Consider the following 227,302-nt stretch of genomic DNA (forward strand, 5'->3'; position numbering starts at 1 on the left):
GGATACAGCACCAGGTCGCCGGCAGGCAGCTTCACTTCGTGCTCGCCGTAGGTGTCGCTGATCACCAGTTCGCCGCCGTCATAGGCCTCCGGCGGCGTGAGGAACAAGGTGCAGGACACATCCGACCGCAGGTGGCTGCGCTGGCCTTCCGGGCCGGTGATCATCACCGCGCCGTCGACGTGGAAGCCGTATTGGCCCCCGCCCTGGTAGCGGTTGAAGCGCGGCGGCAGGATTCGCAACGGCAGGGCAGCGGCGAAGAACAGCGGGTGCCGCTCCAGCGCCGCCAGCACGGTCCGGCCCAGCTCACCCTTCAACGGCGATGCGTCGGGAAGCTGTTCGTTGCGCTTCACCCGTGCCCCCTGCGCCCCCACGGTCTCGCGGCCATCGGCCCAGTCCGCCGCGTCCAGCATGCGCTGCAGGTAGGCCAGTTCATCGGCGGTCAGTACGTTGGGGACATGCAGCAGCATGGCAGGGTCCTTGTGCGGCGCGAGGGGTGCCCCCGCGCCGCCGTGCATCAGAAGCGGAAGTCCGCGCTGAACAGGAACGAACGCGGAGCGCCCGGGGTATAACGGTAGCCGCTCTTGTTGATCGCGGCCACGTACTGCTTGTCGGCCAGGTTGTAGGCGTTCAAGCGCAGCACCAGGTGCTCGTTGACGGCATACGATGCGACGGCGTCGAATACGGTGTACGCGCGGGTGAACGCCGGCGTGCCTACCGCGCCATCGGTGCCACGGTGCATGGAACCGGCGTAACGCGCGCCACCTCCGATAGTGAGGCCGAACGGGAACGTGTAGCTGGTCCAGCTGGTGAAGGTGTCGCCCGGGGTGTAGGTGAGGTTGCGGGTGCCATCGGCGGCGACGTTGGCGCCTTCCTCCACCTCGGTATCCAGGTGGCTGTAGCCGGCGCTCAGCGACCAGTTCTCGGTGATGCGGCCCACCGTGGACAACTCGATGCCCTGCACCGACTTCCTGCCGGTCTGGGTGGGGTTGCCGGCCTCATCCAGCACCTGGGCGTTGATCTCGTTGCTGACCTCGGTCTTGAACAGGGCCAGGTTCACGGCCAGCGCATCCTGCATGAAGCTCCACTTCGTGCCCACTTCGAACGTCTTGGCCTTCTGCGGGTCCAGGCGCGGGTTGTCGGCGCTGCTGGTGGAGCTGCTCAGCTGGAAGTTGCTGCCGCCCGGGGGCTGCTGGGAAATGGCGTAGTTGGCGTACAGGCTGACGATGTCATCCACCTTGTACACCGCGCCCAGCTTCCAGTTGATGAGGGTGTCCGAATGCGCCAGCGTCGGATTGGTGATCACCGTGCCGACCGGGCTGGTGCCGCAGGCGGGACCGCGGCCACCGCAGACAGCGGCACTCTGGTACTCGGTCTTGTAGTGGTCGGCGCGCAGGCCGGCGGTGACCAGGAAACTCTCGCCGATGTTCAACGTATCGAACAGGTACACCGAGGACGTGCTGGTCTTGCCGCGGCTGTCGGCGCCATTGTGGGCCCAGGTCAGGCCGGTCGCGTTCCAATCCGGCGCGTACAGGTTGGCCGGCGACCAGGTGGTGCCGCCGGTGGCGGCCTGGCCGAAGCTCTCCAGCTCCTCGCGGGTGAACTCCAGTCCGGTGCTCAGGTTGTGTTCGATGGCGCCGGTGGCGAAATCCGCGCGCAGGTTGAGCTGGTCGGTGAGGATGGTGTTCCGCTGGTCCTTGAAGGTCGGCAGGCTGCGCGCGATCGTGTAGCTGCCAAGATCGGCGGCATTGGCGTAGCGGATGTTGCCGGTCGGTGCGCCGTTGGCGCCGCGCGTGCCGGTGCCCATGAACGCGGTCAGCATGTAGTCCTGGTCGGTACGGCCCCAGCGTGCGGTGTTGGTCAGCCGCACGTTGTCGTTGATGTCGTGTTCGATGCGGAAGGTGGCCATCTTCGCGGTGACGTCGTCGTGGTCGGCGCGCGTGCCGTAGAAATTCTCCGGATCCACTGGATGGCCCGCCAACTGTTCGAGGGTCGGCTGCGCGGTCCAGCCCGGCAGGCCCAGGGTGGGGACGCCGCCGTCAGGCACGTTGCTCTGGTCCACGTACAGCAGGTTGAGGTAGTACCGGGTGCGGGTGCCCAGGCCGAAGGCCAGTGACGGCGCGATGCCCCAGCGCGTGTTGTTGACGTGGTCGCGGCCCGGCTGGTCGCTGTCCTGCCACATCGCGTTCAGGCGCAGCGCGCTGGTCGCGCCGAGGGTCTGGTTCCAGTCTGCGGTGCCGCGCTGTTGATCGTCGGTGCCGGCCGAGAGGGTACCCGACAGGGCGTTGTGAAGGTTGGCCTGCTTGCTGACCATGTTGATCGAACCGGTCGGTGCCGAGCGCCCATTGTCCGTGCCGGCCGGGCCCTTGGACACTTCCACCTGCTCGGTATTGAAGACATCGCGTGAGATGGAGCCCAGGTCGCGCACCCCATCCACGAAGATGCTGCTGGAGGTATCGAAGCCGCGCATGAAGATGCTGTCGCCGGTGTTCGTGTTGCCGTTCTCGCCCACGTAGAACGTGCCGACGCCCGGGCTGTTGCGCAGCGCATCGGTCAGCGTGGTGGCGCCCTGCTGGTTGAACAGGTCGCGCGTGATCACCTGGATGGTCTGCGGCGTGTCTTGCAGGGACTGGGTGAACTTCGGCGAGGCGATCCTGTCGGCCTTGAAGCCACGCACCCCCAGCACATGGATCTGGTCGAGCGTCTGCGCCGTGGCGGTGTCGCTGGATTGGGCGTGGGCGACGACCGGCAGGACCGCCAGGCCGAGGCCGGTGACCAGGCCGGCAGTGGCCAGGGTGGCTGCCGTGCGGGGGGAGGAGGAGCGCTTGCGACTCTTGATCATGTTGGCGATCCGGAAAGGCGGGTAGGTCGAAGGGCGCGGCGCCACGCGGGGGCGGCGCAAGCACGGCATCGGGTTGCAGGCAGGACAGGGGGGGCCGCACAGGGGGCGGCCGTGCACCGCGCAGGGCACGGTGCCGGAATCAGGCGTGGGGAGGGGCGTGGCCGGGATTGAGCCTGAGCGCCGGTTCCATCCGCTGCCAGGCCAGCGCACCGGCCGGCCACAACGGCACCACGGCTACCCAGGCGCTGCGGCGCAGGCGGGGGCTCACGGCGTCCGGGCTGGACTCGGGGTCTGCGCCTGCTTCGAGCACGGACGGCTCACCGGCGGGCGCTTCCGGCGCCGGGGCCGGCAGGGCAGGTCCCGAGCGACTGTCGGCCGTCGCCGCCAACAGCGCCAGGGCGTGGGATGCGGCGCCGGGCCGGGCGTCTGTCCGGCCGCCGCTCAGCCAGCCGGCCGCCAGCAGCACCACGCAGAACGTGGCCCACAGGGCAGCATCACCGATGGCGGAACGGATGGCGGGCACGAAGGACCAGGCAGGCGCGGCCGGGTGGCCGCGGCGCACATGGTAATGCTAGCGATTCGCATTTTCAAAGCGCCCGGCGTTCAGTCGCGGTCGTCGCGGGTCCAGACCCCATCGAACTCACGCTTCACCGGGAACCGCGCTACCGGCGAGTAGGCCGGGGCGCACAGGGCCCGGCCATCGCGGACGTCGAAACGCGCCCCGTGCAGCACGCATTCGATGCTGGCCTCGGCGGTGTCGAAGGTGCCCGAGGACAGGTCGAACTCATCGTGGGTGCACTGGTCTTCCAGGGCGTACAGCTCGCCGTCCAGGTTGAACACCACGATCGGGGTGCCGGTGACCTCGTCGAAGGTGCTTTTCATCTCGCCGGGCAGCAGCTCGGCGCTGGCGCAGACGAAGGTCCAGGTGTCGCTCACGGGCGGGCCGCCAGCGGCTTTTCCAGGATCTCGAAGCGCAGGTCGTCGCGCTTGGGGATGCCGAAGCGTTCGTCGCCATAGGGGAACGGCTTCTTGATGCCGGTCCGCGCATAGCCGCGGCGCTCGTAGAAGGCGATCAGCTCGTCGCGGACGTCGATGACGGTCATCTGCATCACCGGCACGCCCCATTCGCGCGCGGCGTGCGCCTCGGCGGCGTCCATCAACTGCTTGCCGATGCCGCCGCCCTGCTGGGCGGGGTCGACCGAGAACATGCCGAAGTAGCCCTTGCCGCTGTCATCGGCCACGTGCGCGCAGGCCAGCAGGTGGCCATCGCGCTCGGCCAGCAGGATGGTCGAACGCGGCCTGGCCAGGTCGGCCTGCAGCCCATGCGCATCGATGCGGGCGCCGTCCAGCAGGTCGGCTTCGGTGGTCCAGCCGGCGCGGCTGGCGTCGCCGCGGTAGGCCGAGGTGACCAAGGTGATCAGGGCGGGGATGTCGGCGGCGGTGGCCGATCGGAAGGTCAGGGTGCTCATGCCTACATTCTAGGCGGGGGCGCCCATGCAGGGGAGGGGCGGTAGTCATTCGGCGGCGGGTGGGCGACAGAACACGCAGGCGAGCGAGCCGAGCGTCGACGGTCACGCGCGCTCGCCTGCTCAGCGCATGAAAAACTCCACCGGAAACGACAGTTCCACTGGCGCCGGGCGCTCATCGGGCACGTCCGGCAACGGTGCCGCGCGGCGGAAGGTGTCCAGCGCGGCCTGGTCGAGCAGCGCGAAGCCGGAGCTCCGTTCCAGCGAGAGGTGCAGCAGGCTGCCGTTGCGGGCCACGCTGACCCGGAGCTGGGCGACGCCCTCCTGGCGGCGTGCGCGCGCGGCAGCGGGATAGCGGCGGAAGCGCTCCAGGCGCGCCATGACCCGGCCTTCCCAACTGTCGCGCCCGGGCGTGGTCTCGCTGGGGCCGGTCGGCAGCGGCGGGCTGGGCGGTGCGGCGGCGACCGATGCCTCCTGTTGCTGCGGCGCCGTGGCGTCCACGCGCGGTTGCGGCGGGGTGGGGGGCGGGATGATCCAGTTGGCAGCGGCCCGCACGGGCGTGGGCGGCAGCGGGCGTGGCGGTTCCGGCGCTTGCCTGGTCGGCGTGGCGGCGGTGCTGGGGGTGGGGGCGACGATGTCTTCCAGTGGCACGTCCGGGGCCTGCGGCGGCAGCAGGATCAGCTGGGTACGTTCGGCTGGCGGTGGTGGCAGCGCGACAGGGGCGTAGGCCTGGGTCCAGAGCACCCCGACGAACACGCCGACATGGGCCAGCAGCGTGATGCCGGCCGCCACGGCCCGCGCAGGGCGTTCACCGATCGCGGGCAGGCGGGGTGACCACGTTGAATCCAGGCGGGGATGGCCCGTGGGAAGAGGGGGAGATAGCATTGCCAACCGCGCAAATGAGAAGTGTTCGCATTATCTCATTGTTGCATGCGGGTGCGGCGACCGTTTGGGCTACGCTGCGCGACGGGACGTTGGGCAACCAGGAGCGGGCATGGACGGCGTGCGTGCGGCGATGGCGGTGATGCTCGTGCTGCAGGGGGCGAGCGCGCAGGCGGGCGTGGCGCCCCCGTTGGCGGGGATCTATTCGAATGTATGCATGCACCCGGAGAGCGGCGACCTGCTCGGCACCGAGCTCACCTTTGCCGGCCCCGCCGACCCGGGCCGCGTGCAGTTGCAGCGCTACGATGGCGCTGCCGTGGCACCGGAGCAGTTGCGGATGACCGCGCGCGGCACGGCGTGGTACCTGCATGGCGGCGACGGTGCGGCAATGATGCTGCTGCAGCGGCAGGGGGCGGCGCTGCGGGTGATCTATCTGGATGGCCAGCAGGCCAGCGACGGCGGAACGAGCGAGACGCTGGTGGTCACCCCGCCGGGTCGCGCCGACCGCCAGCGCCCGATATGCCGGTAGCGGTGGAACGCGCCTGAACGCGGAACGCCGCGATCTCTCGCGGCGTTCCGGGGTAGGCGAGAATCGGTGGCCGTCAGCCCAGCAGCTTGCGCACCTTGTTCAACGCCACGATGAAGCGCTCGATCTCCTCGTGCGTGTTGTAGAAGGCCAGCGACGCGCGGCAGGTGGCGGCCACGCCGTAGTACTGCAGCAGCGGGTGCGCGCAGTGCTGGCCCGAGCGCACGGCCACGCCTTCCAGGTCGAGCAGGGTCGCCAGGTCGTGCGAATGCGCGCCATCGACCAGGAAGGAGACCACGGCCGCCTTGTCCGGCGTGGTACCGAAGATGCGCAGGCCGTCGATCTTGCCGAGCTCTTCGTTGAAGTGGGCCAGCAGCTCGGCTTCGCGTGCTTCCACGTGGTCCAGGCCCAGCGAGTCGAGGTAATCCACCGCCACGCCCAGCCCGATGAAACCGGCGATGTTGGGGGTGCCGGCCTCGAACTTGTGCGGGGCATCGTTGAACACCGTGCCCTCGAAGCTGACTTCCTTGATCATCTCGCCGCCGCCGATGAACGGGGGCATCGCCTCGAGGTGCTCGCGGCGCGCCCACAGCGCGCCGGTGCCGGTCGGGCCACACATCTTGTGGCCGGTGATGGCGTAGAAATCGCAGCCGATCGCGGCCACGTCGACCTTGCGGTGCGGTACCGCCTGGGAGCCGTCGACCACGGTGATGATGCCGCGCTTGCGTGCTTCGCGGCAGATCTCGCGCACCGGGTTGACCGTGCCGAGCACGTTGGACACGTGGGCCACGGCCAGCAGCTTGACCTCGGCGGTCATGGCACGGCGCAGGGCATCCAGGTCGAGCGCACCGTCGGGGGTGATCTCGGCCACGCGGATCGTGGCGCCCGTGCGTTCGGCGACCAGCTGCCACGGCACGATGTTGGCGTGGTGCTCCATGCGCGAGACCAGGATGACATCGCCCGCCTTCAGCCGCGGCAGCGCCCACGAGTAGGCGACCAGATTGAGCGCGAAGGTCGTGCCGCTGCACAGCACCAGTTCGCTGGGGCGCACGTTGAGGAAGCGTGCCAGCTTGTTGCGCGCGCCCTCATAGGCGTCGGTGGCCTCGGTGCCCAGCGCATGCACGGCGCGGCTGACGTTGGCGTTGTAGCGTCGGTAGAACTCGTCCACCGCGCCGATCACCTGCACCGGCTTCTGGCCGGTGTTGGCGTTGTCGAAATAGACCAGCGGCTTGCCGTGTACTTCCCGCATCAACAGCGGGAAATCCAGGCGCACGCGGTCCCAGTCCGGGGCCACCGCGGTATCGGTGGCCGGGCGCGGGGTGGACAGGTTCATGCCACGCCCGCCCGGGCCAGGGCCAGGTCGAGCTGGCGGCGCAGTTGTTCGGTCAGGCGCGCATCGAGCGCGTTCAGCGGCTCATGACAGAACGCGGCGCTGAGCAGCTGCTGCGCCTGCTCGGCGGCCAGGCCGCGCGAGCGCAGGTAGAACAGCGCGTTGGCATCGAGCTGGCCGACGGTGGCGCCGTGCGCGGCCTTCACTTCGTCGGCGTCGATCACCAGCGTTGGCTGGGTATCGATTTCGGCATCGGCCGACAGCAGCAGGTTCTTGTTGGACAGGTTGGCATCGGTGCCATCGGCGCCGGCGCGGATGTGGATGCCACCATGGAACACCACGCGGCTGCGGTTGGCGGCCACGCCGCGCCAGACCATTTCCGAGGACGTGTCGCGCGCGATGTGCTCGATGCCCAGGCGGGTATCGACATGCCGGCGGCCGTTGCCGAGCAGCACGCCGTTGGCGGTCAGCTGGGCGTTGTCGCCTTCCAGGCGCACGTTGAACTCGTGGCGGCTGAGCGCAGCGCCCAGTTCCAGGTCGATGCGGCGGTACTGCGCGTTGCGGGCCAGCACGGCGTCGGTGCGCAGCAGGCTGGTGGCGCGGGTACCGTCGGCCTGCACGCGGGCGTGCGAGAGCACGGCGTCCTGGGCCAGGTGCACGTGCACCAGGGTGTTGCCCAGGTGCGCGGCATCGCCGACATGCAGGTGGTGCTCGACCACGCCGAGGGCCGCGCCACTGCGCAGTTCGATCAGGTGGCGGTGGTGCCAGGCCAGGTCGGCGGCGCCGGCCACGCTGACGAACACAAGCTGCAGCGGCAGGTCGACCTGCGCATCGTCGTCCACCCGGACCAGCACGCCTTCATCGGCGAGGGCAGCGTTGAGGCGGGCGAAGACTTCGTCGCTGCGTTCGAAACGACGGCCCAGGAAGCGCAGGGCGTCATCGCCGGCGGCCAGCGCCGAGGACAGCGTCTGCAGCTGCACGCCGGCCGGCAGCGCGCCCAGGTCGCTCAGCGCGTCGGACGGCCGGCCGTTGACGAACACCAGGCGCGGCGACGGGATGTCGGCCAGCAGCGCGGCATCGACCTCGACGGCCGCCAGCGGCGCGGGGCTGAAGCTGCGGCGTTCGAGCTGACGCAGCGAGGTGTACTTCCAGGCTTCGGTGCGCGGGCCGGGCAGGCCCGCCTGCAGGGCAGCATCCAGTTCGGCGCGACGTGCGTCGCTGCCGCAGAAGCCGCTGGCGAGGGAATCCAGCAGGACGCTCATCAGACCGCTGCCTCGGGGACGACGCGGTCCTTGAGGAAGTGGTAGCCATGGGCTTCCAGTTCCAGGGCCAGTTCCGGGCCGCCGCTCTGCACGATCTTGCCGTCGGCCAGCACGTGCACCACGTCCGGCTTGATGTAATCGAGCAGGCGCTGGTAGTGGGTGATCACGATGAACGAACGGTCCGGCGAGCGCAGCGCGTTGACGCCGTCGGCCACGCTCTTGAGCGCGTCGATGTCCAGCCCGGAGTCGGTTTCATCCAGGATCGCCAGCTTCGGCTCGAGCACGGCGAGCTGGAAGATCTCGTTGCGCTTCTTCTCGCCACCGGAGAAGCCTTCGTTGACGCCACGGTGCAGCAGTTCGTCCTTCAGGTGCAGCACGGCCAGCTTCTGCCGTACCAGCTTGAGGAACTGCATCGAATCCAGTTCTTCCTCGCCACGTGCCTTGCGCTGGGCGTTGAGCGCGGCGCGCAGGAAGTAGGTGTTGTTCACGCCGGGGATTTCCACCGGGTACTGGAAGGCCAGGAACAGGCCGGCGGCCGCGCGTTCTTCCGGCGCCAGGTCCAGCAGGTCACGGCCGTCGAACTGCACGCTGCCTTCGCTGACGTCATAGCCGTCACGGCCGGCCAGCACGTTGCCCAGGGTGGACTTGCCGGCGCCGTTGGGGCCCATGATGGCGTGCACCTGGCCGGGCTTCACGTCCAGCGACAGGCCCTTGAGGATGTCTTTCCCGCCGATGCGGGCGTGGAGGTTGTCGATCTTCAGCATGATACGAATCCGGGGTAGCGCCACGCCGTGCGTGGCTGAAAAATTCAAACGAAGGCGGCTGTCGGGTTAACCGACAGACCCTTCCAGCGAGACTTCCAGCAGCTTCTTGGCTTCCACCGCGAACTCCATCGGCAGCTCGCGGAAGACCTGCTTGCAGAAGCCGTCGACGATCATCGACACCGCGTTTTCCTGGTCGATGCCACGCGCGCGGCAGTAGAACAGCTGGTCGTCGGAGATCTTGGAGGTGGTCGCCTCGTGCTCCACCGTCGCGCTCGGGTTCTTGACCTCGATGTACGGGAAGGTGTGCGCGCCGGACGTCTTGCCGATCAGCAGCGAATCGCACTGGGTGTAGTTGCGCGCGCCGTCGGCGTTGCGGTCCACCTTGACCAGGCCGCGGTAGGTGTTCTGGCCGCGCCCGGCGCTGATGCCCTTGCTGACGATCTTGCTCTTGGTGCGCTTGCCGATGTGGATCATCTTGGTGCCCGTATCGGCCTGCTGGCGATGGTGGGTAAGCGCCACCGAGTGGAACTCGCCCACCGAGTCGTCGCCCAGCAGCACGCAGGACGGGTACTTCCAGGTGATCGCCGAGCCGGTCTCGACCTGGGTCCAGGTGACCTTGCTGCGCGCGCCACGGCATTCGGCACGCTTGGTGACGAAGTTGTAGATGCCGCCCACGCCGTTCTCGTCGCCCGGGTACCAGTTCTGCACCGTGGAGTACTTGATCTCGGCATCGTCCAGCGCGACCAGCTCGACCACCGCGGCGTGCAGCTGGTTCTCATCGCGCATCGGCGCGGTGCAGCCTTCCAGGTAGGACACGTACGCCTTGTCCTCGCAGATGATCAGGGTGCGCTCGAACTGGCCGGTGTGGCCGGCGTTGATGCGGAAATAGGTGCTCAGTTCCATCGGGCAGCGCACGCCCCTGGGAATGAACACGAAGCTGCCATCGGAGAACACCGCCGAGTTGAGCGCGGCGAAGTAGTTGTCGCCGACCGGCACTACGCTGCCCAGGTACTGCTTGACCAGGTCCGGGTGTTCCTTGATGGCCTCGGACATCGAGCAGAAGATCACGCCCTTCTCGGCCAGTTCCTTGCGGAACGTGGTGCCGACCGAGACCGAGTCGAACACCGCGTCCACGGCGACGCCGGCCAGCCTGGCGCGCTCGTGCAGCGGCACGCCCAGCTTGTCGTAGGTGTCCAGCAGTTCCTTGGGCACGTCGTCCAGCGAGGCGTACTTCGGGCCCTTGGGCGCGGAGTAGTAGCTGAGCGCCTGCAGGTCGATCGCGGCGATCTGCAGCTTGGCCCAGTCCGGCATCGGCATGGTCAGGAAGTGGCGGTAGGCCTCGAGGCGCCACTGCGTCATCCATTCCGGCTCGTCCTTCTTGGCCGACAGGGCACGGATGGTGTCCTCGTCCAGGCCAGGCGGCAACGAGTCCGATTCGATGTCCGTGATGAAGCCCGCCGCGTATTTGCGGCCGAGCTGCTCATGGATCTCGCGGTTGGGGGTATCGCCGGCGGCGACGGTGTCGAGGATATCGGTGGCCATGGGGGCTGCCTGTGGATCAGGAGACGACATCCGCCGCGATCACGCGGCGGGGGGCGTCAACAAGGGGAAGAGGGGGCAGGATCTGCGCCAGGCTGACCGCACGCAGTGCTTCGGACACCACGTCGTTGATCAGCCGCCAGCTGCTGCGTGCGCCGCACTGCATCTCGCGCCCGCACTGGCTGTGCTCGTGGGCGCACTCGGTGAGGCCCAGCGGACCTTCCATGGCTTCCACGATCTCGAACAGGCTGATCTGGTCGGCCGCGCGGGTCAGGCGATAGCCGCCGCGCACGCCGCGCAGGCCTTCGACCAGGCCGGCCTGGGCCAGCGGCTTGAGCAGCTTGCTGACGGTGGGCGGTTCGAGGCTGGCGAACTCGGCCAGCTCGGTGGCGCTGAGCACCTCACCCGGGCGGGCGGCGAGCACGGTCAGCACGACGGTGGCGTAATCGGTGAGCTTGGTAACGCGGAGCATGGGGAGGGCAGAACCATAAAGCGGACTGAAATTGTACGCTTTTATCCCCGGGCATCCAACCCACCCCGTTCAGGCGCGTCGCGGCGGGGTGCCGCGGGGGCGGGCGCGCGCGTCGCTTTGGCAATCACAAAGATTAAGCGAGAATCGGTCCCCACCTCTCGCAACGGCCAGCCAGATGCCCAAGAAGATCCAAGCCCGCAAGTCCTCCATCCATGGCAATGGCGTGTTCGCGCTGGCGCCGATCAAGCAGGGCGAGCGGGTCATCCAGTACAAGGGTCTGCTGCGCAGCCACGCCGACGTGGATGCCGATGATACCGGGGACGTGGAGAGTGGTCACACCTTCCTGTTCACCCTGAACGACGATTACGTCATCGACGCCAACTACAAGGGCAACGACGCGCGCTGGTTGAACCACAGCTGCGAGCCGAACTGCGAGGCGGTGATCGAAGAGGCCGAGGGTGACAACCGCCGCGAGGACAAGGTGTTCATCGAGGCGATCAAGGACATCCAGCCGGGCGACGAGCTGACCTACAACTACGGCATCACCCTGGCCGAGCGCCACACCGCGCGCCTGAAGAAGATCTGGGAATGCCGTTGCGGGTCGAAGAAGTGCACCGGGACGATGCTGCAGCCCAAGCGCTGATAGCGCCGCGCGTACCGGCCCTTGGTCGGTACCCGCCGTGCATGGCGGTGGACACCGACACGCCGTGCACATGCCGGTCACTGCTGCCCAATGCGGCGCTGCGCACACTGGACGCTCCTTTTCAACGGAGCTTTCCATGGCACACGCACTCAACGGCAAGCAGGTGGCGGTCCTGGCCACCGATGGTTTCGAACAGTCCGAGCTGCAGGAGCCCAAGCGCCTGCTGGAATCCTGGGGCGCTACCGTCACGGTGATCGCGCCGGGCGACGCCAAGCAGATCCGCGGCTGGAAGGACAAGGACTGGGGCGAGAGCGTCACGGTCGATCAGTCGCTGGCCGCCGCCAAGGCCGAGGCCTATGACGCGCTGGTGCTGCCGGGTGGGGTGATCAACCCGGACAAGCTGCGCATCGACAGCCAGGCGGTGGACTTCATCAAGGCCTTCGGCGCCAGCGGCAAGCCGGTGGCGGCGATCTGCCACGGACCGTGGCTGCTGGTGGAGTCGGGCCTGGCCAAGGGCCGCGAGGTCACCTCGTGGCCGTCGCTGAAAACCGATCTTGGCAATGCCGGCGCGCGCTGGCGCGACGCCGAGGTGGTGGTGGATGGCAACCTGATCACCAGCCGCAAGCCGGATGACATCCCCGCGTTTGCCGATGCGGTCGCCAAGGCGCTGGCCGCTTGATCATCGCGGTACCGACCGGCCCACGGTCGGTACCCGCTGCGGCCCCTGACGTGGGCCGCGGCCTGGTTCGAGGTTATCGGCCCAACACACCCGCCGGCACCAGCTTGCCGAGGTCCTGGTTGAAGGTGACCACCAGCTTGCCGTTTTGCACCTGCGCCGACTGCACCTGCAACGCGCCCAGCACGCTGGCCACGGTCGGGTCGATCTTGTAGATCGGCTCGCGCCGCGCGTAGTCGGTCAGCCAGGCGTTGAGCAGGCTGCGGGTGCGGGAGTCGAGGCGGCCGCCATTGTTGGCCGGGGTGAAATCGTCCACGGTCGGCTGGTCCAGGTGGAAGCCCTGGGTCTGCGCGTCATAGCGCAGGCCGCTGCTCAGCTTGACCTTGCCCAGCGGCGCAGGCGCACTGCCGGCGGTGGCCATCGCCACGTCGAAGCCGAGGTCCAGGCGATTGCCTTGCGGCAGGGTCAGCTGCGGGTGGCTCATGGTCATGGCGATCAGGCCGCCGAGGGCATCCTGCGTGCGCGGGAAGCTGCCGTCGAGGTACTGCTGGACGTCGCTGGCCCCGACCGACAGCTGGCGACCGGAGACGCTGGGGGCAGCCTGCGCGCCGACCGCAGCGGCGATCAAGACGGTGCAGGCGGCAAGGCGGGACAACAGCGGGCGTGCGTTCATGGTGTCAGGCCGTGGGAGGTGGGAGGAAGACGCCCACGATAGCGCCTTCGGCTGAATCCAGCTTGGATACGGGGCGCACGCAGCGCCGCGGTTGCCGGCGGCTCAGTCGAGCATCGGTTGCAGGGACGCGGCATGGATTTCCCAGCCGCTGCCATCGGGCTTGGGTCGCAGGCGGTACCAGCCTTTGTAGCGCTGCACCCCGTCGACGGTGGCGGCGCGGATCCGCACGGGTACTTCGCGCAGCCGCGAGGGCTGGTCCTCGTCGCGGGCGATCGGCGCATCGGTCTCCACCCGCAGCGTGCGCAGGCCGGGCAGGCCGGGCAGGTCGCGCAGGGCGGCATCGTCGGCACCGAGGGACCGACCAGTGCTCCAGAACGCATCGGCGGCGGCGCGATCACCGCGCATCACCGCATTGAGGTAATGGCGCACCACGCGGCCTTCGCTGTCCGCACCGGCAGCCACCGCGCTGAGCGCGGGGATAGGGATGTCGCCCAGGGCGTCGCCGCTGGCGGCGTCGTTCGGCTGCGCTGCAACGGCTGCGTGCGCGCGGCTGGCGTCGCCGGCATCGCGTTGGCAGGAACAGCCGCCCAGCAGGAGCGGTAACAGGAACATGGCACGGTGCATGGCGGTCTCTCCCCGGAGAAGGGCAGAGTGTAACGGCCGGGCGGCGGGCTCAGGGGGCCTGCTGGATGTCCTGCAAGGCGTCCAGCACCTGCCCCAGCTGCGGCTGCAGGCGGGTCAGCGGGTGGTCCGGTTCCTGCGCATGGCGGCGGGCCAGGTCGTGCAGCAACTGGGTGGCCACGATGGCCGCGGCGCGCTCGTCGCCGCTCAAGCCGGCCTGACGGCGTGCCACTTCCAGCAGCCGCATCCAGTCCTGCTGGGCGCGGTGTTCCAGTTCGATCGTGCAGCGTCCGCTGCACTGCAGCCCGTCCTTCTCGATCGGAGTGACGGTAATGCGGTAACGCTGGGAGGGACTGGTCATGGCGGCCGGCGGTGTGGGGACAGGCCCACCATAGGCGTGCCCATCGCCAGCGGCGACCGGCGCGGTCGCACGCAGTGTTCCACCTTGTGCGTTCCAGTCCTGACCGACCGGGCCGGGAAGGCCGTGGCAGCAGCGTTTGCGCGCGTGGAAGGCCTGCACGCCGGCGTGGGCAACGCTGTGTTGCGCGGTCTGCCGGGATGGCAGGGGCCATGCCTGCTGGGCCCCGCCCTGGACAGACAATGGATAGTCAGGCGGGCGAGCCGCAACCGCCGCACGCGTACCCCACGCAGTGCGTGCCGGAGGCGCGCAGGAAAGCCAAAAAAGAACGGGACGGCCAAGGCCGTCCCGTCCGGGTGCTGCAGGAAACGCGCTGATTACAGCGCAGCGTCCTTGAGCTTCTTGAGCGGACGCACCTTCAGCTTGGTGGAGGCCGGCTTGGCGGCGAACCACTGCTCTTCCTTGGTGAACGGGTTGATGCCCTTGCGCTTCGGCTTGGCCGGAACGCTGACGGTGGTGATCTTCAGCAGGCCCGGCAGGGTGAAGCTGCCCGCGCCCTTCTTGTGCACCGAAGCGGCGACGGCGCCTTCCAGCGAGGCGAGCACGGCGCGCACGTCCTTGGCGACAACGCCGGACGCTTCAACGATGTGTGCAACCAGACCAGACTTGCTCAGTACGTCCTTGATCGGCTTGGGAGCGGCCGGCTTGGCGGCTGCCTTGGTAGCGACTTTCTTTACTGCCTTCTTCGGGGCAGCCTTCTTAGCGGTCTTTGCCATGGTTTCCTGTTCCGTGAACGGTTGGTTGTTTGGTCGCGCCGAACCCCGTCGGCAAGCGAAATGTAGGGCAACAACGCGGCGCCGCCAATAGGCAATCGCATAAATATTCGCGATTTCCCGCGTGTCGGTTACCGCAGTGCATCAGTACATAGCCGAAAAACAGGGGTCGGCGCGACCTGGGCCTGGGCGGGGCAGGGCCCGGCGGCGGGTGTCTGGAGGGCGCAACCCCCTTGAAAACAGCGGTTTTTTTGCGTCGCCCGGGCGCCGTCGGGTGGCGGCGGGAACGGCACTGCCGGCGCCGACACACCGGCCCGACACGGTGCTAACGCCGCACGGTCCATGCTGGTCCTGCCATTCATCCGCAGGAGAACAACCGATGGGTATTTCGCGTCATGCCACCGCGCACTGGGAAGGTGACCTCAAGACAGGCAAGGGACAATTGAGCACGCCGCAGAGCGGCCTGCTGGACAAGACCCGCTATGCCTTCAGCAGCCGCTTCGGCGATGAGAAGGGCACCAACCCGGAAGAACTGATCGCCGCCGCGCACGCCGGCTGCTTCACCATGGCCCTCTCGGCCAAGCTCACCGAGGCCGGGTTCGTGCCGACCTCGCTGGACACCGAGGCCAAGGTCGACCTGTCGATGGAAGGCGGTCCGCAGCTTTCGCAGATCACCCTGACGGTCAAGGCCGTGGTGCCGAACATCGATGCGACGCAGTTCCGTGCGATCGCCGACGACGCCAAGCAGAACTGCCCGGTGTCCAAGGCGTTGAGCGCGGTGCCGATCAGCCTGGAGGCCGAGCTGGCCGGTTGAGCGTGCCGCAGCGCGCATTGAGTGAACCCGGCAGGGGCGGCATAGTCGCCCCTGTTTTGTTGCGGGGAGCATCGTATGCGCGTTCGTGTTCTGGCTGTCCTGTTGTCCTGTCTGTGTGCCGCCCAGGCGCAGGCCGATGTGCGGCTGCTGACCGCCGCGACCATCCACACCGGTGAAACCGATGCGCCGGCCGCTACCGCGCTGGCCTGGGACGACGCCAGCGGCCGCGTGCTGGCGGTGGGCGAGCGCGACGCGCTGCGGGAGCGTTACCCGCTGGCGACGGTGACCGACCTGGGCGATGCGACCGTGGTGCCGGGCTTGATCGATGCGCATGCCCACCTGATGTTCCTGGGCGCCACGCTGATGCAGGCCGACCTGAGCGGCGCGACCAGCAAGGCCGAGATCATCGCGCGGCTGCAGCGCTTCGCCGCCGACAACCCGGACGGCTGGCTGCTGGGCAACGGCTGGGACCAGAACCACTGGGCGCAGACGGATTTCCCGACCGCGGCCGACCTCGATGCGGCGTTCCCGGCGCGTCCGGTCTGGCTCGGGCGCATCGACGGGCACGCCGGCTGGGCCAACAGCGCCGCCCTGCGCGCACTGGCGCAGCAGTCCGGGCAGCGTGCCCTGGCCGGGCGCTGGCAGCCGGCGGGCGGGCGCATCGTCCGCGATGCGCGCCACCAGCCCAGCGGAGTCTTCATCGACGGCGCGATGGAGCTGGTGCGTACGGCGATCCCGGCTCCGGGCGAGGCCGCGCGCGAGCAGATGCTGGCCCGCGCACTGCGCAAAGCGGTCAGCCAGGGGCTGACCGGCGTGCATGACATGGGCGTCTCACGCGAGGACCTGGCGCTGATGCGCCGTTTCGCCGATGCCGGCCGGCTGCCGCTGCGCATCGATGCCTACGCCGATGGCGACGCCGAGGCGCTGGCCGATCTGTGCGCACACGGGGCGTATCGCCACCCGGGCGGACGCCTGGAAATGCAGGGCGTGAAGCTGTTCATGGATGGCGCGCTGGGCAGCCGCGGGGCCGCGCTGTTGGCCGACTACAGCGACGACCCGCATAACCGCGGGCTGCTGGTGACCTCGCCCGATGCCTTCGACGTGGCGGTGCGCAAGGCCGATGGCTGCGGGCTGCAGGTGGCCACCCACGCGATCGGCGATCGCGGCAACCGGATCGCGCTGGACACCTATGCGCGGGTGCTGGGCGACGGCAAATCGCGTGACCATCGCTGGCGCATCGAACATGCGCAGGTGGTGGCGCTGGCGGACATCCCGCGCTTCGCCGCGCTGGGCGTGATCGCCTCGATGCAGCCCACCCACGCCACCTCGGACATGGGCTGGGCGCAGGACCGGGTGGGCCCGGAGCGCATCCAGGGCGCGTATGCATGGCGGCGGATGCTGGCCTCCGGCGCGCATCTCGCATTGGGCTCGGATTTCCCGGTGGAGCAGGTGGACCCGCGGCTGGGGCTGTACGCAGCGGTGACGCGGCAGGACCGCGCGGGGCAGCCGCCGGGCGGCTGGCTGCCGGACCAGCGCCTGAGCGCTGCCGAGGCGCTGCGTGGCTTTACCGCCGACGCGGCCTGGGCCGGGCATGACGACACCGAGGTGGGCCGCCTGCGGCCGGGGCTGCGCGCCGACTTCGTGGTGCTCGACCGCGACCCGCTGGCGGTGCCGGCGGCGCAGTTGGCCGAGCTGCAGGTGCGCTCGACCTGGGTGGATGGCCGCCCGGTCTACGAGGCCGCGCGCTGAACCGCTGCGGCGCGCTTACCAGTCCAGGGTGCCGCGGATGACGGTCTGCACCTGGCCACCGGACCAGACATCGCCGGCGGCGTCGATATGCAGGTGCAGCCGCGCGTCGTGGCCGACTTCGCGGCCCTGGCTGACCACGTAGTCGCGCGCGCCGGCCGGGAGGGCATCGCGGCTGTCCAGCCACGCCGCCAGCACGGCGTTGGCCGCGCCGGAGGCCGCATCTTCGAAGCGGCGGCCACTGCCGACGAAGGCGCGCACGGCCAGGTCCCATGCCTGGCCCTCGCTGCGCGCGTAGGCGAACACGCCCATGCTGTCGGTGGCCTCGGCCAGCGCGGCAATCGCGTCCCAGTCCGGGCGCAGCGCACGCAGCGTGGCCTCCTCATCCAGTTCCACCACCCACCAGCTGCGCCCGCCGGCCATGCGCGCCGGCGGCAGCGCGCCCAACGCCCAGCCGGCCAGTGCGGCCTGCAGGCGCGGGTCGGCGGCGGTGGTCACCTCGGCGACGCTGGCGCGCGGGGTGCGGATGGCGATGCTGCGCGACGCGCCGTCACCGGCCACGCGCAGCGGCAACGCCCCGGCGATGCCGTCCTGCACCAGCATTCCCTCCAGCGGCGCGGCCAACCCGGCCTCGAGCACGGCGTGGGCCGTGCCAACGCTGGGATGGCCGGCAAAGGGCACTTCCTTCTGTGGGCTGAACATGCGGATGCGGTAGCTGGTGCCGGCCGTTTCCGGGGCAAACACGAAGGTGGTCTCCGGCAGCCGGGTCCAGCGCGCGATGGCCTGCATGCTGGCCTCGTCCAGGCCCTCGGCGTCGAGCACCACGGCTAGCGGGTTGCCGGCGCCGGGGCGGGGGGAAAACACGTCCAACTGCAGGAAACGGCGGGAAGTCATGGCGGTGGGGGTCTGCGAAACGGTCGGGCAGCTTACCAACCCGGGCCGGTTCCGGGGCCGCGCGGGTGCGCTGGCTGGCCCTGCCGGGGCCGGGCTTGGCATAGAATCGGGAGTTCGGCCGGTGTGCCGGGCGAATCCCCCCCTCCCACTACGAAACCCCCTTTACCTCCATGTCAGCTTCCCCCCTTGTCGATCGCTGGATCGTACTGAAGTTCGGCGGCACCTCCGTGTCGCGTCGTCACCGCTGGGACACGATCGGGAAGCTGGCGAAAAAACGTGCGGAAGAGACCGGTGCGCGCGTGCTGGTGGTGGTCTCGGCGTTGTCCGGGGTGACCAACGAACTGACCGCCATCGCCGATGGTGCCGCCGACAGCCGTGCCCGCATGGATGCGCTGGTGGCGCGCCATCGTGCGTTCCTGGTGGACCTGGCGCTCGACGCCGGCGCGCTGGATGAGCGCCTGGCGGGGTTGTCCGGGCTGCTGGATGACCCGCGCGCGGCCAGCCGCCCGCTGGACTGGCAGGCCGACGTGCTGGGCCAGGGCGAGCTGCTGTCCTCCACCGTCGGCGCGGCCTACCTGCGCGCCAGTGGCCTGGACTTCGGCTGGATGGATGCACGCCAGTGGCTGGATGCGCTGCCGCCGCAGCCCAACCAGAGCGACTGGTCGCAGCGCCTGTCGGTGAACTGCCAGTGGCGTGCCGATGCCGAGTGGGCCGCACGCTTCCGCGCGCAGCCCACGCGCATGCTGATCACCCAGGGCTTCATTTCGCGGCACGCCGATGGCGGCACCGCCATCCTCGGCCGCGGCGGCTCGGACACCTCGGCGGCGTACTTCGGCGCGCTGCTCGGCGCCAGCCGCGTGGAAATCTGGACCGACGTGCCGGGCATGTTCAGCGCCAACCCGCGCGACGTGCCCGACGCCCGCCTGCTGACCCGCCTGGATTATTACGAAGCGCAGGAAATCGCCACCACCGGCGCCAAGGTGCTGCATCCGCGCTCGATCAAGCCGTGCCGCGACGCCGGCGTGCCGATGGCGATCCTGGATACCGAGCGCCCGGAACTGCCGGGCACCAGCATCGACGGCAACGCCGCGCCGGTGCCGGGGGTGAAGGCGATCAGCCGGCGCAACGGCATCGTGCTGGTGTCGATGGAAGGCATCGGCATGTGGCAGCAGGTCGGCTTCCTGGCCGACGTGTTCGGGCTGTTCAAGAAGCACGGGCTGTCGGTGGACCTGATCGGCTCGGCGGAAACCAACGTGACCGTGTCGTTGGACCCGTCCGAGAACCTGGTCAACACCGACGTGCTGGCCGCCCTGTCGGCCGACCTGTCGCAGATCTGCAAGGTGAAGATCATCGTGCCGTGCGCGGCGATCACCCTGGTCGGGCGAGGCATGCGCTCGCTGCTGCACAAGCTGTCGGACGTGTGGGCCACGTTCGGCCGCGAACGCGTGCACATGATTTCGCAGTCCTCCAACGACCTCAACCTGACCTTCGTCATCGACGAAGCCGACGCCGACGGCCTGCTGCCGATCCTGCATGCCGAGCTGATCGACAGCGGCGCGATGCCGGTCGAAGAGGGTGAGGTGTTCGGCCCGCGCTGGCGCGAGATCGCCGGCACCGTGCGTCCGCGCGAAACCGCCTGGTGGCGTGGCCAGCGCGAGCACCTGCTGACCCTGGCGCAGGCCGGTACGCCGCGCTATGTGTACAACCTGCCCACGGTGCGCGCCCGCGCCCGCGCGCTGACGGCCATCAAAGCCATCGACCAGCGTTACTACGCGATCAAGGCCAACTCGCACCCCGCCATCCTGGAGGTGCTGGAGCAGGAAGGCTTTGGCCTGGAATGCGTGTCGCATGGCGAGCTCAAGCATGTGTTCAACACGCTGCCGACGCTGTCGCCGCGCCGCGTGCTGTTCACCCCCAGCTTCGCCCCGCGTGCCGAGTACGACGCAGCCTTCGCGCTGGGCGTGACCGTCACCGTGGACAACGTTGAAGCGCTGCAGCGCTGGCCAGAGCTGTTCCGCAACCGCGAACTGTGGCTGCGCGTGGACCTGGGCCGTGGTGAAGGCCACCACGCCAAGGTGCGCACCGGCGGCAAGGACTCCAAGTTCGGCCTGCCGATCGCCCGCGTGGACGAGTTCGTGCGCCTGGCCACCGAGCTGGGCACGCGCGTGGTGGGCCTGCATGCGCACCTGGGCAGTGGCGTGGAAACCGCGCAGCACTGGCGCCTGATGTGCGATGAGCTGGCCGGTTTCGCGCGCCGCATCGGCAGCGTGGAAACCATCGACATCGGCGGTGGTCTGCCCATCCCCTACACTGCCGACGACGAGCCGTTCGACCTGGAGGCCTGGGCCGCCGGCCTGGCCGAGGTCAAGGCGGTGCACCCGGCGTTCCGCCTGGCGATCGAACCCGGTCGCTATCTGGTGGCCGAGTCCGGCGTACTGCTGACCACGGCCACGCAGGTGATCGAGAAGGATGGCGTGCGCCGCGTGGGCCTGGACGCGGGCATGAACACGCTGATGCGTCCGGCCCTGTACGACGCCTGGCACGACATCGAGAACCTCAGCCGGCTGGGCGGGTATGCCGAGGCCGTGTTCGACGTGGTCGGCCCGATCTGCGAGTCCAGCGACGTGTTCGGCAAGCGCCGCAAGCTGCCGGTGTCGACCGCGCCGGACGATGTGATGCTGATCGCCGATGCCGGTGCGTACGGCTACGTCATGGCCAACACCTACAACCAGCGCGAGCTGCCGCGCGAGGACGTCATCGATGACGTGCCGTGACCGCTGCCTGCCGCCCACCCTTGAAGACGCGCCGTGCAAACGCACGGCCGCCCTCTGAACCGGATACACCATGACTGCTTTCGATAAACACCAGGTTGCCGTTTTCCGCTTCGTGCGCTGCGATTTCGCTGCCGACACCGGCGTGGCGCGCCTGGTCTACGCCTTCGACGACGGCCCCGAGCTGGTCGAGACGGTGACCATCCCCGGCGCGCCGTTCGTCCTCGACGGTGCCCGCGCCGAGGCGGTGCAGCACGCGCTGCGCCTGCTGCACCTGATTGCCGGCGTCAGCTACTACAAGGCCGGCGTACCGGACCAGGTGCGCATCGACAGCTATGCCATCGACGCGGCGACCGCCGCGCTGGTGGAAACGATCTACCTCAACGGGCTGGGCGAGTTCGCCTACCGCAACGGGCTGAACCTGCGCGGCCGCTTCCGCCTGCCGGTGGATGGCGCGGCGTTTGCCGCCCCCGCGGTGGGCCTGCGCGAGCACGCGCTGGTGGCGATCGGCGGCGGCAAGGATTCGCTGGTCAGCATCGAAGCCCTGCGCGGGCTGGGCATCGCCGAAACGGTGACGTGGATCGGCGGCTCGCAGTTGATCCGCGCCTGCGCCGAACGCACCGGGCTGCCCACGCTGAACATCGGCCGCGCGCTGGCCCCGGAACTGTTCGAGTTGAACCGCCAGGGCGCCTGGAACGGCCACATCCCGGTGACGGCGGTGAATTCGGCGATCATGGTGCTGGCCGCGCTGCTGCAGGGCGTGGACCAGGTTGTCTTCTCCAATGAGCGCTCGGCCAGCTACGGCAGCCAGATTCCCGGCACCGGCGAGGTCAACCACCAGTGGTCGAAGGGCTGGGCGTTCGAGCAGGCCTTTGGCGAGCACCTGGAACAGCACGTCGCCGCCGACCTGCATTACTACTCGCTGCTGCGCCCGTTGTCGGAGCTCGCGGTGGCGCGCCAGTTCGCCAGGAGCGATGCGTACGACGCGCATTTTTCCAGCTGCAACCGCAATTTCCACATTCTTGGCGAACGCCCGGTCAACCGCTGGTGCGGGGTGTGCCCGAAGTGCCATTTCGTGTTCCTGGCGCTGGCCCCGTTCATGCCCAAGACGCGCCTGGTGGGCATCTTCGGCCGCAACCTGCTGGATGATCCGGAACAGGCCGGTGGCTTCGATGCGCTGCTCGAGTTCCAGGACCACAAGCCGTTCGAATGCGTGGGCGAAGGCCGCGAATCGCGCGCGGCGATGGCCACCCTGGCCGCGCGCCCGGAGTGGGCCGAAGACGCGTTGGTGAAGCGTTTCGTGGCGCAGATCCAGCCGCAGCTGGATGCCGCCGAGCTGGGCATCGCGCCGCTGCTGGTGCTCGAGGGCGAACACCGTATCCCGGCGCCGATCTGGGAGCGCCTGCGTGCGAATTTCGCAGCTTGAAGGCAAACGCGTTGCGTTGTGGGGCTGGGGGCGCGAGGGCCGTGCCGCCTGGCGCGTGCTGCAACAGCGGCTGCCCGCGCTGCCGCTGACCCTGTTCTGCCCGGCGGCCGAAGCGGCCGCTGCGCGCGAGGAAACCGCCGGTAGCCTGGACGTGCGCGCCGATGTGGACGGCGCCGCGCTGGCCGCCTTCGAGGTGGTGATCAAATCGCCGGGGATCAGCCCGTATGGCGAGGCGGCGCTGCATGCGGCGGCGCAGGGCACGCAGTTCATCGGCGGTACCTCGCTGTGGTTCGCCGAGCATGCCGATGCACAGGGCACCGTGCGCGATACGGTGTGCGTGACCGGCACCAAGGGCAAGAGCACCACCACCTCGCTGCTGGCGCACCTGCTGCGTGCCTCGGGCGCGCGCACCGCGCTGGTGGGCAATATCGGCCTGCCGCTGCTGGAAGTGCTGGCGCCCGATCCGGCACCGGACTACTGGGCGGTGGAGCTGTCCAGTTACCAGACCGGCGAGGTCGCGCGCAGCGGCGCGCACCCGCAGGTGGCGATCGTGCTCAACCTGTTTCCCGAGCACCTGGACTGGCACGGCAGCGAAGCGCGTTACATCCAGGACAAGTTGCGCCTGGTGACCGACGCGCAGCCGCGCATCGCCGTGCTCAATGCCGCCGACCCGCACCTGGCGGCGCTGTCGCTGCCAGGCAGCGAGGTGGTCTGGTTCAACCAGGCCGAGGGCTGGCACATGCGGGGCGATGTCGTGCATCGGGGGGCGCAGGCGGTGTTCGACACCGCGCATACGCCGCTGCCCGGCCGGCACAACCGCGGCAACCTGTGCGCGGTACTGGCCGCGCTGGAAGCGCTGGGCCTGGACGCGGTGGCGTTGGCCGCGGCGGTGCAGGACTTCCGTCCGTTGCCCAACCGCCTGCAGACCATCGGCACGTGCGATGGCATCACCTTCGTCAACGACTCGATCAGCACCACCCCGCATGCCAGCCTGGCCGCACTCGACTGCTTTGCGGGGCAGCGCATCGCGCTGCTCGTGGGCGGGCACGACCGCGGCCTGGATTGGCACGATTTCGTGCAGCACATGGCCCACGACGTGCCGCCGGTGGAGATCGTCACCCTGGGCGCCAACGGCCCGCGCATCCATGCGTTGTTGCAGCCGTTGGCCGACGCGGGCCGTTTCGGCCTGCATGCCGCCGCCGACCTGGCCGAGGCGATGCAGCTGGCACGCACCGCGCTGGGTGGGCAGGGTGGGGTGGTGCTGCTTTCCCCCGGCGCGCCGAGTTATGGCGTGTACCGCGACTACGTCGCGCGTGGGCGGCATTTCGCCGAACTGGCCGGATTCGATCCGGAGGCGATCACCGCGATCCCGGGGATCGGAATCGCGTAGAGCCGACCGTTGCTCGGCTGCCCTTGCGCGTAGAGCCACGCCATGCGTGGCTGCGGGGTCTGCGCCGAGAGCAGCCACGCATGGCGTGGCTCTACGGGGGCGCGGCGTTGACCATGGCCATCGGTGCGATGGTCAGGCGTCTTTGTCGATGAAGGCGGTCGCTGCTGATGCGAGCCTGGTAGAGCAACGCCATGCGTGGCTGCGGGCCTGCGCCGAGAGCAGCCACGCATGGCGTGGCTCTACGGGGGCGCGGGGTTGACCATGGTCATCGATGCGATGGTCAGGCGTCTTTGTCGATGAAGGCGGTCGCGCTGATGCGAGCCTGGTAGAGCCACGCCATGCGTGGCTGCGCGGTCTGCGCCGAGAAGCAGCCACGCATGGCGTGGCTCTACGGGGGCGCGGGGTTGACCATGGCCATCGATGGGATGGTCGGGCGTCTTTGTCGGTGAAGGCGGTCGCTGATGATGCGAACCTGGTAGAGCCACGCCAAGCGTGGCTGCGCGGTCTGCGCCGAGAAGCAGCCACGCATGGCGTGGCTCTACGGGATGCGCGGGGTTGACCATGGCCATCGATGCGATGGTCAGGCGTCTTTGTCGATGAAGGCGTAACCGCCGTCGATGAGCTGTTGCAGGTACGCATCGAAACTGGGGGCGATCACGGCGTAGCTGTCCGGGTCGTGCAGGTAGCGCACCACCTGGCCAACGCGGCCGCCGGGTGCGGGATCGAAATCCAGGTACAGCACCGAGGTGCCGCCGTTGTTGGCGCAGTGCGCGAAGCACAGTCGCCGGCCCATGGGCAGGTCGGCATCGATGCCCGCGCCGAGGATCGCGGGGTCTTCCTCCAGCCATTCTTCATAGATCGAACGGATGCTCTCTCCCCAGCCGTCCCACTGGGCGCTGTCCTCGAACATCTGCTCGACCGAGCGCAGGTAGTAGGGGTAGCTGCCGAGGTCCGAGCCGAGCATCAGCAGGTTGACCTCGCCCTGGGGGTAGGGACGGTAGTGCGTGCCATCGACCCGGCCGAGCAGGGCGAGCAGGCTGTCGGGAACCTGCGGCCAGCGTTCGCGCAGGCGCTGCAGGTCGGTGCTGCTGGCGCCTTCGATCCAGCCCCACATCGGCGCGTCGTCTGCCGGCAGGCGCGGTGCGAGGCCGGAGAGGAAGCGATCGACAAGGGTCATGCGGGCGTTCCTTACGCGGGGGCGGCCAGCCTGCCAGATCGGGTGCGCGTCCGTCGAGCCGTTGAGGTCGGCCTCTGCGATCCGTTTCGAGGCGTGGGGCGATTTCCGTGCCAGATGTGGCGAAACGGTCACCGAACGAGCGGCAGCCGACCAACGGTCGGCTCTACACGGTGTCGTCAGGCGGCCGGCATACACTCGGGGTTCTTTCTGTCGGGAGCAGACGCATGAAAAGGCAATGGCGGTGGGGTGCGGCGGTGCTGTTGGGGATGACGGCGTTGCCGGCCCTGGCGGCGATGCAGGCCAAGCCGGTGGAGTGGACGCTGGACGGCACCACGTTCAGCGGCGTCCTGGTCTACGACGACAGCGACAGCGACAAGCGACCCGGGCTGGTGATGGTGCCCAACTGGAAGGGCGTGAACGACTCCGCGATTGCCAAGGCCAAGCAGCTGGCCGGCGATGACTACGTGGTGCTGGTGGCCGATGTGTACGGCAAGGGCGTGCGCCCGAAGACCGATGCCGAGGCCGGCCCGGTGGCGACCAAGCTGCGCAACGACCGGCCCGTCCTGCGTGCGCGGGCGCTGAAGGCGATCGAGGTGCTGAAGGCGCAGGCGGGCAAGGCGCCGCTGGATGCAGGCCGGATCGGCGCGGTCGGGTTCTGCTTCGGCGGTACCACCGTGCTGGAGATGGCGCGTGCCGGGGCGCCGCTGGCGGGCGTGGTGAGCCTGCATGGCGGGCTGGGTTCACCGCTGCCGGCCAAGGCCGGTGGCAGCCATCCGTCGGTGCTGGTGCTCAATGGCGCCGACGACAAGGGCGTGAGCAAGGACGACATCGCCAGCTTCGAGCAGGAAATGAACGCGGCCAAGGTCGACTGGGAGTTCACCAATTACAGCGGCGCGGTGCACTGCTTCGCCGAATCGGACGCCAACAGTCCGCCGGGGTGCCTGTACAACGAACGCGCGGCCAAGCGCGCGTGGAAGGCGCTGGACGTGTTCTTCGAGGAGCGGTTCGAGACGAAACGCCGGTAGAGCCGACCGTTGGTCGGCTGCACCGCGCATGGCGCGGTGCATTCATCGGCGATCGTGGTGCCGGAACGAAGAGCAGCCGACCAACGGTCGGCTCTACGAATCAGGGCCACGTTGCCCCGGCGGTCGGCCCGTACCAATGAGGGACCCCGTCGCCCGGCGGTCGGCCCGTGCGAATGAGGGACCACGTTGCCTGGGCGGTCGGCCCGTGAGAACGATCCGGTAGAGCCGACCGTTGGTCGGCTGCACCGCGCACGGCGCGGTGCATTCATCGGCGATCGTGGTGCCGGGACGAAGAGCAGCCGACCAACGGTCGGCTCTACGAATGCGGGACCACGTTGCCCCGGCGGTCGGCCCGTACCAATGAGGGACCACGTCGCCCCTGCGGTTGGCCCGTGCGAATGAGGGACCACTTTGCCCGGCGGTCGGCCCGTGCGAACGATCCGGTAGAGCCGACCGTTGGTCGGCTGCACCGCGCACGGCGCGGTGCATTTATCGGCGATCGTGGTGCCGGGACGAAGAGCAGCCGACCAACGGTCGGCTCTACGAATCAGGGCCACGTTGCCCCGGCAGTCGGCCCGTACGAATGCGGGACCCCGTTGCCCCGGCGGTCGGCCCGTACCAATGAGGGACCACATTGCCCGGCGGTCGGTCCGTGCGAACGATCCGGTAGAGCCGACCGTTGGTCGGCTGCACCGCGCATGGCGCGGTGCATTCATCGGCGATCGTGGTGCCGGAACGAAGAGCAGCCGACCAACGGTCGGCTCTACGAATGAGGGGCCACGTTGCCCCGGCGGTCGGCCCGTGCGAATGAGGGACCACGCCGCCCCGGCGGTCGACCCGTGCGAATGAGGGACCCCGTTGCCCCGGCGGTCGACCCGTGCGAATGAGGGACCACGTTACCCCGTTGGTCGGCCCGTGCGAATGAGGGAGCACGTGGCCCCAACGGTCGGCCCGTGCGAATGCGGGACCACCTCGCCCAGCGGTCGGCCCGTATGAACGATCCGGTAGAGCCGACCGTCGACCGGCACACCCTCCGTCAATGCGAGCGCTGCACCGCGTAGCGGGCGAGGCCGCGCAGGGCGGCGACGGCGTCGTTGTCGGCCAGGCCGTCCAGCGCGCGCTCGGCGGCGTCGGCGTACTCCACCGCGCGGGCACGGCTGTATTCCAGGCCGCCGGTGGCGTGGATGGCGGCCAATACCTCCGGCATCGCCTCGGCATCGCCGTTCTGCACGATCTCGCGCAGGCGCTCGCGGGTGGTCGCGTCGGTATGCGCCATGGCGTGAATCAGCGGCAGGGTGGCCTTGCCTTCGGCCAGGTCGTCGCCGAGGTTCTTGCCCAGTTCGTCGGCGTTGGCCGAGTAGTCCAACACGTCGTCGGCGATCTGGAACGCGTAGCCCAGGGCCATGCCGTAGTCGTACAGCGCCTGCTGGGTGGCCTCGTCCACGCCGCTGGCCAGCGCGCCCAGGCGGGTGCCGGCGGCGAACAGCACCGCGGTCTTGCGCTCGATCACGCGCAGGTAGGCGGCTTCGTCGGTGTCGGGGTTGTGTACGTGCAGCAGCTGCAGCACCTCGCCTTCGGCGATGCGGTTGGTGGTGTCGGCGAGGATGCGCATGACCGGCATGCGGTCCAGCTCGACCATCAGCTGGAAGCTGCGGGAGTACAGGAAGTCGCCGACCAGCACGCTCGGGGCGTTGCCCCACAGCGCGTTGGCGGTGCTGCGGCCGCGCCGCAGGCTGGATTCGTCCACCACGTCGTCGTGCAGCAGGGTGGAGGTGTGGATGAACTCGATGATCGCCGCCAGCTGGTGGTGCTCCGGGCCGGCCTGGCCGACCGCGTGGCCAGCCAGCATCACCAGCATCGGGCGCAGGCGCTTGCCGCCGGCCGAAATGATGTGGTCGGCGATCTGGTTGATCAGCACGACATCCGAGGACAGTCGGCGGCGAATCAGGGCATCGACGGCGGCCATGTCGGGCGCGGCGAGCGTCTGGATCTGGGGCAGGCCCAGCGCGGGGCGGGTGTCTTCGGTGATGGTCATGCGGTCTGACTTTCAGGCTTGAGCTGAATTATAGGCGGTGCGGTGGTTTTCCGCCCGCGAAGGCCATCCGGGGCGGTCCGGGCCGTCCGCGGGCGTGAATACGTATGCATGCGGCGCCATCGCCGGAGGCGCGCGGATAAGCTTGTCGCTACGTTCTGGCGCCCCGATGCGGGTGCCGTGGAAGCCCGGAGGGGGCCCTGAAATGTCGCAGACTCCATGGTGGCGTGGCGCCGTCATCTACCAGATCTACCCGCGCAGTTTCCTGGACGCCAACGGCGACGGCGTGGGCGACCTGCCCGGCATCATCGAACGCCTGGATTACGTGGCGGCGCTGGGCGTGGACGCGATCTGGATTTCGCCGTTCTTCACCTCGCCGATGGCCGACTTCGGCTACGACATCGCCGACCACCGCGACGTGGACCCGCTGTTCGGCCGCCTGGAGGACTTCGACCGCCTGCTGGCCAAGGCGCACGCGCTGGGCCTGAAGGTGATGATCGACCAGGTGTTCAGCCACACCTCGATCGAGCACGCCTGGTTCCGCGAGAGCCGCCAGGACCGCACCAACCCCAAGGCCGACTGGTACGTGTGGGCCGACCCGCGCGAGGACGGCACGCCGCCCAACAACTGGATGTCGATCTTTGGCGGGGTGGCCTGGCAGTGGGAGCCGCGGCGCGAGCAGTATTTCCTGCACAACTTCCTGGCCGACCAGCCGGACCTGGATTTCCACAACCCGGCCGTGCAGCAGGCCACGCTGGACTACGTGCGCTTCTGGCTGGACCGCGGCGTGGATGGCTTCCGCCTGGATTCGATCAACTTCTGCTTCCATGACGCGCAGCTGCGCGACAACCCGGCCAAGCCGCTGGAGAAGCGGGTGGGGCGCGGTTTCAGCGCGGACAATCCGTACGCCTACCAGTACCACTACTACAACAACACCCAGCCGGAGAACCTCGGGTTCATCGAACGCCTGCGCGGGCTGCTGGACGAGTACCCGGGCACGGTGAGCCTGGGCGAGATCTCGGCCGAGGATTCGCTGGCCACCACCGCCGAGTACACGGCGCCAGGCCGCCTGCACATGGGCTACAGCTTCGAGCTGCTGGTGAAGGATTTCAGCGCCGGCTACATCCGCGACACGGTGTCGCGGCTGGAGGCGACGATGACCGAAGGCTGGCCGTGCTGGGCGATTTCCAACCACGATGTGGAGCGCGCGGTGACGCGCTGGGGCGGGTATCCGGCGCAGCCGCGGCTGGCGCGGCTGCTGGTGGCCTTGCTGTGCTCGCTGCGCGGGTCGATCTGCCTGTACCAGGGCGAGGAGCTGGGGCTGGGCGAGGCGGACGTGCCGTTCGAGGCGCTGCAGGACCCCTACGGGATCACGTTCTGGCCGAATTTCAAGGGCCGCGACGGGTGCCGGACGCCGATGCCGTGGCTGGACGCGCCGCTGGCGGGGTTCACCACGGGCGAGCCGTGGTTGCCGATCCCGGCCGAGCATCGGGCGGCGGCGGTGGCGGTGCAGGAGCACGATCCGCACTCGGTGTTGAGCGCCTTCCGCGCGTTCCTGGGCTGGCGGCGGACGATGCCGACGCTGCTGGTGGGCGACATCGTGTTCCTGGCCACGGCCGAGCCGGTGCTGATGTTCGAGCGGCGGCACGCGGGCGAGACGCTGCTGCTGGCCTTCAATCTGTCGGCCGATGCGGTGCGCGTGGCGTTGCCGGCGGGGCCATGGCAGGCGCTGCACGTGCCGGGCCCGGACGTGGGCCACGCCGACGCCGGCGAGCTGGTGCTTCCGGCGCAATCGATGTACTGCGCGCGTCGCGGCTGAACGTTTTCCGGTGGTATTGAGAGGGCGGGGCTTTTGGCCTCGCCCTTTTTTTGTTCCTGTCCCAGGGAGGGGAGTGTCTTGCCGCAATGGCGTTGGTGGACGGTGGACAGCGATATGCATGTGGTCTCGGGGCGTCTCGGCGCTGCGCGGATCGGGTGGTGTCTCCGCTTGGGTCGGTCGCGAGCGTGAGGGCCCCGTAGCAGCCGGTAGGCCCCTGGCGTAGTGTCCCGCGGCCGCGGGGCGGCCTCGTCCTTTATTTTGCCCAGGGGCCTAGCGGCTGCCACGCGGCTCGGCTTGCGGTGCGCAGGAGGAAGCCAGGCGTTTCTGGCTTTGGTCGGTGGGTCGGGCATGGGGACCCAGCGCCCGATCCGCCGACCTGCGCGCTGCAACCCTCGATTGCCCAACAAAAAACCCGCTGCCGGAGCAGCGGGTTCTCTGTTGATGCAGCGATGGCACTACCGCATCAGAACTTGTAGTTCACGCCCAGCATGTAAGTGCGGCCCCATTCCACGTATTCCAGCGGACGGTCCTTGGTGCCGGCGTAGGTGCGGTACGGCTCGTTGGTCAGGTTGCTTCCCTGCAGCAGCAGGGTCAGCCCGTGCAGGCTGCTGCTGTCGGCGAAGGTGTAGCTGACCTGCGCATCGGTGACGTTCTCGCCGACCACATAGCGCAGTGTGCGGTTACCGTTGAAGTTGCCGATCTCACCGATGAAATCCGAGCGCCGACGCTGGCTGATGCGGGCTTCGAAACCGCTGCGCTCGTAGTAGGCGGTGAAGTTGTACACCCGCTTGGACAGGCCCGGCAGGCTGATCGGATCGCTGCCCACGCTGGACGCGCTTTCCGGGTCCAGGATCTTGATGTCGCTGTCGTTGAACGTCGCGCTGGCCTGCACGCCGAAGCCACGCAGGCTCTCGGTCAGCATCTCCAGCGGGAACGATGCGGTCAGCTCCAGGCCCTTCAGCGTGCCACCCTCACCGTTCTGCGGTGCCGAGAACGTGCCGGTCTGCTGCACCGGCACGATCATGCCCGGCGGCGGCACGTAGCTGGCCAGCAGGTCGCTGAAGTCGTAATCATCGCGCGACTGCGTGTACACGTAGGACTTGAGGTCCTTGTAGAAGATCGCCGCGGCCACGTAGGCCTTCTCGCCGAAATACTTCTCGTACGACAGATCGATGGCATTGGCGCGCCACGGATCCAGCAGCGGGTTGCCGCCGCTGCCGCCCGGCTTGCCCGTGGACGTGTCCACGCCGAACTCCAGGCCGGCGCGCATCTGGTCCACGCGCGGGCGTGCCACCTGCTTGGCCGCCGCGAACCGCAGCGTCTGCTGGTGCGGGAACATGAAGACCAGGTTCAAGCTGGGCAGCCAGTCGGTGTAGGTCTTGCCGGCATCGATCGGCAGCACTTCCTGGCCTGCCGGGCGCGAACGATCAAAGTAGTTGGACTGCGAGCTCTGGTCGGTGCGCACCATCTGCACGCCGATGTTGCCACGCACGCCCACGTCGCCGATATCGGTGTTGATGTTGGCGCGCACCCAGGCGGTACTGGTCTTTTCCTGCACTGTCCACGCCTTGGGAATCAGGTAGTCCAGGTTGGTGACCGGGTTGAACACCATGTAGCGGTCCACCGCCGCCGGCACGTTCCAGGACGGAATGCGGCCGATGCCGGCGAAGCCCAGGTTGACCGGGGCGTACTGCAGGTCGCTGGCGATGTTGGCATCGCCCTGGTCACCGAGCAGGATGTTGCCCTCGGCCTGGGTCTTCTCCTTGCGGCGGTCGGCGTAGTTCACGCCCACGTCCACGTCGGCGAACCACTTCATCGCCTCGGGCAGGGCGAAGGTGGCCTGCAGGCGCGCGCCCTTCAGCCGGTCTTCCACCATCGGCACCTTGCCGTAGCCGGAGCCGTAGATGGTGTTGGTCAGGAACAGCGCATCGGGATTGGAATAGTCCAGGCCCGGGCTGATCTGCGAGAAACCATCCGGCTTGACCACCACGCCCACCGAATCCAGCTGCGGCATCGGGGTGAGCTGCAGGTTGTTTTCCAGGTTCAGCTCATCGCGCGTGGCCTTGGAGTAGTTCACGTCGGCAACGACCTTCACCCGCTCGAAGTTGAACTCGTTGTTCCAGCCGAACGCGTCGATCTTGTCCTTGCGCGTGTTGTACATGCCACGCACCAGCGGATACACGCCGGTGGCCACGCCGCCGGTGAAGGTGCCATCGGCGTTGACCTGCGGGTTGGTGATCAGCAGGCCCGGGGTGTAGCCGCCGTTGTAGTTGCTGAGGTTGAGCTCGAACTGGTTGGCGGTGTCGATCTGCTCGGCTTCGGTGTGGAACGCATCCAGGGTGCTGGTCCACACGTTCGACGGGCGGAACTGCACCGTGGCCATCAGCCCGTCGCGCTTGTTGTTGCCGGTGCGGCGCAGCGCCTTGATGCCGTCGGAGAACACCGTGCCCGGGGCCAGACCGGGGCGGTTGCCCTGGTCGGTCTGTTCGGTGGTCCACGGTTCGTACAGGCCCACCTGGTTTTCCTGGATCGGCATGTCGCTGTGCGCGTAGCCGATCGCCACGCCCCAGGTGTTGTCCAGGAACTGGTCGATGTAGCTGGCGCTGAAACGGTTGCCGTACGGGTCGACGTTGGCGGCCTTGCCCAGCGAGCTCTTCTGGTAGCGACCGCTGATGGCGATCACGCGCTCGGCGAAGCTGAGCGGGCGCACGGTCTGCATGTCGATCGTGCCCGACAGGCCCTGGCCGACCAGTGCCGCATCGGGGGTTTTGTACACGGTGACGCCGTTGACCAGTTCCGAGGGGTACTGATCGAACTCGACGCTGCGGTTGTCGCCGGTGCTGACCACTTCACGCCCGTTGAGCAGGGTGGTGGCGAAGTCCGGCGACAGGCCGCGCACGCTGATCACCTGGGCGCGGCCGGCCACGCGCTGGGCGGCCAGGCCGGGCAGTCGGCCCAGCGATTCGGCGATGCTCACATCGGGCAGCTTGCCGATGTCTTCGGCCGAGATCGCCTCGACCACCGAAATGGCGTCCTGCTTGATCGCGATCGCGTTCTCGATGCCCCGGCGGATGCCGGTGACCTGCACGGTGTCCAGGTTGGTGGCCGCGGTCCCTGTCGGCGTAGTGGGTTCGGCGGTCTGCGCCGACGCCACCAACGGCGTCAGGGCGACGGCCAGCGCGATACTCAGCGCGCTGCGCTTGCAGTTCAACATTTTCCCCTCCCAGGCAATGTTGCCAATCGATTTTGTGGTTGCCCGGAAGACCCGGGAGCGTCATGGCGCGGTGGCCGTTGACTGCGTGGCTATGGTAGGCAGCGCGCCATCGGCGTGAATCACCCTGCATACGTATTCAATGGCGTTTACCGCGTTGGAACCGGTTACAGGTGCGTCATCGCAGTCGCGCTGCCGCGCCACGGTTTGCGTCGCACACCGCGAAGCCCTGTCTCACATACACCCGAATCCCCGTGCCTTCGGCAGCGCCCCCTGACTCAGGGGGCCCTCCTCCAGACGCGCCGACGGCCGGCATTCCGCAGGGCGCCGTGACCCTTACAACGGCGTGAAGCGGATCGCCTGGCCGCCGCCGGGTGCCAGTACCAGCGTCAGCGCGTCGGCACTGGTGACCTCGCGGGTGTCGCGGACGAAGGCGAACGGATTGCGGCGGAAATCCGCACCGTCGCCATCGCGGTAGATCTCCGCGCGGTAGCGCACGCCCGGTTCCAGGAAGCCCAGCGACACCGGCAGCACGCGGCCGTGTTCGTCGGTGATGCTGCCGAGGAACCAGTCGCGGCTGTGGCGGTCCTTGCGCACGATCGTCACGTAGTCGCCCACCTCGCCGTTGAGCACGCGCGAGTCGTCCCAGTCCACCGCCACGTCCTCGATGAAGCGGAACGCCTCGCGATGCTGCAGGTAGTGCTCGGGCAGGTCGGCGGCCATCTGGATCGGGCTGTAGATCGCCACGTACAGCGCCAGCTGGCGGGCCAGCGTGCTGGGGATGGCCTGGCCGCCACGGCCCTTGAGGCTGAGGATGCCGGGGGTGTAGTCCATCGGTCCGGCCAGCAGGCGGGTGAAGACCAGGTTGACCTCGTGGTCGGGCGGATTCGGCGGCTGCCCCCAGGCGCTGTACTCCATGCCACGGGCGCCTTCGCGCGAGATCCAGTTGGGGTAGGTGCGGCGCAGCCCGGTGTCCTTGATCGGCTCGTGCGGGTTGACCGCGATGTGGCGCCTGGCCGCTTCCTGCACCACCTTGAGGTGATGGCGGGCCATGAACTGGCCGTCGTGCCACTCGCGCCACAGCGGGCCGCCAGCCGGATTGCGCCGGTCCACCTGGCCGTCGTCGCACACGTAGCCGCTTTTGAAGGAGTCCACGCCCAGCCGTGCATACAGGTCCAGCGCGGCACCGAGCTGGTCTTCGTAGTGCTCCACCGCGCAGCCGGTTTCGTGGTGGCCGATCAGGCGCACGCCTTTCTTCGCGCCATACGCCGACAGCGCCTCGATGTCGAAGTCGGCGGTGGGGCGGGTGAAATCGAAGGCGTCGCCGTTGCCCACCCAGTTGCCGTCCCAGCCGGGATTCCAGCCTTCCACCAGCACGCCACGGAAGCCGTGCGCGGCGGCGAAGTCGATCACCTTCTTCGTTTTCGCCGTGGTCGCGGCATGTTTCGGGCCGGTCGCCCAGCTTTCCTGGTCCAGGTGCATCGACCACCACACGCCCAGGTACTTGGACGGCTTGACCCAGCTCACATCACCCAGCGCGTTGGGCTCGTTGAGGTTGAGGATCAGGTCCGATTCGACCAGGCCGCCGGCGCGGTCGCTGATCTGCAGCGTGCGCCACGGGGTGGCGAAGGGCAGGGTGCGCCGCACCTTCCAGCCTTCGGCCGAGGGCGACAGTTGCGCGCGCAGGCGCTGGCCGTCGATGCGGCGCAGCCACATGCCGGCGTAGTCGACCAACGCCGCCTCGTGGATCGCCACGTGCAGGCCATCGCGGCTGCGCAGGGTAATGGGGGTGTGCACCAGCGGCACCTGGTCCAGCGGCGTGCGCTGGTACAGGTATTCGTAGTGGATCGGTTCGCCGGCCGGGATCCACCACGCGGTGGCGTCGGGCGCGATCGCGAACTCGGTCAGCTCGTCATCGATGATCGCCTCGCGCATGCCGGCCTGCTCGGGGAAGCGGTAACGGAAGCCGAGGCCGTCGTCGTAGACGCGGAACACCACCTCGAACCGGCGCCCGGCACCGCCGCGCTCGCCGAGCTGGACGGCCACTTCGTTGTAGTGGTTGCGTACCCGACGGCGCTCGCCCCACGGCTGCTCCCAGGTCTTGTCGAACGAACGCGTGGCCTGGCCCAGTACGGTCAGATCGCGATCGAGCCGCCCATCGCGCAGCTGGAAGCCGAGCCGCGAGTCGGCCACCACGGTGTCGCCCAGGCGTTCGACGCGGTAGCTGGGCGTGCCGCCGTCCAGTTGCAGCGATACCGTCAACACGTTGCCGGGGGACGCGACGCTGGCCACCGTGACCGGTTCGGCGCGGGCGATGAAGGCCAGCAGGGACAACCCGAGCGCCAGCCAGGGCAGGCGGCCAGGCGCGTGCCATCCACGCACGTGATGCGGTTTCGTCGGCATTTCCCCTCCCAAGGTGGCCGGAACATGGCTCGGACTATAGCCACGCAAGCGCGGTGGTCCCGCCGCATCGCCATGAATACGTATGCAAAGGGGCGCGCATCCGGGCGTGCCGTCTACCATGGGGCCAGGCACCCTGGGAGGGGGCCGCGAGCGCAACCGTTGCCCATCGTCGTGGCGGTCTGCGTAACCACAACGCGTGCAAAGAGGGAGGGAGGCACCGGGTGCAAACCGGGATGCCGCTTCGATGCTGAAGATGATCTGCCTGACCGCTGCCCTCGGGCTGGCGCTGGGTTCGACCGCAACCGCGGCGGACCTCACTTTCGATGGCCGCACCGCGCGCGCCACCCCTGCTGCCGACGGCGGCTTCCAGCTGCATGCGCCCGGGCACGACGTGGCGATCGCCGCGCAGCCGATGCGCAGCCGCACCGACAGCGTGCTGTTCGATGCGCTGTTCGCCCTGGCCCAGCAGGAGCTGGACGCCGACCGCGTCGACGCGATCCGCGATCCGTCCTTCAACCAGGGCAACCCGGTGCCGTGCGACTGCTTCCAGACCGGCGAACGCTGGCCGTACGTCTGGACCCGCGATGTCAGCTTCGCCGCCGACCTGGCGCTGTCGCGGCTGGACCCGGTGCGGACCCGGCAGTCGCTGCAGTTCAAGCTCTCGGCCGCGCGCGACGGGAAGACGCCGGGGCTGTTCGTGGCCCAGGACACCGGCTCGGGCGGCAGTTGGCCGATCAGCAGCGACCGCGTGGTGTGGTTCCTGGCCGCGCGCGGCCTGCTCGCCGACCCCGCGTTTGCCGACCAGGTCTGGCAGGCGTTGCAGGCCACCCTGGCGCAGGACCGCGCCGCGGTGTTCGACCCGCGCGTGGGCCTGTACCGCGGCGAGACCTCGTTCCTGGACTGGCGCGAACAGACCTACCCGGACTGGACCCGCCAGGACGTGCGCTTCATCGGCGAGTCGTTCGCGCTGTCCACCAACGTGCTGCACTACCAGGCGCTGCGCCTGGCCGAGCGGCTCGCACGCGACCGTGGCGACGACCGCGCCAGCCAGTACGCCGGCTGGGCCGATGCGCTGGCCACGCAGATCGACGCGCGCTTCTGGCGCGAGGACGCCGGCCTGTACATGAGCTACATCGGCGAAGCGGCGCACCCGGTGCCGTACGCCAAGTACGACCTGCTGGCGATCTCGCTGGGCGTGCTGGCCGATGTGTTCCCCGCCGACCGCGCGCGTCGCGCGCTGGCCAACTACCCGGCAGTGGAAGGGGGCAGCCCGGTGGTGTGGCCACAGGAGGCACGGCAGCCGATCTACCACAATCGCGCGGTCTGGCCGTTCGTCAGTGCGTACTCGCTGCGCGCCGCACGCCGTCTCGATGACGCCGCCCGCATCCAGCTGGAGATCGAATCGCTGATGCGTGGCACCGCGTTGGCCGGGTCCAACATGGAAAACTACGAGATGCGCCGCCTGGCGGTGCATGTCGACGAAGGTGCGTTGAGCGGCCCGGTGGTCAACTCGCCGCGCCAGTTGTGGTCGGTGGCCGGCTACCTGTCGATGGTGCTGGAGGGCGTGTTCGGCGTGGACGCCGACGGCAACGTCGCCCCGAAACTGCCGACCGCGCTGGTGCCGCCGTTGTTCGGCAAGCGCAGCAGCATCGAGCTGGACGACGGCACGACCCGTTACGTGCTCAAGCGCCCGCGCAAGCTGGAGGGCGCGTTGCTGGTGGCAAAGAACATCGTGCGCAAGAACAACACCGTCACCGTGCAACTGATGGCGCAGCCACAAACCGCAGCCGCCGGAACGGGTAGAGCCGAGCCACGCTCGGCTGCTCCTGCTCCTGCTCCTGCTCCTGCTTCCGCAGCCGCCTATGCCCCCACCACCCCCACCGCACCCGAACCGGTCAAACGCGGCAAGACCTGGTCGATTCCAGTTCCCGCCAACCACGTGCTGTGGCTGGACGGCCGCGAGGTCACCACCGCCTCGCCGCTCACCGTCCGCGACGACGGCCACCAGCACTGCCTCAGCCTCACCCGCCGCGACGGTGCGCTGGAATCCCTGCACAGCCCGATGAGCTGCGTCGGCCCGCAGCAGCGCCTCAACGGGGCCACGGCCTGGGCCTGGAGCGCCGCCGCTCCCACCCGCGTGCGCGTTCGCCTGCGCTACGACAATTCCAACGGCCCGATCAACACCGGCGTCACCGCGGCGGTGAAGCAGGTGGTCGCGCAGTGCCCGGGCCAGCCTGCGCAGCGCGCCAGCGTGGTGATGCCGCACAGCGTGGGCCCGCAGGCCTCCACCGCGGTCGAATTCGACCTGCCCCGGGGCCGCTGCCGCTTCACGCTGGAAGAGGGCTTCAACATGAGCGCACTGGCGCACTTTGCCAGCTACAACGGCGGCAAGGGCGGCCGCGATGGCGTGCTCAACCAGGCCACGATCAGCGCGTTGCTGATCGCCCCGATCGCCGCCACGGCGGAGGCAGCCCGATGAACCGCCCGGCCAAGCCCACGCTGTCGTTCTGGCAGATCTGGAACATGTGCTTCGGCTTCCTCGGCATCCAGTTCGGGTTCGCCCTGCAGAACGCCAATGCCAGCCGCATCTTCGAGACCCTCGGCGCACCGATGGATGCGGTGCCGGGGCTGTGGATCGCCGCGCCGCTGACCGGGCTGCTGGTGCAGCCGGTGATCGGTTACTGGTCCGACCGCACCTGGACCCGCTGGGGCCGGCGCCGGCCGTACTTCATGGTGGGCGCGGTACTGACCACGCTGGCGCTGCTGGTGATGCCCAATTCGCCCACGTTGTGGATCGCCGCCGGCACGCTGTGGGTGCTGGACGCGTCGATCAACGTGTCGATGGAACCATTCCGCGCGTTCGTCGGCGACCAGCTCGCACCGCGCCAGCGGCCCACCGGCTATGCGATGCAGAGCTTCTTCATCGGCATCGGCGCGATCGTGGCCAGCTTCCTGCCCTTCATCCTGGCCCATGTTGGCGTGGCCAATACCGCCGGGGCAGGGCAGGTGCCGGACACGGTGCGCTACGCGTTCTACGTGGGTGCAGCGGTGCTGCTGGGCGCGATCTGCTGGACGGTGTTCAGCACCCGCGAATATGCGCCGTCCGAGCTGGCGGGCTTCGCCGATGCCGAACCGCCCGCCGCGCAACAGTCGTCGCGCATGGCCGGCCCGCCGCCGTGGGCGCAGAGTGCACTGTGGCTGCTGATCGGCGCGGGCTTGGCCGTGGCCATCGCCTCGCAGCGCGGCGACAAGATGCTGTACGTGCTGGCCGGGCTGTGTGCGGCCTACGGCCTGCTGCTGGCCGCCTCGCGGCTGCTGCCCGGCACGCACATGCTGGCGCAGATCGTCGATGACCTGCGCGCGATGCCGCCAACCATGCGGCGCCTGGCATGGGTGCAGTTCTTCTCGTGGTTCGCGCTGTTCGCGATGTGGATCTACACGACCGCTGCCGTGGCCGGCACGCACTTCGGTTCCACCGATCCCGCCTCGGCCGCCTACAACGAGGGCGCCAACTGGGTGGGCGTGCTGTTCGGCGCCTATAACGGCTTCGCCGCGCTGGCTGCGCTGCTGATCCCGCCGATGGTGCGCCTGCTTGGCCTGCGCTGGAGCCACCTGGTCAACCTGTGGCTGGGCGGGCTGGGGTTGATCTCGCTGGCGGTGATCGATGATCCCACCTGGCTGCTGCTGTCGATGGTCGGCGTCGGTTTCGCCTGGGCCTCGATCCTGTCGCTGCCGTATGCGCTGCTGTCCGACAGCGTGCCCGCGGCCAAGATGGGCATCTACATGGGCCTGTTCAATTTCTTCATCGTCATCCCGCAGTTGATCGCCGCCAGCGCGCTGGGCTTCATGCTGCGCACCTGGCTGGGCGGCGATCCGATGCACGTGCTCGCCCTGGGCGGCGCCAGCCTGTTCGTGGCCGGTGTGTGCGTGCTGCGCGTGCCTTCCACACAGGAGCTTGCCTGATGCATGGTTTTTCCCGGTTGTCGCTGGGCTTGTCCTTCGCGCTGCTGTCGGCGCAGGCCATCGCCGCGCCGCGCCCCGAATACGTGGGCACCACCGAGCCGTTCGCCAGCGACGCGGTGTACTTCGTGGTCACCGACCGCTTCGTCAACGGCGACCCGTCCAACGACCACCGCGACCAGGGCGGCAAACACCGTACCTTCGACATCCCGGTGCCGTGCCCGGACAAGGTCGATGGCAACATCGGCTACCTCGGCGGTGACTTCAAGGGCGTGCTCGACAACGCCGACTACATCCGCAACCTGGGCTTTGGCGCGGTCTGGATCACCCCGATCGTGGACAACCCCGACGAGGCCTTCACCGGCAGCAAGCCGATCAGTTGCAGCAGCACGCTGACCGATCGCGGCAAGACCGGCTACCACGGCTACTGGGGCATCAACTTCTACAGGCTCGATGAACACCTGCCCAGTGCCGACCTCGATTTTGCCGGGCTTACCCGTGGCCTGCATGCGGCCAAACTGAAAGTGGTGCTGGACATCGTCGGCAACCACGGCTCGCCGGCCTGGACCATGCCCACCCGCCAGCCGCAGTTCGGGCAGATCTTCGGCAAGGACGGCACGCTCATCGCCGACCACCAGAACCTGCCGCCGCAGCAGCTCGACCCGGGGCACACCCCGCTGCACGCCTTCTACAACACCATCGGCCCGGTGGATGGCAAGGACGGCTCGATCTTCGATGGCAACCTGGCCGAGTTGTCGGATTTCAACGAGCACAACCCGGCGGTGATGGACTACCTGGTCGGGGCTTACCTGCAGTGGACCGCGCAGGGCGTCGACGCCTTGCGCATCGATACCATCGGCTGGTTGCCGCACCCGTGGTGGCACGAATTCGTCGGCCGCATCCGCGCCGCGCATCCGGGCATGTTCATGTTTGGCGAGGCCTTCGACTACGACGCCGGCAAGATCGCCGAACACACCTGGCCGGCCAATGCCAACGTCAGCGTGCTCGATTTCCCGTTGCGTGGCGCGTTGTCGTCGGTGTTCGGCAAGGAGCAGAAGGGGTTTGAGACCCTGTCCGAGCCCCTGCACCTGGTCGGCGGCCCGTACGCCAACCCGTACGAGCTGATGAGCTTCTACGACAACCACGACATGGCCCGCCTGGACGCCACCGACAGCGGTTTCATCGACGCGCACAACTGGCTGTTTACCGCGCGTGGCATTCCGGTGCTGTACTACGGCTCGGAAACCGGCTTCATGCGCAGCCGCGCCGAACATGCCGGCAACCGCGCCTATTTCGGCCAGGCGCGCGTCGACGCTGCCGCGCAGAGCCCGATCTACGGCCCGCTGCAGCGCATCGCCCAGCTGCGTGCGGCCACGCCGGCCCTGCAACGCGGCCTGCAGGTCAACGAGCGGCTGCAGGGCGATGAAGCGGTGTTCTTCCGGGTGCTCCAGCAGGGCGACACGCACCAGACGGCGCTGGTGCTGCTCAACAAGGGCGATGCCGCCCGCAACATCGAGGTGCGCCGCTATGTGCAGGCAGGCACCTGGCGCGATGCGCTGGGCGGCGGCAGCCAGCAGGTCAAGGACCGCCTGACCGCCGAAGTGCCGGCGCACGGCGTGCGGGTGTTCCTGCTGGACGCGCCGGTGGCCCAGGCCGCGCTGCAGGCCGAGTTGCAGCGCGCCGCCGCCGACCAGCAGGCGCGCAGCGCCCGCCTGGCACGGTAGCGCCAGCCACTGGCCGGCCAGCCGATCGGGGCAGGGTATGCCTCCGGCCGGCTGGCAGCCGGCACTCCCGGTACAATCCGGGGCCGCCACGCCCCGGAATAGTGCCCGTGACCGAACTGCCTCCGCAGAATCCGCTTGAAACCCTGCTGCAGTCGGCGATGGACGGCCAGTTGCCGATCGCGCTGTTCATGAAGGCCTTTGTCGCGGCCGAGGTGGTGTTGCTGACCGGTAGCCTCGTCACCCCCGATGGCAGCGGCTTCGACCCGCTGCTGTTCGACAAGCAGGGCGTGCTGCACGTGGCGGTGTTCACCGACATCGCGCGGGTCGGGTTCCACAACCAGCAGGCGCCGCATACGATCCGCATGCAGATGATCGAGGTGCTCAGGCGCGTGCCGGGGGGCTACGGTGTCGTGGTCAACCCGGGCACCCGGTTGGGCATGGAGCTGTCGCCGGCCGGCATCGGCGAGATCCTCAAGGACTTTGCCTGAGGGCGGCCGAGAGGGCGTTTTACGCCGTTTACACATTGCTTAATCTGCTTCTAGCAGGACAGGCAGGTCACACAATATCTACACAATGCCCGTTGCTAGACTCGCCGCGTCGAAATTGGCGAACCTATGCAGACACAATCCTCCCGCATCACCACCGGCATCCAGGGCCTGGATCAGATTCTCCGCGGCGGTTTCCCGCAGGGGCGCCTGTATCTGCTGGAAGGTCCCCCAGGGTCGGGCAAGACCACCCTGTCGCTGCAGTTCCTGTTGGAAGGCCTGCGCAGGGGCGAGCGCTGCCTCTACATCACCCTGTCCGAGACCGCCGAGGAGCTGCGCGAGGTCGCCACCGCGCATGGCTGGTCGCTGGACGGGCTGCACCTGTTCGAGCTGGGCTCGGCCGAGGACGCGCTGGGCAATGGCCGCCTGCAGTCGGTGCTGCACTCCTGGGAGGTGGAGCTGGATGAAACGGTCAACCTGATCCTGGGCGAAGTGGAGCGCATCCGGCCCAGCCGCGTGGTGTTCGACTCGCTCTCCGAGCTGCGCCTGTTGTCGCAGGATTCGCTGCGCTATCGGCGCCAGATCCTGGCGCTCAAGCAGTTTTTCGCACCCAAGAGCGCCACCGTTTTCCTGGTCGACGACCTCACCTCCACCAGCGAGGATCGCGACGGCCAGCTGCACAGCCTGTGCCACGGCGTGCTCTCGCTGGAACGGCTGACCCTGGACTTCGGCCCGGCGCGGCGCCGCCTGCAGGTGCAGAAGCTGCGGGGCGTGGACTTCATCGCCGGTTACCACGACATGGTGATCCGTGCCGGCGGCCTGGAGGTGTTCCCGCGCCTGATCGCCAACCAGCATCACGAGCAGTTCGACGGAACGGCGGTGGGCAGCGGCGTGGCCGAGATCGACAACCTGCTTGGCGGCGGCCCACTGCGCGGCACCTGCACGCTGTTGACCGGCCCGGCCGGCAGCGGCAAGACCAACGTCGCGCTGCAGTACATCTGGGCGGCCTGCGAACGCGGCGAGCAGTGCTGCATCTTCGAGTTCGACGAGCGCGTGGGCACCCTGCTGGCCCGTGCCAAGTCGCTGGACATCGACCTGCACCAGCACCTGGCATCGGGCCGGCTGGAAATCATGCAGATGGACCCGGCCGACATCTCCCCGGGCGAGTTTTCCTGGAACATCCAGAAGGCCGTCGAGGGGCGCGGCTGCAGCGTGTTGATGATCGACAGCCTCAACGGTTACGTCGCCGCCATGCCCCAGGAAAAGCAGCTCATGCTGCAGCTGCACGAGATGCTCTCCTACCTCAACCAGAAGGGCGTGGTCACCTTCCTGGTCAATCCGCAGCATGGCCTGGTGGGCACCATGTCCACCGGCAACCTCAACGTCTCCTACATCGCCGATGCGGTCATCCTGTTCCGCTTCTTCGAGGCGCAGGGGCGGATCCGCAAGGCGATTTCGGTGATCAAGAACCGCGGCGGGGCGCACGAAGACACCATCCGCGAGCTCAAGATCGACGGCAGGGGCCTGGCGCTCAGCGGTCCGCTAAAGGAATTCCGGGGCATCCTCACCGGCACGCCGGAATTCGTCGGCGACAGTGCCGCGCTGCTGGGCCACTCGCATGCCGGATGACGACGGGGCCGGCATCGTCCATATCGTCGCACCGTTCGGCCGCGACGCCGACAGCATCGCCACCGTCCTGCATACCGCCGGGCTCAGTACGCGCATCCTGCCCACCCTGGCGGCCCTGAGCGACTCGCTCGACGAACAGGCCGGCGTGGCCCTGGTCACCGAGGAAGCCGTCGCCGGTGGAGTCGACGCGCTGGTGGCCGCGTTGGCCGCGCAGCCGGCCTGGTCGGACCTGCCGTTCATCCTGCTGCGCTCGCCGCGCGCGCACCGGCGTGCGCCGGCCGACGGACTGTTGCCGCGTTCGGTCAACGTCATCGAGCTCGATCGTCCGTTGGGTAGCCTCTCCCTGCTCAGCGCCGTGCAGGGCGCGCTGCGCGCGCGCGAGAAGCAGTACCTGGTCCGCGACCAGATGCAGGCGCTGGCCGACAGCCGCGTGGCCCTGGTGCGCAGCGAGTCCGAGTTGCGCCTGATTGCCGATGCGATGCCGGTGCTGATCGCCTTCGTCGACCGCAGCCTGCACTACCGGTTCGCCAACAAGGCCTACGAAGCGTGGTTCGACCTGCCGATCGGGCAGGTCATCGGCAAACACGTGGGCGAGGTCGTGGGTGTCGATGTGTGGCAGGCCCGGCTGCCGGCCATGCAGCGCGCGCTGGCCGGCGAGGAAGTGCAGTATGAGGTGAGCTGGCCACGCGCCGATGGCGGGCGGCGTGACAGCGAAGTGCGCTACTCGCCACGCGTGGCCGCAGACGGCAGCATCGACGGCTTCCATGTCTTCGTCACCGATATCACCGTGGCCAAGCTCGCACTGGAAAGCAGCCAGCGCCACGCGCATGAGCTGGAGGCCATGGTCGCCGAGCGCACCCGTGAGCTGGAGGCGCAGATGGCCGCGCGCGAGGCCAGCGAGGCGGCGTTGCGGCAGTCGCAGAAGATGGAGGCGATCGGCCAGCTCACCGGTGGCATCGCACACGACTTCAACAACATGCTGACCGGCATCCTGTCGGCGCTGGACATCGTGCGGATGCGCCTGGAGATGGGCCGCGTCGACGACCTCGAACGTTTCCTGGACACCGCCACCGCCTCCAGCCAGCGCGCCGCCGGCCTGACCCAGCGCCTGCTCGCGTTCTCGCGCCGGCAGTCGCTGGACGCCAAGCCGGTGGAGCTCAACCAGCTGGTCGGGTCCATCCAGCACCTGCTGCGCAGCACCCTGGGTGAGAGCATTGTCGTGCGCACCCGGCTGGCCAGCGATCCCCTGCATGCCGTACTGGATACCAACCAGTTCGAAAGCGCGCTGTTGAACCTGGCCATCAACGCCCGCGATGCGATGCCCGGCGGTGGCGAGCTGGAACTGAGCACCACCGCGGTGCAGCTCGGCGAGGACGAGGTCGCCACCATCCCGGCTGGACGCTACACCGTGGTGGCCGTGGCCGACACCGGCACCGGCATGCCCCCCGAGGTGGTCGAGCGCGCGTTCGAACCGTTCTTCACCACCAAGCCGATCGGCAAGGGCACCGGCCTGGGCATGTCGATGGTGTATGGCTTCATGCAGCAGTCCGGCGGCCACATCGCCATCGATTCGACGCCGGGGCAGGGCACCGCCGTTTCGCTGTACATCCCGTTGGTCGAACCCGCTGCCGAGCCGGACAAGGCGCCGGGCGCGGCCACTGTCTCGCTGGGCGCGGGCCAGTCCATTCTGGTGGTCGAAGATGACGAGCAGGTGCGCATGCTGGTCACCGTGGTGCTCGAAGACCTGGGTTACCAGGTGCAGGTGGTGGGCGATGCCAATGGCGCGATCCCGATCCTGCAGTCCGCGCGCGGCATCGACCTGCTCATCACCGACGTGGGCCTGCCGGGGCTCAACGGCCGCCAGCTGGCCGAGATCGCGCGGCAGTCACGCCCGCAGTTGCCGGTGCTGTTCATGACCGGCTATGCGGAAAAAGCCCAGGAGCGTGCGGCGTTCCTCGAGGAGGGCATGGCAATGATCGCCAAGCCCTTCCCCCTGGATGCATTCAGCGCCGCCGTGCGCCAGTCGATGGGCGAGGCGCAGGCGTCCCACGTGGCGTGAGCGTGGCCGCCTGCGGCCACGCATCATGACGGTCCAGGTTCGGTGCGCTACAGGCTCACCTTGCGCCGGTTGTCATCGCTCACCCGGTCGATCAGCTTGTTGTACGGATCGAACCCGGCCTCATCCGGCTTGCCGTCCACCACCACGGTGATCGTCGGTGCCGCCTCGGTGATGTGGTGGCGCTGCAGGTACAGCACCTTCTGGTCGCGCTCCTTGCCCGAGGCGGCATTGGCGAACACGCCTACCTCGATCCAGTCGTCCATCTTCCCGGCCGTTTCCTTGCCGCCGCCGTCGGCGTAGCGCTTCTCGGCATGCAGGGCGAGGGTGACCTCGTACTTGCCATCGGCCCGCCTGCGCGCCTTGGCCTCCAGCAGCCGGTTGTCGTACAGGGTGATCTTCTCGAACAGGTCGGTGACCACCTGCTGGCGGTCGGCCGGGGTCTCGGCGCGGATGTAGGCCAACAGCTCGCGCGAGGTGGTGTACGGCGGTTGCTGGTAGCCCTTGTCCTCCAGGAAGCGCTTGAGCGCGCGGTTGAGCGCGGCCTCGCCGATCTCCTCGCGCAGGCGGTAGAACACCAGTGAGCCCTTCTCGTAGTGGATGTACTGCTGGTTCTCCACCCGCTCCAGCGGCAGCTCCTCGATGCGCTCGCCGCCGCGTCCGGCCAGGTAACGGTCCAGTTCGGTCTTCAGGAACTGGCGCATGTGGGCGCGGCCGTACGTCTTCTCCATCACCATCAACGCCGAGTACTGCGACAGCGACTCGGACAGCACCGTGGCGCCCTGCACGTTGGCGCCTATCACCTGGTGCGCCCACCACTGGTGTGCGATCTCGTGCGCGGTGACGTAGAACACGTAGTCGATCTTGTCCGGGTCGCGCAGGTCGGCGATGAAGCCGATCGACTCGGAGTAGGGAATGGTATTGGCGAAGGACTGGGCGAAGCTCTGGTAGCCGGGGAACTCGATGATGCGCACCTGGCGGTGCTGGTACGGGGTGAAGTTGGCCTCGTAGTAGGCCATCGACTTCTGCACCGCCTCGATCATCCGGTCCACGTTGTAGCCGTGGCGGGGATCGTAGTAGACCTCGATGGGGATGTTCCGGTACGTGCCGCGCTTGACCTCCCAACGCGCGGACAGGTACGCGTAGAAGTTGAGCATCGGCCGGTCCATGGCATAGCGGAAGCAGCGTCGGCCATCCACCGTCTTTTCCTCCTGCAGGTAGCCCGGGGCGAGGGCGATCTGGTCCGGCGCGGTGCAGATGGTGGTGCGGAAGTCGAGCCAGTCGGCGTCATCGGAAATGTAGGTGTTGGCGCGTGCGGCCTCATCCTCCAGTTTCGGCATGCGGGTCGGCTCGCCCAGCCCGCGCTTGCGGCGCTCGTTGCGGTCTTCCAGCTGCGCGCGCTCGTCGTAGCCGAACGAGGGCAGCATGCGGCTGTTGAAGAAGCTGCCGTTTTCGACCACATCGGTGGGGGCCTGCCCGGCGGTGATGCCATCGGGATGCTGGTCCACGCGGAAGTGCACGCGGCGCTCCTCGCCCGGCTGCAATGGTGTATTCAAGTGGTAGATGCGGTAGCCCAGGTCGACATCATGGAAACTTAGGGTCTGCCCGCCCAGGTCCACGGCCACCAGCTGGCGGTCGTCGTCCATCGCGATATGGATGTCGGTGATGGGCGTGGCATGGCTGTTGCGCACGGTCCAGTCGGCATCGATGGTGACCGACTGGGTTTCCGGATGCAGGTCGACCCGGTTGTCCACCGCGGTGATGCGCGGCTGCGGCAGGTCGCGGTACTTGGACAGCTCACGCTCGTAACGCGCCTGCAGGTCGCGCTGCTGGTCCGGCGACAGGAATTCATTGCGGATGTTGGTGTTCCAGTACAGCCAGCCGCCGACCGCCACGAAGCCCACCATGGCCAGCGCCGCACCCACACCAGCGGGGCCGCGCAGGCGATGGCGGGCAAGAGTGATGCGCTGGCGCAGGCCCATTCCGACCCCGCGTACCCAGAATGCCGACGCCAGGCACAGCAACGCGGCCAGCAGCAGCGCCCAGTAGCTCTGGAACGCCAGCTGCCCGACCAGGAAGTGGCCGAAGCCGTTCATGTCCGAATACGGCGCGTTGGGCCAGTTGCCGAAGTTGTACAGGTTCTGGGTGTAGTCCAGCAGGCCGAGCGCGACCTGGCCGATCATCACCACGATCAGCAGCGCATAGCCGGCGAACTTGTTGTTGGTCAGCACCTGCAGCACCAGCGCCATGCCGCCCATCAGCACATAGAACACCGAGCCCAGCGCCAGCGTCTGCAGGTACACCAGCGGCTCCAGCCGGGTGTAGCCTTGGCCCAGCTGCAGCAGCATCGACACCGCCGCGCCCACCGCCTGGAAGCAGGCGATCACCACCACGAGCACGGTGAACTTGGCCAGCAGCGGCACCCAGTTCGGCACCGGCATCGCATCGTTGACTTCATTGAGCCGCGCGGTGCGTTCCTTCCACACCAGCTCGCCGGCGTAGAACAGCACGATGATCACCAGCAGCCAGCTGTACGCGCCCTGCAGCGAGGCCAGCATCTCGGCGGTGACCGGGTAGATCGGCGTGCCGTACAACGATTCCTGCGTCAGCGCGCCGGGAATGAAGTTGGCCAGGCCCAGTACCAGCAGCACCAGGAACGGCACGCTGCGCAGCACGCCGGCGGTATCGAAGCGGACCTGGCGCAGGTACTGCTGCCAGCCCGTGGCCGCGCCGAACGCAGGGCGGATGCGCGGCACCCCCCGCTGCGCGGGACGCGATGCGGCAGGTGCCGGCGCGGCGGCCTTCCGGCCCCAACGACGTCGCCCGCTGCCACTGCGCTCGGTGCGGAACAGCGCGAAGGTCGCCGCGAACAAGGCAGCGGCAACGCCCAGCCACAGCGCGCGGTTGGCCAACAGGTAACCGGCCACCTGCGGCAGCTGGGTGTTGCTCTGTTCGGCCGCCCAATAGCGCACGGTGCGCCCGACCGCGCGCATGCCCATCGGCTCGCCCAGCGTGGCGATCCAGGTGTTGTCGATGTCGCGCAGCAACGAGGCGCTCACCCCGTACAGCACGAAGTAGCCGACCAGGCCGATGTATACCCACAGAATCGAGCGGGTGAGCGCGGCCAGCATCGCCAGCAACGCGGTGGTGAACACCAGATTGGGCAGCACGATGAAGGCGAACGTCCACGCGTAGCCACGCAGCGAGATTGGCCCCATCCGCGCCGGGTCCACCCAGGGCATGAACGGGGCCAGGAACAGGCCCACGGCGATGATCACGTAGAACAGCAGCCCGGCGCACAACGCCGCCAGGATGCGCCCGGCCAGGTAATCGCGGCGCTTGATCGGGCTGGCGAAGATCAGCTCGGCAGTCCCCAGTTCGAAATCGCGCAGCAATGCATTGCTGACGAACAGGGTGGATACCAGCATGCCCATTATGGTGAACACGCCCATGAAGCGGGCGATCACGATCGGGGCGTTGCTGTGTACGTTGCCGGCGCCGCCGCCGATCTGCACCGCATCGCTGGAGGCCGCGGCGAAGGCCAGCGCGGCGAACAGCAGCGACAACAGCCAGAACAGGGGGGAACGGAGCTGCTCGCGCAGCTCGAAGCGGAAGAAGGCGGTGATCATGGGCGCGCTCCGGTCAGGCGGCCCGCGACTGCAGGCGCAGTCGCTGGAAATACACATCCTCGAGGTCGGGGGCGACCGCCTGGAACCCATCGCCCGGATCGCTGGCGCTGTGCACGTGGATGACCGGGCGCCCGCCCACCAGGCGGGTGGACAGCACCACGTGGTTGGCTTCATAGCTGGCCAGTTCGGCGGCCTCCACCTGCTTGCGCCAGACCTGCTGCTGCAGGGCCTCGATCGCATCGCTGGGTTTGCCGGTCAGCAGCACCTGGCCCTTGTTCATGATGGCCATGCTCGGGCACAGGTCGGTGACATCCTCGACGATGTGGGTGGACAGGATCACCGCCACGTTCTCGCCGATGGCGGCCAGCAGGTTGAGGAAGCGGTTGCGTTCCTCCGGGTCCAGGCCGGCGGTGGGCTCGTCCACGATCACCAGGCGCGGATCGCCGAGCAGTGCCTGGGCGATGCCGAAGCGTTGGCGCATGCCGCCCGAATAGGTGCCCAGCTTGCGCTTGCGCGCGTCCCACAGGTTCACCTGCTGCAGCAGCCCGTCCACCACCTCGCGGCGCTGGGCCTTGTGGGTGATGCCCTTGAGCACGGCGAAATGGTCCAGCAGGTCCAGTGCGCTCACCTTGGGATACACCCCGAAGTCCTGCGGCAGGTAGCCCAGCCGGCGCCGCACCGCATCCTTGTCGCGCAGCACGTCGATGACCGGCTCGCCGGGAATCTCCAGGGTCACGCTGCCGCTGTCGGCTTCCTGCAGGGTGGACAGGGTACGCATCAGCGAGGACTTGCCCGCGCCGTTGGGGCCGAGCAGGCCGAACATGCCGCGCGGGATATCGAGCGTCACCCCGTTGAGCGCGTGCACGCCGTTGGCGTAGGTCTTGGACAGCGAGCGGATCTGCAGCATGGGGCGGACACCTTTCCCTGTGTTGAAGAGCGAGTTATGGGCGCAAAGCGGGGACGCTGCATCCGCCGTAAGTCATGGATCGGTAGGCGAGTGGGGGGGCGGTATGGCGCAGAGCGACAATCCCGGGCTACGATCGGCGCGGACTGCCCAGCCAACGCCCATCCCATGATCGACCCCGCATCCGCGTCGCTCGGCAAGCGCCACCTCGATATCGCGGCGGTCATGTGGTTTCTGGGCGTATTGGGAGGTGCCGCCGTAGGCGTGGCGCTTTCCCATATGGGCTACGACGGCGAAGGGCTCGCCCTTGCGTTGACATGGCTGGTGAACCTGGGCGTGGCCTGGCACCTTGCGAACGCCGCACACGCTCAAGGCAGACGACGCTGGCTATGGGGCATGCTTGCTGCGATCTGGCCGGCTGCTTCGATGGGGGTATGCAGCTTTCTGAACTTCAGTCGCTGGTTTGGCTGGAGCAAACCACCTGCTTGAACGGCCTCACCCGCGCCGTGACGATTCCCGCAGCACCTGCTTCACGGCGATCGTCTGGCCGTCCACCGCCTCGCCGTTGATCAGCGCCAGCAGCTTCTCCACCAGCAGCTGCCCGGCCTGCTTGGTGTCCTGCTGCACGGTGGTGAGCGTGGGCGAGACCGAGGCGGCCAGCGGGATGTCGTCGAAGCCAGCCAGCGCCACGTCCTGCGGGATGCGCAGCCCGTGCTCGCGCAGTGCGCGCATCGCCCCGATCGCGATCAGGTCGCTGGCCGCGAATACCCCGTCGAGGGTCTCGCCGCGTGCCAGCAGCGCCTGACAGGCATCGAACCCATCCTGCTCGGTGGTGATCGCATCGTGCTGCAGGGCGGGCTCGGCGCTGATGCCACGCGCCGCCATCGCCGCGACGTGGCCGCGGTAGCGTTCCTCGAATTCCGGGTAGTGGCTGGAGGCATGGCCGATGAAAGCGATGCGCCGGCAGCCCTGGTCCAGCAGGTGCGCGGTGATGTCGAACCCGCCCTGGAAGTTGTCGCTGCCGATCGAGACCCCGGGCTGGTCGGGCAGCGCCGCGCCCCAGCGCACGAAATGGGTGCCTTGCTCGACCAGTCGCTGCAGGCGCTCGCGCGACTCGTGGTAATCCCCGTAGCCGAGCAGGATGATGCCGTCGGCCTTGTTGCTGTCCTCGTAGTCGGCCTGCCAGTCGGTGGACAGCTGCTGGAAGGACACCAGCAGGTCGTAGCCACGCAGCGCGCAGGCGCGGGTGATCGAGCCGAGCATGGCGTGGAAGAACGGGTTGATCAGCGAGTCGTCGTTGGTCGGGTCTTCGAAGAACAGCAGGGCCAGCGTGCCGGCATTGCGCAGGCGCAGGCTGGAGGCGTTCTTGTCCACCTTGTAGTTCAGCTCCCGGGCGATGCGCAGGATGCGCTCGCGGGTTTCCGGGTTGACCATCGGGCTGCCGCGCAGGGCGCGCGAGACGGTCGGCTGCGACACCCCGGCCAGGTGGGCGATGTCCAGGGAAGTGGCTTTGCCTCGAATGGTCATTGCGGGGGTGCGGCGGGGACGACGACCTGCATGATGCCATGGCGCTCGGCGCCTCGGCGCCTGCCCGGACCGGGTGGCGAGGCGCCGGCAGGCGTGGCGGTGGACGCAGTGTCCGGGTCGGCGATACAGTCGCCACGCAGGGCCGACAGGACAGGGCAGTGGCAGGCGACCGACCAGCAAGGGATATGTGGGGCGCGTGGTGCCGCGATGCCAGGGCGGGCATCGCGTCCATTGTGGTGTGCCTGCTGGTGGCGGCGCATCCCGGTACTGCAGTCGCAGCGGGCAGCGGCCGCCACCCCACGCGCGCCACCGCCGTCAGCGCCGATGAACTCAGCCGGCAGATCATTGCGCTGCTCGCCAACGAGCCGGCGGGGCGTGGCTTCAAGGGGGTACCCGCGTCGCGCTGGAACCGCTTGTCCGCCACGGCGATGGCCCCATCACCGGTTCGCCCGGGCGTTATCCGGTCGCACGCACGGGTCGCCGAGGGCTGGGGATACTGGATCGAGTCCCGGCCCAAGCCGGCGGGGCATCATGTGGTGGAATTCTATATTGTCGGCGAGCCGCCGGGTGCTGCGCCGGCCCATTGCACGTTCCCGTTCGACACATTTGCCAAGCGTCTTGTACGCCGCGGCTTCAAGTACGCGGGACGGCAATGGCCGCCGTTGTCGCCGCGCGTCAACTTTTTCTCCAGGCCCTACCTGCCGGTCACCGTGATCACTTACGTGCCAAGCGCCGCGCCCGGCAATGCGGCATGCGTGCAGAGCGTCCAGGTCCAGACGCCGGAGCAGGGCTGGACTGAACCCGGTGGATAGGCAGGGACGTGGCCTGCTCCGGGGCGGCCTCGCCGACGCGAGAGGTGCCCGGAGCGGTCGGCCATCGGCGCTGGCCCGGCCGATCCCGGGCGTTCCGGGATGATCCGGTGCGCCCCTTGCGCTACAAAGCTCGAGGCGGATTCCGGTTCGCGCCGGCGGGAATCCCGACAGGGCCGGGGGCGGCGGCAATGGTAAGATGGTGCCTTCTGGACCCCCCAATTTCACCTGGGGCAGCCTCGCGTATCTGCACCCCGCCCGGGGCTGTGATATGACTGCGGCCTGCCCTCGGACAACGGAAGAGCAACCCTATGGCGCGCGGCATCAATAAAGTCATCCTGGTCGGCAACCTCGGCAACGACCCGGACGTGAAGTACACCCAGGGCGGCATGGCGATCACCCGCATCAGCCTGGCCACCACCAGCGTCCGCAAGGACAAGGATGGCAACCAGCAGGAGCGCACCGAATGGCACCGGGTGGTTTTCTTCGGCAAGCTCGGCGAAATCGCCGGCGAATACCTGCGCAAGGGCAGCTCGGTCTACGTCGAAGGCAGCCTGCGCTACGACAAGTACACCGGCCAGGACGGCGTGGAGAAGTACTCCACCGACATCATTGCCGATGAAATGCAGATGCTGGGCGGCCGCGGTGAAGGCGGTGGCGGCGGCGGTGGTGGTGCTGGCAACTATGGCGGCGGCGAGCGTCCGCAGCGGCAGCAGGCTCCGCGCCAGGAGTACGGTGGCGGTGGCGGTGGCGGCGGTCAGCGCCAGGGTGGCCAGGGTGGCGGTTATGGCCAGCAGCGTCCGCAGCAGCCGCAGCAGTCGGCGCCGCCGATGGATGACTTCGCGGACGACGATATTCCGTTCTAAGCCACCGTCGCTACCTGCACACGCAAAAGGCCCGCTTCGCAGCGGGCCTTTTGCTTTTTCCTGCCTCCATCGCGGAGTGACACGCCACGCGTGTCGCGTTCGGCAGTGTTGTGCCCTGCAGCATCCATTTTCGTGCACTGCGTCTTGCATTGGCTGGATTTACTCCTCTATGGTGCAATCGATTGCATTGCGGTGAATGGTTGCGTTTGATGCCGGTTGGGAGGCCGGAAGGTGGATGTCCATCCCTTTGATCGAACCGGTCCCGGCCCAGGGGCTCACGCGGAGAGAGGCGCTGCGCATGGCGGTCGCCGGGGGCCTTGGCCTGGGCGCTTGGGGCGTCCTGCCTGCGCCCGCCGCCGCTGCGCCGCTCAAGGGCAACCTCAAGCACTCCGTCGCCCGCTGGACCTTTCCGCAGTTATCGGTGGCCCAGCTCTGCCAGACGGTGCAGGGCATCGGCTTCGCCGCCATCGATCTGGTCGGCCCGGAGGACTGGCCCACGCTGAAGGCCCATGGCGTGGACAGCTCGATGTGCAACGGCGCGGAGTTGGGCCTGACCAAGGGCTTTGCCGGCCGCGAGTTCCACGACGCGCTGGTGGAGCGCTACACGCGGCACATCGACCTGGTGGCCGATGCCGGCTACCGCAACCTCATCTGCTTTTCCGGCAACCGCAACGGCATGGACCCCCAGGAAGGCATGGCCCATGCCGAGGCCGGGCTCAAACGCATCCTTGGGCATGCCGAAAAGCGCGGCGTCGTGCTGGTCATGGAGCTGCTGAACTCCAGGGTCGATCATCCCGACTACCTGTGCGACCACTCCGCATGGGGTGTGGAGCTGTGCCAACGGCTCGGCTCGGATCATTTTGGCCTGCTGTACGACATCTACCACATGCAGATCATGGAGGGCGACATCATCGCCACCATTGGCAGGCATCACGCGTGCTTCAAGCACTACCACACCGCAGGCGTGCCTGGCCGGCACGAGATCGGAGATCAACAGGAGCTCCACTATCCCGCCATCTGTCGCGCGATCCGCGACACCGGTTTCGATGGCTATCTGGCGCAGGAGTTCATGCCTGCGGCGCCCGATCCCGTCGGCTCGTTGCGCGAGGCGATCCGCCTCTGCGATGTCTGAAACGCACTCTACCCAGGTGAAGCAGAACCCATGGCAGACAATCATTACGACGCCATCGTCGTTGGCTCCGGCATCAGTGGCGGCTGGGCGGCGAAGGAACTGACCGAGAAAGGCCTCAAGGTCCTGATGCTGGAACGCGGACGCAACATCGAGCACGTCAAGGACTACGTCAACGCGATGAAGGAGCCGTGGGATTTCCCACACCGCAACCGGCCCACCCAGGCGATGAAGGCCGAGTACCCGGTGTTGATGCGCGACTACGGTCTTGCCGAGAACCTGGAGGGAATGTGGGCCAACGAAAAGGAATCGCCGTACATCGAAACCAAGCGGTTCGACTGGTTCCGCGGTTATCACGTGGGCGGTCGCTCGCTGATGTGGGGGCGGCAGAGTTATCGCCTGTCGGACCTGGATTTCGAGGCGAATCTCAGGGAGGGCATCGCCACCGATTGGCCGATCCGTTACGCCGACATCGCCCCCTGGTATGACCACGTGGAGAAGTTCGCCGGCATCGCCGGCACGCGCGAGGGGCTGGACGTGTTGCCGGACGGCGAGTTCCTGCCGCCGATCCCGCTGAACATCGTCGAGAAGGACGTGGCCGCGCGGATCAAGAAGGCCTTTGGCGGCACCCGGCACCTGATCCATTCGCGCACCGCGAACATCACCCAGCCCAAGCCCGAGCAGGGTCGCGTCAACTGCCAGTACCGCAACAAGTGCATCCTGGGCTGTCCCTTTGGCGCTTACTTCTCCACCCAGGCGGCGACGCTGCCGGCGGCCATGAAGACCGGAAACCTGACCCTGCGACCGTTCTCGATCGTCAAGGAAGTGCTCTACGACAAGGACCGCAAGCGCGCGCGCGGCGTGGAAATCATCGATGCGGAAAGTGGGCAGACCTACCAGTACACGGCCAAGGTCATCTTCCTCAACGCATCCTCCTTCAATTCAAGCTGGCTGCTGATGAACTCGGCCACCGATGTATGGGAAGGCGGGTTGGGCTCTTCGTCCGGCGAGCTTGGGCACAACGTGATGGACCATCATTTCGGCGCCGGTGCCTCCGGCCGGGTCGAGGGCTACGACGACAAGTACTACTTCGGCCGTCGACCGTGCGGCTTCTACATTCCGCGTTTCCGCAACGTCGCCGCCGATAAGCGCGGCTACACGCGCGGGTTTGGCTATCAGGGCGGTGCCAGCCGCAACGGGTGGTCGCGCGAGATCGCCGAGTTGAACATCGGCGCCGACCTGAAGGAGGCGCTGACCGTGCCGGGCGACTGGCGCATCGGCATGACTGGCTTCGGCGAAATGCTGCCGCACCACGACAACACGATCCGCCTGGACAGGGGCCGCAAGGACAAGTGGGGACTGCCGGTGCTGGCGATGGATGTCTCCATGCGCGCCAACGAACTGGCCATGCGCAAGGACATGGCCGCCGATGCCGCCGAGATGCTCGAGGCCGCCGGGGTCAAGGACGTGGAAATGCACGACCACGACTATGCGCCGGGCAAGGGCATCCACGAAATGGGGACCGCGCGCATGGGCCGTGACCGCCGCAACTCGGTGCTCAATCAGCACAATCAGGTCTGGGATGCACCCAACGTGTACGTGACAGACGGGGCCTGCATGACCTCCAGCGCGTGCGTGAATCCCTCGCTGACCTACATGGCGCTGACGGCGCGGGCAGCCGATCATGCCGTGCGCGCACTGAAAGCGGGGAACCTGTGATGGAACGTCGCGACCTGTTGAAGATGATCGTCGCCGCCACCGGCGCGGCCATGATCGGTTTGCCCGCGCTCGTCCAGGGACAGGCGCCCGCCGCAGGGGCGAAGACGCCTTTCTCCGACGCCGATGTTGGCACGTTGGATGAAATCGCCGAGACCATCCTGCCGCGCACTGCAACGCCGGGGGCGAAGGACGCCGGTGCCGGTCTGTTCATGGCGCGGTTCGTTGCCGACTGCTACACGCCCCGGCAGCAGGCGACGTTCCGCGCAGGCCTGGTCGACATCGACAAGCGCGCTGGCGGCCGGTTCGCGTCGCTCGCGCCGCAGTCCCGCACCGATCTCCTGCGCGCGCTGGATGCAGAGGCCAGGAAACACGCGGTCGACGTGACCGAGACCGGCACCGCCGCGGAGGGAGAAGCGATGCCGCATTACTTCATCATGATCAAGCAGCTCGCCATCTTCGGCTTCTTCACCTCGAAGGTCGGCGCGACCGACGTGCTGCGCTACGTCGCCGTACCGGGCCGCTACGACGGCGACCTGGCCTATGTTCCTGGCACGCCCGCCTGGGGGACCAGCTGATGAACCGCAACACGTTGATCAGGCCTCTCCAGGTTGCAGCCGGCCTGCTGGCCACGGCATCTGTGTTTGCACAGGCCGATACCGATCCCGCGCGCGATCCAACGAAGACCGAGGTGTGGACCCCCGTGCCTGCGGTCGTGTCCACGCCTCAAGGGGGGGCGCCCTCCGACGCGATCGTGCTGTTCGATGGCAAGGATGTGGCCGCCTGGGAGTCGGAGCTGGGCGGGCGCGTACCTTGGCGCGTGGCCGATGGCGCACTCACAGTGGTTCCGGGCAGCAAGGGCATCCGCACCCGGCAACGCTTCTGCGACATCCAACTGCATGTCGAGTGGCGCACGCCTACCGACACGAAAGGATTCGACGGTCAGAACCGGGGTAACAGCGGCATCTTCCTGCAGGAGTTGTACGAGTTGCAGGTGCTGGACAGCTACAACAACCCGACCTACGCCAACGGCCAGGCCGGCTCGATCTACAAGCAGGCGATGCCACGGGTGAATGCCTCGCGTGCGCCGGGGCAGTGGCAGGCTTACGACATCGTCTGGAGGGCGCCGCGATTCTCGGCAGGCGGCGGGCTAACCTCACCGGCCCGCATCACTGTGCTGCACAACGGCGTCCTGGTGCAGGACGACACCGTTGTGTCGGGCAGGACCGAGTACATCGGCGCACCGTCGTATGCGCCGCATGGGTGCGCGCCGCTCTACCTGCAGGAACACGATTCCAGGGTGAGTTACCGCAACATCTGGGTGCGGGAACTGTAACGCCGGCCCGCAGGGGCCGGCACCGGACCGTCAGTGCGACAGATAGCTGGCGAGGTCGTCGATCTCCTGCTCGGAGAGCTGCGAAAAGGGCGGCATCAACCCGCCGCCTTTCTTGATCTTCTCCTTGATCTGCGCCGGCTGCAGCCGCTTGGCGACATCGGTGAGCGCCGGGAACGTGGGCGGAACGCCGGCGCGATCTGCACCGTGGCAGGCCGTGCAGTGGGTGGCGTAAAGCGCTGCCCCGGCCGCAGGCGCATCCTTGGACCAAGCCGTCGTCGCAAGCGTCGCACCCGATAGCAGTACGGCCAGGGTCGTGATCAGGGTCAAACGAGTGTTCAAGGGCAACTCCTTGGCTGGCTAGCGCGGTGCGCGGGCGGGCAGGTTGGCGGGCAGGTGGGCGCGCAGGTAGTCCGCCGACGCCTGGATGACCTTGGCCGGATCACGCGGATGGTCGTGCTCGACGATGTACCACTGCACGCCGGCATCGGCGGCGGCAGGCAGGATGGCGTTCCAGTCCAGGACGCCCTGACCCACGGCAGCGAAACCTCCTTCGTCGTCGGCCTGGCCTTTGGGCGCATTGTCCTTGGCGTGCACCGCGAACAGGCGACCACGGAATTTTCCCAGCATCACCGCCGGGTCATGGCCCGCACGCGCGACCCAGGCCAGGTCCAGCTCGGTCAGGAGGTCGGGGCCGGCCGCGGCGAACAGCAGTTCCAGACCGGTCCTGCCATCGAAGTCGACCAGCTCGAAGTCGTGGTTGTGGTAGGCCAGCCGCATGCCACCGGCCCGCGCCCGCGTGGCGATGCGGCCCAGTTCCTGGCCCAACGCGGTCCAGCCTGCCGCATCGGTCGGCCGCGCCTTCTCGTCCAGGTACGGCACCACCAGCACCGTGTTGCCGATCGACCGGTTGAAGGCCACGACCCCGTCCAGGTCCCTGCGCAGTTCGGCCAGTTGGACGTGGGAGGAAATCGCCTTGATCGAATACCTGTCCAGCAGCTGCTTGAGTTCCACCGCGTTGACGTTCTGCGTGCCGACGGTTTCGACCGCGCCCACGCCGGCGTCGTGGACAATCTTCAACTGCTGGTCGAGCGAGCCGGCATCGCGCAGCGTGTACATCTGCACCGCGATGGGCGGTTGCGGTGCGGCGGCGTCGCGCGCGAAGGCGGGCAGGGCAACGAGGAACAGCAGTGCGAGCGCCGCGGTCGTGCGTACTGGGGTGTTCATCAGGCAGTCTCCCGGGATTCAGTCGATGGCGGTCCAGGCGCGTGTCCTGGCCGAAGCGATGACGCGATCAACGATCAGCGCCGAGCGCAATCCGTCGTCGAAGGTGGGCAGGCCCTGGGGCTGCTCGCCGTCGATGGCGCGATAGGTGTCGGCGACAAACGCCTCGAAGCACGTGGCGTAGCCCTGCGCGTGGCCGGCCGGCAACACCGACAGCCGGCGTTGTTCGGCACTGCCTGCGCCGGGCCCGCGCACGAAGATTTCCTCGCGCTGGTCGGGCAGGCCGATCCACAGCCGTTCGGCGTCCTCCTGGTCGAACGCCACGCTGGCCTTGGCGCCATCGATCTCGAACCAGAGGCGATTGCGGCGTCCCGCCGACACCTGGCTGACCGTCAATGACGCCAGTGTCCCCGCGCCGGTCCTGAACATCGCCGCCGCCACATCCTCGCTGGCTACGGCCTGCATCGCCCCGCCCGCCGCGGGCGCGGTGAAGCTCTGCCCGGCAAGCGAGCCGCGCTCGGCAATCACGGTGGCGAACGCTGCGCTGACGTCGACGAAACGCTCGCCGCCCACCCATTCCACCAGGTCGCACCAGTGCGAGCCGATGTCGGCGAACACGCGTGATGCGCCGCCCAGGGCCGGGTCCACGCGCCAGTTGTTGCTGGCCGGGTCCAGCAGCCAGTCCTGCAGGTAGCTGCCGTGGATCAGGCGCAGCGGGCCCAGTTCGCCCTGCGCGATGCGGGCGCGCGCTTCGCGGATCACCGGGTGGTAGCGGTAGACGAAGGGCACAGTGGCGACCAGCCCGGTCGAGGCGGCCAAGGACGCCAATGCCTGGGCGTCTTCCAGTGTCGTGGCCAGCGGCTTCTCGCAGACCACGTGCTTGCCGGCTTGCAGCGCCGCCTGCGCCATGGCGCGGTGCAGGTGGTTGGGCGTACAGACGTGCACGACCTGGACCTGCGGATCGGCGAGCACGTCGTCGATGTCGCGATAGGCGCGCGGCAGATTCCACGACTGCGCCACGTCGCGCGCGCGTTGCGGGGACGAGGCGGCGACACCGCGGACCTCGGCACCGGCCAGCAGGGCGGCGCGACGATGCACGGCCCCGATCATGCCGGTGCCGACGATGGCGATTCCAAGTTTGCGCATCGGGGGGCGGTCCTCAGGGCGTGGTGGGGGCAACCGCGACCACCGGCCGGTCGCGGAACAGCAGGAGGAAGGCGATCAGCACGAGCAGCGCGACGCCGGCCGGGAACAGCCAGATCTGCTGCCAGTCCGGACCGGTCGCGGTGGTGTAGTGCTCCACCACCGCGCCGGACAGGAACGTGCCGATCAACATGCCCACGCCGTAGGTGGCCAGGGTGATGAAGCCCTGCGCGCTGCTGCGCGCGGCGGGGCCGGCATGCGCGTCGGTGTAGATCTGGCCGGTGACGAAGAAGAAGTCGTAGCAGATGCCGTGCAGCACGATGCCGATCACGATCAGCGAGAAGCCGCCGCCCGCATCGCCGAAGGCGAACAGGGCGTAGCGCACCACCCAGGCGGCCATGCCCACCGCCAGCATGGTCTTGACCCCCAGCCGCACGAACAGGAACGGCATGGCCAGCATCAGCAGCACTTCGGACACCTGGCCCAGCGATTGCAGCCCGGCGGCGCCGCGCACGCCCAGGTCGTTGAGATACGGGTTGGTGAAGTTGTAGTAGAACGCCAGCGGGATGCAGATGGCGATGGACGCCACGAAAAACACCAGGTAGGAGCGCGACTTCAGGAGCCGAAGCGAGTCCAGCCCCAGGATCTGCCCCATCCCGGCGTCGCGCTGTTGCGCCAGCGGCGGCGTGTGCGGCAGGGTGAAGGCGTAGAGGCCCAGGGCCAGCGACGCCATCGCGGCCATCCGGAAGGTCAGCTCGAGCCGATGTGCCTGTTCCCAGCCGAGCCAGCCGATCAGCACGCCGGCCACGATCCAGCCGATGCTGCCGGCCACGCGCACCAGCGGAAACTGCTTCTCCGGCGACTGCATGTGCCGCATCGCCACGCTGTTGGCCAGTGCCAACGTCGGCATGAACAGCAGCATGTACCCCATCACGCAGGCCGAGAACGTACCGAAGTCCGTCGCCGTGGACGCCAGCCACATCAGTACCGCGCCGGCCAGGTGCAGTATCGCGAGGATGCGCTGCGCCGCGAAGTAGCGATCGGCGACCAGGCCAACCAGGAAGGGCGCCACGATGGCGCCGATGGACTGGCTGAGGAAGGCCGTCGCCACCTGGCTCGCGCTGGCCTGGAGCGGGCCCTGCACCAGGTACGTCCCCAGGGTGACGAACCATGCCCCCCAGATGAAGAACTGCAGAAACATCATCGCGCCCAAGCGCGACATGGTATGCGTCATGGCTTGCCCTCCCAGGCGGTCGTGGCTCAGATCCCCAGCATGCGGCGCAGTGTTTCCGGATCGGCGCCGCTGTCGGCGAAGTCGTCGAAGGCGCGCCCGGTGACGCGGATGATGTGGTCGCGGATGAAGGCCGCGCCCTCACGCGCGCCGTCTTCCGGGTGCTTCAGGCAGCACTCCCACTCCAGCACCGCCCAGCCGGGGAAATCGTATTGCGCGAATCTGGAGAAGATCGCCTTGAAGTCGATCTGGCCGTCTCCCAGCGAACGGAACCGTCCCGGACGATCGATCCAGTCCTGGTACCCGCCGTAGACGCCACTGCGCGCACTGGCGCGATACTCCGCATCCTTGACGTGGAAGATGCCGATGCGCTCGTGGTACCGGTCGATGAAGCCCAGGTAGTCGATCTGCTGCAGCAGCAGGTGGCTGGGGTCGTACAGCATCCTGGCGCGAGGGTGGTGGTCCACCACGTCGAGGAAGCGCTCGAAGGTCGCGCCGTCGTGCAGGTCCTCGCCCGGGTGGATCTCGAAGCACAGGTCCACGCCGCAGGCGTCGAAGGCGTCCAGGATGGGGCGCCAGCGCCGGCCGAGTTCGGCGAAGGCTTCGTCCACCAGCCCCGGCGGGCGTTGCGGCCAGGGATAGAAGTAAGGCCAGGCCAGCGCGCCGGAGAAGGTGGCATGCGCGGCGAGCCCAAGACGCTCGCTGGCCTTGGCCGCGAGCATCAGCTGTTGCACCGCCCAGGCTTGGCGGGCGGCCGGATCGCCGCGCTTGTCCGGCGGCGCGAATCCGTCGAACAGGCTGTCGTAGGCGGGATGGACCGCGACCAGCTGCCCTTGCAGGTGGGTGGACAGCTCCGTGATCTGCAGGCCATGACCGGCGAGCATGCCGGTGATGTCGTCACAATACGCCTGGCTGCGCGCGGCCTCGGCCAGGTCGAACACCTGGGGCGCGCTGGTAGGCACTTGTACGCCAGAATATCCCAGGCCCGCGGCCCACCTGGCCAGCGTGTCCAGCCGATCAAAAGGAGGTGTGTCGCCGATGAACTGCGCCAGGAACAGCGCCGGACCCTTGAGCGTCTTCAACGTGATTCGCCCCAATGCAATCGATTGCATTTATCCTAGCATGGGCCTCCCGCAAGACCTGTTGTGCACTGCACAGTGCGGATAAGAACTGAAACCATGGCAACCATTTACGACATTGCAAAGCACGTTGGCGTCTCCGCAGGCACGGTGTCGCGGGCGCTGTCCCGGCCGGAAAAAGTCCTGCCGGCCACGCGCACGCGCATCGAGCAGGCCGCCGCCGCGCTGGGCTATGTCCCCAACACGGTGGCCAGGACGCTCAAGACCCAGCGCAGCGGCAAGCTGCTGGTCACCGTGCCGGACATTGCCAATCCATTCTTCGCCCAGATCCTGCAGGGCGCCGAGGACGCGGCGCAGGCCGTCGGTTATGCCGTCCTGCTGGGCGATACCCAACATCGACCCGACCGCGAGGAGCGCTACGCGCAGATGCTCCGGCGCAACGAGGCCGACGGCCTGATCGTGCTCGGGCATCGCCTTCCACCGACGGCGCGCGAGATCGTCCAGCAGCTGGGCGCCGCCGCGCCGGTGGTCAACGGGTGCGAGTTCGATCCCGCGCTGGGCCTGCCCAGCGTCCACATCGACAACGCGGCCGCCGCGCGCGCCGTGATGGAACACCTGTACGGGCTGGGACACGAGCGCATCGCCGTGGTGGGCGGGCCGCCCGACAATCCCCTGCACCTGCAACGGTTGGAAGGGGTGCGGGCCGTCGGCAAGGCGCGCGGCCGCCTGCGCAGCCTGGTCATCGCGCCGGGCGACTTCTCCGTGGAATCCGGGCATGCGGCGGGGGTGGCGCTGCTGAGCAGCGCGACGGCGCCGACCGCCGTGTTCTGCTTCAGCGACCAGATGGCGCTGGGCGTGCTGGCGGCCTGCCGGGACAGGGGCATCCGCGTCCCCGAGGACCTGTCCATCGTCGGCTTCGACGATCTGGCGTCCTCCCGGTACCTCACGCCGCCGTTGACGACCATCCGGCAACCCATGCGGGAGATCGGCGAGCGTTCGGTCAACCTGCTGCTCGCCATCATCGAACGGGTCGACGTGCCGCGCCAGCAAACGCTGGATTTCAGCTTGATGGTGCGGGGGTCGACCGCCGCGCCCCGGGGCTAGGGGACGGCAGGCCAAAACGCGTCATGCATGCGTCGAGGTACGCGCCGCCTACCGCGGGGACCTGCATCGGCATGCGGGTTGCCGCTGGCGGGCTGGCGGGCGCTGCCCATCCACCGCAATCTCGGCTACCGTATCCCACGCTTACACAGGGATGCCGTATGCGCCACCGTTCTTCTTTCCGCTCGCGCCAGCCCAATCCGCTGCGCCGCACCCTCACGACCCGCTGCCTGGCGCTGGTACTGCTCGCGGCGTCGGCGAGCGCCGGTGCCGTGGTCATTCGCGATGATGTCGATGACGCCCGCTACCGGGTGAATGCGTCCACGATCCCCGCGCTGGTTGACATGCCGGGCGAAGGGCACGGCGTGCTCATCGCGCCGCGATGGGTGGTGACCGCCGCACACGCGGCCCCCATGCAGGGCATGGACGCGGACGTCACCATCAACGGGATCGCGCGCCGGGTTGAACGCGTGATCGTGCATCCCGGCTACAAGCGGATGCCGGCGGCCTTGGGCGAAGCGGCGCTGGCAAGCGGAAACCCCTCCCGGATACACGCCTTCCTGGCCGGCTCGGACGACATCGCGCTGCTCCAGCTTGCGCAACCCGTGGACGACGTTGCACCGCTCCCGCTCTACCGCGGCAGTGGCGAGGTCACCCGGGTCGCCACGTTGTTCGGCAAGGGCGCGACCGGCAACGGTATCGACGGGCAGCGTGCAGGGGGCGCGCACCGCATCGACCTGCGGCGCGCCGTCAACGCCATCACCGGCGCCAACGATCGCTATCTCTGGTACCGGTTCGATCCGCCGCCGCGCGCGTTGCCGCTCGAGGGCGTGCTTGGGGGAGGTGACAGTGGCGGGCCGCTGTTGATCGACGTCGAGGGCGCGGCGCAGCTTGCCGGCCTGGGCTCGTGGATCACCGGTACGCCTGAGCACGCGCTGGCGGCCGGGTTCTACGGCCAGGTCGTGCACAACGTGCGTATCTCCCGCTACGTCGACTGGATCGATGGCGTGACGTGCGAAGCGAGCGACGGGAACTGCCCGCCGCGACCGTAGCTGCCCACGACCCAGGCGAGGGTCTGCACGCGTCACTTTCCTTTTGCCGGGAGGCCGAATGCGATACCTGTGCGACGTTGATGTGCTGTCGAACCTGCGCAATGGCAGAGCCGTGGAACAACTGCTGCCGGGCAGGGTCGAGGATGCGTCGTCGATCGTCCGCTACATCAGCCTGGAGCGCGCTGGCGTGGATCGTTGGGCCGTGCGGCTTTGCGAAGTGCTGGATATCGGGAACACGGACTTCATCGATGTGTATGTCTTCCCCGCGCTGGATCCGGATGAACCATTCGGTGCGGTGGCACTGTTTCCCACGCCAGAGGCGGCGCTGACGCACGCGCGGGTGGCGTTGTCGGCCGATCCGCGAAAGTTCGTCAACGTCGGCATGGTCCAGAGCGAGTATCAGGATGCCTGCCGCGCCGGCCCGGATGGTGGGCCGCTTGATCGCGTCCCCAACCACTGATACTGGAACGATCTACCAGGCCCGTTCGATGCGCATGGAGGGCGGGATGCTGTCGCGCCCGCCATCGGCGTTGGACCGGGGAAGCGGTGGCAGGGGGGTTACTCCCCGAACGCCCCGGTGGGCGAGGAGCGGGCTGGCTTCTTTGCGCTGGGTGAACGCGCTCAACATGGCCGCGGCGCGGGCAGCGTCGCATCCTCTACCATGGGCCACCTGCCAGGAAGCGCCGCCATGTCCCTCGTGATTCCCACCTTGCCCAAGCCCCCCGTCGCCCGCATCGCGGCCTGGCTGCTGATGCTGCTGGGCATGTGGCTGGCGTTGAAGCTGGGCCTGGTGGTGACGCTGCTGTCGGGGCTGCTGGTGTTCCACCTGACCCATCTGCTGGCCTCCACCGTTGAAGGCAAGCTGCCGCCGGGGCGCGCACGTGCCTACTCGGTGATCGTGCTGTCGGCGCTGATCATCGGCGTGCTCACCCTGGCCGCGATCGGCATCGCCTCGTTCTTCCGCACCGAAACCGGCGGGCCTGATGCATTGCTGATGCGCCTCATGGATATCCTCAATTCGTCCCGCCACCAGGTGCCGGCGCTGCTGCAGCCCTACATCCCCGAGGACCTGCAGGCGCTGCGCACGGCGGTGAACGACTGGGCCGCCACCCACCGCCAGCAGCTCGGCATCGCCGGCACGTCGGTCGTGCAGATCAGCGTGCGGGTGCTGATCGGCATGGTGCTGGGCGCGATGATCGCGCTGTACGACGAACTGCCGCTGCCGAAGATGGGGCCGCTGGCGCAGGAGCTGATCGGACGCACCTCGCGGCTGGCCACCGCGTTCCGCCAGGTGGTATTTGCGCAGGTGAAGATCTCGCTGCTCAACACCTTGTTCACCGCGATCTTCCTGCTGGTGGTGCTGCCGCTGTTCGGCGTGCATGTGCCGCTGTCCAAGACGCTGGTGCTGATTACGTTCCTGGCGGGCCTGCTGCCGGTGGTGGGCAACATCATTTCCAACACCGTGATCACCATCGTCGCGCTGTCGGTGTCGTTCTACGTGGCAATGGCCGCGCTGCTGTACCTGGTGGTCATCCACAAGCTGGAGTATTTCCTCAACGCGCGCATCGTGGGCGGTGAGATCCAGGCGCGCGCGTGGGAGCTGCTGTTGGCGATGCTGGTGATGGAGGCCGCGTTCGGTCTGCCGGGGTTGGTGGCCGCGCCGGTGTTCTATGCGTACATCAAGCGCGAGCTGCTGGACCAGCGCTGGATCTGAGATGGCGCAGCCACGCATGGCGTGGCTCTACGGGTTGGGGGGGAGCAGCCACGCATGGCGTGGCTCTACGGGCTGGGGGGAGCAGCCACGCGTGGCGTGGCTCTACGGGGTGGGGGCGCAGCCACGCATGGCGTGGCTCTACGGTGCGTGTCAGCGCGGTGCGGTCCACGCCGGCTTGGCGAGCTTGCTGCGGCGCTGCTCGGTGCGGTTGGCGTGGTAACGCGCGATGCTCTGTCCCAGCTCGTCCAGCGCGCCGGCCGGCATCCACAGCTGCTGCGTGCCACGGGTCATCGCGGTGTACGCCGCGCGCACCGGGTTGTGCGCGTAGCCACGACCGAAGCCGGTGCGGAAGCAGCACATCGACATCGCGACCTGGGCGAACTCGGCGTTCTTGGCGTGCTCGACCAGCATCAACTGCAGCGGTGCCTCGTGGAAGGCGGTCAGGCGCTGGGTCAGTTCGATGAACCGATCGCGGTTGTAGCCGCGCATGAACATGCGCGGGATCTGCGGCATGTCCTGTTCGTTGCACTCGGCCAGCAGGGCCTCCCAGCGCTGGCTGCTGCCACCGTGCGAGGTCATCTCGCGGTACGCCTCTTCGCCGCGGTTCACCTCGCGGCCCACGCTGGACAGCGTGTCCGGATGCACGCCGAAGCTTGCCCCCGCCGCCGACAGCCGCTGCGCTTCTTCCAGCAGCCGCCACGGGTTGCCGTACACGCGTGCGCCGCGGCCGGGCACCTCGTCCCACGCGGCATAGGTGCGGGCCAGTGTCGGCTGGTCGGGGGAACCGGCGAACGGTCCGTCGAAGTAGCCGGTGGCATCCAGCGCCACGGTCTCGTTGACCAGTTGCTCGACCATCGGGCCCTGGCGCACCGACTGCACGATCTCCAGTTTCATGCCGGTGGCAAAACGCGGTGAGCGCCCGACCAGGCGCTGGTTGGGATCGCCCAGGCTGATCACCGAGCCCTCGTAGCCGGACAGCAGTGCCTTCCACGCCGGGCTCATGTCGTGGCCTTCATCGATGAGCAGGGTGCCCCAGCTGGCCGGGATCCTGGCACCGTGCAGCGCCAGCCATTTGCCGATGTGGTCGACGTTGAGGCTGAGCAGCGTGGCTTTCTGCAGCACCGGGTCAAACATGCAGCGCCACACGTGCTCGGCGGCGGCGATGTAGGGGGCCGCATCGATCATCGCCCACGGCACCGCGCGCACGAAGTGGCGGGGCGCCAGGCGTTCGTCCCGCGAGCGGCACCAGGTGGCGATGCCTTCGAAGGCCACGCGCAGCACGCTGGCCGGCGGCTGGTTGCCGATCGGTTGCAGGCCGATGCGCTGGGCGATGTCGCGGAAGGACGCCTTGCTGATCTGGAAGGTCGGGCGGTAGGCGGTGCCGAGGATGCCGAGGCGGAACGCGCTGCCGGCCACCTGGTTGGCGAAGCTGATCTGCGACAGGATTTCGACCGGCAACGCCCCGCTCAGCCGGCGCCGGAAGGCCTGTACCTGGCTGGGGCGCGGGGCGATGTAGGTGTAGCGCCGGGTCGCGCTGGCCAGCAGTTGCAGGATGAGGTGGGTCTTGCCGGCGCCCGCATAGGCGTCCAGGTCGATGTGCTCGTCGTCGTTGGCCACGATCGCGCGCAGTGCGCGGGCCTGTTCGGCGGTGTAATCGTGGGTGCGCTCGACGTAGCCGGGCGCCTGCAGGGCTTCGCCGCCGGTTGCATCCTGCGCGTCCGGGTCCACCGCCGCATCGGTGTAGAAGCGGATCGTGTGCGGCTCCAGCGTGGTGCGGCAGGCGGCCTGGAACGGGTCCACCGGGTAGTCCTCCGGCGACAGCTGGCAGAACTGCTGCACCACCGCCTCCGGGCCCAGCACCACGCCCTGCAGGGCCAGCGCTTCCAGCCAGTCGTTCAGGCGCGTCGGCAGGCCGGGCGCCAGCGCATGGAACTGCGCGGCGGCGGCGTCGGGATGCGCGGCAAACAGCCCGCAGGCCTGCTCGATCAGCCGGGTCAGCGCAGCGCTGTGATGGGGCTTGCCCTGGCAGAGCGCGGCGGCGAACAGCCCGGCTTGCTCCAGCGCGGCGGCGGGGATCTGCGCACCTTCAAGGAACGCGGCCAGCGCTGACGGGCTCAGCGGCAGGAAATACACAGGTTGGGTCGGCAGGGGCATTGCAGGGGGGATCGGACGGCTGCGGGCAAGGTAGCAGATGCACCCCTGCTGCGCTCAGAACGGGTGCGCCTTGGCGCAGGCCAGTGCGTGGTTGTAGTCGCTGGACATGCAGCGGTAGAACGCGCGCTTGTTGCCGGCGGCGGCCTCGCAGTCGGCCAGGCTGAGCTGGGGCAGCAACGCCCGCAGGGGCACGGCGGCGCGCTCGAAATCGGCAGCGGGCAGGTAGCCGCCCTGCACGTTCTTTTGGCCCACCTCCAGCATGGTCTCCACGCTGTAGCGGGCGTTCTCCACCGCCTTGGGACAGGCCAGCGGCGCATCGCCGTCGCGTACCTCCAGCAGCGCGGCGGCGAGCTGGTCGGCATCGGCGAGGGCCTGCTCGCGCGGGCCCGCTGCGCCGGCCACGGGCGGGGCCGGCGCGGCAGGCGGCGCGGCGGCGGCCAGGCCGATGATCAACAGTGTCGCCAACATGCCCATCGGGCGCTCCTTGCCAAGATGTCCCGCACCGGCGGCGCCGCGTGCATCCGGCGCCGATCATAGCGTGGCGGCAGGCAGCCGGGTCATCGACCCGATGACCGCGCAGCAGGCGCGCCTGCGCGCGGCGTATCGGGTGCATCGCAGGCGCCGCATCGCAACGGTTGGCCTGCGCCGCTTACATTGCGCTGCCCACCGGCGTGATCCGGCGCGCGTCCTGCGCCGCCTTCACCTTGCGCCACCACGGCGACCCCGGCTGCGGTGCATCCAGGTCCAGGCGCTCGCCCATGCCCGGGGTGGCCAGGGCGATGGCGCGCTGCGCAGCCAGCGCACTCACCCGTTCAAAGGGTTCGTCCCACCGGTGCAGGGCCAGGTCGAAGGTGCCGTTGTGGATCGGCACCAGCCAGCGGCCGCGCAGGTCCTGGTGGGCCTGCACCGTCTGCTCGGGCTGCATGTGCACGAACGGCCACTTCGCGTCGTAGGCGCCGGTTTCGATGAAGGTGACATCGAACGGCCCATAGCGCTCGCCGATCTGGCGGAAACCATCGAAGTAGCCGGTGTCGCCGCTGAAGAAAAGGCGCAGGCCGTCATCGAGGATCACCCAGGACGCCCACAGCGTGCGATCGCGGTCACGCAGGCCGCGCCCGGAAAAGTGCTGCGCCGGCGTGGCGGCAAAGCGCACCCCGTCCACCTCGGTTTCCTGCCACCAGTCCAGCTGGCGCACCCGCTCGCGCGGCACGCCCCAGGCGATCAGGCGGTCGCCCACGCCCAGCGGGGTGAGGAACACGTCGGCACGGCTGGCCAGGTACTTGATGGTGGCGCGGTCGAGGTGGTCGTAGTGGTCGTGCGAGAGCAGCACGCCGCGGATGGGTGGCAGGTCGTGCAGGGCGATCGGCGGGGCGTGGAAGCGCTTGGGGCCCATCCACTGCACCGGCGAGGCGCGCTTGGAAAACACCGGGTCGGTCAGCCACCAGCCGCCGCGCAATTTCACCAACAGCGTGGAATGGCCCAGCCGGTACAGGCTGTGGTCCGGCGCGCTGGCGAGCTCGGCGGCGCTGACCGCGCGGACCGGTGGGGCCTGCGGCGGGGTGGTGCCGGCCGGGCGGTCGAACAGGAATTCCCATAGCAGCTTGAGGGTGCCGGTGACGGTCTCCTTGGGCTTGGGGGCAACGTTGGTGAAGTGGCCGCCCTGCATCTGCGGCGATTGGTCGTGGTTGGCGATAGGCACGGTCAGGGTCATCCCGAGTAGTACGGTGAGGGAGAAGGCGGCAACAAGCAGGGGGAGGGCTCTCATGGCGCACCTTCGGTGAAGTGAGTGTGTACGCACTCATTTAATGGGTGAAAAAAGGGGCTCATCGCTGGATGCCTTTCCAGAACAGGTCGAAGCCGGCCTGCTGCAGCGCCTGCCGGCGCTCCGGCTCGGCCGCCATCGCCTCCAGGGTGGTTTCCAGCAGGTTGACCAGCACCCGGCCCAGGTAGAACGGCAGCCGCTCGCCATCGATGTGGTCGGCCAGGCTGGATTCCAGCCGCTGCAGCATGCTGCCGAACAGGCCGGCGCATTCGCTGCGGGTCTGCTCGCTGATGCGCTCGGAGACCTTGAGCTGGCGCAGCGCCATGCGATCGACCGGGTAGGTCGACCCCCAGTCGATCAACGCATTCCAGGCGTGCAGCAGCAGCCCGTGCGCATCGGCCTCGGCGGGGAAATGGGTGCCGAGCGCCATCGACAGCCGGGTTTCCAGGCGCACGAACAGCGCGTTGAGCAGCGCATCCTTGGTCGGGAAGTAGGTGAACACCGTGCCTTCGGCGACCTTGGCCGCGCGCGCGATCTGCGCCGTCGACGCGCCGATCCCCTGTGCCGCCACCAGTCGGGCTGCCGCATCGAGGATGGCATCGTGTTTCTGTTCGCTGAGCGGGCGGGCCATGACAATGAGTAAGTGAGTGCTTGCTCATTTATAGCCCTGCTCGACGGGCAGTGCAAGGGCCGCCCACGAGGCCGCGGGGGATCGTTCAGCCAGCGGGGCATCGGCCGCCGGACACCGCCGCCGTGCCCCGGTCCCCGGGGCAGATTGTCACCGCACGGGACGAGGGCTATAACGCGGTTCTGGACCGCCCGCTGGAGCGCCGCACATGCCGTCTCGAACGCCCGGCACTTCCCCGCCCGACCCGCCTGCGGTGCGCCTGCTGGCCGGCGGCAACCCGCAGATCGCCAAGGGCCAGGGCGACACCCCGGTGCAGGCGTATATCGCGGCGATGCCCGGCTGGAAGCGTGCGGTGGGCACGCGCCTGGATGCACTCATCCGCGATGCCGTGCCCGGTGTGCGCACGGCGGTGAACTGGAATTCGCCCCTGTACGGCGCGGGCGGGGAGGGCTGGTTCCTGAGCCTGCATTGCTTCCGCGGCTACATCAAGGTGGCGTTCTTCCGCGGCGCGGCGCTGACCCCGCCACCGCCGGAGCCGTCGCGGAGCGGCGCTACCCGCTACCTGCACATCCGCGAAGACGCGGCGCTGGATGAAGCGCGCTTTGTGGCTTGGGTCGTGCAGGCGAGCCGGTTGCCAGGCGAGCGCATGTAGTCCACTGCCACGAGGAAACTGCGATGACCAAGCCAACCCCCGGCACCGCGCGCGCGGCCGCATCGGCCGCCGACACCGGCGCCTCCGCGGCGCAGCAGATCGACGCGACGATCGCCCGCCTGGACGACTGGCGCGGCGCGACCCTGGCGCATCTGCGCCGCATCATCCGGGCGGCGGATCCCGAGGTGGTCGAGACGGTGAAATGGCGCGGCGTGCCGGTCTGGGAACATGACGGCATCCTGTGCACCGGCGAGACCTACAAGGCCGCGGTGAAAATGACCTTCGCCCGGGGCGCCGCGCTCGAGGATCCCACCGGCCTGTTCAATGCCAGCCTGGACGGCAACGTGCGGCGCGCGATCGACGTGCATGAAGGCGAGACGATCGACGAAGCGGCGTTGAAGGCGCTGATTCGCGCCGCGGTGGCCGCGAACGTTGCCGCCAGGGCGGCAGCGCCCGGCAAACGCAGGGCGACGTCGCCGCGGCGTGGTACGCACGACGCGCCCTGATCCGGTAGCCTGTGGCCAGCATTGGACGCCACCACCGCGACAAGGAGCAGCATGCGTCATCTTTCCTGGGCCCTCGCGGGCCTGCTGCTGTCGCCGCTGGCGGCGGCACAACCGGCACAACCGGCATCGCCCGCAACGCAGGCGGACACGTTCAACCAGTTGTTCGGCACCACCTGCATGACCCACCTGAACTCGGTGGACGGCCTGACCGCCTGGATGGCCGCGCGCAACCTGGCGCCGCTGGATGACACGGTCGCGCAGAGCTTCCTGCATGGCACGCCGGGACGGGCGTGGGCCATCACGCTCGATGGCGACCAGTACGCGGTGTCACGCACCGATGCGGGCCTGTGCGCCGTGTACGCCCGGCGCATGGACGGCGAGCAGCTGCAGTCGCGCTTCGCCGCGCTGGTGAGCAAGGCGCCGGCACCGATGACCGCACGGCAGACCCCGAGCCCGGCGTCGAGCACGGCGACGCGGCGTTCGGTGTCCTATCTGTGGTCGTGGCCGGACGAGACAACCTCGGGGCTGCTGTTCACCTTGACCACCTCCAGCGATCCGGATGCGCCGCTGCAGGCGATGATGTCACTGGCGCGTACCCGACTCGACGACGACGCGGCGGCGAAGGCTGCGCCGCCCTCCGCGCGCTAGCCCTCGCGGGGCGGCTGCGCGACGCAGTGTGTCGCGCATGTGGCAGGTGCGCGGTGGCACGGACGGGCGGATTCGGCAAAGATGGTGCACTGCATGATCGCCCCTGGCGACCGTGCAGGTCTCCCCCATTGAAACTGGAATGCCTGTGCTGAGTGTTGTTGGTGTGCTGCTTGCGCTGTACGTGGTGTGGCGTGTGGTCTGGCCGTTGCAGGTGTCGTTGTCCCTGCGCGGGCCGCTTGGATTGCTGGTGGTGGCGTTGGCGCTGCACCACCGTATCGTGGCCCGTTTCGCCGGCACGATGGCCTCGCCGGAGATTCCCAAGGCCGCCATCGCGGTGCTGGCCACCGGCTTCACCACGCTGCTGCTGGGCGCGGTGATGCTGCTGCTGCTGGACCTGCTGCTGCTCGGTGCACGCCTGCTGCGCTGCCCACGCGCCACCGCGGCGCTGCGCGGGGCTGCCTTGCGTCCCGCGGCCTTCGGCGTTGCCCTGCTGCTGTCCGTCTACGGCATCTGGCAGGGCATTGCGGTACCGCAGACACGCCAGGTCGAGGTGGTCATCGACGACCTGCCCGCTGCGTTCGACGGCTACCGCGTGCTGCAGTTGACCGATATCCACGCCAGCCGCCTGCTCACCGGCAGCTGGGTGGCCAAGGTGGTGGCCAACAGCAACGCGTTGAAGCCGGACCTGGTGGTGATCACCGGCGACCTGATCGATGGCAGCGTGGCCGCGCGTGCGGCCGACGTTGCGCCGCTGGGCGCGCTGCGTGCGCCGGACGGGGTGATCGCGATCACCGGCAACCACGAGTACTACGCGCAGTACGCCGCCTGGATGCAGGCCTTCCGCTCGCAGGGCATGCAGGTGCTGGAGAACAGCCATGTGCAGGTCCAGCGCGGCGGCGCGGCGCTGACCATCGCCGGAGTCACCGACCCGGTGGCCAGCAACTACGGGCTGCCGCCGCCGGACCTGGGCGCCGCGCTGGCCGGTGCCGATCCCAAGGCGCCGGTGATCCTGCTCGACCACCGGCCGATCGCGGCACCCGCCAATGCGGCACGCGGGGTGGCGTTGCAGCTGTCCGGGCATACCCACGGTGGCCACATCCTGGGCATGGACCAACTGGTGAAACGGGCCAACGGAGGTTACGTGTCCGGTCGCTACGACGTGGATGGCATGACCTTGTACGTCAGCAACGGCGCTGGCCTGTGGCCGGGCTTTGCCGCGCGCATCGGCGTGCCGTCGGAGATCACCCTGATCACGTTGCGGCGGGCGGCCTCGGCACGCTGAGCCGGCCGCAGGGAACGCGCGCATCGCCAGTGGTGGTGACGCGTCGCGCGTGGGGTGCAGACATCGGCGCGCGCCGCCGCACGGGCGTGTGGCGGGCACGCGCGATGTCATAAGACGGTCATCGCGTGGGCGCACCATTTTCACGTGAGGTCGGCAGCGCCCGTGCGCATGCGACCCCGTGGTCTGCGCCCGTCATTTCCCCTTGTCTGCATGACTGCCTGGCCCTGGCCGGGCGGAGCGTGCCTGCCCGAGTACGTGATCACCATGAAAAAGAACCTCTTGGCCGTTGCCGTGATGCTGGCCACGGCGCCTGCCGCCTGGGCGCAGGACGCCACCACGCCCGGCACCGACAGCGCCACCGACCTCGACGCGGTCTCGGTGATCGGCAGCGGCGAGGCACGCCAGGTACAGCGCATCACCGCGCAGAACCTCGACATCCTGCCGCCGGGCACCAGCCTGCAGAAGGCGATCAACATCCTGCCCGGCGTCAATGCGCAGTCGGCCGACGCGCTGGGCACCAACGAGCAGTCGATGACCCTGAGCCTGCGCGGCTTCAATGCCACCCGGCTGGGTTACACGCTGGACGGCGTGCCGCTCGGCGACGGTGCCTACAACAACTACAACGGCCTCACCATCAACCGCGCGCTGATCAGCGAGAACATGGCCGGTGCCGAACTGGCGGTGGGCATCGGCAGCCTGGGCACGCCGTCCACCAGCAACCTCGGCGGCACGCTCAGTTACACCTCCAACAACCCGCTGGCTGCGATGGGCGGCCGCCTGGTGCAGACCTTCGGCAGCGACAGCAACCGCCGTACCTTCGTCCGCGCCGATACCGGTGAACACAACGGGTTCTCGGCCTATGTGTCGGGCATGAACGCGGCCTCGGACCTGTGGAACGACCAGAGCGCCTACAACCAGTCGATCACCAGGCAGTTCAATGCCAAGGGCGTCTGGAATGTTGGCAACGGCCGCATCGCCGCCTTCGTCGACACCTCGCGCACCTCGCAGGCCGACTATTTCTATCTGTCCAAGAACGAACTGGCGCGCGGGCTGGGCTGGGACTGGGGCGGCTATGCGCCGGACTGGAACAAGGCCGTGGCCAAGGCATACTGCAACACCGCCACCTACGTGAAGGCCAAGTGCGATGCATCCGGCCCCGACCGCGATGCGGACGGTGCGTTCACCGCCGGGCAGATCCTGCGCGACGACAACCTGTACTCCCTGTCCGGTGACTTCTTCCTGGCCGATGGCGTCAGCCTGCATGCGCTGGCTTACCACCATGATGACCACGGCGAGGGCCACAACTGGAACAGCGGTGCATGGTCGAACAAGGGCACCGCGCAGGAAGTGCCGATCATCTTCCGCAATACCGTCTACGAGATCGACCGCAACGGGGCCACGCTGTCCGTCGACTGGGACCTGGGCGCGCACCACATCGAAGGCGGCCTCTGGTACGAGCGCAACGAAAGCAGCGCCGAGCGCTACCAGACCGCGGTCACCGGCCCGCGCGACCTCAGCGGCATGAACAGCACCCAGGCCGATGTTGGCGTGTTCGCCCAGCGCACCCGCTGGGAAACCAGGCAGGCCTACCTCAAGGACACCTGGCGCCTGCTCGACGACCGGCTCACCCTCGAATTCGGGGTCAAGAGCCCGCATGTCACCTCCGACGCGCAGGCGCTGCCGGGGACGGCCAGGACGCCGATCGCGGCCAGCTCCAACAACCAGTTCGCCAGCGGTCGGTTGAAGATGCGCAAGTCCGCGCTGCCCAGCGTGGGTGCCAATGTCCGCCTGAGCGACAGCCAGGAACTGTTCGCCAGCTATGCCGAAAACATGGCGATGTTCCAGGGCGGCTTCAAGCTGGGCCCGCAGGCGGTGAGCCAGGCCACGTGGAATGCGCAGGGCGACCTGGAGCCGGAGCAGTCGCGCTCCTTCGAGGCCGGCTACCGTTACGTCGGCGCTTCCCTGCAGGCTTCGCTGGCCGCCTACGCGATGCGCTTCGACAACCGCCTGCTTCAGTACAACCCCTGCGACTCGCGCCAGCCGGTGGGACCGACCTGCGGCAACCGCTTCTACAATGCCGGTGGCGTGGATAGCCGAGGCGCGGAACTGACCGTGGTGTGGACGCCCAGCGAGCACCTCACCTGGTACAACTCGGCCTCGCTGAACCGTTCCACCTACCGGTCGGATTATGTCCAGGCCGGCGTGGTGCAGCCGATCGAGGGCAAGATCCAGACCGATACGCCCAAGCAGATGTTCGCCAGCGAGATCACCTGGCGCGACCACGGCTGGTTCGCCACGCTGCGCGGCAAGTACACCGGCGAGCGCTTCTACACCTACACCAACGACCAGGGCTTTGGCGGGTTCACCGTGTTCGACGCGTCCGGCGGCTACGACTTCGGCCGGGTCGGCGTCGCCCAGGGCGTGCGATTGTCGGTCAACGTGACCAACCTGACCGACAAGCGCTACGCCAGCAACCTGGATTCCAGCGTATTCGCCCCGAGCGACCCGACCGGCACGATCTACGTGTTCCACGCCTCCGCACCGCGCCAGGTGTTCGGAACGGTCGATGTCCGTTTCTGACCGCCGGCCCGGGCCGCGCGAGGTGGTGTTCGCCGCGCTGCTTGCGCTGATGGCGGCGCCGGTAGTCGCCGCGGCCCCGGCCCGTCCCGCCGCGGCGTCGGACACGCCGGTACTCGTCGCCGCCGGCGCGCTGCCGGCCGGCACCGTGGATTTTCTCGGCGACACGCTGGGCTCGTTCTCGTCGCTGGCCGTGGATGTCGCGCATTGGACGCGCACCGCCGACGGCTACCGCGGCGTGCTGTGGACGCTGCCCGATCGCGGCCGCAACGATCCCGATGCCGGCCTGTTCTACGACTACGCCGGGCGGCTGGAACGCCTGCAGCTGCGGATCGAGATCGGCGCCGGCCAGCGCGCCGGCCAGGTTACGCTGACGCCCGACGGCGGGCTGCTGCTGCGCGACTTCAACGGCGAGCCCTTCACCGGTGCCGATCCGGGCGAGCATACCGTCGTGCAGAACGGCATCCTGCTGCCGTCGCCCGCGCAGGGCGTGGGCGCGGGCAAGATATCGCTGGATGCCGAAGCGCTGCAGTTCACCGCCGATGGGCACTTCTACATCGGCGACGAGTACGCCGCGCACGTGTACTACTTCGCCCCCGATGGTCGCCTGCAGGGGGTCATCGTGCCGCCACCCGCGGTGCAGCCCCGGCGCGACGGACGGGTGATGTTCGATTCGCGCCGTGCCCCGGACAGTGGCCGGCGCAACAACCAGGGCGTGGAGGGCATGGGGCTGTCGCCCGACGGCCGCCGCCTGTTCGTCGCGCTGCAGAGCGCGCTGGTGCAGGACAGCGCCACGGGCGACGCCAGCGGCCGCATCAACACCCGGGTGATGGTCTATGACGTCAGCCGCGATCCACTGCCCACCCAGCCGATCGGCCACTACGTGGTGCAGCTGCCCACCTATGCGCAGGATGGCAAGGGCACGCCGGACCGCACCGCCGCACAGAGCGAGCTGCGCGCCTTGGACGACCACCGCTTCCTGCTGCTGGCCCGCGACGGCAACGGGCTGGGCAGCGACACGCGCGATCCCATCGTCTACAAGTCGGTCCTGCTGGTCGATACCCGCGGCGCCAGCAACCTGGCGGGCAGTGACTACGAGCAGGGCATCGCCTCAGTCCTCGCGCAGCGCGACGGCACCGCGTTGAAGCCTGGCATCGTGCCGGCGCGCAGCCACGTGCTGCTGGACCTGCTCGACCCGGTACACCTGGCCCGCGCCGGGCTGGACACCGCGACCGCCAAGGGGGCGCACGCCGGGCTGCTGTCGGAGAAGTGGGAGGCGATGGATCTGCTGCCAACACGCGACGCGACGCGCCCGGACGAGCGGCTGCTGCTGGTGGGCAACGACAACGACTTCATCGCGCGCCACTGTGTCATGCAGGGCATGCGCTGCGACAGCGCCTACGACAACGACAACCGGGTGCTGGTGTATCGACTGACGGTGCCGGCGCAGGCGGCGGATCCGCACTGAACCGGCAGGCCGGCTTGGCAACCGGGCCCGGAATTGCGAGGCTGGTCCTTTCAGGTGAGCGGCGGGTGCGGATGAAAGCGATGTACACAGGCCTGGGGGCGATGATGGTGCTGGCCACGGCCAGCGGCTGCGCGACGCAGGGCGATGCGGTGCAGCGTGCGCCTGCGGCGACCCAGCCGGTGAGCGGTGTGGTGCTGCCCGATACCGAAAGCTGGCGCGTGCACGATCCGGCCGGGCGCGATTACCCGATCTGGGTGGCGTTGCCCGCCAGCTATGCGGCCCACCCCGAGCGGCGCTACCCGGTGCTGTACGTGACCGACGCGCTGTACAGCTTTCCGCTGGTGCGCAGCATCCGCAACCTGGTGGGGCAGGGCGGCGCCAACCTGGAGGACTTCATCCTGGTCGGGCTGCCGCCGCAGGAGGGCCTGACCTCGAAACAGAGTCGCTCGCGCGATTACACCCCGACCCGGCCGGTACGCCACAGCGGGGACGACTACAGCGATGACGTGGTCTACGGCGGCGCGGCGCACTACCGTGACTTCCTCGCCGCGCACGTGCTGCCAGCGGTGGACGCGCGCTACCGCACCGACCCGGCACGGCGCAGTTTTGCCGGTCATTCGTATGGCGGCCTGTTCGGCAGCTTCGTGCTGGTCACGCGCCCGGAGATGTTCCAGACCTACATCCTGTCCAGTCCGTCGTTGTGGTTCGACAACCACGTGGTCGACCCGCTGGAGCAGGCCTACGCGCAGCAGCACCGCGCGCTGCCGGCGCGGGTACTGCTGGCGATCGGCAGCTTTGAAACGATCAAGCCAGAGTCGCGCTACCTGACCCGCAACGACATGCTCAAGGACAACCAGGCCTTCGCCGACCGCCTGCGCCAGCGCGGGTATGAAGGGCTGCAGGTGGAGACGTCGATCATCGACGGCGAAGACCATCTCACCGTCTATCCCACCACGTTGACACGCGCCCTGCTGCAGGTGTTCCCCGGCAGTGAGCCGTACGACGGCGGCTGAGCGTCGGCGCGCCGGGTCAGGCCGCGCCGGTGGCCGGCTGCAGCGCGGTCGCCTGCACCAGCTCCGGTGCCAGTGCGTGGGCGACGGCCATGCGCAGCATCGCGGGGCTGACATGGCGGCGGTGAACCCGGTTGATGGCCGCCATGTAGAGCCGCCCGAAGTGATTGTGGGTACGCACCCGGGTGCCCAGCGCGACCACGGCGGCACCGTCGTCGAGCAACTGCACGCGCACGCAGGAGCGGAAGCGCAGGTGGCGGTCATCGGCGCCCAGCAGCACCTCGGCACTGCGGTCGTCGGGGGACCGCGACTGCGCGTGCACCGGGAAGCGCTGCGCGAACCGTTCGCCAGGCGCGTCGGACAGCAATGACGACACCGGGCACCCCAGCGGCGAGGTGCGCAACTGCAGCGGCGCGACCAGCACGTTGCGCAGCGCCATCAAGCGCCCGACGCTTGGCGGCGGATTGTGCACGAAGCCGTCCAGCACCGATTCCAGCACCGCCGCGGCGGAATGGCTGCCGATACTGCGTGGCGGCAGAGTCAGCGTGGTGTAGTCCTCGTGGTCGACGTCGCCTGCCAGTGCCTGCTGCAACAGGGAATCGGCGGGCGCGGCCGATGCACTGTGGATGGGATGGGCGGCGGCGCTGCGGCCGACGTAGCCGTGCGCCGGCCGCAGCCGGGCCAGGCCGCTGCGTACACGCCCGACCAGATCACGGCTGCGCGCGCACAGGCCCGCCAACGCCGATCGTGCCGGCGCGTGCAGCGACAGGCTCACCACCGGCAACCGCGTCAGATCGGTCTGCGCCAGCACCTGTTGCACCACCGGTGGAAGTGTCTCGGTGAGGGTGGGGATGTCGGCCGCGCCGGCATCGACGCGTGCCCGTTGCGCCCCGGTCAGCGCACCACTGCGCTCGTTGGCGTGGCAGGACAGCGCGAACAGCGCCGGATGGCGCGGGTGCCGGGAGACGAACTGGTGCCAGGTGCCGCTGCCGAAGCGCACGGTGAACAGGCAGTCCGGCGGGATGTCCACGCAGCGCAGGGCGTGCAGGAAGGCAGCGGGGTCCTGCTGCAGCTGCGCGTCCGATGCGGTGGAAAAGCGCAGCTGCGCGCCGCCACTGCCGGCAATCGCGGTGAACATGCGTGGCCCGGCGTGGCGATGGAAGGGATGCCCGTGCTGGCCCACCGAGAAGGAATACAACGAGGAGGCGTCGTCGTGCGCCAGGTGCATGCCGCCCAGGCGCGCGGAGGGCTCGTCCAGCGCATCGACGAAGCGCGGGTGCGCTGCCTGGCGGATGCCGGCATCGCGAACCAGCTGGTCACCGGCACCGATCCCGAGCTGGGCGATCAAGGCCACTTCCACCGGGCTGCCTTCGCCGCAGGAGGGCAGGCTGACGCTGGGGAAGGAACGACTGACACGGGTGGTATCCAGCATGACGAGCTCCTTGTCTTGGGACGATGCGGTTCAGGTCGCCGGCTTGCGCCGCGCCCGGGCGCGGCTTTCGCGCTGCAGCGGGCCACCGACCGGACAGACCTCGGCCGCCCACGCGAACAGCGTGTTGGCCAGTGTGTCCGGCACCTGGCGGAAGTACACGAACTGGCCCCGCTTCTCGCGCTCGATCAGCCCGGCATCCTCGAGGATGCGCAGGTGGCTGGACAGCGCCGGCTTGCTGAAATCGAAGCGCTCGCCCAGCTCGCCCGCGCTGAGTTCGCCGCCGTTGAGGTAGGCCAGGATCTGCCGGCGGGCGGTGGAGGCGAGGGCGTCGAAGATGCGGTCCATGGGTGGCAGTTAACTAATTCGTTAACTGATAGTTACCCCGTGGCGTCGCGGTGTCAAGTCGCATACGACGTCTCGACGAGCTGCGCGGTACGCGAGTGGGACCGGTTCGGCGCATACTCGGCACGGACCAACCACGGAACGGTTTATGCGCACGCTGCCCTTGTCATGCGCCGTGATCCTCGGCACGGCGCTGTGCGCCGGGTGCACGGGGGACGTCATGCATGCCGCCTACCCTGACAGGGCCGCCGCGATCCGCGACGATGCGGTAGGACGTGGCTGGGTTCCAGCGTGGGTCCCTGCCAGCGCCACCGATCTGCGCGAAGTGCATGATCTGGACAACAACCAAAGTGCATTGAGCTTTGCGACGGGCAGCGAGCGCTGGCTTCCGCCTGGAGACTGTCGCTCGGTGGCGGCGGATCTCGTGATCCCGAGTGCCCTCCAACTGCACCCTTGGCCGTCGCTGGAGGTCGTGCTTGCCCACTATGACGTGCGCCGCTGCGACGAGCCGGAGTCAGCGACCGAGAGCTTCCTTGCCATACCGCGCGACCGTGGGAGAGCACTGTTCTGGCGGGTGCATCGCCGTTGAGGATGGCGCCGTGGCCGGCGTCCCACGGGGGGGGATGAGCAGGCCCGGCGAGCTCGCGACCCGCAGGCGTGAAGGGCACGACAGCATCCCTGCACGGCGCGGTCACCGTCGCGCGCCGACGCTGGCGGCCTGTTTCCTGCCTGGATGCGCCATGACCACCCTGACCCTGCACGACCTGGCCAAGAAGATGGCCCACATCGACTTCACCATGCTGCAGACCCACGCCGCCAGCGGCGACATCGCGGCGCGCCCGATGAGCAACAACGGCGACGTGGACTACGACGGCGACAGCTGGTTCTTCACCACCGAAGACACCGACATGGTCCGCGAGATCCAGCGGGATCCGAAGGTCGCGCTGAGCTTCACCGGCAGCAAGTCACTGCTCGGCAAGCCGCCGCTGTTCGTGGCGGTGCAGGGCAGGGCCGCGCTGATCCGCGACAAGGCGATCATGCAGCAGCACTGGGTGAAGGACCTGGAGCGCTGGTTCGAACAGGGCGTGGACAGCCCTGGGCTGGTGCTGATCCACGTGGCTGCCGTGCGCATCCACTATTGGGATGGCGAGGACCAGGGCGAGATCCTGCGCTGAGGAAGCCGGGCATGGCCGCTCCCGTCACGCCGAAGGTCGGCTGTGCCGGCTGGTCGATTCCCAGCCGCTACGCCGCGCTGTTCGGTCCCGGCGACAGCGCGCTGGCACGCTACGCCACGCGCCTGGATGTGGTGGAGATCAACTCGTCCTTCTATCGGCCGCACCAGCGCAGCACCTACGCGCGCTGGGCGGCCGCGGTCCCGCCCGGCTTCCGTTTCTCGGTGAAGCTGCCGCGCACGCTGTCGCATGATTCCGGGCTGGTCGGTGTGGGTCCACTGCTGGACCGCTTCCTGGACGAGGTGGATGGACTGGGCGCGAAACTGGGCGGCCTGCTGCTGCAGTTGCCGCCCTCGCTGGCCCTGGATACGCGCCGGGCCGGCGGATTCTTCCGCGCGCTGCGCCGGCGCAGCGCGGTGGCGCTGGTCTGCGAGCCGCGCCATCCCAGCTGGTTCGAGGCACGGGCCGATGCCCTGCTTGAAGAGCATGGGGTGTCCCGTGCTGCGGTCGACCCGCCGCGCGTGGACGCTGCCGCTGTCCCGGGCGGCGCGTCGTCGTGGCGCTACTGGCGCTGGCACGGCGCCCCGCGCATGTACTACAGCGACTACCCGGACCCCGCGCTGGCCGACCTTGCCCGGCAGGTCCACGCGCACCGCGCCGGCCGGGACGCGCCGTGGGTGATCTTCGACAACACTGCGCATGGCTTCGCCATTGCCAATGCCCTGCGCCTGAAGGAGATCGCCGCGCATGCCTGAAGGTCCTTCCATCGTCATCCTGCGCGAGGCGGCGGCCAAGTTCCGCGGCAAGACCGTGCGTCGCGCGCTCGGCAACAGCAGCCTGGACCTCACCCGCATGGAGGGGCGGCGGGTGTTGGCGCTGCGCAGCTGGGGCAAGCACTTCCTGGTCCAGTTCAGCGGCTTCAGCCTGCGCGTGCACATGCTGATGTTCGGCAGCTACCGCATCGATGAACGCAAACCATCGCCGCCGCGGGTGTCGCTGCAGTTCGACAACGGCGAGCTGAACATCTACGCCTCCTCGCTGAAATACATCGACGGGCCGCTCGAGGACACCTACGACTGGCGCGGCGACGTGATGGACGACGCCTGGGACCCGCGCCTGGCCCGGCGCCGGCTGAAGCTGCAGCCGGACACGCTGGTCTGCGATGCGCTGCTGGACCAGGACCTGTTCGCCGGGGTGGGCAACATCATCAAGAACGAGGTGCTGTTCCGGACCCGCGTGCACCCGGAGTCGACGATCGGCGACCTGCCGCCGCGCGTGCTGGGCAAGGTCATCGCCGATGCACGCGCCTACAGTTTCAACTTCCTGGCGTGGAAGAAGGCCGGGGTATTGCGCAAGCACTGGCAGGTACACACCCAGCGCACCTGCCCGCAGTGTGGCGGCCCACTGTCCAAGACCTACCCGGGCAAGAGCCGCCGGCGCACGTTCTTCTGCCCCAACTGCCAGGTCCGGTACTGATCGCTCCTGCCTGCCGGTGAGCGTGCGCCGCCGGCGCTGCGGTAGGATGGGGCCGTCCCACGCCGTTACGCGCGTCCTGCGCGGTCTGTTGCCGACCGCCCGCTTCGCTCCACTTTCCGAGTCGCGCTTCCCGTCGGGAGGGCGCACTCCCCGTGTCCCACGGAGCGCACATGCCGGGCTATAGCACCCGCATCCTCACCATCCCGGTTGCCGGCCGCGACTATCGCATTCGCGCGTTGAGCGACCTGCAGCAGTTTGCCGACCCGACCGGTCGCGCCCAGCGCGCCGGCATCCATTCGTCGTTGTGGAGCCTGTTCGGCCAGGTCTGGCCTGCCGGCCGCGTACTGGCCGAGACCATGAGCAGCGTCGACGTGGCCGGCAAGCGCATCCTGGAGCTGGGCTGCGGCCTGGGCCTGGCCAGCCTGGTATTGGCCAAGCGCGGCGCCGACGTGGTGGCCAGCGACCACCACCCGCTGGCCGAATCGTTCCTGGCCTACAACGCCGGCCTCAACGACCTGCCGGCGATCCACTACCGCGATCTGCCGTGGGAGTTGCCGGATACGACACTGGGCCGGTTCGACCTGATCATCGGCAGCGACGTGCTCTACGAGCGCGGCCACGCCCTGCAGATCGCCAGCATGATGGAGCGCCATGCACGGCCCCGCGCCGAGCTTCTGCTGACCGATCCGGGGCGCGGCAATGTTGGCGCGTTCTCACGTGCCATGGCGGCGCAGGGGTATGCGGTGGATGAGGCCTACGGTCTGTTCGATGACGAGGGCGATGCCCCCGGGCGCGGCCGGCTGCTGCGCTACACCCGCGAGGCGCTGCCGGCCCTGGCTGGGTGACCCCGCGCAGCGGCGATGTGGTGGCGGCGTGAGTCCGACGGCGCGGCGGGTGAAGTAGGCTCGGCGCATCCTGCCGCCGATGTCCTTGCCGATGCGTGTTCTTCGTCCCACCTGTCTCCCGCGCGTTGCTGCCGCCCTGCCGGTGGGCGGCGCATGAGCGTGTCCACGCCGCTCGATGCGTCACGCCGCACGCGTTCGATGATCGTCGCCGGCCTCTCCACCGTGGTGGAGTGGTACGACTTCACCCTGTATCTGTACCTGGCCACGGTGCTGTCGCGGGTGTTCTTCGGCGGCGGCGAAAACGCCTTGTTGGCAACGCTGGCCGGCTTTGCCGTCTCCTACCTGATGCGCCCGCTCGGCGCGTTGTGCTTCGGCCATCTCGGCGACCGCTTCGGGCGGCGCTACATGCTGCTGGCCTCGATGTTGCTGATGACCGTGGCGATGCTGGCCACCGCGCTGCTACCCACCTTCGACCGCATCGGCGCCAGTGCGGGCGTGCTGTTGCTGCTGCTGCGCTGCCTGATGGCGTTTTCGGTGGGCGGTGAGTACACCGGGGTGGTGGCCTACCTGCTGGAGACCGCGCCCCCGCGCCGGCGCGGCCTGATCACGTCGCTGGCCTCGGCGGCCAGTGAAGTGGGCGCGCTGCTGGCGGTCGCGTTGTCGGCGCTGACGGTGGCGGTGCTGAGCACTGCGCAACTGGATGGCTGGGGCTGGCGGATTCCGTTCTTCGTCGGCGCCGCACTGGCCGCTGCGATCCTGCTGGCACGCTCCACCATGCACGAGTCGCCCGAGTTCGAGCGCCAGCAGGCCGCGGGCACCGTGCCGGTCGCGCCGATCCGCGACACCTGGCGCTTCCATCGCGGTGCGGTGGCGCGCACGTTCGCGATTTCCGCGTTGGGGTCGATCACCTATTACGTCGGCATCACCTACGTGCCCGCGTTCCTGGGGTCGGTGGGCGAGGTGGGCGAATCCGAGGCGCTGTGGCTGTCCACGCTGGCGGCGGTGGCCGTGATCGTGGTAACGCCACTGGCCGGGGCGTTGTCCGACCGGCTCGGGCGACGCCCGCTGCTGATCGTGTTGGCCATGCTCTGCGCCTTGCTGCCGCTGGGCATGTTCACCCTGATGGCCGGCGGCAATACGCTGCTGATCGGGGTCGGCGCGGTAGTGCTGGCCTGCCTGGCCGGCGGCGTGAGCGCGGTGGCGGCACCGGCGACGGCCGAGCAGTTCCCCGGCGAAGGCCGGCTCAGTGGTCTCGCGCTTGGCGTGACCATGGCCACCGCCTTTTTCGGCGGTGCCACGCCGTTGCTGGCCGAACTGCTGGTGCGGCATACCGGCTGGGCCTCGGCACCGGGCGCGATGATCGCTGCCGTTGCCGTGGTGGTCCTGCCGGTCATGTGGACCCTGCGCGAGACCCGCCCGCGGTAGTGCCGGCGGTTGGCCGGCGTCAGGCGCGCGCCGTCAGCGCCGCGCGCTCAGCTGCCGCCCTCGGTCGGCAGCGGCGCGGGCACGTTCAACAGACCGCCCGCGGTCACGTACGCGGCCAGGGCCTGGCCCTGGCTGAGCAGATGCCGTTCCATGGTGCGCTCGGCCGCGACCGGATCGCGCTGGCGGAAACAGTCCATCAGCTCGCGGTGCTCGGCCAGTGACTGCGCGGTGCGGCCCGGCGCCAGCAACTGGCGGCCACGATGCATCTTCAGGATGCGGTGCAGGTCGTGGGTGATGCGGATCAACCACGGGTTGCCGGCGTAATGCTGCACGGTTTCGTGGATGAGGTAGTTGTTGCGGTAGTACTCAGCGATGTTGCCCGCCGCGGCCGCAGCCTCCATCGCCGCGTGCAGGTCCTCGAGCAGCTGCACCCCGGCGTCGTCGATATGCCGCACCGCCTCGTGCGCGCAACGGCCCTCCAGCATCGCCATCACCGGGAACAGCTGGTTCAGGTCTTCCAGGGTGAGCCGGGTCACCCGGCAGCCACGCCCGGCGTCGATCTGCACCAGGCCTTCGGCGGCCAGCAGCTTCAACGCTTCGCGCAACGGCGTGCGGCTGATGGCCAGTGCTTCGCACAGCGCGGGTTCGTCGATCCACTCGCCCGGCGGCAGGCGGTAATCGTAGATCCGCTCGCGCACGTGCTCGGCCACCTCTTCATACAGAGGGGCGCGCTTCTTGGTGGATCGCGGGGCAGGAGCAAGGGCCATGCCCAATTGTAATCCCTCCATCCAGCGGGGGCGGGGCCGAGCATTGCCCGGCCCCGCCGATACCAGGCGTTACATCCAGCCCGGCACCACGAAGACCAGCCACGCCAGCAGCGGTCCAAAGGCCACCACCAGCCCGCTGTAGACCAGGAACTGGCGGAACAGCGACTCGCGCTCTTCCTTGGCTGCCGAGGCCACCACCAGCGCGCCGTTGGTCGAGAACGGGCTGACGTCCACGATCGTGGAAGACACTGCCAGTGCGCAGATCACCCCGGCCGCGCCCAGGTGGCCCTGCATCAGGAACGGCACCGCCAGCGGGATCGTGGCGCCGAGCACCGCCGCCGACGATGCGAAGGCGGACACGATGCCGCCGACGTAACAGACCAGCAGCGCGCCCAGCAGCGGAATGCCGATCTCCGATACGCCATTGCCGATGAAGTCCACCGCACCGGCTTTCTCCAGCACGCCCACGTAGGTGACCACGCCGCAGATCAGCAGCACCGTGGACCAGCTGATCCCGTCCACTGCGCCCTTCTGGCTTTTCGGCGACAACAGCGCCAATGCCACCGCCACCGTGATCGAGACCAGGCCGACGTTGAGGTTGTAGATCAAGGCGGCGATGCCCAGCCCGAGCAGGCCGACCAGGGTGAACAGCCGCTCGCGGGTGATGCCCACCGCCTCCAGTGCGTCGGGATCGTTGGACAGCGTGCCACCGCCGGCGGCGACCAGTGCGCCGTGGCCCTCGATCGCGAACTGCCGCGACGAGGCCTGCGGCCCACCGGCCACTGCCAGCTCGGCGTTGCCCACGCCACCGGCCACCGCCACCGCGCCACGGCGCAGCAGCGCCACGCCGCCGAAGGCGAAGAAGCAGATCGTGGCCATCATCAGGTTGAAGCCCAGGCTGGTCAGGAATACCGCCATCTCGGTCACCTCCAGCCCGGCCTTCTGCACCACCCCGTTGGTGATGCTGCCGTACACGCTGATCGGCGAGAAGCCGCCGGCCTGGGCGCCATGGATGACCAGCAGGCCCATCAGCAACGGGTTGATCCGGTACTGCTTGGCAAACCGCAGCGCCACCGGCCCGATGATCGCCACCGCTGCCGGGCCGAGCGCACCGAAGGCGGTGAGCACCGCGGTCACCACGAACATCACCCACGGAATGGCCACGATGCGGCCACGCACCGCACGTACCGCCCAGTGCACCAGCAGGTCGATGGTGCCGTTCTTCTGCGCGATGGCGAACAGGTAGGTGATGCCCACCAGGGTCAGGAACAGGTCGCCGGGGAAACCGGCCAACACCTCCTTGCCCTCCATGCTGACGAACACGCCGCCGATGATGAACGCCAGCGCGAAGGCCACCGCGCCCATGTTGATCGGCAGTGCGGTGGCGACGATGAACATGATCACCAGACCGATGATCGTTGCGACTTGTGGACTCATGCGCCCTCCCAGACACTTGACTCGCGTACAGCACGGATGGAAGCCCGCCATCCCGGGGTACGACGTGCTACGGCACCACGACAGCACTCACGCCAGCCGGCCCAGGGCGGCATCGACCCACGCGGCCGCACCGTCCAGACCCTGGAATTCTTCGACCGCACGCACCTCGCAGCACGGGTAGTCGCTGGCCACCATGCGCGCCAGCGCGGTACCCGGGCCGAGCTGCAGGAACACCCGCGCGCCGCGCTCGAACGCCTGGCGCATGACCTGCGACCACTCGATGGTCTGCGCCAACTGCGCGGCCAGGGTGTGCTCCACGCCCGCGCGGTCGCGCACGGCGCGTGCATCGATGCCGGCCAGCACGGTCGAGCGCGGCGCCTGCAGCGCGGCCTGCGCCAGCGCGCCGGCGAAGCCCTCGGCGGCGCGCGCCAGCAAGGGGGTATGCGCAGGCACGTGGACCGGCAGCGGGCGGATCTCGGCGCCACGCGAGTGGGCGGCCTGCGCCAGCGCCTGCAGGGCCGCGCGCGCGCCGCCCACGATGAAGTGGTCGGCGCCGTTGGCGATGGCGATATGCACGCCGTGCGCGCTGCACAGCGCCTGCAGCGGTGCACGCGCCAGCCCCAGCACGGCCTGCATGCCCGCGGCGGGCGGGCTGGCCGCATCCATCAGGCGGGCGCGCTGCCCGGCCAGGGCCAGGCAGGTGGTCGCATCCAGGCTGCCGGCGATGGACTGCGCGGCCAGTTCGCCGATGCTGTAGCCGGCCACCACGGTGGGCGGCGGCAACCGCTCGCGCAGCCCCTGCCAGTGCGCCAGGCTGGCTGCGCACAGCAGCGGCTGCGCCTGCACGTTGTCGAACCGATCATCCGCTGCTGCCGCTTCGCAAGCCGTACGCCCGAGGACGCGCGCTGCTGCGTCCAGTACGCCCTGGGCGGGCGCCAGCCCGCGCACCCGGTCGAACATCGCCGGATGCTGCGCGCCCTGGCCGGGGCAGAGCAGGGCCAGGCTCATGCGGCCTCCTGCTGCAGCAGGAACCAGCTGCAGGCGAGCAGGTCGGCGCTGCCACCGGGGCTCAGCCGGCGGGCGACGAAGCCATCGCCGATGGCCGCCAGGTGCGCGCGCCACTGCGGTGCGAAGGCACCACCGGCGGCGATGAAGTCGCGCGCCTGCAGGCGTGCCCAGGCCAGGCCTGCAGCGCCGCCCCGGTGCAGCAGGTTGAGATCGTCCACGTGTGCCACCAGCCGCATCAGGGTGTGGCACAGCGCCGCCTCGCGCGGCAGTCCGGCGGCCAGCGCGTGGCGCAGGGTGGGCACGCCCAGCTCGCGCAGGATCGGATAGCCGGCGATGGCCTGCTCGCGTACGCCGGCAATGCCATGGGCGGCACGCATGCGCTGGCCGGGGCTGTTGGCATCCAGCGGCGCGCTGGCCACTGCCGGGGCCCAGCGCTGCACGGCCAGGCACACCTGTTCGGCAGCGGGTGTGCGGCCCGTATCGCGGCGCAAGGCCGCGGCAGCCGCCACCAGCAGGCCCAGGCTGAAGATCGCGCCGCGATGGGTATTGATGCCACCGGTCGCGCGCAGCATCGCCGCCTCGGCGGCGATGCCGTGGCGCCGCAACTGCGCGAAGGGAGCGGCGGACGCGCCGGCACGGGCGGCGTCGCGGAAATAGTGGCGCAGCGCGAACAGGCTGCGCAGGAAGGTGCCCGCATCCATGTCGGCGTGGCTGCCGCTGTCGAACGGGGTGACCAGGCCGGGCTTGGGCGCGCAGGCCAGCTCTGCGTGCAGGCTGGCGATGGCCAGCCGCCCCAGCCGTGCGCTGTCCACGTGCGCACGGGGGTGCGGGGGGGCGAGGGCGGGCATGCTCATGCCGGAACGCCCGCCGCGTCAAACAGGGCCTCGCGCGGCGCCAGCGCTGCGCCATCGCTGCATTTGAGCAGCACCTGGCGCGTGGTGCCGGCGTACTCGCGCCAGTTCACGGCCGCGCCACTGGCCAGCAGCAGCTCGCCATCCACACGTCGGCCGAAGCGCACCTCCCACGCGTGCAGGCGGGTGACCAGCCGGTTGGCCACATCCGGCGAATGCACGCGCCACAGCAGGTCGATGTCCGAGCCGGCGTGCACGTAGGCCAGGCCGGTCAGGGCCTGCCACGCGAATGCGCCGAACACGCGCGCCGGCGCGATGGCATCCAGCGCCTGCAGCGCAGGCGTCCATGCAGGTGGGTGGGCGAGGCCGGGCGCGGCGATCAGCTCGGCCAGCGTCGGCGGCGCCTGCTGGCGCGTGATGTCCAGCAGCGGCACGCGCAGCGCCAGCCGTTGCTTGCCCTCGCCGGGCGGCAACGGCACGCCCAGGCGCAGGCGCGGGTCGGGATCATCGGCGGCGCGCCGCGCCACCACGGCGGGCCAGCCGCGCGCGAACCATGCGGCCAGGCGCGCCTCCTGCGCGGGCAGGTCGGCTTGCCAGTCGGCCTGCGCCGCCAGCCAGACCAGCGTGTGGCGGGCGGGCTGCTCAGGCATCGCCGGCGGCCACCCGGGCGGCAACCGATGCGGCCAGGCCGCGGCCGCCGCGTTCGGCACCGCGCGCGGCGCGCCGGTCGCCGTCGACCGGCGCGGCCAGTGCCTGCAGCAGCGCCGCCGCGAGGTCGCCGTCCCACACCGATTGCACCGCGCCCATCGCGACGTAGTTCTCCACGCCGGGAGCGAACACCGGCGAGCTCTGGCTGAGTGCCTGCAGCTTTTCCAGCGGCTGCTTGGTCACCCGGGCCATCGCGCGCAGGTCCATGACCCGCACCTGGGCACTGGGCAGGGCGTGGATGTGGTCGGCCATCAGCCCGAAGGAGAGGAAGCCGCCGCTGACCGATTCGCCGTACACCAGCGTCACCAGTCGTGCGCCGCGGCGGCGGGCCAGGTCCAGGCTCTGGGCCAGGTGCGCGAAATAGCCGTTGATGCCCAGCAGTTCGTCGCGGCGCGCCAGCCGCTGGCCGGCGGTGTCCACCAGCATCACGATCGGGCGTTGCGGATGGGCCGCCGTGCTGGCCAATACCGTCTCGGCCAGGCGCAGGGCGTGGTCCACGCCCACCTCGATCTTGTCGGTGGTGCCGATGACGGTGACCTCGCCGGCGGCGGTGCTGGCGGTGCCGGTCAACACCGCATCGTGCACGGCGATGGCATGGCCGGCGGGAAACAGGGCATCCAACAGCGGCGCCAACGCGGGTGACGAGGCAGGCTGCGCGGTCATGGCAGGCTCCGGTTGGCCGTGGCGGCAAGGAAGTCGTCGGTGTCCAGCAAGGGCAGGCGTTCCGGTGCGGCGATGCCCTGCAGCGCCCAGATCTCCAGGCCGTCGCGGCAGCCACCCCACGCCTGCGCACGCGCGCTCAGCGCGGCATGCCGCGCCTGCAGGGCGGCCAGGGCGGCATCGGTGTCGCTGCTGGCGGTGTCCGGCTGCAGCGCGTCGAACGCCGCCTGCGCGAACGCGTCGATCGCATCGGGTACCAGCACCTGGGCCTGGTCGATCAGGTAGCGGTGCTTGCCACCGGTCACCCGCCACACCAGTGCGCGATCGCGCGAATCGAACTCCTCCACGCCGCGTACCGTTTCGATCACTTCCGGGCCGGACAGCGACAGGCGACCTTCCTCGGACATGATCACGCGCGTGCAGCAGCGGGCGACGATGCCCATGCCGCCGAACGCGCCGTTGCCGCTGCCGATCAGCGCCAGCACCGGCACCCCGGCGGCGCGCGCGTCGAGCGTGGCGCGCATGATTTCGGAAATGGCGATCAGCCCGGCGTTGGCCTCATGCAGGCGCACGCCGCCGGTATCGAGCAGCAACAGCACGCCGGCCGGTCGGGTCCGGGCGGCGCGCTGCAGCAGCCCGGTGAGCTTGGCGCCATGCACCTCGCCCACGCCGCCGCCCATGAACTGCCCCTGCTGCGCGGCGACCAGCACGCGCGTGCCGCGCAATCGGCCTTCGCCCACCACGATGCCGTCGTCGAACGCGGCCGGCTGGTCGAGCTGGGCCAGGTGCGGGCTGGTCACGCGTTGCGCCGGGCCCAGCAGTTCCTGGAAGGAACCCGGGTCCAGCAGCCCGGCGATGCGCTCGCGCGCGTCGGCCTCGTAATAGCTGTGGCGGTGCACGATGCTCATGCGCCGCCTCCGCTGCCCAGCGACTGCACCGCCTGGTCCAGGCGCAGGCTGACCACCGCCGGGGTGGCGCCGGCGTCGTTGATCGACACGCGCACGTCGCGCAGCGGGTGGCGCTGCGCGAAATCGCCGATCACCGCTTGCCAGATGCTGCCGAACCCTTGCGCGGCGGTGATGATGCGCACCGCCATCGCGCCCTCCAGCGCGGCCGGCTCCAGCAGGATTTCCAGGTTGCCCGAGGCCAGCACGCCCACCAGCACGGCCCCGCTGGGGAAGTGCACATCGGTGCTGCCGTTGAAGCGATAGTCGAGGGTTTCCATGTGCCGTCCCTTACCAGTTGCGGAAGCGCTTGGGCGGGTCGTACAGCCCCCCCGACCAGCGCACCAGGTCTTTGACCGAACGCGCCGCCAGCAGGTCGCGGCTGGCATCGCGTACGTTGATGCCGAGGTCGGCGGGGCGTTTGATCACGCCGCGGTCGCGCAGGTTCTCGACCATGGCGCGGTCGCGGCCCAGGCCCACCGCGGTGTAGCCGGCCACGCCACGGATCGCCTGTTCGCGCTCCTCCGGCGTGCGGCACAGCAGCAGGTTGGCGATGCCTTCCTCGGTGAGCACATGGCTGACGTCGTCGCCGTAGATCATGACCGGTGGCAGTGGCATGGCCGCGCGTTCGGCCAGTTCCCAGGCATCCAGGCGCTCGACGAATGCCGGCGCCATGTGTTCGCGGAAGGTCTCCACCATCTGCACCACCAGCTTGCGCCCGCGCGGCATCTCGCCCGCGCGCGCGGCCTGCTGGCCGGCCTTGAGCCAGGCATCGCTGGCGTGGCGGCGGCCGCGCGCATCCGACCCCATGTTGGGCGCGCCGCCGAAGCCGGCGATGCGGTCGCGGGTGGCCGTGGAGCTGTTGCCCTGCAGGTCGATCTGCAGGGTGGAGCCGATGAACATGTCGCAGGCGTACAGCCCGGCGGTCTGCGAAAACGCGCGGTTGGAGCGCATCGAACCATCGGCGCCGGTGAAGAACACATCGCCGCGGGCAGCGATGTACTTCTCCATGCCCAGCTCCGAGCCGAACGAATGCACCGATTTGACGAAGCCCGACTCGATGGCCGGGATCAACGCCGGGTGCGGATTGAGCGCCCAGTGCTGGCAGATCCTGCCCTTCAGCCCCAGCGATTCGGCATAGGTGGGCAGCAGCAGTTCGATCGCCGCGGTGTCGAAGCCGATGCCATGGTTGAGCCGGTTGACCCCGTATTCGGCGTAGATGCCCTTGATCGCCATCATCGCCATCAGCACCTGGATCTCGGAGATCTGTGCCGGGTCGCGGGTGAACAGCGGTTCGATATGGTTCGGGCGCGGCGCCTGCACCACGAAGTTGACCCAGTCGGCGGGGATGTCGACGCGGGGCAGGCTATCGACGATCTCGTTGACCTGCGCGATGACGATGCCGCCTCCGAAGGCGGTGGCTTCGACGATCACCGGGGTGTCTTCGGTATTCGGGCCGGTGTAGAGATTGCCGTGCCGGTCCGCCGCCTGCGCGGCCACCAGTGCCACCCGCGGGGTGAGGTCGATGAAGTAGCGGCCGAACAGTTCCAGGTAGGTATGGATGGCCCCGATCCGAATGCGGCCTTCGGCGACCAGGTTGGCCAGCCGTACCGACTGCGGCCCGGAGAAGGAGAAGTCCAGTGTCGAGGCGATGCCGCGCTCGAACACGTCCAGGTGGGCGGGCAGCGACAGCACCGACTGCACCATGTGCAGGTCGTGCACGCGCGCCGGATCGAGGTCGGCCAAGGCCTGGGCGAGGAAGTCGGCCTGCTTCTGGTTGTTGCCCTCCAGGCAGACCTTGTCGCCCGGTTCGAGCAGGGCGTGCAGCAACCCGGCGATATCGCCGGCCGCCACCTCCCGGCCGCGGGCCCAGGGCGCTGCGCGGTCCAGCCGCGCCTGGCGGCCTCGCTCCAGTGTGTCCCAGCTCGGGTTCATCGACGGACTTCCGCATGACGTTGAGATAATTACGCCATAATTACGACGGGGTGTGCAAGTCGCAGCGCAGCGAATCGGTCGGGTTCGCCCATTCAGCCAGATCGGCGCCTCCGCGCAGGCGGGAGGCGCGCCTCCATTTCCCGTGACGCTTCCCACCTGTACTGTCAGCAGACTGCGGGGCGGCCTCCCGCGTTGGGGGAGAACGTGCCATGGCGGTGGGGAAGCTGTTGGAAAACTTGGGGCGCTTCAGTCGAGGCCTGCGCGCGCTGGGGTTCGGGTTGTTGTTGCTGGTGGCGCTGGGAGCGCTGGGGCACGAGGTCATCCAGCGGGGCAGGCCATCCCCGGGCACCGCGGCACTGGCCGCAGTGCTGGCCCTGATCGTGTGGTGGGACGTCCGCAGCCTCCTTGCCCGCCGCGATGCACATCGGCTGTCGCACCGTATCGCCCACGCCCGGCAGACGCTCGCCTCGCTGGATGCGGACAGCCGCATCGCCCACCTGCGTCGCTTGAAGCGCAGGGCGATCATCGCCGGCGTTTCGCTGTTGGCCAGCGTCGGCACCCTGCTGGTCTGCGGGGACAACCAACGCGTGGTGGCGTGGGTCCTGCTGTGGGGGGCGCTGAGCGCCTGGTTTACGTTCGTCTGTTCCGCCGGGCTGCTGCTGGCACGACGCTGGTGCAACCAGGTCCAGCCGCCGCGTTGACGGTGCGCCGCCTGGGGGCGATGCGTACGTCCCCGACCGGTCGCTGCGCCGCGGACATCGCATGAGCCCGCGCCGGCGCCATCGCCTGGGGTACGTCCGGCACTGGCCCGTGCGTTCGCCGGACGGTGGCCGGCGAACGCACAGGGGGGCTTAGAACTTCCAGCGCAGGCTGGCCGCCACGAAGCGCGGCTCGCCGTAGTTGTTGTAGTCCAGGTTGGCCCAGTAGGTCTTGTCCAGCGCGTTGCGCACGCTCAACGTGGCGGTCCAGTTGTCGCTGATGCGGTAGTTGGCGTTGAACTGCACCAGCGCGTACGCCGGCTGGTTCACCGTGACCGTGCCGCCCAGCGGGTAGGGGATGTTGTAGCCCTGCACCTTGCTTTGCCACTGCACGCCGCCGCCCACGCTCAGACGCGCCAGCGCGCCGCGCAGCTGCACCTGGGTGTTGAGCTGCAGCAGGTCCTCGGCCGGGTTGGCGTACAGCAGGTCGGTGGCGGCGCGGGTCATCTTGACGTGGGTAAAGCCGGCGTTGACCGTCCAGCCGGGCAGGATCTCGCCGTTGATGTCCATTTCCCAGCCGCGCACCTTGGTGCCATTGACACCGATGTAGGCCGAGCTGCCGTCGCTGAGCGAGCCATCCGGCACGCGCATGTCGCGCACCGCGTAGTTGTCCTGCTTGGCCTCGAACACGGCGGCATTGGCGGTCAGGCGGCCGTCGAACCACTGGGTCTTGATCCCGGCTTCCAGGTTCGAGCCCTGCACCGGTGCCAGCAGGTTCTCGTTCCTGTCCTTGTAGTTCTGCGGATTGAAGATCTCGGTGTAGCTGGCGTAAGCCGACACGTTGGGGGTGATGTCGTACACCAGGCCCACGTAGGGCGTGGCTTCATCGCTGACCTTGTAGGCACCGCTGGTCGCGGTGTAGCTGCCGGCGGCGTTGTAGGCACGGGTCAGGGTCTGCCAGCGGCTCAGGCGTGCACCGGCGATCAGCGACAGCGGATCGGCCAGGCGCAGGCGGGTGGCCAGGTAGACGCCACTCTGGGTGGTCTTGGCCACGCGACGCGCACCGGTGCGGGTGTAGGTGACCTCGGAGATGTCGCCATCCCAGTTGTAGATGTTGGGAATGTAATAGCAGCGCTCGGTGCCGCAGCGCGCCCAGTCGGTGGGATAGTTCAGCGCCAGCGTGTTGGTGGTGCTTTCCAGGTCGGCCCACTGCGCGCCCACGGTCACATCGTGCTCGCGGCCGAACAGGTTGAAGGTGCCGGTGAGGTAGGCATCGACGTTGCGGCGGGTGTCTTCCGAATCGCCCGCGGCGGTGCGCAGGAAGATGCCCGAGCCGGTGGCCGGGTCCGGGTAGCCGGTGCCGTACAGGCGGATGTTCTGCACGTTGCCGCGGGTGTAGGCGGTGTTGATCTTCAGCAGCCAGTCGTCGCCGAAACGCTGCTCGAGGTTGGCGAAGACGGTGCTGGTTTCGCGCTGCCAGTAGCTCCACTTGGGGGCCAGGTTGGTCGAGCGCGGCAGGTGCACGAAGTTGCCCTGGCTGTCGAAGAACGGCACGGTGCCCCAGGTCGAGCCGACCGGGTTGTTGTCCTGGGTCTGGTAGCCGACGGTGACGGTGGTGCTGTCGGTGACGTCACCTTCGAGCACGGCCATGCCGGCCATCTTGTTTTCCTTGTAGCGGTCGTAATAGAAGTCGCGGTCGGTGTAGGCAGCGACCACGCGGCTGCGGTAGCGGCCGTCGGCGGTGAGCGGTGCGGTCACGTCCGCTTCCATGCGCTGGTAGTCCCAGCTGCCGGCACTCACCGAGAAGGACGCATCGAATTCCTTGCCCGGGCGCTTGCGCAGCAGGTTGACCGTGGCCGACGGCACGCCGGCGCCGCTGAGCAGGCCGTTGGCGCCGCGGATGACTTCGATGCGGTCGTAGAAGGCGGTGTCGTATTCCTGGTTGGTCGAGCCGCTGTAGGTGGGGATGCCGTCGACCTGGAAGTCGGTGATCGCAAAGCCGCGCGCGTAGTACAGCGGGCGCTGGGTATCGTAGAAGGACACGCTGACGCCGGTGACGGTGCGCATCACGTCGTTGATGCTGAACAGCGATTCGTCCTGCAGGCGCTGCAGGCTGATCGAGGTGGCCGACTGCGGGGTTTCCTGGAGGGTCATGGGCAGGCGGGTGGTGCTGGCCGGCGCGGCGCGATCGCCGACGACGCTGACCTTGTCCAGGGTCTTGGCATCGGCATTGCCGCCGGCATCGGCAAGCGCGTCGGCCAGGGCCAGCGGGGAGGCCAGCGACAGCACGGAGAGCAGGGCCAGGCTCAGCGGGGCGCGGCGGAAGGTGCGGGGCGGAAGATCGCGGAAGGTCATGCGCAGGTCTCGAATCGGTCTCGGAGGGGGAAGCAGCAGGCAGCGGGCACGGCAGGCCGGGCACCGGAAGCGCCTGGCGTTTAGGTCCTTCTGAGGGAGGGGTGGAACCCGACGCGGGGTCGGCACCGTAGCGGCCGTGGGTGGTGAGCAGGGCCCGGCGGCCGTCCATGGGTTCCGGCCAGGCCCGCGCCGGCAGCGCAGGGTGCGTAAATGTAAAGCGTTCTCATTCGCTTTACAATTCCTTAATGCGGCCTGGGAGGCCTGACGCGGGGGCGGAACCGCGGTGGTGCGATAGCCGGAGCCGGTGGGTCTCCGTTCGGCATTGCCACGAGCGTGGGGCCCCGTAGCGGCCGGTAAGCCCTTGGCGTAGTGTCCCTCGGCCTGCGGCCTCCTCCTTGATTTTGCCCAGGAGCCTACCGGCCGCTACGCGGCTCGGCTTGCGGAAACAAGCGGGAAAGCTGGCTTTTGACTCTGGTCGGTGGGTCGGGCGCTGGGCCCCATGCCCTTTCCGGCGACGCCCCCGGCCGCTGCGCGGCCTCCTCCTTTATTTCGCCTCCAAGGGCATGGGGCCCAGCGCCCGGCCCACCGACCGCCGCGCAAAAAAAATCCGGCCCACGCCGGGGCCGGATCTCGTTTTCCACCGCGCGGCCAACGCCGCAGCAGGCAGGCTTACAGCGCCTGCAGTTCTTCGTTGGCGTTGCGCTTCTTCTGCGCCGGGGCGGTGGCCGGCGGCGGGGTCAGCATCACCGCCGGGGTGGTCGCGTTCTCCACCGGCACGTCCAGGTAGGGCAGCTTCAGCGTCTCGCTGGTCTGGCGGCGGATCTCGTTGGTCAGCACCGGGCTCTCGTTGAGCTTGCGGCCGTAGGACGGCACGATCTGCTTCAACTGCGCTTCCCAGCCGGCCGCCATCTGTTGCGGGAAGGCCTTCTTCAGCAGGTCCAGCATGATCGGCGGCGAAGTCGACGCGCCCGGCGAGGCGCCCAGCAGCGCGGCCAGGGTGTGGTCCTTGTCGGTCACGATCTCGGTGCCGAACTGCAGCACCGGGCCCTTTTCGGGGTCGCGCTTGATGATCTGCACGCGCTGCCCGGCGGTGACCAGTGTCCAGTCCTCGCGCTTGGCGTTGGGGAAATACTTGACCAGTTCGGCCTGGCGGTCAGCGTCGTTCAGACGCGCCTGGCCCATCAGGTACTTCACCAGGTCCAGGTTCTCCATGCCCACGTCGAGCATGCCTGCCACGTTGTTGTGGTTGACCGAGGAGTACAGGTCGAACCACGAACCGTGCTTGAGGAACTTGGTGCTGTACAACGCGAACGGCCCGAACAGCACCACCGGCTTGCCGTCCAGCTTGCGTGCGTCCAGGTGCGGGACGGACATCGGCGGCGAGCCGGTTTCAGCCATGCCGTAGGCCTTGACCGAATGGCGGCCGGCGATCGCCGGGGCCTGGAAGGCCAGGAACTGGCCGCCCACCGGGAAGCCGGCGTAGTCCTTCGACTCGGGGATGCCCGACAGCTGCAGCAGCTTGAGCGCGGCGCCACCGGCACCGATGAACACGAAGCGCGACTTGATCGTGGACTCGTTGCCGGACTTCAGGTCCTTCACGGTCACGTTCCAGGTCTTGTCCTCGTTCTGGCGCAGCGCGCCCACTTCGTGCTGCAGGTGCAGCTGGAAGTTGGGGCTGCGCTGCAGGCCGGCCGTCAGCTGGCGGGTGATCACGCCGAAGTTGACGTCGGTGCCCAGCGGCATCCAGGTGGCGGCCACCTTCTGCTGCGGGTCGCGGCCCTCCATCAGCAGCGGTGCCCACTGCCTGATCTGCGCGGCATCCTCGGAATACTGCATGCCGTAGAACAGCGGGTTCTTGACCAGCGCCTGCTGGCGCTTGTGCAGGTAGGCGATGTTGTCATCGCCCCACACAAAGCTCATGTGCGGGGTGGGGTTGATGAAGTCCGAGGGCTGGCTGAGCCGGCCTTCGCGCACCTGGTGCGACCAGAACTGGCGCGAGATCTCGAACTGCTCGGCGATCCCGACCGCGCGCTTGGTCTCGATGCTGCCGTCCGGCAGTTCGGGGGTGTAGTTGAGTTCGGCGAAGGCCGAGTGCCCGGTGCCGGCATTGTTCCAGCCGTCCGAACTCTCCAGCGCCACGCCGTCCAGGCGCTCGTACACCTGGATGTTCCAGTCCGGCTGCAGCTCCTGCAGGAACGTGGCCAGGGTGATGCTCATGATGCCGCCGCCGACCAGGACCACGTCGACCGGCTTGTCGTTGCCGGCGGCCGGGACCGAGCGCTGATGCAGGGGCCAGTACAGGAATATCGCGGCTGTCAGCAGCAACAGCACGAGCAGGCCGAGGACGACCTTGGCAAATTTTTTCATGGGGATCTCGGGAGGGGGAGATGTGAACAGGATGCCCACGCCATGGGGAAGAGGCGTGAAGAAACAAGCGCTTGGGCGATCCTCATGGCGATTTTATCGCCTTTCGACGGGTTTCTGGTGCAACGCAGCATCCGACCCGGGGTGATCGCCTCAATCGCTGGCCAGGGTGAAGTACTCGGCGAGGAAGTAGCCCGCCTGGTAAACCAGCGCGGCCACGGCCAGTCCCAGTTGCGCCCGCCGGTGCCGGCAGGCGGCGCCCAGCGCCGCGATGGCCAGCATCAGCGCCGTATGCAGCGGGTAGGCCGGGCCCAGCATCTGCCAGCGGCTGTGGCCCTTGATCGCGGTGTCGCCCAGGTCCAGCAGGGTGAGCAGCGCCAGCATCCCGAAGAACCAGCCCCGGCGCTGCAGCAGGTAGTTTTCATAGCTGCCGAAGCTGCGCAGGTCGTCGGGGAACAGCAGCACGCACAGCATGAACCACGCCGCGCAGTAGGCGATCACGAACAGGTACAGCCCGAACGTCCACTGCCGCACCTCGCCCAGGCGGAACTCCCACCACCAGAACGTCACCACCGAGATCAGCGCCCACAGCACCCAGCACAGGTGGATCCACGACCAGCCGCGGCGCTCGGGGTGCTCGATGATCGAGGCCAGCCCGCGCAGCAGGGTGGTGATGCTCAGGCCGAGGATGATGCTCAGCACCACCCGGATATGCAGGTAGACCGGATCGCTGTCCATCGATGCCCCCACCCTTGGAATGCGCCGATGCTGCGCCGGGCGGGGTTGACGGCCCGTGTAGGGCGACGGCGGGGCAGCCGGGCAGCGGTACCCGTTACGCCGCGGTGGTCAGCGCTTCTTCCGCACCAGCGTGGCCGACGCGTCCAGCACGGCCCGGGTCAGCAGCGCCATGGTCTGCACGTCGCCCTTCCAGTGCTGCCAGTACAGCGGCACGTCTTCCCACGCGCGCTGCTTCATCAATACCAGCCGCCCGGCCTCCAGGTGGCGGCGCACCAGCGGCAGGGGGTTCATCGTCCAGCCCAGCCCGCCGAGGTTGGCCTGCACGAAGGCGCGGGTCGAGGGAATCCACCAGGTCGGCGCGGTCAACGGCAGGTCCTCGCCGGCCAGCCGCCGCGCGAACCGCGCCTGCATGTCGTCCTTGCGGTTGAACACCAGCACCGGCGCCTGCGCCAGCGACTGCGCGTTGACCCCCTTGGCGAAGTGCTGCGCATGGAAGGCCGGGGTGCAGGTGGCCGCGTAACGGATGCTGCCCAGTGCGTGGATCTGGCAGCCCTGCACGGGTTCGTCCAGGGTGGTCACCGCGCCCAGCACCGCGCCCTGGCGCAGCAGCGCCACCGTGTGGTCCTGATCTTCCAGGCGCAGGTCCAGGGTGGTGCCGGTCTGCTGCGAGAAGCTGCGCGCCGCATCGGGAAACCAGGTCTCCAGGCTGTCGTGGTTCACCGCCACCGGGATGCTGGCGTGGGGCAGGTCTTCGTCGGCGATGCCCATCCGGTGCAGTGCATCGTGCTCCAGCAACGCGGTCTGCTCGGCCAGCTGCACCAGCACCTGGCCTTCCGGGGTCGCCACCGCCGGCGAGGAACGCTTGATCAGCAGGCGTCCCACGCGGTCCTCCAAGGCCTTGATCCGCTGCGATACCGCCGAGGCCGTGACGTTGAGCGATTGCGCGGCGCGCTCGAAACTGCCTTCGCGGACCACCGCGGCGAGCGCGCGAAGCTGGGCATGATCGATCCGCATGTTCTTAAGCCTGGCTAATGTGGGTTAAGCAAGTTTAGCTCTACTTTTTCATGTTGCGGCGCGACAATGTGCGCCATCCGGTGCTGTACGCCTTGGCGAGGCACCGCCCCCAGTAGCAAGACAAGGCGGTAACCCATGTTCTCCATCATCTCCGGCGGCCCCGGTCTGGCCGCGTGGTTCAGTGGTGCCGCGACCGGCATCGGCCTGTTCGCGGTGGTCGGTGCACAGAGCGCCTTCATCCTGCGCCAGGGCATCCTGCGCAAGCACATCGTGCCGGTCGTGGCGACCTGTGCGGCCATCGATGGCATCTTCATCTTCGCCAGCGTGGCCGGCCTGCGCACGCTCACCCAGGCGCTGCCGTGGCTCACCACCGTGGTGCTGTGGGGCGGCGTGGCCTTCCTGGCCTGGTATGCGTGGCAGTCGGCGCGGCGCGCGCTGGCCGGTGGCGGTGGCATGCACGTGGACGACGGCGACAGCACCTCGCGCCGCGCGGTGCTGATGTCGGCGGTCGGCTTCTCGCTGATCAATCCGCACTTCTGGCTGGACATGATGGTCATCGGCGGCATCGCCGAGAACTTCGGCAATGCACGCATGGCCTTCGCCGCCGGGGTGTTCACCGCCAGCTGCCTGTGGCTGACCGCGCAGGGCCTGGGCGCGCGCCTGCTGGCCCCGCTGTTCACCAAGCCGAAAACCTGGCGCATCCTCGACGGCACCATCGCGGTGATCCTGTCGATCCTGGCGCTGACCCTCGCGTTCCGCGGCATGCATTGAACTCTCTCCTCGATGCGTTCCTTCGATGGCACCGCTTGCGGTGCCATTTTTTATGGGCGACACCTCGGAAACCGCCTACCCCACGGCGCGCCTTCCCCCACTGGTCTGGGTGTTCAGGTTACGTCTAGAATCTGGCACCCGGACAGGGTGTCCGGAAGACAGGGGGATAAGGATGCGCAAGTCAGGTTGGGTGGCCTTGGCCATGTGGGGAGCGCTGGTGGGGCAGGCCGGCGCGGTGGATCTGGACCGCTACCTCAAGCGCGATGATTTCGCCGATATCAAGCTTTCCCCGGATGGCGCCTATTTCGCCGCCACGGTGCCGATGGAGGACCGCACCGCGTTGGCGATCCTGCGGACCAGCGACAACAAGGTGGTCGGCTCGTTCGTGCCGCCGCCGAAGAACCACGCCGAAGACTTCAACTGGGTCAACAACAACCGCGTCCTGATCAGCCTGGCGGAGAAGTGGGGCGCCCTCGACGAGCCGAGCCTGACCGGTGAGTTGTACGCCATCAACGCCGACGGCGGGCGCGGCGAGCTGCTGGTCGGCTACCGGGTCGAGAGCAATGGGCCCGGCACCCGCATCCAGCCCAAGAAAGTGGAGGACGTGGCGGCCTTCCTCATCGACCCGCTGCCCCAGGACGACCGCAACGTGCTGGTGTCGATCATGCCGTTCACCAGTGATCCGTTCAGCCGCGTGGACAGGCTGGATGTGCAGAGCGGCCGCCGCCAGACCGTGGCCCGCTCGCCGGTGCGCAATACGCGGTTCGTCAGCGACCATGACGGCCAGGTCCGGTTCGCGCATGGGGCCGGCACCGACAACGTCAACAAGCTCTACTACCGCGAAGGGTCCGGCGACACCTGGAAACTGGTCAACGACGAGGCCGCCACGCACCGCATCGAGCGCGCGCTGGGTTTCTCGGCGGACGGCTCGCTGGCCTACCTGCGCAGCGAGCAGGCACAGGGCCCCGATGCCATCGTCTCCTGGGACCCGAAGACCGGCAAGCGCGCCACCGTGCTGCGCGACCCGCAGGTGGATCCGAGCGCGGTGATCGTCCGTCCCGGCACCGCGATCCCGGTCGGGGCGCTGTTCCTGGGCGATACCCCGCGGACCCGCTTCTTCGATGAAACCTCGGCCGATGCGCGGCTGTATCGCAGCCTCGAAGCCGCGTTCGGCGGGGATGCGGTGTACATCACCTCCAGTTCCCGTGACGGCAAGCTACTGCTGATCCAGGCCTGGTCCGGGCAGAACCCCGGCGATTTCTACCTCTTCAACAACGAGACCAAGAAGGCCGACCACCTCATCAGCCGCAGCAGCTGGGTGGAGCCGGCCAAGGCGGCCAAGGTCACGCCGATCGTGGTGAAGGCGCGCGATGGACTGGAGCTGCATGGCTTCCTGACCGTTCCGGCCGGCAAGAGCGGCAGCCGCCTGCCGATGGTGGTGCTGCCGCATGGTGGCCCCTACCACGTGTTTGATTCGGGCAGCTACGACAGTGAAAGCCAGCTGCTCGCCGCGGCGGGGTATGCCGTGCTGCAGGTCAATTTCCGCGGCTCCAGCAACTATGGCCGCAGCTTCGAGCAGGCCGGCGCCGGGCAGTGGGGGCGCAGCATGCAGGACGACGTCACCGACGCCACCCGCTGGGCCATTGCCCAGGGCCACGCCGATCCCGCGAAGATCTGCATCTATGGCGCCAGTTATGGTGCCTATGCGGCCCTGATGGGCGCGGCGAAAGAGGGCGCGCTCTACAGGTGCGCGGCGGGCTACGTCGGCGTGTACGACCTGCCGATGATGTTCACCCGGGGCGATACGCAACAGAGCAAATCCGGCGAAACCTTCCTGAAGGACTGGCTGGGCGACCCGCAGAAGCTGGCCGCGGTATCGCCGGTCAATCTCGCCGCGCAGATCAAGGTGCCGGTCTTCCTGGCCGCCGGCGGGGAAGACCAGCGTGCCCCGATCCAGCACACCAAGCGCATGGAAGCGGCGCTGAAGAAGGCCGGCGTACCGGTGGAGTCGCTGTACTACGCCACCGAGGGTCACGGCTTCTACACCGACCCGCATCGCCGCGAGTACTACACCAAGCTGCTGGCCTTCCTGTCACGCAGCCTCGGCGGAGAAACCGCCAACGCCGCCACGGCGGCGCAGCCGTGACCGGTTGAGCGCGGCCCCGGCAATGGCGCGCTCACGCGCCGCTGCCGGGGGCCGCGGTCGTGTACTCGGCGCGGGCAGGGGCCCGCACCACCAAGGGGAAAAACAATGCACAACCGTGTACTGGCCGCGCTGCTGTGCGTGGCGGGCGGCTGGCTGCCGAACGCCGCCAGCGCCGTGGACCTGGACGCCTTCCTGCGCGAAGAAGCCTTCGCCGACATCACCCTTTCGCCGGACGGCGCCTATGTGGCGGCGACCATTCCGCTGGAGGACTCCACGGCGGTGGCCATCCTCGGCAGCAAGGACATGAAGATGGTTGGCTCCTTCCGGCCACCGCGCAACAACCACGCCATCAGCGTGGACTGGGTCAGCAACACGCGGCTGCTGGTCGGGCTGGGCGAGAAGTTCGGTCGCCGGGAGGAGCCCATGGCCACCGGTGAGTTGTACGGCGTCAACGCCGATGGCAAGGACGGCGAACTGCTGATCGGTTACCGCGCGCGTACCCAGCGGGTGACCACGGCCACCGGCACCGAGCGCGGCGGGCCGGTGGTGGCATTCCTGACCGACGAACTGGCCGACGACGACCGCACTGCCCTGGTCGCGGTGACGCCGGTCGTGGGCACGGCATTCACCCAGATCGAGCGCCTGGACGTGGTCACCGGCAAGCGCCTGCTGGTGGCCCGCTCACCGGTGGCGGCGGCCAGCTTCAGCACCGACAACACCGGTGCCGTGCGCTTCGCCCGCGGTGCCGGCAATGACAACGTGCACAAGCTGTACTACCGCGCCGACGCCGCGGCGGACTGGGTGTTGATCAACGACCAGGCCGCCAGCAAACGCATCGAGATACCGGTCGGGTTCTCCGCCGACAACACGCTCGCCTACCTGTGGGTGGAACAGCCGACCGGGCCGGATGCGATCGTCAGCTGGAACCCGCAGACCGACGAGCGCCGCATGCTGCTGCGCGACGAGGTGGTGGACCCGGGGCAGATCATCGTCCAGCCGGGCACGCGGGTGCCGGTGGGCGTGTTGTACTTCGGCGACGCGCCGCGTGCGCGTTTCTTCGACGAGGGCTCGGCGACCGCGCGCCTGTACCGCACCCTGCAGGCGGCGCTGGGCGGGCCGGTGCACGTCACCTCCAGTACCCGCGACGGCAGCCGCGTGCTGGTGACCACCTGGTCCGGGCGCAATCCCGGCGATTTCTACATCTACGACACCGCCACCAGGAATGCGCGGCACCTGGCCAGCCGCAGTGAGTGGATCGATCCGGACAAAAGCGCGGAGGTCCGCCCGTTCGCGCTGACCGCGCGCGATGGCCTGCCGCTGCATGGCTTCCTCACCGTTCCCAGTGGCAGCAGCGGGCGCAACCTGCCGATGGTGGTGGTGCCACACGGCGGCCCGATCGGGGTGTTCGACAGCGGCCGCTACGACATGGAAGCGCAGCTGCTGGCGGCGGCGGGCTACGCCGTGCTGCAGGTCAACTTCCGCGGCTCGGCCAACTACGGGCGCGCCCATACCGAGGCCGGCAAGCAGCAGTGGGGCGCGGCCATGCAGGACGACGTCACCGACGCCACGCACTGGGCGATCGGGCAGGGCGTGGCCGACAAGGCGCGCATCTGCATCTATGGCGCCAGCTACGGCGCCTACGCGGCGATGATGGGCGCCGCGCGCGAGCCCGGCCTGTACCAGTGCGCGGCCGGTTACGTGGGCATCTATGACCTGCCATTGATGTACAACCGCGGCGACATCAGCGACTACAAGTCCGGAGTGACCTACCTGCGCGAATGGCTGGGCAGCCCCAAGGACCTGGAGGAGCGCTCGCCGGTCCGGCTGGCCGCGCAGATCCGCGTACCGGTGTTCCTGGCCGCTGGCGGGCGGGACGCGCGTGCGCCGATGGTCCACTCGCGCCGGTTGGAAGCGGCCCTCAAGCGCGCCGGCAGTCCGGTGGAGAGCCTGTATTACTTCAACGAAGGCCATGGCTTCTACGCGCCCGAGCACCAGCGCGAGTTCTACCGACGCCTGCTCGCCTTCCTCTCGCGCAGCCTCGGTGGCCAGGTCGCCAGTGCCAGCGAGGACACGGGCACGCGCAAGGCCCCCTGAGATGAGCGGCGGCAACCGCGGCGGTTGCCCCGGCAGCACGAGCCTTACTTCGCCCCGTGCATCATCTTCCGGAGCAGCGGCGAGCATGCCAGGCCAACGGCCGCGTCAGTTATGGTGCCTATGCGGCCCTGATGGGCGCGGCGAAAGAGGACGCGCTCGACACGAGCGCGGCGGGCCACGTCGGCGTGTACGACCTGCCGATGATGTTCGCCCGGGGCGATACGCAACAGAGTAAATCCGGCGAAACTTTCCTCAAGGACTGGCTGGGCGACCCGCAGAAGCTGGCCGCCGTATGGCCGGTCAATCTCGCCGCGCCGATCACGGTGCCGGTCTTCCTGGCCGCCGGCGGGGAAGACCAGCGTGCCACGATCCAGCACACCAAGCGCATGGAAGCGGCGCTGAAGAAGGCCGGCGTACCGGCGGAGTCGCTGCATTGCGCCACCGAGGGTCACGGCTTCTACACCGACCCGCATCGCCGCCAGTACTACACCCGGCTGCTGGCGTTCCTGGCCAAAAGCCTCGGGGGGAACGACCGCCACGGCCGGCACCGGCAGTGCCGGGGAGAAAGCGGCGTAAATGCCTGGCCGCGCCTGTGCCGATGGCGCAGTCCACGGCACAGGCGCTTCTGCGCGCCTGCCATCTGAACGACTGCGCCCGCGTCCATGCCACCACGTCGGTGGCATGGACGGTCTGCCGGGGTGTCCAGGCACGTGTGCTATCGGGTCAGAACGCGTAGCTGGCGTGCAGCTGCGCCTGGCGATCCGCGCTGCCCAGCAGGCGCTGCGCCATCAGCGATGCGCCCAGGCTGAAACGCTTGTGCTGGTAGTCCGCTCCCAGCATCAGGCGATGATCCAGCCCGGTTGGCCGGGTGCCCGGCACCACGAAGGCGTGGCCCCCCGCGCCGTGCAGCGTGGCAACACGATCACTGGCGCGGTAGGCCAGCGACCCGATCAGGGCTGCGTCGCCCCGCACCGTCCAACGTTGACTCAGCCGCCCCGTCATCCCGGTGCCGGCTTCCCATTGCACGCCCCGGCGGGTACCGGCGCCGACGGACAGGCCGAATGCATCGGCACCGTATTCGTGGAAACCCGCTTCGCGGCTGTGGTACGCATGTGCGCCAAGGCGGGGTTGCCAGTGCAGGCCGCCGGCAACCAGCTCGCGGCTGAGCATGCTGCCGATGCGGCTCCGCGACAGCGTGCGTTGACTGTGTGCGCTGTGCTGGACGCTGCCCCAGCTCAACTGGCGCTGGCCGTCCAGCTGATGCCACTCATTGCCCAGGGTGTGCTGCACATTGAACGCGCCCAGGGCCTGCCCGATGCCCACGCCGGCAAAGCGCGACTGGTTGCGGGTCTGCCCCCCCTCGGTGGCGATGTCCGATGCGAGCAGGCCAGTGCTCAGCTGGAGTTGTCCGCCTCCCCGCAGCGGGACCGCCACCTGTACCGCGCTACCGGTGCCCTGTACGCCATGGCGGGTGCCAGCGTCTGCGCCAAAGGCCACGAGACGGTGACCCTCGACCGCCCGCGCGCGGGCCAGGCTTGACCAGAAGGCATCGCCGTTGGCGCCTGCACGCATGCTGGCGGCCACGACATCCGAGCCGGACAGCTGCGACAGGGCGCGATTGAACTCTGCGGCGTCAGCCACTTCCAGGCCGTGGTACAGCGCGTTGCTGTCGTAGCCTGCCTCCAGCGCTTCGGCAACGTGCTGCAGGGGGGCGTCGGCCAGCGCGCGATAGTCGTTGCGGGTCATCACCACATCGACGGTGCCGGCCTCGTCGCGTTCCGCTCGTGCCTGCCACACCACCGAGGCGCTCCGGATGTTGCCTTCGCCACTGTCGGCGCCCACGAACACGCCTTCCAGGCGTACCTGCGAGGCGGCCGTGCCCCGCGTGAATGTGGTATCCACCGCCACGTCGGACAGGTGTCCGCCCTGATGCAACACCAGACGCCCGGCGCTGCCGTCGGCATTGGTGCCCACGGTATAGCCGCTGACCCCGCGGGGTGCCTGCCAGCCCAGGTCCTGGCCCGGCTGGTTCGCGGCATCGGTGGCAGCGTCGGCGTTGTGGCCGCTGCCGTTGCCATACACATTGACCTGACCGTTGTTGATGAGGCGGCCGCTGCCTCCCGGTGCCATCTGGAACGCGTAGGAGGCGTCGGCATGGATGTTGATGACACCGCCGCGGCGGTTGTTGAGCGTGGCCGAGCCATCCGAGCGCATGGCGATCATCCCCTGGCCATTGTTGCCTCCGGCGGTGCCAAGGTTGATCGTGCCGTCGTTGATGAGCGTGGCACCGCGCGCGCCGGACATCGCCACGGCGTTGTCCCCGGTGACCGTAAGCGTGCCCTGGTTGAGCAGCGTGGCCGACGCGCCCTCTGCATGCAGCGCGGACTGATGGCGCGCGTTGCTGGTGATGCTGCCATCGAAGCGGTTGATGCCGGTGCTGGCATGTGAATCGGCGACCAGGGTGAGTACCCGTGCATCCCCGGACAGCAGGATGCTGCCGCGATTGTCGAATGCTTCGATGACGTCCCGCTCAGTGCCCACGCGCGAGGTGACCGCGTGGACCAGTGCGTTTTCATTGAGCACCCCGCGTGCGACCACGCTGCCGTGGTTGTCGAACCCGGCCATACCCTGCAGCACGAAGCCGCCGCCGTCCATCTCGAGCCGCGCAGTGCGGTGGCGTTCGCCGTTGTCGAACTCGCTCTCGCCCTGCAGGGTCACCAACGTATCGCCCAGCTGCATTGTCCCGAGGTTTTCGATGTCGGCATCGCCGGCCAGGGTGATGCGGGCACCCTGTGCCTGGACGCTGCCGTAGTTGTCGAAGCCGGCATCGGCCTGCAGTTCCATCCGGCCGCGCAGGTCGAGATGGCCGCGGTTGTCGACATCGCCATCGCGTTCGATCAGCAGCGCGGACCGTTCGGAGATGCGCAGCACGCCGAGGTTGTCCAGCTGGCCGGCGCTGGCCACCGACAGGGTGCCGGCATTGAGGTGCAGCGTGCCGTCGTTGCGGACGCGGCCGACGATGCGCGTGGTCAGTCCCTGGTCCCAGCTTGCCTCGGCGCCGGTGGCCACGAGGGTCTGCTGATTGCCGAACTGGCCGCCCTCCCGGCCGGGCGCCGTGCCACCACCACCACCACCACCACCAGCGCCACCGCCACTACCACCGCCACTACCACCGCCGTCACCGCCGCCGCCACCGCCGCCGGCGGCGGCACCGGCCACCACCGCGGCAATGCCACCGATCCACCAGGGCGAGACGCGGCGCGCGCTGTTATCGGCGCTGTCTTCGCATTCGGATTCGGCCAGCGGGTCGCACGCGCTGTCGGTTGTCTGCGCGTGGGTCAGCGGTGCGGCGCACAGCGAAAGGGCGATCATCGCCGCCAACGGATGGCGGAGAGGCAGGTGGGGACGCATGGGGAGTTCTCCTGGCGAGCAAGTGCAAAAAAAAATCGTGGGGGAATGCAACAGGAGACAGCTACCCGTTGCGTCGCCGTGCCGATGGCGGCGGTTGGACGCGGCGGATGGTGGCAGTGAGCCGGAGCGATGTATCTGCAACAAATACGAAAGAGCCAGACTGTGAAGCAGTAGTCTGTTGTTATGCGTCGTTTAAGTGCATATGGCAGGCAGTTGCCAAATGGGATGAACACGACAAACAAGAACGGCACCCGAAGGTGCCGTTGTGTCGAGGGCGCCGCAGCACGGGGCTTACTTCACCCCGTGCATCATCTTCCGCAGCAGCGGCGAGCACGCCAGGGCAACGGCCGCGCAGCCCAGGCCGATCCACATCAGCAGCCAGAACAGGTGTTCATAGCTGGCCGCGGCCGTGGCGATGTTCATCGTTTCACCTTCCGGCACCTCGATCGCGGCGAGCTTGCCGAACAGCGCGGCCAGGGTTTCCGAGAACGCCGTGGCCAGGAACCAGGTACCCATCATCAGGCTCACCACGCGCGGCGCGGCCAGCTGGGTGACCGCCGACAGGCCCACCGGCGACAGGCACATTTCGCCGATCTCCAGGATCAGGTAGGCCAGCACCAGCCACCACACGCTGGCCATCTGACCGGTCGCGCCGACCTGCTGCGCGGCCAGCGCCAGCGGCACGAACGACAGCGCGGCGAAGATCAGCCCGAACGACGACTTGACCGGCTTGGACGGGTCCAGCCGGCGCCGGTCCAGCCACGCCCACAGGATCGCGAACAACGGCGCCAGCACCACCAGGAACAGGCCGCCCAGGTAGGTCAGCGAGCCGGCGGTCTGCGGGATCACCAGGCAGTCGCGCACCAGCATCACCAGCATCAGCGCGACGATGGCGATGAACAGGTTGCGTGGCGCGGTCGAGCCGGGGCGGCGCTCGGACAGGCGCGCGGCCACCACGAAGCCCAGTGGCGCCAGCAGCAGCGAGGCGATCGACCACGGCAACGGCGTGCCGCCCTGGATCACCAGCGACGGCACCAGGTCCTTGGTCAGCAGGCGATCGGTGAAGGTCACCCAGGAGCCGTAGGTCTGCTCGTACAGGGTGAAGAACACCAGCGCCATGAAGATCAACGCCATCAGCGCGATCATCTGCTGGCGCTGCACCGGGGTGCAGCGTGTGCCGGTGAACCAGGCGAACCACAGCAGCACGCCACCGAGCACCACGATCATCAGCATCAGCGCCAGGCTGATTTCGCCGCCGAGCGCGAACGCGCCATTGGCGGCGGCCCACATCAGCGCCGCCACCGGCACCACGCCGATGACCGCCACCGCGTAGATCAGCCATTCGCGGCGGAGGCCGAGTACGCGCTGGCGCAGGGCCACGTGGTCGGTCGGCTCGGCATGCCCCTGCAGGTACTTCTGCCCCCACAGGAACATGCCCAGCCCGATCACCATGCCGATCCCGGCCGCACCGAAGCCGTACTTCCAGCCGTAGGCCTCGCCGAGGAAGCCGCAGACCAGCGAGGCGAACAGCGCGCCCAGGTTGATGCCGGCGTAGAACAGGGAGAACCCCGAGTCGCGGCGCGGATCGTTTTCCGGGTACAGCTTGCCGACGATGGTGGAAATGTTGGGCTTGAGGAAGCCCACGCCCATGATGATCAGGGCCAGCGACAGGTAGGTGATGCCGAGCGCGGCATCGTCGCGCACCACCTGGCCATCGATGCGGGTGGCCGCGTGGCCTTCGAAGGCCATGCCCAGGTGGCCCAGCACCAGCAGCACGCCGCCGAACACCACCGCCTTGCGCATGCCCAGCCAGCGGTCGGCCAGCAGCCCGCCGAACACCGGGATGCAGTACACCAGTCCACCGTAGGCGCCCAGCAGGTCCAGCCCGGCCTTGTCGCCGAACAGGTGGTACTTGGTGAGGTACAGCAGCAGCAGCGCCTTCATCCCGTAGAAGGAGAAGCGCTCCCACATCTCGGTGAAGAAGCAGACGTAGACCCCCTTGGGGTGGCCCAGGAAATCGTCGGAGGCGGTCGAGGCAGAAGCGGGCAGGGCGGCTGCGGTCATCGAAGTGGCAACGGCAAAGAGGCGGTGATTATAGGGTCATGCCCGGTAGTGCCGGCCCATGCCCGGGGCACACGCCAGCGCTCGCGCGCTGCGTGCGCCTCACAGGTAGCGCAGCCATGCGATGTCGCGCCGGCGTGCCTTCAACCGGGCAAACGCCCGGGTCGGCCAGTACAGGGCGAGCGCCAGCGCCGCGGTGATCGCCCACAGCGCGGCCACGTGGTCCACCCCGACATAGGCGCCGTGGGTCGGCCCCCAGCAGGCCTCGGCCAGCACATACAGCAGCTTGAGCACGTACAGGTGCACAAGGTAGAAGAACATCGGTGCCGCGCCGATGTCGGCCAGCGGTCGCAGCGCCCGCGCCACCGCGGGGTGCTCGTACAGGCGCAGCAGCAACAGCCCGAGGCCCAGGGTCAGCAGCAGGAACAGCAGCGACGGCGGGTACTTGGTGACATTCAGTACGCTCATGAGGGTCTGCCGCGCCGTGTCCAGTACCTGCCAGGGCGCATCGCCGTAGACGTTGCTCGCGCGCAACGCGGCGAAGCCCAGCAGCGCGCCGGCACCGGCCCACAGCAGGCGGCGTTGGCGCAGCGCCGGGTCGCCACCGCGGGCGAACCATGGCCCGATCACCCAGCCCAGCGCGATCACCCCGATCCACGGCAGCACCGGATAGGACGTGCGCAGGCGCAACTGCCCGCCGAGCTCGATCCAGTCGCGCTGGTGCAGCACCTTCCACAGCACCGCCCACGCGCCATCGCCCTGCACCTGCACGCCATCGAGCAGGTTGTGCCCGCCGATCAGCACCAGCGCGAACACCGCCAGCACGCCACGCGGCAGCCACAGCAGGCCGGCCAGCGCCAGCATGCTCAGCCCGATCGCCCAGATCACCTGCAGGTAGACCACGCCCGGTGGGAACGCCAGGGTCCAGGCGAAATTGACCACCAGCAGTTCCAGCACCACCAGGAACAGCCCGCGCTTGAGCAGGAACGCGGCGGCCGCATGCCTGCCGCGCGGCTGGCCACTGGCATACAGCCACGCCGACAGGCCGGTCAGCAGCACGAACACCGGGGCGCACAGGTGCGCGAGCAGGCGGCTGGCGAAGAGCGCCGGTTCGATCTGCTCCACCGCCATCGGATCGGTCACCTGGGCATGCAGGTAGAACGTCTCGCGCACGTGGTCCAGCAGCATCAGCACGATCACCGTGCCGCGCAGCTGGTCGATGGACGTCAGGCGGGGGGAGGCGGGGGCCACGGGCACTCCGGTGCTGGCGTGACAGGATATAACATAACAACACGGGGCGGTCGGTGCTCCGTGGGGTTTGCCGAGTGCGGCGGTTGGTGGTCCGGGCCGGCGCCGTGCCGGGCCGCCAGCCCGCCAGGGTCACAAGCGCTGGACTTGCCCGGACATGAACGCTAGCGTGGACCAGATTTTTTGCCAGCAGGGGCTTCCATGAACAACGACGCTGCGCCACGCCAGCTCACTCTCCGCGCGGTGGTGCTTGCCATCGTGCTGGCGGTGGTGCTGTCGGCCGCCAACGCCTACCTGGGTCTGTTCGCAGGCCTGACCATCGCCACCGCGATTCCCGCCGCCGTCATCTCCATGGGCGTGCTGCGCCTGCTGGGCGGTGGCACCATCCTTGAAAACAACATCGTCCAGACCGGCGCCTCGGCCGGCTCGTCGATCGCCGCCGGCGTCATCTTCACCATCCCCGCGCTGGTGATCATGGGCTACTGGCCGGACTTCAAGTACTGGTGGGTGCTGGGCATCGCCGGCCTCGGTGGCCTGCTGGGCGTGCTGTTCTCGGTGCCGCTGCGGCGCTCGATGATCGTCGAAGACCCGCTGCCGTTCCCGGAAGGCAAGGCGGCCGCCGAAGTGCTCAAGGCCGGTGAAAACCCGGGCCCGGGCCTGAAGATCCTCGCCGTGTCGGCGGTGATCGGTGCGTTCGTGAAGCTGGCCGCCGAGAGCGGCCTGCGCCTGATCCCCGATGCCTGGGCCACCTCGGCCTACGTGGGCAGCTCGAAGATCACCGCCTTCATCGGCACCAACCTGTCGCCGGCGCTGCTCGGCGTGGGCTACATCGTCGGCCTGAATGTCGGCATCGTGGTGGTGTCCGGCTCGATCCTGACCTGGCACATCGCCATTCCGCTGTACCAGGCGTTCTTCCTGAACAGCGATCCGGCGCTGGCCGCCTCGATCGCCACGGTCACCTCCACCGAGGCGGCGTTCGCCATCTGGGGCGCGAAGATGCGTTACCTCGGCGTCGGCGCAATGCTGATCGGCGGCGTCTGGACCCTGATCTCGCTGCGCAAGTCGCTGCTCAACGGCGTCAAGAGCGGCTTCGCCGCGGCCCGCAAGAGCGGTGGCCCGGCGCTGGCGCACACCGAGCGCGACCTGCCGATGAAGTGGATGCTGGTGGCCCTGGTGGTGTTCACCCTGCCGCTGCTGGCGCTGTACCAGGCCATCGTGGGCCAGTGGCACGTCTCGATCCCGATGACCCTCATCATGATCGTCGCCGGCTTCCTGTTCGTCTCGGTCTCGGCCTACCTGGCCGGCCTGATCGGTTCGTCCAACAATCCGGTCTCGGGCATCACCATTTCCACCATCCTGTTCGCCTCGGCGGTGCTGGTGCTGCTGCTGGGCAAGGACGGCCTGACCCCGGTCGGCGTCGGCGGTGCACCGCTGGGTGCGGTGGCCGCGATCATGATCGGTGCGGTGGTGTGCTGCGCCGCCGCGGTCGGTGGCGACAACCTGCAGGACCTCAAGGCCGGCTACATCGTCGGTGCGACCCCGTGGAAGCAGCAGCTGATGCTGGGCATCGGCGCGTTCTCGTGCGCGCTGATCATGGCCCCGGTGCTGAACCTGCTGGCCACCGCCTACGGCATCGGCGTCAAGTCCGAGCTGCATCCCAACGCGCTGGCCGCGCCGCAGGCCAACCTCATGGCCTCGGTGGCCAAGGGCCTGTTCGGTGGCGAGCTGCCGTGGACCTTCATCGGCATCGGCGCGGTGGTCGGTGCGGCGATCATCGCCTTCGACAGCTGGCTGAAGTCGCGCAACGCCCGTTTCCGCGTGCCGGTGCTGGCCGCGGCGATCGGCATCTACCTGCCGCTGGAGCTGATGGTGCCGATCTTCCTCGGTGGCCTGATCGCCTACCTGGTGGAGCGTTTCCACAAGATCCGTGGCGACGATGAAGAAGGCCGCGACCGCGTGCACAAGCCGGGTGTGCTGTTCGCTGCCGGCCTGATCACCGGTGAGGCCCTGATGGGTATCGCCATCGCGGTGCCGATCGTGCTGAGCAGCCGTGCCGACGTGCTGGCGCTGCCGTTCCACCTGCCGGGTGCGCAGTGGATCGGTCTGGCCGTGCTGTTCCTGGTGGGCTGGCTGATCTACCGCACCGGCAAGCGCGCGGTGGGTTCGGTCTAAACACCCCCGACCGGTTTCAAGGCAAACCCCGCCCCGGCGGGGTTTGTTGTTTCTGACGGTGGCAAGGGCATCGGCATGACCGATGGCCTTTGCATGGGCGGGCCCTCCGGCCCTACCATCGGCGTTTTGCCGTTCCGCGGAGACCCCGATGAAACTTCGTTACGCCCTGCTGCCGTTGTGCCTGCTGACTGCGATGCCGTCGCTGGCCGCCACGCGTGGCCTGGATGTGCGCGACATGATCGCGCTGGATCGTGTCTCGGCCCCGCTGCTGACCGCCGATGGCGGCAACGTGGTGTTCGCCAAGCGCGTGGTCGGCAGTGACAGCAAGGCCAGCACCGGCCTGTTCATCCGCAACCTGCGCACGCGTGACCTGGCGCCGCCCAAGCCGCTGACCCCGGCCGGCTGGAACGTCAACTCGGCGGCACTGTCGGCCGACGGCGGCACCGTGTATTTCCTCAGCGCCAAGGGCGGCAGCCAGCAGCTGTATTCGCAGCCGATCGCCGGCGGCGCCCCGCGCCAGCTGACCGACTTCCCGGTGGACGTGGACAGCTTCCACGTGTCCCCGCAGGGCGATCGTGTGGTCTTCAGCAGCGGCGTGTTCCAGGCCTGCGGCTCGGACCTGGCCTGCACCAGCAAGAAGCTGGACGCGCACAAGGCGCGCAAGAACACCGGTGAAGTCTTCGACACGCTGTTCGTGCGCCATTGGGACACCTGGGCCGATGGCCGCCGCAACACCCTGTTCGTGGCGCCGTTGCCGGCGGCCAAGGCGGCAGCGGTGAAGGGCGCCTCGGCGATCAGCGCCACCCTCGACGGCGACGCGCCGTCCAAGCCGTTCGGCGGCAACGACGACTTCGCCTGGGCGCCGGACGGCAAGAGCGTGGTCGCCGCCATCCGCGTGGCCGGCAAGCAGGAACCGTGGTCGACCAACTTCGACCTGTACCGGCTCGACGTGGACGGCAAGCAAGCCCCGGTCAACCTGACCGCGTCCAACCCGGCCTGGGATGCCGGCCCGGTGTTCAGCGCCGACGGCAAGACCCTGTACTACCGCGCGATGAAGCGCCCGGGCTTCGAGGCGGACCGCTTCGGGGTGATGGCGCTGGACCTGGCCTCGGGCAAGACCCGCGAGATCGCGCCCACGTGGGACCGCTCGGCCGGTGAAATCGTCTTGGCCGCCGACGGCAACAGCTTCTACACCGGTGCCGACGACCTGGGCGAACACCGCCTGTTCAACATCGACATCGCCACCGGCAAGGCCACCGTCGTCGCCGAAGGCGGCAGCATCGGTTCGCCGGTGATCGCCGGTCCCACGCTGGCGTACACGAAGAACAGCCTCAAGAGTGGCGACCAGATCGTGGTGGCCGCCGCCGATGGCAGCAGCCCGCGCGAGATCACCCCGAGCGCCTCGCAGATGCTGCCGGACGTGGCCTTCGGCGATTACGAGCAGTTCCAGTTCAAGGGCTGGAACAACGACACCGTGCACGGGTATGTGGTCAAGCCGTACAACTACCAGGAAGGCAAGACCTACCCGGTCGCGTTCCTGATCCACGGCGGCCCGCAGGGCAGCTTCGGCAATGGCTGGAGCTACCGCTGGAACCCGCAGACCTACGCCGGCCAGGGCTACGCGGTGGTGATGATCGACTTCCACGGGTCCACCGGCTACGGCCAGGAATTCACCGATGCGATCAGCCAGCACTGGGGCGATCGCCCGCTGGAAGACCTGCAGAAGGGCTGGGCCGCGGCGCAGAAGCAGTACCCGTTCCTCAACGGCGACAAGGCCTGCGCGCTGGGTGCCAGCTATGGCGGCTTCATGGTCAACTGGATCGCCGGCAACTGGAACGAGCCGTGGAAGTGCCTGGTCAACCATGACGGCGTGTTCGACCAGCGCATGATGGGCTACGCCACCGAAGAGCTGTGGTTCACCGAGTGGGAGCAGGGCGGCACGCCGTACCAGAAGGCCGCCAGCTACGAGAAGTTCAACCCGGTCAACCACGTGTCGGACTGGAAGAAGCCGATCCTGATCGTGCATGGCCAGCTCGACTACCGCATTCCGGTGGAGCAGGGCCTGGCCGCGTTCACCGCGGCGCAGCGCCAGGGCATCGAGTCCAAGTTCCTGTACTTCCCGGACGAGAACCACTGGGTGCTCAAGCCGCAGAACAGCGTGCAGTGGCACGACACCGTCAACGGCTGGTTGAAGCAGCACATCGGCGAGTAAGCCCGATGGACGCGCCGCCCCTTGGGGCGGCGCTTCTTCATGGCACCGGGTCTCGTTGGCCGTGGTAGCAGCGGTGATCGGCTGCGGTTTAACCGGCCATCGTCGGCGGTGTAACCGGGCGTCGTCGGCGGTGTAACCGGTAGAGCCGACCGTTGGTCGGCTGCCGTAAAAGCGCAGCCGACCAACGGTCGGCTCTACGTCTCCTCCGTGCAACTGTTTACCCACCAGGCACCCCGCACCCGTGAAAGCACCCGCCCTGATCCAGAACGACATCGTCGTCTTCGGCCTGATCGCCGCCACCCTCGGCGCGGTGTTCTGGACCGCCTCGCGCGAGCAGGGCCTGTGGAAGCGCTTCTACACGGTCGTGCCGGCGCTGCTGTTGTGTTACCTGCTGCCCGGCATCTACAACACGGTCGGGCTGATCGATGGGCAGAACACGCACCTGTACAACCCGGTGGCCCGCGACATCCTGCTGCCGGCCGCGCTGGTGCTGCTCACCCTGGCGGTGGACATCAAGGGCATCCTGCGGCTGGGGCCGAAGCTGATCGTGATGTACCTGGGCGCGTCCTTCAGCATCATGCTGGGCGCGGTGGTGGCCTTCCAGCTGATGAAGTGGCTGCACCCGGCCACCGTGGCCGGCGATACCTGGGCGGGCATGGCCGCCCTGGCCGGCAGCTGGATTGGGGGCGGTGCCAACATGCTGGCCATGCGCGAGGTGTTCGACGTCAATGCGACCACCTTCGGCCAGTTCGCCGTGGTCGACGTGGGCGTGGGCTATGTGTGGATGGCGGCGTTGATCTTCCTGGCCGGACGCGCGGCGAAGATCGATGCACGCAGTGGCGCCGATACCTCCGGTATCGACGAACTGAAGCTGCGCATCGAGAAGTTCCGCAGCGAACACGAGCGCGTGGCCAGCCTTACCGACCTGATGCTGATCGTCGCGGTCGCCTTTGGCACGGTCGGTCTCTCGCACGCGATCGCCGGACCGGTCTCGGCGTGGTTCAAGGGCCACGTCAGCTGGGCCCCGCAGTTCAGCCTGGACGCACCGTTCGTGTGGGTGGTGGTGATTTCCACCACCTGCGGCCTGGCGCTGAGCTTCACCCGCGCGCGCAACCTGGAAGGGGCAGGGGCCTCCAAGCTGGGGTCGCTGCTGCTGTATTTCCTGATCGCCTGCATCGGCATGCAGATGGACCTGCTGGCATTGCTGGACCGCCCGTGGCTGTTCCTGCTGGGCATCATCTGGATCGCGGTGCACATCGTGCTGCTGTGGGCGTTGGCGCGGGTGTTGAAGGTGCCGTTCTTCTATTTCGCGATCGGCTCGCAGTCCAACATCGGCGGCCCGGCCTCGGCACCGGTGGTCGCCGCCGCCTTCCACCCGTCACTGGCCCCGGTCGGCGTGCTGCTGGGCACGATGGGGTATGCAACCGGCACCTACCTGGCCTACATCGTCGGCATCACGCTGCGCGCCATGGCCGGGCAATAGAACCATACGCGCGCAGCGCGGCACCGTCAGGGGTTCATGAGCATCGGAACGGAGAGCATCCACGCATGGCGTGGATCTACGGAAACCGGTGCGCCGGGTTGAACGCGAGCCCACCCGCGCACCGATTGAAACGCAGCCACGCGGCCACCGATTGAAATGCCCGACCACGCGAATACCGATTGAAATGCCCGACCACCCGATGACAAACCCCGTAGATCCACGCCATGCGTGGATACCGCGCGCAGCGCGGCACCATCAGGGGTTCATGAGTATCGGAACGGAGAGCATCCACGCATGGCGTGGATCTACGGAAACCGGTGCGTCGGTTTGAACGCGGGCCCCACCCGCGCACCGATTGAAACGCAGCCCACGCGCACACCGATTGAAATGCCCGACCAGCCGATAACAAACCCCGTAGATCCACGCCACGCGTGGATACCGCGCGCAGCGCGGCACCGTCAGGGGTTCATGAGCATCGGAACGGAGAGCATCCACGCATGGCGTGGATCTACGGAAGCCGGTGCGCCGGTTTGAACGCGGGTCCACGCGAACGCCGATTGAAACGCGGCCCGCGCGAACGCCGATTGAAACGCAGCCCACGCGCACACCGATTGAAATGCCCGACCACGCGCACACCGATTGAAATGCCCGACCAGCCGATAACAAACCCCGTAGATCCACGCCATGCGTGGATACCGCGCGCAGCGCGGCACCATCAGGGGTTCATGAGCATCGGAACGAAGCGCATCCACGCATGGCGTGGATCTACGCCGCGAGCAGGCCGCGCTCGATCAGCCACGCCCTGGCGTCTTCCGCATCCTGCTCGAACCACGCCCGCGTCGACCCCAGGCGATACGTGTACCCCCACGTATCCATGTCGCGCATCAACCGGTCGCTGCCCACGCCGGGCAGCTGCGCGGCCAGCACGATCTGCAGGTAACAGGTGGCGTCTTCCTCGGGCACCGAGTCGGTGGCATCGGTATGCACCAGCGCGCGTCGCTCCGGCGGCAGCACGATCAGGTGGCAGGCCTCGTGCAGCATCGAATGCACCGGCGTGTCGTCACGCACGTAGACATCGCTGCCGATGATCCCGGCTTCCGGCTCGCCCCAGTAACTGCCCGGAATCGGCGCAGCGTCGTCCACCCTGTGCAGGCGCAGCTGGTGCGCGGCAAGCAGGGCGACGGCATCGTCGAAACGAATATCGCCGACGCAGGTGACCTGGGCGTCGGCGGCGATAGCTTCAGTCGTCATGGTGTCTGCGTTGATCGCCCCTCCCGGTGGGAAGGGGCGACCAGGCTCAGGGCTGCTGCGGGCCTTCGGGCAAGGCGACGGAGATGTCGAGCACGTCGTGCTCGCCGTCCTTGACCAGGTCCACCTTGACCGCGTCAGCATCGATGTTGACGTACTTCTTGATCACTTCCAGCAGCTCGCGCTGCAGAAGGGGCAGGTAGTCCGGGCCGCCACGGTGGCTGCGCTCCTGCGCGATGATGATCTGCAGGCGGTTCTTGGCCGTTTCGGCGGTGGTCTTCTTCCGGTTCAGGAAATCGAACAGTCCCATGCTTACCCTCCGAACAGCTTGCTGAAGAAGCCTTTCTTCTCCACGGTGGTGAAGCGCATCGGACGCTCTTCGCCAAGGATGCGGCCCACCGCATCTTCGTATGCCTGGCCCGCCGCCGATTCGGGGTCCAGGATGACCGGCTCGCCCTTGTTGGACGCATTGAGCACGTCACCCGACTCGGGCACCACGCCAATCGCCTTCAGGCCCAGCACTTCTTCCACGTCGGTGATGCTCAGCATCTCGCCACTTTCCACCCGCGCCGGGCTGTAGCGCGTGAGCAGCAGGAACGCAGGCACGTCCTGGCCCGACTCGGCCTTGTGCGTCTTCGAATCGAGCAGGCCGATGATGCGGTCCGAGTCGCGGACCGACGACACTTCCGGATTCACCACCACGACGGCGCGGTCGGCGTAATACATCGCCAGGAACGCGCCCTTTTCGATGCCGGCCGGCGAATCGCAGATGATGTAGTCGAAGCCATCGGCGGCCAGGTCCTTGAGCACCTTGCCCACGCCTTCCTGGGTCAGCGCATCCTTGTCGCGCGTCTGCGACGCCGCCAGCACGTACAGGTTGTCGAAGCGCTTGTCCTTGATCAGCGACTGCTTGAGGGTCGCTTCACCGTGCACGACATTGACGAAGTCGTACACCACGCGGCGCTCGCAGCCCATGATCAGGTCCAGGTTGCGCAGGCCGACGTCGAAGTCGATCACGGCCACCTTCTTGCCACGGCGTGCCAGTCCGCATGCCAGGCTGGCGCTGCTGGTGGTCTTGCCGACGCCGCCCTTGCCGGAAGTGACTACGATGATTTCAGCCAAAGGACTTCTCCTGATTCATTTGTTTGGGCGCCGGATCAGTCCAGCGCCGCGATCTTGATCTGGTCCTGTTCCAGCCACACCTGCACGGCCTTGCCGCGCAGGGTGTCCGGGACATCGTCCAGTACCTTGTAATGGCCGGCGATTGCGACCAGTTCAGCATGGAATTCACGGCAGAAGATGCGCGCCGTGGTGTTGCCTTGGGCACCTGCCAGGGCACGGCCCCGCAGCGTACCGTAGATATGGATGCTGCCGTCGGCGATCACTTCGGCACCGGCGCCGACCGTGGCCATGACCGTCAGGTCGCAGTTTTCGGCGTACAGCTGCTGGCCCGAACGCACGTTGCTGGTCTGCATCCGGCCCGGCTGCGGTGCCTTGGCCGGATCGGCCGGGGCGGCCGGCGGGGCAGCCGCGCGGGTGCGGCGCGCCGGTTCCGGCGCGGGCGCGGGCGGCGGCGGGGCCGACGGCACCGCTTCCAGCTCGGCGCGTTCGTACTGCGCACGGAACTTGGCCAGCAGTGGCAGCCCCAGCTGCTGGGAAAGCCGTTCGGTCTCGGGGGTGCCGTAGGCCAGCGCGACCGGCAGCACGCCGGCGCTGCGCAGGCCGTCCAGCAGCGCCTGTGCGGTGGCCACCTCGGGCACCTGGCTGAGGCCACCGAAGTCCAGGATCACCGCCGCGCGCCCGAACAGCTTCGGCGCCCGCGCCACGCGGTCGTGCATTTCGCGGGTGAGGCGTTCCACATCCAGGGTGCGGATGCGCAGGTTGGCGATGCCGACCTGGCCGATCTTCAGTTCACCGGCCTGTTCAAAATCCATGTTCGCCGCCACCTCAGGTCCCCGTCGGTCGATGCGCGCGCAGCGGCTCGCGACGATGGCCCACCCAGGGCACGTCGGGCAGCTGGTCGCCGTAGGTGTCGTGCACCCACTGGTAACTGCACAGGTCCTTGAGCAGCATGCTGGCGCGTACGTCGACGTGCTCCATGGTGTTCTGCCCGACCTCGCGGAAGCCGAAACTGCCATGGAACAGCAGCGCCGCGTCGGCGCCGTGGTCCAGGAACACCTCGCAGGTCATCTGCGGGTAGCGCAGCTCGGCATAGCTCTGCGCATCGGCATAGAACGCACGACCGACGCCGCCGCCGCGACGGCGGCTGGCGACCACGATGCGGTCGATATAGAAGAATTTGCTGTCCAGCTGCTGCTGGAACCAGGCGAAGTTGCTGCTGTCGTGCTGGCTGTCGCTGCCGAAGCCGATCAGGAAGCCGGCCAGGTTGCCGTCGCGCTCGGCGACGCGGAAATATTCAGCGGTTTCATAGAACAGACGCAGGCGGGCGGCATCCAGCGGCAGGATGGCCAGGCCGGCATTGTTGTTCAGGGCCAGGACGGAATCGAGCTCGTGCTCGCGCACGTCGCGGATGACAATCGACATTGTGACTCCGTGGGGTAACGCGGTTGGCCCATCAAGGGGCCCTCGTCGGATTATTGCACGGGTCGCCGGCCCTCGCGAATCGGGGGGCATGACTTATGTGGGGGTGCAGGGGCGCAGGTTCAGCCTAAGATGCGTCCATGCTGGGATACCTGAGCCAAACCCGAGTACTGCGACTGGCCGGCCTGTTCACCTGGGTCATGGTCGGCCTGCCGGTGGTCTATTCCCAGTACGAATCGCTGCTGCGCCACCGCGGTGACGGCCTGGACAACTGGGCGGTGTGGCTGTTCACCGCCTACCTGGCGTTCGGCGCGTGCTACTTCTGGTTGACCCGCGGCCTGCGCGACGGGGGCGGGCATTCGGCCTGGTATGACCGGGTGGTGCTGCTGCTGCTCACGACCTCGGCGCTGGGGGTGAGCTACCTGAGCGGATCGGGCCTGGGCAGCATCCTGATGATGGTCGCCGCCGGGGTGATTCCCTGGATGCTGCAGGTGCGCGGCGGAGTGCTGTGGCTGCTGCTGAGCCAGCTGGCGGTGCTGCCGGTGTACTACCTGATCCTGCGCATGCCGCTGTTCGAAGCGCTGATGCAGTCCCTGCTGTATGGCGGCTTTTCCATGTTCATCTTCGTGACCAGCCTGGTCGCGCGGCAGCAGACCGACGCCCGCGAAGAGCAGCGCCGGCTCAATACGGAACTGCGCGCCACCCGCGTACTGCTGGCCGAAAGTGCCCGGGTCAACGAGCGCACGCGCATCTCGCGCGAGCTGCACGACCTGCTGGGCCACCACCTCACCGCGCTCAGCCTGAACCTGGAAGTGGCCGGCCACCTCACCGACGGGCAGGCCCAGGAACACGTGCACCAGGCCCACACCCTGGCCAAGCTGCTGCTCACCGACGTGCGCGAGGCGGTCAGCCAGATCCGCGACAGCGGCGCCATCGACCTGGCCGCCGCGTTGCGTCCGCTCACCGAGCAGGTGCCCTCGCTGGACATCCACCTGGACATTGCCGAACCGCTCAGCGTCGAAGACCCGGAGCGTGCGCACGTGCTGCTGCGCTGTACCCAGGAAATCATCACCAACGCGGTCCGCCATGCGCGGGCGCGCAACCTGTGGATCCAGGTCCGGCGCGACAGTGAAGGCCAGGTGGTCATCCAGGCGCATGATGACGGGGTGGGGGCCGACGGCATCGTGGTCGGCAACGGCCTGCGCGGCATGCGCGAGCGCCTGTACCAATGCGGTGGCGAGTTGCAGATTGAAACCCGCCGGGGTCAGGGCTTCCGCCTGCGCGCCTCGGTTCCCGGCGCGCCAGTGCTGCTGCTGGCCCCCGTTCCTTGAGGAGTGCTCGATGATTCGCGTCTGCCTGGTCGACGACCAAACCCTGGTGCGGCAGGGAATCCGCTCGCTGCTGGCGCTGGATGCCGGCATCGAGGTGGTGGCCGAGGCCGCCGATGGCCGCCAGGCGGTCGAGCTGGTACCGCAGGTGCGCCCGGACGTGGTGCTGATGGACATGCGCATGCCGGTGATGTCCGGCCTGGAGGCGCTGCAGATGCTGTCGCGGCTGGGCCAGCTGCCGCCCACCATCATCCTGACCACCTTCGACGACGACCAGTTGGTGCTGGCCGGGCTCAAGGCCGGGGCCAAGGGCTACCTGCTCAAGGATGTGACCCTGGACCAGCTGGTCGGTGCGATCCGCACCGTGGCCGACGGCGGCTCGCTGGTGCAGCCGGCGGTGACCCAGCGCCTGCTCTCCGGGCTGGAGCACATGCGCAACGAGTTCGTCAGCCTGGACCGGCCGGACCCGCTGACCGACCGCGAAACCGAGATCCTGCGCCTGATGGCCAGCGGTTTCTCCAACAAGGAGATCGCCAACTCGCTGGGCGTGGCCGAAGGCACGATCAAGAACCACGTGTCCAACATCCTGTCCAAACTGGGCGTGCGCGACCGGACCCGGGCGGTGCTGAAGGCCTTCGAGCTGCAACTGGTCTGAGCGGCCGCCGGACACGATCCTGAACATCCGCCGCAGCCCTTGTGTAGCAAGGGCTGCGGGGTGGTTTCGGGGCCCGTCGGCCGAATCCGGCAAAGAAATATTCCGCATCCGCTACGTGCTGACACGCGCGATGCGTTATCTTTCCGCTCCTTGTCTATGCAAAACCGCTGCCGGCATGGAAACCGGTGCGCCAATCCTGATCTACAACACCCGCGAAGCCTGCTAGGATTGGCGCTTCGCTTCAATCAACCCGGCCGTGGGATCGGCCCCGGAGACTCCTGAATGACCCGTATTATCGAGTTCCTGATCGCCTTGGGGATCGTGGCTGGCCTGTTCGTCATCATTGGCGTATGTCTGCCGGGCGAGCGCCATATTTCCGAAAGCATCGAGACCAACCGCAAGATGACGATCGTGTACGACACGGTCAACAGCCTGCGCCGCTTCAAGGACTGGAACCCGCTCTTGCTGCGCGATCCCGCCGTTGAACTGAAGCTGTCCGGCCCCGCGGCCGGCGTTGGTGCACGCCTGGACTACGTCTCCAAGGATAGTTCCCTGGGCGAAGGTAGCTGGGAGATCACCGGTTCTGAGAAGAACAAGCTGGTGTCGATCAACATCGAGGATGCCACCAAGGGCCACGACAAGAAGACCAGCTTCACCCTCGAGCCGACCGGCAAGGGTGGCCGCAACGTCAAGATCACCCAGGACTACAGCGTCAAGTACGGCTTCAACCTGTTTGGTCGTTACGCCGGCCTGTACGTCAGCCGCCACATCGGTGACGACCTGAAGCTGGGTCTGTCGCGCATGGCCAACATGCTGGCCACCGTGCCGAACATCGACTACCGCACCGCAGAAGCCCCGCTGACCGACTTGGCCATCGTGGACGTCCCGGCCGAAGACCTGCTGGTGGTCACCGCCGGCAACGTCGACCGCGGCCAGGAGACCATCACCAAGTCGATCCATGACAACCAGGAATGGATCAAGCGCGTGATGGAGGCCAACAACCTCGAAGCCGCCGGCCCGTTCCGGATCATCACCACCGACTTCGGCCAGGAGAAGTACGCCTTCGACGTGGCCCAGCCGGTCAAGAAGAAGGGTGCTGAAGGCGCGACTGCCGAAGCCCTGACCGTGAAGATCGACGGCGGTGCCCCGGTGAAGTACGTGCACGTTGCCCCGCACCGTTCGGCGCATGCGGCCTACACCGGCCACATGGCTGGCCTGGACATCGCCCGTAACGCCCTGCGTGCGTGGTCGGTGACCAACGGCAACGAAGTGATCGACCGTCCGTACGAGTCCTGGAAGGACGGCGTGGACAAGTCGTTCACCGCCGACGGCACGTACGACATCTACTGGGCCGTCAAGTAAACCGACGGTTGACGTGATGTAACGCACGACGAAAAACGCGCCGCTCCCTGCGGCGCGTTTTTTTTTGGCTCCGATCGCGGAGCGCCCTGGAAGGAAGTCCGCATGCTCAACCTGGAACGACGTGCACGCAAACCCTCACTGCTGGCGTGCCTGGGCGGGCTGCTGGCCGCCACCGCCGTGGGCCTGTCCGCCTATGCCTCGCACGGCATCGCCGAGCCATTGGCCCAGTCACACGTGAACACCGCCGCGCTGTATGCATTCGGCCACGGCATCGCACTGGCCGTGCTGGGCCCGACCCAGCAGAACAGCGTCGGCAAGCTGGCCTTGTACGTGCTGCTGCTGGGCACGCTGCTGTTCTCCGGCAGCCTGGTGGCCGGCGCGCTCTGGCAGCTGAGCACCGGGCTGGCGCCGGTGGGGGGCAGTGCGCTGATGCTGGGCTGGGTCGTGTACGGCCTGAACGCACTGCGCCGCTGACATGCCCCGCTTCCGGCGTGGCTTCGATGTAGAACAGGCGCACGACTGGCTCAGCCGTCGCGACCGCCGGCTGGGGACGTGGATGAAGCGGCTGGGCCCGATCGCGGCGCAGCCCGGCTGGTCGACGTCGTTTGATCCGGTCGATGCACTGGCGCGCGCGATCCTGTTCCAGCAGCTCAGCGGCAAGGCCGCCTCGACCATCGTTGGCCGGGTGGAGGTCGCGATCGGCAGCGCGCGCCTGCACGCCGACACGCTGGGCCGCGTCGATGACGCCGCGTTGCGCGTCTGCGGGGTATCGGGCAACAAGACGCTGGCACTGCGCGATCTGGCCCGGCGCGAGGCCGCCGGGGAGATCCCCGACCTGCGCCGGATGTCGGTGATGGAGCACGATGCCATCATCGACGCACTGGTGCCGATCCGCGGCATCGGCCGCTGGACGGTGGAGATGATGTTGATGTTCCGGCTGGGGCGGCCGGACATCCTGCCGGTGGATGACCTCGGTATCCGCAAGGGCGCCCAGCGCGTGGACAAGGCCGAGACCCTGCCCACGCCCAAGGCGCTGCTGGCGCGTGGCGAGCGCTGGGGGCCGTACCGCACTTACGCCAGCCTGTATCTGTGGCGGATCGCCGATTTCAGCGTGGCCGCGAAAGAAGCCACCCGGCGCTCACAGGAGTGAGCGGGCGCGGGTGTGGCGATGATGGGCGAAGATTGCCCAGGTGCCGTGCAGGCAGACCAGCGTGCCAACCGCGATGACGGCCAGCAGGGTCCGGTCGGGACGGCCGGGCATGCTCAGCTGGACCATCAGGTACCCCGCGCAGAACACCAGGGCCAGGCAGGCGGCGATGCGGCTGCGACGATGGATGCCATAGCCCAGCCCCAGGTAAAGCGCGGCGATCACCAGCGTGATGCCGGCAAACAGGCCGGCCTTGGCCACGCCGTCCGCCGGGGAGGTCACCCCGCCCATGCCCACGCCCGCGGCCATGAAGGCATGGAACACCGCCAGGCACGCGGCAAGCGCCCACATCCGCGTGATCGGACTGGCCAGCGCGCGCAGCGTCAGCCGGCGCCGGCGCTGGAGGCCCGGCAGCGGTGCCGGTAGGCCGGCCTGGTAGGGGTTGTCGTCCATTACCCGGTTCACTCGGTCGGCGCCGGCCTGGCGGCGAACGCCGGGTCATCACTCAGGCGCGGACGCGGCGGCAAGTGCCTGGCCCGGGCGATGTAGCGATGCGCGGTGAATGTCTCCATGGTCCCGCGGATCATCACGAACGTGACGATGATGGTCATGAACAGGCCGGTGGTCGGCGCGCGCTGCCCGGTGACGAAAGTCAGCACCTGTCCAGCCAGGTAGTAGGCCAGAAGCACGCATGCGGCAGCGCGGCTGCGCTTGCGCAGGCCCCAGGCCGTGCCCAGATACAGGCCCAGATCGAACAGCAGTCCACCGCCCATCAAAGCGGCCGATAACGGTGGGGGGGCGATGCCCGCGGGCTTCAGGAGTTGCATCACCGCATACACAAGCCCGGCCAGCGAAATCGCCGCCAGGATCAGGGCGACGACCCACATGGCCGTGATCGGGCGGCTGATCTCCGCCGGCAGCCTGACCGGCGGGGCAGCGCTCGATGCCGGTGCGGGCGGTGCGCTGCCGGGGGCCTGGTAGGGACTGGAATCTTCCATGATTGCGGATCCTGTTGGAGGTGGGGCGTCAGCCGGCGCCTGCGCGCCAGCACCAGTGCCACGGCTCGTAGACGATGCCGTGCGGGTTGTCGCGCGGGTAGCTCAGCTGCAGGCCAAACCTGCCCGCGTGCTGCAGCAGCCAGGCGAAGGCGGCCGTGTGTTCGAAGCGCTCTTCGGCCGGTGGCTCGCCGGGCGTGCCGATGTCCAGCGCGAAGCCGCTGTGGTGCTCGCTGTAGCCCGGTGCTGCGTTGACCTTGAGGATGTCGGCCACCTGCAGGCCACGCGCGCGCTTGCGCTCGAAAATGCCCAGCTGGTAGGCGTGGCTGCGGTAGCCGGAGATCGCATCCAGTGCGATGCCGTCCATTGCCGCGGCACGTTGCATGCGTTGCCAGCTGCGCGCGGCGTCACGCCGCAGCCACAGCGGTCGCCGGTAGCGGTCGAAACCGGCCAGGCTGAGCTGGGTCGGCTCGGCTTCCAGCGCCAGGCCGGTGGCGTCTTCATAGGCCGCGGCGTCGATGCCCAGCTGGCCCAGGCGCTGCTGCAGCCCGCTCAGCGGAAGCAGGCTTTCACGGGTCTCGCTGCGGCCGTGTCGTGCCCAGTGTTGATCCAGCGCGTCCAAGGCGGCTTCGATGCCTTCCTCGCGCATCAGGCGCGGCACCAGCGGCAGCACCCCGTGCGCGGTGGCCACCGCGAGATAGCGGCCATCACGCTTGCGCCGCAACACCCACTGCGCCTGGGCGAGGGCGCGCGCATCGGCGTTGCTGCGCGCGCGCAGAACGCCGCCGGGCCACAGCTCGATGTCGGCGGTGTTGATCAGCAGGGCAGGGGCGCGGCGCATGGGCCCCAGCTTAGTGCCTGCCGGCGGGCGCGGCCAGCGCCCGCAGTGCATCCAGCAGGACGCGCGGCTGCTCCGGACTGATCAGCAGCGCGCTGCCATCGCGCAGCGGCAGATACAGCACGCGGCTGCGGTCGGTGAGCAGGCAGAACGCCTTGCTGCGGTCGCGCAGGCGGTAGTGCCCGGACTTGAAGCCGGGCATGGCATAGCCGTTGGTCTTGATGCCGGGGTCGAGGCTGCCGTGTTCGGCCAGGTCCACTACCCGTGCGCGCTCCAGGTGCATGTCCTGCACCGCTACCCGCTTGCGGTAGAAGGTGGACACCACCTCCAGCGTATCGCCCTGCAGGTGGATGCGGCGGCGGAAGAACCCCCAGCTCAGCACCGCGGTGACCAGCGCCAGGAACGGCAGGGTGAGGCCGAGTTCGTGCGGCGTGCGCTGGTTCGATTGCAGCGTGGTGGCGGCGATCAGCGCCGCCGCACCGAGCATCGGCACCCACAGCCAGAGCAGGCGCCATACCGGGGCGGGCGCGACGGCAACGTCCCTGGCGGTCTCCTTCCCGGTGCTCATGGCTGCGCTCCGATCCACGCGGCAACGTCATCGATCAGTGCCGGCAGCACGTGCCCGGGCTGGCTGTATTCCTGCAATGAGCCGGGGCCGTCGCCGGCAATGCCCAGGTGGTTCAGCGCCGGATAGTGCTGGAAGCTGGCGTTGCGGCGACCCGACAGCCCGCGCTGCCATAGCTGCCAGTCGGTCTCGGTCACCTGGAAATCGCGGCCGCCCTGCAGCAGCAGCATCGGCAGCGGGGATGCACGGGCATCGGCCACCGGATCGACCGCGTCGAAGGCGCGCCAGTAGCTGGCCGGCTGGCGCAGGGGCAGGTCGGCCGGCGCCACCGGGGCATCGCTGCGCGCGGCGGCGATCTGGCGGTCCAGTGTGTCCAGGAAGGCCTGTTCGTCGGGGGTGATGCGGCCATCCAGGCCCAGCAGGTAGCGGTTCTGCTCGGGCAGCAGGGTTAGGAGCGATCGTGCCGGTGCCGCCCACAGCACCAGGCCGGCCACCTTGCCGGACTGCCGGGCGATACGCGGCGCCAGCATGCCCCCCTGGCTGTGCCCCATGACATAGACGTGGCGAGGGTCGATGCCCGCCTGTGCCGCGAGCGTGGCCACGGCGGCGACGGCATCGTGGGTGGTTTCGTCGTCCATGGTGTAGGCGTCGCCGCTGAACGCCTGGGGCCGCACGCGGGTGCGCTTGTCATAGCGCAGCACCGCGATGCCATGCGCGGCGAGGCCGCGCGCCACGTCCAGGAACGGGCGGTTGGCGCCGATGGTCTCATCGCGGTCCTGCGGCCCCGAGCCGTGCACCAGGACCACCGCGCGCAGCGGGGCGGTGCCGCCGTGCGGCCGCGCCAGCAGGCCGGGCAGCGGGCCACCGGCGGTCACGATGTCCAGCGGCACTTCGCGATAGCGCGCGTCGGCGGGTACCGGCGGCGCCGCGGGCTCGGCCGGCTTGAAGAACAGCCCGGCGATCCGGCCCTGCGCGTCCACCACCACGGTGGCCGCGACGGTGCCCGCGGCGAACTGCAGCGGCTGCGTCACCACGTCGGGGCGTTCGCTGGTGGAGATGACCTCGGCCGCACCGCGGCCACGTGGTTCGCCGAACGACCGCCACAAGGCCAGCAGGCCCGGGGCGGGCGCGGCGCTGGCCATTTCCGGGGTGAACATCGCCACCGCGGCGGCACCGTCACCGGCCTGCAGGTGGTCCAGCAGCTGCGTGGCGACCTGTGCGGGTGGCGTGGCGGCCGAGGCGGCCAGCGCCAGCGTGGACAGCAGCAGCGCTGCGCTGCGCCGGAGCAGGTTGGCCATCCTAGATCTCCTTCTTGAAGATCAGCACCGCCACGCCCATCGGCTGGGTCTGCAGCACGTTCACCAGTTCCCAGCCGAGCTGGCCGTGGCGATTGAGTTCGGTCTGCATGTCGTCGGACTTCAGCCCCGTCCAGGACGGTTTCACCTCGACGGTGAGGTAGCTCCAGCGTTTGCTCATTGCTTGCTCTCCTTGCTCGAATCGGGTTTGGGAAGGCGGCCGGCCTTGCGCAGGGCATCGCGCAGCACGTACTCGATCTGCGCATTGGCGCTGCGCAGTTCGTCATCGGCCCAGCGCTGCAACGCCGCGAGGATGTCGGCGTTGATCCGCAGCGGGTAGGCTTTCTTCTCGCTCATGGCTCAGTACAGCGACCCGGCATTGACCACCGGCTGGGTGCCGCGGTCCGAACACAGCACCACCAGCAGGTTGCTGACCATGTTGGCCTTGCGTTCTTCATCCAGCTGCACCACGCCGCTCTTCTGCAGCTCGGCCAGCGCCATTTCGACCATGCCCACCGCGCCGGCGACGATCCGCGTGCGGGCGGCGATCACCGCGTTGGCCTGCTGGCGCTGCAGCATCGCCTGGGCGATCTCAGGGGCATAGGCGAGGTGGCTGATGCGTGCATCGATCACCTGCACGCCGGCATCGGCCAGGCGTTCGGCCAGTTCGTCCTTGAGGTGCTGGGAGATCTCGGCCGCGTGGCTGCGCAGTGACAGCTGGCCGTCCTCGTGCTGGTCGTAGGGGTAGCTGGTGGCCATCGCGCGCAGCGCGGACTCGGACTGGATGTGCACGAAGCTTTCGTAGTCGTCCACGTTGTAGACGGCCTCGGAGGCATCCACCACCTGCCACACGATCACCGCGGCGATCTCGATCGGGCTGCCGTCCAGCTCGTTGACCTTGAGCTTGCCGCTTTCGAAGTTGCGCACGCGCTGGCTGACCTTCTTCTTGTTGAAGAACGGGTTGTTCCAGCGCAGGCCGTTGTCCTTGACCGTGCCCACGTACTTGCCGAACAGGCTGAGTACGGCGGCCTGGTTGGGCTGCACGGTGTACAGGCCGGTCAGGCTGAGCAGGGCCACCGCCGCCAGCAGCAGGCCGCCCAGGATCAGCGCCAGGTTGGGGTCGCCGCGCTGCACCCCGGCCACGAACAGCCAGATCGCCAGCGCGGTCAGGGCCAGCACCAGCAGCAGGAACGGCAGGCCGGACAACGAGCGGATGGGCTTCTCTTTCATGGCGGGGCGTCCTTGGGGTTATGTAATCGAAAGATATCAAATTGATATCAGGTTGCAAGGGGATGGCCGGGCGGGGGCCGGCAGGCCGTAAAATGCCCTCCCGCCCCTGACGCCCCGGAATCCCCATGACCACGCTCGGCACGCCGCTGTCTCCCTCCGCCACCCGCGTCCTGCTGCTGGGCTCGGGCGAACTGGGCAAGGAGGTCGCCATCGAGCTGCAGCGCCTGGGCGTGGAGGTCATCGCCGCCGACCGCTATGCCGACGCGCCGGCCATGCAGGTCGCGCATCGCGCGCACGTGGTCGACATGCTCGATGCGATGGCGCTGCGTGCGCTGATCGCCCAGGAGCAGCCGCATCTGGTGGTGCCGGAGATCGAGGCCATCCACACCGAGACCCTGGTCCAGCTGGAGCAGGAAACCGGCCTGCGCGTGGTCCCCACCGCACGCGCGGCGCGGCTGACCATGGACCGCGAAGGCATCCGCCGCCTGGCCGCCGAAACCCTGGGCCTGCCCACCTCGCCGTACCGCTTCGTGGACACCGAGGCGGAGTACCGCGCCGCCGTGGCCGCCATCGGCCTGCCGTGCGTGGTCAAGCCGGTGATGTCCTCCTCGGGCAAGGGCCAGAGCACGCTGCGCAGCGAGGACGACATCGCCCCGGCCTGGGCATACGCGCAGACCGGCGGGCGCGCCGGGGCCGGCCGCTGCATCGTCGAAGGCTTCATCGACTTCGAGTACGAAATCACCCTGCTGACCGTGCGCCACGCCGCCGGCACGTCCTTCTGCGCGCCGATCGGGCATTGGCAGAAGGACGGGGACTACCGCGAGAGCTGGCAGCCGCAGCCGATGTCGCCGCGTGCGCTGGCGCGGGCCGAGGAGATCTCGCAGGCGATCACCGACGACCTCGGCGGCTGGGGCCTGTTCGGGGTGGAGCTGTTCGTGAAGGGCGACGAGGTGTGGTTCAGCGAAGTCTCGCCGCGTCCGCACGATACCGGCCTGGTCACGCTGGCCTCGCAGGAGCTGAGCGAATTTGCCCTGCATGCGCGGGCCATCCTCGGCCTGCCGATCCCGTTGATCCGCCAGAACGGCCCGTCGGCCTCGTGCGCGATGCTCGCGCATGGCGAAGGCGTCCCGTTCTTCAGCAACATCGCCGACGCGCTGGTGCACCCGGACTCGGCGTTGCGCCTGTTCGGCAAGCCGAGCGTGCATGGGCATCGCCGCGTCGGCGTCACCCTGGCGCGCGGCGACGACATCGCGCAGGCGCGGACCATCGCACGTGAGGCGGCCGAGGCGATCGGGATCGAATTGCGCGCCTGATCCGGGCGCCTCGCCGGGTCGGCGACACCATGCAGACATGGAAACGGCGGGCAGTGCCCGCCGTTTCCTTGACCACGGTCGCGTGGCTTACTTCACGTCCACCCACACCAGGTGATGGTCGCTGCCGTCGGCGATCTTCGCTTCCGGGCTGGTGTTGTCGGGCCAGAACACACCGCTGCCGACATAGCTGAAACCGACCGACGGCAACACGTAGTCCAGCCGCATCGTGCCGGCCTTGGGGCCGAAGTCGCCGGTGGCATGGAAGGGGGCGCCCTTGCGCACGATGCCTTTTTCCGCGTACGCCAGGCTGGTCTGCTCGGCGCCGACGCTGCGCGGGGTGGGGTAGCGCAGCACGCGCGGGTTTTCGAGCAATTCCACGATCGCTTCATGGCGGCCGTCGCCATCGGCCGGATCGTTGTTGAGGTCACCCAGGATCACGAAGCGCGCGTCCTGCGGCAGGCCGCCGCACTGGCCGCGGTCATCGCACAGCCATGGCGCGCTGCTGGCCGACAGGTAGTCCTGCCACACCCGCAGTTCGTCGTGGTTGCGCGCCGCGTTGCGCTTCTCCGGGCCGTCGAAGACCGGCGGGGTGGGGTGGGAGACCAGCGCATGCACCACGCCGTTGGGCGTCGTCACCGGCACGTCCCAATGCGACTTGGACGACAGGCGCAGCTGCGACCAGACGTGGTCGGTGTAGAACGATTTGCCGGTGCGCGGGTCGATCGGACGCAGCGCGCCGGGCATCGCGCTCCACTTGAGCAGCTGGAAGCTGCGCACCTTGGCCGCATCGATCGGGTAGCGCGACAGCACCAGCATGCCGTACTGGCCCGGGTGCAGGCCGTAGCCCCAGGCATCGTTGCCGCGCGCGCGACCGTCGCCGCCGACCTGGCCGTTGTTGTCCAGGTCCAGCCCGCTCTGCACGCCGGTATTGACCGGTGCCAGGTAGCGGTAGGCGTAATGCAGCGGCTCGCCGCCGCCGGGCTGGGCGGTTTCCAGGTAGCGCTGCTGGAACAGGTCGGCGGCGCGATGCGCGTCGTCGTAGTCGAACTCGTTGAGCAGCACCAGGTCCGGGCGGACCTGCTGCAGCACCGCGGCGATCTTGCGGGCGTGCGCGCTGTCGCCTTCCAGCTCGGCGATCAGCCCGCCGGTCTCGTCGTTGTACAGCGAGGTGTTGTAGGTGGCGATCCGCAGCGGTGCGGGGGCGGCGTCCGGCATGGCGGCGGTCTTGGCGGGGGTCTGGGCGCAGGCGCTGCAGAGCAGGGCCAGGGCAAGGATCAGGGAGTGGGCTTTCATCCGCCTATTTTGCACCCGGACGCATTGCAATGCTGGGTCAGCGCCCGTCCAGGGCGTCGTCGAAAGCATGCCAGCGGCGCCCGTCGTAGGCCTCCAGCGGGCGGAAGCGGCGCTTGTAGTCCATCTTGCGGTGGTCGCGGATCCAGTAGCCCAGGTACAGGTGCGGCAGTTGTTCGCGCCGGGCCCAGGCGATCTGCTGCAGGATCGCGAAGGTGCCCAGGCTGCGGTGGGCGTGGTCGGGGTCGAAGAAGGTGTAGACCGCCGACAGCCCCTGCGGGGTGACGTCGGTGACCGCCACCCCGAGCAGGTCGCCACGCCGGCCGGGCTGGCCGGGGGCGCGCAGCTCCATGAAGCGGCCCTGCGCCCATTGCCCGATCAGGAACTGGTCGAATTCGTGCGGGCCGTGTTCGTCCATGCCGCCCTGGGCATGCCGGTGGGTGAGGTAGCGGTGGTACAGCGCGAACTGTTCCTCGGTCTGCTCGGCCGCCACGATCCGCACCTCCAGGTCCGCGTTGCGGGCCAGGCAGCGGCGCTGGCTGCGGTCCGGGGCGAAGCGCGCCACCGGGATGCGCACCGACACGCAGGCGTGGCAGTTGGCACAGTGCGGCCGGTAGACCAGGTCGCCGGAGCGGCGGAACCCCCAGCTCAGCGCCATCGGGTAGAGGGTGCCCAGGCGCGCGTCCTGGGGATCGAGCACCAGGTCGCGCGCGGCCCGTTCCGGCCAGTAACCACAGGGGTGGTCGCCGGTCTGGAACAGTCGCAGCTCGTCGTCGCGGTCGCCGTGTATCGCCATGTGCCCAGCATAGCGCCGCGACGTCGCAGGGGGCGCGACTGTCCGCCAGATGAATATGACCGGCCCGGTTGTCAACGCCATCGCTGCCCGCGCGTTGTTACCGGTGTGGGTGCCACGCACCGCACGCCGAAACCCTACGAACCGGAGTGATCCATGCGCAATCGCAAACCCCTTCTGCTGCTGGCCCTGCTGCTGTCCACCGGCGCTGCCGGCCTGGCCGTCGCCGCCGATGCGCCGACCCCCGCCGACACGCCGGCCCGCGCCAAGCTCGACACCAATGGTGATGGTTTCATCGACCGCGCCGAAGCGGCCAAGGCGCCGCGCCTGGCCGGACAGTTCGACACGCTGGACGCGAACAAGGACGGCAAGCTCTCGCGCGATGAACTGCCGCGCTGGCACGGCAAGCGGCATGGCCGTGGCCCGGATGGCCGTGGCGGCATGATGGCCAGGCTGGACACCAACAAGGATGGCCGCATCAGCCGCGAGGAAGCCAAGGCCGACCCGCGCCTGGCTGCGCGCTTCGACCGGATGGACGTCAACAAGGATGGATACCTGGACAAGGCCGACCGCGAGCTGGGCATGAAGCAGCATCGTGATGCCTGGTTTGCCGCGGCCGACACCAACAAGGATGGCCAGCTGAGCAAGGCCGAGTTCGACGCCGCCAAGGGGCCGTTCGCCGGGCCGCGCGGCGAACATCGCGATGGCAAGCACCGCGACGGCAAGCACCGCGACGGCAAGCCGCCGATGCCGCCGAAGGCACCGGCCGCCAAGTAAGCGCTGCCGGGCAACACCCGCACACGGCGCCGGTCATGGACCGGCGCCGTGGCGTTTTCAGATCCGCCCGCTGCGCACCAGCGACCACGCGATCACACCCACCAGCAACACATTCACGCCCCACAGCGCTTCCCGCCCATACAGCGACCGGTACTTCCAGTTCGGCCCGCTGCGACCGTGGCGGGCCGCATCGCGGGCGATCATCGGCGCCATGATCCGCTGCAGCGGCATCAGGCACTGGTAGTTCACCACGCCCAGGCCGAGTGCCAGGGCGGCCAGCGGCCAGTACCAGGCCGCCTGCAGCACGCTCAGCCCCAGCACGGTCATGCAGACCACCATCGCGGTGAAAGTGCTGTAGTGCACGAAGCGGCGGATCGCCGCCTGTTCGCCCGGAGTCTCGGCGTAGGACAGCAGATAACGGCCGCCCAGGTAGCTGCCGAGCACCCCGCCGACCAGCCCGCCGAGGACTGCGCCCCAGGCGAAATCGGCGCTGATCAGGTGGCTCTGGCTGGCCGCCGCGCTCAGCGAGCCCATTGCCGCGCCCCCGGAGACGCTGGCCCCGCCCAGGCCGAGCTTGCCGGTGCCCAGCCCGGTGCCGAGCAGGATGGCCGCGCTGGCGGTGCCGGGCGCGGCCAGGATCACCATCGAGGCGACCGTGGTGGCGAAGGCCGCACCGGGCGCGCTGCTGCGCGCGAACTCGCCGAAGCGGCGCAGCATTTCCTCACGCACGCTGGCGCGGGCGCGCGACAGCCGCTTGCGCACCGCCGCATCGCTGAGCCCCAGCAGGTCGGCCACCTGCTGCGAGCGCTGGCCTTCGCGGTAGTACAGCAGCAGCGTCTCGCGGGCGTCCTCGGGCAGGGCCGAGATGATCTCTTCGGCCGCCAGTTCCTCTTCCACCCGCTGCAGGTGGTCCGGCGCGCTCGGGCCGGGGTCGGCGGCCATGCTGATGGCGATCTCGGCCGCTTCGCCGGACAGCGGCCGGCCACGGTTGGCGCGCAGCCAGTCGCGGGCCAGGTTGCGGGTGATCTGGCGCAGCCAGGGCAGGAAGCTGGACGGGTTGTGCAACTGGTTGAGCTGCTGCCACGCCTTGATGAAGGCTTCCTGGGCGATGTCCTCGCTGGCCTGCACGTCGCGGGTGATCGCCAGCGCGATCGCGGTGACGGTGTTCTGGCAGGCCAGCACGATGCGCCCATAGGACTGGGTGCAGCCGCCGGCGGCGGCCGGCAGTTCGCGTTCCAGCGTGGTGGTCAGCAGCAGCGTCATGGTGTCGTCCCCGGCGATGGTCCGAGTATGACGAGGTGCCGCGGCGAATGTGACCGGAGCGCACCCGACCGAGTGTCGGTCGTCAGCCGGCGCTGCCCGATTCCAATCGGGATCGGGCGGCGCGGGGAGCCGGCCAACGGCCGGCCCGACCGGTTACCTGGCCGGTTGGATCCTGACCCGGACTTCGTCGTCTTCCGGCGGGGCCGGCTGGGCCGGCTGCGCCGGGGCGGCGGAAGGGGCGGGCTGCGCCGTCGGGGCCGGGGCCACGGTGGGCGCGGCGCGGTGGCGCAGGACCACCACCATCGCCACCGCGGCGATCACCAGCAGCAGGCCGATGCGGATCCGCCAGGCCCAGTTGCGGCGCGGGGCCACCTCGCCCACCTGGTCGCGGAAGGCGAACTCGGCGATGGGGTGGTCGCGGCGGGTGGTTTCCAGCAGGCGCGCGTCGCGCAGGATCTCGCGCGCGCGTGGCTGGTCGTCGGCGTGCACCACCCACAGGGTGGGGTGGGTAGTGGCCTTGCTGGTGTCCAGGTAGCTGAACTGGCTGCCGCGCTTGCTGTGGTACGAGCGACCATTGGTGATGCGCACGTCGATGCCGGCATCGCGCAGCAGCGTGGCCACGCCTTCCACGGTTTCCACGCGCTGGCTGCTGAAAATCTGTCTCATGTCAGTCCTTGGCCGGTACGGCGGCGGCCGCGTCGCTGTCGGGCACCACGCGGATCAGGCCTTCCTGCGCGGTGCTGGCCACCAGCAGGCCGTCGCGGGTGAAGAACTGGCCGCGCGCCAGGCCGCGTGAATCCTGCGCGCTGGGGCTGTCCAGCGAGTAGAGCAGCCAGTCGTCGGCGCGGAACGGGCGGTGGAACCAGATCGCATGGTCGAGCGAAGCCATCTGCACGTGCGGCTGGTAGTAGCTGATGCCGTGCGGGAAGGTGGCGGTGCCGAGCAGGTGGAAGTCCGAGGCGTAGGCGAGCAGCGCCTGGTGCAGCTCGGGCGCATCGCCCACGGTCTCGTTCAGGCGCAGCCAGACCTGGTGGTAGGGCGGGCGCTTGGGCGGGTTGAGCTCATCGCGCGGGTACACGTGGCGGAACTCGAACGGGCCGCCCCGCGACAGCCAGCGCTGCACCTTGATCGGCAGCCGCTCGAGCACCTCCGGCGGCAGCGGGCGGTTGGGTTCGATGTCTTCCGGCTGCGGCACCTCGGGCATCTTGTGCTGGTGTTCGGCACCGCTCTCGGCCTGCTGGAAGGAGGCCGCGCAGAAGAAGATCACCTTGCCGTGCTGGATCGCGGTGACCCGGCGCACCGAGAAACTGCCGCCATCGCGGGTGCGGTCCACGTCGTAGACGATCGGGTGGTCGATGTTGCCGGCGCGCAGGAAGTAGGCATGCAGCGAATGCACGTGGCGACCGTTGTCCACGGTGGCCTGCGCCGCCGACAGCGCCTGGCCCAGCACCTGGCCGCCAAACACGTACTTGGTCCCGATGTCGCGGCTCTGGCCGCGGAACAGGTTGTCTTCCAGGCGTTCGAGCGTGAGCAGGTCGATCAGCTCGGAGACGACGGGTTCGTGCGTGTCGGACAAGGGAAGCAACCTGGGGTGGGCGGATGCAAATTATAGGGTAGTGCCGGCCCAGGGCCGCATGACGGCAGTGCATTGGCGCTGCCGCCCCCACGGGCCACTACGCCACCGCGGGGCCCTTCCATTGCCATGCAAGCCCCGCTGCTTCGCGGTCGCCCCCTGTCCCCGCGGGCGTGCGCCACGCAGGTGCGCGCCACGCTGCGGCGCGTGATTGGCGGCGGCGTGGTTGCGGGCCACGGGCCGGCACGACCGGGTTCAGGCCTTGCCGAGCCTGGCCGCCAGCGTGTGCAGCGCCTGCTGGGCATCCGGGGCGTACCAGGCGTCGACGAAGCGGTCGAGCTGGATCAGGTCGGCGTGCAGGGCGTCGTGCAGGTCGGCGCGGGCGATCGCGCGGGTCAGCAGCATCGGCTGGCGGGGCAGCTTGAGCAGGCGCTGCAGCCACGCCAGCGCGCGCGGCACCACCTGGGCGGCGTCGGCCAGTTCGTCCACCAGCCCGATCTCCAGCGCACGCTCGGCCGGCACCATCTCCCCGCCTACCAGCAACTGGGTGGCACGGTGGTGGCCGACCACGCGGCGCATCAGGCGCTGGATGCCTTCGGGAGCCACCAGGCCCACCTGGACCTCGTTCAGGCCGATCACGGTCGGCTGGGCGGGGTCCGGGCTGCGCGCCAGGATCCGGTAATCGCAGCACAGCGCCAGCACGCAGCCGCCGGCCGGGGCATGCCCGGTCAGCGCAGCCACCACCGGCACGCGGCATTCGGCCAGGGTACGCACGGCGCCGAAGAAGGCCTGCCAGCTGTCGAGCAGCTTGTGTTTGTCCTCGCCATGGCCGAGCAGGTGCGGCACGTCCATGCCGGCGCTGAAGATGCGCTCGCTGCCCGACAGCACGATGCCGTGCGCGTCATCGGCCATGGCCTGGTTGATCGCGTGGATCAGGTGGCGGCACAGCTCGGTGTCCAGTGCGTTGACCGGCGGGCGCGCCAGCCGCAGTTCGCGGATGGGGCCATGGTTGATCACCTCGATAAGCGTCGTCATGCTGCGATCTCGTTGCGGACAGGGAACTGAGGCGATGATAACCAAACCATTCGCGGGCGTATTGTTGGGCCTGTGTGCGTTCGCAACATCGGCCATGGCGGCCGAACCAGCCTGCGTGTCGGTGCACGAGGGCTGGGTACGGCTGCCGCCGGGGGCGATGCCGATGGCGGCCGGCTACGGGAAGATCCGCAACGACTGCCGCACGGCGGTGGTGGTGGTTGGCGCCGGCAGCAAGGCGTTCGGAGACGTGTCGCTGCATGAAACGACGCTGGTGGAGGGCATCAGCCGCATGCGCGAAGTGGAGCGGCTGCCGATTGCGGCCGGCGCCACGGTCGAGCTGAAACCCGGTGGCCTGCACCTGATGCTGATGCACCCGGAGGTGCCGCTCGCGAAGGGCGGGCAGGTGCCGCTGCGCTTGAGCCTGGAAGACGGCCGCAAGGTGGACGGGCAGTTGATGGTGCGTAGCGGTGAGCCGCGCTGAGCGGGCGTCGGCGGGAGGTGCCGAGCATGGCTCGGCACTACCGGTGGGTATCACGTGTCGCGTGGCCTTCGCGCTTCACCATCGGTAGCGCCGAGGGCATCGCGAGGCGCGACCGTCATGCGTTGCCGGTCATGCGCCTCACGCGCTGCATCGGGTAGCGCCGAGCCATGCTCGGCTGCCTTGCATACCCGGGACGCGTGCGGTTATGTCCAGTCGTAGGAGAACAGCACCGTGCGGCTCTCAGGTTCGTACAGCATCACGATGGCATCGGCGCCCGCCGCGCACCAGTTGTAACCGGCTACTTCGGCGACCGCGAAGAACGGCTTGCCGTCGCGGGTGATGCGCACGTTCTCGGCATCGTCAGGCCGGTGGCGGTCGTACATCGCCGGGTCCAGTGCGATCTCGAAGGCCGTCGGGATCGCCGCGGTCTCGGTCCAGTTGCCGCCGGAAATCTGCCCGCCAAGCCTGTCCAGGTACGCCTGCTCGCCCGGCTCGCCATCGCCATAGCGCGAATAGCTGGCCAGGCGGCCGTGGGTCTGGAAATAGGCGTGTGCCTTCGCGTAACTGTCGCGCATCTCGGCGATGTGCTCCACCGCGTCGCTGTCCTGGACCTGGTCGCCGATGAAGTAGCCCGCGTCGCCGAGGAAGCGCATGCGGTTGTCGGTGGTCAGTTCGAATGCGATCCAGTTGGTGCCGGTGAACGCATTGTGGTGTTCTTCGGTCTCTTCGCCGATGCAGCCTTCATACGGCTCGATCGGGCACAGCATCGTGGCCACGGTGCCGGCCAGTTCCGGCCGCAGGATGCCCAGATCGATGCCGATCAGCGGCAGCAGGTGCTGGGCCAGCCACGGTTGCTCCTGGGGAAAAACGTCGACGGGGAACGGCGTCATTCCCGGAAGACGTGTGCGGATGTCAGTCTGGTCGAACATGGCAGTCCTTTGAACTATCTGGCGGCTGTAGTGCCGGCCGTTGGCCGGCAACCACGCACATCTATCCGATGCGATGGAGCTGCCGGCCGTTGGCCGGCAACCACGCACATCCATCCGATGCGATGAAGGTGCCGGCTGTCGGCCGGCACGACCCCTTAGCTTGACGCGGTGCGGATCGCCTCCGGCAATGGTGCGCTCTTGCCGGTCTGCGTATCCATCCACACCACCACGACGTTGCCGTCCGAGTACAGCGTGGCGTCGTCGTTCTGGTCCACGATGCGGTGGCCGATGGTCACGCTGCTGTTGCCCAGCCGTTCGACGAACAGCTCCACCACGATGTCGTTGGGCCACACGATCGGCAGGCGGTAGTTGACGTTGGTCGCCGCCACCACCGGCGCGATGCGGTCGGTCATCGACACGCCGTCCACGCCCAGCATCCAGCGCACGCGCGCTTCTTCCAGGTAGGAAATGTACTTGGCGTTGTTGACGTGGCCCATGCTGTCCATGTCGCGCCAGCGCACGCTGATCGGCACGCGGGCGAGGATCTTGTGTTCGCTACTCATCAGGCGTCCTTCTTCTTCTTGCTGGCCGGGCTGGTCTTGCTGGCCTTGCCGGTGGTCTTGGCGGCGGCCGCCTTCTTGGCCGGCTTCTCCGGCTTGGCCTTGCGCGGCGGTCGTGCGTCCGGCTTGTTGGCGGTCGCGGCCGGGCGCTCCGGGCGGGCGCGGGTGGAGGGCAGCATCTTGGCCAGGAACTGGCCGGTGTACGAGGTCGGGCAGGCCGCCACGTCTTCCGGCGTGCCGGTGACGAGGATGGTGCCACCGCGGTGGCCGCCTTCCGGACCCAGATCGACGATCCAGTCGGCGGTCTTGATCACGTCCAGGTTGTGCTCGATCACCACCACCGTGTTGCCCTCGTCGCGCAGCTTGTGCAGCACGCCAAGCAGCGCCTCGATGTCATGGAAATGCAGGCCGGTGGTCGGCTCGTCCAGGATGTACAGGGTGCGGCCGGTATCGCGACGCGACAGCTCCTTGGACAGCTTCACGCGCTGCGCTTCACCGCCGGACAGCGTGGTCGCGCTCTGGCCCAGCTTGATGTAGCTCAGGCCCACGTCGACCAGCGTTTCCAGCTTGCGCGCGATGCTGGGCACCGGCTCGAACAGCTTCAGCGCATCTTCGACGGTCATCTGCAGCACGTCGTTGATGTTGTAGCCCTTGTACAGGATCTCCAGCGTTTCGCGGTTGTAGCGCTTGCCGTGGCAGACATCGCAGGGCACGTACACGTCCGGCAGGAAGTGCATCTCCACCTTGATCAGGCCATCGCCCTGGCACGCTTCGCAACGGCCGCCGCGCACGTTGAAGCTGAAGCGCCCCGGCGAATAACCCCGCGCACGCGCTTCGGGCACCTGTGCGTACAGCTCGCGCAACGGCGTGAACAGGCCGGTATAGGTGGCCGGGTTGGAGCGTGGCGTGCGACCGATCGGCGACTGGTCGATGTCCACCACCTTGTCGAACAGGTCCAGGCCCTCGACCTCCTTGTACGGCGCGATCGGGTGCGAGGAGCCGTTGATCTCGTTGGCGGCCAGCGAGAATAGGGTGTCGTTGATCAGGGTCGACTTGCCCGAGCCGGACACGCCGGTGATGCAGGTCAGCAGCCCCGACGGAATGTCCAGGTCCACGCCCTTGAGGTTGTTGCCGCTGGCACCGCGCAGGTGCAGGGTCATCTTCGGGTTGGGCGTGTGCCGGCGCGCCGGGATCTCGATGGCACGCTTGCCCGACAGGTACTGGCCGGTCAGCGAACGTGGCGAATCCAGGATGTCCTGCAGGGTGCCCTGGCCGACGATTTCGCCGCCATGCACGCCCGCACCCGGACCGATGTCCAGCACGTAGTCGGCCAAGCGGATCGCATCTTCGTCATGCTCGACCACGATCACCGTGTTGCCCAGGTCACGCAGGCGGGTGAGGGTGCCGAGCAGGCGTTCGTTGTCGCGCTGGTGCAGGCCGATGGACGGCTCGTCGAGCACGTACATCACCCCGACCAGGCCGGCGCCGATCTGCGACGCCAGCCGGATGCGCTGGGCTTCGCCACCGGAGAGGGTGTCGGCCTTGCGCTCCAGGGTGAGGTAATCCAGGCCCACGTCGACCAGGAAGCCCAGCCGCTCGCCGATTTCCTTGACGATCTTGCCGGCGATCTCGCCGCGCCAGCCGGGCAGGGTCATCTCGCTGAAGAACTTCAGCGCGTCGTCGATCGGCAGCACCACCAGTTCCGGCAGCGCACGGTCGGCGACGAAGACGTTGCGCGCGGCCCTGTTCAGGCGCTGGCCGTTGCACTCGGGGCAGTTGCGCTCGCTGATGTACTTGGCCAGCTCCTCGCGCACCGCCGAGGATTCGGTCTCCTTGTAGCGGCGCTCCAGGTTCGGAATGATGCCCTCGAAGCGATGCTTGCGCTGGGTGCGGCCGCCGGCCTCGGTGAAGTAGGTGAAGGTGATCGTCTCCTCGCCGCTGCCGTACAGCACCGCCTGGCGCACATCGTCGGGCAGGCTCTGCCACGCCGCGTCCACGTCGAACTTGTAGTGCTTGGCCAGCGAAGCGATCAGCTGGAAATAGTAGGCGTTGCGGCGGTCCCAGCCGCGCACGGCACCGGCCGACAGCGACAGTTCCGGGTGCACCACCACGCGCGAGGGATCGAAGAACTCGGCCATGCCGAGGCCATCGCAGCCCGGGCAGGCGCCGACCGGCGAGTTGAACGAGAACAGGCGCGGCTCCAGCTCGGGCAGCGAGTAATCGCACACCGGGCAGCTGTACTTGGACGAGAACAGGTGCGCGGGCGCATCCTCCACGTCCAGCGACTGCACCGAGACCATGCCGTCGCCGAGCTTCAGCGCGGTCTCGAAACTCTCGGCCAGGCGCTGCTTGATGTCTTCGCGCGGCCGGAAGCGGTCGATCACCGCCTCGATGGTGTGCTTCTGGCGCAGCGCCAGCGGCGGTACCGCGTCGATTTCATGCAGGGTGCCGTCCACGCGCACCCGCACGAAACCCTGCGCGCGCAGCTGGTCGAACACCTGGGCATGTTCGCCCTTGCGTTCGCGGATGACCGGGGCCAACAGCATGTAGCGCTGTTCCGGATCCAGGGTGAGCACGTGGTCCACCATCTGGCTGACCGTCTGCGCCTCCAGCGGGTAGCCGTGGTCGGGGCAGCGCGGGCTGCCGACGCGGGCGTACAGCAGGCGCAGGTAGTCGTAGATCTCGGTGATCGTGCCCACGGTGGAACGCGGGTTGTGCGAGGTCGACTTCTGCTCGATCGAGATGGCCGGGGACAGGCCCTCGATGTGGTCCAGGTCCGGCTTTTCCATCACGCTGAGGAACTGCCGGGCATAGGCCGACAGCGACTCCACGTACCGGCGCTGGCCTTCGGCGTAGATGGTGTCGAAGGCCAGCGAGGACTTGCCCGAGCCGGACAGGCCGGTGATGACAATGAGCTTGTCGCGGGGCAGGTCGAGATCGATGTTCTTGAGGTTGTGCGTCCGCGCGCCGCGGATGCGGATGAAATCCATCGCCATGGGGGATCCGTTGTGGGGCTTCGGCTCTGGGAGCCGGCAAGCGGGTGGGGCAATCGGAAACGGCAATCGGTCAGCCTACCGAGCTTGGGATTTGGGGGCAATCGGCGACTTTGCCAGCCCTGTGTCTCACCTTTTGAGACCCGGAGGGGCCGTACCTGAACGGGATTCAGCCCCGGACTGGCCAGAGTGGGGGGTGACTTGACCCGACCCGGCCCCAGTCATTAAAATCCCGCTTCTGTCCGCCCTCGATGGCGGCAGTCCATAGACCACAATAACTACAGAGGAAGTCTGGTCATGTACGCAGTACTGGTAACCGGCGGTAAGCAATACCGCGTGGCGCAGGGCGAAACGCTCCGCGTCGAAAAGCTCGAAGCCGACGTTGGCAACGAGATCACGTTCGACACCATCCTGATGCTGGGCGACAGCGACGGTATCAAGATCGGCGACGCGCTGAGCGGCGCTTCGGTCACCGCCAAGGTCGTGTCCCAGGGTCGTGCTGACAAGGTCCGGATCATCAAGTTCCGTCGCCGCAAGCACCACATGAAGCGCCAGGGTCACCGTCAGTACTACACCGAAATCGAGATCACCGGCATCGCCGGTGGCAGTAAGTAATCAAGGAGACCAGTCATGGCACATAAAAAGGGCGTAGGCTCATCGCGCAACGGTCGCGACTCCAACCCGAAGTACCTCGGCGTCAAGATCTTCGGTGGCCAGGCCATCGATGCCGGCAACATCATCGTGCGTCAGCGCGGCACCCAGTTCCACCCGGGTACCGGCGTTGGCCTCGGTCGTGACCACACCCTGTTCGCGCTCGTCGACGGCAAGGTGGAGTTCTCGGTCAAGGGCCCGAAGAAGCGTCGTACCGTCAGCGTCGTCGCCGAAGCCTGATCTTCGCGATACGCAGGCGCCCACGCCTAGCGCGTGGGGCCGCTGACGAAAGCCCCGCTTCGGCGGGGTTTTTGTTTTTTGTTTTTGTTCGACCATGCGCGGGGATCCTTCCCGCCGCCGTCCACGGATCGTACCGGGGACGTTAGACTCTGCGGTCGGGCGCATCCGCTGCCTGCCGCCTCCAGTTGGCATCCAGAATCATGAAACTTGTAGACGAAGCAGAAATCCAGGTCACCGCCGGCAATGGCGGCAACGGCTGCGTCGGTTTCCGTCGCGAGAAGTTCATTCCGCTGGGCGGCCCGGACGGTGGCGATGGCGGCAATGGCGGCAACGTGTGGATCCGCGCCGATGCCAACCTGAACACCCTGGTCGACTTCCGCCACGAGCGCATCTTCAAGGCGCAGCGCGGCGAGAACGGCATGGGCCGGCAGGCGTACGGCAAGGGCGGCGAAGACCTGGTCATCACCGTGCCGGTCGGCACCGTGGTGATGAACGTGGCCACCGATGAAGTCATCGGCGACCTGACCCAGCACGACGATCGCCTGTTGGTGGCCAAGGGCGGCCGCGGCGGCCTGGGCAACATGCACTTCAAGAGCTCCACCAACCGCTCGCCGCGCCAGGCGCTGCCGGGCGAAGAGGGTGAAGAGCGCCTGCTCAAGCTGGAGTTGAAGCTGCTGGCCGACGTGGGCCTGCTGGGCTTCCCCAATGCCGGCAAGAGCACCCTGATCCGTGCCGTGTCCGCCGCCACCCCGAAAGTGGCCGATTACCCCTTCACCACCCTGTACCCGAACCTGGGCGTGGTGCGTGTCGAGAATTACCGCAGCTTCGTGATCGCCGACATTCCCGGCCTGATCGAAGGTGCCGCCGACGGTGCCGGCCTGGGCGCGCAGTTCCTGCGCCACCTGCAGCGCACCCGCCTGCTGCTGCACCTCGTGGATATCTCCCCGATGGAAGGTGGCGTGGACGGCGTGTCGCCGATCGAGCAGGTGCGTGCGATCGAGCGCGAGCTGGAGAAGCATGACCCGGAGCTGCTGGACAAGCCGCGCTGGCTGGTGCTGAACAAGGCCGACCTGATGTTCGAGGACGAGGCCAAGGTGGCCGCCGAGAAGATCGTCGCCGAGCTGGGCTGGACCCAGCCGTGGTACCTGGTCTCGGCGCTGGGCCGCGAAGGCACCTGGCCGATCATGACCAACATCATGGCCTTCTTCGACCGCCAGAAGGAAGATGAGGCGCAAGCGCGCGATGCGTACTGAGCGCACCCGAGCGCCCCTGAAAAACCCGGCTGCGGCCGGGTTTTTCTGTGGTGCCGCCGGGGCGGGGTCGCGCCAGGCGCGGCGGCTGCCAGCTGTGCGCGTCGGCCTGGAATGGCGGGCAACAAAAAACCCGGCCGGAGCCGGGTCTTTTCCTGCGGCTGGGTCGAAGCCACGCTTGGCGTGGCTCTACGACACCCGCAGCGCCGGATCAGGCGGCCTTGATGGCCTTGATGCGCGCGGTCAGGCGGCTCTTGTGGCGAGCAGCCTTGTTCTTGTGGATCAGACCACGCGAGCTGAAACGGTCGAGGATCGGCTGGGCAACAGCGAAGGCTGCCTCGGCGCCGGCGGCGTCATTGGCATCCAGAGCCTTGATCACCTTCTTGACAGCGGTGCGCAGCATCGAACGCTGAGCCGTATTGCGCGCGTTGCGCACGACGGTCTGCTTGGCGCGCTTCTTGGCGGACTTGATATTGGCCACAGTGGTGGTTTCCTGAAAAATCGGTGTAATGGGAACAGCAAGCTGGAAAGTATGATGGCTCGAAAAATGTACGTCAAGTCAATTGTCAAGAGGGAACACGGGTGAGTTCACCAAGGATGTTGCGGGGCCTGCTGTCTTTCAGCAGCATGACCATGATTTCGCGGGTGCTGGGCCTGGTCCGCGACCTGGTCATCACCACCACGTTCGGCACCAATGCGGTGACCGACGCCTTCTGGGTCGCCTTCCGGGTGCCCAATTTCCTGCGCCGGCTGTTCGCGGAGGGCTCGTTCGCCACCGCCTTCGTGCCGGTATTCACGGAGGTGAAGGAAACCCGCTCGCATGCCGAACTGCGCGAACTGATGTCGCGCGTCGCCGGCACGCTGGGCGGGGTGCTGCTGCTGGTCACCGCGCTGGCGCTGATCTTCGCCCCGCAGCTGGCCACGCTGTTCGCCAGCGGGGTGGACACCGACCCGGCCAAGCACGGGCTGCTGGTGGACCTGTTCCGGCTGACCTTCCCGTTCCTGCTGTTCGTCTCGCTGACCGCGCTGGCGGGCGGCGCGCTGAACAGCTTCCAGCGGTTCGCGATGCCGGCGCTGACCCCGGTCATCCTCAACCTGTGCATGATCGCCGGCGCACTGTGGCTGGCGCCGCGGCTGGGCGGCACCCCGGAGAAGCAGATCCTGGCGCTGGGCTGGGCGGTGCTGGCCGCCGGACTGCTGCAGCTGTTGTTCCAGTTGCCCTCGCTGAAGGGCATCAACCTGCTCACCCTGCCGCGCTGGGGCTGGCGGCATCCGGGCGTGCGCAAGGTGCTCACCCTGATGGTGCCGACCCTGTTCGGTTCCTCGGTGGCGCAGATCAACCTGCTGCTGGACACGGTGATCGCCGCCAAGCTGATCGACGGCTCGCAGTCCTGGCTGTCGCTGGCCGACCGCTTCCTGGAACTGCCGCTGGGCGTGTTCGGGGTGGCGCTGGGGACGGTGATCCTGCCGGCGCTGGCCCGCCACCACGTCAGTACCGACAAGGCCGGCTTCTCCAGCGCCCTGGACTGGGGCCTGCGCACGACCCTGCTGATCGCGGTGCCGGCGATGCTCGGGCTGATGCTGCTGGCCGAGCCGCTGATCGCCACGGTGTTCCAGCATGGCGAGTTCACCGCCTTCGACACCCGCATGACGGCCCTGTCCGTGTACGGGTTGAGCTTCGCCCTGCCGGCCTTCGCGCTGCTGAAGGTGGTGCTGCCGGCCTTCTACGCGCGCCAGGACACCCGCACCCCGGTCCGTGCCGGCCTGATTGCGCTGGTGGCCAACATGGTCTTCAACTTCGCGCTGCTGGCCGTGCTCTACCACGTGATGGTGCCCGAGGCCCTGAAGGCGCAGGGCGTGTGGGCGGCGCTGGGCAAGCAGCCCGGCCTGCACCTGGCGCTGGGCATCGCCAGCGCGCTGTCCAGTTACCTGAACCTCGGCCTGCTCTGGTACTGGCTGGGCAAGACCGGGGTGTACCAGCCCAAGCCGGGCTGGGCCGGCTATGCGACCCGCCTGGGCGTGGCCTGCGCGGCGATGGTGGCGGTGCTGCTCGCCCTCCTGTACGGGATGTCCGGCTTCACCGAGATGGACAAATGGCACCGGATCGGCAACCTGGCGCTGCTGGTCGGGGGGGGCGGCCTGACTTACCTGGTCGCCCTGGTCGCGATGGGTTTCCGCCCGCGCCACCTGCGCGAGCATTGATTGGTGGACACCCCGGCTATACTTCATGGCTATTCCTTGCAACGCATCGGTCCTGGTGGGCCGGACTCCCAGTTGATGACCAGGTTGTTCAGAAGCATCGAAGGCGGGCCCTTGTTCCCGCACGGAAGCGTGGTCTGCATCGGCGCATTCGACGGCCTGCACCTTGGCCATCGTGCGCTGGTGCGGCATGCGGTGGCGCGTGCGCGCGCCCTGGGCGTGCCCGCCGTGGCGGTCGCGTTCGAGCCGCTGCCGCGCGAGTACTTCGCGCAGGGCGAGCCGCCGCCGCGCTTGACCCTGGCCCGCGACAAGGTCGCCATGCTCGGCGAGCTGGGCGTGGATGCGGTGGGCCTGCTGCGCTTCGATGCGCGCATGGCCGCGATGCAGGCCGAGGACTTCGTGCAGCAGTTGCTGGTGCAGCGCCTGGGCGCGCGCGAGGTCTGGATCGGCCCGGCGTTCTGCTTCGGCAACCGTCGTCGCGGCGACCTGGCCCTGCTGCAGTCGATGGGCGCGCAGCTGGGCTTCGCCGCCGGCGAGATCGAACCGATCGACCTGCACGGAGAGCGCATTTCCAGCACCCGCATCCGCCAGCTGCTGCGCGAGGGCAACTTCGCCCACGCCAACGACCTGCTCGGCCGCCCGTATTCCATCGGGGGCAGGGTGGTGCGCGGGCGCCAGCTCGGTCGCACGCTCGGCTTCCCCACCGCCAACCTGCGCTTCCCCAAGACGCCGGCGCTGTCGGGCATCTATGCCACCTGGGTGCACGGCGTGTTCGACCAGCCGTGGCCGTCGGTGTCCAGCTTTGGCACCCGCCCGACCGTGGACGGCGTGGAGCCGTTGCTGGAAGCGCACCTGTTCGATTTCCAGGGCGACCTGTACGGTCGCCACATCGAAGTGGAATTCGTCGCCAAGCTGCGCGACGAAGAGAAGTTCCAAGATCTGGCCGCGTTGACCGACCAGATGCACCGTGACGCCGAACAGGCGCGTCACATCCTTTCCGAACACAGATTGCGAGCCACTGCGTGAGCCAGGACTACAAAGCCACCCTTCATCTGCCGGCAACCGAATTCCCGATGCGCGGCGACCTGCCCAAGCGCGAGCCGGGCATTCTGTCGCGCTGGGAAGACGAGGGCCTGTACGCCCGCCTGCGCGAGAACGCGCAGGGCCGCCCGCTGTTCGTGCTGCACGACGGCCCGCCCTATGCCAACGGCCAGATCCACCTCGGCCATGCGGTCAACAAGATCCTCAAGGACATCATCGTCAAGTCGCGCTTCCTGGCCGGCTTCGACGCGCCCTACGTGCCGGGCTGGGACTGCCATGGCCTGCCGATCGAGATCGCGGTCGAGAAGAAGTGGGGCAAGGTCGGCACCAAGCTCGACGCCGAGCAGTTCCGCCAGAAGTGCCGTGAATTCGCCGAAGAGCAGATCGACCTGCAGCGCCGCGACTTCAAGCGCCTGGGCGTGATCGGCGATTGGGACAACCCGTACAAGACGCTGAGCTTCGATTTCGAGGCCAACGAGATCCGCGCGCTGTCCAAGGTGTTCGCCAACGGCCACATCGTGCGCGGCGCCAAGCCGGTGCACTGGTGCTTCGACTGCGGTTCGGCCCTGGCCGAGGCCGAGATCGAGTACCAGGACAAGACCTCGCCGGCGATCGACGTGGCCTACGTGGCGCGGGATTCGGCGCAGCTGGCCGCGCGCTTCGGCGCGACCCTGCCGGCCGATGTCGAGGTGGCCGTGCCGATCTGGACCACCACCCCGTGGACGCTGCCGGCCTCGCTGGCGGTGTCCCTCGGTGCGGACATCGACTACGTGCTGGCCGAAGGCCCGGCCCACAACGGCAAGCGCCGTTGGCTGGTGCTGGCCGCCGCGCTGGCCGAGCGTTCGCTGCAGCGCTACGGCGTGGACGGCCTGGTCGAGCACGGCCACGCCACCGGCGCGGCACTGGAAAACCTGCTGCTGGCCCACCCGTTCTATCCCACCCGCGACATCCCGCTGCTCAACGGCGCGCACGTCTCGGCCGAAGACGGTACCGGTGCGGTGCACACCGCCCCGGGCCACGGCCAGGAAGACTTCGTGGTCAGCCAGCAGTACGGGCTGATGGATCGGTACAACGCGGGCCAGATCAACCCGGTCGACGGCCGTGGCGTGTACCTGCCCTCGACCCCGCCGGCCGGCGATGTCGCGCTGGCCGGCGTGCACCTGTGGAAGGCGCAGCCGCTGATCGTGGACGTGCTGCGCGCGTCCGGCGCGCTGCTGGCCTTCGTCGAGATCGTGCACAGCTACCCGCACTGCTGGCGCCACAAGACGCCGGTGGTGTTCCGCGCCACCCCGCAGTGGTTCATCTCGATGGACAAGGCCAACCTGCGCCGCGATGCGATGGCCGCCATCGACAACGTCGGCTGGTTCCCGAGCTGGGGCAAGGCACGCATCGGCGGAATGGTCGAAGGGCGCCCGGACTGGTGCATCAGCCGCCAGCGCACCTGGGGCGTGCCGATCGCGATGTTCACCCATCGCGAGACCGGCGAGCCGCACCCGCGCACCGTCGAACTGATGCAGCAGGTGGCCGACCGCGTGGAGCAGGGCGGCATCGACGTGTGGTATTCGCTGGACAGCGCCGAACTGCTGGGCGATGAAGCGCCGCAGTACGAGAAGGTCACCGACATCCTCGATGTCTGGTTCGACTCCGGCGTCACCCACGAAGGGGTGCTGCTGGCGCGTGGCTTCGGCAAGCCGGCCGACCTGTACCTGGAAGGGTCGGACCAGCACCGCGGCTGGTTCCAGTCCTCGCTGCTGACCGGTGTGGCCATCGACACGCACGCCCCGTACAAGCAGTGCCTCACCCATGGGTTCACCGTGGATGAGAAGGGCCGCAAGATGTCCAAGTCGCTGGGCAACGGCATCGAGCCGCAGGACATCATGAAGACGCTGGGCGCGGACATCCTGCGTCTGTGGATCGCCTCGGCCGACTACAGCAATGAAATGTCGCTGTCGCAGGAGATCCTCAAGCGCAATGCCGACGCCTACCGGCGCCTGCGCAATACCGCGCGCTTCCTGCTCGGCAACCTGGACGGGTTCGATCCGGCCCGGCACCTGGTGGCCCCGGCCGACATGGTCGCGCTGGACCGCTGGATCGTGCATCGCGCCTTCGAGGTGCAGGAGAAGATCAAGGCCGCCTACACCAGCTACACCATGGCCGAGATCGTGCAGCTGCTGCTGAACTTCTGCAGCGTCGACCTGGGCTCGCTGTACCTGGACGTCACCAAGGACCGCCTGTACACCATGCCGGTGGACTCGCGTGGCCGGCGCTCGGCGCAGACCGCGATGTACCACATCGCCGAAGCGTTCACCCGCTGGATCGCGCCGATCCTGAGCTTCACCGCCGACGAGCTGTGGGGCTACCTGCCGGGCGCGCGCAAGGACAACGTCCTGTTCGCCACCTGGTACGACGGTCTGGCACCGCTGCCGGCCGACGCGCCGCTCACCGCCGCCGATTTCGAGCAGCTGCTGGCCCTGCGCGAGCAGGTGTCCAAGGTGCTCGAGCCGATGCGCGCCAACGGCGCCATCGGTGCGGCGCTGGAAGCGGAGATCACGGTGGCCGCCGACGCGGACACCGCCGCCCGCTGGCAGCCCCTGGCTGACGAACTGCGCTTCCTGCTGATCAGTGGCGATGTGCAGGTGCGCCCGGCGACCACCGATGAGGTGTTTGTCAGTGCGCAGCCGACCGGGAAGACCAAGTGCGTGCGCTGTTGGCACTACCGTGCCGACGTGGGCACGGTGGCAGCCCATCCGGAACTGTGCGGTCGCTGCGTGACCAACATCGACGGTGCCGGCGAAGATCGGCGGTGGTTCTGATGAGCGCCGCCCGTCCGCGTCCCAACGCACTGGTGTGGCTGCTGCTGTCGGCGGTGGTCATCGGCCTGGACCAGTGGAGCAAGGCCTGGGTGCTGTCCAGCCTGCCCGAGTTCGAACCGGTGGTGGTCATCGATGGCTTCTGGAACTGGTACCGCACCTACAACACCGGCGCGGCATTCAGCTTCCTGAGCGATGCCGGTGGCTGGCAGCTGTGGTTCTTCACCGCGCTGGCACTGGGCATCAGCGGCCTGATGGCGTTCTGGCTGTCGCGTACCGCGCGCGGCCACTGGCGCAGCGCCGCGCCTTACGCGCTGGTCATCGGCGGGGCGATCGGCAACGTGATCGACCGGCAGATGCACGGCCACGTGGTGGACTTCATCCAGTGGTACATCGGTGACCATGCCTGGCCGTCGTTCAACATCGCCGATTCGGCGATCGTGGTCGGCGCCGTGGGGATCGCTGTGTTTGGCCTGTTCGACGGCAAGGCCGAGAAAAAAGCGGGATAATCCCCCCTGTTCCCTGCAATCAACCGGCCCCGCGCCGGCCGGAGTATCTGACCGATGGACGTGTTGCTCGCCAATCCGCGTGGTTTCTGTGCCGGTGTCGATCGTGCGATCGAGATCGTCAAGCGCGCGATCGAGACCCTGGGCGCGCCGATCTACGTGCGCCACGAGGTCGTGCACAACCGCTTCGTGGTCGATGACCTCAAGGCACGCGGGGCCATCTTCGTCGAAGAACTCGACGAGGTGCCGGACGACAACACGGTCATCTTCAGCGCCCACGGCGTCTCCCAGGCGGTCCGCCAGGAAGCCGAGCGTCGCGGCCTGAAGGTGTTCGACGCGACCTGCCCGCTGGTCACCAAGGTGCACCTGGAAGTGGCCCGCCACTGCCGTGCCGGCCGCGACGTGGTGCTGATCGGCCACGCCGGGCACCCGGAAGTGGAAGGCACCATGGGCCAGTGGAACCGCGAGCGCGGCACCGGCCGGATCTACCTGGTGGAGGATGTCGACGACGTCGCCACGCTGGAGATCGAGCAGCCGGACAACTTCGCCTACACCACCCAGACCACGCTGTCGGTGGACGACACCCGCGGCATCATCGAGGCGATGCGCACGCGCTTCCCGTCGATGCAGGGGCCGAAGAACGACGACATCTGCTACGCCACCCAGAACCGCCAGGACGCCGTGCGCGACCTGGCCCAGCGCTGCGACCTGGTGCTGGTGGTCGGCTCGCCGAACAGCTCCAATTCCAACCGCCTGAGTGAACTGGCGCGCCGCGAAGGCGTGGAGTCCTACCTGATCGACGGCGCCCACGAAATCGACCCGGCGTGGGTGGTGGGCAAGCAGCACATCGGCCTGACCGCCGGCGCCTCGGCACCGCAGGTGTTGGTGGACGGCGTGATCGAACGCCTGAAGGAGCTCGGCGCCAGCGGCGTCGGCGAACTCGACGGCGAGCCGGAATCGATGGTGTTCGCGCTGCCGAAGGAACTGCGCCTGCGCCTGATCAGCTGAGGCGCTGACCCGGCGCGCACGGCGGGGTTGCCCACTGCGGTAACCGGCCCTGCCGTCAACCCGGGAACACCGCGCGCAAGCGCTGCAGCGGCCTGTCCAGCGCCGGCGTGGCCGCACCGATCGTGTCGGCCGCCATCGCATCGAGCATCGCCAGCGCCCGCGCGAAGCTCTGCACCTGCTGCCACGCAAACCCCGCATCGAGGCGCTCGAGCCCGCCATCGGGCAGTTGCTGGCAGAGGTAATCCGGCCCGGGTACCAGGCCGATTCCCGGAATCCCGCACAGGTACGGGCTGGCACCTTCGCCCAGGAATAGCGCGCTGAACCGCGGTGCCACCACCACGCTGCGCAGCTTGCTGCGCCCGGCAACGGCGGCGCGATACACCTGTTCCATCACCGGGTTGGTGGCGTAGACGATCTCGCGTTCCAGGCGCCCGGTCGGCTGCGGTGCGCCACGGCCTGGCCGATCCTTCCATTCCATGCAGCCCAGGTGCTCCAGGGTCAGGCAGGCTACCGCGCGCGCGTGGCGTCCCTTGCCATCCCACCACTGCGGATGCGCACGCAGCCATGCCATCGTCGCCTGGCCGCGGTCGGTGAACTGGGGGATCTGGAAATGCCCGCTGGCGAACACGAAGACCATGTCGCGACGTCGCGGCCGCTTGGCGAAGGCCGCGGCCAGGGCCAGCAGACCGGCGCCGCCGTTTTCCTCGCAGGCGTTGGGGCCGTCGGTATGCGTGTTGACCAGGATGCTCTCGCCACGCACCTGGCCGGGCAGCACCGCATGCAGCGAGTCGGTCATCGCCTCGGTGCGCTCGGCCTGCAGCACCAGCGTTGCACTGCGCCCAGCCTGCGCGGCAGCGCGCAACGCGTTGCCGGCCGCCTGGTCCACCCACAGCGCCGGGCAGTCCATCCACGGGGTGGTGAAGGGCAGCACCTGGTCGCGCGCCAGCGCGTCGGACAGACCCGCGAACACACAGATCACCGCGCGCACGCCGGCCTTGCGCGCACGCACCAGCAAGTGCGGATCGACCAGCGGCGCCAGTATCGGCATCACCTCGTCACGGGTGAAATCCGCGCCGGCATCGGGCAGCACGGCGCGGCGCTGGAACACCATCGCCGCCTTCGCTCGGCTCAACGCCACCGGATCGACCTGCACCACCGCGATGGCATCGCGCGCGGCATCCATCTGCCTGGCCGACGCCAGCCAGACCAGGCGACCGTGCACGCCCTGCGCATCGGTCTGGCCCGAGTAGGGGTAGGGCGCGGCCACCGCGATCGGCGTGCCGTCGTCCAACTGCACGGCGCAGTGCTGCGGCGTCCAGCGCTGGATACGGTGAGGCAAGCGGTGGACCTGCAGGCCCAGTGATTCAAGCTCGGCGGCCAGATAGTCCACCGCCTGTGCATGGGCGGGCGAGGCGGTCATGCGTGGGCCGAACGCGTTCAGTGCCTGTATCCAGCGCCAGAGATCGTCGGCGTCAGGCAAGGGCAGCGGTCCCACCTCCGTGATCGCGACCCGTGGGCGGGTGCGACGCGGCCCGCGCACCATCAATGCCGCCATCCCGATCACCGCCAGCGCCGCCCCCGTCATCAAACTGCTGCTGCGCATGGCCAATTCCTTTTGTTGAAAAGCGGAGGGGTAAATCCCGTGCCGGCAACGGCGCGTCGCGTCATACAGCGCCACATTATCGCGGCGAGAAAGCCACGGCGTGCGGGAGAATGTCGCGGCATGCTGCAGTGCAAGCTGCGATAGCGATCACACATTCACATCGGAGCGCATCGGGTCGGCCGTGATGTGAAGGCGAAAAATGATTTCTTGACGCTATTGACAACTTCATTAACAGCAAATAAATATTGCAGCGAGTTTGCAGCGTGCACACTGGGAACTCATGGAGCGGCCCAGCCGCATCGGAATCAACACACTATCGGAAGGTGAAGCATGAGCAAGGAATTCAAGTCGGCCACGACGTCGGCGAAGATGAAGGTTCTCGCGCTGCAGGAGCTGGAAGGTGTCAGCGGTGGCCTGGCAGCGTGGAGCACGACCAGCGAAGGTTGTAACGGTGTGACCAAGGACGAGTGGAGTACTTTCAGCAAGGATTGCGTGAAAGACGGCAACGTCATCTCCTGATGTCTCGCTCCGGCATCCACTGATGCCGTGATCGAGGATATCGGGGCCGCACGACTGACTGGTCGTGCGGCTTTCGTCCCGGGTACGCGTGCCGTGCCGGTTACGCGGACATCACGTTCGATTATCCCTGCCAGTACCGCGATCGATTGCATCGCGCGTGCCTGCATGTCCGTGCGAGGTCGTCTTGAACCAGGTAAATGCTCCTGATCTGAATGTGCACCCCGAATTTTTCGTGCCGTTCGATAAATACACGCCCAAGGACACTTACTGCGACCAGGTGCGTCCCTGCCTTCCGCCGTTATGGCGCCTGGTCAAGGATCATTTCTGGACCTATGTCGCCGCCCCGGTGCAGAAGCAGATAACCCAGGGCTGGAAGATCCACGTGAGCTGCACGCTGAAGGACGCCGACACCGTCCTGCAGACCGTCATGCGGGTGTGTGCCGCACGCACGACCGAATTCAAGTTCGCCAGCGACGAGTTCATCCACCGCAAGCTGCTGTCCAAGACCGCCGCACGCCAATCCGGCGGCAAGTTCATCACGGTCTATCCGCAGTCGGTGCAGGTGTTCGAACTGCTGCTGGAGGACCTTTATCAGGCCCTGCGCGACGTGCGCGGGCCGTACATCCTGTCGGATCGGCAATACAAGGATTCCGGCGCGGTGTTCTATCGCTACGGCGGATTCCGCTCCTTCACCGTCCAGGATGCGATGGGCCGCGAGCGCAGCATGATCCTCGACGCCTCCTTTGCCTACGTCGAAGACCAGCGCCTGCCGCACTTCAACGTGCCCGCCTTCGTCGAGGACAAGCACTGGGGACAGGAGGCCGTCGACGCAGACGCGGCGGAGCCGGATACCCTGTTCGGGCAGCAGTACGAAGTGGAATCGGTCCTGAAGTTCTCCAACGCCGGTGGCGTGTATGCCGGCAGGCGGACCAGCGACGGCCTGGCCGTGGTGATCAAGGAAGCCCGGCCCCTGGTCGATGCGGAGGTGGATGGCATCGACTCCCTCAGCCGGCTGCAGAAGGAGCAGCGCATCCTGACCTCGCTGCAGGACACCGATATCGCGCCCAAGGCCCTGGGCTGGTTCGTCGAATGGGAGCACACGTTCCTGGTCCAGGAGAAGATCGAGGGCGAGACGCTGCGCAGCTACAGCCTGCATGCCACCCGCGCGCTCTACCCGGGCTCCAGCCGGGAGGAGGTGGTGCAGTGGATCTCCCGGGCGGCGCTGATCGGCATCGACCTGATCGGCAAGGTGCAGGCGCTGCACCGCCGCGGCATCGTGTTCGGCGACCTCTCGACCAACAACATCATCGTGGACGAGGCGACCCTGAGCGTTCGCCTGATCGATTTCGAAGGGGCCTACGAGCCCGGCGTCGACCCTCCCATCAACATCTACACCCCCGGCTTCCGGTCGAAGGCGCGCCGCCACCGCGACTGCGCCAAGCCGGAGGACGACGTGTATGCGCTCGGGTGCGTGCTGCTGTCGCTGCTTTCCCCCAGTTCGCTGGCACTGGACGTGATGGACCATTACGCCGAGCGCGCGCTGCTGGCGCTGCGCGATGACATCGGCCTGCCCGACGCATTCGCCGACTGCCTGCAGCGCCTGCTGCGCGAGCCCGAGCCCGACCTGGACGCGTGCATCGCGCTGCTGCGCGGCATGGACGTGGCTTCGGTCCGTGCGTTCGATGCCCAACCCGCCACGGTCGAGCCCCGGTCGATCGAGCCGGTCGTGCAGCGGGTCATGGATTACCTGCGGCAGGCCATGGACCTGAGCCATTCGTGGCGGCCGTTCCCCATGGACGCGTACACCACCGATCTGATCGCCCTGGACCACGGCGTCGGCGGCATCGCGCTTGCCTGGCGGCAGGTGGAAGGCGAGGTGCCGGCTGCGTTGCTGGACTGGCTGGAGCGCCTGGGGCGGACCGGGACGCACCTGCCCGGGCTGCTCAACGGACTGTGCGGGCTGGCCTGGGTGCAGTGCGACGCAGGGCGGATGGAGGAGGCCGCGGCCACGCTGGGGCGCGCCAGCGGGCAGCCGCTGCTGTACCAGGACATGACGCTGGGATACGGCTATGCCGGCTTCGGCCTGACCTGCCTGAAGATGTGGCACGCCACGCAGGAGGCGCGCTACCTGCGCGAGGCCGAGCGTGTCGGTGCGGCGCTGCTGGCGACGGCGATCACCCGCGAGGCGGGCGTGTGCTGGGGCGAAGACGCCGAGGGCGTGGTGGGCACCGGGCTGCATCGCGGCGGTGCCGGGATTGCCCTGTTCCTGCTGTACCTGCACCAGGCCGTGGCGCATGACGCCTACCTGGATACCGCGCTGCGCGCGCTGGACTTCGACATCTCCTGTGGCCGCACCCTGCAGGGAATGCTGGGCTTCGCCCAGGACACCGCCGCAGCCAGCACCATCCTCTACCCCTACCTGGGCATGGGCACCGCGGGCGTGGCGACGGTGGCGCTGCGCGCGTTCAAGATCACCGGACAGCAGCGCTACGCGGACTTCCTGGACGGCGTGAAGTGCACCGTCGCGCAGAAGTACACCGCCAGCTGCGATCTGTTCCTCGGCCTGGCCGGGCTCGGCCACTACCTGCTCGATGCGGCCCAGCTGCTGGGGGATGACAGCTACCGCAGGCTGGCCTGGCGTGCCGCCAAGGGCCTGGAGATGTTCGAGATGGACAAGGACGAGGGCCTGTGTTTCCCGGCAGGGACATCCACCAAGATCAGCTGCACCTGGGGCAATGGCGGCGCAGGGGTGATGACCTTCCTCGACCGGCTGGCGCATGACAAGCCCAACGGATTGCTGACCCTCGACGTGCTGCTGCAGCCTGAAGCTGCGTCGCCGCGATGAGGGCCGTGCGCGCCGCAGGGAGGTGGCCGTGAATCCGGACCAGGACGACGCCGGGAAGCGACCGGGCAACGGCGTGTTCCGTCATGAAGCCATGGCCGCCGCGCAGGATGCGCGGCCCTACGGCACGGTGCTGCTGATCGGTGATCGACTGATGACGCGGCTGGCGTGGGCGGGGATGGCCGTGGTCGTGTTGATCCTGGTGTTCCTGTTGACCTTCAGCACCTCGCGCAAGGTGAAGTGGCAGGGCGTGGTGGTGCCGGAGGGCGGCACGGTGTCGATCCTGGCGCCGTCCGCGGGCAGCGTGTCGCAGGTGCTGGTGGCCGAGGGCGAGGACGTCAAGGCCGGGCAGGCGCTGTTCGTGGTGTCCGACGCACGCGCCAATACCCGGATCGAGGGCAGCGTGGGCTCGGTCAGCGACCTGCTGGCCACGCGCCGGGACAGTCTCGAGCAGGAAATGACCGAGCGGCACCAGCAGCTGGACGGGCAGCGCGGGCCGCTCCGCGCGCGCATCGTGGAGTACGACCGCGAGCTGCAGGCGATGGTGGAGCAGGAGCGCCTGCAACGCGACATCGTGGCGCTTGCCGAGCAGACCGCGCAGACCTACGCCGAGCTGGTGAGTTCACGCTACGTCTCCGGTGTGGCCGCGCGCGAGCGCCAGGCCGACCTGCTGGACAAGCGGCAGCGGCTGGCGGAGGTGCGGCGGCAGATTGCCAGTCTGCGACGGGAGAAGATCTCCGCGCGCCTGGAGCTGGACAACCTGGACGTGCAGTCCCAGCGCGATAGGCGCGACATGCAGCGCAACGTGGCCGAACTGGGCCAGCAGATCGTCGAGAACAGCGGGTTGCGCACCGTCATCGTGCGTGCGCAGAGCGACGGAACCATCGGCACGGTCAACATCGTGGCCGGACAGAGCGTGGCCGCGCTGACCGCGCTGGCGGTCATCATCCCGGCGCACCTGCCCCTTGAGGTGGAGATGTATGCGCCGTCCAAAGCGGTGGGGCTGATGCGGGTGGGCATGGACGTGACCATGCGATATCCCGCGTTCCCGTACCAGAAATTCGGCCTTCACCATGGCAGCGTCAAGGCGATTTCGCGGTCCACGATGCGCGCCGATGAAGTGCGGCTGCCGCAAGGCGTGCTCGATTCGGGGGCCGAGCCGCTCTACCGGGTGCGCGTCAGCCTGGACTCGGCCAAGGTGCGGGCATATGGCGAAGACATCGCGCTGCGACCGGGGATGCTGGCCGAGGGCGACGTAAGCCTGGAGCGCAGGCGTTTGTACGAGTGGATCCTCGATCCGCTGTTCACGGTGACCGGACGCATCTAAGGCAAGGGAACACGGACGATGACAACCCTGAACATCGATCTCTGGAAGCGCAGCAGCGTACCGGTGATCCTGCAGGCCGAGGCGAGTGAGTGCGGGCTGGCGTGCCTGGCGATGGTGGCCGGATACTGGGGATACACCGTCGATCTGCATTCATTGCGGCAGCGCTTCCCGGTCTCGATCAAGGGCACCACCATGCTCGGGCTGGTCGGCATCGCGACGGCCTGCTCGCTGCAGTCGCGCGCCCTGAGCCTCGACGTGGACAGCCTGCCCGACCTCGCCACGCCCTGCATCCTGCACTGGAACTTCAACCACTTCGTCGTGCTCATCTCGGTCGGTCGGGATTCGATCGTCATCCACGACCCGTCGACCGGGCGGCGTCGGGTGGGCATGAGCGAGGTGCGCAGATCCTTCACCGGGGTCGCGCTGGAACTGACGCCGTCCAGCGACTTCGTGCCGCGCAAGGAACTGCAGCGCTACCGGATCCGCGACCTCATGGGCCGCGTGGTCGGGCTTCGGCGCGGGCTGCTGCGGGTGGTCGCGCTGGGCGTGGCGCTGCAGGCATGCGCGCTGCTGTTGCCGTTCTTCCTGCAATGGACCGTGGACGAGGCGCTCGTCAATGGCGACCTCGACCTGATCGCGGTCCTGGGCATCGGCTTCATCCTGCTGGTGCTGGTGCAGACCGTGCTCAGCGCGGCGCGCACCTGGGCCACCACGACGCTGTCGACCAGCTTCAATTTCCAGTGGCTGGGCAACGCCTTCGCGCACCTGATGCGGCTGCCGCTGCCGTTCTTCGAGAAGCGCACCACCGGCGACATCATCTCCCGGTTCAACTCCATCATCGCCATGCAGCGCATCGTCACCACCCAGTTCGTGGAGGCGATCCTGGACGGGCTGATGATGGTGGGCACCCTTGCCATGATGTTGGCCTACAGCCCCCGCCTGGCCCTGGTGACGCTGGCGGCGGTGCTGGTCTACGTCGTACTGCGCCTGGTGATGTTCGGTCGCCTGCGCAACGCGACCTCCGAGCAGATCATCCATGCGGCGCGGCAGGAACAGAGCTTCATGGAATCGGTGCGCGGCATCCAGAGCATCCGCCTGTTCGGCCGGGGGGCGATCCGCCACAACAGCTGGTCCAATACACTGGCCGAGCAGTACAACGCCGAGCTGGGCGTTGCCCGTCTGTCGATGTTGAACCAGACCGCCAACACGCTCCTGTTCAACGTGGAGCGGATCATCGTCATCTGGCTGGCGGCCGTGGCCGTCACCGAAAAGCAGTTCTCGGTGGGCATGCTGTTTGCCTACCTCAGTTACAAGGACCAGTTCAGCCAGCGCGTGGCCGGCATGGTGGACAAGTTGTTCGAGGCGCGCATGTTGTCGCTGCATGCCTCGCGTGTCGCCGATATCGTGATGACGCCCGGCGAAGCGCCATCGCATGGCGAGGACGGCCTGGCCAACGAGCCGGTGGAGATCGAGTTCCGCAACGTGAGCTTCCGCTACTCGGCGCTCGAGCCGTACGTACTGCACGGCATGAACATCCGGTTCAACGCGGGCCAGTCGATCGCCATCACCGGGGTGTCCGGCTCCGGCAAGACCACGCTGGTCAAGCTGCTGCTCGGCCTGCTGGAGCCGACCACGGGCGAGATCCTGGTGAACGGGACGCCCATCGATCGGTACGGCCTGTCGCGATACCGCCGCCTGCTGGGCACGGTCATGCAGAACGACGTCCTGTTTGCAGGCTCGATCGCCGACAACATCTGCTTCTTCGATCCCCAGCCCGACCAGGAGCGGATCCGCCAGTGCGCGGGCCTGGCCTCGATCGATGCCGAGATCGAGGGCATGCCCATGGGCTACCACACCATCGTCGGCGACATCGGCTCCGGGCTGTCCGGCGGGCAGGCACAGCGCATCCTGCTGGCACGCGCGCTGTACGGCTCGCCGCGGGTGCTGGTGCTGGACGAGGCGACCAGCCACCTGGACATCGCCAACGAACGCATGGTCAACGCGGCGATCGGCCAGCTCACCTTGACCCGCATCCTCGTGGCGCATCGGCCGGAAACCATCGCCAGCACGGACCGCGTCGTCAGCCTGGTACAGGGCACGGTGGTGAACGACCGGCTGCAGCACCCGGTGGGGGCGATTGCCTGATGGCATGACCTTTGGCCATGGGGCAGGGCAGCGGCGAGGTCTAGCATCGGGTGTTTCGCTGTTGGAGCCGTGCCTGATGAAAATGCGTGCCACCGTCCTGTCCGTGCTGCTTGCCCTGTCCGCCAGCGGCGTGCAGGCGCAGACGCCGCCTCCGCAGGATGTCGCCTGGCCGGGCGTGCTGCGCATCGACGTGGACGCGCGCGACATCGGCCGGCGCATCTTCAAGGTCAAGGCCACCATCCCGGCCAAGCCCGGCCCGCTCACGCTGCTGTATCCGCAGTGGCTCCCCGGCGCGCATTCGCCCAGCGGGCCGATCGACAAGCTGGCCGGCCTGGTGGTCACCGCCAATGGCACGCCGCTGCACTGGACGCGCGACCCCTACGACGTCTACGCCTTCAAGGTGGATGTGCCGGCCGGCGCGACCGAGGTGGTGGCCGAGTTCAAGTTCCTGTCCTCGCAGGGCGGCAGCCAGGGCCGGGTGGTGATGACCCCGGAAATGCTCAACCTGCAGTGGAACGCCAACTCGCTGTACCCGGCCGGGGTGATCACCCGCAACCTGCAGGCGCAGGCCAGCGTGACCCTGCCCAAGGGCTGGAACTACGCAACGGCGCTGGAGACCGAGCGCCGCGACGGCGACACCGTGGTGTTCAAGCCGATCAGCTACGACCACCTGGTCGACTCGCCGCTGTTCGCCGGCCGCTATTACCAGCAGTACGATCTCGACCCCGGCGCCACGGTGCCGGTGCGCCTGAACGTGTTCGCCGACGACGCCAAATCGCTGGTCGCCAAGCCCGAGCAGTTGAAGGCCCACCGTGCGCTGGTGCAGCAGATCTACAAACTCTACGGCGCACGCCACTTCGACCGCTATGACTTCCTGCTGGCGCTGACCAGCAAGCTCGGCGGCATCGGCCTGGAGCACCAGCGTTCCAGCGAGAACAGCGCCGAGCCCGGTTACTTCACCGAGTGGGACAAGAACTGGCTGGGCCGCGACCTGCTGCCGCACGAGTTCAACCACTCCTGGAATGGCAAGTACCGCCGCGGCGCCGACCTCACCACGCCCAACTTCAACGTGCCCATGGGCGACAGCCTGCTGTGGCTGTATGAAGGCCAGACCCAGTTCTGGGGCCAGGTGCTGGCCGCGCGGTCGGGCTTGTGGAGCGAGCAGCAGACCCGCGAAACCCTGGCCAATGTGGCCGCCACCTATGATCGCGGCCGCCCCGGCCTGGCCTGGCGCGCGCTGCAGGACACCACCAACGACCCCACCATCGCCCAGCGTCGCGCGCTGGCGTTCCGCAACTACCAGCTGAGCGAGGACTACTACTCCGGCGGCCAGATGGTGTGGCTGGACGTGGAGGGCAAGCTGCGTGCGCTGACCGGCAACAAGCGCAGCCTGGATGATTTCGCCAAGGCGTTCTTCGGCATCAACGACGGCGACTGGAACGTCAACCCGTACACCTTCGACGACGTGGTGCGCACCTTGAACGGCATCGCGCCGTTCGACTGGGCCGGCTTCCTGCGCGAGCGCCTGGACGGCCACGGCTCGCTCACCGGCGGGCTGGACGCGGCCGGCTGGAAGCTGGTCTACACCGAGACCCCGAGCGAGGCGGTCAAGGCGCAGGAGACCCGCGCCAGCGGCATCAACCTGACCTATTCGCTGGGACTGAGCGTGGCCAACAGCGGTGTGCTCACCGACGTACTGTGGGACAGCCCCGCATTCAACGCCGGTCTCACCCCGGGCATGACCGTGCTGGCGGTCAACGGCCGCGTGTACAAGGGCGAAACACTGAAGGAGGCGGTGACCACGGCCAAGACCGACAAGGCCCCGATTACGCTGCTGGTGCGCAGCTTCGATCGCATCGACACGGTGACCCTGGATTACCACGGCGGCCTGCTGTACCCGTCGCTGGAGCGCATTGCCGGCAAGCCGGATCGCCTGGCGGAACTGTGGAAGGCACGATGAGATCGCCCGGCCGCGAGCTGCTGATCGTGGCGCTCGCGGCCGTGGCCATCGTCGGTGCCGGGCTGGAGGGTGACGGCCGCTGGCTGCACTGGCTGGCCAAGCCGTTGACCACCGTGCTGATCGCCGCGATCGCGTGGCGCGCACTGCCGGCGCACGACGCCGGCTACCGCCGCGCAGTACTGGCCGGCATGGCGCTGTCGTGCATCGGCGACATCGCCCTGATGCTGCCGATGGACGCCTTCGTGCCCGGACTGATCGCCTTCCTGCTGGCGCACGTGTGCTACATCGTCGCGTTCCGCGCCGGCGTTCGTGGCGGGCGCGGCCTTGCCGGTGCGGCGCTGCTGCTGGGGGCGTTTGCCTGCGGCAACCTCGTCGCCCTGTGGCCGCACCTGCCTGGCGACATGCGCGTACCGGTACTGGCCTACGTGGTGGTGCTGGCGGTCATGGCCATCCTCGCGCTGGCCCGGCATTGGGCCAGGCCGGCACTACACGGCGCGGCCCGTAGCAGTACCGCGTGGGCGGCCGGGGGCGCGGTGCTGTTCGTCGCCAGCGATTGCCTGCTGGCCTGGGACCGTTTCGGCGGTGGACTGCCGATGGCCAGCCTGCTGGTGCTGAGCACGTATTACGCGGCGCAGTATGGGATTGCGCGGTCGGTAGACGCGTTGGCTCGGCCCGCTTCGCGCTGACGACAGCAGGGCGGCGCATCAGGCCGCATGTCAGTCTTCGTTGCCTACATCCTGCGCGGTGTTGCAGCGCTGCCGTGACGGGCACAGTCGGTCGAGCAATGCCGCGGTCACCCCGTTGCTCCAGCCGAAGCCATCCTGCAGCGGATATTCGCCGCCACCGCCGCCGCCGGCCGAACCGTCCACCACGTACTTTTCCACCAGCTTGCCTTCGTTGTCGTACACCGCCTGCACCGTACGCAGGAAACGCGTGCCGATGCGACGCGCCAAGGCGTCGTGGTCGTAGCGCTGCAGTCCGTCCACCGCCACCCACTGCAGCGGTGCCCAGCCATTCGGGGCATCCCACTGCTGCCCGGTGTTGACGGTGGTGGTGAGCAGGCCGCCCTCGCGCAGCAACTGCGCTTCCACCGCAGCCGCCGTCTGCCGCGCCTGCGGCCGCGTGGCGACCTGCAGCCAGAGCGGGAACAGTGTCGCCGCGGTGATCGCGGGTCGGGTCTGGCCGCGCTCCAGGTCGCGGTCCACGTACCAGCCCTGGGTCGCATCCCAGAGAACGGTGTTTATTGCCTGCTGGCGCGCGTCCGCCTGTCGCGCGAAGTCGCGCGCCGCCTTGCCATCGCCGGCCACCTTGCTGGCCCGGGCGAGGGTCTTTTCCAGGTGGAACAGCAGGCTGTTCAAGTCCACTGGCACGATCGCAGTGGTGTGGATGCTGCCCAGTGACGCCGGTTCCGCCAGCCAGCGCGAGCTGAAATCCCAGCCCGATTCCGCGCCCGCGCGCAGGTCGCGATACACCTGCGACGGCGCGCGCTGCGGCGCTTGTGCGGCCGTGGCCAAGTCGTCGGTCCACGACTCGGTGCGCGGCACCGCGCGGGCATCCCAGTAGCGGTTGAGCAGTTGCCCATCGGCCAGGCGCACCACGCGTTCGCTGGCCTGGCCCGGTGCGAGCCCAGCGGCGCCGCGCATCCAGAACGCGTGCTCGGTGCGCAATTGCGGCAGGTAACGGCGATAGGCTGCCTCGCCTTCGTGGGTTGCCAGCAGATCCACCATCAGGCTGAAGAACGGTGGCTGCGAGCGGCTCAGGTAGTAGCTGCGGTTGCCATTGGGAATGTGCCCGTACTGGTCCAGCTGCCAGGCGAAGTTGTCCACCATGTCGCGCACCTGCTGCCAGCGCCCGCTGGAGGCCAGGCCGAGCAGGGTGAAGTAGCTGTCCCAGTAGTAGACCTCGCGGAAGCGTCCGCCCGGCACCACGTAGGGCTTGGGTAGCGGCAACAGGGAGCCGCGCGGGTCAACGCGGTCGGTGGTCCGGGTCAGCACCGGCCACAACCCTTCGATATGCGCGCGCAGGGCCTGCCCGGCTGGCGGCACGTAAGCGGCCGCCTCACCGGGCACGACGAAATGCTCGGCCACGAACCCGGCCAGGTCGGCCGATCGCCCCTGCATCGACCGCCACTGGGCCAACACCGCAGTGGGATCCTGCCGGGGCACGGCATCGGCGAAGGTCTTCTGGTCACCGAACAGGTGCGCGCCCTGGACCTGCTGGAACAGCGGCTGCCACTGCTGGTCCGGTGGCAGCGGCGGGGCTGGGCCGGGGCCGTTGGCGGTGGCCGTGGCGGCGCACAGCAATGAGGCCAGCATCAGGCCGGCCAGGCGGGAACGGGGATGCATGCGGCGGTTCCGGGCGGGATGGCCCACTGTAGGGGCCCTTGCGTCAACGCCCGGTGCCCGCGGAGCGGGGCCGGGAGGTTGGCGCGGCGCATGCCAATTGACCACTTCGGCCCCCCGCCGTAGAATTGCCTGCTCAGCCGGAATAGCTCAGTTGGTAGAGCGGCGCATTCGTAATGCGTAGGTCGTAGGTTCGATTCCTATTTCCGGCACCAGATACAGCAGAAAGCCCCGGCCTTGGTCGGGGCTTTTTATTTGGGGCGATACGGCCGTTGGTAGCACCGGCCGCTGGCCGGCAACCTCAGCTCCGCTGATGCGCCTTGGCTGATGTCGCCACCACGACCCGATCCGGCTTCGCTGGCGCTTAGCGCCAAGAGCGCTGCTCCCGTCAGGATGGGGTGATTGGCCTCAATCGCACCGTTGGATTCCTGGCCGATCGTTCCTGTGCCATCAATACCAAGCCTTGCTTCAAGGCTCTTTCAGGGATCGGAAGGATGCGCAGGTTCGGGGGAGCTGCGAGCGGTGTGTCGACCCGCTTCAGGGGAGTTGAAGATCGAGTTCGGAAGCTGGGTGCGGTAGGCGCCTGGCTGTGCTTTGTGCTGTTGCTGGGTGTGGCTGCTGTGCCGACCGCAAGCGCACAAACGGTCACCTACATTCACACCGATGCACTGGGCTCCGTTGTGGCCGAGAGCGATGCCAACGGCAACGTGATCAAACGCTATGACTTCGAACCTTACGGGGCAGTTGTAGGTGGTCAGGTCACGGATGGGCCGGGATACACCGGGCACGTAAGCGATGCGGCCACTGGGCTGAGCTACATGCAGCAGCGGTATATGGATCCGCAGTTGGGTGTGTTCCTCTCGGTGGATCCGGTGACGGCAGATGGCGGCGATTCCAGACACTTCAATCGCTACGCATACGCCTACAACAATCCCTACCGTTTCACTGATCCGGATGGACGCTGCCCCGTTTGTCCTGTAATCGTCTTCTTCGTTGTAGCCATGACGCACTCCGAGTCGGCGAATGCACCAGCTCCTGGCGAGGCGGTTCAACGTGCACCAGTAGGTGATGCATTCGATGCTATTCCGGGTGGTGGTGCGGCGGTCCGGGGTGTCAGAACGACCGCTAACATGGTCGACAAAACGTATACGACCTACACCCGCGACCATCCGGTCAAGCCAACATACTCGGGGAAAACGAGCGGAACAGGGACACCTGAGCAGCAGGTGGCAAAGCGTACAGCTCAGCCAGATCACAAAGCCAAAACTGCAGATGGGTACGGTCCTGCCACGGTGGACAAGAACTCTTCAAATCCTGATGCAATCGCTGGACGCGAGCAGCGCCTTATTGAAAGTAATGGTGGGGCTCAGTCCCAAGGAGGGGCATCAGCCAACAAAATCAATGCAAGCTCTCCCAGTAATCCAAGACACGAGGCCCGAATGGAGGCGTGCAAGAGTGAGTTCGGTTGTTAGCCATTAGAAAAAACTGGCGCTGCTCGCGTGTCCTAGCTGACCAATGGATGCCCCGAGCATTGAAGCGAAGTGCGTGCATTGCCCCTTGGGGCCGATGAGCGGTCATGGCTAGTTAAAGCGCGAAGGCTGTAATAGGTCCAGCTCCGGTTTCGCCAACATCCAGCCGACGTCGTACTCCATCTGATATTCCCACTCACGCACAGCATCTGGCGTGGAAATCAGAAGTTGCAATGCCTCATTAGCCTTTTCGGGATCATGCACTCGATACAGGAGTACGCGTTCTCCACGCGCCGTAATTCGGGCTAGAAAAATAGCGTTGTGGTAAACCTCAAGCGCGGGCGCAATTTTTTCCTCCAGGCGGGCAAGGGCTTCAACCTCCTCCTTGGTCGGCATGCCGTTCACACCTTGTAACTTGCAATTTACTCCAATCCTCAGGTGCCACGGAAAGGCATCATGCCCATTAAAGGTCAGCAATGCGGAATTGACCACTACGATAGCCGGATCGCTACCAATGGAGGTCTCAATCAAGCTATAGCAGGGAACAGGGACATCTCTCATCCGTCTATCCATCTGGCACCAGTGTAGATTCTAGCACTTCGCTGGTCTGGAGCCTCGGGTTCGGCGATGGTCAACGGTAATGCCAGCAGCAACTTGGTCGAGCGATATCGCTACGATTCCTATGGCTCGCGGCATGCAAGCGGCAACCTAAAGCCGGAGTTGCGATCGAGAGAGCTGAGGACACTGCTTGATGCGCGGCTAGCCACGCACAGCCTCACCTATGCGCAGTTCATGCGGACCCTGATGGTGCCGACGCCATCTATTTTGCGGATGTGAATGTTGTTGTCATTCCTGTCTACTTCAAGGGGGCGGAGGCAACCAGGGAGAACATCCAGCAGATCAAGGCGAGAGTGGACTCCATATCCTCCGAGTTCTCAGGGATGAAGATAAGGCTTCAAGTGTTGTCTTCGCCCAGTGGCGCAGGGACGAACGTCATGGAGTTGGGCGTGGGGAAAAACTACAAGGACTTCCCCCTGGCGGGCGAGGGGGTTGATTCCCGGGGTGGACGCAGGGGGTACATCGATATGTCTGCCGACAATGGTATTGGTGCTGCCGCGCATGACATTATTCATTTCGCCGGAGCGCGAGACGGGTACGCGAGCACCGGGAGTCGAGAGGGCAGGACGGGTACTTATCTTCCGGGGTACTCACAGCAGCACATCATGGCAGATCGGCGAGGTACCAGTCTGCGCGCGATGGACGAGGATGCGATCAGGGGAAATGACTCGACTTCGAGGTTCCAATTGGGATCCTTTCAAGGTGTTTTCAGGGTTGACGGAAGGCTCGATTCGATGCGCCTTGAGAAGAATGTGAAGGGGAAGTGATGCTCAATTCAACCTTGAGGAAATCCTGGATTGCTATGAGTGTCATTGGAATGGCGGTGACTCTGGCTGCTTGTCGTAGCGAACGCTGCGAGGCTCTGGTCACAAATGAGTCGCCCAGCGTCGGTCTGGCGCAGCGGTACTTCGTGAGACTCATGGATACAGTCAATCTAGCGCCCGAATCCGCATTCAAATCTGGTGGGGCTTGGCAGGTCACCATTGTTGACGCACGACCAGATCCTCAGCATAAGGATGGCGATATTGATGGCTCTCTTTGGGTCGATTTCAGGGTCCGCTCTCCCTCGTCGCAGATCATAAGCGAGCGCTGTAATTCACGCTTTGATGTGTGTGTCGCTCATATCGTTGAGAAACTTCCGAAAAAGTGTCGCAGCCCGAACTAAACCGTGGTTCTCAATGGCGTGTTCTCCGGCGGTGATTCGGGTCCGGCGGCGTTCCGCAGGGCGTCCTTGATGGCGTCGTTTGCCAGCAATCGTTCGGACGGCAGCTTTTCAGTCGCGCATTGTCCGCCTCTGACTCCTGGAGCCGCTTGGCTGACGGCACGCTCCGCAGCCGAACCCTCCCGTGCTACGGGGAACCGGGGCCTCACTAAGCGTGTGCCGGCGGGATAGGTCTCTCACCCGAGCAACGTCAGCAGTTGGGAAGGGAGATCGGCCGAGCTGTCAAAGAGCTGTTGCAGAAGAGTGAGGCTGGTAGCCCAGAGGGTGGAGGAACTGGTAATGGGGGTGCCAAGTCTCCGGCCCTGCCGACTGATCTCGTGGGTGATCAAAGCAGCCCTTTGGCAGGCCCGAACAAGAGTGGTACTCGGCACACGAGCGGAAAACTGAAGCCAGAGTTCGGCGGTAGCGGCAACTATGACGATGACCTCAAAGCGCTCGCCGTTGATACAAGACCCACTGTTAGCGGAGACAGTGCTCCTCCTGGAGCACAGATCGGAGAGAATGGTGTCTTTGGTCGCCAGACGAACAGCTCGGGCGGCAAGAGTATCGACATCCCTGCAAATGATTAAAAACCACATGAAACCCTACAGTGCGATTGAGGTACTTCCTGACGGTGTCCGTTATCTGCCAATCCAACTGGAGGGCGCGGAGCCAGGTGAGCTAACTGAATTGCTCCGAGGGCGCCAGCTTCTAGCGTGCAGGGTTCCCACTACGCAGACAGCAAGCCTGGCTTGGCAGGTGATCTTGAGCTTTGACTCCAATGTGTCGCTTGAACTGACACGCTCCAGTACCGTTGTTCAAGGGTGGGATGAGTTTGGGACTGTCAATGTTGAATTGCTGACGGGTGCTGCTGCGGAATCGACCTGTGAATGGGCAAATCTGGAGGTGCCCGAAGGACTTTACGTTGAATACGCCGCGATCGTTCGATGGCAAGGTGCTGGGTTGATCGTTGACTCCGGAATCCGTCTGCATCTCTCCGATGGCCGTTTGCTCTCGGTCGTGGCGGTGGACGCGCCGGGTTCACTGCTCTTGACCATGCCGGGAGATGCAGCCCCCCATTTGTGGCAATTTCCGGCGACTGAGTACGTTTCCGTGCCGATTGAAAAGGCCGGCTGACTCTTCAGCTGCGTGCACTCTCTACGTTCCAGTCATCCTTGAATGTCCACTGTCGACTGTCGACTGTCGACCGGCACCGCGTAGGTCGTAGGTTCGATTCCTATTCCCGGCACCAGATACAACAAAAAGCCCCGGCCTTGGTCGGGGCTTTTTGTTTGTGGCGACACGGCAGTTGGTAGTGCCGGCCGCTGGCTGGCAACCGCAGCTCCGCTTGATGCTCCTTGGCTGATGTCGCCACCACGACCCGATCCGGCTTCGCTGGCGCTTAGCGCCACGGGCGCTGCTCCCGTCAGGATGGCGTGATTGGCCTCAATCGCACCGTTGGATTCCTGGCCGATCGTTCCTGTGCTATCAATACCAAGCCTTGCTTCAAGGCTCTTTCAGGGATCGGAAGGATGCGCAAGTTCGGGGGAGCTGCAGGCGGTGTGTCGACCCGCTTCAGGGGAGTTGAAGATCGAGTTCGGAAGCTGGGTGCGGTAGGCGCCTGGCTGTGCTTTGTGCTGTTGCTGGGTGTGGCTGCTGTGCCGACCGCAAGCGCACAAACGGTCACCTACATTCACACCGATGCCTTGGGCTCGGTAGTGGCCAAGAGTGATGCCAATGGCAACGTGATGGAGCGCTATGATTACGAGCCCTACGGCGCTGTCGTAGGTGGGCCAGTTGCTGATGGCCCGGGGTACACCGGGCACGTAAGCGACTCGACCACCGGGCTGAGCTACATGCAGCAGCGGTACATGGATCCACAGCTGGGTGTGTTCCTGTCGACTGATCCCATAACGGCCGATGCCAAGACTGGTGCGAAGTTCAATAGGTACGCCTACGCGCTGAACAATCCCTACAAATTTATCGATCCCGATGGTCGTGATGAAACATGGTTCTCGAATGTGGATCAAATGGGAAATCCAGGCTTCGGGAATGAACTCGGTGATGATGCTTTCAACTACAACGGCAAAGCGTTACTGGCTGTAGGAATCAGCGGCGCAACCTTGCCAGGAATACTTCGAGCTATTGCCGCGCCTTTCGGGAGAGCCGCAATCAAGGAGATGCAGGGTCCCACTGTAGCCGGTGTCAAGGTTGGCGACGGGCCAGCGGATACCAGAGCGGCGCTCGACGGCGCTGGATACAAAGGGACGCCGATAACGAATGATGCGGGCACGGAGACGGGGACGCTTCACAACGTTCCCTCTATGAAGATGGATGTTAGAGTCATGGACGGAGGTCCAAAGCATCCGCCGAGGGTGTCGGTGACGCGAGAGGGTAATCCCCGGCAACCTGTAAATCCTGAGAACGGGAAGAACTTTGGGAACATCCCCAAAGCTGAGCAGCGGACTGGTAGTCATATTTATTATCGGGAGAGGCGGTAATGACGCAAGTTGATAAGGTTCAAGTCGACTTGGAGACGGCGCGTTCTCAGCTGGTTCGGATGTTGCTCGGCTCGTACATTGATTCACTTAATGTGAGTAGCATTCAGATCTTGCTGAGATTGATCAACACTAATGCGCAGCCTGGATTGTCGCTGTACGTGGATTTAAGCTTCTCCTGTCGGGCCAGCCTGACGGATGAAGATGACATCCAAGGCTCGTTCCAAGGTCATGACTTCTTCGCGGGTAGATCGAGGTTTCTCAGTGACATCTATGCGTGCATCGGCAAGGAGGTTTCCGGTGTTGAAGTGGCCTCCGATGGCTGTTTGCGTTTGATGGTGGGGAATTCGATCATGGAGCTGAGTATCTCAGATGAGGATGTGGAGCCTGATACGTCGATCTGGCAGGTGGCAATGGAGGGTACGGTTGCCCCAAGGTCAAGCTCGAGTGACGTGGTGTCCTGTGTCTCAACTGGTAGTGAGGTTGTTTTCATTTGCAGTTCAAACTTGCGGCTACGGAATGGCTGATCCCGGGTGGTGGGTTGTAGGTTCGATTCCTATTTCCGACACCAGATAGAGCAGAAAGCCCCGGCTTTGGTCGGGGCTTTCTGTTTGGGCAACACGGCCGTTGGTAGTGCCGGCCGCTGGTCGGCAACCTCAGCCCCGCTTGATGCGCCTTGGCTGATGTCGCCACCACGACCCGATCCGGCTTCGCTGGCGCTTAGCGCCAAGAGCGCTGCTCCCGTCAGGATGGGGTGATTGGCCTCAATCGCACCGTTGGATTCCTGGCCGATCGTTCCTGTGCTATCAATACCAAGCCTTGCTTCAAGGCACTTTCAGGGATTGGAAGGATGCGCAGGTTCGGGGGAACTGCAAGCGGTGTGTCGACCCGCTTCAGGGGAGTTGAAGATCGAGTTCGCAAGTTGGGGGCATTTGGCACCTGGCTTTGCTGCGTGCTGCTCATTGGCCTTGGCGTGTCGCCAGCCGCAATGGCACAGACGACAGTCATCTACAGCCACACGGACGCGCTCGGCTCGGTTGTCGCCGAGAGCGATGCCAACGGCAACGTGATCAAACGCTATGACTACGAACCTTACGGGGCAGTCTTAGGTGGTCAGGTCGCGGATGGGCCGGGATACACCGGGCACGTAAGCGATGTGGCCACTGGGCTGGGCTACATGCAGCAGCGGTACATGGATCCGCAGTTGGGTGTGTTCCTGTCGGTGGATCCGGTGACGGCGTATCAGCAGCCGGTGGGGCAGTTCAATCGGTATCGGTATGCAAATGGGAATCCGTACAAGTTCACCGATCCTGATGGGCGCAATGCCACTCTTTTAGTGCCAATCGTGGTCATACCCATTGTTGCCGGAACCTTCTATTACGCAACCACCACGCCGCAGCAGCGCAAACAGGCTGGTGATGCGGTTGTTGATGGGGTCATTGATGCGGCCAGTAAGGTCAAGGGTTACTTTCAAACAAGCCAGTCCGGTGATTCCCGCGGAACGACCGAGCGCCCGGCGCCATCGGGTGAGTGTGGCAACTGTGGGGGCGAGACAACTGATAAAGTGGGTACCATCGCTAGCGATACGGGCCGGTCAGCTCAGGACGTCAAGGATGCGATTCATTCGGCCAAGGAGAATTTGCCAAAGTCAAGTGAGCAGCGAAACCCCGATGTTGAAGTTTGTCGAAGCTGTGGCGAAGTTTATCCGAAGGTATCGGGTGGTAATCTCGGTGATTCTATTGGAAACATACATGACTGACCGATTTCGTCAGCGTCGCTGAGGAGGGTTGGTGAGTGACTAGGAGTCTGATGAACCATGGCCTGTATTCGAACTTATGTGACGCTCAGAATATTTTCCAAATCGTTTGATGTCGGCGCAATTGGAGCGGCATTGAACCTGGCGCCTACGAGCATCCGTCTGCGCGATGCTCTCTCTTCCAGGCGGTTTGAGAGAGAGGGTTCGCTATGGAAGTACTCGTCCAAAGGCCAGTTGGACTCGATGGATCCGCAAGATCATATCGATTGGCTGCTGAGCCGCCTGTCTGGATCCGAGAATAAGTTTGATAATTTGCGGGATGCAGGGTGTGTTGCGGACGTATTCTGCTTCCTTGAAACGGGTGAGCAGGGTGGCTTCACCCTGACCAATTTACAGATGGGGACGCTTTCTAGTCTGGGATTGGACTTGACTTGGGATATATATCGGGCTGAAGCGCAAGCTTAGGGAGTCCACGTGCAGGTTGCGGGTGCTTCAGTCAATTACACTTGATATGACATCGGTCGGTGCGCGCTCTGGTTGCCATCCAGCTCGATGGAGCGATTCTCTTTCCATGCTCGGGTCGGAATCGCGGTCGCCGGTTTCGACGTATACAGGCTTGAGAGCGGTCGCCTTGAGCCGACGTAAGAAAGTTGATATTGCAACAGACGTAATGGTGAGCAGATAGGTGAGTACGTTGAGCGTAGCATCGGTATTGCGATGAAGGGCTCAGTCCCAAGGAGCGGCATCAGCCAACAAGATCAATGCAAGCTCTCCCAGCAATCCAAGAGACGAGGCCCGAATGGAGGCGTGCAAGAGTGAGTTCGGTCGTTAGCCATTAGAAAAAAATGGCGCTAATCGCTTCTGCTAGCTGACCAATGGATACCCCGAACATTGACGAAGTGCATGCATTGCCCCTTGGGGCCAATGAGCGGTGAGGGCCTGTTGATTAAGTTGCTGGATGCTGATGTCGAGTGAATATTCATATCGTTGAAGTTGCACGCCGCTTGCGCAATGCAAGCGGCTTGCCCTCACGCTCAGGAGACAACATGAAGGGATTTCGCATTGCCGCACAAGCGGTAGTGATGGTTGCGTGTGTGGCGTTTGGTGCGGCCGGGCAGGACCTGGTGCCTCCCATGGAGTACAGCAAGTTCCTCAAGTCGTCCGAGATGGTAGGTCCCCTTCAGGACGGCCTGTTCGGTGACCAGGTCAGCATGTACAACGGCCAGACCGAGTTCGTGGTCACCGATGCCAGCCTCCAGGGCAACAGCACCCTGCCTGTGTCACTCAGTCGCCGCTTCAGCGTGGTGCCCCAGACCAGCCCCACTGCTTACAGAGGCTTCGGTATATGGGATGTTGAGGTGCCGCATCTATCTGGCACGTTCGCTACCGGCAACCGAAAGTGGGATATCGGCTTCTACGGTGTCACCAATCGGTGCTCGCAGTTCTTCATGGCGGATGTTCCACCAACCGTGTATGCGGACGACGTGCACAAAGGTGTACAGATGCACATCCCTGGTCGCGGAGATCAGGAGCTTATCGGCATGCAGCAAAGTGGCAATCCCATGCCTGCGGATGGAAGGAATTACATCTGGGGGGCCCGCGACGGTGCCCGGTTCCAATGTACCCCGGCCACGGCCAACGGCTATCCGGGAGAGGGATTCATAGCGCTGCTGCCAGACGGTACTCGATACACCTTCGACGTGGCCCTTGAAAAGATCGATGTCTCCATGCGCTTGTCGCAGAACATGGCGGTGGGGCGAGTCAAGATCTTTCTGCTGGCCAGCCGGGTCGAGGACCGCTTCGGAAATTGGGTGAATTACCAGTACAGCGCGGGAAAAGTGACGTCGATCACCAGCAATGACGGGCGCTCAATCACCTTTGCCTACGCTGGAGACAATGTTGTTTCAGCCAGCGTCAACGGACGTGTATGGACCTACGGTTACAGTGGGGCAGACAGCCTTCAGCTCACCTCCGTGACGGCGCCAGACGGTTCCCGCTACACCTATCGCTACTTGGTGGACGGCGCCGACAGCACGTACATGAAGCCGCGCTACGTCGCTTGGGACGGAAGTGGCGGCGGGTGCCCTGATCAGGACTTCAACCCCACCGGCTTTGTCCTGATGGCGACGCATCCTTCTGGAGCCTCTGGCACGTTTGATTTCACCTATAGGCGTCATCGCAAATCCGGCGTTCCCAACAATGCTTGCGTACTGACCCCGAACACGGGCTGGCAACTGCGTACTCCAGACTACTTCGACCTGTACACGCTTCGCAGCAAGACCATCACCGGGCCGGGACTTCAGCCGCTTACGTGGAGGTACGCTTACTCGTCGGGCGGATCCGGACGCACCAATCAGCCGATCCCCTGCACGACTTGCTCCAGTAGTAAATGGACCTCGGTGACCAATCCTGATGGGTCGCAATCACTGGAGCAGTACGGAACGCTGTACAAGGTCAATGATGGTCGATTGCTTGGAAAGAGAACGGTGTCGGCGCAGGGGCAGGAGCTTCGTTCGGAAGTAATGACGTATGTGAGTGATGCGGAAGCCGGGTCGTTGCCCTTTCCTGACAGATATGGAGTGTATCTCTACAGCGCGGAACCGTCGTCGGCGCGAATTCGCCCCGTAAAGTCCGTCGTTGTCACGCAGGATGGCATTGAATTCACCAATACCATCGACAGTTTCGATAGCTTTGCCCGGCCGTTGACGACGCATCGCTTCAGTCCATGGCATACACGCACCGATACGACCGAATATTTCGATGATCTGGGCCAGTGGATTACGGGCCAAGCGGGAAAAATCACCAACAACGATACCGGTCTGGTCGTGTCCCAGGCCAGCTACAACGCGAAAGCGCAGCCCGAACGCATTTGGTCGATGGGAATGCTGCGTCAGACGATTGCCTACCATGCAGACGGTCAGCCGTCGTCCATCAGCGACGGCAATGGGAACGCGACCACGCTGTCGTCCTGGAAGCTCGGTACACCCAGAGCTATCGGATTCGGCGATGGTACCGGCCTTCAGGCAGCGGTCGATGACAACGGGTGGCTCACGGCGGTCACTGACGAAAACGGCTTTACCACGGCGTACTCGTACGATGTGATGGGGCGCATGGCCAGCCTGACGCCTCCGGAAGGGGATACCGTTGGGTGGAACCCCACCACGCGGAGTTTCCAACAGGTTCAAGGCGACGAGTATGGATTGGGCGTTGGGCATTGGCGCCAAACCGTCAGCACCGGCAACGCGCGGAAAGAAACCTACTTTGATGCGCTTTGGCGCCCGGTCGTGGTGCGTGAGTATGACGCGGCAGATGTTGCGGGCACCCAAAGGTTCCAACGTGTTGCCTATGACGAGGCGGGGAGGACGGTGTTCTCGGCCTACCCGGGCACGACCGATGCGCTGACCGCTGGCACATGGACCGACTACGACGCGCTGGGGCGCGTAACCTCGGTGGGACAGGACAGCGAGCACGGTCTGTTGCTCACCACGACCCAGTACCCCGGTTTCGGCCAGACACGGGTCACCAGTCCGCGTGGCCAGATAACGGTGTCCGGCTATCAGGTCTTTGACCAGCCTGACTACACCAAGCCGGTGTGGATTGAACACCCCGAGGGGGCCAGGACTACACTGGTGTTGGACGTCTTCGGGAAGCCAGTCTCCATCAAGCGCGGAAACATGGATGGTTCGACCTTTGTCACCCGCTCCTATGTCTATGACACCCATCAGCGCCTGTGCAAGTCCATTGAGCCGGAAACCGGCGCCACCGTCAGTGCTTACGACAACGAAGGCAACGTGAGCTGGAGCGCCGCTGGGCTGAACTTGCCAACGGCGGCATGTGACTTTGATGCGGCGGCAGCATCCGGGCGAAGGGTGGATCGTACCTACGATGCCCGTAATCGACTGAAGACACTGGAATTCCCGGACGGTAATGGCAACCAGGTCTGGCAGTACACGCCCGATGGGAAGCCGTCCAGCGTCACCACGGCCAATCAATTCGGTGCGTCGCATACAGTCAACACCTACACGTACAACAAGCGTCGTCTGCTGATATCGGAAACCACCGGGCAGGTCGGTGGCTACACTTGGGCGCTTGGCTATGGCTATGACGCCAACGGCGCATTGGCGAGCGTCCGCTATCCCAGCGGTGACGATCTGACCTTCGCTCCCAATGCGTTGGGCCAGCCGACCCGCGCAGGGACCTTTGCCATGGGGGTAACGTACTACCCGAATGGAGGCATGAAGAGCTTTGTTTATGGAAATGGCATTCCCCACACAATGACGCAGAATGCGCGCCAATTGCCGGCGCGCGTCACTGATGCGCAGGTGGTTGACAACGCCTACAGCTATGATGCGGCAGGAAACGTGTCCAGCATCGACGATGCGTTGGATGCAAATCGCAACAGGTCCATGCAGTACGACGGGCTGGATCGCCTGATCGAGGCGGTTTCGCCGGCGTTCGGTGGCGATGGCGTGATGCGTTACACCTACGATGTTCTCGACAACATCCGCAGTGCCAAACTCGTTGGGCTGAAGGATCACACATATTGGTACGACGCCAGAAACAGGCTCACCAACGTGCAGGACGGTGCGGGCGCCACTACCATTGGGCTCGGGTATGACGCGCAGGGAAATCTCTCCAATCGAAATGGCCAGGTGTTCGCGTTCGACTATGGCAACCGCTTGCGCAACGTACCTGGCAAGGAAAGCTATCGGTATGACGCTCAAGGGCGGCGAGTAGCATCCGAGGCCGAGGCCGGCACGATCCGATCAATGTATGGCCAGGATGGTGTGCTTCGAGTCATGGATGACGCGCGTCAGGGCAAGAATGTGGAGTACATGCACCTTAATGGCAGTCTTGTTGCCCAAGTGACGCGCACTGTAGCTCCGGCGGTGCCGGTCGTCAGCGTGGTTGCCTTCAGTAATACAGGTGCCTACACAGTGAGCTGGAGTACCGTTCCAGGTGTCACCCGCTATGTGCTGCAGGAACAACTGGGTGCTGAATCCTGGAGCACTGTGTATGACGGCGTTTTGACGACATGGGGCGCAAGCGCAAAGGCGGAAGGCCGTTACGCCTACAGGGTCGCTGCTTGCCAGAACGCAACGTGCGGTGGCTGGAGTGCCGCCGCCGAGGTTGCAGTGGCTATGCCGCCCTCACAGGCGCCGACGATATCGGCGCCAGCGTCTGCTTACAACGGCACGATCATCCTGAGTTGGACGGCGGCTGCCGGTGCCAATCGCTATGTCCTGGAAGAGCGGGCTCCGTCGGGTACATGGCAGAGCATTGCAGACCTTGCACAGCTTGGTTCGACGCTGGCCGGCCGGGTCGATGGGGTGTACGTCTACCGGGTCACCGGATGGAACGCGGCAGGTTCGGGGCCCACTTCTGCCGAGGTGTCGGTGCGGATGTTCGTGAAGCCAGCACAGTCCCCGCTGCTTTCAGCGGCATCACCCAGCTTGGGCGGCGCCATAGCCCTCAATTGGGCCGAAGTTGGATCCGCGCAATGGTATCGGGTTGAGGAGTCGACGGACGGGCAAAGCTGGACGGTGCTGAACGATCAGCTGGTGAGCACCTCGATGGCGCTTCAGCGAAACTCCAACGGAACTGTGTATTTCCGGGCGAGTGCATGCAATGCCTCTGGCTGTGGCGCCTATTCCACGCCGGTGGCGGTACAGGTGGTGATTGCGCCCGTATCTGCACCGGGGGTCGGTGTGCCGGGGACCAGTATCGATGGTTCGTATACCGTCAATTGGTCCGGCGTTTCGTATTCCACCTACTACGCCCTGCAGGAGCGTGCCAGTGGCGGTGGCTGGAACGCCCTCGGAACAACGTCCGACGTGGCCAGCGCCATCTCTGGAAGGGGGGATGGGAGTTACAGCTACAGGGTGCAGGCATGCAATGCTGCAGGCTGCGGTCCGTTCTCGAACGAAGCGACTGTAGTCGTGTTGTATCCAGTGGGTGGAACACCATCGGCTTCGGTGCCCAGCTCCGTGAATGGACTCAGCTACACACTCACGTGGACAGTGGTGCCACGGGCAACCTCCTACCGGATTGAAGAGACGTTCCCGAGTGGTGGAAGCGGGTTCTACAACGGCGCAACCTCCACTTCCCTCGCACTGACCAAGGAAGTCGGTCCGGCAACATGGGCCTACCGTGTGCAGGCGTGCAACAGCTCTGGTTGCGGGCCGTGGTCGGCTCAGGTATCCGTTTACCTCAACGTGACTCCGCCTCCCGGTGTGCCCGCAGGCTTGACCAAGACGCAGCGAAACGCGACCAGTTGCCGTATCAGTTGGAGCAGCGTCTCCGGTGCGGCCTACTACAAGCTCGCGGAGAACAGTGCGCCTGGCTATACCGTCAGTACCACGAGCTACACCATCGACGGGATATGCCCGCGCTCGGTCAAGGTAGCCGCTTGCAATGCACAGGGCTCTTGCTCCGCATGGTCTGACCCGCGCTAGGACTGAGGATCCGCTCAGCGCAGAGGTCGTGACGATCGCGCTGCCCTGCAGTCAGGGCAGTGCGATCGCACGAGCGTGGGAACGTCAGTACCCGCCGGTCGTCGTTGGAGCAGAGGTTGATGCTCAGCGTAATGGCGCCTTCAGTGGATCGATTGACCCACAGGGGGGCTTGCGTCAACCCTGTACTTCTGCGCCCCGCGTCATTGCAGATTCGATCTCCGGCACGACCGCAAGTGGCAGCAACTACCTGAGGCCTTGCACCTTGGGGAACCAGTCCGCAGGCCAGAGATGAGGATGCTATTGGATCGAGTGATTTAACCACTCAAGTGCAATGGAGTTCGTTGCAGGGTGTTCTCGGGGTTGACGGACCGATGGACTCAATGTGCCTTGAGAAGAGTACAAGCGGGATGTAATGGTTTATTAATCGCAAAGCGCGCTTCGGCGACAGCATGTGCCATTGGTTTGTCGCTGCTATTGGCCGCGTGGTGGAATGAACGCTGCGAGGCATGGCCTTCGCCTGGCGGCAAGTCGCGTGCGCGCCAGAGCGATCAGCCCGGCCTGGGCATCGGCGAATCAGCCGGGCCGCCCTTCCGCCGCCCCGAGCAATTCGCAGGCCGCCGCACACTCGCTGCCCTTCAGTGCCTGCAGCAGCACATCACGCGCTTCGTGGTCGATATGCCCGTCGCGGTCTGGCGGGCCGAGGATCTGCTGCACCGCCTCGAGGGTGGCGGCCTTGGTGGCCGGGGGCATCGCGGCGGTGGCCTCCACCAGAACGGGCAGGCCATCGAGCGCGGTGCGCGCGCGCGAGTTCGGGTTGAGGTCGGTCAGGCTGGCGCCCAGGACGATGCCGGCGATGTTGCGTGGGAGGGTGTCGACCTCCTTCTTCATCGCCGTGAGCTCTTCTGCAGTCGGCTGCTTGCCCGGCCGTGCCAGTATCGCGCGGCTCTGAATGTCGAGCTGCCGTGCCGAGCAGGCTGTGGCCATGATCATGGTGCCATCGACCGCCACCGACATGCGGGCCAGCATCCCTTCGGTATCGCCGGTGGCCCGCGCCATGCGGACCAGATGCGCGCCTGCGTGTGCGCTGTTGGCGCACAGGGTGCGTAGATCCGGGAGTGCCGTCAGCCCGGCCGATGCGTCGGGAAGCAATGCGGGATCAGCCGCCGCCATCACCACGATCATGGCCCGGACCAACGCGTCGCGGTCGGGTTGGTTGGTCGGTGAGGCGGCGTCGGCGGCCGCGCGCAGTGCGTCCACCCGGCGCTGCTGAAGCTGCAGCGGCGTCTCATTGGCGGGTGGATCGGCGGCCATGGCCGGAGCGGCTGAGCCAAGCAGGACGACGGCCATGCACAAGCGGCGTCGAAACGAGCGGACAACATCCATGTTGCGTCCTTCGAGGCGGGGCCGGAGGGCCCGGATGGCCTGAGTGTAGCGGGGCGTCCGGGGCAGGCAAGAGGGGCGGGTCGGTCGGCGGCTAGGCCGTGACCGGCTCCGCCATCCGCACCCGGTTGCGCCCCTCGGTCTTGGCCAGGTAAAGCGCCTCATCCGCGCGTGCGACCAGTTCCTCCAGCAGCGGCTGGTCGCCGCCCGGCAGCGCCTCGCCAATCGCGCCGCCCACACTGATCGACACGGGAATGCGTACCCCGGCAACGGTGATCGGCTCGGCGGCAATGGCATGCCTCAGCCGCTCGGCCGCGACGGGCACCTCGTCGATGACCGGCGCCGACAGCAACGCAATGAACTCTTCGCCGCCGAAGCGGGCGAACAGGTCGCGATCGCGCAGCGCCTCGCGGCAGCGGCGGGCGACGGCCTTGAGGACTTCGTCGCCGACCGGGTGGCCGTGGGTATCGTTGATCTTCTTGAAATGATCCACGTCCACCATGAGCACGGCCACGGCGTGGCCCTGGGCTTCGCGGGCGGCGATGATCTGTGCCGAGCATTCCTCGAAATGACGGCGGTTGGGGACGCCGGTCAGCGGATCGGAGGAGGCCAGGCGGCGCAGTTCGGCGGCCATCAGCAGGTCGGCGGTGACGTCGGTGAACAGCCAGATGCGCCCGTGCTCGCCGTTGCCGCGCACCGGGTGGGTGTCCACTTCGAAGGTGCGTTCGCCCAACGTCCAATTCAGCTTCGAGGCGAAATTGACGTCGCCCATCTGCCTTGCATAGGCCTGGTCCAGTTCGGCGTGGTTGTCGCAGCGCTGCCGCAGGGCGCGCATGGGCGCGGCGAGTTCGGCGGCGCGGTGGCGCCCCGGAGCGCACGCCATCAGCTCGGCGGCGCGCTCGTTGATTGCCGCCCCCACGCCATCGCCGTCGATCAGCACGATGCCGGCCGGCACGCTCTCGAACAGATCCTCGAACTGGTTGCGTACGATCACCTCGCGTGCGGCCTCCCGTCGTGCCGACAGCAGCCGCGCCACGCTGGCCGCCAGCATGGGTACCTGCTGCGTCATCGGCGCAGGCGCCGACGCATGCCGCCATAGCAGCAACAGCCCGCTGAGCGGTGCGCCATGGGACGGGGAGGGGATGTACAGCACCGAGCCCGGGGTGCCACCGAGTGCGTGGAGGATCGCGGACGGCAGCCGGAACGCGGCGGCCTCTACCGGTTCGCCACGCCAGTCATGCTCGAAGATGCCGCTACGGGCCAGATTGAAGCCGGAGAACGACAGCGTGGGCGAGGACACTGCCCACGTGGCACGGCCGTCGGCCTCGATGTCGATGGCCATGACCCTGTCCGCCCCCGAGGCAAGCTGGGCGAAGTGGCACAGCGCGGCGAGCGCGTCGCTGTCGGAGCGGGTCAATGCGCCGCTCCGCCAAGACGCTGCTCGAGGATGTCGATGACCGCATCGGCGGCGGTCATGTGCGGCAGGTGACCGGCGGCATCGATCACGTCGAGGGTCGCGCCGTCGATCGCCTTGGCCAGCCACTGCCCGACCTGCACCGGAACGGCTACGTCCACGGCGGTCTGGATCACATGGACGGGCTTGGCCACCTGCGCGGCCGAGCCGCGAAGATCGGAGGTGAAGATGGTGCGCGAGGTGTTGAGCGCGATGTCCGGGCGCATCTGGAACAGGGTATTGGAGAAATCGGCGATCACCGCGCTGTCATCTACGCCCACCACCATCGGCGCGAACCCGGCCACCCAGGCCTGGTAGTTGGCGCTCATGCTCTGGAACAGGCCCTCCAGGTCCTGCGGCTTGAACCCGCCGGTGTAGTCGACATCATCGAGGTAACGCGGCGACGCGCCGATGAGGACAAGGCGCTCGAACAGGTCGGGCCTGGCGATGGCAGCCAGCGCGCCGATCATGCCGCTCATCGAGTGGCCGATGTACGTGCACTGCGACACGCCGCACTCGTCCAGCAGGTCGATCAGGTCGTCGGCATAGCCGAACAACGCGCCATGCCGTTCGAAATCGTAGCGTTCCGCGCCCTGGGGGCCGCAGCCGGCCAGGTCGAAGGAGATCACGTCGAAACGCGCCTCGAACCAGGGCCGCAGCGCGGTCCATGCGGTCTGGTCGGTACCGAAGCCGTGGGAAAGAACGGCGACCTGCTTGCCTTGGCCGCTGCGACGACCGTTGAACATTTCAAAACTGCCCACGTACGTCTACCCATGGCGCTGAAGGGCCGAATACTAGGGCACGGTGGTGGGCGGGGTCTATCGCGATGCGGGCTGGGGTTCATGTGCGGCGGCACCGCCGAAACGGCGAGTGCGGGCATCCGGCCTTGGGCGGGGCAAGCCGGAATGATGGGCGTACGCGCCAAGGCGGGGCTTGGTCGCGACGCGATCGAGGGGTGGACTCGCACGCGTCGTCCCGGTCATGGCGACAACATGAGCGACGCAACCCGGAGAATCCTCAGGATCCTGTCGTTTCAATGCGCAGGCGGATGCGCATTGCCTGCGCAGGCATCCAGCCGCCAAACAGAAGCTGCCGCAGATAGCCGCCGGCGGCCCCGGCAACCATGCCGGCCAGTACGCGCCGCGCCGGCCCGGTCCAGCGGCGCGCAAGGTCGACCAGCCACGGCAGCAGCGCCAGTGCCTGGGCGCCGATGAGCAGGGCAAGGACATCCAGGCCCACCGCATCAACAATCGTGAGCACCGGCAGCCACAGCGGATTGGAGGCGGCCATCAGGACGATCACGGTGGTCGCGATGATGACGATGCGGCGCCCGGTGGGCGTGCTGGTCCAGCGCAGCAAACGGGACATCGGGGACACGGCAGGGTCTCGGTGGGGTGGTGTGGCGGTGGCGAGCCGGCCAGGGTTGCATGCGCGGGGCTGGCACGCGATCCTGCGGTGCACGGCAGGGCAGGCGCAAGTAGGCCGCCGTCGTCCGCCTTCCCCCGAGGAGTCGCCATGAAAATCGCCGTGTTCAGCGCGCGTCCCTACGACCGCCGATTCCTCGACGAGGCCCACCAGTGCGCCGACCTCGCGGAGCCGGCCGAGTTCCTGTACTTCGACGCATCCCTGGATGTGCATACCGCCGCGCTGGCCCAGGACTGCGCGGCCGTCTGTGTGTTCGTCAACGATCGCCTGGACGCACCGGTACTGCACGCGCTGCATGCACTGGGCGTGCGCGCGATCCTGCTGCGCTGCGCCGGCTTCAACAACGTGGACCTGGCCACGGCCGGGCAGCTGGGGTTCTTTGTCGCCCGGGTGCCGGCCTACTCGCCCGAGGCGGTGGCCGAGCATGCGCTGGCATTGGTGATGACCCTCAACCGGCACACCCATCGCGCCTACAACCGGGTGCGCGAGGGCAACTTCATGCTCGATGGCCTGCTCGGGCGCACCCTGCACGGCAAGACCGTGGGCATCGTCGGCACCGGCAAGATCGGCCTGGCCACGGCGCGCATCTTCAAGGGGATGGGCTGCACCGTGCTGGGCCACGATCCTTACCCGTCGCCGGACTTCCCGCCGATCGGCACGTTCGTGGCACTGGAGGAACTGCTGGCGCGGGCCGACATCGTCTCGTTGCATTGCCCGCTGACGCCGGACACCCACCACCTGATCAACGCGACCTCGCTGGCGCAGATGAAGCCCGGCGCGATGCTGGTCAATACCTCGCGCGGCGGCCTGGTCGATACCCAGGCGGTGATCGGTGCGCTCAAGGCGCGGCAGCTGGGCCACCTGGCCATCGATGTCTACGAGCAGGAAAGCGCGCTGTTCTTCCAGGACTGGTCGGGCGAGATCATCGACGATGATGCCTTCCAGCGCCTGATGACCTTCCCCAACGTGCTGGTCACCGGGCACCAGGGCTTCTTCACCGTCGAGGCGCTGCAGGAGATATCCGCGATCACGCTGGGCAACCTGGACGACTTCGCCCGCGGCCGCGCGTGTCCCAATCGCGTGGTCGCCGCCTGATCCACCGCTGTTGCCGTCCTCCCTCCACCCACCGCGCAGGGGCATGACCATGTGGCATCAGACCTACGATCCGCTCGGCAACGCGAACCTCTCGGCGCTGCTGGCCGCGCTGCCGGTGCTGGTGTTCCTGCTCGCGCTGACGGTGCTGCGGCTCAAGGGGCTCACAGCCGCGCTGCTGGCGGTGCTGGTGTCGGCACTGGTGTCGGCCTGGGTGTTCGGCATGCCCGCGGGCGCCATTGCCGGCGCGGCGCTGCTGGGCATCGCCAACGGCCTCTTCCCGATCAGCTTCATCGTGCTGATGGCGGTGTGGCTGTACAAGCTGGCCATCCGCAGCGGCAAGTTCGAGGTGATCCGCGGCAGCATCGCCACCATCTCCGACGACCAGCGCATCCAGGTGCTGCTGATCGCGTTCTGTTTCGGCGGCTTCCTGGAAGGCGCCGCAGGCTTCGGCGTGCCGATCGCGATCTGCGCCGCGCTGCTGGTGGAGCTGGGTTTCCGCCCGCTCAAGGCGGCCATGCTGTGCCTGGTGGCCAATGGCGCGGCCGGGGCCTATGGGGCGATCGGGATCCCGGTGCTGGTGGGGGCGCAGCAGGGTGGGGTGGCGCTGGGAGGGATGTCGCAGATGCTGGTCCCGCTGGTGCAGGTGTGTGCGCTGCTGCTGCCGGCCGTACTGGTATGGATGCTGGATGGCTGGCGCGGGGTGCGCGAGACCTGGCCGGTGCTGCTGGTGGTCGGCGCGGTGTTCAGCGGGGCGCAGACGCTTACGCTGGTGCTGCTGGGGCCGGAACTGGTGGACATCATCGGCCCCCTGGCCGCGATGGGCAGCCTGGCCGCGTTCATGCAGGTCTGGCGCCCCGTGCGCATCTACCGCGAGGACCAGGCCCCGCCGGTCTCCGGGCAGCGCTGGACGCTGCGGCAGGTGCTGCTGGCGTGGTCGCCGTTCTACATCCTCACCGCCACCATCCTCACCTGGAGCCTGCCGGCGTTCAAGGCGCTGTTCGGCCCCGACGGCGCGCTCGGGGCGACGGTGCTGCACCTGCCCATCGCGTTGCTGGACCAGCGCGTGCAGGAGGTGCCGCCGCTGGTGGCCACCGCGCGCACTCTGCCGGCGGTCTGGAACGTGGGGTGGCTCAATGCGTCCGGCACCGCGATCCTGATCGCCGCGCTGCTCACCGTGGTGCTGTCACCCCGGCTGACCGTGCGGTCGGCCGCGGAAGAACTGGCGCAGTCCGGCAAGCAGATGTGGAAGCCGCTGGCGACGGTGGCACTGGTGATGGCGGTGGCCTACATCACCAACTATTCCGGGGCATCGTCCACGATCGGGCTGGCGCTGGCCCAGGCCGGCGGCCTGTTCCCGGTGCTGGCGCCGGTGATCGGCTGGATGGGCGTGTTCATCACCGGCTCGGTGGTCAACAGCAATACCCTGTTCGCGCACCTGCAAGCGGTCACCGCCGGGCAGATCGGGGTGTCGCCGGCACTGCTGGTGGCGGGCAACACCGCTGGCGGGGTGATGGCCAAGCTGGTTTCGCCGCAATCGATCGCCATCGCCGCCGCGGCGGTGAAGCTGGTTGGCCAGGAATCGGCGATCATGCGCAGCACCCTGGCGATCAGCCTCGGGCTGCTTGCCTACGTCTGCCTGTGCACCCTGCTGCTGTCGTGGATGACGGGCTGAAACTGAGGCATTCATGTCTATACATGAATGCCTCGGACGTGCCGATCCGGGCTGTTGCGCACCGCTGCGACAACGTGTCGCAGCCTATTTGTGGCCTTTCCTGCGCCGGATCATTGTCAATGCTCTTCTTAAATGTTGCGTGACGGCCTAAAATTGAAAGGCTGACATGATCGTCCCCGTGCCTGTCCCCCTGGACCGGCACATCCGGCCATTGGCCGGGCGGGGCGCGCTTGAGCTGGCATTCCCTACGCAATTGGATCGACCGATGATTCCGTTGAACCCCCTTGGACGCTTTTTGCGTCCGGGCCTGCTGTTTGCGTTGTCCGTGTTCCTCACGGGCTGCAACTCGGCCATCCTCAACCCCAAGGGCCAGATCGGCCACGATGAGAAGACGCTGCTGATCACGGCTACCGTGCTGATGCTGCTGGTCGTCGTGCCGGTCATCATCATGACCCTGACCTTCGCGTGGAAGTACCGTGCGACCAACACCAAGGCCCGCTATGAGCCGAAGTGGTCGCACTCCACCGCGATCGAAGTGGTGGTGTGGTCGATCCCGTGCATGATCGTGCTGGTGCTGGCCGTGCTGACCTGGCGTTCCTCGCACGCCCTGGACCCGTACCGTCCGCTGGACTCGGACAAGAAGCCGGTGGTGATCGAAGCCATCTCGCTGGACTGGAAGTGGCTCTTCATCTACCCCGAAGAGAACATCGCCACGGTCAACGAGATCACCTTCCCGGTCGATACCCCGCTGAACTTCAAGATCACGTCCGATTCGGTGATGAATGCGTTCTTCATCCCGCACCTGGGCAGCATGATCTACTCGATGACGGCCATGGAGACCAAACTCCACCTGATCGCCAACGAGACCGGTGAGTTCCCGGGCATGTCCTCGCACTACAGCGGCGCGGGCTTCAGCAAGATGCACTTCACTGCCCATTCGGTCAGCGAGGAGCAGTACCAGCAGTGGCTGGCCAAGGTCCGCGGCACTGCGGCGACCCTGGACAAGACCGCCTTCAATGCGCTGGTGGCCGAGAAGAACCACGACTGGCACCCGGTGACGTATTTCGGCACCAGCGAAGCCGGCCTGTTCGACTGGGTGATCGCCAAGCACATGGGCGACAACCAGCACTACGGCATGAAGCACGACCACCAGGCGATGGGCCATGACGGCGCCGCGGGCGAAAGCCATGCCGGCCACGACATGCCGGCCGCCGATGGTCCCGCCCCGGCCGACGTGCATGCCGACGATACGCACGCGGCCCACGCCGCTGGCGCCGCCGCCGAGCACGCAGACCACACTGCAGACGAGCACGCCGCCGCCGGTCACGCCGGCCACGCAGGCTCGGGAGAATAAGCATGAATCTGTTGGGTAAATTGACATTTGCCGACATCCCGCATGACCCGATCATCATCACCACGCTGGTCGGTGCTGGTATCGGCGGCATGCTGGTGCTGGCCCTGATCACCAAGTTCAAGCTGTGGGGCTATCTCTGGAAAGAGTGGTTCACCTCGGTCGACCACAAGAAGATCGGCGCGATGTACCTCATCGTCGCCTTCGTCATGCTGCTGCGCGGCTTTGCCGACGCGATCATGATGCGTGCCCAGCAGGCCATCGCGGCCGGCGGCAACGAAGGCTTCCTGCCGCCGCACCACTACGACCAGATCTTCACCGCCCACGGCGTGATCATGATCTTCTTCGTGGCGATGCCGCTGATCACCGGCCTGATGAACGTCGTGGTGCCGCTGCAGATCGGCGCACGCGACGTGGCCTTCCCGTTCGTCAACTCGCTCAGCTTCTGGCTGTTCGTGGCGGGCGCGGGCCTGGTGATGATCTCGCTGGGTGTCGGTGAGTTCGCGCAGACCGGTTGGCTGGCCTTCCCGCCGTTGTCGGGCAAGGAGTACAGCTCAGGTGTCGGTGTGGATTACTACATCTGGGGCCTGCAGGTCGCTGGCCTGGGTACCACGCTGAGCGGTATCAACTTCTTCATTACCATCCTGAAGATGCGTACCCCGGGCATGAAGCTGATGCACATGCCGGTGTTCACCTGGACCGCGCTGGTCACCAACGTGCTGATCATCGCCGCCTTCCCGGTGCTGACCGTCACCCTGGTGCTGCTCACCCTGGACCGTTACCTGGGCACGCACTTCTTCACCAATGACGGTGGCGGCAACGCCATGCTGTACATCAACCTGATCTGGATCTGGGGTCACCCGGAAGTCTATATCCTGGTGCTGCCGGCCTTCGGCGTGTTCTCCGAGGTCATCGCCACGTTCTCGCGCAAGGCGCTGTTCGGCTACAAGGGCATGGTCTACGCCACCGCCTGCATCGGCGTGTTGTCGTTCATCGTGTGGCTGCACCACTTCTTCACCATGGGCTCGGGTGCCAACGTCAATGCCTTCTTCGGCATCACGACGATGATCATCTCGATCCCGACCGGCGTGAAGATCTTCAACTGGCTGTTCACCATGTTCCGCGGTCGCGTGCAGTTCACCACCCCGGTGCTGTGGACGATCGGCTTCATGGTCACCTTCACCATCGGCGGCATGACCGGCGTGATGCTGGCGATCCCGGCCATCGACTTCGTGCTGCACAACAGCCTGTTCCTGATCGCCCACTTCCACAACGTCATCATCGGCGGCGTGGTGTTCGGCATGTTTGCCGGCATCACCTACTGGTGGCCGAAGATGTTCGGCTTCCGCCTCAACGAAACCTGGGGCAAGCGCGCGTTCTGGTGCTGGTTCATCGGCTTCTACGTGGCCTTCATGCCGCTGTACATCCTGGGCTTCATGGGCATGACCCGCCGCATGCAGAGCTACCCGAACCTGGAGTACCAGCCGCTGCTGGTGATCGCCATGTGCGGTGCGTTCATCATCGGTGCCGGCATCCTGTGCCAGGTGATCCAGATCGCCGTGTCGATCCGCGACCGCAAGAAGACCGCCGACCTGACCGGCGATCCGTGGGATGCCCGTACGCTGGAGTGGGAAACCTCTTCGCCGCCGTCGTTCTACAACTTCGGCGCGCTGCCCAAGGTCACCGAACTGGACGACTTCTGGGAGCGCAAGCAGCGTGGTGAGGCGTGGGAACGCCCGGCCAGGTACACCGACATCCACATGCCGCGCAACACCGGCACCGGCGTGGTGATCGGCGCCTTCAGCCTGGTGCTGGGCTTTGCGATGATCTGGCACATCTGGTGGCTGGCCATCGTGGGCATCGTCGGCATGATCGGCACCTTCATCTGGCGCACCTTCGACAAGGACACGGATTACTACGTGCCGGCCGCCGAAGTGGAGCGCATCGAAAATGAGCACCGTCGCCACCTGGTGGCGCAGGGCCTGGTGAAATCGGAGCTGAAGGCATGAGCAGCACTATCCCCAACAGCATGAACCATGGGCACGCCGCGCAAGCGGCGGCCCACGGCCATGATGACCACGAGCACCACGACACCGGCGGCAACACCGTCTTCGGTTTCTGGGTGTACCTGATGAGCGACTGCCTCATCTTCGCCAGCCTGTTCGCCACCTACATCGTGTTGTCCGGTGGCACCAACGGCGGGCCTGGCCCGAAGGACCTCTTCGACCTGAGCTTCGTCGCCTGGGAAACCACGCTGCTGCTGGTGTCTTCGCTGACCTTCGGCCTGGGCATGATCGCCCTGCACAAGCACAAGGTCGGCCAGATGTACCTGTGGCTGGGCCTGACCTGGCTGCTGGGCTTCGGCTTCATGGTCATGGAAGTGTGGGAGTTCAACCACCTCATCCATGAGGGCTACGGCCCCGACCACAGTGCATTCCTGTCGGCGTTCTTCGCGCTGGTGGGTACCCACGGCCTGCACGTCAGTGCCGGCCTGCTGTGGCTGCTGGTCATGTTCATCCAGATCAAGCAGAACGGCCTGACCCCGACCAACAAGACCCGCATGGCGTGCCTGAGCCTGTTCTGGCACTTCCTGGACCTGATCTGGATCGGCGTGTTCTCCGTCGTCTACCTGAAGGGAGCGCTGTAATGGCACATGACAATCACGCACACGACCACGGCCACGGTGCCGGCGGCGAAAGCCACGGCAGCGTCAAGTCGTACCTGGTCGGCTTCCTGCTGGCAGCGGTCCTGACCATCATCCCGTTCTGGCTGGTGATGCACGGCAACCTGCCGACCTTCACCACCGGCGTGATCATCGTGATCGCCGCGGTGCTGCAGATCCTGGTGCACCTGGTGTTCTTCCTGCACCTGGACCGCTCCTCGGAGCAGCGCTGGAACGTCAGCGCGGCGGCCTTCACCGTGGTGGTGATCGGCATCATCGTCGCCGGCTCGCTGTGGGTCATGCACAACATGAACGTGCACATGATGCACTGACGTCCCCGCGACGTTGCCGCACGCAGAAAGGCCGCCCCCGGGCGGCCTTTTTGTTTGCGTCGATCAGGGCGGGATCAACGGCTGCAGGTGTGCGCGTCCACCGGTCTGGGCACCCCCGGGCACCTTAAGGAACGAGAGGCAACACCGGCGCGTGCTCGAGCGCAACGAAGCCGTCCACTGAAGGTGGACGATTGAAGCGCTACGCCGCCTGGGCCAACCGCAGGAATTCGTCAGCCCCCACCGGCCGCCCCAGGTGGTACCCCTGCAGCAGGTCGCAGCCCATGTCGCTCAGGTACTGGCGTTGCCCATCGGTTTCCACGCCCTCGGCGACGATCCGCAGTTGCAGCGAACGGCCCAGCGCGATGATCGACGACACGATCGCCGCGTCTTCGGCGTTGTCTTCCAGGTCGTGCACGAACGCGCGGTCGATCTTCAGTTCGGTGGCCGGCATGCGCTTGAGGTAGAGCAGGCTGGAGTAGCCGGTGCCGAAGTCGTCGATGGAGATGTTGACCCCCATCGCGGTCAGTCCGTGCAGGATCTGCAGGCTCGCCTCGACGTCCTTCATCGCGGTGGTCTCGGTCACTTCCAGGGTCAGGTGGCGTGGGTCCAGCCGGTGCCGTTCCAGCGTGCGCTTGACCGTGTCGAGCAGGGTGGCCGAGCCGAACTGCAGTGGCGACAGGTTGACCGCCATCGACCACTCCGCATGGCCGGCGTCGTGCCACAGGCGCAGCTGCGCGCAGGCGTGGTCCAGCACCCAGTCGCCCAGCGGCAGGATCAGCCCGCTGCGTTCGGCGACCGGAATGAACATGTCCGGGCCGAGCAGGCCCAGCTCGGGGTGCTGCCAGCGCACCAGCGCCTCGGCGCCGATCAGCGGCTGGCCGCTGGCCGGGAACTTGGGCTGGTAGTGCAGCACCAGCTCGTTGCGGTGGATCGCCCGGCGCAGCTCCTGCAGCAGCTTGAGCTGGCGGTTGGCGCTGACGTGCATCGATTCGGTGAAGAACGTATAGCCGTTACGGCCGCCGTCCTTGGTGTGGTACATCGCCGCGTCGGCGTGCGCCATCAACTCCCGTTCACTGGTGGCGTCGGCCGGGTACAGCGCGATGCCGAGGCTGGCGGTCACCTGCAGTTCCAGCGCATCGATCAGGAACGGCTCGCCCACGCTGGCGATGATGCGTTCGGCGACCACCGCTGCATCTTCGGGGTCGTCCACCTGGAACACGATGACGAACTCGTCGCCGCCCAGCCGCGCGAACGTATCCTGGCTGCGCAGCAGCGCACTGACGCGTTCGCTCATCTGGATCAGCAGCTTGTCGCCGAGCTGGTGACCGTAGGCATCGTTGATGGCCTTGAAGCCGTCCAGATCGCAGAACATCACCGCGAAACTGAAGTGCCGGCGCCGCGCCTTCTCGATCGCCTGCTCGATCCGGTCCTGCAGCAGCATCCGGTTCGGCAGCTGGGTCAGCGGGTCGTGCAGGGCGGCCTGCAGCAGTTTCTCGTTGGCGTGCGCCAGCGAGTCGGCCAGCATGCCGGTGCGGGTGCGCATCTGGCGGTCGAACACCGAGGCCAGCAGCGCGATGCCCAGCGTGGCCAGCGTGGTCACGATGACCAGCACGGCCAGCCACTTGGCGTCGATGCCCTCGCCATAGGCGGCGCCACAGATGCTGCCGGGCGGGAAGTGGGCCGCGGCCATGCCGGTGTAGTGCATGCCCACGATCGCCAGCCCCATCACCAGCGACGCCAGGCCGCGCAACAGGAATGCGCGGCGCTGCTCCAGGCGCAGCCGGAACGCGATCCACAAGGCCGCACCGGCCGCGCTGATGGCGATCAGCAGCGACAGGGTGAACCAGAACGGGTCGTAATCGATGCCCGGCTGCATGCGCAGGGCGGCCATGCCCAGGTAGTGCATGGCGGCGATGCCCAGGCCCATCAGCACCGCGCCGGCGCCCAGCCGGGCCCACGGCAGCGACGGGCGCGAGACCAGCCACAGCGCGTAGGCCGACGCGCCGACGGACACGGCCAGCGAGAACAGGGTGATGCCCAGGTCGTAGCCGACCGGGATCGGCAGGTGGAAGGCGAGCATGCCGATGAAGTGCATCGACCAGATGCCCAGGCCCATCGCGCCTGCGCCACCGGCCAGCCACCAGCGGGCCACGCGGCCCTGGGTGCTGGCCAGCCGGCCGGCCATGTCCAGTGCCGTATACGAGGCAAGGATGGCGACCAGCAGCGAGAAGACGACAAGACTCTGGCTGTAGGTGCCGGTCATGGGAGAAGCCTGGATAAAAGGGGGACGGGCGATGGCCCGCCCCGGTATCGGCCTGCCGGCGGGAAACTTGAACGCCGTTGGCGGCGCGTCTCGGTTGTTGCGACGCGGCTCGGCTATCCTGCCCGCCAGACGATGAAGTGGACGTGGACATGGCCAAGCGACTGACCGCATACGTGTGCAGCGAATGTGGTGCCGAATACAGCAAGTGGCAGGGGCAGTGCACCGAGTGCGGCGTGTGGAACGTGCTCACCGAGATCACCCTGGAAAGCGCCACCCCGGCCAAGGCTTCGCCGGCAGCACGCCGCTCCGGCTGGGCGGGCAAGGTCGATGCGCCCAAGATCATGGCGCTCAAGGATGTGCAGCAGACCGAGCACCTGCGCGTCAGCACCTGCATCGGCGAGTTCGACCGGGTGCTGGGCGGTGGCCTGGTTGAAGGTGCGGTGATCCTGGTCGGCGGCGATCCGGGTATCGGCAAGTCCACCCTGCTGCTGCAGGCCGTGGCGAAGATGGCCGCGACCCTGCCGGTGCTGTACATCACCGGCGAGGAGTCGCTGTCGCAGGTGGCCGGGCGCGCGGTACGGCTGGACCTGCCGCTGGACAACGTCAATGCGCTGGCCGAAACCCAGGTCGAGGCGATCCTGCAGCACGCCAGCGTCGCCCGCCCCAAGCTGATCGTGGCCGACTCCATCCAGACCCTGTGGACCGAATCGCTCACCGCCGCGCCGGGCTCGGTGAGCCAGGTGCGCGAAAGCGCCGCGCGGCTGGTCCGCTTCGCCAAGGAAACCGGCACCGCCGTATTCCTGGTGGGCCATGTCACCAAGGAAGGCGGCATCGCCGGCCCGCGCGTGCTCGAGCACATGGTCGATGCGGTGCTGTATTTCGAGGGGGAGAGCGGCAGCCGCTTCCGCCTGCTGCGCGCGTTCAAGAACCGCTTTGGCGCGGTCAACGAGCTGGGCGTGTTCGCCATGGGCGAGAAGGGCCTGAAGGAAGTCTCCAACCCCTCGGCGATCTTCCTGTCCGGTGGCAGCACGCAGCAGCCGGGCAGCTGCGTGATGGTCACCCGCGAGGGCACCCGGCCGCTGCTGGTGGAGGTGCAGGCGCTGGTGGATACCTCGCCGCTGTCCAATCCGCGGCGGGTGGCAGTGGGCCTGGAGCAGAACCGCCTGGCGATGCTGCTGGCCGTGCTGCACCGGCACGGGGGCGTGCTTACCGGCGACCAGGACGTGTTCGTCAACGTGGTCGGTGGCATCCGCGTGCAGGAAACCGCGGTGGACTTGCCGGTGTTGCTGGCGGTGCTGTCCTCGCTGCAGGACCGGCCGCTGGCCGAGAAGACCATCGCCTTCGGCGAAGTCGGCTTGTCCGGCGAGATACGTCCGGTGCCCAACGGCGAGGACCGCCTGCGTGAAGCGGCCACCCATGGCTTCAAGCGCGCCATCGTGCCCAAGGCCAACGCGCCCAAGACCGGCAGCGTGAAGGGCATGGAGGTGATCGCGGTGGAGCGGTTGTCCGAGGCGATCGAGGCGGCCTGACCCCATCCGCGCCAACGACGCACCCAGGTAGCGCCGAACCATGCTCGGCTGCTTTCGGCGCCCCACCTTGTGCGCCTGATCCGGCAAGCCGAGCCATGCTCGGCTGCTTTCGGTGACCCACCTTGTACGCCTGATCCGGCAAGCCGAGCATGGCTCGGCTCTACCCGGGTGTCGGCCGGTACGCCCGGCCCGGCCAGCCGGGCATGGCCAGCTCTGGTAGAGCCGAGCCGTGCTCGGCTGCCTTCAGCGACCCACCTTGTACGCCCGATCCGGCAAGCCGAGCATGGCTCGGCTCTACCCAGGTGTCAGCCGGTACGCCCGATCCGGCAAGCCGAGCATGGCTCGGCTCTACCCAGGTGTCAGCCGGTACGCCCGGCCCGGCCAGCCGAGCATGGCTCGGCGCTACCCGGGCGACCGTGTTTTGTGCCGAATACCCGCCAGCGGTCGGTCAGCGCGTGGTATGCCCGAATACCAGTTCGATGACGAACTGGCTGCCGAAGAAGGCCAGCAGCAGCAGCGCCATCGCGGTCAGGGTCCAGTGCACGGCCTTGGCGCCGCGCCAGCCGTAGCGACGACGGCCGATCAGCAACGTGCCGAACACGATCCACGACAGCACGCTGAGCACGGTCTTGTGCACCAGCTTCTGCGCCAGCAGGTCATCGACGAACAGCACGCCGGTGAGCAGGGTCAGGGTGAGCAGGGCGAAGCCGACGGCGATCACCCGGAACAGCAGCGATTCCAGGTCGGCCAGCGGCGGCAACGCACGCAGCCAGGGGCGGAAATCGCGTCGACGCAACGCGCGTTCCTGCAGCCACAACATGATCGCCAGCAGCGCGGCCACGCTGAGGGTGGCGTAGGCCAGCAGGGCCAGCCATGCGTGCGTGGCCAGCTGCCAGCCCAGCGGCCGGCTCGGTTCGTGACCGTAGGCGTGATAGGCCCACAACACCGCCGCGGCCATCGGGAATACCAGCACCCCCAGGGCGGCCATGCGCCCGCGCGCGGCCACCAGCGAGGTCAGCCAGGCCATGCCCAGGCCGACCAGCGACAGCGCGGCGAAGAAGTGCATGTCCGGCCCACCGGTGGTGCGCATCGCCACCAGCACGTGGTAACCACCGTGCAGCAGCATCGCCGGCAGCGCCGGCCACAGCCAGGTCGGCGAGGTCACCGCATCATCGCGGACGACCGCGCGCACCAGCAGCCCGGTGGCGGTCAGGTACAGCAGGGTCGCGATGAGAACGATTGTCATCGTTCCAGTTTCGCATACCCCCCGGCCACTGGCGATGCCTGCGGCCATGGGCCGCAGTCGCGGTCCGGGGCGCTTGGTGGACCGGCTATACTGTGCGTCTCTCTGTCTTTCGTTCTGAACAGGTTGCCTCCATGTTCGAGTCCCTGACCCAGCGCCTCTCCGGCACCATCGAGCGGCTGCGTGGCCGCGGTCGCCTCACCGAGGAAAACATCCGCGAGGCCACCCGCGAAGTGCGCATCGCGCTGCTCGAAGCCGACGTCGCCCTGCCGGTCGTGCAGGCGCTGGTCGAGCGCATCAAGGTGCGCGCGGTCGGCCAGGAAGTGCTGAAGTCGCTGACCCCGGGCCAGGCGCTGATCAAGGTCGTGCGCGACGAGCTGACCACGGTGATGGGCTCGGCCGCGTCCGACCTCAACCTCAACGTGCCGGCCCCGGCGATCATCCTGATGGCCGGCCTGCAGGGTGCGGGCAAGACCACCACGGTGGGCAAGCTGGCCAAGCACCTGAAGGAAAAGCGCAAGAAGAAAGTGATGGTGGTGTCGGCCGACGTCTACCGCCCGGCCGCGATCGAGCAGCTCAAGACCCTGGCCGACCAGGTCGGCGTGCTGTTCTTCCCGTCCAGTGCCGACCAGAAACCGGAAGCGATCGTCCGCGCCGCCATCGACGATGCGCGCAAGTCGTTCGTGGACGTGCTGATCGTCGATACCGCCGGCCGCCTGGCCATCGACGAAGCGATGATGGCCGAGATCAAGGCCCTGCACGCGGCGGTCAACCCGGCTGAAACGCTGTTCGTGGTCGACGCCATGACCGGCCAGGACGCGGCCAATACCGCCAAGGCCTTCGGCGAGGCGCTGCCGCTGACCGGCGTGGTGCTGACCAAGACCGACGGTGACGCCCGTGGCGGTGCCGCACTGAGCGTGCGCTACATCACCGGCAAGCCGATCAAGTTCGTCGGCGTCAGCGAAAAGCCCGACGGCCTGGACGTGTTCCACCCGGACCGTATCGCCAGCCGCATCCTGGACATGGGCGACGTGCTGTCGCTGGTGGAGCAGGTCGAGCAGCAGGTCGACAAGGACAAGGCGCAGAAGCTGGCCGAGAAGGTCGCCAAGGGCAAGAAGTTCGACCTGAACGACATGCGCGACCAGCTCGAGCAGATGCAGAACATGGGCGGCATCGGCGGCCTGATGGACAAGCTGCCGGGCCTGGGCAACATTCCCGAGCACCTCAAGCAGCAGGTCAGCCAGGGCAAGGAAGTGCCGCGCATGATCGCGATCATCAACTCGATGACCAAGAAGGAGCGCCGCAACCCCGGCCTGCTCAACGGCTCGCGTCGTGCGCGTATCGCACGCGGTTCGGGCCTGACCCCGGCCGACGTCAACAAGCTCATGAAGCAGTTCCAGCAGATGGAAAAGATGATGAGCAAGATGGCCGGCGGCGGCATGAAGGGCATGATGCGCAGCATGAAGGGGATGATGGGGGCCATGGGCGGCCGCGGCGGCATGCCGTTCCGCTGAGCCCTGCAATGGGCGGCGCAACGCCCGCTGCAGGGCGTGCTGCGCCGTGCCGTTGACCGTTCCCGCACCGGGCGCATCAGGCGCCCGCCAATTGATCCAACAAGGAATGTCCATGAAGAACTCGATCGTGGTGGTGGCGCTGGTCCTGGCGCTGACCGCTTGCAAGGACGACACCTCGATGTCGCAGAAGGCCGGTAGCGCGATCAGTGGCACGGCCGCCGATTTCGTCGCTGGACTGGGCGAGGGCGTGGACAAGCGCATGAACGTGACGCTGCAGACCGACCCCGGCCTGGCCGCGCGCGGCCTCACCGTGACCCAGGGCAAGAGCCGTGGCATGGGCTCCAAGGACGCCGCGGTGTACGTGGTGGCCGACAAGCCGTTCAAGGGCAAGCTGGTGGCGCGCGCGCTGGATGGCGAGGGCACCGAGATCGGCCGCGCCGTGGTCGAGGAGGAGTTCGCCGCCGATGACGCGCGCTATGTGACCTTCACGTTCAACGAAGAGATGGACAGCCAGCTGGTCCGTACCTACGCGGTGTCGGCGCGCTGAATCCGGCCGGCGTGCATGCCCGGGTGGGGCGGTGCGGCGTATGCTGCAGCGTCAGACCCCACAGGTGCGCCGAACGTGAGTCCTTCGCCCATCCTCGAACGCGCCGACCGTTTCTGTCGGCGTTTTGCCGTGCAGGTTCCCATCCTGCTCGCCCCGATGGCCGGCGCCTGCCCGGTGCCGTTGTCGGCCACGCTGGCCACGGCTGGCAGCATGGGCGCGATGGGCGCGGTGCTGTCCCAGCCGCAGGACATCGTGGCGTGGATGGACGATTTCCGCGCCCAATCCAGCGGGCCGGCCCAGGTCAACGTATGGGTCCCCGATCCGCTGCCGCGACGCGATGCGGACGCCGAAGCGGCCAGCCGCCGCTTCCTGGCGCAGTGGGGGCCCGAGGTGCCGGCCAGTGCCGGTGATGCCGGCCCGGCCGATTTCGATGCGCAGTTCGATGCACTGGTCCGCGCGCGCCCGGCGGTGGCCTCGACCATCATGGGCGTGTTTTCCGCCGCCCAGGTGCAGCGCCTGAAGGACGTGGGCATCGCCTGGATCGCCTGTGCAACCACCCTGTCCGAGGCGAAGGCCGCGCAGGCGGCGGGCGCCGACGCGGTGGTCGCGCAAGGCTTCGAGGCGGGCGGGCATCGCGGCGCCTTCGATCCGGACGCGGCCGAGCGCCAGCTGGTGGGGCTGTTCGCGTTGCTGCCAAGGCTGGTCGATCATCTGGACATTCCGGTCATCGCCGCCGGCGGCATCGCCGATGGGCGTGGCATCGCCGCGGCACTGACCCTGGGCGCCAGCGCGGTGCAGGTAGGCACCGCATTCCTGCGCACCCCCGAGTGCGGCGTGCGTCCGGCCTGGTCGCAGGCCCTGGCCGACGCCGAGCCGGAAGACACCTGGCCAACGCGGGCCTTCAGCGGGCGCCTCGGTCGCGGCCTGGCCACCGCCTACGTGCGCGCCGCCGCCGCGCCGGAGGCACCGCCACCGCAGCCCTACCCGGTGCAGCGCGGGCTGACCGCGCCGATGCGGGCACAGGCGAACCGCGACAACACCATCGAGACGATGCAGGCGTGGGCCGGGCAGTCGGCATGGATGGCGTCGGCGCGCCCGGCTGCCGACGTGCTCGGGCAGATGTGGGCCGATGCCAGGGCGCTGCTGGGATGATGCTGTACTGCAACGGCGCGACCGCCAGCGCCGACGACCTGGCCGGCGCGTTGACCAACTATGGCCACTTCACCTCGTTGCAGGTGCGGGGCGCGGCGGTACAGGGCCTGGACCTGCACCTGCAGCGCCTGCGGCAGGGCACCGACGAACTGTTCGGCTGCGCCCTGGACCTTGCCCGGGTGCAGGCATGGATGCGCGACGCGCTACGGTCCGCGCAGCTGCGCGATGCCTCGCTGCGGGTCACCGTGTTCTCGCGGCAGTTCGATTTCCGTCGGCCGCTGCAGCCGGTCGCGGTGGACGTGCTGGTGGCGGTGGCCGCGCCGGTCCACATGCCGGCCGACCCGCGGCGCCTGCGCGCGGCGGTGTACCAGCGCGAACTGCCGCACCTGAAGCATGTCGGTACCTTCCCGCTGTTCGAGCAGCGCCGGCGTGCCCTGCTGGACGGGTTCGACGACGCGCTGTTCGTCACCCCGGACGGAGCGGTCGGCGAGGGCAGCACCTGGAACATCGCCTTCCAGCACGGCCAGCAGATCGTCTGGCCGCAGGCACCGGCCCTGCGCGGCACCCAGGAACGGCTGCTGCAGGCGGGTTTCGCGCCGGACGTGCAGCAGGTGCGCCCGGTGGCCCTGGCCGAGCTGGCGGGGTTCGACGGTGCCATCGCCTGCAATTCGGCCGGGGTCTGGCCGATCTCGGCGATCGATGCGGTGGCGTTCGCGCGCTCGGAGGCGTTCTGCCAGCGCGCACGAGGGGTGCTGGAGACGGTGCCGTGGCAGCCCATCGGTGCCCACGGCGCTGCGGCGTAAACCCTGTTCAGGTTCGGCCGTCTTCACGGACTTGGAATGACCGCAGGCCGCCGCTATAATCGCCGGCTTACCGCGCCATCCTGGCGACTGGGCAATTGAGGAAACAACACCATGGTCAAGATTCGACTGACCCGCGGCGGCGCCAAGAAGCGTCCGTTCTACCACATCATCGTGACCGACTCGCGCAGCGCCCGTGATGGCCGCAACATCGAGCGCGTCGGTTACTACAACCCGGTTGCCCAGGGTGCCGAGTCCCGCATCGTGCTGGACCTGCCGCTGGTCGACAAGTGGGTCGCCAACGGCGCCCAGATGACCGACAAGGTCCGCAACCTGTACAAGGAAGCGACCAAGGCCCAGGCCTCCGCGGCCTGATCCTGACGGGCCGCGCCTGCCGCGGCCCATTCGGTCTATTCAGATGAAAGATACCGAGCGCCGGATCCTGCTGGGCAGGATTGTCGGCGCTTTTGGTGTGCGAGGCGAGATCAAGCTCGAGTCCTGGACCGAGCCGCGTACCGCCATTTTCAACTACCAGCCCTGGATCCTGCGGACCCCCGCCGGCCAGGAGAGCACGCTCACCGGTGCGCGTGGACGTCAGTCCGGCAAGCACCTGGTCGCCGTGTTTCCCGGCATCACCGACCGCGACGTGGTCGAGGCGATGTACGGGACCGAAGTCTATGTCGCACGCAGCGCGCTGCCGCCACCGAAGGCCGACGAGTATTACTGGGTCGACCTGGAAGGTCTGCAGGTGCGGACCGTCGAGGGCGTCGAACTGGGGCGGGCATCGCACCTGTTCTCGACCGGCTCCAACGACGTCCTGGTGGTGCAGGGCGACCGTGAGCGGATGATCCCGTTCGTGCAGCCCGAATTCGTCGTCTCGGTGGATTTCGAGGCCAACCTGATCGTGGTCGACTGGGATCCGGAGTTCTAGGCCGGATGCGTATCGACGTCGTCACGTTGTTCCCGGAGTTCATGGCGCAGTCGGCCGCGCTGGGCGTGGTCGGCCGTGCCGCCGAACGCGGCCTGCTGGCGCTGCACGGCTGGAATCCGCGTGACTATGCCGCGGGCAACTACCGCCGGGTGGACGACCGTCCGTTTGGCGGCGGCCCGGGCATGGTCATGCTGATCGAGCCGCTGCGGGCCTGCCTGGCGGCGGTCAAAGCCGCCGATCCCGCGCCCGCTCCGGTCATTTACCTCAGCCCGCAGGGCGCGCCGCTGACCCAGGCCAAGGTGCGCGAACTGGCCGCGTTGCCGCGGATGATCCTGCTCTGCGGGCGCTACGAGGGCATCGACGAGCGTTTCCTGGACGCCGAAGTCAGCGAGGAAATCTCGATCGGCGATTACGTCCTGTCCGGCGGTGAGCTGGGCGCGGCGGTGATCGTCGATGCGGTAACGCGCCTGCAGGACGGGGCCCTCGGCGATGCCGAATCGGCCGCCCAGGACAGTTTCGAAGGCCCGCAGGGGCTGTTGGACTGCCCGCACTACAGCCATCCGGCCGAGCATGAATGGGGCACTGTCCCGGACGTGCTGCGCTCGGGCAACCATGCCGCCATCGCCCGTTGGCGCCGGCAGCAGTCGCTGCTGCGCACCGCGCTGCGGCGACCGGACCTGCTCGATGAAGGCCGATTGTCCAAGGCCGACCGCCTCCTGCTGGAGCAGGCGCGGCAGGCCATGGCCAAGGATCCAACCCCCTAGCGCGAGGGCGGGATCTTGTTTACAATTCGGGATTGCCATCGGCCCTTTGGGGCCGGTTGGTAGGAATCCCTACAAAAAACGTGCAGCACAGTCCGGTGACTGCATGAGCCCACGTTGTCGAACGACACGACCACCCGAACACTATCGGTGCACCCATGAGCAAGCTGAACAAATCCATCCTCTCGGACTTCGAATCCGCCCAGATCACCCGCGAGCTGCCGAAGTTCAGCCAGGGTGACACCGTCGTCGTCAACGTGAAGGTGAAGGAAGGCAACCGTGAGCGCGTCCAGGCTTACGAAGGCGTCGTCATCGGCACCAAGAATGCCGGCCTGAACTCCGCTTTCACCGTGCGCAAGATCTCGCACGGCTACGGCGTCGAGCGCGTCTTCCAGACCCACAGCGCCATCATCGACTCGGTCGAAGTGAAGCGTCGTGGTAAGGTCCGCGCCGGCAAGCTGTACTACCTGCGTGGCCTGGAAGGCAAGGCTGCCCGCATCAAGGAAGATCTGGCTGCCGCTGCGCAGGCCAAGGCTGCCCGCCTGGCTGCCAAGGCCCAGTAATTCCCGCCGACGACCTCGGTTGTCGCGGTACCAGAACGGCCACCTTCGGGTGGCCGTTCTGCGTTGGACGCCCTGAACATCCCCCCACGTGCGGGAGCCCTGCGCTTCCTGCGCTTGTCGAAGGAACAACATGCAGGCTTATCCCGTTCGTATCCGCGCCGCGCTGCAGGTCATGCAGGCCGCCGGCGTCCCCAGGCAGATGCAGGCGCCGCTGATGTACCGGCTGCTGTGGCGGACGGGCCTGGTTGTGCCGCCGCCGGTGCTGGCCGGTTTCGTCGCCAACGCCGTGCTGATGGGCGCGATGTTCGCGCTGGGGTGGGGCGGACTGATGTGGCTGTTGTTCGCGCGCGGCGCGCTGTTGTCGGGCGTGGGCGTGCTGGGCGCGGCCGGCGTGGCCGGCCTGCTGTTCGGTGGCGCGATGGCACTGCTGATGCGGTGGCAGCAGCAGCGCTATCGCTTGCCGGCGTGGGGCGAGATACGCGCCGCCGACGGCGGTTGACCGGCGCGGCTGGGCGTGGGCGAAGGCGCGGCCGTGGGCGGCGCCTCCGGGTTCGGATCGGCCACCGGTGAGGGGGGCATGGCCGGCACTTCCGCCGGCGCTGCCATCTCCCCACGCTGGGCGGGCAGCATGTGCGCCTTGCGCCAGCCGCCCCAGCGGTAATACGCCAGCGACATCAGCATCGCGCAGAACGAGCTGACCGGGAAACTCCACCACACCGCGTCGGCGCCCCAGTTGTCCTGCAGCAGTTCGGCGAACGGCACGCGGATGCCCCACAGCGACGCGGCCAGGATCAGCAGCGGCGGAATCACCGCACCGGTGGAGCGCACCACGCCGGAGATGACGAAATTGACGCCGAAGAACAGGAACGACCACACCGCGATGTGGTTGAGGTGCCGCGCCACCTCCAGCGACTGGCTGGCTTCGGGCAGGAACAGCGCCAGCGTGTAGCGGTCCAGCAGGATCAGCGGCAGGATCAGTACGCCGGTGAGCAGGAAGTTGTACAGCACGCCACTGCGCGCGGTGCCGCGCACGCGGTCCCAGTTGCCCGCGCCCACGTTCTGCGCGGCCATCGACGAGCACGCTGCGCCGATCGCCATTGCCGGCATCTGCACGTAGGTCCACAACTGCAGCGAGGCGCCGTAGGCGGCTGCGGTATCGGTGCCGTAGCCGTTGACCATGCTCATCATCAGGATCATCGACAGCGAGATCAGCACCATCTGCAGGCCCATCGGCACGCCCTTGACCACCAGCGCGCGCAGGATCGTGGTGTCGATCCGGAACATCGCCATGTCCTTGCGCCCCAGCCACAGCACATGGCGCTTGTTGCGCATGTACCAGAGCAGGCCGATCAGCGACAGCGTCTGCGCGATCAGCGTGGCCCACGCCGCGCCGGCAATACCCAGCTGCGGGAATGGGCCGATGCCGAAGATCAGCAGCGGATTGAACCCGATGTCCAGCACTACCGAGAGCAGCAGGAAGCGGAACGGCGTGCGCGAATCGCCGACGCCCCGCAGGGCCGAACTCAGAAACGCGAACGCGTACAGGGTCGGCATCGCCAGGAAGATGATGCGCAGGTAGGCCTCGGCCAGCGGCAGCGATTCGGCCGGGGTGCCCATCGCCGCCAGCAGCGGGTGCGACAGCCACCAGCCCGCCACCGCGATCACCACCGACAGCCCGATGAAGAACGTCGCGCTGGTGCCCATCACCCGGCGCGCCTGCACGATGTCGCGCGCGCCCATGGCCTGGCCGATCAGGATGGTGGCGGCCATGCCGATGCCGAACACCGAGCCGATCAGGAAGAACATAATGTTGTTGGCGTTGGCGGTGGCGGTCAGCGCCGCCTCGCCGAGGTAGCGCCCCACCCACACCGCATTCACCGAGCCGTTCAGCGACTGGGCGATGTTGCCGGCCAGGATCGGCAGGGCAAACAGGAACAGGTTGCGCCCGATCGGGCCGGTGGTCAGGTCAAGCGGCGCTTTGGCCATGTGCTCTGGAGATCAGGCGTGGAGAGCGGCACACTAGCACCAAGCCCGTCAGCGGGGTATCGCGATGCGACGTTCGATCCTGCAGGTCCCAGCGCCCGGCGTGCGCCGCGCCGCCGCGTCCCTCTTGATAGTGGCTGCGCTGGCCGCATGTTCCAGTACACAGCGCCTGGACGATGCCCAGGTGCGGCCGATGGACCGCCCGGAGTGCCAGGTCGGCAGCCAGCGCCGCGATCTCGATGCCGGGGTACCGGTGTTGATCGGCGGCACCGGTTGCCGCGGGAACCCCGATGCATTGCAACCCCTGAACAAACGACCGGCCAACGCCGTGGAGCTGGGCAAGCAGCATGACTGAAGCAGAAGCGCTGGTCGCCAGCGTGCGACTCGATGTGTGGCTCTGGGCCGCACGTTTCTACCGGACCCGCAGCCTGGCCAAGCAGGCGGTGGAAACCGGCAAGGTGGACGTGGCCGGGCAGCGGCCGAAATCCTCGCGCGCGGTCCGCGTGGGCGAGCAGTTGCAGATCAGCCGCGGCGATGAAACCTATGACGTGCAGGTGCGTGGCCTGAGCGAGATGCGCGGGCCGGCACCGGTGGCGCAGCAGTTGTACGAGGAAAGCGAGGCGTCGCGGGCGCGGCGTGCCGAGCTGCGTGCGCAGCGGGCGGCGGCGGCCAATGGCTATCAGCCGCCCGAACACCGCCCGGACAAGCGCGCGCGGCGGTTGATCCGGGCGTTGGGCGACATCGACGCGATCTAGCGGTGCGGCGTCTTTGACGCATACGAGCTATGTCCCGCGGAAACGCGTTGTCGGTCACGGTGCGCTCAATCCGCCTGCGTCAGACTTCCGGCTCCGCTGATGGAGCCCGCCATGCGTCTGCTGTTGCTGCTGTGCCTGTTGATCCTGTCCGTGCCTGCGGCGCGTGCCGCCGATGATGCCTTCTGGGCACAGCCGCAACGGGGCGGCAACAGCTTCAATGCGGTGCCACCGGACCGCGCCTATTTCGATGCGCTGCGGGCCACCGGCGCCACCTGGGTACGGCTGTCGCCGGACAAGTGGCGGTCGGCCGGTGGGCGCGATTTCCTGATGGGCAACGCAGATCATTACGACGGGCTGGTGAAGGCCGACGTGGCCACGCTGCGCCGCGTTCTCGATGACGCCCATGCCGCCGGGCTCAAGGTGGTGCTGGTGCCGTTGTCGTTGCCGCTGCTGCGCTGGAAACAGAAGAACGGCGACGTGGTCGACCCGCGTTTGTGGCAGTCGCTGGACAACCACGTGCCGGCGCAGGCGTTCTGGCGCGACCTGGCGCGCGCGCTGCACGGCCATCCCGCGCTGGTGGCCTACAACCTGATCAATGAGCCGGCGCCCGAGTACGGCACTGCGCTGGCCGAACACGCCGATGCCGCCGCGATGCGCGCCTGGTATGCCACGGTGCAGGACGGTCCCCGCGATCTGCGCCGGCTGTATACCGGGCTGATCGCCGCCGTACGCGAGGTCGATGCGGACATGCCGCTGATGCTCGATGCAGGTTGGTATGCCGCGGCCGACAGCTTCGACTACTGGCCCGCGCCGCTGGACGATCCGCATCTGTTGTACAGCGTGCACATGTACGAGCCGTACGCCGCCACCAGTGCGCCCAACCAGAGCCGCGCCAAACCGTATCGCTACCCCGGCAAGGTTCCCTTTGGGCCGGGCAGCGGGCACTGGGATGCCGGGCGTGTGGCCCGCTATCTGCAGCAGCCGTTGGCATGGGCCGACCGGCACGGCATCGCGCGCCGGCAGATGGTGGTGGGGGAATTCGGGTGCATGCGCCGCTGGCCGGATTGCCGCGCCTATCTGGATGACGTGCTGCGTGTCCTCGAAGCGGAGAAGGTGCACTGGGCGTTCTATGCGTTCCGCGAGGATGGCTGGGACGGCATGGACTATGAACTGGGCGACAAGGCGTTGCCGTGGGCGTACTGGAAGGATGTGGAGGCGGGCAGGGTGCCGTCGCCGCCGCGCGCGGAGACGCCGGTGTTTGCGCCGATTCTGGAGCGCCTGCGCGCTGCCGGGCGCTGACACGCTTGTCCCGGCCCTCCGTGAGCGGATGTCTGGTGCTTAGGGGGAGCATGCGGTTGCCGGCCAGCAGCCGACACTAGCCGCTGGGGTGACGCCGGCACCGCCTGGGCGGTGCCGGCGCTGACGGCTCAGGCATGCAGGTCGTAACGATCCAGTTCCATCACCCGGGTCCAGGCGGCGACGAAATCCTGCACCAGCTTCTTCTCACCGTCCGCACTGGCATACACCTCGGCCAACGCGCGCAGCACCGAGTTCGAGCCGAACACCAGGTCGGCCCGGCTGCCCGTCCAGCGCGTGCCGCCGCTGCTCTCGTAGCCGTCGCCACTGGCCTTCCACTGCGTGCGCATGTCCAGCAGGTTGACGAAGAAGTCATTACTCAGCGTGCCCGGGCGATCGGTCAGCACGCCCTGCGCGTTGCCATCGACGGTGGTGCCCAGCACACGCAGCCCACCGACCAGCGCGGTCATCTCCGGTGCGGTGAGGGTAAGCAGCTGCGCCTTGTCGATCAGCAGCACTTCGGCGGGCACGCTGTAGCGGCCTTTGACGTAGTTGCGGAAGCCATCCGCATACGGTTCCAGGACCGCGAAGGATGCGACGTCGGTCTGTGCCTGGGTGGCATCGGTGCGGCCCGGGGTGAACGGCACGCGGATGTCGTGGCCACCGGCCTTTGCCGCCTGCTCCACACCGACGCCGCCGGCCAGCACGATCAGGTCGGCCAGCGATACCTGCTTGCCACTGCCGCCGCCGTTGAAGCTGGCCTGGACCTTTTCCAGCGCAGCCAGCACCTTGGACAGCTGCTGTGGCTGGTTCACCGCCCAGTCCTTCTGCGGGGCCAGGCGAATGCGCGCCCCGTTGGCGCCGCCGCGCTTGTCCGAGCCACGGAAGGTGGAGGCCGATGCCCAGGCAGTGGACACCAGTTCGGCCACGCTCAGGCCGGTGGCGGCGATCTGCTGCTTCAGCGCCGCGATGTCCTGCGCGTCGATCAACGGATGCGTCGCTGCGGGCACCGGGTCCTGCCAGATGAATTCCTCTGCCGGGATCTCCGGGCCGAGGTATCGGGTGCGCGGCCCCATGTCGCGGTGGGTCAGCTTGAACCACGCCCGTGCGAACGCATCGGCGAAGGCCTGCGGATCGGCGAGGAAGCGGCGCGAGATCGTTTCGTAGGCCGGGTCCACGCGCAACGCCAGGTCCGTGGTGAGCATGGAAGGACGGTGCTTCTTCGACGGATCGTGCGCATCGGGGATCACCGCCTCGCTGTCCTTGGCCACCCACTGGTGCGCGCCGGCCGGGCTCTTGGTCAGCTCCCACTCGTGCTTGAACAGCAGCTCGAAGAAGTCGTGGCTCCATTGTGCCGGGGTGCGCGTCCAGGTCACTTCCAGGCCGCTGGTGATGGTGTCGCCGCCCTTGCCGCTACCGAAGCTGTTGGACCAGCCAAGGCCCTGTCTCTCCAGGCCCGCCGCTTCCGGTTCCACTCCGACATGGTCGGCCGGGCCGGCGCCGTGGGTCTTGCCGAAGCTGTGGCCACCGGCGATCAGCGCGACGGTTTCCTCATCGTCCATGGCCATGCGGCCGAACGTGTCGCGGATGTCGAAGGCGGCCTTGAGCGGGTCGGGGTTACCGTCGGGGCCTTCGGGGTTCACGTAGATCAGGCCCATCTGCACCGCGGCGAGCGGGTTTTCCAGGTCGCGCGAGTGGATGTCGCCATCAGCGTCATCATCGGAGACCAGCACACCGTGGTCTTCCTGCACGCCCTCGGAACCATGTGCGTAGCGCACGTCGCCGCCCAGCCAGGTGGTCTCGCGGCCCCAGTACACGTCCTGGTCCGGTTCCCAGGTATCCGGGCGACCACCGGCGAAGCCGAGCGTCTTGAAGCCCATCGATTCCAGCGCGACGTTGCCGGTGAGGATCAGCAGGTCGGCCCAGGAGATGGCCTGGCCGTACTTCTGCTTGATCGGCCACAGCAGGCGCCGGGCCTTGTCCAGGCTGACGTTGTCCGGCCAGCTGTTGAGCGGGGCGAAACGCTGTTGGCCACGGCCACCACCGCCGCGGCCGTCACCGATGCGGTAGGTGCCGGCGCTGTGCCAGGCCATGCGGATGAACAGCCCGCCGTAGTGGCCGAAATCGGCCGGCCACCAGTCCTGAGAATCGGTCATCAGTGCCTTGAGATCGGCCTTGAGCGCGGCGTAGTCCAGCCCCGCGAACGCCTTGGCGTAGTCGAAGCCGTCATCGAGCGGATTGGATCGGTTGGAGTGCTGGTTGAGCAGGTCCACGCGCAGCTGCTTGGGCCACCAGTCGCGGTTGGTGGTGGCATCGCCGACCAAGGCGTGGTTGAAGGGGCATTTTGCTTCGCTTTTCATGGGTCGCTACCTGTGTACTTGCGAATGGGGACGCCTGCCGCGGCCGGGCAGGGCAATCGAAAAGAGCGCATCGCTCAGGGCGATGAGCATCCGGCAGGGACGGCGGGAAGGGATTGGACGCGCGTGCGCGATGGGGTCAATCGATGCATCCGACGCTCTCCTGCGGGAATGCCTCAACGTTAAGCGCGTTCAGGCATTCGGTAAATTCGAACGAATCAACCAATGGAATAGGCGGGGTCTATCGTGTCGGCCGGCCAACAGGCTGCGGAGCCGGCTGCTGGCCGGCTCCTCGCAGCGCTGTCGGCGACGGGACGCGCCCACGGCCTGCGGGATCTCAGCGCTTGCCGAGCAATCCGCCGCCCAGCTTGAGCAGGTCGCCGATGCCGAGCTGGCCGTCGCCGTCCTGGTCCAGCACCGACGTCAGCAGGCCGCCGTTGCTGGCCGCCTGGGCTTCCTGCCCGAGGGCCTGGCTCAGCTGGGCCGGGTTGCCGCCGCTGGCGAAGCGCTGGGCCAGGTAGGACATGACGATCGGGGCGAGGATGGCCAGCAGCTGGCTGGTCTTGCTGCTGTCCAGCCCGGTGGCCTGGCTCAGGCCCTGGGCGGCGCGGTCGCTGTTGCCGCCAAACACATGGCCGAGGATACCGGCGCCGTTGGTCGCGTTGCCGCCGCCGCCACCGAGCACGCTGCCGAGCAGGCCGCCCAGGTCGAAGCCGCCGGCCGCCGCGGGCGCGTGGTCGCGCTGCAGTGCACCGAGCAGGGCTTCGGCCCCTTGCGGTTGCTGCGCATTGCGGCCCATCGCGCCCAGCAGCAGCGGCAACGCCGCGCCGATGGCGCCGCTGGCCTGGTTGGGGTCGATGCCGAGCTGCTGGGAGACCTGCTGCAGGCCTTGGCCCTGCTGCAGCTGCTGGAAGAGGGAAGCGGCAAGCGATTCGTTGTTCACGGCGGACTCCGGGCGGAATGGGAACCGCCCGAGCATAGCGCTGCCGTCACTACGAAAATGCGAAGGCGTTACCCCCGGAGAGACGGGCGGGAGCCGGCCAATGGCCGGCGCTGGCTCAGATCAACGCCTTCAGGCGGTACAGCGCTTCCAGCGCCTGCTTGGGGGTCAACTCGTCCGGGTCGAGCGCGGCCAGCGCATCCTGCGCGGCGGTGTTGGGGGCGGTGAACAGGCCGAACTGCTGCGGCGCGTCCAGCGCCTGCGGGGCGACGCTGGCGGCATGGCTCTCGCCGCCGCGCTGCTCGAGTTCGGCGAGGCGTCGCCGTGCCTGCGCCACGGTGGCCTTGGGCAGGCCGGCCAGGGCCGCCACCTGCAGGCCGAAGCTGCGGTTGGCCGGGCCATCCTTGACCGCGTGCATGAACACCAGCGCGTCGCCGTGTTCGACCGCGTCCAGGTGCACGTTGGCGATGCCGCTGGGGCCACCTTCGTGCTGCTCGTCGGCCAGCGCGGTCAGCTCGAAGTAGTGCGTGGCGAACAGCGTGTAGCAGCGGTTGGCGTAGGCGAGGTGGCGGGCCACCGCATCGGCCAGGGCCAGGCCGTCGTAGGTGGAGGTGCCACGCCCGATTTCGTCCATCAGCACCAGCGAGTGCGCGCTGGCGTGGTGCAGGATGTAGCTGGTCTCGGCCATCTCGACCATGAAGGTGGACTGGCCGCGGGCCAGGTCGTCGCCGGCACCGATACGGGTGAGGATGCGGTCGATCGGGCCGATCACCGCGCGGCTGGCCGGCACGAAACTGCCGATATGGGCCAGCAGCACGATCAGCGCGTTCTGGCGCATGTAGGTGGATTTACCGCCCATGTTCGGGCCGGTGATCACCAGCATGCGGCGGTCCGGGTGCAGGTCCAGGTCGTTGGGCTCGAACGGCTGCTCGCGCACCGCCTCCACCACCGGGTGGCGGCCGCGGTCGATGCGCAGGCACGGCGCTGTCTCCAGCTCGGGACGGGCCCAGTCCAGCGCCTGCGCGCGTTGGGCGAACCCGGCCAGCACGTCCAGTTCGCTGAGCGCGGCCGCGCATTGCTTGAGCGGTTCGAGCTGGCCGGCCAGGGTGTCCAGCAGCTGTTCGTACAACAGCTTCTCGCGCGACAGCGAACGTTCGCGCGCGGACAGTACCTTGTCTTCGAAGGACTTCAGTTCTTCGGTGATGTAGCGCTCGGCATTGGTCAGGGTCTGGCGGCGGGTGTAGTGCACCGGCGCCTTGTCGCTCTGGCCCTTGCTGATTTCGATGTAATAGCCGTGCACGCGGTTGTAGCCAACCTTCAGCGTGGCGATGCCGCTGCTGATCCGCTCGCGCTGTTCCAGGTCGATCAGGAACTGGTCGGCGTGGGTGGACAGGCGGCGCAGCTCGTCCAGCTCGGCATCGAAGCCCTCGGCGATGACCCCACCGTCGCTGAGCTTCATCGGCGGGGTCGGCGCGATCGCGCTGGCCAGCAGGTGCGCGCATTCGTCATGCGAGCCCAGTGCATCGTGCAGCGCGACCAGGCGCGGGGAGTCCAGCGGAGCCAGCACCGCACGCACCTCGGGCAGCAGGCCCAGGCCGTCGCGCAGGGTGGAGAAGTCGCGCGGGCGCGCCGAGCGCAGCGCCACGCGGGTGAGGATGCGTTCGAGGTCGCCGAGCGCGCGGAACGCATCGCGTACGTCGCCGTCGGCACCGCGGTCGATCAGCGTGGCCACCGCGTCGTGGCGCTGCACCAGCACCTCGCGCAGGCGCAGCGGACGGTGCAGCCAGCGTCGCAGCAGGCGGCCGCCCATCGGGGTGACCGTGGTGTCGAGCACGCCGAGCAGGGTGTTGCGGGTATCGCCATCGACCCGCGTATCCAGTTCCAGATGGCGGCGCGTGGCCGCGTTCATCGCGATCGCTTCGCTGGCGGTCTCCGTGGCGATCGCGGTGAGGTGGGGCAGGCGCTGCTTCTGGGTCTCTTCGACATAGCCCAGCAGCGCGCCGGCCGCGGCGGTCGCGCGCGGCTTGTCGTCGATGCCGAAGCCGGTCAGATCGTGCAGCTTGAAGAACGCCAGCAACTGGCGGCGGCCGCTATCGGCGTCGAACAGCCACGGTGCGCGCCGGCGGATGCCGCTGCGATGCTTGAGGAATTCAGGCCAGTTCTCTTCATCCGGCACCAGCAGCTCGGCCGGCTCCAGCCGCGCCAGTTCGGCCTCCAGCGCGTCCTCGGAATCGACCTCGTTGACCAGGAAGCGGCCGCCGGCCAGGTCGGCCCAGGCCAGCCCATAGCCGTGCTTGCCACGCGACAACGCCATCAGCAAGGTGTCGCGGCGCTCGTCCAGCAGCGCCTCGTCGGTGACCGTACCGGGGGTGACGATACGCACCACCTTGCGCTCGACCAGGCCCTTGGCCAATGCCGGGTCGCCGATCTGCTCGCAGATGGCCACCGACTCGCCCAGCGCCACCAGCCGCGCCAGGTAGCCTTCGTAGGCATGCACCGGCACGCCGGCCATCGGGATCGGTGCGCCGCCGGAGCTGCCGCGTTGGGTGAGTGTGATGTCCAGCAACCGCGCGGCCTTGCGCGCGTCGTCGTAGAACAGCTCGTAGAAATCGCCCATCCGGAAGAACAGCAGCAGGTCCGGGTACTCGGACTTGGCGGCGAAGAACTGCTTCATGAGGGGCGTGTGCTCTGCACTGGCCTTCGATGCAGACGGTTTCGCTTTTGAATCAGTAGTTTGCAAGAGAACTTCCTACGGTTTGTAGCGGTCGATCCCGGCAGCTGACGGCAAGTAACGGGGTTCTTCGTTGCGCCGCAGTTGCGGTGATCACTCAAAGAGGATCAAATCGATGTTGCGACGGACAGACGGCGGATCGACCATGGATACGGTTGTTGCGACGCAGACAGAGGCCCCGCGTCGCCGAGGCACCAAGTTTAAGCTGACCTACCGCCAAATCTGCGAACTGAGCGTGGCCAAAGGCCCGGTCGAACGCAAGCAGGGAAGGGTGGTCATCGCCCCTCGACTGCCCGAAGACGCCGGGAAGCCTTACCGCGTCTTGGACGGCAATCAAGGTGCTCCGACGGGGTTCGGCTTCTACGTCGGCACCACCCGCACCACTTACGAAGTCGTGGTCCGAGGCCCGGCCGGAGTTCGTCGGTTCTCCCTGGGCAGCGTCACCGACATCGGACCGGAGCAAGCCTACGAGCTGGCGCGACGGAAGTTGGCGGTGGTTCGAGAAACGGGCGAGCATCCTTCGAAGGAAGAGGCCCGAGCCGAGCAGCTGGTGGAGCTAAAGGGGCTCACGCTGGCGGACTGCTTTGCGGCTTACGTTGAGGACCTGCAGAAGCGCGTTCGCAACAAGAAAGCCAAGCCCGCCAGCATCCGGGCCATCCAAGACAGCTTGGCGCGGTTTGCCCGCCCGGAAGTCGGGCTGGCGGACAAACCGATCCTTCAGCTTTTGGACAAGGACATCCACCGTGCGTTCGACGGCATGCGGCGATCGTCCATGGTGCGCTCCAACCGGATCCCCACCCCGATGCGCCAGGCGCTGGCTGATCAGCCGGATTGGGCCGCGCTTTCCACGCAACAGCTCGAAGCGTTGGGCGTGACCGGGAAGTACATCCAACGAGTCAAAGCGGCTGGTCTAGCGTCGACCGAACACGCGTTCACGGACGCGAAGAGAGCGGTCGACTTGGTGCTGAAGCGGGAACGCAAAGCGGCGGCTCAGCAGCAGCGGGAGCCGGTGCTGCGTTACAACCCGTTCCAAGTCATCCACGACGACGACATGCTGCGGGACTCGCAAGCACTGCGCCGGCACTACGAGCGCGCGGAAGTGCGCAATCCGTTGGGGGACGAGACGCTTCCCACGGTCCTCAAGGTGATCTTGGCGCGACGGGACGAGCAAGGCGGCTTGAACGCCACCGGCGCGGACTACTTGCTGCTGACCCTGCTCTGGGGCACCCGCCGCGGCGAGGCCGCTCCCCTGCGCTGGTTTGACCGGTGCTCCCCGGGCGCGCTGCGCCAGTCGGAGGTGTCCTGGGTCTGGTTGGCCGGGCCGGATGAGGTCAACCCTTACACGAGGCGGGCAGGCTCTCAGGTCTACCTGTTTGACACCAAGAACGGCGAGGAGCGCTACCTGCCGGTGGCTTACTTTGCTGAAAAGATCCTGCAGCGGCGTTTCGACGAGCGCGCGGACGAAACCAAGCTCAAGCAAGACTTGGCGGACGCCGAAGAAGTGTTGGGCGCCGCTCGAGCCAGGCGTGCGCGCCGGGATCTGCTGGACCGGCTGGAAAAAGAGGTGGAGAGGGCACGCCGCGCGCTGGCCAAAACCATGTTCGTATTCCCCGCCCGATCAGATCGCAGCACGACGGGGCACTACTCGGACAGCAAGAGCATCGTGGCAAACGTGCGCCGGGACGCGGGGTTGCTCGATCTGCGGGCAGAGGTGGACATTGGTCTGACCCTCCACGATCTGCGCCGAACGCTCGGCCGTTACGCCGCCCTCCTGTTCGGCGAAAGTCGAATCGTGTCCCAACTGCTTCACCACAGAACGTTGGGCCGCGGCGAAGATCGCATGGCCGCTGTCTCCGAACGCTACACCGAGCAGGAGTGGTCCAAGCTCCGCGAGGCCATGGGCCGGGTGGAAGAGCACATGGTGGCCACGAGTCCCCGTGTTTGGAATCGATTGAAAGGCACGGACAAGCCCCGGCTGGACGAGTCCGGCGATGCCCCAGTCTCCATATTCTCAGCAAGAAACCGACGCGACGCCCAGTAAGGAGCGACTCAATGGAATGCCAGCGCAAAGAAGAGGACTACTTGGAGCAGCGCTCTGCGGCACTGGATGCTGAACTGAACAAAGCCGCTGCGGGCCTCCCGCCTCCGACCATCAGCAGCAAGGCAGCGGCGCGTTACCTAGGGGTCCACTTCGACACGCTTGGAGAGTGGCGCCGTCGAACGCCTCCGGCAGGGCCGCCGTTCGTGAAAGGGGCCGGCCGCGCTGCGGGAGGGGCCAACGAGCACGTCCGTTACCCTTACACCGAACTTGTTGCTTGGCAAGCTTCACGCGTGGGGCGCAGTGCCAAAGAGCGTCGCTTGATCGACGAACTGGACACAGCCCAACAACGGGTCCGTGAACTGGAAATCGAACTGGCCCTGCGACAGGCCCGGGACGATGCAAGCCGGCTGCAGAAGAAGTTGGCCCGCATCGCAACGCTGGCCACGCTCGATGACATCGCCGTGGTTACCCATGAGTGGGCATTGGTGGACGGTCGGATAGCCGGCCATGTCTTGGTGGTGAGCGATCAGGTGCTCAGCGATGCACTTGAACGGGGTGACGTGTGGGATGCCACGGTCGAGGTGGCCCTGCAGGCGCATTGGATCGACGGTGAGACGCGTGATCCCTACCACACCGCTTACGCAAAGGTGTTGCAGGTGGCGATGCATCAACTCTGCGAAGCGCAAGCCGCCCAGCGAGCCAATGATCTGGAGGTGCGTTGGACGACAGCGACGGTGCCTCAACGCTACAAACGCCCCTTCGCCGTAGATGGAAGTTGATCCCTTTCGTGCTGCAGGCATCGGCTATCTCACCCGACCCGCCTGTGGACGTTGCAAGCCGCGGGGCTAGGTCAGGACTTCGGAGGCTTTTGATTGCAGGATGCGCTCAATCCACGGCTGTCACTTGAATAAGTTCTTATCAAGGAGGAGTGATTTATGTATTCATCAACTGCACAGGCCATGGGGTACTCGGACCTCTATCGCTTGGATAGGGCGTTCAGTGAGCGGTTCGATGAAATGTGCGCCGCTGTGGATGCACTGCCTCCAGAATTGAAGGAGCGAGGCAAGGCGCTTAGTTATCCCCAGTTGCACAATGCATGCATCTTGGGTGAGCTGGATTTGGTGAAGGCACTCTTGGCCACAGGCCTTGATCCGGATGCTTACACCTACACAGATGGCGACGATGATCAGCCGCCGCTGATTTGGGTCGCTCGTGCCGTTGGTCTCGATCATGCGATAAAGATTCTGATCGCTGAAGCATTGATCGTGTCAGGCGCGTCGGTTGAAGAGGGGGAGCCATATCAGGAAGCAGAAGACGCTGGTGATCACCAGTTCGCTGCCTATTTGGCTTCAAAGGCGGCGTTGTAGGTCTTTCGTCAGGAACACTCGCAGGTGCGCTGGTGCGGCCATCTAGCGGCGGGGCGGGCCAGCAGCGCGCACGGGAGTCGATCAGTTGGGCGCCTGATAGGCCCAGTTCACTATTGCAGTTGACCACGGTTACAGGGGATCAAGAAATGCTGGCATGGCTAAGGAAGTGGTGGGGTCAAATCAAAGCTGGTTCCGCAGAATCGAAGACCAGAGCCGAGGAGCCGATTCATGCAGACCTGGACACCGGTTCGGACGCGGAGCAAGCGGGAGCACCTCCCAGTGATCAGTTCCTGGATGATCAGCCGATCACCGGTCGATTGTCTGACCGGTTTAATCGGGCGCCGTTCGCGTCCCGGTTGGCTCATACACTAGCCCAGCGCGCCGATCCGTCCAGCATCGTCGTTGGCCTATACGGCCCTTGGGGAGATGGGAAAACATCTGTCCTTGAAATGATGGGGGAGGCACTGAAGGAGTATCCGCGGGTCATTCTTGTGCGCTTCAATCCGTGGCATTTCCAAAGCCAAGACGCCCTGTTGCGAGGGTTCTTCGCGACGCTTGCTGAGGCGATGGACGAATCCTTGCCCAATAAAAAAGAGAAGGTGGGCGAGCTTCTGAAGCAGTACGGAGGGCTCTTGTCTCTCGCGAACGTGACCTTCGCCGGTGCGGTTCAGATTTCCCCTGGGGAGGCCGCAAAGAGTGTGGGCGAGTCGTTGTCCTCTGTGAGTTTGGAAGAATTGCGCTCGCGAATAGATCGAATGCTGGGCCAATCCAAGCGCCGGTTGGTGGTTCTCGTTGACGACATCGACAGGCTGGATCGCGAGGAAACCCACGCCATCTTCAAGCTGGTCAAGCTGTCGGCCAGCTTCAAGCACACTTCGTACGTTCTGGCCTTCGACGATGACGTGGTTGCGGCAGCGTTGGGTGAGCGCTATGGAGAGGGCGGGGCCAAGGGAGGCCGGGCCTTTCTTGAGAAGATCGTCCAAGTGCCGCTCAACCTTCCCCCGGCAGATACCAACAGCTTGCGATTGATCGCCTTGGAGGGGGTTCAGAGGGCGGTTGATCAAACAGGGATCGTGCTCACTCAGAGTCAGGTGGACGCGTTCATCCGGCACTTTGATGACGTTATTGCGCCGGCACTCGGCACGCCGCGAAAAGCGAAGCTTCTATCAAACGCTCTCCTGTTTGCCCTGCCGATTCTGAAGGGCGAGGTGAACACCGTCGATCTGATGCTCATCGAGGGGGTTCGGGTGATTTATCCAGGCCTGTACGCTGCAATCCGATCCAATCGCGACCTTTTTCTTAAGGGCGGACGGGCAGGCGGGCGCGACGATAATCAGAAGAAAGAAGAGGATATCTCCGCTTTGCTGGAGAAATCGCTTCCTCACATCTCGGTCGAAGAGCGCGGCTGGATCCGACGACGGCTGCTTGAGCCGCTGTTCCCCAGGCTGGGAAATTCGATGTATGGCGGGGAGTGGGATTCGATTTGGGCTGCGGAGCAAAAGATCTGCGCGGGGGAGTACTTCCAGCGGTACTTTGCCTACGGAGTGCCATTGGGCGACGTGCCTGATCGCCTGATTGCAGAGTTCATAGGAAGCGCGCCGGCGTTGTCTGCCCCCGACGCAAGGGAAGCGCTGGAACGGTTTGCAGAGAGGCAGGGCATGCCACGCTTGGTTACAAGGCTTCGCCAGAGAAAAGATACTATCAACGCTACGGAAGCTAGGGCGATAGCACTCGCCTTTGCAAGGAACGGGGATCTCTTGCCGCGGGAGCGGGGCATGCTAATGCCACTGGATACGCGCGGTTCGGCAGCCATTCTCATCGCGGACCTGCTTAGAAGACTGCCCACGGGGAGCGAAAGGCAAGGAGTGGCTGAACAGGTCATTCGGGAGGCATCGTCGGTTGGGTTTGTCTCCGAATGCTTGCGTTGGATTCATCACTACGACGACAAGCCCGCAGACCGCCGTGTGCTTTCAGACGAGGGTGATAAGGCTCTCGCAAAATTGGCCGTAGAACGAATCGAGGCTGAAAGCGCCGAGGCGCCATTCTTCCTCACCGAAACCAAGGACGCCCCCACGCTCTATTGGCTATGGTGCCAAGAGACATCGGATGCACATGTGCAACAGGCGCTACGTGCCCAGTTGGAAACGTCGACAGACCGAGTGGATGCATTTTTGGCGTGTTTCGTAAGAGAGTCTTGGGGAGTTGAGAGTGGGATCCCCAGGCCGGGGGACTTTGATAGGCGCCAATACGACTCTGTTTCCAAGCTTGTTGGCGCGGACTACATTGCTGCCAAGCTCAGGGAGCGGTATGGGGCTGAATTGGACAGTCCTGAGGAATACCCTGCTGAGGGGATGGATCAACCCCGCCGAGTCGCGCATCAGTTCATGAACGTACATATCTTCGTTACTCAGGAAAAGGGCTCGTCGAGCGGCAGCGACGCAACTCATACAAGCGAAGAATCCATGGAGTAGTTTGTTTGAGTTATGGTCGGGGCACATGGCCACGGACGGCAGCCCCGCAGTATTCGATCCAGGTTAGAAGATTGATTTGCCCATCGTGCTGAGGTTGCTCGCGGATTCCATCGCGCTCATTCGGGTGCGATGGCGCACAGGCGACGAACATACGTGGGATAGGCGCCCGACGCGGCGCCGACGATGACCACGTTGTCGTTGATGCGACGCGCCCTATCGCCAGGCTTTGTGGTGCACGCCGGGTCATCGTAGAGGTCTAGGAACATTGCTGACTTCCGGGCCACGGTTTCCATCCACGTCGGCACGATAGCGGCGCTGCTCGTACTGGAGATGATGATTGCGATCGAAAAACCTGCAAGTACTCGTGCCAGAAGAAGCCAAAAGTCTTTGTCGCCCAGTGGCCCCCAAGTAAGAAGTACTTTTGCTCCCGCCCAGAGGATTAGCGCCACGGTGGAAAGCGTGCTGACGACAATCGCCACCACTGACACGACCCGTAGCACAGACAGCGGCAGCAGCAACGCAATTGTCGTCGGGAAGTGCGAAGGGTCTTGGCCGGTCGCCTCGTTCACCGCCATTCTGCTGATCCCCGTTGCTGCCGCCAGTACCATCACGCTCGCGCCGGTGATCAACAGCTTCACAAGCGGAAGCTGGAGCTTGGGTGTGATCCACAAGTATGTCTCGCGCAGAAAACCGAAGGCTAGAAGCCCGCTTGAAGCATAAGTCAGACACCCGGTAAGCAGTCCGCGAGGGGAGGCGTGAAAGCAGGCGATGGCCATCAGCAGAAGCGCTGAACCTCCGAAGTAGACCTTGATTGCCAACGACTGGCCTTCCCACCAAGCAGAAAAGCGTTGGTACCAGTTTGAGTCTTCCACAGCACCGGCCATCCATATCCCCCTCTCTAATGAGAGAGGATCGTCTCGTGCTTCCGTCGCAGAGGATGAGACTAACGGTGCATCAAGGCGGTGGGCAGGTCTATTCAGAGTCCGCCAATAGGCGAGCAATGGCTTCTTTTCGCTTGCCCGGCGGAAGCGCGGTCAGTTCTTCGAGGGCTTGAGACAGCTTGGCCTGCTGGGCCTCGCTTTGGACGCCCAGCGCCAAAATCGCGTCAGCCATCGCCGGCGTTGTCGCCAGCAGGTAGGCCGGCGGCACGTCCAGTGCCTGCGCAAGCTCAAACAGTGCTTCCAGGCTCACCGTCATCGATTCGCTTTCATAGCGACTGATGCGAGCCGATGCGGTGTCTTTGTCCAGGCCCATCCTGACCCCCACTTCGCGCTGGCTAAAGCCTCGAAGGATCCTGGCTTGGCGCAAGCGCGCGGCCACGATCGCTCGCGGAGTTGTCGGCGTAGTCACAGGCTGAACGGATGCAGTGCAGGCATGCACCGATGATGACCCAAGCCCTACGTCACGGGTAGACTCTACGTGCCACGTAAGTCCGTGGCAAGTCCATCCAAAGGAACGAGGGGCTGTATGAAGAACGGGGCAGTTCTGGCTGGCGCGCTCGCGCTGGCCGTATCGACGGGCGCGAACGCCCAATCCACGACCGCATCGGGCCTGCTTCGGCAGATTGGTGGGGCCCTTTCTGGAAAGTCTGGGTCACAGGCCAAGGTGTCCCACCCCCTGTACGCCGAACCTGCCGGGATGTACTGGGACCTGGACGAGGACACCCTTGAGGGTGCCCAGCACCTGCGCGAAGGTCTGTCCTCCACTGGGGCGCAAGGGATCGACATGTGCGACATGGGCCTGTTGGCCATGGCCTATTCCTCCTACCAGTTGCGGCCTGACAAACGGCAGTGGTGCTTGCGGCAGGCGTGGGTGGGTGCAAAGAGGACGACTGGCAGCCAAGAGGCGGAGCCCTCCGCGGCGATGATCGAGAAGCGCTTCGGGCCTGCTTTCGACGCCCGGCTGGAGCGGTTCAAAGGGATTCGGCGGTATGCCGTTCGCCCGAACTTCAAGGCGCTGGGTGGGGTCAGCTACAACGCGGATCGGGGCGTCATGGAAGTGTTCGTTCCGATGCCGCAGATCTCGGTTGCTGGGTTGAGTGTCACGGGAAAAAACTTCGTCCCCTGGATCCGCAAGACGCCCACGGGCGTGTCCAGCCCTCCGAACGCGGGGCGCTACCGGTTGCTGATCCGGATGGACCCCGCTGAAGCGGCCAACCTCGCGCGGCAAGGGCGCTCTTTTCAGGACGACCGCGTGGTGTTCTCGGTCAATCGGGTTTGGATCGACGGCACGGAGCCCAAGATGGACGTGACCGTCGAGAAAGTGAGCTTGGGCTATCGGAACGAAACGATCGAAGTGGACGTCAACAAGAACCAAGGAGAAGGTGCATGAAGCGTGGAATGGTAGTCGCTGCAGTAGCCATTGTCGGCTTGGCCGCATGCAGCAAGGCGGAACAGGGACCGTCGGTGGAGCAGGTTGCAAAGGGGTACGAGCAGTATTTGAACGCGAACCTGATGGTCGAGCTGGGGCAGCGGGTGGAAGTGCGTGGCTGGGACGACTTGAACGCCGACTGCAATCCGAGCGGGCCCGAACGAACGACGTGCGTCACGGGCGGCACCCTCGATGTGATCGGTTTCCAAGGCGGTCGCCAACTGAGGGAGGCTCCTGCACCTGTGCCTGCCCGGGCAGACCTGGTGTTTGAAAAGCGGGCAGGGCAGTGGGTGCTCATCGACGCACAGAAGAAGCCCTGATCGGCCTCTGTAACCCGCCCTCGTTTTCGCTCATTTGGAGGTTCCATGAATGCCCATGTCCGCTCTCACTCGACCGCATCCCATATGCAGTGGGGCCTGCTCGCACCCGCAACGGTCCTCCTGGGCGGTGCTGGGCTGCTCGCCTTCGCAGGCGGTGCAGAAGTTTCTGGAGAGCTGGGACTTGCCTGGCAGGCTGTGGCGGCGTTCGCGGCCGGTGTCGGCGTGCTGACGCTCCTCCTGCTGCTTTACGTGCTGAACTGGCGGGCGGCGCGCGTCAGGGCAGCCAAGGCGGCCAACCCCTTCCTGGAACCGAAGCGCGGGGGCTTTTGGAAGGGGGCACTGATGGGGACGCTGGTTGTGGTGGCCGTGCAGATCGGAAGCATCGGGGTGGGGATCTTCCACCCTGGCCTGATCGAGTCGGAACGCAACTTCTTCGTGTCCGTCCCGCCCTTGGCGTTGGCCGCCCTCTACACCGTCTTCCCGATTGCGCCACTGGTGGGCGGGTTGATCGGGCGCGTGTGGCGCGCCACCAGCCTGTAGGGCGGGCCGGGGGCTTCTGACAGACATCAAAGGGGGCAAATGCCCCCTTTTTGCGGTTCGTGGAAGATGCCGGCGAAGATGGCCGCCTACGTCCTTCGATGCTCGATCAAAGCCGTCCGGTAGTTCTCGCAGGCGTCCCTGAGGCCCGTTTTGGCCGCAGCGATCAACGCGTCGGTGCTCATGACGGAAGCCTCGCTCCGTTCGATGATCAAGATAGGAAGGACGTCCATGGCCTGTTGCCAGTCGTGCTCCGAGCCTCTGTGCTGCTTGTTGTTGCAATTGTGGTTCATCGTCTCTGCTCCCTTTAAAGATGGAAGCATCTAACCATGTGCGCAAAGCTGCGCAAGGTCCACATAGGAGCGGATCTGCAGATGTGTCGAGCTGTTTGTGATTCGGTCCTTAAATGCCACGGGTGTCTCACTCTTCTGGAGGCCGTTCGCTTTTTGGCCTCTCGGAGCCGCGGGATTAAAGGTGTTGAGGGCTAGATCCGCACGCCAAGCGCGTCCAGGGTGGGAGTCGTCATCGTTCCGGTTGCCCGGATGCCGTGGGCCAATTGGAACATTCGCAGCGCCGATTGGGTCTCAGGAGTGAGGACCCCGTCGATGGCACCTGGATCGTAGCCCTTGGAATAGAGCGCTGCCTGGACACGCATGATCAGCAGCTTGAGCGCATCGGCGTCCCGTCCCTCCGTTACCGGCTTGTCGTAGGTGCCGGGCTCCAAGGTCAGGTTGTTCGTGGATCTCGAGTTTGCTCGGGTGGCTGGATCCAGATTCTGGGTCGGGTAGCTATTCAAATGGCTGCCGCCACTGCTGCCCGTGCCAGTGGTTCGCGGGGCTGCTGGGGCCACCGGTGCTGCTGGCGTGGTGTAGCGGGTGGGCGGTGGGGTATAGGTCGCCGGTGGCGGCGTATAGGAGCGATACGAGCTTCCCGACCCGGACGAATGGGAGCGATGGGAACTGTGTGATCGGTGAGAGCTGTGGCTGCGGTGCCCTGCATACAGGTTGTGCCGACCTGCATTCAGCGACGTGCTCAGGACGGTCGCGTATTTCCCGTCCATCTCGGAGAGCCTGGAAAGGTCGGACTGGCCCTTAGGCGGCTCCGTGCCCAAGGATCCTAGGGTGGCTGCGCCGACGATCATCAGTGCGTTGGACATGATCAGGTTTCCAGGACAGGAGAGATGGACCGGCTGGTCCAAGCCGGTGTGACCCACGAGAAGAAGCCGCCGCACCGCTGCCGAACCGAGCAGCCGTCACAAGCGGGCAGGTAGTCGTTCTTCCAAGGCGAAATGCTCTGCACGGCGTAGGGCCAAAGCGATCGGTCCAACGCGCACAGGGGCAAGTTGTAGAGCGAGACCGGAATTCCGCCCTCGGCCAGTAGCTCCACCGCTTCGGACAGGACGTCGCCGTAGTCCGCCGGATCGGCCCAAAGCTCACGCTGATGCGCTTTGGCAAAGCCGATGGGCTCGATGCCCATCAGTGCAACGTGTTCAACGAAGGGCAGGTTTCGCCAGATGTAGCGGGCCAGCTGTGCCAGGCGCTCGACCGTGGGCTTGACCAACACGACCCGTATCTCCACCCGTTGCTGAGCGGCTTCCAATGCGTAAAGCCCACGAAGGGTCTGAGCGAACGCACCCTCGCTTTGCACCACGTAGTCGTGCAAAGCATAGCGGTCGCCGTAGAGCGGAATGCCCCAGCTCAGGTTGGGATGGAGGCCTGCAAATTTGGCATGCAGGCCAGGCTCACGCAGGCGACCGTTGGACAAGATGTGGAGGTGGGTGTCGGGCAGCACGTGCGCGCATTTGGCCACCACGTCGACCAATCCGTCACCCAGCAGGGTCGGTTCCCCGCCGCTGATCGCCAGCGAAGGTTCCTCCGGATCGATGAGGTCGATCAGGTCCAGGAGGTGCCTCACCCGCCAATCGTCTTGTACGTCTCGGGGCGGCTGAGAGCACATCAGGCAGTAGCTGTTGCAGCGCTCGGTGGCGAACAAGACATTGCCGGTGTCTCCGCGCCGGTAGCGGATGGCCACTTTCTTCTGCAGGGGATTGAGCTCCACCACATCCCCAGGCTTGCAAACACCCGGCGGTCCTTCCAAGTGAACGAGAGGGACCTCACTGGGTGAGCGCAACCCGCTCGAGGGCAAGACTGCACCCCAAGGCAGGTTTAGCAGCTCATTGCTGGCGTGGTCCGCTGGGACGCCCCGCAGGTCCAGGGCCAAGCGCTCGAAGGGAAGTGGTGATTGGGCAAACTCTGCCAGCGACACGACCTTGAGCAGGCTGGCCTTCGCTGACGGCGCCAGCTCGGCTCTGGTTTCAAGCGGCAGCATGGACGGGGTCCTCCACCGGCGGCTTCGGATTGGCCCAGGAGCGCATCAACCCTTGGATGTTCCGGTCAGCCTTCTCGTATCGCTCCAGCAGGAAATCAAAGAGCCCCATGTTCCGCCGGCAGAAGTCGCTGCTGGGCCGATGGCCGATAGGATCTCCTTGGCGGGCGTAGTGCTCGATCGGATCGGCGCCGCACATCGGCACAAACGCGCAGTCGGAGCACGTGGGTAGGGCCTCGGCGACCCCAGCGTCCAGCAAGCGGGCCATGGCGGGCGAGGACAGCCATTGGCTGACCGGTTGGCTGACGTGGCCCAAGGCAAAGGCATGGTCCCCCATGGCGGCCAGCATGCGTGCCTCGTCCGACGGATAGACCCGTCCGTCGTGGTCATAGATGACGGCGCCCAACCCGGCTCCGGAGGGCGATCGGAGATCGACGTAGCCGTGCCCCAAGGACGTGAAGAGCTGGGAGAGAAGGAGAGACGCGTAGGACTCTTCCATGGCGTAGCCGGCCAGGTTCACCGACAGCAAGTGGTCGAAGGCGCGCCGGTAGAAGGCCAGGAAGTCTTCCGTGGGGTAGCCGGTGCGCCGGGCCGTCTTGGTGGCGAAGCCGTAGGGGCTCAACGGACGTAGGGAGATGCTGTGGAATCCCAGCTTCCGGTATTCGTCGATGATGGTCTCAGGAACCTCGAGGCTCTGGCGGGTCAGCGTCGTCAGCGCCGAGACGCCATCGTCTCCCAGCCAACGGCGCCCGCGTTCAATCCCCTCCACAGTCCGCCGGTAGCTGTCGCGGCCGGGCCGGGGGCGATTGGCGTTGTGAAGCCATTCGGGACCGTCCAGTGACGTAGACAGCTTGAAGCGATGTTCGGTCAGAAACGCCAGCTGGTCGTCGGTGAGGTCATGCAGAGTGGATGCCAGCACGAAGCGCAGGGTGCGTCGGGCGCTCCGATTGCGCTCGACGATCCGCCGGGTGATGGCCTTCACTTGCTCAAAATTGAGCAGGGGCTCACCCCCTTGGAACTCGATCGTCAGTTCTTGGCTCGGCCATTCGAACAACCGTTCCACCGCCTGTTCGGCGTGCGCACCTTCCATGTCAAACGCAGTGGCGCTCGTCTCCTGCCGGGACACTTGGCAGTAATTGCAGGTGTGATGGCAACGCAGCGACACCACGAAGATGTGCAGAGCGGGTCCACCCATCAGGTAGGACTTTCGGCTTCGAAGTTGACTAAGCAGTGGCGCCAAGCTGCTTCGGTCGGTCCCGGCGACGGCCAGGTGCCGGGCTTCCAAATCCGCAAAAAGGGCGGATTCAGTCGGCAACCAGTGGGTCACCAGGCGCTGAACGTCCTCCATCTTCATCAGGAGCCAGTCGCCTGCCATCGAGGAGACGAAGGCCCGATCGTGATCCCACGGCAGGCGCCGGAACCGCAGAGGCAACAGTTGGTAGTCCGATGGGGCGGCAAAAGCCTCAGCGGACCTAAACCTCGACATGGGGCATCACCGGCTGTGCCTGGTTCAGCGCTGCGCGAAGCAGCTCCTGCTGCAACCCGCTAGTTTCAGCTCGGACCGTCGCTCGCAGGCGTTCGTCCAGCAAGTCTCGGGAAAACCGGGCCCAGAGGTCCTCTGGCAACTGAGAGCCGTCCAGGGACCAAAAGATGACAGTAAGGTTGGCACCTTGGCTGCGCAGCTCGACACCAAGCTCGCCGCCATAGCGATGCGCGGCCCGAGCGGCTACATCGTCCGAATACAGTGCACGGTCAATAGCAAATTCCGAGCGTTCCATTGCTCATCCCCCTTGGATGAGTGAACTGTGCTCCTGAGCACGCGATGTTGCAAGTCACCGGATGCATAAGTAATTCCGTGGGCTCAGTTCCTACCTTGGTTCCATTGACGAGCGCGCTGCGGAGTTCGTAAGGTCAACCAGCGGATGCAGTCGAAGCGCACCGAGGGAAACTGGTCCCGTTCCAAGGGAAACCGATGGCTAGGCCTTTACTCTCTCCCGCGGGCAGGGCGGGCGCTCACTTGGATGGGTTCAACACCGTATCAGCCCTTAGTGGCGGATTTTCATCGCTACCGGCATACTTCTCCCAACAATGAGGGGTCGGTATGGGAAGCTTGGTTCACGAGATACAGCTAGACGCCGCTAATGCAGAGGTAAGTGTAAGCGCCCTGCTTCGAAAGGCCCTAATTG

196 protein-coding genes, 1 tRNA gene and 1 pseudogene (2 of these 198 running past the window's edge) are annotated in these 227,302 nt (G+C 67.3%); 106 read left to right on the forward strand and 92 right to left on the reverse strand.

The genetic code is table 11. The features are described from left to right. The 6 genes from AC1DGC_RS07400 to AC1DGC_RS07425 all read right to left on the reverse strand — a co-directional run. Window positions 1–467, reverse strand: the 5' portion of a protein-coding gene (locus AC1DGC_RS07400; protein WP_478047537.1) for a Fe2+-dependent dioxygenase. Its footprint begins 220 nt before the window's first position; only the first 467 of its 687 coding nucleotides appear in the window; it begins with the start codon at window positions 465–467; the stop codon falls past the left edge of the window. 47 nt (window positions 468–514) lie between these two features. After that, the gene (locus AC1DGC_RS07405) at window positions 515–2,839 is read right to left on the reverse strand and encodes a catecholate siderophore receptor Fiu (RefSeq protein WP_478047538.1); all 2,325 of its coding nucleotides are present in this window, start codon (window positions 2,837–2,839) and stop codon (window positions 515–517) included. Between the two features lie 139 nt (window positions 2,840–2,978). Continuing rightward, complete coding sequence (locus tag AC1DGC_RS07410) at window positions 2,979–3,401, reverse strand: hypothetical protein (protein ID WP_478047539.1); 423 nt, start codon at window positions 3,399–3,401, stop codon at window positions 2,979–2,981. Between the two features lie 41 nt (window positions 3,402–3,442). Further along, a complete protein-coding gene (locus AC1DGC_RS07415; RefSeq protein ID WP_259203732.1) occupies window positions 3,443–3,775 on the reverse strand; it encodes a non-heme iron oxygenase ferredoxin subunit in 333 nt (110 codons plus the stop codon). Beyond that, window positions 3,772–4,308: a GNAT family N-acetyltransferase gene (locus tag AC1DGC_RS07420; protein ID WP_478047540.1), complete on the reverse strand. Its 537-nt coding sequence runs from the start codon at window positions 4,306–4,308 to the stop codon at window positions 3,772–3,774. The genes AC1DGC_RS07415 and AC1DGC_RS07420 overlap by 4 nt, the downstream gene beginning before the upstream one ends. Window positions 4,309–4,428: 120 nt before the next feature. Continuing rightward, window positions 4,429–5,097 carry an energy transducer TonB family protein gene (locus tag AC1DGC_RS07425; RefSeq protein ID WP_478047541.1) on the reverse strand — a complete coding sequence of 223 codons (669 nt, stop codon included), beginning with the start codon at window positions 5,095–5,097 and terminating at the stop codon, window positions 4,429–4,431. 202 nt (window positions 5,098–5,299) lie between these two features. On the opposite strand from AC1DGC_RS07425, the gene AC1DGC_RS07430 reads away from it, so the two are divergent. After that, window positions 5,300–5,716, forward strand: coding sequence for a hypothetical protein (locus tag AC1DGC_RS07430; protein ID WP_478047542.1), 417 nt, complete (start codon window positions 5,300–5,302; stop codon window positions 5,714–5,716). A gap of 73 nt (window positions 5,717–5,789) precedes the next feature. Here AC1DGC_RS07430 and AC1DGC_RS07435 read toward each other — a convergent pair whose 3' ends face one another. The 5 genes from AC1DGC_RS07435 to AC1DGC_RS07455 form a co-directional block, all read right to left on the reverse strand. After that, entirely contained in the window at window positions 5,790–7,046 is a 1,257-nt protein-coding gene (locus AC1DGC_RS07435; RefSeq protein WP_259203736.1) for a cysteine desulfurase, read from the reverse strand. Continuing rightward, entirely contained in the window at window positions 7,043–8,305 is a 1,263-nt protein-coding gene (sufD, locus tag AC1DGC_RS07440; RefSeq protein ID WP_394161788.1) for a Fe-S cluster assembly protein SufD, read from the reverse strand. The genes AC1DGC_RS07435 and sufD overlap by 4 nt, the downstream gene beginning before the upstream one ends. Beyond that, the gene (gene sufC / locus AC1DGC_RS07445) at window positions 8,305–9,069 is read right to left on the reverse strand and encodes a Fe-S cluster assembly ATPase SufC (protein WP_259203738.1); all 765 of its coding nucleotides are present in this window, start codon (window positions 9,067–9,069) and stop codon (window positions 8,305–8,307) included. Before sufC ends, sufD begins: the two co-directional genes overlap by 1 nt. A gap of 66 nt (window positions 9,070–9,135) precedes the next feature. After that, complete coding sequence (sufB, locus tag AC1DGC_RS07450) at window positions 9,136–10,611, reverse strand: Fe-S cluster assembly protein SufB (protein WP_449334889.1); 1,476 nt, start codon at window positions 10,609–10,611, stop codon at window positions 9,136–9,138. A gap of 16 nt (window positions 10,612–10,627) precedes the next feature. Beyond that, window positions 10,628–11,080 carry an SUF system Fe-S cluster assembly regulator gene (locus tag AC1DGC_RS07455; RefSeq protein WP_259203742.1) on the reverse strand — a complete coding sequence of 151 codons (453 nt, stop codon included), beginning with the start codon at window positions 11,078–11,080 and terminating at the stop codon, window positions 10,628–10,630. A gap of 175 nt (window positions 11,081–11,255) precedes the next feature. Here AC1DGC_RS07455 and AC1DGC_RS07460 point away from each other — a divergent pair, with 175 nt between their 5' ends. After that, window positions 11,256–11,723, forward strand: coding sequence for an SET domain-containing protein (locus AC1DGC_RS07460; protein ID WP_259203744.1), 468 nt, complete (start codon window positions 11,256–11,258; stop codon window positions 11,721–11,723). Between the two features lie 136 nt (window positions 11,724–11,859). Further along, window positions 11,860–12,402: a type 1 glutamine amidotransferase domain-containing protein gene (locus tag AC1DGC_RS07465; RefSeq protein ID WP_394161785.1), complete on the forward strand. Its 543-nt coding sequence runs from the start codon at window positions 11,860–11,862 to the stop codon at window positions 12,400–12,402. Between the two features lie 73 nt (window positions 12,403–12,475). Here the strand turns inward: AC1DGC_RS07465 and AC1DGC_RS07470 are convergent, their stop codons facing one another. The 4 genes from AC1DGC_RS07470 to AC1DGC_RS07485 form a co-directional block, all read right to left on the reverse strand. Further along, window positions 12,476–13,072 (reverse strand): DUF1439 domain-containing protein, encoded by a 597-nt coding sequence (locus AC1DGC_RS07470; RefSeq protein ID WP_259203746.1) that lies wholly within the window; start codon window positions 13,070–13,072, stop codon window positions 12,476–12,478. Between the two features lie 102 nt (window positions 13,073–13,174). Continuing rightward, window positions 13,175–13,684, reverse strand: coding sequence for a hypothetical protein (locus AC1DGC_RS07475; protein ID WP_478047543.1), 510 nt, complete (start codon window positions 13,682–13,684; stop codon window positions 13,175–13,177). A 61-nt stretch (window positions 13,685–13,745) separates the two neighbouring features. After that, window positions 13,746–14,054, reverse strand: coding sequence for a DUF3861 family protein (locus AC1DGC_RS07480; protein WP_259203748.1), 309 nt, complete (start codon window positions 14,052–14,054; stop codon window positions 13,746–13,748). A gap of 374 nt (window positions 14,055–14,428) precedes the next feature. Next, on the reverse strand, window positions 14,429–14,827 hold the full coding sequence (locus AC1DGC_RS07485) for an HU family DNA-binding protein (protein WP_228886225.1): 399 nt from the start codon (window positions 14,825–14,827) through the stop codon (window positions 14,429–14,431). A gap of 376 nt (window positions 14,828–15,203) precedes the next feature. Between AC1DGC_RS07485 and AC1DGC_RS07490 the strand changes: the two genes are divergently transcribed. Both AC1DGC_RS07490 and AC1DGC_RS07495 read left to right on the forward strand, forming a co-directional pair. After that, window positions 15,204–15,638 (forward strand): OsmC family protein, encoded by a 435-nt coding sequence (locus AC1DGC_RS07490; protein WP_259203749.1) that lies wholly within the window; start codon window positions 15,204–15,206, stop codon window positions 15,636–15,638. 75 nt (window positions 15,639–15,713) lie between these two features. Continuing rightward, complete coding sequence (locus AC1DGC_RS07495) at window positions 15,714–17,387, forward strand: amidohydrolase (RefSeq protein WP_478047544.1); 1,674 nt, start codon at window positions 15,714–15,716, stop codon at window positions 17,385–17,387. Window positions 17,388–17,402: 15 nt separating this feature from the next. Here AC1DGC_RS07495 and AC1DGC_RS07500 read toward each other — a convergent pair whose 3' ends face one another. After that, the gene (locus tag AC1DGC_RS07500; RefSeq protein WP_478047545.1) at window positions 17,403–18,278 is read right to left on the reverse strand and encodes a PhzF family phenazine biosynthesis protein; all 876 of its coding nucleotides are present in this window, start codon (window positions 18,276–18,278) and stop codon (window positions 17,403–17,405) included. A 170-nt stretch (window positions 18,279–18,448) separates the two neighbouring features. On the opposite strand from AC1DGC_RS07500, the gene AC1DGC_RS07505 reads away from it, so the two are divergent. The 3 genes from AC1DGC_RS07505 (at window position 18,449) to murD (ending at window position 23,865) form a co-directional block, all read left to right on the forward strand. After that, a complete protein-coding gene (locus AC1DGC_RS07505; RefSeq protein WP_478047546.1) occupies window positions 18,449–21,052 on the forward strand; it encodes a bifunctional aspartate kinase/diaminopimelate decarboxylase in 2,604 nt (867 codons plus the stop codon). 70 nt (window positions 21,053–21,122) lie between these two features. Beyond that, window positions 21,123–22,475, forward strand: a complete 1,353-nt coding sequence (gene murL / locus AC1DGC_RS07510; protein WP_259203758.1) for a UDP-N-acetyl-alpha-D-muramoyl-L-alanyl-L-glutamate epimerase — start codon at window positions 21,123–21,125, stop codon at window positions 22,473–22,475. Further along, window positions 22,456–23,865: a UDP-N-acetylmuramoyl-L-alanine--D-glutamate ligase gene (gene murD / locus AC1DGC_RS07515; RefSeq protein ID WP_478047547.1), complete on the forward strand. Its 1,410-nt coding sequence runs from the start codon at window positions 22,456–22,458 to the stop codon at window positions 23,863–23,865. Before murL ends, murD begins: the two co-directional genes overlap by 20 nt. A gap of 580 nt (window positions 23,866–24,445) precedes the next feature. Here the strand turns inward: murD and AC1DGC_RS07520 are convergent. Further along, entirely contained in the window at window positions 24,446–25,042 is a 597-nt protein-coding gene (locus tag AC1DGC_RS07520) for an SMI1/KNR4 family protein (protein WP_478047548.1), read from the reverse strand. A gap of 224 nt (window positions 25,043–25,266) precedes the next feature. On the opposite strand from AC1DGC_RS07520, the gene AC1DGC_RS07525 reads away from it, so the two are divergent. After that, entirely contained in the window at window positions 25,267–26,067 is an 801-nt protein-coding gene (locus tag AC1DGC_RS07525) for a dienelactone hydrolase family protein (protein ID WP_478047549.1), read from the forward strand. Between the two features lie 1,036 nt (window positions 26,068–27,103). Here the strand turns inward: AC1DGC_RS07525 and AC1DGC_RS07530 are convergent. Then, the gene (locus tag AC1DGC_RS07530; protein ID WP_259203762.1) at window positions 27,104–28,102 is read right to left on the reverse strand and encodes a polyprenyl synthetase family protein; all 999 of its coding nucleotides are present in this window, start codon (window positions 28,100–28,102) and stop codon (window positions 27,104–27,106) included. Between the two features lie 202 nt (window positions 28,103–28,304). Here AC1DGC_RS07530 and AC1DGC_RS07535 point away from each other — a divergent pair, with 202 nt between their 5' ends. After that, a complete protein-coding gene (locus AC1DGC_RS07535; protein WP_394161767.1) occupies window positions 28,305–29,918 on the forward strand; it encodes an alpha-glucosidase in 1,614 nt (537 codons plus the stop codon). A 463-nt stretch (window positions 29,919–30,381) separates the two neighbouring features. On the opposite strand, the gene AC1DGC_RS07540 is transcribed toward AC1DGC_RS07535, so the two are convergent. Beyond that, complete coding sequence (locus tag AC1DGC_RS07540) at window positions 30,382–33,132, reverse strand: TonB-dependent receptor (RefSeq protein WP_478047550.1); 2,751 nt, start codon at window positions 33,130–33,132, stop codon at window positions 30,382–30,384. A 333-nt stretch (window positions 33,133–33,465) separates the two neighbouring features. Next, complete coding sequence (locus AC1DGC_RS07545; RefSeq protein WP_478047551.1) at window positions 33,466–35,532, reverse strand: glycoside hydrolase family 97 protein; 2,067 nt, start codon at window positions 35,530–35,532, stop codon at window positions 33,466–33,468. Window positions 35,533–35,776: 244 nt separating this feature from the next. On the opposite strand from AC1DGC_RS07545, the gene AC1DGC_RS07550 reads away from it, so the two are divergent. The 6 genes from AC1DGC_RS07550 to AC1DGC_RS07575 all read left to right on the forward strand — a co-directional run bounded on the left by AC1DGC_RS07550 (window position 35,777) and on the right by AC1DGC_RS07575 (window position 45,389). After that, the gene (locus AC1DGC_RS07550; RefSeq protein ID WP_478047552.1) at window positions 35,777–38,011 is read left to right on the forward strand and encodes a glucosidase family protein; all 2,235 of its coding nucleotides are present in this window, start codon (window positions 35,777–35,779) and stop codon (window positions 38,009–38,011) included. Then, the gene (locus tag AC1DGC_RS07555; protein WP_478047553.1) at window positions 38,008–39,495 is read left to right on the forward strand and encodes an MFS transporter; all 1,488 of its coding nucleotides are present in this window, start codon (window positions 38,008–38,010) and stop codon (window positions 39,493–39,495) included. Before AC1DGC_RS07550 ends, AC1DGC_RS07555 begins: the two co-directional genes overlap by 4 nt. Beyond that, window positions 39,495–41,216: an alpha-amylase family glycosyl hydrolase gene (locus AC1DGC_RS07560; RefSeq protein ID WP_478047554.1), complete on the forward strand. Its 1,722-nt coding sequence runs from the start codon at window positions 39,495–39,497 to the stop codon at window positions 41,214–41,216. Before AC1DGC_RS07555 ends, AC1DGC_RS07560 begins: the two co-directional genes overlap by 1 nt. A 107-nt stretch (window positions 41,217–41,323) precedes the next feature. Continuing rightward, window positions 41,324–41,704, forward strand: a complete 381-nt coding sequence (locus AC1DGC_RS07565) for an SseB family protein (RefSeq protein WP_394161757.1) — start codon at window positions 41,324–41,326, stop codon at window positions 41,702–41,704. 126 nt (window positions 41,705–41,830) lie between these two features. After that, window positions 41,831–43,330, forward strand: a complete 1,500-nt coding sequence (locus tag AC1DGC_RS07570; protein WP_478047555.1) for a DUF7125 family protein — start codon at window positions 41,831–41,833, stop codon at window positions 43,328–43,330. Then, entirely contained in the window at window positions 43,320–45,389 is a 2,070-nt protein-coding gene (locus tag AC1DGC_RS07575) for a hybrid sensor histidine kinase/response regulator (RefSeq protein WP_478047556.1), read from the forward strand. Before AC1DGC_RS07570 ends, AC1DGC_RS07575 begins: the two co-directional genes overlap by 11 nt. A 47-nt stretch (window positions 45,390–45,436) precedes the next feature. On the opposite strand, the gene AC1DGC_RS07580 is transcribed toward AC1DGC_RS07575, so the two are convergent. After that, complete coding sequence (locus AC1DGC_RS07580) at window positions 45,437–49,015, reverse strand: ABC transporter permease/M1 family aminopeptidase (protein WP_478047557.1); 3,579 nt, start codon at window positions 49,013–49,015, stop codon at window positions 45,437–45,439. A gap of 13 nt (window positions 49,016–49,028) precedes the next feature. Continuing rightward, window positions 49,029–49,922 (reverse strand): ABC transporter ATP-binding protein, encoded by an 894-nt coding sequence (locus AC1DGC_RS07585; RefSeq protein WP_394161749.1) that lies wholly within the window; start codon window positions 49,920–49,922, stop codon window positions 49,029–49,031. A 165-nt stretch (window positions 49,923–50,087) separates the two neighbouring features. Here AC1DGC_RS07585 and AC1DGC_RS07590 point away from each other — a divergent pair, with 165 nt between their 5' ends. Beyond that, window positions 50,088–50,408: a hypothetical protein gene (locus AC1DGC_RS07590; RefSeq protein ID WP_259203780.1), complete on the forward strand. Its 321-nt coding sequence runs from the start codon at window positions 50,088–50,090 to the stop codon at window positions 50,406–50,408. Window positions 50,409–50,414: 6 nt separating this feature from the next. On the opposite strand, the gene AC1DGC_RS07595 is transcribed toward AC1DGC_RS07590, so the two are convergent. Continuing rightward, on the reverse strand, window positions 50,415–51,446 hold the full coding sequence (locus tag AC1DGC_RS07595) for a LacI family DNA-binding transcriptional regulator (RefSeq protein ID WP_259203781.1): 1,032 nt from the start codon (window positions 51,444–51,446) through the stop codon (window positions 50,415–50,417). Between the two features lie 185 nt (window positions 51,447–51,631). Here AC1DGC_RS07595 and AC1DGC_RS07600 point away from each other — a divergent pair, with 185 nt between their 5' ends. The 6 genes from AC1DGC_RS07600 to AC1DGC_RS07625 all read left to right on the forward strand — a co-directional run bounded on the left by AC1DGC_RS07600 (window position 51,632) and on the right by AC1DGC_RS07625 (window position 57,302). Continuing rightward, a complete protein-coding gene (locus AC1DGC_RS07600; RefSeq protein ID WP_478047558.1) occupies window positions 51,632–52,258 on the forward strand; it encodes a hypothetical protein in 627 nt (208 codons plus the stop codon). Between the two features lie 308 nt (window positions 52,259–52,566). Continuing rightward, window positions 52,567–53,121: a single-stranded DNA-binding protein gene (locus tag AC1DGC_RS07605; RefSeq protein ID WP_478047559.1), complete on the forward strand. Its 555-nt coding sequence runs from the start codon at window positions 52,567–52,569 to the stop codon at window positions 53,119–53,121. A 235-nt stretch (window positions 53,122–53,356) separates the two neighbouring features. Beyond that, window positions 53,357–54,253, forward strand: a complete 897-nt coding sequence (locus AC1DGC_RS07610; RefSeq protein WP_478047560.1) for a hydroxypyruvate isomerase family protein — start codon at window positions 53,357–53,359, stop codon at window positions 54,251–54,253. A gap of 30 nt (window positions 54,254–54,283) precedes the next feature. Then, window positions 54,284–55,969 (forward strand): GMC oxidoreductase, encoded by a 1,686-nt coding sequence (locus AC1DGC_RS07615; protein WP_478047561.1) that lies wholly within the window; start codon window positions 54,284–54,286, stop codon window positions 55,967–55,969. Beyond that, window positions 55,969–56,544, forward strand: a complete 576-nt coding sequence (locus tag AC1DGC_RS07620; protein WP_478047562.1) for a gluconate 2-dehydrogenase subunit 3 family protein — start codon at window positions 55,969–55,971, stop codon at window positions 56,542–56,544. Before AC1DGC_RS07615 ends, AC1DGC_RS07620 begins: the two co-directional genes overlap by 1 nt. Then, window positions 56,544–57,302 (forward strand): 3-keto-disaccharide hydrolase, encoded by a 759-nt coding sequence (locus AC1DGC_RS07625; protein ID WP_478047563.1) that lies wholly within the window; start codon window positions 56,544–56,546, stop codon window positions 57,300–57,302. Before AC1DGC_RS07620 ends, AC1DGC_RS07625 begins: the two co-directional genes overlap by 1 nt. A 30-nt stretch (window positions 57,303–57,332) precedes the next feature. Here AC1DGC_RS07625 and AC1DGC_RS07630 read toward each other — a convergent pair whose 3' ends face one another. The 5 genes from AC1DGC_RS07630 to AC1DGC_RS07650 are packed head-to-tail and all read right to left on the reverse strand — an operon-like array spanning window position 57,333 to window position 61,979. Further along, window positions 57,333–57,641 (reverse strand): c-type cytochrome, encoded by a 309-nt coding sequence (locus AC1DGC_RS07630; RefSeq protein WP_449334867.1) that lies wholly within the window; start codon window positions 57,639–57,641, stop codon window positions 57,333–57,335. 18 nt (window positions 57,642–57,659) lie between these two features. Continuing rightward, a complete protein-coding gene (locus AC1DGC_RS07635) occupies window positions 57,660–58,526 on the reverse strand; it encodes a sugar phosphate isomerase/epimerase family protein (protein WP_478047564.1) in 867 nt (288 codons plus the stop codon). An 18-nt stretch (window positions 58,527–58,544) separates the two neighbouring features. Then, window positions 58,545–59,669 (reverse strand): Gfo/Idh/MocA family protein, encoded by a 1,125-nt coding sequence (locus AC1DGC_RS07640; protein WP_449334865.1) that lies wholly within the window; start codon window positions 59,667–59,669, stop codon window positions 58,545–58,547. Between the two features lie 13 nt (window positions 59,670–59,682). Beyond that, window positions 59,683–60,900 carry a nucleoside permease gene (locus AC1DGC_RS07645; RefSeq protein ID WP_478047565.1) on the reverse strand — a complete coding sequence of 406 codons (1,218 nt, stop codon included), beginning with the start codon at window positions 60,898–60,900 and terminating at the stop codon, window positions 59,683–59,685. Between the two features lie 26 nt (window positions 60,901–60,926). Continuing rightward, entirely contained in the window at window positions 60,927–61,979 is a 1,053-nt protein-coding gene (locus AC1DGC_RS07650; RefSeq protein ID WP_478047801.1) for a sugar phosphate isomerase/epimerase family protein, read from the reverse strand. A gap of 96 nt (window positions 61,980–62,075) precedes the next feature. Here AC1DGC_RS07650 and AC1DGC_RS07655 point away from each other — a divergent pair, with 96 nt between their 5' ends. From AC1DGC_RS07655 to AC1DGC_RS07670, 4 genes are all read left to right on the forward strand, one after another. After that, on the forward strand, window positions 62,076–63,080 hold the full coding sequence (locus tag AC1DGC_RS07655; protein ID WP_259203792.1) for a LacI family DNA-binding transcriptional regulator: 1,005 nt from the start codon (window positions 62,076–62,078) through the stop codon (window positions 63,078–63,080). 158 nt (window positions 63,081–63,238) lie between these two features. Beyond that, window positions 63,239–64,129: a trypsin-like serine protease gene (locus AC1DGC_RS07660; RefSeq protein WP_478047566.1), complete on the forward strand. Its 891-nt coding sequence runs from the start codon at window positions 63,239–63,241 to the stop codon at window positions 64,127–64,129. A 58-nt stretch (window positions 64,130–64,187) separates the two neighbouring features. Further along, window positions 64,188–64,589: a hypothetical protein gene (locus AC1DGC_RS07665; protein ID WP_478047567.1), complete on the forward strand. Its 402-nt coding sequence runs from the start codon at window positions 64,188–64,190 to the stop codon at window positions 64,587–64,589. Window positions 64,590–64,817: 228 nt separating this feature from the next. Beyond that, window positions 64,818–65,843, forward strand: coding sequence for an AI-2E family transporter (locus AC1DGC_RS07670; protein WP_259203795.1), 1,026 nt, complete (start codon window positions 64,818–64,820; stop codon window positions 65,841–65,843). Between the two features lie 150 nt (window positions 65,844–65,993). Here AC1DGC_RS07670 and AC1DGC_RS07675 read toward each other — a convergent pair whose 3' ends face one another. From AC1DGC_RS07675 to AC1DGC_RS07690, 4 genes are all read right to left on the reverse strand, one after another. Continuing rightward, window positions 65,994–67,997, reverse strand: a complete 2,004-nt coding sequence (locus tag AC1DGC_RS07675; protein WP_478047568.1) for a hypothetical protein — start codon at window positions 67,995–67,997, stop codon at window positions 65,994–65,996. 54 nt (window positions 67,998–68,051) lie between these two features. Then, on the reverse strand, window positions 68,052–68,465 hold the full coding sequence (locus AC1DGC_RS07680; protein WP_478047569.1) for a hypothetical protein: 414 nt from the start codon (window positions 68,463–68,465) through the stop codon (window positions 68,052–68,054). A 181-nt stretch (window positions 68,466–68,646) separates the two neighbouring features. Beyond that, complete coding sequence (locus tag AC1DGC_RS07685; protein ID WP_259204884.1) at window positions 68,647–69,708, reverse strand: MBL fold metallo-hydrolase; 1,062 nt, start codon at window positions 69,706–69,708, stop codon at window positions 68,647–68,649. Between the two features lie 112 nt (window positions 69,709–69,820). After that, on the reverse strand, window positions 69,821–70,390 hold the full coding sequence (locus tag AC1DGC_RS07690) for a TetR/AcrR family transcriptional regulator (RefSeq protein WP_259203800.1): 570 nt from the start codon (window positions 70,388–70,390) through the stop codon (window positions 69,821–69,823). Window positions 70,391–70,595: 205 nt separating this feature from the next. On the opposite strand from AC1DGC_RS07690, the gene AC1DGC_RS07695 reads away from it, so the two are divergent. The 7 genes from AC1DGC_RS07695 (at window position 70,596) to AC1DGC_RS07725 (ending at window position 78,533) form a co-directional block, all read left to right on the forward strand. Then, entirely contained in the window at window positions 70,596–71,039 is a 444-nt protein-coding gene (locus AC1DGC_RS07695; RefSeq protein ID WP_478047570.1) for a DUF1801 domain-containing protein, read from the forward strand. A 23-nt stretch (window positions 71,040–71,062) separates the two neighbouring features. Then, a complete protein-coding gene (locus AC1DGC_RS07700; protein ID WP_478047571.1) occupies window positions 71,063–71,545 on the forward strand; it encodes a DUF1801 domain-containing protein in 483 nt (160 codons plus the stop codon). 51 nt (window positions 71,546–71,596) lie between these two features. Next, on the forward strand, window positions 71,597–72,193 hold the full coding sequence (locus AC1DGC_RS07705; RefSeq protein ID WP_478047572.1) for an NMCC_0638 family (lipo)protein: 597 nt from the start codon (window positions 71,597–71,599) through the stop codon (window positions 72,191–72,193). Window positions 72,194–72,332: 139 nt separating this feature from the next. Then, entirely contained in the window at window positions 72,333–73,475 is a 1,143-nt protein-coding gene (locus AC1DGC_RS07710; RefSeq protein WP_478047573.1) for a metallophosphoesterase, read from the forward strand. A gap of 264 nt (window positions 73,476–73,739) precedes the next feature. Beyond that, a complete protein-coding gene (locus AC1DGC_RS07715) occupies window positions 73,740–76,055 on the forward strand; it encodes a TonB-dependent receptor (RefSeq protein ID WP_478047574.1) in 2,316 nt (771 codons plus the stop codon). Next, entirely contained in the window at window positions 76,042–77,520 is a 1,479-nt protein-coding gene (locus AC1DGC_RS07720; RefSeq protein WP_478047575.1) for an esterase-like activity of phytase family protein, read from the forward strand. Before AC1DGC_RS07715 ends, AC1DGC_RS07720 begins: the two co-directional genes overlap by 14 nt. 80 nt (window positions 77,521–77,600) lie before the next feature. Beyond that, on the forward strand, window positions 77,601–78,533 hold the full coding sequence (locus tag AC1DGC_RS07725; protein ID WP_478047576.1) for an alpha/beta hydrolase: 933 nt from the start codon (window positions 77,601–77,603) through the stop codon (window positions 78,531–78,533). Window positions 78,534–78,549: 16 nt separating this feature from the next. Here AC1DGC_RS07725 and AC1DGC_RS07730 read toward each other — a convergent pair whose 3' ends face one another. Together AC1DGC_RS07730 and AC1DGC_RS07735 are read right to left on the reverse strand one after the other, a co-directional pair. Next, window positions 78,550–79,962, reverse strand: a complete 1,413-nt coding sequence (locus tag AC1DGC_RS07730) for a DUF2867 domain-containing protein (protein ID WP_478047577.1) — start codon at window positions 79,960–79,962, stop codon at window positions 78,550–78,552. Between the two features lie 30 nt (window positions 79,963–79,992). Continuing rightward, complete coding sequence (locus tag AC1DGC_RS07735; RefSeq protein WP_259203811.1) at window positions 79,993–80,307, reverse strand: metalloregulator ArsR/SmtB family transcription factor; 315 nt, start codon at window positions 80,305–80,307, stop codon at window positions 79,993–79,995. 145 nt (window positions 80,308–80,452) lie between these two features. Here AC1DGC_RS07735 and AC1DGC_RS07740 point away from each other — a divergent pair, with 145 nt between their 5' ends. The 6 genes from AC1DGC_RS07740 to AC1DGC_RS07765 all read left to right on the forward strand — a co-directional run bounded on the left by AC1DGC_RS07740 (window position 80,453) and on the right by AC1DGC_RS07765 (window position 85,222). After that, the gene (locus AC1DGC_RS07740) at window positions 80,453–80,893 is read left to right on the forward strand and encodes a YbbD-related protein (RefSeq protein WP_478047578.1); all 441 of its coding nucleotides are present in this window, start codon (window positions 80,453–80,455) and stop codon (window positions 80,891–80,893) included. Between the two features lie 151 nt (window positions 80,894–81,044). Next, entirely contained in the window at window positions 81,045–81,479 is a 435-nt protein-coding gene (locus tag AC1DGC_RS07745; RefSeq protein ID WP_478047579.1) for a pyridoxamine 5'-phosphate oxidase family protein, read from the forward strand. Between the two features lie 11 nt (window positions 81,480–81,490). Continuing rightward, a complete protein-coding gene (locus tag AC1DGC_RS07750) occupies window positions 81,491–82,231 on the forward strand; it encodes a DUF72 domain-containing protein (RefSeq protein ID WP_478047580.1) in 741 nt (246 codons plus the stop codon). Beyond that, entirely contained in the window at window positions 82,224–82,952 is a 729-nt protein-coding gene (locus AC1DGC_RS07755; protein WP_478047581.1) for a DNA-formamidopyrimidine glycosylase family protein, read from the forward strand. Before AC1DGC_RS07750 ends, AC1DGC_RS07755 begins: the two co-directional genes overlap by 8 nt. Before the next feature lie 170 nt (window positions 82,953–83,122). Continuing rightward, entirely contained in the window at window positions 83,123–83,797 is a 675-nt protein-coding gene (locus AC1DGC_RS07760; RefSeq protein ID WP_259203818.1) for a class I SAM-dependent methyltransferase, read from the forward strand. A 153-nt stretch (window positions 83,798–83,950) separates the two neighbouring features. After that, a complete protein-coding gene (locus AC1DGC_RS07765) occupies window positions 83,951–85,222 on the forward strand; it encodes an MFS transporter (protein WP_259203819.1) in 1,272 nt (423 codons plus the stop codon). Between the two features lie 47 nt (window positions 85,223–85,269). Here AC1DGC_RS07765 and AC1DGC_RS07770 read toward each other — a convergent pair whose 3' ends face one another. The 9 genes from AC1DGC_RS07770 to mdcA all read right to left on the reverse strand — a co-directional run bounded on the left by AC1DGC_RS07770 (window position 85,270) and on the right by mdcA (window position 93,532). Beyond that, a complete protein-coding gene (locus AC1DGC_RS07770; protein ID WP_449334847.1) occupies window positions 85,270–85,989 on the reverse strand; it encodes a GntR family transcriptional regulator in 720 nt (239 codons plus the stop codon). Window positions 85,990–86,058: 69 nt separating this feature from the next. Then, window positions 86,059–87,426 carry an SLC13 family permease gene (locus AC1DGC_RS07775; RefSeq protein WP_259203821.1) on the reverse strand — a complete coding sequence of 456 codons (1,368 nt, stop codon included), beginning with the start codon at window positions 87,424–87,426 and terminating at the stop codon, window positions 86,059–86,061. 87 nt (window positions 87,427–87,513) lie between these two features. Next, window positions 87,514–88,434, reverse strand: a complete 921-nt coding sequence (mdcH, locus tag AC1DGC_RS07780) for a malonate decarboxylase subunit epsilon (protein WP_478047582.1) — start codon at window positions 88,432–88,434, stop codon at window positions 87,514–87,516. Beyond that, entirely contained in the window at window positions 88,431–89,282 is an 852-nt protein-coding gene (gene mdcB, locus AC1DGC_RS07785) for a triphosphoribosyl-dephospho-CoA synthase MdcB (RefSeq protein WP_478047802.1), read from the reverse strand. The genes mdcH and mdcB overlap by 4 nt, the downstream gene beginning before the upstream one ends. 2 nt (window positions 89,283–89,284) lie before the next feature. Beyond that, window positions 89,285–89,935, reverse strand: coding sequence for a malonate decarboxylase holo-[acyl-carrier-protein] synthase (gene mdcG, locus AC1DGC_RS07790; protein WP_478047583.1), 651 nt, complete (start codon window positions 89,933–89,935; stop codon window positions 89,285–89,287). After that, window positions 89,928–90,656, reverse strand: a complete 729-nt coding sequence (gene mdcE / locus AC1DGC_RS07795; protein WP_478047584.1) for a biotin-independent malonate decarboxylase subunit gamma — start codon at window positions 90,654–90,656, stop codon at window positions 89,928–89,930. The genes mdcG and mdcE overlap by 8 nt, the downstream gene beginning before the upstream one ends. Further along, window positions 90,653–91,561, reverse strand: a complete 909-nt coding sequence (locus AC1DGC_RS07800) for a biotin-independent malonate decarboxylase subunit beta (protein WP_478047585.1) — start codon at window positions 91,559–91,561, stop codon at window positions 90,653–90,655. The genes mdcE and AC1DGC_RS07800 overlap by 4 nt, the downstream gene beginning before the upstream one ends. Beyond that, window positions 91,558–91,878: a malonate decarboxylase acyl carrier protein gene (gene mdcC, locus AC1DGC_RS07805; protein WP_259203828.1), complete on the reverse strand. Its 321-nt coding sequence runs from the start codon at window positions 91,876–91,878 to the stop codon at window positions 91,558–91,560. Before mdcC ends, AC1DGC_RS07800 begins: the two co-directional genes overlap by 4 nt. A gap of 10 nt (window positions 91,879–91,888) precedes the next feature. Further along, window positions 91,889–93,532 (reverse strand): malonate decarboxylase subunit alpha, encoded by a 1,644-nt coding sequence (mdcA, locus tag AC1DGC_RS07810; RefSeq protein WP_259203829.1) that lies wholly within the window; start codon window positions 93,530–93,532, stop codon window positions 91,889–91,891. 209 nt (window positions 93,533–93,741) lie between these two features. Here mdcA and AC1DGC_RS07815 point away from each other — a divergent pair, with 209 nt between their 5' ends. Then, window positions 93,742–94,233 carry a hypothetical protein gene (locus AC1DGC_RS07815; protein WP_478047586.1) on the forward strand — a complete coding sequence of 164 codons (492 nt, stop codon included), beginning with the start codon at window positions 93,742–93,744 and terminating at the stop codon, window positions 94,231–94,233. Window positions 94,234–94,383: 150 nt separating this feature from the next. Here AC1DGC_RS07815 and AC1DGC_RS07820 read toward each other — a convergent pair whose 3' ends face one another. From AC1DGC_RS07820 to AC1DGC_RS07835, 4 genes are all read right to left on the reverse strand, one after another. Further along, window positions 94,384–96,585 (reverse strand): TonB-dependent siderophore receptor, encoded by a 2,202-nt coding sequence (locus AC1DGC_RS07820; protein ID WP_478047587.1) that lies wholly within the window; start codon window positions 96,583–96,585, stop codon window positions 94,384–94,386. Window positions 96,586–97,254: 669 nt separating this feature from the next. Further along, window positions 97,255–98,952, reverse strand: a complete 1,698-nt coding sequence (mqo, locus tag AC1DGC_RS07825) for a malate dehydrogenase (quinone) (RefSeq protein ID WP_478047588.1) — start codon at window positions 98,950–98,952, stop codon at window positions 97,255–97,257. Window positions 98,953–99,102: 150 nt separating this feature from the next. After that, window positions 99,103–99,687, reverse strand: a complete 585-nt coding sequence (locus AC1DGC_RS07830) for a hypothetical protein (protein ID WP_478047589.1) — start codon at window positions 99,685–99,687, stop codon at window positions 99,103–99,105. A 108-nt stretch (window positions 99,688–99,795) separates the two neighbouring features. After that, window positions 99,796–100,701 (reverse strand): LysR family transcriptional regulator ArgP, encoded by a 906-nt coding sequence (locus AC1DGC_RS07835; protein WP_259203837.1) that lies wholly within the window; start codon window positions 100,699–100,701, stop codon window positions 99,796–99,798. A 135-nt stretch (window positions 100,702–100,836) separates the two neighbouring features. On the opposite strand from AC1DGC_RS07835, the gene AC1DGC_RS07840 reads away from it, so the two are divergent. The 4 genes and pseudogenes from AC1DGC_RS07840 to AC1DGC_RS07855 all read left to right on the forward strand — a co-directional run. Further along, window positions 100,837–101,472: a LysE/ArgO family amino acid transporter gene (locus tag AC1DGC_RS07840; RefSeq protein WP_259203838.1), complete on the forward strand. Its 636-nt coding sequence runs from the start codon at window positions 100,837–100,839 to the stop codon at window positions 101,470–101,472. A 172-nt stretch (window positions 101,473–101,644) separates the two neighbouring features. Next, window positions 101,645–103,618 carry an alpha/beta hydrolase family protein gene (locus AC1DGC_RS07845; protein ID WP_394161678.1) on the forward strand — a complete coding sequence of 658 codons (1,974 nt, stop codon included), beginning with the start codon at window positions 101,645–101,647 and terminating at the stop codon, window positions 103,616–103,618. A 474-nt stretch (window positions 103,619–104,092) separates the two neighbouring features. Next, window positions 104,093–105,712, forward strand: coding sequence for an alpha/beta hydrolase family protein (locus AC1DGC_RS07850; RefSeq protein ID WP_394161841.1), 1,620 nt, complete (start codon window positions 104,093–104,095; stop codon window positions 105,710–105,712). Between the two features lie 107 nt (window positions 105,713–105,819). Then, window positions 105,820–106,239 (forward strand): annotated as a pseudogene (locus AC1DGC_RS07855) (alpha/beta hydrolase family protein); the annotation flags it as partial. A gap of 196 nt (window positions 106,240–106,435) precedes the next feature. Here AC1DGC_RS07855 and AC1DGC_RS07860 read toward each other — a convergent pair. The 3 genes from AC1DGC_RS07860 to AC1DGC_RS07870 all read right to left on the reverse strand — a co-directional run bounded on the left by AC1DGC_RS07860 (window position 106,436) and on the right by AC1DGC_RS07870 (window position 112,441). Continuing rightward, window positions 106,436–109,123, reverse strand: a complete 2,688-nt coding sequence (locus tag AC1DGC_RS07860; protein ID WP_478047590.1) for a hypothetical protein — start codon at window positions 109,121–109,123, stop codon at window positions 106,436–106,438. Between the two features lie 291 nt (window positions 109,124–109,414). Further along, a complete protein-coding gene (locus tag AC1DGC_RS07865) occupies window positions 109,415–111,187 on the reverse strand; it encodes a peptide MFS transporter (RefSeq protein WP_478047591.1) in 1,773 nt (590 codons plus the stop codon). A gap of 99 nt (window positions 111,188–111,286) precedes the next feature. Next, complete coding sequence (locus AC1DGC_RS07870; RefSeq protein WP_478047592.1) at window positions 111,287–112,441, reverse strand: acetyltransferase domain-containing protein; 1,155 nt, start codon at window positions 112,439–112,441, stop codon at window positions 111,287–111,289. 192 nt (window positions 112,442–112,633) lie between these two features. Here AC1DGC_RS07870 and AC1DGC_RS07875 point away from each other — a divergent pair, with 192 nt between their 5' ends. The 3 genes from AC1DGC_RS07875 to AC1DGC_RS07885 all read left to right on the forward strand — a co-directional run bounded on the left by AC1DGC_RS07875 (window position 112,634) and on the right by AC1DGC_RS07885 (window position 118,299). Continuing rightward, window positions 112,634–114,604 carry an OPT family oligopeptide transporter gene (locus AC1DGC_RS07875; RefSeq protein WP_259203843.1) on the forward strand — a complete coding sequence of 657 codons (1,971 nt, stop codon included), beginning with the start codon at window positions 112,634–112,636 and terminating at the stop codon, window positions 114,602–114,604. Window positions 114,605–114,752: 148 nt separating this feature from the next. Then, window positions 114,753–116,816 (forward strand): S9 family peptidase, encoded by a 2,064-nt coding sequence (locus AC1DGC_RS07880; RefSeq protein WP_394161669.1) that lies wholly within the window; start codon window positions 114,753–114,755, stop codon window positions 116,814–116,816. Between the two features lie 241 nt (window positions 116,817–117,057). After that, entirely contained in the window at window positions 117,058–118,299 is a 1,242-nt protein-coding gene (locus AC1DGC_RS07885) for a DUF819 family protein (protein ID WP_478047593.1), read from the forward strand. A gap of 765 nt (window positions 118,300–119,064) precedes the next feature. On the opposite strand, the gene AC1DGC_RS07890 is transcribed toward AC1DGC_RS07885, so the two are convergent. Genes AC1DGC_RS07890 through AC1DGC_RS07910 form a run of 5 tightly spaced genes read right to left on the reverse strand, consistent with a single transcriptional unit; the run spans window position 119,065 to window position 122,091 of the window. After that, entirely contained in the window at window positions 119,065–119,550 is a 486-nt protein-coding gene (locus AC1DGC_RS07890; protein ID WP_478047594.1) for a hypothetical protein, read from the reverse strand. A gap of 46 nt (window positions 119,551–119,596) precedes the next feature. After that, on the reverse strand, window positions 119,597–119,857 hold the full coding sequence (minE, locus tag AC1DGC_RS07895; RefSeq protein WP_017355894.1) for a cell division topological specificity factor MinE: 261 nt from the start codon (window positions 119,855–119,857) through the stop codon (window positions 119,597–119,599). Window positions 119,858–119,859: 2 nt separating this feature from the next. Further along, window positions 119,860–120,669, reverse strand: a complete 810-nt coding sequence (minD, locus tag AC1DGC_RS07900) for a septum site-determining protein MinD (RefSeq protein WP_256776357.1) — start codon at window positions 120,667–120,669, stop codon at window positions 119,860–119,862. Between the two features lie 35 nt (window positions 120,670–120,704). Continuing rightward, complete coding sequence (gene minC / locus AC1DGC_RS07905) at window positions 120,705–121,481, reverse strand: septum site-determining protein MinC (RefSeq protein ID WP_394161662.1); 777 nt, start codon at window positions 121,479–121,481, stop codon at window positions 120,705–120,707. Between the two features lie 13 nt (window positions 121,482–121,494). Next, window positions 121,495–122,091, reverse strand: coding sequence for a GNAT family N-acetyltransferase (locus tag AC1DGC_RS07910; RefSeq protein ID WP_259203849.1), 597 nt, complete (start codon window positions 122,089–122,091; stop codon window positions 121,495–121,497). A 137-nt stretch (window positions 122,092–122,228) separates the two neighbouring features. Between AC1DGC_RS07910 and AC1DGC_RS07915 the strand changes: the two genes are divergently transcribed. The 5 genes from AC1DGC_RS07915 to AC1DGC_RS07935 all read left to right on the forward strand — a co-directional run bounded on the left by AC1DGC_RS07915 (window position 122,229) and on the right by AC1DGC_RS07935 (window position 126,583). Then, window positions 122,229–123,419 (forward strand): sensor histidine kinase, encoded by a 1,191-nt coding sequence (locus tag AC1DGC_RS07915; protein WP_259203850.1) that lies wholly within the window; start codon window positions 122,229–122,231, stop codon window positions 123,417–123,419. A 10-nt stretch (window positions 123,420–123,429) separates the two neighbouring features. Then, window positions 123,430–124,071 carry a response regulator gene (locus AC1DGC_RS07920; protein ID WP_259203851.1) on the forward strand — a complete coding sequence of 214 codons (642 nt, stop codon included), beginning with the start codon at window positions 123,430–123,432 and terminating at the stop codon, window positions 124,069–124,071. 282 nt (window positions 124,072–124,353) lie between these two features. Further along, on the forward strand, window positions 124,354–125,433 hold the full coding sequence (locus AC1DGC_RS07925) for a polyketide cyclase (RefSeq protein ID WP_259203852.1): 1,080 nt from the start codon (window positions 124,354–124,356) through the stop codon (window positions 125,431–125,433). 102 nt (window positions 125,434–125,535) lie between these two features. Further along, the gene (locus tag AC1DGC_RS07930) at window positions 125,536–125,907 is read left to right on the forward strand and encodes a DUF423 domain-containing protein (protein ID WP_259203853.1); all 372 of its coding nucleotides are present in this window, start codon (window positions 125,536–125,538) and stop codon (window positions 125,905–125,907) included. A 1-nt stretch (window position 125,908) separates the two neighbouring features. Continuing rightward, the gene (locus AC1DGC_RS07935; RefSeq protein ID WP_394161657.1) at window positions 125,909–126,583 is read left to right on the forward strand and encodes a DNA-3-methyladenine glycosylase family protein; all 675 of its coding nucleotides are present in this window, start codon (window positions 125,909–125,911) and stop codon (window positions 126,581–126,583) included. Here AC1DGC_RS07935 and AC1DGC_RS07940 read toward each other — a convergent pair. Genes AC1DGC_RS07940 through AC1DGC_RS07975 form a run of 8 tightly spaced genes read right to left on the reverse strand, consistent with a single transcriptional unit; the run spans window position 126,572 to window position 131,503 of the window. Then, window positions 126,572–127,033, reverse strand: coding sequence for a hypothetical protein (locus AC1DGC_RS07940; protein ID WP_259203855.1), 462 nt, complete (start codon window positions 127,031–127,033; stop codon window positions 126,572–126,574). The two genes, AC1DGC_RS07935 and AC1DGC_RS07940, sit on opposite strands and share 12 nt — an antisense overlap. Window positions 127,034–127,041: 8 nt before the next feature. Beyond that, entirely contained in the window at window positions 127,042–127,578 is a 537-nt protein-coding gene (locus tag AC1DGC_RS07945) for a hypothetical protein (RefSeq protein ID WP_478047595.1), read from the reverse strand. A gap of 28 nt (window positions 127,579–127,606) precedes the next feature. Then, complete coding sequence (locus AC1DGC_RS07950; RefSeq protein WP_478047596.1) at window positions 127,607–128,416, reverse strand: M15 family metallopeptidase; 810 nt, start codon at window positions 128,414–128,416, stop codon at window positions 127,607–127,609. Between the two features lie 10 nt (window positions 128,417–128,426). After that, on the reverse strand, window positions 128,427–128,981 hold the full coding sequence (locus AC1DGC_RS07955; protein WP_478047597.1) for a PH domain-containing protein: 555 nt from the start codon (window positions 128,979–128,981) through the stop codon (window positions 128,427–128,429). Beyond that, window positions 128,978–130,276 (reverse strand): alpha/beta hydrolase, encoded by a 1,299-nt coding sequence (locus AC1DGC_RS07960; protein WP_394161648.1) that lies wholly within the window; start codon window positions 130,274–130,276, stop codon window positions 128,978–128,980. Before AC1DGC_RS07960 ends, AC1DGC_RS07955 begins: the two co-directional genes overlap by 4 nt. 1 nt (window position 130,277) lies before the next feature. Further along, a complete protein-coding gene (locus AC1DGC_RS07965) occupies window positions 130,278–130,454 on the reverse strand; it encodes a DUF4177 domain-containing protein (RefSeq protein ID WP_259203863.1) in 177 nt (58 codons plus the stop codon). Beyond that, on the reverse strand, window positions 130,451–130,630 hold the full coding sequence (locus tag AC1DGC_RS07970; RefSeq protein WP_259203864.1) for a type II toxin-antitoxin system antitoxin: 180 nt from the start codon (window positions 130,628–130,630) through the stop codon (window positions 130,451–130,453). The genes AC1DGC_RS07965 and AC1DGC_RS07970 overlap by 4 nt, the downstream gene beginning before the upstream one ends. A gap of 3 nt (window positions 130,631–130,633) precedes the next feature. Beyond that, window positions 130,634–131,503 carry an SPFH domain-containing protein gene (locus tag AC1DGC_RS07975; protein ID WP_259203865.1) on the reverse strand — a complete coding sequence of 290 codons (870 nt, stop codon included), beginning with the start codon at window positions 131,501–131,503 and terminating at the stop codon, window positions 130,634–130,636. 125 nt (window positions 131,504–131,628) lie between these two features. Here AC1DGC_RS07975 and purT point away from each other — a divergent pair, with 125 nt between their 5' ends. Further along, a complete protein-coding gene (purT, locus tag AC1DGC_RS07980) occupies window positions 131,629–132,816 on the forward strand; it encodes a formate-dependent phosphoribosylglycinamide formyltransferase (RefSeq protein ID WP_449335207.1) in 1,188 nt (395 codons plus the stop codon). A gap of 87 nt (window positions 132,817–132,903) precedes the next feature. Here purT and AC1DGC_RS07985 read toward each other — a convergent pair whose 3' ends face one another. Both AC1DGC_RS07985 and AC1DGC_RS07990 read right to left on the reverse strand, forming a co-directional pair. Then, window positions 132,904–134,109 (reverse strand): endonuclease/exonuclease/phosphatase family protein, encoded by a 1,206-nt coding sequence (locus tag AC1DGC_RS07985; RefSeq protein ID WP_478047598.1) that lies wholly within the window; start codon window positions 134,107–134,109, stop codon window positions 132,904–132,906. Between the two features lie 37 nt (window positions 134,110–134,146). Beyond that, a complete protein-coding gene (locus tag AC1DGC_RS07990) occupies window positions 134,147–134,902 on the reverse strand; it encodes an arginyltransferase (protein WP_310439391.1) in 756 nt (251 codons plus the stop codon). 153 nt (window positions 134,903–135,055) lie between these two features. Between AC1DGC_RS07990 and AC1DGC_RS07995 the strand changes: the two genes are divergently transcribed. Next, window positions 135,056–135,676 carry an EF-hand domain-containing protein gene (locus tag AC1DGC_RS07995; RefSeq protein ID WP_478047599.1) on the forward strand — a complete coding sequence of 207 codons (621 nt, stop codon included), beginning with the start codon at window positions 135,056–135,058 and terminating at the stop codon, window positions 135,674–135,676. 57 nt (window positions 135,677–135,733) lie between these two features. Here the strand turns inward: AC1DGC_RS07995 and AC1DGC_RS08000 are convergent, their stop codons facing one another. The 4 genes from AC1DGC_RS08000 to AC1DGC_RS08015 all read right to left on the reverse strand — a co-directional run bounded on the left by AC1DGC_RS08000 (window position 135,734) and on the right by AC1DGC_RS08015 (window position 139,547). Then, window positions 135,734–136,939, reverse strand: coding sequence for an RNA polymerase sigma factor (locus AC1DGC_RS08000; protein WP_478047600.1), 1,206 nt, complete (start codon window positions 136,937–136,939; stop codon window positions 135,734–135,736). 153 nt (window positions 136,940–137,092) lie between these two features. Further along, entirely contained in the window at window positions 137,093–137,605 is a 513-nt protein-coding gene (locus tag AC1DGC_RS08005) for a putative signal transducing protein (RefSeq protein WP_394161637.1), read from the reverse strand. 1 nt (window position 137,606) lies between these two features. Next, window positions 137,607–138,515 carry an acyl-CoA thioesterase II gene (gene tesB, locus AC1DGC_RS08010; protein ID WP_259203872.1) on the reverse strand — a complete coding sequence of 303 codons (909 nt, stop codon included), beginning with the start codon at window positions 138,513–138,515 and terminating at the stop codon, window positions 137,607–137,609. Between the two features lie 252 nt (window positions 138,516–138,767). Further along, complete coding sequence (locus AC1DGC_RS08015; RefSeq protein ID WP_394161634.1) at window positions 138,768–139,547, reverse strand: enoyl-CoA hydratase/isomerase family protein; 780 nt, start codon at window positions 139,545–139,547, stop codon at window positions 138,768–138,770. Window positions 139,548–139,581: 34 nt separating this feature from the next. On the opposite strand from AC1DGC_RS08015, the gene AC1DGC_RS08020 reads away from it, so the two are divergent. Continuing rightward, window positions 139,582–140,028, forward strand: a complete 447-nt coding sequence (locus AC1DGC_RS08020; protein WP_478047803.1) for a copper chaperone PCu(A)C — start codon at window positions 139,582–139,584, stop codon at window positions 140,026–140,028. A 203-nt stretch (window positions 140,029–140,231) separates the two neighbouring features. Here the strand turns inward: AC1DGC_RS08020 and AC1DGC_RS08025 are convergent, their stop codons facing one another. From AC1DGC_RS08025 to uvrA, 3 genes are all read right to left on the reverse strand, one after another. After that, window positions 140,232–140,957, reverse strand: a complete 726-nt coding sequence (locus AC1DGC_RS08025; protein WP_478047601.1) for an enolase — start codon at window positions 140,955–140,957, stop codon at window positions 140,232–140,234. Window positions 140,958–141,112: 155 nt separating this feature from the next. Next, window positions 141,113–141,520 carry an acyl-CoA thioesterase gene (locus AC1DGC_RS08030; protein ID WP_449335202.1) on the reverse strand — a complete coding sequence of 136 codons (408 nt, stop codon included), beginning with the start codon at window positions 141,518–141,520 and terminating at the stop codon, window positions 141,113–141,115. Continuing rightward, the gene (gene uvrA, locus AC1DGC_RS08035; RefSeq protein ID WP_259203876.1) at window positions 141,520–144,513 is read right to left on the reverse strand and encodes an excinuclease ABC subunit UvrA; all 2,994 of its coding nucleotides are present in this window, start codon (window positions 144,511–144,513) and stop codon (window positions 141,520–141,522) included. Before uvrA ends, AC1DGC_RS08030 begins: the two co-directional genes overlap by 1 nt. A 294-nt stretch (window positions 144,514–144,807) precedes the next feature. On the opposite strand from uvrA, the gene rplU reads away from it, so the two are divergent. The 3 genes from rplU (at window position 144,808) to obgE (ending at window position 146,654) form a co-directional block, all read left to right on the forward strand. Then, window positions 144,808–145,125, forward strand: a complete 318-nt coding sequence (gene rplU / locus AC1DGC_RS08040; protein WP_259203878.1) for a 50S ribosomal protein L21 — start codon at window positions 144,808–144,810, stop codon at window positions 145,123–145,125. A 15-nt stretch (window positions 145,126–145,140) separates the two neighbouring features. Then, window positions 145,141–145,401, forward strand: coding sequence for a 50S ribosomal protein L27 (rpmA, locus tag AC1DGC_RS08045; protein WP_019184517.1), 261 nt, complete (start codon window positions 145,141–145,143; stop codon window positions 145,399–145,401). 200 nt (window positions 145,402–145,601) lie between these two features. Then, window positions 145,602–146,654, forward strand: a complete 1,053-nt coding sequence (obgE, locus tag AC1DGC_RS08050; RefSeq protein WP_259203879.1) for a GTPase ObgE — start codon at window positions 145,602–145,604, stop codon at window positions 146,652–146,654. Between the two features lie 208 nt (window positions 146,655–146,862). Here the strand turns inward: obgE and rpsT are convergent, their stop codons facing one another. Beyond that, a complete protein-coding gene (gene rpsT, locus AC1DGC_RS08055) occupies window positions 146,863–147,132 on the reverse strand; it encodes a 30S ribosomal protein S20 (protein WP_019184515.1) in 270 nt (89 codons plus the stop codon). A gap of 116 nt (window positions 147,133–147,248) precedes the next feature. Between rpsT and murJ the strand changes: the two genes are divergently transcribed. The 5 genes from murJ to ispH all read left to right on the forward strand — a co-directional run bounded on the left by murJ (window position 147,249) and on the right by ispH (window position 154,215). Continuing rightward, complete coding sequence (murJ, locus tag AC1DGC_RS08060; RefSeq protein ID WP_259203881.1) at window positions 147,249–148,853, forward strand: murein biosynthesis integral membrane protein MurJ; 1,605 nt, start codon at window positions 147,249–147,251, stop codon at window positions 148,851–148,853. Window positions 148,854–148,928: 75 nt separating this feature from the next. Continuing rightward, the gene (locus tag AC1DGC_RS08065) at window positions 148,929–149,876 is read left to right on the forward strand and encodes a bifunctional riboflavin kinase/FAD synthetase (protein WP_259203882.1); all 948 of its coding nucleotides are present in this window, start codon (window positions 148,929–148,931) and stop codon (window positions 149,874–149,876) included. Continuing rightward, a complete protein-coding gene (gene ileS / locus AC1DGC_RS08070; protein ID WP_478047602.1) occupies window positions 149,873–152,704 on the forward strand; it encodes an isoleucine--tRNA ligase in 2,832 nt (943 codons plus the stop codon). The genes AC1DGC_RS08065 and ileS overlap by 4 nt, the downstream gene beginning before the upstream one ends. Beyond that, on the forward strand, window positions 152,704–153,210 hold the full coding sequence (gene lspA, locus AC1DGC_RS08075; protein WP_259203884.1) for a signal peptidase II: 507 nt from the start codon (window positions 152,704–152,706) through the stop codon (window positions 153,208–153,210). The genes ileS and lspA overlap by 1 nt, the downstream gene beginning before the upstream one ends. Before the next feature lie 54 nt (window positions 153,211–153,264). Then, window positions 153,265–154,215 (forward strand): 4-hydroxy-3-methylbut-2-enyl diphosphate reductase, encoded by a 951-nt coding sequence (gene ispH / locus AC1DGC_RS08080; protein ID WP_259203885.1) that lies wholly within the window; start codon window positions 153,265–153,267, stop codon window positions 154,213–154,215. 55 nt (window positions 154,216–154,270) lie between these two features. Here ispH and AC1DGC_RS08085 read toward each other — a convergent pair whose 3' ends face one another. Continuing rightward, on the reverse strand, window positions 154,271–155,818 hold the full coding sequence (locus AC1DGC_RS08085; protein ID WP_478047603.1) for a hypothetical protein: 1,548 nt from the start codon (window positions 155,816–155,818) through the stop codon (window positions 154,271–154,273). Between the two features lie 330 nt (window positions 155,819–156,148). On the opposite strand from AC1DGC_RS08085, the gene AC1DGC_RS08090 reads away from it, so the two are divergent. The 6 genes from AC1DGC_RS08090 to AC1DGC_RS08115 all read left to right on the forward strand — a co-directional run bounded on the left by AC1DGC_RS08090 (window position 156,149) and on the right by AC1DGC_RS08115 (window position 165,297). Then, window positions 156,149–156,337, forward strand: coding sequence for a hypothetical protein (locus tag AC1DGC_RS08090; RefSeq protein ID WP_259203888.1), 189 nt, complete (start codon window positions 156,149–156,151; stop codon window positions 156,335–156,337). Window positions 156,338–156,551: 214 nt separating this feature from the next. Next, window positions 156,552–159,182: a class III lanthionine synthetase LanKC gene (gene lanKC / locus AC1DGC_RS08095; protein WP_478047604.1), complete on the forward strand. Its 2,631-nt coding sequence runs from the start codon at window positions 156,552–156,554 to the stop codon at window positions 159,180–159,182. A gap of 28 nt (window positions 159,183–159,210) precedes the next feature. Then, complete coding sequence (locus AC1DGC_RS08100; protein ID WP_478047605.1) at window positions 159,211–160,506, forward strand: beta-barrel domain-containing protein; 1,296 nt, start codon at window positions 159,211–159,213, stop codon at window positions 160,504–160,506. Window positions 160,507–160,524: 18 nt separating this feature from the next. Beyond that, window positions 160,525–162,651, forward strand: a complete 2,127-nt coding sequence (locus AC1DGC_RS08105) for a peptidase domain-containing ABC transporter (RefSeq protein ID WP_478047606.1) — start codon at window positions 160,525–160,527, stop codon at window positions 162,649–162,651. Between the two features lie 76 nt (window positions 162,652–162,727). After that, on the forward strand, window positions 162,728–164,611 hold the full coding sequence (locus AC1DGC_RS08110) for a M61 family metallopeptidase (RefSeq protein ID WP_449335195.1): 1,884 nt from the start codon (window positions 162,728–162,730) through the stop codon (window positions 164,609–164,611). Further along, entirely contained in the window at window positions 164,608–165,297 is a 690-nt protein-coding gene (locus AC1DGC_RS08115; RefSeq protein ID WP_478047607.1) for a lysoplasmalogenase, read from the forward strand. The genes AC1DGC_RS08110 and AC1DGC_RS08115 overlap by 4 nt, the downstream gene beginning before the upstream one ends. Window positions 165,298–165,327: 30 nt before the next feature. Here the strand turns inward: AC1DGC_RS08115 and treA are convergent, their stop codons facing one another. After that, the gene (gene treA, locus AC1DGC_RS08120) at window positions 165,328–166,956 is read right to left on the reverse strand and encodes an alpha,alpha-trehalase TreA (RefSeq protein ID WP_478047608.1); all 1,629 of its coding nucleotides are present in this window, start codon (window positions 166,954–166,956) and stop codon (window positions 165,328–165,330) included. Between the two features lie 136 nt (window positions 166,957–167,092). Between treA and AC1DGC_RS08125 the strand changes: the two genes are divergently transcribed. Both AC1DGC_RS08125 and AC1DGC_RS08130 read left to right on the forward strand, forming a co-directional pair. Next, window positions 167,093–167,168 (forward strand) — tRNA-Thr (locus AC1DGC_RS08125). Window positions 167,169–167,477: 309 nt separating this feature from the next. After that, window positions 167,478–168,425, forward strand: a complete 948-nt coding sequence (locus AC1DGC_RS08130; protein ID WP_478047609.1) for an RHS repeat-associated core domain-containing protein — start codon at window positions 167,478–167,480, stop codon at window positions 168,423–168,425. Between the two features lie 108 nt (window positions 168,426–168,533). On the opposite strand, the gene AC1DGC_RS08135 is transcribed toward AC1DGC_RS08130, so the two are convergent. Further along, window positions 168,534–168,983, reverse strand: a complete 450-nt coding sequence (locus tag AC1DGC_RS08135; RefSeq protein WP_478047610.1) for a DUF695 domain-containing protein — start codon at window positions 168,981–168,983, stop codon at window positions 168,534–168,536. A gap of 272 nt (window positions 168,984–169,255) precedes the next feature. Between AC1DGC_RS08135 and AC1DGC_RS08140 the strand changes: the two genes are divergently transcribed. From AC1DGC_RS08140 to AC1DGC_RS08170, 7 genes are all read left to right on the forward strand, one after another. Beyond that, a complete protein-coding gene (locus AC1DGC_RS08140) occupies window positions 169,256–169,807 on the forward strand; it encodes a hypothetical protein (protein WP_478047611.1) in 552 nt (183 codons plus the stop codon). Between the two features lie 1,031 nt (window positions 169,808–170,838). After that, window positions 170,839–171,378 carry a hypothetical protein gene (locus AC1DGC_RS08145; protein WP_478047612.1) on the forward strand — a complete coding sequence of 180 codons (540 nt, stop codon included), beginning with the start codon at window positions 170,839–170,841 and terminating at the stop codon, window positions 171,376–171,378. A gap of 395 nt (window positions 171,379–171,773) precedes the next feature. Next, window positions 171,774–172,742 carry an RHS repeat-associated core domain-containing protein gene (locus tag AC1DGC_RS08150; RefSeq protein WP_478047613.1) on the forward strand — a complete coding sequence of 323 codons (969 nt, stop codon included), beginning with the start codon at window positions 171,774–171,776 and terminating at the stop codon, window positions 172,740–172,742. After that, a complete protein-coding gene (locus AC1DGC_RS08155; RefSeq protein WP_478047614.1) occupies window positions 172,742–173,266 on the forward strand; it encodes a hypothetical protein in 525 nt (174 codons plus the stop codon). The genes AC1DGC_RS08150 and AC1DGC_RS08155 overlap by 1 nt, the downstream gene beginning before the upstream one ends. A gap of 227 nt (window positions 173,267–173,493) precedes the next feature. Beyond that, a complete protein-coding gene (locus AC1DGC_RS08160) occupies window positions 173,494–174,498 on the forward strand; it encodes an RHS repeat-associated core domain-containing protein (RefSeq protein ID WP_478047615.1) in 1,005 nt (334 codons plus the stop codon). Window positions 174,499–174,555: 57 nt separating this feature from the next. Next, on the forward strand, window positions 174,556–174,960 hold the full coding sequence (locus AC1DGC_RS08165; protein ID WP_478047616.1) for a DUF4279 domain-containing protein: 405 nt from the start codon (window positions 174,556–174,558) through the stop codon (window positions 174,958–174,960). A 581-nt stretch (window positions 174,961–175,541) separates the two neighbouring features. Continuing rightward, entirely contained in the window at window positions 175,542–180,950 is a 5,409-nt protein-coding gene (locus AC1DGC_RS08170) for an RHS repeat protein (RefSeq protein WP_478047617.1), read from the forward strand. 573 nt (window positions 180,951–181,523) lie between these two features. Here AC1DGC_RS08170 and AC1DGC_RS08175 read toward each other — a convergent pair. The 4 genes from AC1DGC_RS08175 to AC1DGC_RS08190 form a co-directional block, all read right to left on the reverse strand. Further along, complete coding sequence (locus AC1DGC_RS08175; RefSeq protein WP_478047618.1) at window positions 181,524–182,333, reverse strand: hypothetical protein; 810 nt, start codon at window positions 182,331–182,333, stop codon at window positions 181,524–181,526. 91 nt (window positions 182,334–182,424) lie between these two features. Further along, entirely contained in the window at window positions 182,425–183,747 is a 1,323-nt protein-coding gene (locus AC1DGC_RS08180) for a GGDEF domain-containing protein (RefSeq protein ID WP_478047619.1), read from the reverse strand. Then, window positions 183,744–184,529 carry an alpha/beta fold hydrolase gene (locus tag AC1DGC_RS08185; protein WP_478047620.1) on the reverse strand — a complete coding sequence of 262 codons (786 nt, stop codon included), beginning with the start codon at window positions 184,527–184,529 and terminating at the stop codon, window positions 183,744–183,746. Before AC1DGC_RS08185 ends, AC1DGC_RS08180 begins: the two co-directional genes overlap by 4 nt. A gap of 271 nt (window positions 184,530–184,800) precedes the next feature. Further along, a complete protein-coding gene (locus tag AC1DGC_RS08190; RefSeq protein ID WP_478047621.1) occupies window positions 184,801–185,151 on the reverse strand; it encodes a hypothetical protein in 351 nt (116 codons plus the stop codon). A gap of 147 nt (window positions 185,152–185,298) precedes the next feature. Between AC1DGC_RS08190 and AC1DGC_RS08195 the strand changes: the two genes are divergently transcribed. From AC1DGC_RS08195 to cyoD, 6 genes are all read left to right on the forward strand, one after another. Continuing rightward, complete coding sequence (locus AC1DGC_RS08195) at window positions 185,299–186,303, forward strand: 2-hydroxyacid dehydrogenase (RefSeq protein ID WP_478047622.1); 1,005 nt, start codon at window positions 185,299–185,301, stop codon at window positions 186,301–186,303. A 43-nt stretch (window positions 186,304–186,346) separates the two neighbouring features. After that, the gene (locus tag AC1DGC_RS08200; protein WP_478047623.1) at window positions 186,347–187,975 is read left to right on the forward strand and encodes an L-lactate permease; all 1,629 of its coding nucleotides are present in this window, start codon (window positions 186,347–186,349) and stop codon (window positions 187,973–187,975) included. Window positions 187,976–188,240: 265 nt separating this feature from the next. Continuing rightward, entirely contained in the window at window positions 188,241–189,329 is a 1,089-nt protein-coding gene (gene cyoA, locus AC1DGC_RS08205) for a ubiquinol oxidase subunit II (protein WP_259203915.1), read from the forward strand. A gap of 8 nt (window positions 189,330–189,337) precedes the next feature. After that, a complete protein-coding gene (gene cyoB / locus AC1DGC_RS08210; RefSeq protein WP_259204912.1) occupies window positions 189,338–191,335 on the forward strand; it encodes a cytochrome o ubiquinol oxidase subunit I in 1,998 nt (665 codons plus the stop codon). After that, window positions 191,332–191,973 (forward strand): cytochrome o ubiquinol oxidase subunit III, encoded by a 642-nt coding sequence (gene cyoC / locus AC1DGC_RS08215; protein WP_259203916.1) that lies wholly within the window; start codon window positions 191,332–191,334, stop codon window positions 191,971–191,973. Before cyoB ends, cyoC begins: the two co-directional genes overlap by 4 nt. Continuing rightward, window positions 191,973–192,320 carry a cytochrome o ubiquinol oxidase subunit IV gene (gene cyoD, locus AC1DGC_RS08220; RefSeq protein ID WP_259203917.1) on the forward strand — a complete coding sequence of 116 codons (348 nt, stop codon included), beginning with the start codon at window positions 191,973–191,975 and terminating at the stop codon, window positions 192,318–192,320. The genes cyoC and cyoD overlap by 1 nt, the downstream gene beginning before the upstream one ends. A 199-nt stretch (window positions 192,321–192,519) precedes the next feature. On the opposite strand, the gene AC1DGC_RS08225 is transcribed toward cyoD, so the two are convergent. Then, window positions 192,520–194,583 carry a putative bifunctional diguanylate cyclase/phosphodiesterase gene (locus AC1DGC_RS08225; protein WP_394161591.1) on the reverse strand — a complete coding sequence of 688 codons (2,064 nt, stop codon included), beginning with the start codon at window positions 194,581–194,583 and terminating at the stop codon, window positions 192,520–192,522. Window positions 194,584–194,732: 149 nt separating this feature from the next. Here AC1DGC_RS08225 and radA point away from each other — a divergent pair, with 149 nt between their 5' ends. Further along, on the forward strand, window positions 194,733–196,112 hold the full coding sequence (gene radA / locus AC1DGC_RS08230) for a DNA repair protein RadA (RefSeq protein ID WP_259203920.1): 1,380 nt from the start codon (window positions 194,733–194,735) through the stop codon (window positions 196,110–196,112). 448 nt (window positions 196,113–196,560) lie between these two features. Here radA and AC1DGC_RS08235 read toward each other — a convergent pair whose 3' ends face one another. Further along, window positions 196,561–197,358, reverse strand: a complete 798-nt coding sequence (locus AC1DGC_RS08235) for a cytochrome C assembly family protein (RefSeq protein WP_478047624.1) — start codon at window positions 197,356–197,358, stop codon at window positions 196,561–196,563. 131 nt (window positions 197,359–197,489) lie between these two features. Here AC1DGC_RS08235 and ffh point away from each other — a divergent pair, with 131 nt between their 5' ends. The 9 genes from ffh (at window position 197,490) to AC1DGC_RS08280 (ending at window position 204,122) form a co-directional block, all read left to right on the forward strand. After that, window positions 197,490–198,869, forward strand: coding sequence for a signal recognition particle protein (gene ffh, locus AC1DGC_RS08240; RefSeq protein WP_259203922.1), 1,380 nt, complete (start codon window positions 197,490–197,492; stop codon window positions 198,867–198,869). A gap of 112 nt (window positions 198,870–198,981) precedes the next feature. Next, complete coding sequence (locus AC1DGC_RS08245; RefSeq protein ID WP_259203923.1) at window positions 198,982–199,416, forward strand: hypothetical protein; 435 nt, start codon at window positions 198,982–198,984, stop codon at window positions 199,414–199,416. A gap of 75 nt (window positions 199,417–199,491) precedes the next feature. Beyond that, window positions 199,492–200,568 (forward strand): NAD(P)H-dependent flavin oxidoreductase, encoded by a 1,077-nt coding sequence (locus AC1DGC_RS08250; RefSeq protein ID WP_478047625.1) that lies wholly within the window; start codon window positions 199,492–199,494, stop codon window positions 200,566–200,568. Beyond that, window positions 200,565–201,371: an aminotransferase class IV gene (locus AC1DGC_RS08255; RefSeq protein WP_449336025.1), complete on the forward strand. Its 807-nt coding sequence runs from the start codon at window positions 200,565–200,567 to the stop codon at window positions 201,369–201,371. The genes AC1DGC_RS08250 and AC1DGC_RS08255 overlap by 4 nt, the downstream gene beginning before the upstream one ends. 111 nt (window positions 201,372–201,482) lie before the next feature. After that, entirely contained in the window at window positions 201,483–201,743 is a 261-nt protein-coding gene (gene rpsP, locus AC1DGC_RS08260) for a 30S ribosomal protein S16 (protein WP_017356068.1), read from the forward strand. A gap of 43 nt (window positions 201,744–201,786) precedes the next feature. After that, the gene (rimM, locus tag AC1DGC_RS08265; protein WP_259203926.1) at window positions 201,787–202,299 is read left to right on the forward strand and encodes a ribosome maturation factor RimM; all 513 of its coding nucleotides are present in this window, start codon (window positions 201,787–201,789) and stop codon (window positions 202,297–202,299) included. 5 nt (window positions 202,300–202,304) lie between these two features. Then, on the forward strand, window positions 202,305–203,063 hold the full coding sequence (gene trmD, locus AC1DGC_RS08270) for a tRNA (guanosine(37)-N1)-methyltransferase TrmD (protein ID WP_478047626.1): 759 nt from the start codon (window positions 202,305–202,307) through the stop codon (window positions 203,061–203,063). Between the two features lie 155 nt (window positions 203,064–203,218). Next, the gene (gene rplS / locus AC1DGC_RS08275; RefSeq protein WP_259203928.1) at window positions 203,219–203,623 is read left to right on the forward strand and encodes a 50S ribosomal protein L19; all 405 of its coding nucleotides are present in this window, start codon (window positions 203,219–203,221) and stop codon (window positions 203,621–203,623) included. Window positions 203,624–203,753: 130 nt separating this feature from the next. Continuing rightward, entirely contained in the window at window positions 203,754–204,122 is a 369-nt protein-coding gene (locus AC1DGC_RS08280) for a DUF6404 family protein (RefSeq protein ID WP_449336023.1), read from the forward strand. Here the strand turns inward: AC1DGC_RS08280 and AC1DGC_RS08285 are convergent. After that, the gene (locus AC1DGC_RS08285; protein ID WP_478047627.1) at window positions 204,074–205,609 is read right to left on the reverse strand and encodes an MATE family efflux transporter; all 1,536 of its coding nucleotides are present in this window, start codon (window positions 205,607–205,609) and stop codon (window positions 204,074–204,076) included. The genes AC1DGC_RS08280 and AC1DGC_RS08285 overlap by 49 nt on opposite strands. 190 nt (window positions 205,610–205,799) lie before the next feature. Between AC1DGC_RS08285 and AC1DGC_RS08290 the strand changes: the two genes are divergently transcribed. From AC1DGC_RS08290 to AC1DGC_RS08300, 3 genes are all read left to right on the forward strand, one after another. Continuing rightward, window positions 205,800–205,961, forward strand: coding sequence for a hypothetical protein (locus AC1DGC_RS08290; protein ID WP_478047628.1), 162 nt, complete (start codon window positions 205,800–205,802; stop codon window positions 205,959–205,961). Continuing rightward, window positions 205,954–206,361 carry an RNA-binding S4 domain-containing protein gene (locus AC1DGC_RS08295; RefSeq protein ID WP_259203932.1) on the forward strand — a complete coding sequence of 136 codons (408 nt, stop codon included), beginning with the start codon at window positions 205,954–205,956 and terminating at the stop codon, window positions 206,359–206,361. Before AC1DGC_RS08290 ends, AC1DGC_RS08295 begins: the two co-directional genes overlap by 8 nt. Window positions 206,362–206,472: 111 nt before the next feature. Further along, window positions 206,473–207,660, forward strand: coding sequence for a glycoside hydrolase family 5 protein (locus AC1DGC_RS08300; RefSeq protein ID WP_478047629.1), 1,188 nt, complete (start codon window positions 206,473–206,475; stop codon window positions 207,658–207,660). Between the two features lie 128 nt (window positions 207,661–207,788). Here the strand turns inward: AC1DGC_RS08300 and katG are convergent, their stop codons facing one another. From katG to mutS, 3 genes are all read right to left on the reverse strand, one after another. Continuing rightward, window positions 207,789–210,017 carry a catalase/peroxidase HPI gene (katG, locus tag AC1DGC_RS08305; RefSeq protein ID WP_478047630.1) on the reverse strand — a complete coding sequence of 743 codons (2,229 nt, stop codon included), beginning with the start codon at window positions 210,015–210,017 and terminating at the stop codon, window positions 207,789–207,791. A 334-nt stretch (window positions 210,018–210,351) separates the two neighbouring features. After that, window positions 210,352–210,957 carry a DUF937 domain-containing protein gene (locus AC1DGC_RS08310; RefSeq protein WP_259203937.1) on the reverse strand — a complete coding sequence of 202 codons (606 nt, stop codon included), beginning with the start codon at window positions 210,955–210,957 and terminating at the stop codon, window positions 210,352–210,354. A gap of 115 nt (window positions 210,958–211,072) precedes the next feature. Next, the gene (mutS, locus tag AC1DGC_RS08315) at window positions 211,073–213,628 is read right to left on the reverse strand and encodes a DNA mismatch repair protein MutS (protein WP_478047631.1); all 2,556 of its coding nucleotides are present in this window, start codon (window positions 213,626–213,628) and stop codon (window positions 211,073–211,075) included. A gap of 202 nt (window positions 213,629–213,830) precedes the next feature. Here mutS and AC1DGC_RS08320 point away from each other — a divergent pair, with 202 nt between their 5' ends. From AC1DGC_RS08320 to AC1DGC_RS08335, 4 genes are all read left to right on the forward strand, one after another. Next, window positions 213,831–215,726 (forward strand): site-specific integrase, encoded by a 1,896-nt coding sequence (locus AC1DGC_RS08320; RefSeq protein ID WP_478047632.1) that lies wholly within the window; start codon window positions 213,831–213,833, stop codon window positions 215,724–215,726. A gap of 317 nt (window positions 215,727–216,043) precedes the next feature. Beyond that, window positions 216,044–216,505 (forward strand): hypothetical protein, encoded by a 462-nt coding sequence (locus AC1DGC_RS08325; protein ID WP_478047633.1) that lies wholly within the window; start codon window positions 216,044–216,046, stop codon window positions 216,503–216,505. 156 nt (window positions 216,506–216,661) lie between these two features. Continuing rightward, complete coding sequence (locus AC1DGC_RS08330; protein WP_478047634.1) at window positions 216,662–217,093, forward strand: hypothetical protein; 432 nt, start codon at window positions 216,662–216,664, stop codon at window positions 217,091–217,093. 146 nt (window positions 217,094–217,239) lie between these two features. Further along, window positions 217,240–219,564 (forward strand): KAP family P-loop NTPase fold protein, encoded by a 2,325-nt coding sequence (locus AC1DGC_RS08335; protein WP_478047635.1) that lies wholly within the window; start codon window positions 217,240–217,242, stop codon window positions 219,562–219,564. 116 nt (window positions 219,565–219,680) lie between these two features. Here the strand turns inward: AC1DGC_RS08335 and AC1DGC_RS08340 are convergent, their stop codons facing one another. Next, a complete protein-coding gene (locus AC1DGC_RS08340; RefSeq protein ID WP_478047636.1) occupies window positions 219,681–220,436 on the reverse strand; it encodes a hypothetical protein in 756 nt (251 codons plus the stop codon). A 100-nt stretch (window positions 220,437–220,536) separates the two neighbouring features. Continuing rightward, window positions 220,537–220,884, reverse strand: a complete 348-nt coding sequence (locus tag AC1DGC_RS08345; RefSeq protein WP_478047637.1) for a helix-turn-helix domain-containing protein — start codon at window positions 220,882–220,884, stop codon at window positions 220,537–220,539. Window positions 220,885–221,031: 147 nt separating this feature from the next. Between AC1DGC_RS08345 and AC1DGC_RS08350 the strand changes: the two genes are divergently transcribed. The 3 genes from AC1DGC_RS08350 to AC1DGC_RS08360 are packed head-to-tail and all read left to right on the forward strand — an operon-like array spanning window position 221,032 to window position 222,794. Next, window positions 221,032–221,895 (forward strand): hypothetical protein, encoded by an 864-nt coding sequence (locus AC1DGC_RS08350; protein WP_478047638.1) that lies wholly within the window; start codon window positions 221,032–221,034, stop codon window positions 221,893–221,895. Then, window positions 221,892–222,254: a hypothetical protein gene (locus AC1DGC_RS08355; RefSeq protein WP_478047639.1), complete on the forward strand. Its 363-nt coding sequence runs from the start codon at window positions 221,892–221,894 to the stop codon at window positions 222,252–222,254. The genes AC1DGC_RS08350 and AC1DGC_RS08355 overlap by 4 nt, the downstream gene beginning before the upstream one ends. Window positions 222,255–222,299: 45 nt before the next feature. Next, complete coding sequence (locus AC1DGC_RS08360) at window positions 222,300–222,794, forward strand: ABC transporter permease (RefSeq protein WP_478047640.1); 495 nt, start codon at window positions 222,300–222,302, stop codon at window positions 222,792–222,794. Window positions 222,795–223,275: 481 nt separating this feature from the next. Here the strand turns inward: AC1DGC_RS08360 and hxsA are convergent, their stop codons facing one another. Genes hxsA through AC1DGC_RS08380 form a run of 4 tightly spaced genes read right to left on the reverse strand, consistent with a single transcriptional unit; the run spans window position 223,276 to window position 226,894 of the window. Next, window positions 223,276–223,947, reverse strand: coding sequence for a His-Xaa-Ser repeat protein HxsA (hxsA, locus tag AC1DGC_RS08365; protein ID WP_478047641.1), 672 nt, complete (start codon window positions 223,945–223,947; stop codon window positions 223,276–223,278). A 2-nt stretch (window positions 223,948–223,949) separates the two neighbouring features. Beyond that, entirely contained in the window at window positions 223,950–225,119 is a 1,170-nt protein-coding gene (gene hxsC / locus AC1DGC_RS08370; RefSeq protein WP_478047642.1) for a His-Xaa-Ser system radical SAM maturase HxsC, read from the reverse strand. Then, window positions 225,106–226,602, reverse strand: a complete 1,497-nt coding sequence (hxsB, locus tag AC1DGC_RS08375; RefSeq protein WP_478047643.1) for a His-Xaa-Ser system radical SAM maturase HxsB — start codon at window positions 226,600–226,602, stop codon at window positions 225,106–225,108. Before hxsB ends, hxsC begins: the two co-directional genes overlap by 14 nt. Beyond that, complete coding sequence (locus AC1DGC_RS08380; RefSeq protein WP_478047644.1) at window positions 226,589–226,894, reverse strand: hypothetical protein; 306 nt, start codon at window positions 226,892–226,894, stop codon at window positions 226,589–226,591. Before AC1DGC_RS08380 ends, hxsB begins: the two co-directional genes overlap by 14 nt. Before the next feature lie 323 nt (window positions 226,895–227,217). Here AC1DGC_RS08380 and AC1DGC_RS08385 point away from each other — a divergent pair, with 323 nt between their 5' ends. Continuing rightward, window positions 227,218–227,302 carry the beginning of an AbiTii domain-containing protein gene (locus tag AC1DGC_RS08385; protein ID WP_478047645.1) on the forward strand. The gene runs 803 nt beyond the window's last position, so 85 of the gene's 888 nt are visible here — the first part of the coding sequence; the start codon lies at window positions 227,218–227,220; the stop codon falls past the right edge of the window.

The sequence above is a fragment of the Stenotrophomonas sp. 05N37 genome, assembly GCF_056397365.1.

What these genes read in the sequence shown, in the direction of transcription:
- AC1DGC_RS07405 (WP_478047538.1), bottom strand. Translation starts at nt 2,839, where the DNA reads ATGATCAAGAGTCGCAAGCGCTCCTCCTCCCCCCGCACGGCAGCCACC.
- AC1DGC_RS07420 (WP_478047540.1), bottom strand. Translation starts at nt 4,308, where the DNA reads ATGAGCACCCTGACCTTCCGATCGGCCACCGCCGCCGACATCCCCGCC.
- AC1DGC_RS07430 (WP_478047542.1), top strand. Translation starts at nt 5,300, where the DNA reads ATGGACGGCGTGCGTGCGGCGATGGCGGTGATGCTCGTGCTGCAGGGG.
- AC1DGC_RS07435 (WP_259203736.1), bottom strand. Translation starts at nt 7,046, where the DNA reads ATGAACCTGTCCACCCCGCGCCCGGCCACCGATACCGCGGTGGCCCCG.
- sufD (WP_394161788.1), bottom strand. Translation starts at nt 8,305, where the DNA reads ATGAGCGTCCTGCTGGATTCCCTCGCCAGCGGCTTCTGCGGCAGCGAC.
- sufC (WP_259203738.1), bottom strand. Translation starts at nt 9,069, where the DNA reads ATGCTGAAGATCGACAACCTCCACGCCCGCATCGGCGGGAAAGACATC.
- sufB (WP_449334889.1), bottom strand. Translation starts at nt 10,611, where the DNA reads ATGGCCACCGATATCCTCGACACCGTCGCCGCCGGCGATACCCCCAAC.
- AC1DGC_RS07455 (WP_259203742.1), bottom strand. Translation starts at nt 11,080, where the DNA reads ATGCTCCGCGTTACCAAGCTCACCGATTACGCCACCGTCGTGCTGACC.
- AC1DGC_RS07460 (WP_259203744.1), top strand. Translation starts at nt 11,256, where the DNA reads ATGCCCAAGAAGATCCAAGCCCGCAAGTCCTCCATCCATGGCAATGGC.
- AC1DGC_RS07465 (WP_394161785.1), top strand. Translation starts at nt 11,860, where the DNA reads ATGGCACACGCACTCAACGGCAAGCAGGTGGCGGTCCTGGCCACCGAT.
- AC1DGC_RS07470 (WP_259203746.1), bottom strand. Translation starts at nt 13,072, where the DNA reads ATGAACGCACGCCCGCTGTTGTCCCGCCTTGCCGCCTGCACCGTCTTG.
- AC1DGC_RS07475 (WP_478047543.1), bottom strand. Translation starts at nt 13,684, where the DNA reads ATGTTCCTGTTACCGCTCCTGCTGGGCGGCTGTTCCTGCCAACGCGAT.
- AC1DGC_RS07480 (WP_259203748.1), bottom strand. Translation starts at nt 14,054, where the DNA reads ATGACCAGTCCCTCCCAGCGTTACCGCATTACCGTCACTCCGATCGAG.
- AC1DGC_RS07485 (WP_228886225.1), bottom strand. Translation starts at nt 14,827, where the DNA reads ATGGCAAAGACCGCTAAGAAGGCTGCCCCGAAGAAGGCAGTAAAGAAA.
- AC1DGC_RS07490 (WP_259203749.1), top strand. Translation starts at nt 15,204, where the DNA reads ATGGGTATTTCGCGTCATGCCACCGCGCACTGGGAAGGTGACCTCAAG.
- AC1DGC_RS07495 (WP_478047544.1), top strand. Translation starts at nt 15,714, where the DNA reads ATGCGCGTTCGTGTTCTGGCTGTCCTGTTGTCCTGTCTGTGTGCCGCC.
- AC1DGC_RS07500 (WP_478047545.1), bottom strand. Translation starts at nt 18,278, where the DNA reads ATGACTTCCCGCCGTTTCCTGCAGTTGGACGTGTTTTCCCCCCGCCCC.
- AC1DGC_RS07505 (WP_478047546.1), top strand. Translation starts at nt 18,449, where the DNA reads ATGTCAGCTTCCCCCCTTGTCGATCGCTGGATCGTACTGAAGTTCGGC.
- murL (WP_259203758.1), top strand. Translation starts at nt 21,123, where the DNA reads ATGACTGCTTTCGATAAACACCAGGTTGCCGTTTTCCGCTTCGTGCGC.
- AC1DGC_RS07520 (WP_478047548.1), bottom strand. Translation starts at nt 25,042, where the DNA reads ATGACCCTTGTCGATCGCTTCCTCTCCGGCCTCGCACCGCGCCTGCCG.
- AC1DGC_RS07525 (WP_478047549.1), top strand. Translation starts at nt 25,267, where the DNA reads ATGAAAAGGCAATGGCGGTGGGGTGCGGCGGTGCTGTTGGGGATGACG.
- AC1DGC_RS07530 (WP_259203762.1), bottom strand. Translation starts at nt 28,102, where the DNA reads ATGACCATCACCGAAGACACCCGCCCCGCGCTGGGCCTGCCCCAGATC.
- AC1DGC_RS07535 (WP_394161767.1), top strand. Translation starts at nt 28,305, where the DNA reads ATGTCGCAGACTCCATGGTGGCGTGGCGCCGTCATCTACCAGATCTAC.
- AC1DGC_RS07540 (WP_478047550.1), bottom strand. Translation starts at nt 33,132, where the DNA reads ATGTTGAACTGCAAGCGCAGCGCGCTGAGTATCGCGCTGGCCGTCGCC.
- AC1DGC_RS07545 (WP_478047551.1), bottom strand. Translation starts at nt 35,532, where the DNA reads ATGCCGACGAAACCGCATCACGTGCGTGGATGGCACGCGCCTGGCCGC.
- AC1DGC_RS07550 (WP_478047552.1), top strand. Translation starts at nt 35,777, where the DNA reads ATGCTGAAGATGATCTGCCTGACCGCTGCCCTCGGGCTGGCGCTGGGT.
- AC1DGC_RS07555 (WP_478047553.1), top strand. Translation starts at nt 38,008, where the DNA reads ATGAACCGCCCGGCCAAGCCCACGCTGTCGTTCTGGCAGATCTGGAAC.
- AC1DGC_RS07560 (WP_478047554.1), top strand. Translation starts at nt 39,495, where the DNA reads ATGCATGGTTTTTCCCGGTTGTCGCTGGGCTTGTCCTTCGCGCTGCTG.
- AC1DGC_RS07570 (WP_478047555.1), top strand. Translation starts at nt 41,831, where the DNA reads ATGCAGACACAATCCTCCCGCATCACCACCGGCATCCAGGGCCTGGAT.
- AC1DGC_RS07575 (WP_478047556.1), top strand. Translation starts at nt 43,320, where the DNA reads ATGCCGGATGACGACGGGGCCGGCATCGTCCATATCGTCGCACCGTTC.
- AC1DGC_RS07580 (WP_478047557.1), bottom strand. Translation starts at nt 49,015, where the DNA reads ATGATCACCGCCTTCTTCCGCTTCGAGCTGCGCGAGCAGCTCCGTTCC.
- AC1DGC_RS07585 (WP_394161749.1), bottom strand. Translation starts at nt 49,922, where the DNA reads ATGCTGCAGATCCGCTCGCTGTCCAAGACCTACGCCAACGGCGTGCAC.
- AC1DGC_RS07590 (WP_259203780.1), top strand. Translation starts at nt 50,088, where the DNA reads ATGATCGACCCCGCATCCGCGTCGCTCGGCAAGCGCCACCTCGATATC.
- AC1DGC_RS07595 (WP_259203781.1), bottom strand. Translation starts at nt 51,446, where the DNA reads ATGACCATTCGAGGCAAAGCCACTTCCCTGGACATCGCCCACCTGGCC.
- AC1DGC_RS07600 (WP_478047558.1), top strand. Translation starts at nt 51,632, where the DNA reads ATGTGGGGCGCGTGGTGCCGCGATGCCAGGGCGGGCATCGCGTCCATT.
- AC1DGC_RS07605 (WP_478047559.1), top strand. Translation starts at nt 52,567, where the DNA reads ATGGCGCGCGGCATCAATAAAGTCATCCTGGTCGGCAACCTCGGCAAC.
- AC1DGC_RS07610 (WP_478047560.1), top strand. Translation starts at nt 53,357, where the DNA reads ATGTCCATCCCTTTGATCGAACCGGTCCCGGCCCAGGGGCTCACGCGG.
- AC1DGC_RS07615 (WP_478047561.1), top strand. Translation starts at nt 54,284, where the DNA reads ATGGCAGACAATCATTACGACGCCATCGTCGTTGGCTCCGGCATCAGT.
- AC1DGC_RS07620 (WP_478047562.1), top strand. Translation starts at nt 55,969, where the DNA reads ATGGAACGTCGCGACCTGTTGAAGATGATCGTCGCCGCCACCGGCGCG.
- AC1DGC_RS07625 (WP_478047563.1), top strand. Translation starts at nt 56,544, where the DNA reads ATGAACCGCAACACGTTGATCAGGCCTCTCCAGGTTGCAGCCGGCCTG.
- AC1DGC_RS07635 (WP_478047564.1), bottom strand. Translation starts at nt 58,526, where the DNA reads ATGAACACCCCAGTACGCACGACCGCGGCGCTCGCACTGCTGTTCCTC.
- AC1DGC_RS07640 (WP_449334865.1), bottom strand. Translation starts at nt 59,669, where the DNA reads ATGCGCAAACTTGGAATCGCCATCGTCGGCACCGGCATGATCGGGGCC.
- AC1DGC_RS07645 (WP_478047565.1), bottom strand. Translation starts at nt 60,900, where the DNA reads ATGACGCATACCATGTCGCGCTTGGGCGCGATGATGTTTCTGCAGTTC.
- AC1DGC_RS07655 (WP_259203792.1), top strand. Translation starts at nt 62,076, where the DNA reads ATGGCAACCATTTACGACATTGCAAAGCACGTTGGCGTCTCCGCAGGC.
- AC1DGC_RS07660 (WP_478047566.1), top strand. Translation starts at nt 63,239, where the DNA reads ATGCGCCACCGTTCTTCTTTCCGCTCGCGCCAGCCCAATCCGCTGCGC.
- AC1DGC_RS07665 (WP_478047567.1), top strand. Translation starts at nt 64,188, where the DNA reads ATGCGATACCTGTGCGACGTTGATGTGCTGTCGAACCTGCGCAATGGC.
- AC1DGC_RS07670 (WP_259203795.1), top strand. Translation starts at nt 64,818, where the DNA reads ATGTCCCTCGTGATTCCCACCTTGCCCAAGCCCCCCGTCGCCCGCATC.
- AC1DGC_RS07675 (WP_478047568.1), bottom strand. Translation starts at nt 67,997, where the DNA reads ATGCCCCTGCCGACCCAACCTGTGTATTTCCTGCCGCTGAGCCCGTCA.
- AC1DGC_RS07680 (WP_478047569.1), bottom strand. Translation starts at nt 68,465, where the DNA reads ATGTTGGCGACACTGTTGATCATCGGCCTGGCCGCCGCCGCGCCGCCT.
- AC1DGC_RS07685 (WP_259204884.1), bottom strand. Translation starts at nt 69,708, where the DNA reads ATGACCCTGACCGTGCCTATCGCCAACCACGACCAATCGCCGCAGATG.
- AC1DGC_RS07690 (WP_259203800.1), bottom strand. Translation starts at nt 70,390, where the DNA reads ATGGCCCGCCCGCTCAGCGAACAGAAACACGATGCCATCCTCGATGCG.
- AC1DGC_RS07695 (WP_478047570.1), top strand. Translation starts at nt 70,596, where the DNA reads ATGCCGTCTCGAACGCCCGGCACTTCCCCGCCCGACCCGCCTGCGGTG.
- AC1DGC_RS07700 (WP_478047571.1), top strand. Translation starts at nt 71,063, where the DNA reads ATGACCAAGCCAACCCCCGGCACCGCGCGCGCGGCCGCATCGGCCGCC.
- AC1DGC_RS07705 (WP_478047572.1), top strand. Translation starts at nt 71,597, where the DNA reads ATGCGTCATCTTTCCTGGGCCCTCGCGGGCCTGCTGCTGTCGCCGCTG.
- AC1DGC_RS07710 (WP_478047573.1), top strand. Translation starts at nt 72,333, where the DNA reads ATGCCTGTGCTGAGTGTTGTTGGTGTGCTGCTTGCGCTGTACGTGGTG.
- AC1DGC_RS07715 (WP_478047574.1), top strand. Translation starts at nt 73,740, where the DNA reads ATGAAAAAGAACCTCTTGGCCGTTGCCGTGATGCTGGCCACGGCGCCT.
- AC1DGC_RS07720 (WP_478047575.1), top strand. Translation starts at nt 76,042, where the DNA reads ATGTCCGTTTCTGACCGCCGGCCCGGGCCGCGCGAGGTGGTGTTCGCC.
- AC1DGC_RS07725 (WP_478047576.1), top strand. Translation starts at nt 77,601, where the DNA reads ATGTACACAGGCCTGGGGGCGATGATGGTGCTGGCCACGGCCAGCGGC.
- AC1DGC_RS07730 (WP_478047577.1), bottom strand. Translation starts at nt 79,962, where the DNA reads ATGCTGGATACCACCCGTGTCAGTCGTTCCTTCCCCAGCGTCAGCCTG.
- AC1DGC_RS07735 (WP_259203811.1), bottom strand. Translation starts at nt 80,307, where the DNA reads ATGGACCGCATCTTCGACGCCCTCGCCTCCACCGCCCGCCGGCAGATC.
- AC1DGC_RS07740 (WP_478047578.1), top strand. Translation starts at nt 80,453, where the DNA reads ATGCGCACGCTGCCCTTGTCATGCGCCGTGATCCTCGGCACGGCGCTG.
- AC1DGC_RS07745 (WP_478047579.1), top strand. Translation starts at nt 81,045, where the DNA reads ATGACCACCCTGACCCTGCACGACCTGGCCAAGAAGATGGCCCACATC.
- AC1DGC_RS07750 (WP_478047580.1), top strand. Translation starts at nt 81,491, where the DNA reads ATGGCCGCTCCCGTCACGCCGAAGGTCGGCTGTGCCGGCTGGTCGATT.
- AC1DGC_RS07755 (WP_478047581.1), top strand. Translation starts at nt 82,224, where the DNA reads ATGCCTGAAGGTCCTTCCATCGTCATCCTGCGCGAGGCGGCGGCCAAG.
- AC1DGC_RS07760 (WP_259203818.1), top strand. Translation starts at nt 83,123, where the DNA reads ATGCCGGGCTATAGCACCCGCATCCTCACCATCCCGGTTGCCGGCCGC.
- AC1DGC_RS07765 (WP_259203819.1), top strand. Translation starts at nt 83,951, where the DNA reads ATGAGCGTGTCCACGCCGCTCGATGCGTCACGCCGCACGCGTTCGATG.
- AC1DGC_RS07770 (WP_449334847.1), bottom strand. Translation starts at nt 85,989, where the DNA reads ATGGCCCTTGCTCCTGCCCCGCGATCCACCAAGAAGCGCGCCCCTCTG.
- AC1DGC_RS07775 (WP_259203821.1), bottom strand. Translation starts at nt 87,426, where the DNA reads ATGAGTCCACAAGTCGCAACGATCATCGGTCTGGTGATCATGTTCATC.
- mdcH (WP_478047582.1), bottom strand. Translation starts at nt 88,434, where the DNA reads ATGAGCCTGGCCCTGCTCTGCCCCGGCCAGGGCGCGCAGCATCCGGCG.
- mdcB (WP_478047802.1), bottom strand. Translation starts at nt 89,282, where the DNA reads ATGCCCGCCCTCGCCCCCCCGCACCCCCGTGCGCACGTGGACAGCGCA.
- mdcG (WP_478047583.1), bottom strand. Translation starts at nt 89,935, where the DNA reads ATGCCTGAGCAGCCCGCCCGCCACACGCTGGTCTGGCTGGCGGCGCAG.
- mdcE (WP_478047584.1), bottom strand. Translation starts at nt 90,656, where the DNA reads ATGACCGCGCAGCCTGCCTCGTCACCCGCGTTGGCGCCGCTGTTGGAT.
- AC1DGC_RS07800 (WP_478047585.1), bottom strand. Translation starts at nt 91,561, where the DNA reads ATGAGCATCGTGCACCGCCACAGCTATTACGAGGCCGACGCGCGCGAG.
- mdcC (WP_259203828.1), bottom strand. Translation starts at nt 91,878, where the DNA reads ATGGAAACCCTCGACTATCGCTTCAACGGCAGCACCGATGTGCACTTC.
- mdcA (WP_259203829.1), bottom strand. Translation starts at nt 93,532, where the DNA reads ATGAACCCGAGCTGGGACACACTGGAGCGAGGCCGCCAGGCGCGGCTG.
- AC1DGC_RS07815 (WP_478047586.1), top strand. Translation starts at nt 93,742, where the DNA reads ATGGCGGTGGGGAAGCTGTTGGAAAACTTGGGGCGCTTCAGTCGAGGC.
- AC1DGC_RS07820 (WP_478047587.1), bottom strand. Translation starts at nt 96,585, where the DNA reads ATGACCTTCCGCGATCTTCCGCCCCGCACCTTCCGCCGCGCCCCGCTG.
- mqo (WP_478047588.1), bottom strand. Translation starts at nt 98,952, where the DNA reads ATGAAAAAATTTGCCAAGGTCGTCCTCGGCCTGCTCGTGCTGTTGCTG.
- AC1DGC_RS07830 (WP_478047589.1), bottom strand. Translation starts at nt 99,687, where the DNA reads ATGGACAGCGATCCGGTCTACCTGCATATCCGGGTGGTGCTGAGCATC.
- AC1DGC_RS07835 (WP_259203837.1), bottom strand. Translation starts at nt 100,701, where the DNA reads ATGCGGATCGATCATGCCCAGCTTCGCGCGCTCGCCGCGGTGGTCCGC.
- AC1DGC_RS07840 (WP_259203838.1), top strand. Translation starts at nt 100,837, where the DNA reads ATGTTCTCCATCATCTCCGGCGGCCCCGGTCTGGCCGCGTGGTTCAGT.
- AC1DGC_RS07845 (WP_394161678.1), top strand. Translation starts at nt 101,645, where the DNA reads ATGCGCAAGTCAGGTTGGGTGGCCTTGGCCATGTGGGGAGCGCTGGTG.
- AC1DGC_RS07860 (WP_478047590.1), bottom strand. Translation starts at nt 109,123, where the DNA reads ATGCGTCCCCACCTGCCTCTCCGCCATCCGTTGGCGGCGATGATCGCC.
- AC1DGC_RS07865 (WP_478047591.1), bottom strand. Translation starts at nt 111,187, where the DNA reads ATGACCGCAGCCGCCCTGCCCGCTTCTGCCTCGACCGCCTCCGACGAT.
- AC1DGC_RS07875 (WP_259203843.1), top strand. Translation starts at nt 112,634, where the DNA reads ATGAACAACGACGCTGCGCCACGCCAGCTCACTCTCCGCGCGGTGGTG.
- AC1DGC_RS07880 (WP_394161669.1), top strand. Translation starts at nt 114,753, where the DNA reads ATGAAACTTCGTTACGCCCTGCTGCCGTTGTGCCTGCTGACTGCGATG.
- AC1DGC_RS07890 (WP_478047594.1), bottom strand. Translation starts at nt 119,550, where the DNA reads ATGACGACTGAAGCTATCGCCGCCGACGCCCAGGTCACCTGCGTCGGC.
- minE (WP_017355894.1), bottom strand. Translation starts at nt 119,857, where the DNA reads ATGGGACTGTTCGATTTCCTGAACCGGAAGAAGACCACCGCCGAAACG.
- minC (WP_394161662.1), bottom strand. Translation starts at nt 121,481, where the DNA reads ATGGATTTTGAACAGGCCGGTGAACTGAAGATCGGCCAGGTCGGCATC.
- AC1DGC_RS07910 (WP_259203849.1), bottom strand. Translation starts at nt 122,091, where the DNA reads ATGTCGATTGTCATCCGCGACGTGCGCGAGCACGAGCTCGATTCCGTC.
- AC1DGC_RS07915 (WP_259203850.1), top strand. Translation starts at nt 122,229, where the DNA reads ATGCTGGGATACCTGAGCCAAACCCGAGTACTGCGACTGGCCGGCCTG.
- AC1DGC_RS07920 (WP_259203851.1), top strand. Translation starts at nt 123,430, where the DNA reads ATGATTCGCGTCTGCCTGGTCGACGACCAAACCCTGGTGCGGCAGGGA.
- AC1DGC_RS07925 (WP_259203852.1), top strand. Translation starts at nt 124,354, where the DNA reads ATGACCCGTATTATCGAGTTCCTGATCGCCTTGGGGATCGTGGCTGGC.
- AC1DGC_RS07930 (WP_259203853.1), top strand. Translation starts at nt 125,536, where the DNA reads ATGCTCAACCTGGAACGACGTGCACGCAAACCCTCACTGCTGGCGTGC.
- AC1DGC_RS07935 (WP_394161657.1), top strand. Translation starts at nt 125,909, where the DNA reads ATGCCCCGCTTCCGGCGTGGCTTCGATGTAGAACAGGCGCACGACTGG.
- AC1DGC_RS07940 (WP_259203855.1), bottom strand. Translation starts at nt 127,033, where the DNA reads ATGGACGACAACCCCTACCAGGCCGGCCTACCGGCACCGCTGCCGGGC.
- AC1DGC_RS07945 (WP_478047595.1), bottom strand. Translation starts at nt 127,578, where the DNA reads ATGGAAGATTCCAGTCCCTACCAGGCCCCCGGCAGCGCACCGCCCGCA.
- AC1DGC_RS07950 (WP_478047596.1), bottom strand. Translation starts at nt 128,416, where the DNA reads ATGCGCCGCGCCCCTGCCCTGCTGATCAACACCGCCGACATCGAGCTG.
- AC1DGC_RS07955 (WP_478047597.1), bottom strand. Translation starts at nt 128,981, where the DNA reads ATGAGCACCGGGAAGGAGACCGCCAGGGACGTTGCCGTCGCGCCCGCC.
- AC1DGC_RS07960 (WP_394161648.1), bottom strand. Translation starts at nt 130,276, where the DNA reads ATGGCCAACCTGCTCCGGCGCAGCGCAGCGCTGCTGCTGTCCACGCTG.
- AC1DGC_RS07965 (WP_259203863.1), bottom strand. Translation starts at nt 130,454, where the DNA reads ATGAGCAAACGCTGGAGCTACCTCACCGTCGAGGTGAAACCGTCCTGG.
- AC1DGC_RS07970 (WP_259203864.1), bottom strand. Translation starts at nt 130,630, where the DNA reads ATGAGCGAGAAGAAAGCCTACCCGCTGCGGATCAACGCCGACATCCTC.
- AC1DGC_RS07975 (WP_259203865.1), bottom strand. Translation starts at nt 131,503, where the DNA reads ATGAAAGAGAAGCCCATCCGCTCGTTGTCCGGCCTGCCGTTCCTGCTG.
- purT (WP_449335207.1), top strand. Translation starts at nt 131,629, where the DNA reads ATGACCACGCTCGGCACGCCGCTGTCTCCCTCCGCCACCCGCGTCCTG.
- AC1DGC_RS07985 (WP_478047598.1), bottom strand. Translation starts at nt 134,109, where the DNA reads ATGAAAGCCCACTCCCTGATCCTTGCCCTGGCCCTGCTCTGCAGCGCC.
- AC1DGC_RS07990 (WP_310439391.1), bottom strand. Translation starts at nt 134,902, where the DNA reads ATGGCGATACACGGCGACCGCGACGACGAGCTGCGACTGTTCCAGACC.
- AC1DGC_RS07995 (WP_478047599.1), top strand. Translation starts at nt 135,056, where the DNA reads ATGCGCAATCGCAAACCCCTTCTGCTGCTGGCCCTGCTGCTGTCCACC.
- AC1DGC_RS08000 (WP_478047600.1), bottom strand. Translation starts at nt 136,939, where the DNA reads ATGACGCTGCTGCTGACCACCACGCTGGAACGCGAACTGCCGGCCGCC.
- AC1DGC_RS08005 (WP_394161637.1), bottom strand. Translation starts at nt 137,605, where the DNA reads ATGAGACAGATTTTCAGCAGCCAGCGCGTGGAAACCGTGGAAGGCGTG.
- AC1DGC_RS08015 (WP_394161634.1), bottom strand. Translation starts at nt 139,547, where the DNA reads ATGACGACGCTTATCGAGGTGATCAACCATGGCCCCATCCGCGAACTG.
- AC1DGC_RS08020 (WP_478047803.1), top strand. Translation starts at nt 139,582, where the DNA reads ATGATAACCAAACCATTCGCGGGCGTATTGTTGGGCCTGTGTGCGTTC.
- AC1DGC_RS08025 (WP_478047601.1), bottom strand. Translation starts at nt 140,957, where the DNA reads ATGTTCGACCAGACTGACATCCGCACACGTCTTCCGGGAATGACGCCG.
- AC1DGC_RS08030 (WP_449335202.1), bottom strand. Translation starts at nt 141,520, where the DNA reads ATGAGTAGCGAACACAAGATCCTCGCCCGCGTGCCGATCAGCGTGCGC.
- uvrA (WP_259203876.1), bottom strand. Translation starts at nt 144,513, where the DNA reads ATGGCGATGGATTTCATCCGCATCCGCGGCGCGCGGACGCACAACCTC.
- rplU (WP_259203878.1), top strand. Translation starts at nt 144,808, where the DNA reads ATGTACGCAGTACTGGTAACCGGCGGTAAGCAATACCGCGTGGCGCAG.
- rpmA (WP_019184517.1), top strand. Translation starts at nt 145,141, where the DNA reads ATGGCACATAAAAAGGGCGTAGGCTCATCGCGCAACGGTCGCGACTCC.
- obgE (WP_259203879.1), top strand. Translation starts at nt 145,602, where the DNA reads ATGAAACTTGTAGACGAAGCAGAAATCCAGGTCACCGCCGGCAATGGC.
- murJ (WP_259203881.1), top strand. Translation starts at nt 147,249, where the DNA reads ATGTTGCGGGGCCTGCTGTCTTTCAGCAGCATGACCATGATTTCGCGG.
- AC1DGC_RS08065 (WP_259203882.1), top strand. Translation starts at nt 148,929, where the DNA reads ATGACCAGGTTGTTCAGAAGCATCGAAGGCGGGCCCTTGTTCCCGCAC.
- lspA (WP_259203884.1), top strand. Translation starts at nt 152,704, where the DNA reads ATGAGCGCCGCCCGTCCGCGTCCCAACGCACTGGTGTGGCTGCTGCTG.
- ispH (WP_259203885.1), top strand. Translation starts at nt 153,265, where the DNA reads ATGGACGTGTTGCTCGCCAATCCGCGTGGTTTCTGTGCCGGTGTCGAT.
- AC1DGC_RS08085 (WP_478047603.1), bottom strand. Translation starts at nt 155,818, where the DNA reads ATGCGCAGCAGCAGTTTGATGACGGGGGCGGCGCTGGCGGTGATCGGG.
- AC1DGC_RS08090 (WP_259203888.1), top strand. Translation starts at nt 156,149, where the DNA reads ATGAGCAAGGAATTCAAGTCGGCCACGACGTCGGCGAAGATGAAGGTT.
- AC1DGC_RS08105 (WP_478047606.1), top strand. Translation starts at nt 160,525, where the DNA reads ATGACAACCCTGAACATCGATCTCTGGAAGCGCAGCAGCGTACCGGTG.
- AC1DGC_RS08110 (WP_449335195.1), top strand. Translation starts at nt 162,728, where the DNA reads ATGAAAATGCGTGCCACCGTCCTGTCCGTGCTGCTTGCCCTGTCCGCC.
- AC1DGC_RS08115 (WP_478047607.1), top strand. Translation starts at nt 164,608, where the DNA reads ATGAGATCGCCCGGCCGCGAGCTGCTGATCGTGGCGCTCGCGGCCGTG.
- treA (WP_478047608.1), bottom strand. Translation starts at nt 166,956, where the DNA reads ATGCATCCCCGTTCCCGCCTGGCCGGCCTGATGCTGGCCTCATTGCTG.
- AC1DGC_RS08135 (WP_478047610.1), bottom strand. Translation starts at nt 168,983, where the DNA reads ATGAGAGATGTCCCTGTTCCCTGCTATAGCTTGATTGAGACCTCCATT.
- AC1DGC_RS08145 (WP_478047612.1), top strand. Translation starts at nt 170,839, where the DNA reads ATGAAACCCTACAGTGCGATTGAGGTACTTCCTGACGGTGTCCGTTAT.
- AC1DGC_RS08150 (WP_478047613.1), top strand. Translation starts at nt 171,774, where the DNA reads ATGCGCAAGTTCGGGGGAGCTGCAGGCGGTGTGTCGACCCGCTTCAGG.
- AC1DGC_RS08155 (WP_478047614.1), top strand. Translation starts at nt 172,742, where the DNA reads ATGACGCAAGTTGATAAGGTTCAAGTCGACTTGGAGACGGCGCGTTCT.
- AC1DGC_RS08165 (WP_478047616.1), top strand. Translation starts at nt 174,556, where the DNA reads ATGGCCTGTATTCGAACTTATGTGACGCTCAGAATATTTTCCAAATCG.
- AC1DGC_RS08170 (WP_478047617.1), top strand. Translation starts at nt 175,542, where the DNA reads ATGAAGGGATTTCGCATTGCCGCACAAGCGGTAGTGATGGTTGCGTGT.
- AC1DGC_RS08175 (WP_478047618.1), bottom strand. Translation starts at nt 182,333, where the DNA reads ATGGATGTTGTCCGCTCGTTTCGACGCCGCTTGTGCATGGCCGTCGTC.
- AC1DGC_RS08185 (WP_478047620.1), bottom strand. Translation starts at nt 184,529, where the DNA reads ATGTTCAACGGTCGTCGCAGCGGCCAAGGCAAGCAGGTCGCCGTTCTT.
- AC1DGC_RS08190 (WP_478047621.1), bottom strand. Translation starts at nt 185,151, where the DNA reads ATGTCCCGTTTGCTGCGCTGGACCAGCACGCCCACCGGGCGCCGCATC.
- AC1DGC_RS08195 (WP_478047622.1), top strand. Translation starts at nt 185,299, where the DNA reads ATGAAAATCGCCGTGTTCAGCGCGCGTCCCTACGACCGCCGATTCCTC.
- AC1DGC_RS08200 (WP_478047623.1), top strand. Translation starts at nt 186,347, where the DNA reads ATGACCATGTGGCATCAGACCTACGATCCGCTCGGCAACGCGAACCTC.
- cyoA (WP_259203915.1), top strand. Translation starts at nt 188,241, where the DNA reads ATGATTCCGTTGAACCCCCTTGGACGCTTTTTGCGTCCGGGCCTGCTG.
- cyoC (WP_259203916.1), top strand. Translation starts at nt 191,332, where the DNA reads ATGAGCAGCACTATCCCCAACAGCATGAACCATGGGCACGCCGCGCAA.
- cyoD (WP_259203917.1), top strand. Translation starts at nt 191,973, where the DNA reads ATGGCACATGACAATCACGCACACGACCACGGCCACGGTGCCGGCGGC.
- AC1DGC_RS08225 (WP_394161591.1), bottom strand. Translation starts at nt 194,583, where the DNA reads ATGACCGGCACCTACAGCCAGAGTCTTGTCGTCTTCTCGCTGCTGGTC.
- radA (WP_259203920.1), top strand. Translation starts at nt 194,733, where the DNA reads ATGGCCAAGCGACTGACCGCATACGTGTGCAGCGAATGTGGTGCCGAA.
- AC1DGC_RS08235 (WP_478047624.1), bottom strand. Translation starts at nt 197,358, where the DNA reads ATGACAATCGTTCTCATCGCGACCCTGCTGTACCTGACCGCCACCGGG.
- ffh (WP_259203922.1), top strand. Translation starts at nt 197,490, where the DNA reads ATGTTCGAGTCCCTGACCCAGCGCCTCTCCGGCACCATCGAGCGGCTG.
- AC1DGC_RS08245 (WP_259203923.1), top strand. Translation starts at nt 198,982, where the DNA reads ATGAAGAACTCGATCGTGGTGGTGGCGCTGGTCCTGGCGCTGACCGCT.
- AC1DGC_RS08255 (WP_449336025.1), top strand. Translation starts at nt 200,565, where the DNA reads ATGATGCTGTACTGCAACGGCGCGACCGCCAGCGCCGACGACCTGGCC.
- rpsP (WP_017356068.1), top strand. Translation starts at nt 201,483, where the DNA reads ATGGTCAAGATTCGACTGACCCGCGGCGGCGCCAAGAAGCGTCCGTTC.
- rimM (WP_259203926.1), top strand. Translation starts at nt 201,787, where the DNA reads ATGAAAGATACCGAGCGCCGGATCCTGCTGGGCAGGATTGTCGGCGCT.
- trmD (WP_478047626.1), top strand. Translation starts at nt 202,305, where the DNA reads ATGCGTATCGACGTCGTCACGTTGTTCCCGGAGTTCATGGCGCAGTCG.
- rplS (WP_259203928.1), top strand. Translation starts at nt 203,219, where the DNA reads ATGAGCAAGCTGAACAAATCCATCCTCTCGGACTTCGAATCCGCCCAG.
- AC1DGC_RS08280 (WP_449336023.1), top strand. Translation starts at nt 203,754, where the DNA reads ATGCAGGCTTATCCCGTTCGTATCCGCGCCGCGCTGCAGGTCATGCAG.
- AC1DGC_RS08285 (WP_478047627.1), bottom strand. Translation starts at nt 205,609, where the DNA reads ATGGCCAAAGCGCCGCTTGACCTGACCACCGGCCCGATCGGGCGCAAC.
- AC1DGC_RS08290 (WP_478047628.1), top strand. Translation starts at nt 205,800, where the DNA reads ATGGACCGCCCGGAGTGCCAGGTCGGCAGCCAGCGCCGCGATCTCGAT.
- AC1DGC_RS08295 (WP_259203932.1), top strand. Translation starts at nt 205,954, where the DNA reads ATGACTGAAGCAGAAGCGCTGGTCGCCAGCGTGCGACTCGATGTGTGG.
- AC1DGC_RS08300 (WP_478047629.1), top strand. Translation starts at nt 206,473, where the DNA reads ATGCGTCTGCTGTTGCTGCTGTGCCTGTTGATCCTGTCCGTGCCTGCG.
- katG (WP_478047630.1), bottom strand. Translation starts at nt 210,017, where the DNA reads ATGAAAAGCGAAGCAAAATGCCCCTTCAACCACGCCTTGGTCGGCGAT.
- mutS (WP_478047631.1), bottom strand. Translation starts at nt 213,628, where the DNA reads ATGAAGCAGTTCTTCGCCGCCAAGTCCGAGTACCCGGACCTGCTGCTG.
- AC1DGC_RS08320 (WP_478047632.1), top strand. Translation starts at nt 213,831, where the DNA reads ATGGATACGGTTGTTGCGACGCAGACAGAGGCCCCGCGTCGCCGAGGC.
- AC1DGC_RS08330 (WP_478047634.1), top strand. Translation starts at nt 216,662, where the DNA reads ATGTATTCATCAACTGCACAGGCCATGGGGTACTCGGACCTCTATCGC.
- AC1DGC_RS08335 (WP_478047635.1), top strand. Translation starts at nt 217,240, where the DNA reads ATGCTGGCATGGCTAAGGAAGTGGTGGGGTCAAATCAAAGCTGGTTCC.
- AC1DGC_RS08350 (WP_478047638.1), top strand. Translation starts at nt 221,032, where the DNA reads ATGAAGAACGGGGCAGTTCTGGCTGGCGCGCTCGCGCTGGCCGTATCG.
- AC1DGC_RS08355 (WP_478047639.1), top strand. Translation starts at nt 221,892, where the DNA reads ATGAAGCGTGGAATGGTAGTCGCTGCAGTAGCCATTGTCGGCTTGGCC.
- AC1DGC_RS08360 (WP_478047640.1), top strand. Translation starts at nt 222,300, where the DNA reads ATGAATGCCCATGTCCGCTCTCACTCGACCGCATCCCATATGCAGTGG.
- hxsA (WP_478047641.1), bottom strand. Translation starts at nt 223,947, where the DNA reads ATGTCCAACGCACTGATGATCGTCGGCGCAGCCACCCTAGGATCCTTG.
- hxsC (WP_478047642.1), bottom strand. Translation starts at nt 225,119, where the DNA reads ATGCTGCCGCTTGAAACCAGAGCCGAGCTGGCGCCGTCAGCGAAGGCC.
- hxsB (WP_478047643.1), bottom strand. Translation starts at nt 226,602, where the DNA reads ATGTCGAGGTTTAGGTCCGCTGAGGCTTTTGCCGCCCCATCGGACTAC.
- AC1DGC_RS08380 (WP_478047644.1), bottom strand. Translation starts at nt 226,894, where the DNA reads ATGGAACGCTCGGAATTTGCTATTGACCGTGCACTGTATTCGGACGAT.